Source organism: Cupriavidus sp. 30B13 (assembly GCF_049059565.2).
Classification (GTDB): Bacteria; Pseudomonadota; Gammaproteobacteria; order Burkholderiales; family Burkholderiaceae; genus Cupriavidus.
Map to the genome: position 1 here is coordinate 57,672 of NZ_CP188223.1, position 227,185 is coordinate 284,856.

At 68.1% G+C, this 227,185-nt stretch carries 199 protein-coding genes and 1 pseudogene (2 of these 200 only partly in view); 128 read left to right on the top strand and 72 right to left on the bottom strand.

Annotated elements, in window-relative coordinates; translation table 11 throughout:
* The 14 genes from dnaA to tnpC all read left to right on the top strand — a co-directional run.
* Positions 1-1,111: the 3' portion of a chromosomal replication initiator protein DnaA gene (gene dnaA / locus ACKI2N_RS00255; RefSeq protein WP_420995162.1), read on the top strand. It extends 623 nt beyond the left edge of the window; 1,111 of the gene's 1,734 nt are visible here — the last part of the coding sequence; its start codon lies off the left edge, out of view; its stop codon occupies positions 1,109-1,111.
* Positions 1,112-1,709: 598 nt separating this feature from the next.
* Positions 1,710-2,825: a DNA polymerase III subunit beta gene (gene dnaN / locus ACKI2N_RS00260; protein ID WP_020204199.1), complete on the top strand. Its 1,116-nt coding sequence runs from the start codon at positions 1,710-1,712 to the stop codon at positions 2,823-2,825.
* Positions 2,826-3,050: 225 nt separating this feature from the next.
* A complete protein-coding gene (gene gyrB, locus ACKI2N_RS00265) occupies positions 3,051-5,582 on the top strand; it encodes a DNA topoisomerase (ATP-hydrolyzing) subunit B (protein ID WP_420995163.1) in 2,532 nt (843 codons plus the stop codon).
* Positions 5,583-6,451: 869 nt separating this feature from the next.
* Positions 6,452-9,745, top strand: a complete 3,294-nt coding sequence (dpdE, locus tag ACKI2N_RS00270; RefSeq protein WP_420995164.1) for a protein DpdE — start codon at positions 6,452-6,454, stop codon at positions 9,743-9,745.
* Positions 9,742-12,336: a protein DpdF gene (gene dpdF / locus ACKI2N_RS00275; protein ID WP_420995165.1), complete on the top strand. Its 2,595-nt coding sequence runs from the start codon at positions 9,742-9,744 to the stop codon at positions 12,334-12,336. The genes dpdE and dpdF overlap by 4 nt, the downstream gene beginning before the upstream one ends.
* Positions 12,333-13,283, top strand: coding sequence for a protein DpdG (gene dpdG, locus ACKI2N_RS00280; RefSeq protein ID WP_420995166.1), 951 nt, complete (start codon positions 12,333-12,335; stop codon positions 13,281-13,283). Before dpdF ends, dpdG begins: the two co-directional genes overlap by 4 nt.
* A complete protein-coding gene (gene dpdH / locus ACKI2N_RS00285) occupies positions 13,280-16,378 on the top strand; it encodes a protein DpdH (RefSeq protein ID WP_420995167.1) in 3,099 nt (1,032 codons plus the stop codon). Before dpdG ends, dpdH begins: the two co-directional genes overlap by 4 nt.
* Positions 16,369-17,085 carry a protein DpdI gene (gene dpdI, locus ACKI2N_RS00290; RefSeq protein WP_420995168.1) on the top strand — a complete coding sequence of 239 codons (717 nt, stop codon included), beginning with the start codon at positions 16,369-16,371 and terminating at the stop codon, positions 17,083-17,085. The genes dpdH and dpdI overlap by 10 nt, the downstream gene beginning before the upstream one ends.
* 15 nt (positions 17,086-17,100) lie before the next feature.
* A complete protein-coding gene (gene dpdJ / locus ACKI2N_RS00295) occupies positions 17,101-21,669 on the top strand; it encodes a protein DpdJ (protein ID WP_420995169.1) in 4,569 nt (1,522 codons plus the stop codon).
* The gene (gene dpdK, locus ACKI2N_RS00300; RefSeq protein ID WP_420995170.1) at positions 21,666-22,199 is read left to right on the top strand and encodes a phospholipase D-like domain-containing protein DpdK; all 534 of its coding nucleotides are present in this window, start codon (positions 21,666-21,668) and stop codon (positions 22,197-22,199) included. The genes dpdJ and dpdK overlap by 4 nt, the downstream gene beginning before the upstream one ends.
* Positions 22,196-24,463: a protein DpdD gene (dpdD, locus tag ACKI2N_RS00305; RefSeq protein ID WP_420995171.1), complete on the top strand. Its 2,268-nt coding sequence runs from the start codon at positions 22,196-22,198 to the stop codon at positions 24,461-24,463. Before dpdK ends, dpdD begins: the two co-directional genes overlap by 4 nt.
* A 208-nt stretch (positions 24,464-24,671) precedes the next feature.
* The gene (gene tnpA / locus ACKI2N_RS00310) at positions 24,672-25,055 is read left to right on the top strand and encodes an IS66 family insertion sequence element accessory protein TnpA (RefSeq protein ID WP_420995172.1); all 384 of its coding nucleotides are present in this window, start codon (positions 24,672-24,674) and stop codon (positions 25,053-25,055) included.
* A complete protein-coding gene (gene tnpB / locus ACKI2N_RS00315) occupies positions 25,052-25,399 on the top strand; it encodes an IS66 family insertion sequence element accessory protein TnpB (protein WP_420995173.1) in 348 nt (115 codons plus the stop codon). Before tnpA ends, tnpB begins: the two co-directional genes overlap by 4 nt.
* A gap of 30 nt (positions 25,400-25,429) precedes the next feature.
* A complete protein-coding gene (tnpC, locus tag ACKI2N_RS00320) occupies positions 25,430-26,968 on the top strand; it encodes an IS66 family transposase (protein ID WP_420995174.1) in 1,539 nt (512 codons plus the stop codon).
* A gap of 90 nt (positions 26,969-27,058) precedes the next feature.
* Here tnpC and ACKI2N_RS00325 read toward each other — a convergent pair whose 3' ends face one another.
* The 7 genes from ACKI2N_RS00325 to ACKI2N_RS00355 form a co-directional block, all read right to left on the bottom strand.
* On the bottom strand, positions 27,059-27,421 hold the full coding sequence (locus ACKI2N_RS00325) for a 6-pyruvoyl trahydropterin synthase family protein (RefSeq protein ID WP_420995175.1): 363 nt from the start codon (positions 27,419-27,421) through the stop codon (positions 27,059-27,061).
* A 43-nt stretch (positions 27,422-27,464) separates the two neighbouring features.
* Positions 27,465-28,169 carry a 7-cyano-7-deazaguanine synthase QueC gene (gene queC / locus ACKI2N_RS00330; protein WP_420995176.1) on the bottom strand — a complete coding sequence of 235 codons (705 nt, stop codon included), beginning with the start codon at positions 28,167-28,169 and terminating at the stop codon, positions 27,465-27,467.
* A 4-nt stretch (positions 28,170-28,173) separates the two neighbouring features.
* Entirely contained in the window at positions 28,174-29,250 is a 1,077-nt protein-coding gene (gene dbpB, locus ACKI2N_RS00335) for a DGQHR domain-containing protein DpdB (RefSeq protein ID WP_420995177.1), read from the bottom strand.
* Positions 29,247-30,542: a tRNA-guanine transglycosylase DpdA gene (dpdA, locus tag ACKI2N_RS00340; RefSeq protein ID WP_420995178.1), complete on the bottom strand. Its 1,296-nt coding sequence runs from the start codon at positions 30,540-30,542 to the stop codon at positions 29,247-29,249. The genes dbpB (ACKI2N_RS00335) and dpdA overlap by 4 nt, the downstream gene beginning before the upstream one ends.
* Positions 30,539-31,666 carry a DGQHR domain-containing protein DpdB gene (gene dbpB, locus ACKI2N_RS00345; protein ID WP_420995179.1) on the bottom strand — a complete coding sequence of 376 codons (1,128 nt, stop codon included), beginning with the start codon at positions 31,664-31,666 and terminating at the stop codon, positions 30,539-30,541. The genes dpdA and dbpB (ACKI2N_RS00345) overlap by 4 nt, the downstream gene beginning before the upstream one ends.
* Positions 31,650-32,606 (bottom strand): hypothetical protein, encoded by a 957-nt coding sequence (locus ACKI2N_RS00350; protein WP_420995180.1) that lies wholly within the window; start codon positions 32,604-32,606, stop codon positions 31,650-31,652. Before ACKI2N_RS00350 ends, dbpB (ACKI2N_RS00345) begins: the two co-directional genes overlap by 17 nt.
* A 634-nt stretch (positions 32,607-33,240) precedes the next feature.
* Positions 33,241-33,552 (bottom strand): hypothetical protein, encoded by a 312-nt coding sequence (locus ACKI2N_RS00355; protein WP_420995181.1) that lies wholly within the window; start codon positions 33,550-33,552, stop codon positions 33,241-33,243.
* 440 nt (positions 33,553-33,992) lie between these two features.
* Between ACKI2N_RS00355 and ACKI2N_RS00360 the strand changes: the two genes are divergently transcribed.
* From ACKI2N_RS00360 to ACKI2N_RS00375, 4 genes are all read left to right on the top strand, one after another.
* Positions 33,993-34,298: a DUF1484 family protein gene (locus tag ACKI2N_RS00360; protein WP_420995182.1), complete on the top strand. Its 306-nt coding sequence runs from the start codon at positions 33,993-33,995 to the stop codon at positions 34,296-34,298.
* A 237-nt stretch (positions 34,299-34,535) separates the two neighbouring features.
* Positions 34,536-35,486 carry a M35 family metallo-endopeptidase gene (locus ACKI2N_RS00365; protein WP_420995183.1) on the top strand — a complete coding sequence of 317 codons (951 nt, stop codon included), beginning with the start codon at positions 34,536-34,538 and terminating at the stop codon, positions 35,484-35,486.
* Positions 35,473-35,913 (top strand): hypothetical protein, encoded by a 441-nt coding sequence (locus ACKI2N_RS00370; RefSeq protein WP_420995184.1) that lies wholly within the window; start codon positions 35,473-35,475, stop codon positions 35,911-35,913. Before ACKI2N_RS00365 ends, ACKI2N_RS00370 begins: the two co-directional genes overlap by 14 nt.
* Before the next feature lie 2 nt (positions 35,914-35,915).
* On the top strand, positions 35,916-36,446 hold the full coding sequence (locus tag ACKI2N_RS00375; RefSeq protein WP_420995185.1) for a hypothetical protein: 531 nt from the start codon (positions 35,916-35,918) through the stop codon (positions 36,444-36,446).
* 60 nt (positions 36,447-36,506) lie between these two features.
* Here ACKI2N_RS00375 and ACKI2N_RS00380 read toward each other — a convergent pair whose 3' ends face one another.
* Positions 36,507-37,574, bottom strand: coding sequence for a GntR family transcriptional regulator (locus tag ACKI2N_RS00380; RefSeq protein WP_420995186.1), 1,068 nt, complete (start codon positions 37,572-37,574; stop codon positions 36,507-36,509).
* 265 nt (positions 37,575-37,839) lie between these two features.
* Between ACKI2N_RS00380 and ACKI2N_RS00385 the strand changes: the two genes are divergently transcribed.
* The 5 genes from ACKI2N_RS00385 (at position 37,840) to ACKI2N_RS00405 (ending at position 42,587) form a co-directional block, all read left to right on the top strand.
* Entirely contained in the window at positions 37,840-38,523 is a 684-nt protein-coding gene (locus tag ACKI2N_RS00385) for an amino acid ABC transporter permease (RefSeq protein WP_420995187.1), read from the top strand.
* A 15-nt stretch (positions 38,524-38,538) separates the two neighbouring features.
* Positions 38,539-39,189, top strand: a complete 651-nt coding sequence (locus ACKI2N_RS00390; protein WP_059411002.1) for an amino acid ABC transporter permease — start codon at positions 38,539-38,541, stop codon at positions 39,187-39,189.
* Positions 39,190-39,286: 97 nt separating this feature from the next.
* Positions 39,287-40,015 carry an amino acid ABC transporter ATP-binding protein gene (locus tag ACKI2N_RS00395; RefSeq protein WP_420995258.1) on the top strand — a complete coding sequence of 243 codons (729 nt, stop codon included), beginning with the start codon at positions 39,287-39,289 and terminating at the stop codon, positions 40,013-40,015.
* Between the two features lie 123 nt (positions 40,016-40,138).
* On the top strand, positions 40,139-40,948 hold the full coding sequence (locus ACKI2N_RS00400) for a transporter substrate-binding domain-containing protein (protein WP_420995188.1): 810 nt from the start codon (positions 40,139-40,141) through the stop codon (positions 40,946-40,948).
* Between the two features lie 61 nt (positions 40,949-41,009).
* Positions 41,010-42,587 (top strand): UxaA family hydrolase, encoded by a 1,578-nt coding sequence (locus tag ACKI2N_RS00405; protein ID WP_420995189.1) that lies wholly within the window; start codon positions 41,010-41,012, stop codon positions 42,585-42,587.
* Positions 42,588-42,644: 57 nt separating this feature from the next.
* Here the strand turns inward: ACKI2N_RS00405 and ACKI2N_RS00410 are convergent, their stop codons facing one another.
* From ACKI2N_RS00410 to ACKI2N_RS00430, 5 genes are all read right to left on the bottom strand, one after another.
* A complete protein-coding gene (locus ACKI2N_RS00410) occupies positions 42,645-43,196 on the bottom strand; it encodes a copper resistance protein CopQ (protein WP_420995190.1) in 552 nt (183 codons plus the stop codon).
* Between the two features lie 420 nt (positions 43,197-43,616).
* The gene (gene cynS / locus ACKI2N_RS00415) at positions 43,617-44,087 is read right to left on the bottom strand and encodes a cyanase (protein WP_420995191.1); all 471 of its coding nucleotides are present in this window, start codon (positions 44,085-44,087) and stop codon (positions 43,617-43,619) included.
* A 67-nt stretch (positions 44,088-44,154) separates the two neighbouring features.
* The gene (locus ACKI2N_RS00420; protein ID WP_420995192.1) at positions 44,155-44,820 is read right to left on the bottom strand and encodes a carbonic anhydrase; all 666 of its coding nucleotides are present in this window, start codon (positions 44,818-44,820) and stop codon (positions 44,155-44,157) included.
* Between the two features lie 219 nt (positions 44,821-45,039).
* Positions 45,040-46,014, bottom strand: coding sequence for a Bug family tripartite tricarboxylate transporter substrate binding protein (locus ACKI2N_RS00425; RefSeq protein ID WP_420995193.1), 975 nt, complete (start codon positions 46,012-46,014; stop codon positions 45,040-45,042).
* A 70-nt stretch (positions 46,015-46,084) separates the two neighbouring features.
* Positions 46,085-47,170, bottom strand: coding sequence for a hypothetical protein (locus ACKI2N_RS00430; protein WP_420995194.1), 1,086 nt, complete (start codon positions 47,168-47,170; stop codon positions 46,085-46,087).
* Positions 47,171-47,799: 629 nt separating this feature from the next.
* On the opposite strand from ACKI2N_RS00430, the gene ACKI2N_RS00435 reads away from it, so the two are divergent.
* The 7 genes from ACKI2N_RS00435 (at position 47,800) to ACKI2N_RS00465 (ending at position 54,129) form a co-directional block, all read left to right on the top strand.
* Positions 47,800-49,995, top strand: coding sequence for a gamma-glutamyltransferase family protein (locus tag ACKI2N_RS00435; RefSeq protein WP_420995195.1), 2,196 nt, complete (start codon positions 47,800-47,802; stop codon positions 49,993-49,995).
* Positions 49,996-50,191: 196 nt separating this feature from the next.
* On the top strand, positions 50,192-50,371 hold the full coding sequence (locus ACKI2N_RS00440) for a hypothetical protein (protein WP_420995196.1): 180 nt from the start codon (positions 50,192-50,194) through the stop codon (positions 50,369-50,371).
* 237 nt (positions 50,372-50,608) lie between these two features.
* Positions 50,609-51,655, top strand: coding sequence for a hypothetical protein (locus ACKI2N_RS00445; RefSeq protein WP_420995197.1), 1,047 nt, complete (start codon positions 50,609-50,611; stop codon positions 51,653-51,655).
* A gap of 52 nt (positions 51,656-51,707) precedes the next feature.
* Positions 51,708-52,340 carry a hypothetical protein gene (locus ACKI2N_RS00450; RefSeq protein WP_420995198.1) on the top strand — a complete coding sequence of 211 codons (633 nt, stop codon included), beginning with the start codon at positions 51,708-51,710 and terminating at the stop codon, positions 52,338-52,340.
* Between the two features lie 196 nt (positions 52,341-52,536).
* Positions 52,537-53,319, top strand: coding sequence for a trypsin-like peptidase domain-containing protein (locus ACKI2N_RS00455; protein ID WP_420995199.1), 783 nt, complete (start codon positions 52,537-52,539; stop codon positions 53,317-53,319).
* A 146-nt stretch (positions 53,320-53,465) separates the two neighbouring features.
* On the top strand, positions 53,466-53,789 hold the full coding sequence (locus ACKI2N_RS00460) for a hypothetical protein (protein WP_420995200.1): 324 nt from the start codon (positions 53,466-53,468) through the stop codon (positions 53,787-53,789).
* 55 nt (positions 53,790-53,844) lie between these two features.
* Complete coding sequence (locus ACKI2N_RS00465; protein ID WP_420995201.1) at positions 53,845-54,129, top strand: hypothetical protein; 285 nt, start codon at positions 53,845-53,847, stop codon at positions 54,127-54,129.
* A 130-nt stretch (positions 54,130-54,259) separates the two neighbouring features.
* Here the strand turns inward: ACKI2N_RS00465 and ACKI2N_RS00470 are convergent, their stop codons facing one another.
* The 5 genes from ACKI2N_RS00470 to ACKI2N_RS00490 form a co-directional block, all read right to left on the bottom strand.
* Entirely contained in the window at positions 54,260-54,514 is a 255-nt protein-coding gene (locus ACKI2N_RS00470) for a translation initiation factor 1 (protein WP_420995202.1), read from the bottom strand.
* A gap of 103 nt (positions 54,515-54,617) precedes the next feature.
* A complete protein-coding gene (gene infA / locus ACKI2N_RS00475) occupies positions 54,618-54,839 on the bottom strand; it encodes a translation initiation factor IF-1 (RefSeq protein WP_420995203.1) in 222 nt (73 codons plus the stop codon).
* Positions 54,840-54,909: 70 nt separating this feature from the next.
* Positions 54,910-55,131: an isochorismatase gene (locus tag ACKI2N_RS00480; protein ID WP_420995204.1), complete on the bottom strand. Its 222-nt coding sequence runs from the start codon at positions 55,129-55,131 to the stop codon at positions 54,910-54,912.
* A 498-nt stretch (positions 55,132-55,629) separates the two neighbouring features.
* The gene (locus ACKI2N_RS00485; RefSeq protein ID WP_420995205.1) at positions 55,630-55,899 is read right to left on the bottom strand and encodes a GTP cyclohydrolase; all 270 of its coding nucleotides are present in this window, start codon (positions 55,897-55,899) and stop codon (positions 55,630-55,632) included.
* A gap of 89 nt (positions 55,900-55,988) precedes the next feature.
* Positions 55,989-57,788, bottom strand: a complete 1,800-nt coding sequence (locus ACKI2N_RS00490; protein ID WP_420995206.1) for a methyl-accepting chemotaxis protein — start codon at positions 57,786-57,788, stop codon at positions 55,989-55,991.
* Between the two features lie 335 nt (positions 57,789-58,123).
* Here ACKI2N_RS00490 and ACKI2N_RS00495 point away from each other — a divergent pair, with 335 nt between their 5' ends.
* Positions 58,124-58,555, top strand: a complete 432-nt coding sequence (locus ACKI2N_RS00495) for a DUF3293 domain-containing protein (protein WP_420995207.1) — start codon at positions 58,124-58,126, stop codon at positions 58,553-58,555.
* Between the two features lie 44 nt (positions 58,556-58,599).
* On the top strand, positions 58,600-59,871 hold the full coding sequence (locus tag ACKI2N_RS00500; protein WP_420995208.1) for a DUF445 domain-containing protein: 1,272 nt from the start codon (positions 58,600-58,602) through the stop codon (positions 59,869-59,871).
* Positions 59,872-59,974: 103 nt separating this feature from the next.
* Here the strand turns inward: ACKI2N_RS00500 and ACKI2N_RS00505 are convergent, their stop codons facing one another.
* From ACKI2N_RS00505 to ACKI2N_RS00535, 7 genes are all read right to left on the bottom strand, one after another.
* Positions 59,975-61,267: a hypothetical protein gene (locus ACKI2N_RS00505; RefSeq protein ID WP_420995209.1), complete on the bottom strand. Its 1,293-nt coding sequence runs from the start codon at positions 61,265-61,267 to the stop codon at positions 59,975-59,977.
* Positions 61,268-61,436: 169 nt separating this feature from the next.
* Positions 61,437-61,595 (bottom strand): hypothetical protein, encoded by a 159-nt coding sequence (locus tag ACKI2N_RS00510; RefSeq protein WP_420995210.1) that lies wholly within the window; start codon positions 61,593-61,595, stop codon positions 61,437-61,439.
* Between the two features lie 33 nt (positions 61,596-61,628).
* Positions 61,629-65,018, bottom strand: a complete 3,390-nt coding sequence (locus ACKI2N_RS00515) for a UvrD-helicase domain-containing protein (protein WP_420995211.1) — start codon at positions 65,016-65,018, stop codon at positions 61,629-61,631.
* 14 nt (positions 65,019-65,032) lie between these two features.
* Positions 65,033-67,702 (bottom strand): PD-(D/E)XK nuclease family protein, encoded by a 2,670-nt coding sequence (locus ACKI2N_RS00520; RefSeq protein ID WP_420995212.1) that lies wholly within the window; start codon positions 67,700-67,702, stop codon positions 65,033-65,035.
* A 96-nt stretch (positions 67,703-67,798) separates the two neighbouring features.
* A complete protein-coding gene (locus tag ACKI2N_RS00525) occupies positions 67,799-68,626 on the bottom strand; it encodes an SIR2 family NAD-dependent protein deacylase (protein WP_420995213.1) in 828 nt (275 codons plus the stop codon).
* A 19-nt stretch (positions 68,627-68,645) separates the two neighbouring features.
* Positions 68,646-69,620: a helix-turn-helix transcriptional regulator gene (locus ACKI2N_RS00530; RefSeq protein WP_420995214.1), complete on the bottom strand. Its 975-nt coding sequence runs from the start codon at positions 69,618-69,620 to the stop codon at positions 68,646-68,648.
* 146 nt (positions 69,621-69,766) lie between these two features.
* On the bottom strand, positions 69,767-71,860 hold the full coding sequence (locus ACKI2N_RS00535) for an AAA family ATPase (protein ID WP_420995215.1): 2,094 nt from the start codon (positions 71,858-71,860) through the stop codon (positions 69,767-69,769).
* 153 nt (positions 71,861-72,013) lie between these two features.
* Here ACKI2N_RS00535 and ACKI2N_RS00540 point away from each other — a divergent pair, with 153 nt between their 5' ends.
* The gene (locus ACKI2N_RS00540; protein ID WP_420995216.1) at positions 72,014-73,642 is read left to right on the top strand and encodes an ATP-binding domain-containing protein; all 1,629 of its coding nucleotides are present in this window, start codon (positions 72,014-72,016) and stop codon (positions 73,640-73,642) included.
* A gap of 131 nt (positions 73,643-73,773) precedes the next feature.
* Positions 73,774-74,538, top strand: coding sequence for a hypothetical protein (locus ACKI2N_RS00545; RefSeq protein WP_420995217.1), 765 nt, complete (start codon positions 73,774-73,776; stop codon positions 74,536-74,538).
* Positions 74,539-74,548: 10 nt separating this feature from the next.
* Here ACKI2N_RS00545 and ACKI2N_RS00550 read toward each other — a convergent pair whose 3' ends face one another.
* The gene (locus ACKI2N_RS00550) at positions 74,549-75,631 is read right to left on the bottom strand and encodes a helix-turn-helix transcriptional regulator (protein WP_420995218.1); all 1,083 of its coding nucleotides are present in this window, start codon (positions 75,629-75,631) and stop codon (positions 74,549-74,551) included.
* Positions 75,632-75,790: 159 nt separating this feature from the next.
* Here ACKI2N_RS00550 and ACKI2N_RS00555 point away from each other — a divergent pair, with 159 nt between their 5' ends.
* Positions 75,791-76,123: a nucleotide pyrophosphohydrolase gene (locus tag ACKI2N_RS00555; protein ID WP_420995219.1), complete on the top strand. Its 333-nt coding sequence runs from the start codon at positions 75,791-75,793 to the stop codon at positions 76,121-76,123.
* A gap of 37 nt (positions 76,124-76,160) precedes the next feature.
* Here the strand turns inward: ACKI2N_RS00555 and ACKI2N_RS00560 are convergent, their stop codons facing one another.
* Positions 76,161-76,502 carry a hypothetical protein gene (locus ACKI2N_RS00560; RefSeq protein WP_420995220.1) on the bottom strand — a complete coding sequence of 114 codons (342 nt, stop codon included), beginning with the start codon at positions 76,500-76,502 and terminating at the stop codon, positions 76,161-76,163.
* A 772-nt stretch (positions 76,503-77,274) separates the two neighbouring features.
* Here ACKI2N_RS00560 and ACKI2N_RS00565 point away from each other — a divergent pair.
* From ACKI2N_RS00565 to ACKI2N_RS00610, 10 genes are all read left to right on the top strand, one after another.
* Positions 77,275-77,436, top strand: coding sequence for a hypothetical protein (locus tag ACKI2N_RS00565; RefSeq protein ID WP_420995221.1), 162 nt, complete (start codon positions 77,275-77,277; stop codon positions 77,434-77,436).
* 24 nt (positions 77,437-77,460) lie between these two features.
* Complete coding sequence (locus ACKI2N_RS00570) at positions 77,461-79,755, top strand: phosphocholine-specific phospholipase C (protein ID WP_420995222.1); 2,295 nt, start codon at positions 77,461-77,463, stop codon at positions 79,753-79,755.
* A 23-nt stretch (positions 79,756-79,778) separates the two neighbouring features.
* Positions 79,779-81,773, top strand: a complete 1,995-nt coding sequence (locus tag ACKI2N_RS00575; RefSeq protein ID WP_420995223.1) for a hypothetical protein — start codon at positions 79,779-79,781, stop codon at positions 81,771-81,773.
* Between the two features lie 259 nt (positions 81,774-82,032).
* On the top strand, positions 82,033-83,103 hold the full coding sequence (locus ACKI2N_RS00580; RefSeq protein ID WP_420995224.1) for an exo-alpha-sialidase: 1,071 nt from the start codon (positions 82,033-82,035) through the stop codon (positions 83,101-83,103).
* 100 nt (positions 83,104-83,203) lie between these two features.
* Positions 83,204-84,145: a DUF72 domain-containing protein gene (locus ACKI2N_RS00585; RefSeq protein WP_420995225.1), complete on the top strand. Its 942-nt coding sequence runs from the start codon at positions 83,204-83,206 to the stop codon at positions 84,143-84,145.
* A 29-nt stretch (positions 84,146-84,174) separates the two neighbouring features.
* Complete coding sequence (dbpA, locus tag ACKI2N_RS00590; protein WP_420995226.1) at positions 84,175-85,593, top strand: ATP-dependent RNA helicase DbpA; 1,419 nt, start codon at positions 84,175-84,177, stop codon at positions 85,591-85,593.
* Positions 85,594-85,633: 40 nt separating this feature from the next.
* Positions 85,634-86,482, top strand: coding sequence for a PA4780 family RIO1-like protein kinase (locus ACKI2N_RS00595; protein ID WP_420995227.1), 849 nt, complete (start codon positions 85,634-85,636; stop codon positions 86,480-86,482).
* Positions 86,483-86,683: 201 nt separating this feature from the next.
* The gene (locus ACKI2N_RS00600; protein WP_420995228.1) at positions 86,684-87,127 is read left to right on the top strand and encodes a CBS domain-containing protein; all 444 of its coding nucleotides are present in this window, start codon (positions 86,684-86,686) and stop codon (positions 87,125-87,127) included.
* Positions 87,128-87,636: 509 nt separating this feature from the next.
* Positions 87,637-89,127 (top strand): MDR family MFS transporter, encoded by a 1,491-nt coding sequence (locus ACKI2N_RS00605; RefSeq protein WP_420995259.1) that lies wholly within the window; start codon positions 87,637-87,639, stop codon positions 89,125-89,127.
* Positions 89,128-89,197: 70 nt separating this feature from the next.
* Positions 89,198-89,854, top strand: coding sequence for a glutathione peroxidase (locus ACKI2N_RS00610; protein WP_420995229.1), 657 nt, complete (start codon positions 89,198-89,200; stop codon positions 89,852-89,854).
* Here the strand turns inward: ACKI2N_RS00610 and ACKI2N_RS00615 are convergent.
* Positions 89,851-91,110: an MFS transporter gene (locus ACKI2N_RS00615; protein ID WP_420995230.1), complete on the bottom strand. Its 1,260-nt coding sequence runs from the start codon at positions 91,108-91,110 to the stop codon at positions 89,851-89,853. The genes ACKI2N_RS00610 and ACKI2N_RS00615 overlap by 4 nt on opposite strands.
* Before the next feature lie 234 nt (positions 91,111-91,344).
* Between ACKI2N_RS00615 and ACKI2N_RS00620 the strand changes: the two genes are divergently transcribed.
* Together ACKI2N_RS00620 and ACKI2N_RS00625 are read left to right on the top strand one after the other, a co-directional pair.
* Entirely contained in the window at positions 91,345-92,322 is a 978-nt protein-coding gene (locus ACKI2N_RS00620; RefSeq protein ID WP_420995231.1) for a LysR family transcriptional regulator, read from the top strand.
* A gap of 64 nt (positions 92,323-92,386) precedes the next feature.
* Positions 92,387-93,163 carry an MBL fold metallo-hydrolase gene (locus tag ACKI2N_RS00625; RefSeq protein WP_420995232.1) on the top strand — a complete coding sequence of 259 codons (777 nt, stop codon included), beginning with the start codon at positions 92,387-92,389 and terminating at the stop codon, positions 93,161-93,163.
* Positions 93,164-93,250: 87 nt separating this feature from the next.
* Here the strand turns inward: ACKI2N_RS00625 and gstA are convergent, their stop codons facing one another.
* On the bottom strand, positions 93,251-93,877 hold the full coding sequence (gene gstA / locus ACKI2N_RS00630; protein WP_420995233.1) for a glutathione transferase GstA: 627 nt from the start codon (positions 93,875-93,877) through the stop codon (positions 93,251-93,253).
* A 126-nt stretch (positions 93,878-94,003) separates the two neighbouring features.
* Between gstA and ACKI2N_RS00635 the strand changes: the two genes are divergently transcribed.
* The 3 genes from ACKI2N_RS00635 (at position 94,004) to ACKI2N_RS00645 (ending at position 97,430) form a co-directional block, all read left to right on the top strand.
* The gene (locus ACKI2N_RS00635) at positions 94,004-94,906 is read left to right on the top strand and encodes a LysR family transcriptional regulator (protein ID WP_420995234.1); all 903 of its coding nucleotides are present in this window, start codon (positions 94,004-94,006) and stop codon (positions 94,904-94,906) included.
* Between the two features lie 102 nt (positions 94,907-95,008).
* Positions 95,009-95,857 (top strand): fumarylacetoacetate hydrolase family protein, encoded by an 849-nt coding sequence (locus ACKI2N_RS00640; protein WP_420995235.1) that lies wholly within the window; start codon positions 95,009-95,011, stop codon positions 95,855-95,857.
* A 286-nt stretch (positions 95,858-96,143) separates the two neighbouring features.
* Complete coding sequence (locus ACKI2N_RS00645; protein WP_420995236.1) at positions 96,144-97,430, top strand: M20 aminoacylase family protein; 1,287 nt, start codon at positions 96,144-96,146, stop codon at positions 97,428-97,430.
* A 207-nt stretch (positions 97,431-97,637) separates the two neighbouring features.
* Here the strand turns inward: ACKI2N_RS00645 and ACKI2N_RS00650 are convergent, their stop codons facing one another.
* The gene (locus ACKI2N_RS00650; RefSeq protein ID WP_420995237.1) at positions 97,638-98,606 is read right to left on the bottom strand and encodes an AraC family transcriptional regulator; all 969 of its coding nucleotides are present in this window, start codon (positions 98,604-98,606) and stop codon (positions 97,638-97,640) included.
* 112 nt (positions 98,607-98,718) lie between these two features.
* Here ACKI2N_RS00650 and ACKI2N_RS00655 point away from each other — a divergent pair, with 112 nt between their 5' ends.
* The 3 genes from ACKI2N_RS00655 to ACKI2N_RS00665 all read left to right on the top strand — a co-directional run bounded on the left by ACKI2N_RS00655 (position 98,719) and on the right by ACKI2N_RS00665 (position 101,982).
* Positions 98,719-99,975, top strand: a complete 1,257-nt coding sequence (locus ACKI2N_RS00655; protein WP_420995238.1) for an MFS transporter — start codon at positions 98,719-98,721, stop codon at positions 99,973-99,975.
* A 118-nt stretch (positions 99,976-100,093) separates the two neighbouring features.
* Positions 100,094-100,615: a pyridoxamine 5'-phosphate oxidase family protein gene (locus ACKI2N_RS00660; protein WP_420995239.1), complete on the top strand. Its 522-nt coding sequence runs from the start codon at positions 100,094-100,096 to the stop codon at positions 100,613-100,615.
* Positions 100,612-101,982, top strand: coding sequence for a GAF domain-containing protein (locus tag ACKI2N_RS00665; protein WP_426990225.1), 1,371 nt, complete (start codon positions 100,612-100,614; stop codon positions 101,980-101,982). Before ACKI2N_RS00660 ends, ACKI2N_RS00665 begins: the two co-directional genes overlap by 4 nt.
* Positions 101,983-102,003: 21 nt before the next feature.
* Here the strand turns inward: ACKI2N_RS00665 and ACKI2N_RS00670 are convergent, their stop codons facing one another.
* Positions 102,004-102,732 carry a hemerythrin domain-containing protein gene (locus ACKI2N_RS00670; RefSeq protein ID WP_420995241.1) on the bottom strand — a complete coding sequence of 243 codons (729 nt, stop codon included), beginning with the start codon at positions 102,730-102,732 and terminating at the stop codon, positions 102,004-102,006.
* A gap of 237 nt (positions 102,733-102,969) precedes the next feature.
* Positions 102,970-104,217, bottom strand: a complete 1,248-nt coding sequence (locus ACKI2N_RS00675) for a M20/M25/M40 family metallo-hydrolase (protein WP_420995260.1) — start codon at positions 104,215-104,217, stop codon at positions 102,970-102,972.
* Between the two features lie 346 nt (positions 104,218-104,563).
* On the opposite strand from ACKI2N_RS00675, the gene ACKI2N_RS00680 reads away from it, so the two are divergent.
* The gene (locus ACKI2N_RS00680) at positions 104,564-104,878 is read left to right on the top strand and encodes a hypothetical protein (RefSeq protein WP_420995261.1); all 315 of its coding nucleotides are present in this window, start codon (positions 104,564-104,566) and stop codon (positions 104,876-104,878) included.
* A 49-nt stretch (positions 104,879-104,927) separates the two neighbouring features.
* Positions 104,928-105,914: a Bug family tripartite tricarboxylate transporter substrate binding protein gene (locus tag ACKI2N_RS00685; RefSeq protein ID WP_420995242.1), complete on the top strand. Its 987-nt coding sequence runs from the start codon at positions 104,928-104,930 to the stop codon at positions 105,912-105,914.
* Here ACKI2N_RS00685 and ACKI2N_RS00690 read toward each other — a convergent pair.
* Positions 105,901-106,650 (bottom strand): response regulator transcription factor, encoded by a 750-nt coding sequence (locus ACKI2N_RS00690; RefSeq protein WP_420995243.1) that lies wholly within the window; start codon positions 106,648-106,650, stop codon positions 105,901-105,903. The genes ACKI2N_RS00685 and ACKI2N_RS00690 overlap by 14 nt on opposite strands.
* A 189-nt stretch (positions 106,651-106,839) precedes the next feature.
* Here ACKI2N_RS00690 and ACKI2N_RS00695 point away from each other — a divergent pair, with 189 nt between their 5' ends.
* Positions 106,840-107,559, top strand: coding sequence for a response regulator transcription factor (locus ACKI2N_RS00695; RefSeq protein WP_420995244.1), 720 nt, complete (start codon positions 106,840-106,842; stop codon positions 107,557-107,559).
* A 120-nt stretch (positions 107,560-107,679) separates the two neighbouring features.
* On the opposite strand, the gene ACKI2N_RS00700 is transcribed toward ACKI2N_RS00695, so the two are convergent.
* From ACKI2N_RS00700 to minC, 4 genes are all read right to left on the bottom strand, one after another.
* Positions 107,680-108,762 carry a porin gene (locus ACKI2N_RS00700; protein WP_420995245.1) on the bottom strand — a complete coding sequence of 361 codons (1,083 nt, stop codon included), beginning with the start codon at positions 108,760-108,762 and terminating at the stop codon, positions 107,680-107,682.
* A 449-nt stretch (positions 108,763-109,211) separates the two neighbouring features.
* Complete coding sequence (minE, locus tag ACKI2N_RS00705) at positions 109,212-109,466, bottom strand: cell division topological specificity factor MinE (RefSeq protein ID WP_006164360.1); 255 nt, start codon at positions 109,464-109,466, stop codon at positions 109,212-109,214.
* Positions 109,467-109,484: 18 nt separating this feature from the next.
* The gene (gene minD, locus ACKI2N_RS00710; protein WP_420995246.1) at positions 109,485-110,300 is read right to left on the bottom strand and encodes a septum site-determining protein MinD; all 816 of its coding nucleotides are present in this window, start codon (positions 110,298-110,300) and stop codon (positions 109,485-109,487) included.
* A 65-nt stretch (positions 110,301-110,365) separates the two neighbouring features.
* Positions 110,366-111,148, bottom strand: a complete 783-nt coding sequence (minC, locus tag ACKI2N_RS00715) for a septum site-determining protein MinC (RefSeq protein ID WP_420995247.1) — start codon at positions 111,146-111,148, stop codon at positions 110,366-110,368.
* Between the two features lie 232 nt (positions 111,149-111,380).
* Here minC and ACKI2N_RS00720 point away from each other — a divergent pair, with 232 nt between their 5' ends.
* The 8 genes from ACKI2N_RS00720 to kdpE all read left to right on the top strand — a co-directional run bounded on the left by ACKI2N_RS00720 (position 111,381) and on the right by kdpE (position 121,397).
* On the top strand, positions 111,381-112,352 hold the full coding sequence (locus tag ACKI2N_RS00720) for a magnesium and cobalt transport protein CorA (protein WP_420995248.1): 972 nt from the start codon (positions 111,381-111,383) through the stop codon (positions 112,350-112,352).
* A gap of 131 nt (positions 112,353-112,483) precedes the next feature.
* A complete protein-coding gene (locus tag ACKI2N_RS00725) occupies positions 112,484-112,651 on the top strand; it encodes a hypothetical protein (protein WP_420995249.1) in 168 nt (55 codons plus the stop codon).
* Positions 112,651-112,740: a K(+)-transporting ATPase subunit F gene (gene kdpF, locus ACKI2N_RS00730; protein ID WP_420995250.1), complete on the top strand. Its 90-nt coding sequence runs from the start codon at positions 112,651-112,653 to the stop codon at positions 112,738-112,740. The genes ACKI2N_RS00725 and kdpF overlap by 1 nt, the downstream gene beginning before the upstream one ends.
* Positions 112,740-114,560, top strand: coding sequence for a potassium-transporting ATPase subunit KdpA (gene kdpA, locus ACKI2N_RS00735; protein WP_420995251.1), 1,821 nt, complete (start codon positions 112,740-112,742; stop codon positions 114,558-114,560). Before kdpF ends, kdpA begins: the two co-directional genes overlap by 1 nt.
* Before the next feature lie 76 nt (positions 114,561-114,636).
* Positions 114,637-116,874: a potassium-transporting ATPase subunit KdpB gene (gene kdpB, locus ACKI2N_RS00740; protein ID WP_420995252.1), complete on the top strand. Its 2,238-nt coding sequence runs from the start codon at positions 114,637-114,639 to the stop codon at positions 116,872-116,874.
* An 82-nt stretch (positions 116,875-116,956) separates the two neighbouring features.
* Positions 116,957-117,589, top strand: coding sequence for a potassium-transporting ATPase subunit KdpC (gene kdpC / locus ACKI2N_RS00745; protein WP_420995253.1), 633 nt, complete (start codon positions 116,957-116,959; stop codon positions 117,587-117,589).
* A 168-nt stretch (positions 117,590-117,757) separates the two neighbouring features.
* Positions 117,758-120,700, top strand: a complete 2,943-nt coding sequence (locus ACKI2N_RS00750) for a DUF4118 domain-containing protein (protein WP_420995254.1) — start codon at positions 117,758-117,760, stop codon at positions 120,698-120,700.
* Position 120,701: 1 nt separating this feature from the next.
* Positions 120,702-121,397 carry a two-component system response regulator KdpE gene (kdpE, locus tag ACKI2N_RS00755; RefSeq protein ID WP_420995255.1) on the top strand — a complete coding sequence of 232 codons (696 nt, stop codon included), beginning with the start codon at positions 120,702-120,704 and terminating at the stop codon, positions 121,395-121,397.
* Positions 121,398-122,128: 731 nt separating this feature from the next.
* On the opposite strand, the gene ACKI2N_RS00760 is transcribed toward kdpE, so the two are convergent.
* From ACKI2N_RS00760 to ACKI2N_RS00790, 7 genes are all read right to left on the bottom strand, one after another.
* A complete protein-coding gene (locus ACKI2N_RS00760) occupies positions 122,129-123,307 on the bottom strand; it encodes a fumarylacetoacetate hydrolase family protein (RefSeq protein ID WP_426990232.1) in 1,179 nt (392 codons plus the stop codon).
* A complete protein-coding gene (locus ACKI2N_RS00765; RefSeq protein ID WP_420994692.1) occupies positions 123,304-124,245 on the bottom strand; it encodes a hydroxymethylglutaryl-CoA lyase in 942 nt (313 codons plus the stop codon). Before ACKI2N_RS00765 ends, ACKI2N_RS00760 begins: the two co-directional genes overlap by 4 nt.
* 41 nt (positions 124,246-124,286) lie before the next feature.
* Positions 124,287-125,669, bottom strand: coding sequence for an MFS transporter (locus ACKI2N_RS00770; protein WP_420994691.1), 1,383 nt, complete (start codon positions 125,667-125,669; stop codon positions 124,287-124,289).
* Between the two features lie 112 nt (positions 125,670-125,781).
* Complete coding sequence (locus ACKI2N_RS00775; RefSeq protein ID WP_420994689.1) at positions 125,782-126,597, bottom strand: enoyl-CoA hydratase-related protein; 816 nt, start codon at positions 126,595-126,597, stop codon at positions 125,782-125,784.
* Complete coding sequence (locus ACKI2N_RS00780; protein ID WP_420994688.1) at positions 126,594-127,787, bottom strand: CaiB/BaiF CoA transferase family protein; 1,194 nt, start codon at positions 127,785-127,787, stop codon at positions 126,594-126,596. Before ACKI2N_RS00780 ends, ACKI2N_RS00775 begins: the two co-directional genes overlap by 4 nt.
* Complete coding sequence (locus ACKI2N_RS00785) at positions 127,784-129,547, bottom strand: hydantoinase B/oxoprolinase family protein (RefSeq protein ID WP_420994687.1); 1,764 nt, start codon at positions 129,545-129,547, stop codon at positions 127,784-127,786. Before ACKI2N_RS00785 ends, ACKI2N_RS00780 begins: the two co-directional genes overlap by 4 nt.
* 3 nt (positions 129,548-129,550) lie before the next feature.
* Positions 129,551-131,596: a hydantoinase/oxoprolinase family protein gene (locus tag ACKI2N_RS00790; RefSeq protein WP_420994685.1), complete on the bottom strand. Its 2,046-nt coding sequence runs from the start codon at positions 131,594-131,596 to the stop codon at positions 129,551-129,553.
* 277 nt (positions 131,597-131,873) lie between these two features.
* Here ACKI2N_RS00790 and ACKI2N_RS00795 point away from each other — a divergent pair, with 277 nt between their 5' ends.
* Positions 131,874-132,809: a LysR family transcriptional regulator gene (locus ACKI2N_RS00795; protein WP_420994684.1), complete on the top strand. Its 936-nt coding sequence runs from the start codon at positions 131,874-131,876 to the stop codon at positions 132,807-132,809.
* Between the two features lie 82 nt (positions 132,810-132,891).
* Here the strand turns inward: ACKI2N_RS00795 and ACKI2N_RS00800 are convergent, their stop codons facing one another.
* Together ACKI2N_RS00800 and ACKI2N_RS00805 are read right to left on the bottom strand one after the other, a co-directional pair.
* Positions 132,892-134,460, bottom strand: a complete 1,569-nt coding sequence (locus ACKI2N_RS00800; RefSeq protein WP_420994683.1) for a sulfatase-like hydrolase/transferase — start codon at positions 134,458-134,460, stop codon at positions 132,892-132,894.
* Between the two features lie 77 nt (positions 134,461-134,537).
* Positions 134,538-135,539 (bottom strand): Bug family tripartite tricarboxylate transporter substrate binding protein, encoded by a 1,002-nt coding sequence (locus ACKI2N_RS00805; RefSeq protein WP_420994682.1) that lies wholly within the window; start codon positions 135,537-135,539, stop codon positions 134,538-134,540.
* A gap of 205 nt (positions 135,540-135,744) precedes the next feature.
* Here ACKI2N_RS00805 and ACKI2N_RS00810 point away from each other — a divergent pair, with 205 nt between their 5' ends.
* A complete protein-coding gene (locus ACKI2N_RS00810) occupies positions 135,745-136,329 on the top strand; it encodes a MarR family winged helix-turn-helix transcriptional regulator (protein WP_420994680.1) in 585 nt (194 codons plus the stop codon).
* 24 nt (positions 136,330-136,353) lie between these two features.
* Here the strand turns inward: ACKI2N_RS00810 and ACKI2N_RS00815 are convergent, their stop codons facing one another.
* Genes ACKI2N_RS00815 through ACKI2N_RS00830 form a run of 4 tightly spaced genes read right to left on the bottom strand, consistent with a single transcriptional unit; the run spans position 136,354 to position 139,873 of the window.
* Complete coding sequence (locus ACKI2N_RS00815; protein WP_420994679.1) at positions 136,354-137,667, bottom strand: NAD(P)/FAD-dependent oxidoreductase; 1,314 nt, start codon at positions 137,665-137,667, stop codon at positions 136,354-136,356.
* Positions 137,664-138,422, bottom strand: coding sequence for an amino acid ABC transporter ATP-binding protein (locus tag ACKI2N_RS00820; RefSeq protein WP_420994677.1), 759 nt, complete (start codon positions 138,420-138,422; stop codon positions 137,664-137,666). The genes ACKI2N_RS00815 and ACKI2N_RS00820 overlap by 4 nt, the downstream gene beginning before the upstream one ends.
* Positions 138,419-139,090 carry an ectoine/hydroxyectoine ABC transporter permease subunit EhuD gene (ehuD, locus tag ACKI2N_RS00825; RefSeq protein WP_420994676.1) on the bottom strand — a complete coding sequence of 224 codons (672 nt, stop codon included), beginning with the start codon at positions 139,088-139,090 and terminating at the stop codon, positions 138,419-138,421. The genes ACKI2N_RS00820 and ehuD overlap by 4 nt, the downstream gene beginning before the upstream one ends.
* Before the next feature lie 6 nt (positions 139,091-139,096).
* Positions 139,097-139,873, bottom strand: coding sequence for an ABC transporter substrate-binding protein (locus ACKI2N_RS00830; protein ID WP_420994675.1), 777 nt, complete (start codon positions 139,871-139,873; stop codon positions 139,097-139,099).
* 238 nt (positions 139,874-140,111) lie between these two features.
* Here ACKI2N_RS00830 and ACKI2N_RS00835 point away from each other — a divergent pair, with 238 nt between their 5' ends.
* The 6 genes from ACKI2N_RS00835 to ACKI2N_RS00860 all read left to right on the top strand — a co-directional run bounded on the left by ACKI2N_RS00835 (position 140,112) and on the right by ACKI2N_RS00860 (position 150,213).
* Entirely contained in the window at positions 140,112-140,921 is an 810-nt protein-coding gene (locus tag ACKI2N_RS00835) for an IclR family transcriptional regulator (protein WP_420994674.1), read from the top strand.
* A 167-nt stretch (positions 140,922-141,088) separates the two neighbouring features.
* Positions 141,089-141,820, top strand: a complete 732-nt coding sequence (locus tag ACKI2N_RS00840; RefSeq protein ID WP_420994673.1) for a tetratricopeptide repeat protein — start codon at positions 141,089-141,091, stop codon at positions 141,818-141,820.
* 176 nt (positions 141,821-141,996) lie between these two features.
* Positions 141,997-145,572: a DUF2126 domain-containing protein gene (locus tag ACKI2N_RS00845; protein ID WP_420994672.1), complete on the top strand. Its 3,576-nt coding sequence runs from the start codon at positions 141,997-141,999 to the stop codon at positions 145,570-145,572.
* Between the two features lie 26 nt (positions 145,573-145,598).
* A complete protein-coding gene (locus ACKI2N_RS00850) occupies positions 145,599-148,229 on the top strand; it encodes a circularly permuted type 2 ATP-grasp protein (protein WP_420994671.1) in 2,631 nt (876 codons plus the stop codon).
* Positions 148,226-149,182, top strand: coding sequence for a transglutaminase family protein (locus ACKI2N_RS00855; RefSeq protein WP_420994670.1), 957 nt, complete (start codon positions 148,226-148,228; stop codon positions 149,180-149,182). The genes ACKI2N_RS00850 and ACKI2N_RS00855 overlap by 4 nt, the downstream gene beginning before the upstream one ends.
* Positions 149,183-149,283: 101 nt before the next feature.
* Complete coding sequence (locus ACKI2N_RS00860; protein ID WP_420994669.1) at positions 149,284-150,213, top strand: alpha-E domain-containing protein; 930 nt, start codon at positions 149,284-149,286, stop codon at positions 150,211-150,213.
* Positions 150,214-151,123: 910 nt separating this feature from the next.
* Here ACKI2N_RS00860 and gatB read toward each other — a convergent pair.
* From gatB to gatC, 4 genes are all read right to left on the bottom strand, one after another.
* Positions 151,124-152,581 (bottom strand): Asp-tRNA(Asn)/Glu-tRNA(Gln) amidotransferase subunit GatB, encoded by a 1,458-nt coding sequence (gene gatB, locus ACKI2N_RS00865; RefSeq protein WP_420994668.1) that lies wholly within the window; start codon positions 152,579-152,581, stop codon positions 151,124-151,126.
* A gap of 81 nt (positions 152,582-152,662) precedes the next feature.
* Positions 152,663-153,130 carry a hypothetical protein gene (locus tag ACKI2N_RS00870; protein WP_420994667.1) on the bottom strand — a complete coding sequence of 156 codons (468 nt, stop codon included), beginning with the start codon at positions 153,128-153,130 and terminating at the stop codon, positions 152,663-152,665.
* Positions 153,127-154,632, bottom strand: a complete 1,506-nt coding sequence (gene gatA, locus ACKI2N_RS00875) for an Asp-tRNA(Asn)/Glu-tRNA(Gln) amidotransferase subunit GatA (protein ID WP_420994666.1) — start codon at positions 154,630-154,632, stop codon at positions 153,127-153,129. The genes ACKI2N_RS00870 and gatA overlap by 4 nt, the downstream gene beginning before the upstream one ends.
* A gap of 101 nt (positions 154,633-154,733) precedes the next feature.
* A complete protein-coding gene (gatC, locus tag ACKI2N_RS00880; RefSeq protein WP_420994665.1) occupies positions 154,734-155,033 on the bottom strand; it encodes an Asp-tRNA(Asn)/Glu-tRNA(Gln) amidotransferase subunit GatC in 300 nt (99 codons plus the stop codon).
* Positions 155,034-155,780: 747 nt separating this feature from the next.
* On the opposite strand from gatC, the gene ACKI2N_RS00885 reads away from it, so the two are divergent.
* The 8 genes from ACKI2N_RS00885 (at position 155,781) to ACKI2N_RS00920 (ending at position 164,782) form a co-directional block, all read left to right on the top strand.
* On the top strand, positions 155,781-156,824 hold the full coding sequence (locus ACKI2N_RS00885) for a rod shape-determining protein (protein ID WP_011296266.1): 1,044 nt from the start codon (positions 155,781-155,783) through the stop codon (positions 156,822-156,824).
* A gap of 267 nt (positions 156,825-157,091) precedes the next feature.
* Positions 157,092-158,138 carry a rod shape-determining protein MreC gene (gene mreC, locus ACKI2N_RS00890; RefSeq protein WP_420994664.1) on the top strand — a complete coding sequence of 349 codons (1,047 nt, stop codon included), beginning with the start codon at positions 157,092-157,094 and terminating at the stop codon, positions 158,136-158,138.
* Entirely contained in the window at positions 158,135-158,647 is a 513-nt protein-coding gene (mreD, locus tag ACKI2N_RS00895; protein ID WP_420994663.1) for a rod shape-determining protein MreD, read from the top strand. Before mreC ends, mreD begins: the two co-directional genes overlap by 4 nt.
* A gap of 90 nt (positions 158,648-158,737) precedes the next feature.
* On the top strand, positions 158,738-161,056 hold the full coding sequence (gene mrdA, locus ACKI2N_RS00900; RefSeq protein ID WP_420994662.1) for a penicillin-binding protein 2: 2,319 nt from the start codon (positions 158,738-158,740) through the stop codon (positions 161,054-161,056).
* A 12-nt stretch (positions 161,057-161,068) separates the two neighbouring features.
* Positions 161,069-162,211, top strand: a complete 1,143-nt coding sequence (gene rodA, locus ACKI2N_RS00905) for a rod shape-determining protein RodA (protein ID WP_420994661.1) — start codon at positions 161,069-161,071, stop codon at positions 162,209-162,211.
* A 130-nt stretch (positions 162,212-162,341) separates the two neighbouring features.
* Positions 162,342-162,920, top strand: coding sequence for a cytochrome b (locus ACKI2N_RS00910; RefSeq protein ID WP_420994660.1), 579 nt, complete (start codon positions 162,342-162,344; stop codon positions 162,918-162,920).
* 74 nt (positions 162,921-162,994) lie between these two features.
* On the top strand, positions 162,995-163,663 hold the full coding sequence (locus ACKI2N_RS00915) for a DUF484 family protein (RefSeq protein ID WP_420994658.1): 669 nt from the start codon (positions 162,995-162,997) through the stop codon (positions 163,661-163,663).
* 39 nt (positions 163,664-163,702) lie between these two features.
* Positions 163,703-164,782, top strand: coding sequence for a tyrosine recombinase XerC (locus tag ACKI2N_RS00920; protein WP_420994657.1), 1,080 nt, complete (start codon positions 163,703-163,705; stop codon positions 164,780-164,782).
* A 6-nt stretch (positions 164,783-164,788) separates the two neighbouring features.
* Here ACKI2N_RS00920 and ACKI2N_RS00925 read toward each other — a convergent pair whose 3' ends face one another.
* Positions 164,789-165,826, bottom strand: coding sequence for a transcriptional regulator GcvA (locus tag ACKI2N_RS00925; protein WP_420994656.1), 1,038 nt, complete (start codon positions 165,824-165,826; stop codon positions 164,789-164,791).
* Between the two features lie 218 nt (positions 165,827-166,044).
* Between ACKI2N_RS00925 and ACKI2N_RS00930 the strand changes: the two genes are divergently transcribed.
* From ACKI2N_RS00930 to lipA, 3 genes are all read left to right on the top strand, one after another.
* Positions 166,045-166,404, top strand: coding sequence for a DUF2917 domain-containing protein (locus ACKI2N_RS00930; protein WP_420994655.1), 360 nt, complete (start codon positions 166,045-166,047; stop codon positions 166,402-166,404).
* A gap of 188 nt (positions 166,405-166,592) precedes the next feature.
* Positions 166,593-167,318: a lipoyl(octanoyl) transferase LipB gene (gene lipB, locus ACKI2N_RS00935; RefSeq protein WP_420994654.1), complete on the top strand. Its 726-nt coding sequence runs from the start codon at positions 166,593-166,595 to the stop codon at positions 167,316-167,318.
* Between the two features lie 43 nt (positions 167,319-167,361).
* Positions 167,362-168,357: a lipoyl synthase gene (gene lipA / locus ACKI2N_RS00940; RefSeq protein ID WP_420994653.1), complete on the top strand. Its 996-nt coding sequence runs from the start codon at positions 167,362-167,364 to the stop codon at positions 168,355-168,357.
* Here the strand turns inward: lipA and ACKI2N_RS00945 are convergent.
* A complete protein-coding gene (locus ACKI2N_RS00945; RefSeq protein ID WP_420994652.1) occupies positions 168,339-168,530 on the bottom strand; it encodes a hypothetical protein in 192 nt (63 codons plus the stop codon). The two genes, lipA and ACKI2N_RS00945, sit on opposite strands and share 19 nt — an antisense overlap.
* A gap of 301 nt (positions 168,531-168,831) precedes the next feature.
* Between ACKI2N_RS00945 and pxpB the strand changes: the two genes are divergently transcribed.
* The 5 genes from pxpB (at position 168,832) to ACKI2N_RS00970 (ending at position 173,143) form a co-directional block, all read left to right on the top strand.
* Complete coding sequence (pxpB, locus tag ACKI2N_RS00950; RefSeq protein WP_420994651.1) at positions 168,832-169,482, top strand: 5-oxoprolinase subunit PxpB; 651 nt, start codon at positions 168,832-168,834, stop codon at positions 169,480-169,482.
* Complete coding sequence (locus tag ACKI2N_RS00955; RefSeq protein ID WP_420994650.1) at positions 169,479-170,504, top strand: biotin-dependent carboxyltransferase family protein; 1,026 nt, start codon at positions 169,479-169,481, stop codon at positions 170,502-170,504. Before pxpB ends, ACKI2N_RS00955 begins: the two co-directional genes overlap by 4 nt.
* An 83-nt stretch (positions 170,505-170,587) precedes the next feature.
* Positions 170,588-171,328: a 5-oxoprolinase subunit PxpA gene (pxpA, locus tag ACKI2N_RS00960; RefSeq protein ID WP_420994649.1), complete on the top strand. Its 741-nt coding sequence runs from the start codon at positions 170,588-170,590 to the stop codon at positions 171,326-171,328.
* Positions 171,329-171,439: 111 nt separating this feature from the next.
* A complete protein-coding gene (locus tag ACKI2N_RS00965; protein ID WP_420994648.1) occupies positions 171,440-172,189 on the top strand; it encodes a DUF969 domain-containing protein in 750 nt (249 codons plus the stop codon).
* Positions 172,190-172,192: 3 nt separating this feature from the next.
* Positions 172,193-173,143, top strand: coding sequence for a DUF979 domain-containing protein (locus tag ACKI2N_RS00970; RefSeq protein WP_420994647.1), 951 nt, complete (start codon positions 172,193-172,195; stop codon positions 173,141-173,143).
* Positions 173,144-173,980: 837 nt separating this feature from the next.
* Here ACKI2N_RS00970 and ACKI2N_RS00975 read toward each other — a convergent pair.
* The 5 genes from ACKI2N_RS00975 to ACKI2N_RS00995 all read right to left on the bottom strand — a co-directional run bounded on the left by ACKI2N_RS00975 (position 173,981) and on the right by ACKI2N_RS00995 (position 178,883).
* Entirely contained in the window at positions 173,981-175,231 is a 1,251-nt protein-coding gene (locus tag ACKI2N_RS00975; RefSeq protein ID WP_420993927.1) for a VanZ family protein, read from the bottom strand.
* Positions 175,232-175,240: 9 nt separating this feature from the next.
* Positions 175,241-175,897: an ABC-type transport auxiliary lipoprotein family protein gene (locus tag ACKI2N_RS00980; protein WP_420993928.1), complete on the bottom strand. Its 657-nt coding sequence runs from the start codon at positions 175,895-175,897 to the stop codon at positions 175,241-175,243.
* Between the two features lie 63 nt (positions 175,898-175,960).
* Positions 175,961-176,902: an MlaD family protein gene (locus tag ACKI2N_RS00985; RefSeq protein WP_420993929.1), complete on the bottom strand. Its 942-nt coding sequence runs from the start codon at positions 176,900-176,902 to the stop codon at positions 175,961-175,963.
* Positions 176,899-177,765 carry an ABC transporter ATP-binding protein gene (locus ACKI2N_RS00990; protein WP_420993930.1) on the bottom strand — a complete coding sequence of 289 codons (867 nt, stop codon included), beginning with the start codon at positions 177,763-177,765 and terminating at the stop codon, positions 176,899-176,901. The genes ACKI2N_RS00985 and ACKI2N_RS00990 overlap by 4 nt, the downstream gene beginning before the upstream one ends.
* Complete coding sequence (locus ACKI2N_RS00995) at positions 177,762-178,883, bottom strand: MlaE family ABC transporter permease (protein WP_420993931.1); 1,122 nt, start codon at positions 178,881-178,883, stop codon at positions 177,762-177,764. The genes ACKI2N_RS00990 and ACKI2N_RS00995 overlap by 4 nt, the downstream gene beginning before the upstream one ends.
* A 265-nt stretch (positions 178,884-179,148) precedes the next feature.
* Between ACKI2N_RS00995 and ACKI2N_RS01000 the strand changes: the two genes are divergently transcribed.
* From ACKI2N_RS01000 to ACKI2N_RS01010, 3 genes are all read left to right on the top strand, one after another.
* Positions 179,149-180,045 carry a biotin--[acetyl-CoA-carboxylase] ligase gene (locus tag ACKI2N_RS01000; RefSeq protein WP_420993932.1) on the top strand — a complete coding sequence of 299 codons (897 nt, stop codon included), beginning with the start codon at positions 179,149-179,151 and terminating at the stop codon, positions 180,043-180,045.
* An 11-nt stretch (positions 180,046-180,056) separates the two neighbouring features.
* Positions 180,057-180,890: a type III pantothenate kinase gene (locus tag ACKI2N_RS01005; protein ID WP_420994132.1), complete on the top strand. Its 834-nt coding sequence runs from the start codon at positions 180,057-180,059 to the stop codon at positions 180,888-180,890.
* A 98-nt stretch (positions 180,891-180,988) separates the two neighbouring features.
* Positions 180,989-181,735: an SPOR domain-containing protein gene (locus ACKI2N_RS01010; RefSeq protein WP_420993933.1), complete on the top strand. Its 747-nt coding sequence runs from the start codon at positions 180,989-180,991 to the stop codon at positions 181,733-181,735.
* Between the two features lie 163 nt (positions 181,736-181,898).
* Here ACKI2N_RS01010 and rfaE2 read toward each other — a convergent pair whose 3' ends face one another.
* The 7 genes from rfaE2 to ACKI2N_RS01045 all read right to left on the bottom strand — a co-directional run bounded on the left by rfaE2 (position 181,899) and on the right by ACKI2N_RS01045 (position 189,095).
* Positions 181,899-182,393: a D-glycero-beta-D-manno-heptose 1-phosphate adenylyltransferase gene (gene rfaE2, locus ACKI2N_RS01015; protein ID WP_420993934.1), complete on the bottom strand. Its 495-nt coding sequence runs from the start codon at positions 182,391-182,393 to the stop codon at positions 181,899-181,901.
* A gap of 115 nt (positions 182,394-182,508) precedes the next feature.
* Positions 182,509-183,372: a ferritin gene (locus tag ACKI2N_RS01020; RefSeq protein ID WP_020206569.1), complete on the bottom strand. Its 864-nt coding sequence runs from the start codon at positions 183,370-183,372 to the stop codon at positions 182,509-182,511.
* Between the two features lie 222 nt (positions 183,373-183,594).
* Positions 183,595-184,842 (bottom strand): patatin-like phospholipase family protein, encoded by a 1,248-nt coding sequence (locus tag ACKI2N_RS01025; protein ID WP_420993935.1) that lies wholly within the window; start codon positions 184,840-184,842, stop codon positions 183,595-183,597.
* Positions 184,843-184,881: 39 nt separating this feature from the next.
* On the bottom strand, positions 184,882-185,793 hold the full coding sequence (locus ACKI2N_RS01030; protein ID WP_420993936.1) for a PhaM family polyhydroxyalkanoate granule multifunctional regulatory protein: 912 nt from the start codon (positions 185,791-185,793) through the stop codon (positions 184,882-184,884).
* Positions 185,794-185,906: 113 nt separating this feature from the next.
* Positions 185,907-186,800 carry an enoyl-CoA hydratase/isomerase family protein gene (locus tag ACKI2N_RS01035; RefSeq protein WP_420993937.1) on the bottom strand — a complete coding sequence of 298 codons (894 nt, stop codon included), beginning with the start codon at positions 186,798-186,800 and terminating at the stop codon, positions 185,907-185,909.
* 184 nt (positions 186,801-186,984) lie between these two features.
* A complete protein-coding gene (locus ACKI2N_RS01040; RefSeq protein WP_420993938.1) occupies positions 186,985-187,968 on the bottom strand; it encodes a fumarylacetoacetate hydrolase family protein in 984 nt (327 codons plus the stop codon).
* A 71-nt stretch (positions 187,969-188,039) separates the two neighbouring features.
* Complete coding sequence (locus tag ACKI2N_RS01045) at positions 188,040-189,095, bottom strand: Bug family tripartite tricarboxylate transporter substrate binding protein (protein WP_420994133.1); 1,056 nt, start codon at positions 189,093-189,095, stop codon at positions 188,040-188,042.
* A gap of 274 nt (positions 189,096-189,369) precedes the next feature.
* Between ACKI2N_RS01045 and ACKI2N_RS01050 the strand changes: the two genes are divergently transcribed.
* The 4 genes from ACKI2N_RS01050 (at position 189,370) to ACKI2N_RS01065 (ending at position 192,630) form a co-directional block, all read left to right on the top strand.
* A complete protein-coding gene (locus ACKI2N_RS01050; RefSeq protein ID WP_420993939.1) occupies positions 189,370-190,224 on the top strand; it encodes an IclR family transcriptional regulator in 855 nt (284 codons plus the stop codon).
* Positions 190,166-191,257, top strand: a complete 1,092-nt coding sequence (locus ACKI2N_RS01055; RefSeq protein ID WP_420993940.1) for a DUF3108 domain-containing protein — start codon at positions 190,166-190,168, stop codon at positions 191,255-191,257. The genes ACKI2N_RS01050 and ACKI2N_RS01055 overlap by 59 nt, the downstream gene beginning before the upstream one ends.
* A 34-nt stretch (positions 191,258-191,291) precedes the next feature.
* The gene (gene pcaD / locus ACKI2N_RS01060; RefSeq protein WP_420993941.1) at positions 191,292-192,137 is read left to right on the top strand and encodes a 3-oxoadipate enol-lactonase; all 846 of its coding nucleotides are present in this window, start codon (positions 191,292-191,294) and stop codon (positions 192,135-192,137) included.
* A gap of 235 nt (positions 192,138-192,372) precedes the next feature.
* Positions 192,373-192,630, top strand: coding sequence for a BTH_I0359 family protein (locus ACKI2N_RS01065; protein WP_017227282.1), 258 nt, complete (start codon positions 192,373-192,375; stop codon positions 192,628-192,630).
* A 176-nt stretch (positions 192,631-192,806) separates the two neighbouring features.
* Here the strand turns inward: ACKI2N_RS01065 and ACKI2N_RS01070 are convergent, their stop codons facing one another.
* Positions 192,807-193,199, bottom strand: coding sequence for a rhodanese-like domain-containing protein (locus ACKI2N_RS01070; protein WP_420993942.1), 393 nt, complete (start codon positions 193,197-193,199; stop codon positions 192,807-192,809).
* Positions 193,200-193,375: 176 nt separating this feature from the next.
* On the opposite strand from ACKI2N_RS01070, the gene ACKI2N_RS01075 reads away from it, so the two are divergent.
* The 6 genes from ACKI2N_RS01075 to ACKI2N_RS01100 all read left to right on the top strand — a co-directional run bounded on the left by ACKI2N_RS01075 (position 193,376) and on the right by ACKI2N_RS01100 (position 199,418).
* Positions 193,376-194,467, top strand: coding sequence for a homocysteine S-methyltransferase family protein (locus tag ACKI2N_RS01075; RefSeq protein WP_420993943.1), 1,092 nt, complete (start codon positions 193,376-193,378; stop codon positions 194,465-194,467).
* 41 nt (positions 194,468-194,508) lie between these two features.
* Complete coding sequence (gene metH, locus ACKI2N_RS01080; RefSeq protein WP_420993944.1) at positions 194,509-197,256, top strand: methionine synthase; 2,748 nt, start codon at positions 194,509-194,511, stop codon at positions 197,254-197,256.
* Positions 197,257-197,495: 239 nt separating this feature from the next.
* Positions 197,496-197,813, top strand: coding sequence for a hypothetical protein (locus tag ACKI2N_RS01085; RefSeq protein WP_420993945.1), 318 nt, complete (start codon positions 197,496-197,498; stop codon positions 197,811-197,813).
* 231 nt (positions 197,814-198,044) lie between these two features.
* On the top strand, positions 198,045-198,677 hold the full coding sequence (locus ACKI2N_RS01090) for a response regulator (RefSeq protein ID WP_420993946.1): 633 nt from the start codon (positions 198,045-198,047) through the stop codon (positions 198,675-198,677).
* A 100-nt stretch (positions 198,678-198,777) separates the two neighbouring features.
* On the top strand, positions 198,778-199,185 hold the full coding sequence (locus ACKI2N_RS01095; RefSeq protein ID WP_420993947.1) for a response regulator: 408 nt from the start codon (positions 198,778-198,780) through the stop codon (positions 199,183-199,185).
* Positions 199,186-199,274: 89 nt separating this feature from the next.
* Positions 199,275-199,418: an entericidin A/B family lipoprotein gene (locus ACKI2N_RS01100; protein WP_420993948.1), complete on the top strand. Its 144-nt coding sequence runs from the start codon at positions 199,275-199,277 to the stop codon at positions 199,416-199,418.
* A 76-nt stretch (positions 199,419-199,494) separates the two neighbouring features.
* Here the strand turns inward: ACKI2N_RS01100 and ACKI2N_RS01105 are convergent, their stop codons facing one another.
* Positions 199,495-201,015 carry a CHASE3 domain-containing protein gene (locus tag ACKI2N_RS01105; RefSeq protein WP_420993949.1) on the bottom strand — a complete coding sequence of 507 codons (1,521 nt, stop codon included), beginning with the start codon at positions 201,013-201,015 and terminating at the stop codon, positions 199,495-199,497.
* 296 nt (positions 201,016-201,311) lie between these two features.
* Here ACKI2N_RS01105 and ACKI2N_RS01110 point away from each other — a divergent pair, with 296 nt between their 5' ends.
* The 4 genes from ACKI2N_RS01110 to ACKI2N_RS01125 all read left to right on the top strand — a co-directional run bounded on the left by ACKI2N_RS01110 (position 201,312) and on the right by ACKI2N_RS01125 (position 202,981).
* Positions 201,312-201,485 carry a DUF1328 family protein gene (locus tag ACKI2N_RS01110; RefSeq protein WP_420993950.1) on the top strand — a complete coding sequence of 58 codons (174 nt, stop codon included), beginning with the start codon at positions 201,312-201,314 and terminating at the stop codon, positions 201,483-201,485.
* A gap of 82 nt (positions 201,486-201,567) precedes the next feature.
* A complete protein-coding gene (locus ACKI2N_RS01115) occupies positions 201,568-201,729 on the top strand; it encodes a DUF1328 domain-containing protein (RefSeq protein WP_020206329.1) in 162 nt (53 codons plus the stop codon).
* 84 nt (positions 201,730-201,813) lie between these two features.
* The gene (locus ACKI2N_RS01120) at positions 201,814-202,260 is read left to right on the top strand and encodes a glycine zipper domain-containing protein (RefSeq protein ID WP_420993951.1); all 447 of its coding nucleotides are present in this window, start codon (positions 201,814-201,816) and stop codon (positions 202,258-202,260) included.
* A 118-nt stretch (positions 202,261-202,378) separates the two neighbouring features.
* Positions 202,379-202,981, top strand: a complete 603-nt coding sequence (locus ACKI2N_RS01125; RefSeq protein ID WP_420993952.1) for a ferritin-like domain-containing protein — start codon at positions 202,379-202,381, stop codon at positions 202,979-202,981.
* 390 nt (positions 202,982-203,371) lie between these two features.
* Here ACKI2N_RS01125 and ACKI2N_RS01130 read toward each other — a convergent pair whose 3' ends face one another.
* A complete protein-coding gene (locus tag ACKI2N_RS01130; protein ID WP_420993953.1) occupies positions 203,372-203,695 on the bottom strand; it encodes a DUF1840 domain-containing protein in 324 nt (107 codons plus the stop codon).
* Between the two features lie 272 nt (positions 203,696-203,967).
* On the opposite strand from ACKI2N_RS01130, the gene argS reads away from it, so the two are divergent.
* The 5 genes from argS to ACKI2N_RS01155 all read left to right on the top strand — a co-directional run bounded on the left by argS (position 203,968) and on the right by ACKI2N_RS01155 (position 209,120).
* Entirely contained in the window at positions 203,968-205,761 is a 1,794-nt protein-coding gene (gene argS / locus ACKI2N_RS01135) for an arginine--tRNA ligase (RefSeq protein WP_420993954.1), read from the top strand.
* Positions 205,762-205,858: 97 nt separating this feature from the next.
* Positions 205,859-206,614, top strand: a complete 756-nt coding sequence (locus ACKI2N_RS01140) for an SPOR domain-containing protein (RefSeq protein ID WP_420993955.1) — start codon at positions 205,859-205,861, stop codon at positions 206,612-206,614.
* Positions 206,615-206,705: 91 nt separating this feature from the next.
* Positions 206,706-207,344, top strand: a complete 639-nt coding sequence (locus ACKI2N_RS01145) for a thiol:disulfide interchange protein DsbA/DsbL (RefSeq protein ID WP_420993956.1) — start codon at positions 206,706-206,708, stop codon at positions 207,342-207,344.
* A 142-nt stretch (positions 207,345-207,486) separates the two neighbouring features.
* Positions 207,487-208,287, top strand: a complete 801-nt coding sequence (locus ACKI2N_RS01150; protein ID WP_420993957.1) for an SDR family oxidoreductase — start codon at positions 207,487-207,489, stop codon at positions 208,285-208,287.
* Complete coding sequence (locus ACKI2N_RS01155; RefSeq protein WP_420993958.1) at positions 208,284-209,120, top strand: helical backbone metal receptor; 837 nt, start codon at positions 208,284-208,286, stop codon at positions 209,118-209,120. Before ACKI2N_RS01150 ends, ACKI2N_RS01155 begins: the two co-directional genes overlap by 4 nt.
* Before the next feature lie 37 nt (positions 209,121-209,157).
* Here the strand turns inward: ACKI2N_RS01155 and ACKI2N_RS01160 are convergent, their stop codons facing one another.
* Positions 209,158-210,231 carry an MBL fold metallo-hydrolase gene (locus ACKI2N_RS01160; protein ID WP_420993959.1) on the bottom strand — a complete coding sequence of 358 codons (1,074 nt, stop codon included), beginning with the start codon at positions 210,229-210,231 and terminating at the stop codon, positions 209,158-209,160.
* Positions 210,232-210,441: 210 nt separating this feature from the next.
* Between ACKI2N_RS01160 and ACKI2N_RS01165 the strand changes: the two genes are divergently transcribed.
* The 18 genes and pseudogenes from ACKI2N_RS01165 to ACKI2N_RS01250 all read left to right on the top strand — a co-directional run.
* The gene (locus ACKI2N_RS01165) at positions 210,442-210,897 is read left to right on the top strand and encodes a MerR family transcriptional regulator (RefSeq protein ID WP_420993960.1); all 456 of its coding nucleotides are present in this window, start codon (positions 210,442-210,444) and stop codon (positions 210,895-210,897) included.
* Between the two features lie 126 nt (positions 210,898-211,023).
* Positions 211,024-211,491: a PaaI family thioesterase gene (locus ACKI2N_RS01170; RefSeq protein WP_420993961.1), complete on the top strand. Its 468-nt coding sequence runs from the start codon at positions 211,024-211,026 to the stop codon at positions 211,489-211,491.
* A gap of 140 nt (positions 211,492-211,631) precedes the next feature.
* Positions 211,632-213,455, top strand: a complete 1,824-nt coding sequence (gene aceK / locus ACKI2N_RS01175) for a bifunctional isocitrate dehydrogenase kinase/phosphatase (protein ID WP_420993962.1) — start codon at positions 211,632-211,634, stop codon at positions 213,453-213,455.
* Positions 213,452-214,123 (top strand): carbonate dehydratase, encoded by a 672-nt coding sequence (gene can / locus ACKI2N_RS01180; RefSeq protein ID WP_420993963.1) that lies wholly within the window; start codon positions 213,452-213,454, stop codon positions 214,121-214,123. Before aceK ends, can begins: the two co-directional genes overlap by 4 nt.
* 79 nt (positions 214,124-214,202) lie before the next feature.
* Entirely contained in the window at positions 214,203-215,399 is a 1,197-nt protein-coding gene (locus ACKI2N_RS01185; protein WP_420993964.1) for an acetyl-CoA C-acetyltransferase, read from the top strand.
* A gap of 67 nt (positions 215,400-215,466) precedes the next feature.
* The gene (locus ACKI2N_RS01190) at positions 215,467-216,147 is read left to right on the top strand and encodes an SDR family oxidoreductase (RefSeq protein WP_420993965.1); all 681 of its coding nucleotides are present in this window, start codon (positions 215,467-215,469) and stop codon (positions 216,145-216,147) included.
* 55 nt (positions 216,148-216,202) lie between these two features.
* The gene (locus ACKI2N_RS01195; protein WP_420993966.1) at positions 216,203-217,333 is read left to right on the top strand and encodes an acyl-CoA dehydrogenase family protein; all 1,131 of its coding nucleotides are present in this window, start codon (positions 216,203-216,205) and stop codon (positions 217,331-217,333) included.
* Positions 217,334-217,420: 87 nt separating this feature from the next.
* The gene (locus tag ACKI2N_RS01200) at positions 217,421-218,113 is read left to right on the top strand and encodes a 2-hydroxychromene-2-carboxylate isomerase (protein ID WP_420993967.1); all 693 of its coding nucleotides are present in this window, start codon (positions 217,421-217,423) and stop codon (positions 218,111-218,113) included.
* Positions 218,110-218,799 carry an HAD family hydrolase gene (locus tag ACKI2N_RS01205; RefSeq protein ID WP_420993968.1) on the top strand — a complete coding sequence of 230 codons (690 nt, stop codon included), beginning with the start codon at positions 218,110-218,112 and terminating at the stop codon, positions 218,797-218,799. Before ACKI2N_RS01200 ends, ACKI2N_RS01205 begins: the two co-directional genes overlap by 4 nt.
* Positions 218,796-219,221, top strand: coding sequence for a YchJ family metal-binding protein (locus ACKI2N_RS01210; protein WP_420993969.1), 426 nt, complete (start codon positions 218,796-218,798; stop codon positions 219,219-219,221). The genes ACKI2N_RS01205 and ACKI2N_RS01210 overlap by 4 nt, the downstream gene beginning before the upstream one ends.
* A 68-nt stretch (positions 219,222-219,289) precedes the next feature.
* Positions 219,290-220,164: pseudogene (locus ACKI2N_RS01215) on the top strand (dienelactone hydrolase family protein); the annotation flags it as partial.
* A gap of 262 nt (positions 220,165-220,426) precedes the next feature.
* Positions 220,427-221,899 carry an adenosylmethionine--8-amino-7-oxononanoate transaminase gene (gene bioA / locus ACKI2N_RS01220; protein ID WP_420993970.1) on the top strand — a complete coding sequence of 491 codons (1,473 nt, stop codon included), beginning with the start codon at positions 220,427-220,429 and terminating at the stop codon, positions 221,897-221,899.
* Entirely contained in the window at positions 221,889-223,103 is a 1,215-nt protein-coding gene (bioF, locus tag ACKI2N_RS01225) for an 8-amino-7-oxononanoate synthase (RefSeq protein WP_420993971.1), read from the top strand. The genes bioA and bioF overlap by 11 nt, the downstream gene beginning before the upstream one ends.
* The gene (bioD, locus tag ACKI2N_RS01230) at positions 223,100-223,798 is read left to right on the top strand and encodes a dethiobiotin synthase (protein ID WP_420993972.1); all 699 of its coding nucleotides are present in this window, start codon (positions 223,100-223,102) and stop codon (positions 223,796-223,798) included. The genes bioF and bioD overlap by 4 nt, the downstream gene beginning before the upstream one ends.
* Before the next feature lie 64 nt (positions 223,799-223,862).
* Positions 223,863-224,906: a biotin synthase BioB gene (gene bioB, locus ACKI2N_RS01235; RefSeq protein ID WP_420993973.1), complete on the top strand. Its 1,044-nt coding sequence runs from the start codon at positions 223,863-223,865 to the stop codon at positions 224,904-224,906.
* A gap of 105 nt (positions 224,907-225,011) precedes the next feature.
* Positions 225,012-225,953, top strand: coding sequence for a 2-hydroxyacid dehydrogenase (locus ACKI2N_RS01240; RefSeq protein ID WP_420993974.1), 942 nt, complete (start codon positions 225,012-225,014; stop codon positions 225,951-225,953).
* 71 nt (positions 225,954-226,024) lie between these two features.
* Positions 226,025-226,960: a hydroxymethylglutaryl-CoA lyase gene (locus ACKI2N_RS01245; RefSeq protein ID WP_420993975.1), complete on the top strand. Its 936-nt coding sequence runs from the start codon at positions 226,025-226,027 to the stop codon at positions 226,958-226,960.
* A gap of 20 nt (positions 226,961-226,980) precedes the next feature.
* Positions 226,981-227,185 carry the 5' end (the start) of a YbaK/EbsC family protein gene (locus tag ACKI2N_RS01250; protein WP_420993976.1) on the top strand. The gene runs 317 nt beyond the window's last position, so the window shows 205 of its 522 coding nt (coding positions 1-205); it begins with the start codon at positions 226,981-226,983; its stop codon lies off the right edge, out of view.

The following is a 227,185-nucleotide window of genomic DNA, read 5'->3' on the forward strand; positions in this document are numbered from 1 at the left end:
GGGCGGCCAGGGCGGCCACCCCGGCAATCACCCGGGCGGCCATCCCGGCAACGCGCAGGGCGGCCAGCAGCAGAACGACACGGTGCACGAGCGCTCGCGCCTGAACCCGATCCTGACGTTCGACAACTTCGTCACCGGCAAGGCCAACCAGCTCGCGCGCGCCGCCGCCATCCAGGTGGCCAACAACCCGGGCAAGTCGTACAACCCGCTGTATCTCTACGGCGGCGTGGGCCTGGGCAAGACCCACCTGATCCACGCCATCGGCAACTTCATGCTGCTGGAGAACCCGCGCGCGCGCATCCGCTACATCCACGCCGAGCAGTACGTCTCCGACGTGGTCAAGGCGTACCAGCGCAAGGCCTTCGACGAGTTCAAGCGCTACTACCACTCGCTGGACCTGCTGCTGATCGACGATATTCAATTCTTCTCGGGCAAGAACCGCACGCAGGAAGAGTTCTTTTACGCGTTCGAGGCGCTGATCGCCAACCGGGCCCAGGTCATCATCACCAGCGATACCTACCCCAAGGAAATCAGCGGCATCGACGATCGCCTGATCTCGCGCTTCGACTCCGGCCTGACCGTGGCCATCGAGCCGCCCGAGCTGGAAATGCGCGTGGCCATCCTGATGAAGAAGGCCGCCGCCGAGAACGTGAGCGTGCCCGAGGAAGTCGCCTTCTTCGTCGCCAAGCACCTGCGCTCCAACGTGCGCGAGCTCGAAGGCGCGCTGCGCAAGATCCTGGCCTTCTCCAACTTCCACGGCAAGGACATCACCATCGATGTCACGCGTGAAGCGCTGAAGGACCTGCTGACCGTGCAGAACCGCCAGATCTCCGTGGAAAACATCCAGAAGACCTGCGCCGATTTCTACAACATCAAGGTTGCGGACATGTACAGCAAGAAGCGGCCCGCCAACATCGCGCGGCCGCGCCAGATCGCCATGTACCTGGCCAAGGAGCTCACGCAGAAGAGCCTGCCGGAAATCGGCGAGCTGTTCGGCGGGCGCGACCACACCACCGTGCTGCACGCGGTGCGCAAGATCGCCGACGAACGCAGCAAGGACGCGCAGCTCAACCACGAACTGCACGTGCTGGAGCAGACGCTCAAGGGTTGAGTTGAGGCGAGGTGCTGGTACGCCGGCGCAGGTGTTCTCCCCTCTCCCGCACGCGGCAGAGGGGCCGGGGGAGAGGGCTGGCGTCAGCAGGGACGAATACGCTCACTTCGCGCAGGCGCTTGCCCTCTCCCCCAACTCCTCTCCCACAAGTGGGAGAGGGGAGCAAACCGATCGCTCTTTGGTGCGCAGTCTTCAACGCGGCAGGCACTTTGTGCCGCAAGGACGGATTTACCAGAACCGCCACGCGGGGCTGGCATACTGTAGGGTACGCGCCGGGCACAATCCGGCGCATGAATCAATCGGCAAGCATCGCCGGGGCGTTGCCGGTCATTGGCGCGAAAGCGGCCTGGGCTAAGGCTTTGCGGTGAGTCGGGACGAGCGGGCGGAGGGCGCGGCCGGAACAAGGCCGGGCAAGCCCCAGAATTGTGCGCGATGTCGCACAATTTTTACCTCCGAACGCGCTTCTCCCGCTTCACCGCAGCGGCTTATCCTTGGTACAATGGCAAATTAACTCCTTGATTCCAAAGTAAATTTGGAGTCGCCGGGAGGGTATGCGCAACCCGCGGTCGCTTACTACAAACGACGAAGGATAAATTCAATGCAATTGGTCAAAACCTCGCGAGACAATCTGCTGCGTCCGCTGCAAATCGTGAGCGGCATCGTGGAGCGCCGCCACACCCTCCCGATCCTGGCCAACCTGCTGATTCGCAAGTCCGGGGCGGGCGTTTCCTTCCTCTCGACCGACATCGAGATCCAGATCACCACGCACGCCGAATGCGGCGTGGGCAGCGACAGCGTGGCCACCACCGTGGCCGCCCGCAAGCTGCTCGACATCCTGCGCGCCATGCCCGACGGCGAAGTCGCCCTGTCGCTCAACGACAAGCGCATGACCGTGCAGTCCGGCAAGAGCCGCTTCGCGCTGCAGACCCTGGCCGCCGAGGAATTCCCCACCGTGGCCGAAGCCAGCGAGTTCGGCGCCTCGGTCAGCCTGCCGCAGAAGACCTTCAAGCACCTGCTCGCCATGGTCCACTTCGCCATGGCCCAGCAGGACATCCGCTACTACCTCAACGGCATGCTGCTGGTGGTGGACGGCAAGAAGGTCATGGCGGTCGCCACCGACGGCCACCGCCTGGCCTACTGCGGCGTGGAGCTGGACACCGCCGCCACCGGCGAAGGCGCGCGCCAGGAAGTCATCATCCCGCGCAAGACCATCCTCGAGCTGCAACGCCTGCTCGAAGACAACGACGATCCCGTGCAGGTGCAGCTCGCCGCCAACCAGGTCAAGTTCACCTTCGCCAACATCGAACTGATTTCCAAGCTGGTGGAAGGCAAGTTCCCCGACTTCCAGCGCGTGATCCCGAAGGGCTACAAGAACGCCTTCGCCATCGACCGCGTGCAACTGCAACAGGCGCTGCAGCGCACCGCCATCCTCACCACCGACAAGTTCAAGGGCGTGCGCTGCATTCTCGATACGCACGTGCTCAAGATCAGCTCCACCAACGCCGACCAGGAGGAGGCGCAGGAAGAGCTGGAGCTCGACTATTCGGGCGACGCCCTCGACATCGGCTTTAACGTGACCTACCTGCTCGACGTCCTTGCCAACCTCAAGAGCGAGCAAGTGCAGGTCAGCCTCGGCGACTCCAATTCGAGCGCGCTGATCACCGTGCCGGAAGACGACAACTTCAAGTACGTCGTCATGCCGATGCGTATCTGATGATCCGGTAGAAGGTAAAAGGAAAACAACATACGCAACACCGGAACATCGAACGGCAGGCTACGGCTCTCGCCCGGCAGGCGAAAGACGCACCGCAGCACGCAGGGGCCGGATTCTCTCGATCCGCCCCTTTTGCCGTTTTTATGTAACCCGCCATGCGGCCCATCCGCAGCGCGCCCGACCGGGCGCCGCGCGAAACGCCGCATTCGCCGTGAGTAAGAGAACATGACCGAACAGCAACAACCGCAACCGCAACAGGAAAACAGCTACGGCGCAGGATCGATCCAGATCCTGGAAGGCCTGGAGGCGGTGCGCAAGCGGCCGGGCATGTACATCGGCGACACGTCCGACGGCACCGGCCTGCACCACCTCGTGTTCGAAGTGCTGGACAACTCCATCGACGAAGCGCTGGCCGGCTGGTGCACCGAGATACAGGTCACCATCCACAGCGACAACTCGATCTCGATCACCGACAACGGCCGCGGCATCCCGCCCCTGGTCAAGTTCGACGACAAGCACGAACCCAAGCGCAGCGCGGCCGAAATCGCCATGACCGAGCTGCACGCCGGCGGCAAGTTCAACCAGAACAGCTACAAGGTCTCCGGCGGCCTGCACGGCGTGGGCGTGTCCTGCGTCAACGCCCTGTCCAAGTGGCTGCGCCTCACCGTGCGCCGCGACGGCCAGGCCCACCTGCTCGAATTCGCGCAAGGCGCGGTGCAGAACCGCCTGGTGGAAACCGTCAACGGCCCCGACGGCCAGCCCGTGGAAGTCTCGCCGATGAAGATCATCGGCCCCACCGACAAGCGCGGCACCGAAGTCCACTTCCTCGCCGACGAAGAAATCTTCACCCACGTCGAGTTCCACTACGAGATCCTCTCCAAGCGCATCCGCGAGCTCTCGTTCCTGAACAACGGCGTGCACATCCGCCTGACCGACCAGCGCACCGGCAAGGAAGAAGACTTCGCCTTCTCCGGCGGCGTCAAAGGCTTCGTCGAGTACATCAACCGCGGCAAGAGCGTCCTGCACCCCAACATCTTCTACGCCAACACCGAGAAAGACGGGATCGCCGTGGAAGTCTCCATGCAGTGGAACGACGGCTACAACGAACAGGTGCTCTGCTTCACCAACAACATCCCGCAGCGCGACGGCGGCACCCACCTCACCGGCCTGCGCGCCGCGATGACCCGCGTCATCAACAAGTACATCGAAGAAAACGAGATCGCCAAGAAGGCCAAGGTCGAGACCACCGGCGACGACATGCGCGAAGGCCTGGCCTGCGTGCTCTCCGTCAAGGTGCCCGAGCCCAAGTTCAGCTCCCAGACCAAGGACAAGCTCGTCTCCTCCGAAGTGCGCCTGCCCGTGGAAGAACTCGTCGCCAAGGCACTGTCCGACTTCCTGCTCGAGACCCCCGGCGACGCCAAGATCATCTGCGGCAAGATCGTCGACGCCGCGCGCGCGCGCGAAGCCGCCCGCAAGGCCCGCGAAATGACCCGCCGCAAAGGCGTGCTCGACGGCATGGGCCTGCCCGGCAAGCTCGCCGACTGCCAGGAAAAAGACCCCGCCCAGTCCGAACTCTTCCTGGTGGAGGGCGACTCCGCAGGCGGCTCCGCCAAGCAAGGCCGCGACCGCAAGTTCCAGGCAATCCTGCCGCTCAAGGGCAAGATCCTCAACGTGGAACGCGCCCGCTTCGACAAGATGCTCTCCAGCCAGGAAGTGCTCACGCTCATCACGGCGCTGGGCACCGGCATCGGCAAGGAAGACTACAACCTCGAAAAGCTGCGCTACCACCGCATCATCATCATGACCGACGCGGACGTGGACGGCTCCCACATCCGCACCCTGCTGCTCACGTTCTTCTACCGCCAGATGCCCGACATCATCGAGCGCGGCTACGTGTACATCGCCCAGCCGCCGCTCTACAAGATCAAGCACGGCAAGGAAGAGCGCTACATCAAGGACGACAACGAGCTCAACGCCTACCTGCTGCGCCTGGCCATGGAAAAAGCCGCGCTGATCAACCCGGACGGCAGCGAAGTCTCCGGTGACGCCCTCACCGAACTCGCCCGCCAGTACCAGCTCGCCGAAGGCGTGATCGGCCGCCTCTCCCGCATCGTCGACACCGACGCCCTGCGCGCCATCGCCGACGGCGTGGAACTCGACCTCGACAGCGCCGCCGCCGCCGAAGCCTCGGCCACCGCGCTCAAGGCCAAGCTCAGCGAAATGCACGCCAAGACCCTGCTCGGCGCCGCCGTCAACGACGACGGCACCGCGGACGTCTACGCCCAGTTCGACGAGAAGACCGACAAGCACCGCCTGATGATCGCCCGCCGCCACCACGGCAACGTGCGCCTGTCCCACCTGGACGCGGACTTCGTCCACGGCGCGGACTACGCCGCGCTGTCGCTGGCCGCCAAGACCTTCCAGGGGCTGATTCCCGAAGGCACCAAGGTGCGCCGTGGTGAGGGTGAGAAGATGCGTGACCAGACCGTGAATGACTTCCACGGGGCCATGCAGTGGCTGCTTTCGGAGGCCGAGCGTGGGGTTTCGCGTCAGCGGTACAAGGGGCTGGGGGAGATGAATCCTGAGCAGCTTTTTGAGACCACGCTGGATGTGACTCAGCGCCGGTTGCTTAAGGTGCAGATTGAGGATGCTATTGCTGCCGATCAGATTTTTACTACGCTGATGGGGGATGAGGTGGAGCCGCGTAGGAATTTTATTGAGAGTAATGCGTTGGTGGCGCGGAATATTGATGTCTAGGGCTCACTTAATCCCCGGGGTAAGAATCAGCTCAATTATAGCGACCTAATCATGGGCAAGAGGCCGGCTTCGATAGCCGGCTTTTTTTCTTGAATTTGAAGATCGCAGGCTACGCGTAAGCCCTCTTCACAATCTGAATACAGGCCACGCATTTATGCAAGAATCGAGCCTCTTTACGGAGGCTGTTCCGAGGTACACCGCCCCCCACTTAAGTTGGGTCAGCAACTCCGAATTCCACGCCGATAAGGATAAAACGTACACTGTGGAATGACGGGTGTGAAACCGGCCTGATCGGTCGAATTTTGGCGTAAACCCCGGTCGAAATACCTCGTAACTACCTTGAGTTGCTATTAAAGCACACCGTCGAATGGTTGCTCCGGGAACTGGCCATCTTTGTTTTCTACGCCGAGCCTTTGTGCCACCAGAAGCTTGGTGGAACAACCGTTTGCCGAGACAGTGATGAGGTTTCTAGCGAGAAATGATGGCCCTACAAAAAAAAGCGCATCAGACGGTCGCATGCTCACTAGTCGGCCTCGGCGAAATACCAGATTCGATCCGAAAATCACGCGTGCGTCTGCTAGCGGGATGCGAGTCGCTTGGCGGCAAAAACGTTGCTGCGTATTGGGCGCGAATGGATATTGGCAGTTATTTACCACTTCAGTATTCTATGCGTTGCAGTTATTGGTCTCAATTCAGCGATTTGATGATTGAGCCCGCAGGTTGGCAAGCCAAATTCAACTCCCGACAGCAAGGTGGGTTCGAGAGCATGTGGAAACCGAGAAGGAAAAGAAGATCCTTAGGCGGTCCAGCGAGGTTGCTCGGCCCCGCCGGTGGACCACACGGACGTCAAATTCATACATGCAAGGCGGATGATGTTCTGTTTGGTTAAAAATGCTGAAAAAGACGGTCTGGGCAAGGTTGTCCACCAGAATGGTTCGCAGGCTGTAGTCGAGTATTTCGACTCACCAGTTAGCGGAGGGTGGTACCGGGTGGAAGTGCCGTCATCGTTCATTAAGCTGAAGCGGTTAGGGCGCAATACCCGCGTTTACACCTACAATGAGCTCGCAAATCAGTGGCGCATCGGACGAGTACGCGAGGACGACGGTGAAGGTGTCGAAGTCCGCCTGGCTGACAAACTCGACGTCTATCTGGACTACAACCAGGTCTTCGTTCGATGGAAGCGCCCGATCCAAGACCCGGTCGTCTTCCTCGGTAGTTTCGTGACCGAAACGCCACGCTATGCTGAGGCACGTTCCGGCTTCCTACAGAATTACCTCTATCAGAGGGGTAGTGCATTTGGCATCTCCGCCTTGCTTTCCTCATCTATCGAGTTGGAGGCGCACCAGCTCGACGTCGTCCGGCGCGTCTTGACCGATCAATCCCAGCGTTATCTGCTTGCCGACGAAGTCGGCCTCGGCAAGACGATTGAGGCGGGAATCGTCATCCGCCAAGCAGTGCTCGACGACTTACGTGAGCATAGAATCCTTGTCCTGGTCCCGCATGCCTTGGTAAATCAGTGGCGAGAGGAATTGATAGTTCGCTTTGGCCTGAAGGACTTCGTCGACGATTCGGTATTCGTGCTGCCCCAGGAAGATAGCAAGGACTTGCGTGAGGTTCTGCGCAACTTGTCCTTGGTGGTCATCGACGAAGCGCATCACTTGGCCGACCCCCATGCAGGCGAGACGATGCAAGAGATGTATCGCCTTATTAGCGACGTGGCGCAGAACACTGACCGCTTGCTGCTGTTGTCGGCAACGCCCATTCTGCGAAACGAGGCGGGGTTTCTCCGCATGCTGCATCTATTGGACCCAGTAGTTTACCCGCTCGATGACCTGGAGAGCTTTCATGCCAAGATCGTCAACCGGCAGGCATTGGCCGAAACTGTTGCTGCCCTCGATCCCAGCAATTCCTTTTTCATGGATGCCGCGCTCGATGACCTGATCGACCGTGTTCCGAACGACCCACGGCTGGTACAGTTGACGCAGGCACTGAAAGAGAAGCTACTCGAGTTGCCAGACGAGAATGACTCGCAATTTTGTGCGGCGGTACGGCAATTGCGAGCTCATATCTCGGAGACCTACCGTCTCAATCGCCGGATCTTGCGCAATCGCCGTAGACATGTCGAAGGGTTAACGCCGGACCGCAACGGGGCGCAAGTCTGGACGGTCAAGGGTTCGCCTATTACGCATCTCGAATCAGCGCTGGAGGACTGGCGCGTCAGCGCCTCGATGTCGATAGGTTCGATGGATGCCACTGTCGCGCAGGCGCTAGAAGCGTTCTATTGGAGCGCGGTTTGCGCCCTGTCAGAGGATCTAGGTGCCTTTCACCAACTTTGCTTAGTGCGTCGACGCGGTATCGAGAGCGATGCCTATGCGTCTTTCAAGGGAGAGGATGCACTTCTTGACACCGCCATCTGCATCGCTGAGGGCGAAGAGTGGATGGAGACTCGCCTTCACCGGTTGTGTGAGGGCTTACGCTCGCTGCGGGAATTGACCAAAGCGGTGGTTTTTTGCGCCAGCGAGAATGCCGCAGACGAAGTCTTTGCTTATCTAAAGAATCACCATATCGCCGCGGTACGGCATGATATCGGAGAGATCGGTACTGATATTGATGGGCACGCTTGGCGCGGGTTCCTGACCAATCCGGCGATCCGGGTCATCGTCTGCGACAACAATGCAGAAGAGGGCATCAACCTACAGGGCGGGGACAAGGTACTGGTGCATTTCGACCTCCCGGTACAGCCGAATCGCATCGAGCAACGCATTGGGCGCGTCGACCGTTATGGCGCCGGCAGGGCGGTACAGTCTTACGTGCTAATTGATGAAGACGCACCACTGCAAGCAGCATGGTTCAATGTTATCGACCAGGGGTGGGGTGTTTTCCGTCAGTCCATCTCCAGCCTGCAGTACCTAGTTGAGGCCGAGTTGGGTACCTTAGCGGGGACCCTGATCCATGACGGCGTCGAAGCACTTGATGCGCTGCGTGAAAGGTTGGCTGGTCCCTCGGGGTTGGTGGCGCGCGAACTTAAACTGATCGACCAGCAAGATGCACTGGACCAACTGTCGCCAGTGCCCGAGGCGGACTTGGACGACCTGTTCGAAGCCGATGCGGACTGGAGGACTATCCGCGACGCGATGATGTACTGGATCGAGGACACCCTTCTCTTCAGTAAGGTATACGAACCGCGTCGGCCCGGTACCCAGTCTATCGACGAACCCTTTCGCTTACATTACTGCTCACCCGATGGCGAGACTAAAGCTCCGCCGACACTCATTCCTTCGTCCGGGTTCGTAGACGATTTTTTGGGCGCCATCGACTTTGAAGCGCCTGGCAGTCGTTCGATTCGGCCGCAGTCCTATCCGTACGTCGTGCACCGTCCGACCGCCGTCAGCCGAAGGGTTCGCCCACTGCGTTACGGTACAGAGTTCATCGAGGCTATTAAGTCGTTTTCTGACTTGGACGACCGCGGTCGCAGTTATGCAATGTGGCGGCAAGTCTTCGACCGATTTTCGTCGTCCGAAATCCGACTCTGCTTTCGCTTCGATTTTGTGATCGAAACACGCTTGGATGAAGGCCTCGCCGTTATCAGTTCCGACAGTGGGCAATCGAGCGAGGCGGCGCAGGCTGTTCTGGCGCGGCGCGGTGACACCTTGTTTCGCCCAGTGGTGATGCAAGTCTGGGTAGATGAGGAGGGGGATGAACTGCCGCAAGATTTTATTGAGTGTTATTTGACGCCTGAATACGCAAAACATGGTGGGAACGGATACATCGACAAGAATCTCGAGATGCCATATTTACGTGCTTTTCGGGGGATGGCACCGGATACTTTCGCCAACTGGGAGAAGCGCTGCGAGCGGATGCGCGACTGTGCGCTGGCTATTATGATGGCGAGGCCGGAATTGAAGGGGCGGCAGAATCGCGCGCTGGAGCAGGCGCTGGCCGAAGACGAGATCCGCTACGCCCAGTTGCAGACCCGTGTTCAGTCCTTGCATGGCAGGGAGGCAGAGGTTGAGGCGCGGCAACTCGCTCTCGAGCAGGCGCTTAACGAGGCTCTCCATCGCGGCATATCATCCCCTTCGGTGAAAGTCGACGTCGCCGGCGTGGTCTTTCTCACTAGCGAACCTGTATCGCTCATCGAACGCTTCATCCGGGAGGAAGCATGAGCTTCGGCTTCGATGAATTGCAGGCTGTGCTTGCGGATTGGCCAGTGGCCAGTGGTTGGCCGGAAAAGGTGGGCGACAGCGTGCTGGACCGGATTTGCCAAGTGTTGAGTGCAGCGCAAGCCCACCCCCGCAATACAGCATGGCATGCCGACCTGCAACCCTTGTTGCGGCACGTCTTGCTCCGCACCAGCGACGGCGCCGGCAAGAGCATGCGGTTGCGTGTGCCTGCCGGTCAGGGGTGGCCCGATCGAGTGAGTTGGGCTACCCATGGGGTGGAAGCGATCGAGGCGGGGCCCGCTGCCTATCTGTTGACAGCTTCGGAGTGGCATCCCGAGTGGCTTGGCAGCGGGGAACATGGCGTGTTCGCCGATGTCTTTTCCGACAAGAAGGTGCGTCGGATGATGCAATGCGAGGTGGACCCCTTCGTTCGTGATGCCACCGGCTTTACCAATTATTCGTCCCCTGGTCAGCGCGAGGCGGTGCGTGCCGCTTTCCTGATCCCAGAAGGCGATACTCTATTGATCAATTTGCCCACGGGCTCCGGCAAGAGCCTGGTCGGGCAGGCCCCCGCCTTAGTAAATAAAGAGGATGGCCATTTGACCATCTTCGTCGTGCCGACGGTCGCGCTTGCCCTTGACCAGGCACGTGCTATGCGGCACCTGTTTCGGAGTAACGGTCCCTCCCGTCCTGACTGGCCACTGGCCTGGTACGGCGGCCTATCTAAAGAACAGCGTGTCGAGATACGGCAGCGCTTGCGCAATGGCACCCAGCGCATCCTGTTCACGTCACCGGAAGCGCTCACCACTTCGTTGCTACGTGCCGTGTCGGATGCCGCTGCGGCTGGCATGCTGCGTTACTTCGTGATCGATGAAGCCCACCTGGTCGCCCAGTGGGGGGTCGAATTCCGCCCTTCCTTTCAGGCCCTGGCAGGGCTGCGTCACAGTCTGCTGCGATTGGCGCCGCGTGGTTTCCGTACCTTGCTGTTGAGTGCCACTTTCACGGAAGAGGCGGTGGAGACATTGGCGAGCCTATTCGGACCACCAGAGAGGGTCCAAATGGTGTCGGCGGTGCATCTTCGCCCCGAACCGCAATATTGGTTCTATAAGGCTGCATCGCCGCAGGAAAAACAAGAACGGGTACTAGAGGCGCTGCGCCATGCGCCTCGGCCATTCATTCTTTACGTCACCAAACGCGATGAAATTGTGCGCTGGAAGAAAGTGTTGCATAGCCGCGGCGGCCTATGTCGCATCGCCACGTTCGACGGAGGGACGCCCGACAGCGAACGGCTGCGAATTCTCGGGGATTGGGCGGCCAATCGCCTCGACGGCATCGTCGCCACGTCCGCCTTCGGCGTCGGCCTCGATAAAAGCGATGTGCGCACGGTGGTCCACGCAACAATTCCGGAGACCCTGGACCGCTACTATCAAGAGGTGGGCCGCGGCGGCCGTGATGGCAAGTCGTCGGTCAGCCTATTGGTATTCGACGATAGCGACTGGAGTTTGCCGGAGAGACTCGCAAAACCCAAAATTATCTCCGACGAACTCGGCTTCAGTCGCTGGAAGGCCATGTACCAGTCACGCCACCAGAGCGAGGAGGAGGGCTCGTGGAAGATCAATATCGATGCCGTACCCGAACACTTGCCAGGAGGGAGTGACCTCAACGTTAACTGGAACATGCGTACTCTTAGCCTGATGACGCGGGCCGGTCTCATTACCCTTGACATTGAGGTCAATCGCGACGAGCAGGATACCGAGCCAGGCGAGGATGCTTCGTCGATGCTAGCGGCAATGGCGAACGTGCGCGTACGAATCCGCAACGACGGCCATCTTATTCCGGAAGTTTGGGAGGACGCCATCAGTGCCTCGAGAAACAAGACGCTGGAGGCGGCCGAGCGGAACTGGCAAATGATGTCTCAACTATTGCCGCAGTCCAGCGGACTGGACCAGCAGATCGGCCAGGAAGTTGGTGCCACGCTTGCACAGTTGTATCGCATTCGGTCGACGCGCTGGCCGGTTCAGGTTACGGAGGTTTGCGGCGGCTGTCCGAAGGACCGTTTCGATACCGGGAATCGCAGGTACTATGCCGAACCGGTGGTGGTGCCGGTGAGTCGCGTTTTGCCATCGTCGGCCTACCCCTGGCGGGAAAAATTTCCTTGGGTGGATCCTGCCTTCGCCTATGTTTTTTACGACGAGAGTCGACCTTGGGCCGACATCCGACAGTCAATTCTGCAATTCGCTGGATGGCTGGTACAGTCGTGCGGCATACGTGAATTGGCGGCCCATCCCGCATCGCCCTTAGTGCGCTATCCCGAGTGGATTCGGTTATATCAGCAGGTGCGCGACCGGGTACTGTTGCACCGGTCCGTTCTGGACTCCGATCTGGAGCCCTATTCCCCGCTGGCCCGTTTGACAGTGCTGGAACCGGACTCGTCCCCTGAACTCATCTTGGACATCCAGATGCTGCAACGGCCCTTCCACCTCGTGCTGCTGCCGCTTGGCTTGCCGGATCCCGGCAATTGCTTGCGCCGTCTTGCCGACGTAAGCCCGAATGCCCTGCATCTGGAAAACCTTACTCAAGCGATAATCCAATGAGCATTCTTAACCGTGAAAACGATGGCCTCCATCCGATACTCCTGACCCTGGCCAGGATCGTGGCGCGAGACAAAGCGATTTCGCGCGATGATCTGATCAATGTCTGCGTCCCGCAGTCCAGCCTTGACAAGGACAGTGGCAAAGAAGCTGATAACGACAAGCGTAAGGATTTGGCATCCCGGGCGCGCGCGACGCTGGCCCGCTGGACTGCTCTCGAGCTGTTCACGGAGGACAGCGACCAAACTCGTCTGGCCGTTGAATTGGCACGAGGGGAGTCCGTTGACGCGGTTATGGAGCGCTTGCCCGCCATTTGCCGCAACCTCGCCTTGCGCTTGGAGCATGGGATGCCATTGTGGCCCGCCAATGGCAACATTTCGGAAGAGGAGGTTGGGCGCACTGCCGACTTGTGCCGCGGCTTGGCCTGGTGCCTGACCCAGGATATCTACACGCTACCCACCACGCATGTCGAAATCGAAAGTTTGATCAAAACCCAGGTGCAAGCGGGACGATTCATCTTTCTAAACGACACACGCTGGGCCGGGTTCCGGTCTTGGGCGAGATTCCTTGGCTTTGCCTCGGGCGACGAATCCAGTTTCTTCTGCGACCCGACAGTAGCAGTCCGCTCGGAATTAAAAGAGGTGATTGAAAAGGGCGATACAGTGCCGGCGGCCGAGTTCGTGTCGCGCTTGGCTGCACGTTTGCCGGTGTTGGATTCGGGCGCCTATCGTCTCGAAGTGGAACAGGTACTAAGGCCCGAGCGGTGGACAGCGCCTGCTGCCGGTCACCTATCGACTGCGCTGTCGTTCGCTTTGCGGCGTTTGCAGAAGCAGGGAATGATCGGCTTGGTGACGCTGGCCGATGCCGGTTCGCGACTTACGCTCGTCGGGCAGGGGGGACGGACGTGGGAAAGTTTTACCCATGTCAGCTTGTTGAAGGACGCATCATGAGATTGCTCAATTATTGGCCTACTGCCGCCGAAATTAATGACTGCATCAAACACGAAGCTGAGGGCGTGCACGATGCCGTCTTGCTAGCCGTCCACAAACCCTCGCCACTGAGTTACAAGCAAATTTCTTCGGGCGAGAAGTTTGAAGCTAGCGAAGACGAACTGTTCAAGTACCTGATCACGAAGGATGTGCCATCCGGCGTCCACGTTGTGCCTATCACCGGTGCATCCGGTGTCGGTAAGTCACACATGGTGCGCATATTGACAGCTCGTCTGCAAAGCATGAATGAGGATGGACGGTATGTGATTATCCGTATCCCAAAGAGCGCAAGTCTGCGGAGAGTTGTGGAATTGATCCTGGAAAGACTACCAGGAGCGGAATATGCGACAGTCAAGGCGGAGTTTGCTAAGGCAATCACTGAAGAACTCAATATCGAAACTGCAGTTATCAGGTTCCAAAGAGAACTGGATATTGCTTTGGGTGAATTGGCGAAAGAATTAGAAGCTCGGGTTAGGATTAACCCACGCGATTCATCCTTGAAGGAACGATGGGGACATGCTGCCAATTTGTCTAAATTCATGGGCGATCCGGTCCTCGTGGACTATTTTCGAGAGAAGGTATTTCCAAGGTTCGTGCAGCGAGCCATCGCTGGAAAAAATCAGGCTGAACCAGAGGTATACGTCAAGGACTTCGATGCGGGCGATTTCCAACTGCCAGATACCATAGACATCACCAAGGCCGCCTCACCAACGCAAGCCTATTACACCCGGACACTAATAGTGCGGGAGGGCGAAGGCATGCGTACTGCAACACGCTTGCTCAACGATAGCAAGGTTGTCGACCAAGCGATTCGCCAGTTATTCAATCTGCACCAATCATTAGGTGGGATGACTTTGCAGGAAGTCATTCTAGAGATTCGCCGCCTGTTGCTTCAGCAACGGCGCGAGCTGGTGATCTTCGTGGAAGACTTCAAGGCACTCACTGGCATCCAGGACATATTGCTTAAGGTGTTGATCCAGGAGGGCGTACGCGACGGTGTCATGGAGTTGGCGACGATGCGTTCTGTCATCGCAGTGACAGACGGCTATCTAGATTCCGAGGACACGATTGCTACCCGTGCGAAGCGCGAGTGGAAGGTGGAAAGCGAATTATCCACTGAGGAGGAAGTCTTGCGCCGCACGAAGGCGCTGGTCGCTTCTTACTTGAATGGTGCGCGTTGGGGTTACCGCGAATTGGTGCGTCACTTTGAGATGAATGGTGGAGCGCGCTCCAGCCAAGGCGCATGGATTGGACCTTATGTCGATGACGATGCCAGTGATGCTCCCATGTTGGGCGCTTTTGGCAAGGATGGCGACATTCCGCTATTTCCATACACCGAACAAGCCATCGAGCGGCTGGCGCGTGCAGCGCTCACCAGGAACAACGCCCTGGTCTTCACGCCGCGCTTCATCATTGACAATATTCTTCGCGGAGTGCTCTTGCCAGGCCGATCTGCGTTCGAACGTGGGCAGTTCCCGCCGCCGGACATCAATGCGCCGGGGACGAATGCGGAGGTTACACAGTGGCTAGCTTCGCTTCCTGTGTCGGAAGAAGTGCGGGAGCGCTATCGGCGTGTCGTGGCGATCTGGGGCAATGCACCGCGTACACCGGTGGAGATTGGCTACATTCCGAGAGAGGTATTCGCTGCCTTTAACTTGGATCAACCGAACATCGAATTCCGCATTGATCCCCCTCCAGTCGTCACGCCGGGTGGTTCTAAGCGGTTACCTCCGGATCCACCACCAAAGGCAGACGACGCCCAGTTGAAGGAGGCACTCGAGAGGTGGGTGCAGAAGGGGGAGCGCGTTAACCAGGCTGTGGCCAATCAGATTCGACAATCGATCGCGTCGGCTCTTACCGACCGCGTCGATTGGTCTGCCGAGCGCTGCATAAAATCGCCGATTGCGGCAAAACAGATTTCAATTCCGAATGCCGGCGGGGAGGGCAACATTGTCTCTAATCCCATTAAGGTTGCGGACGATCATACTGATCCTACTGGACAGTTGCGCGCGGAACTGGCAGCTGTGGCACGCTTCTATCACCTGAATGGTGGCAAGATGCATTACGCCGGTGTCGACGATGACCTGGTCTGGATAGGCAACCTTTCGGACCGATTGATGCCGCAGGCATTGGCGCTCGTACGTGCCGGCGTGAAACAGAAACTCGGCATGGCAGTACGCTTGCTGTCCATCAACAGTCGGATTCTCGGGCTCAGTGAGCGCTACCGTAGCCCCGCCAGTCTCACCGCTTTCTTGTTCGGAGCACCAAATATCCCCCAGCGTTCGCCTGAAGGGACACCTGTGGAGTTCGGTGAGTGGCGCGCTTTACAGGAGCAGGCGTTGCGGATACGCCCAGAACTGACGCAACTCGTCGCCTCCTACTGCGGCAGCTTCCAAGGCGGCACTGGTAGGACGCCCTATGCCATGGACATGGTGAGGGTGGCCGACTGCTTGCTGCCGGAGAGCGAAGCGACCAACGTAAACGTGCTCGACTTGATGCCTACCGAATTGAAGCAAGCGCTGGCGATGATGAGCGAAGCGCGCGTAAAGCTCTTGGTGCGCAAAGTGTTGCAAGGAGCAAGCAACATTCGCACCAGGTTGACGGCAGAGCTCGGCGACAACTTTGATAAGCAGGAGATTGCAGAAGAACTCAGGGCGCTAGCAGATCAGTTGAAGGAATCCGGCGTCTGGAACGTGGCCGAAATCGGCTTGGGCCACATGGCTTTCAAGAATCTGTGCGAAGAGTTTCGCAGCGGCGCACTGCGCGAGGCACTGTCGGTGCTTGCGAATACCGGAGAAGGGGAAGAGGGGCAGAGCGATGGCCAGTTGGTCAGCCGCGTGGGGCGCTTTGACGTCCATCCGCTCATCGTAGCGTCGCGGTTCGTCGAGGTGGCACGCAAGGTGGTGCGCGCCTCGGAGAAACGCGCCAAGGGATTGGAGGACCAGTTCCAGGGCGTGGACCCACAGGCGCAGGCCAGCGAGATCCAAACCTTGTTCGAAAACCTCCTGAATGAAATGGGCGCCCTGGGAATTGAAGGAGAAACGGCATGCTCCTAAACGATGCTCGTAATGTCCGCGCACGCTTGATGCGCGCGGAAGCCGCTAGTAGTGGCATCGAGGAAGCCGATGCGCTAGCCACAAAGCGAAATGAACTGGCGGCGCTGGCCGCTCGAGTCGAGATGCTGGCACGCCGCAATGCCCTGCTACGGGAAGAGGGGGTGCCGTTATCACCAATACCAGATATCGACAAGCCCAAGCAACTGATCAGCCAGATCAGCGCCCGCTTCGCCGAGTTACCCAAGGCCACCACACTAGTAGATAGGCAGCGTTGGAGCAAGCTGATATCCACGCTCACCGAGTTCAACGCCTCGGCAGAGACGCTCCAAAGACAGGACTGGAAAACCTACTTCAGCAGCAAGTTGTTTGGCGGAGTCCCTCCCGAGCAACGCAAGCAGACCATCCTGCAGACGCTGCCAGAGAACCGAAAAGCGTTGGAGCGTTATACGCACCTGTACCAGCGTTTCAATCAATACCGCAATACCGTTCCTGATACTGTCGAGACAGTGCGCGAGGTGCACGCGTGTTCGAAGGATTTGGCGGATACTCGGTTTGTCGAGAATGACGACGTGCCAGTTCCGGTGAGGGCATTCTTCAACGCTACCTCCGCGGGGAGCGGAGCTAGCCTCGACTTCCTGACCCAAGCGGTCGTTGAATGGCTTCGCACGAATAACATGCTTGCTAACTATGTAGTGCGGGCACGCTAATCGAACGGAGTCATTTTGGAAGCACGCGAACGTTTTCTTGCCTCGGTGCTGGATCGCATCGAAGAGCGTGAAGCAAGGTTGCTGGTCTGGGGCATCGTCGATGGCGCCTTCGGACTTGACGAGATAAGCGACTTGCTCAATCCGCTGATCGACGAAGCCATCAACGATGGTCTCGAGGATTTTTTCTCCGCCGAGGATGTTCTGGCGGAACTACGGCAGCGCAAATGGATTGCTGAAGTGCCTAGGAGCGGTGGCGCCACCGGTTACCGCTCACGAATGGCGGAAACCGTGCGCTTACTGCAGCGCTTGCGGCAACTGTTCCCGAAACACGCAGGACCCACCGGCTGGCAGCAGGCCCCTAGCTTAGTCGCCGACTTTCGTTTTCTGCGTCGCCGCCGCCGCTATCCGGCGCGTGACATCTCCGTCGAGCTGGCGCTGACCATGATCGGTGAGGCGGCCCCGAGTCCGGCGCTGCTGACGGCTGTGCAAGCGCTGTTGACGTCGCGCGACCGCACTGTCCGTCTATCCGGCTTCCAAGTCCGCGCGGCCCAGCGCATTTTGCGCGCCATCGAAACCGGGGAGGAGTTGGCGACCATAGTTTGTGCTGGTACTGGCAGCGGTAAGACTCTTGCCTTTTACCTACCGGCGCTAGCGTCGATTTACCGCCACGTGCTGGTGGAAGACAAGTCCGAGCGCTGGGTCAAGGCGATCGCCCTATATCCCCGCACCGAACTGCTCAAGGATCAGCTGCGCGAGGTCTTGCAGCGCATCCGTAGCCTGCGAGCCGGTTTGCCGCAAAAGGACCAAGTGTCGATTCGCGTCGGTGCCCTCTACGGCGATACCCCGCACTCCGCGCAGTACTGTGAATGGCCCAAGGTAGGTAATGATCGAGTCTGTCCGACTCTTGCCTGCCTCGACTGTGGCGGCGAGTTGCGCTGGTTGCACAAGGATCGTAGTGAGGGCCGCGAGCGCTTGGTGTGCGCCTGTTGCGGATCGGTGTTGGACGGCGCCGCGTTCCCGCTCACCAGGGAATCGCTCAAGAACTCCATACCAGACATCCTGTTCACTACCACCGAAATGCTGAACCAGCGCCTCTCGGATAATTCGATGATGCATCTGTTCGGTGTTGGACCCAAGGCACTGCATGCGCCGGAACTGGTGTTGATGGATGAAGTGCACACATACGAAGGCAAGCACGGCGCTCAAGTGGCGTACCTCATGCGGCGCTGGCAACGCTTGCTTGAGCAACCGCTGCGTTTCGTTGGTCTGTCGGCGACCTTGCGCGAAGCATCGCAGTTCTTCGCTGCGCTGACGGGGTGTCGCACTAACCTTGTAGATGAAGTGTCGCCGCGTGCTGGCGAGATCGAATCCGAGGGTGCCGAGTACATGATTGCTCTGCGCGGCGATCCGGTCTCGCGCACGGCACTTCTGTCCACCACCATCCAAACTGCCATGGTATTGCAGCGCTGCCTAGATCCCAAAGCCGCGTGGCAGGAACAGTCGGTCAGTCGCGGCGTCTTCGGCCAGCGTACCTTTGTCTTCACCGACAATCTGGACGTGATTAATCGTCTGTACTTCGACCTGCTCAGTGCTGAGGGGCGCAATAGCTATGGCGACCCCGACATGCGCCATGCGCCTGACGGCGGCCTGGCGGTGCTGCGCGAGGCCGGAACTTCGCTATTTCGCTATGCCAACGGACAAGACTGGCGCTTCTGCCAAGACTTGCATCAGGGCCTTAGACACCGCCTGGTGGTCAAGCGGGTTAGTTCCCAGGATCGCGGTGTCGACGCCGGCGCGGACGTCATTGTCGCCACTGCCGTACTGGAAGTTGGTTTCGACGATCCGCTCGTCGGCGCGGTGATCCAGCATAAGGCGCCGCGCGGTATGGCGGGATTCCTGCAGCGCAAGGGGCGCGGCGGCCGCACCCGAGGCATGCGTCCGTGGACGGCGGTCGTGCTGTCTGATTATGGCCGCGATCGTGCGGCTTACCAGAGTTACGATTTGCTGTTCGATCCGGAATTGCCGGTCCGTACGCTGCCGTTGGAGAACCGATACATCACCCGGATGCAAGCGGTGTATGCCACCATCGACTACCTGGCATTGCGATTGCAGGACGGTCCTGCAGGCAGTGTTTGGAGCGACCTGAGCGGTGGCGACAAAATCAATGCGCAGCGCCGCCAACGCCTGCTACGTGAACTGCGTAATACTCTTGAGACCGAAGCGGGTACCCGGCGCCTCTCCGACTATCTGCGCCGGGCGCTCCGTCTGTCTGACGACGAACTGTTGGCAATATTGTGGGAGTACCCACGACCGCTGCTGACAACTGTGCTGCCGACCGCGCTCCGGCGCCTAGCGAGTCACTGGAGTGCAGACGGGAAGCCACAACAGGACTACCAATCCTTCAACACCCCATTACCGGACTTCATTCCGGGTTCTCTCTTCGCTGACCTTAACTTAGCCGAGGTCGCTATTGATCTGCCAGAGTCGCACTCGGCAAGTCCTTTTAACGCCGAAGTGATGTCGGTGTTCGCTGCACTGCGCGAGTTCGCCCCCGGTCGTGTCAGCCGGCGCTATGGCGTGCGCTATCGTACCGAGCGCCACTGGATCGCACCGTTGCCGGATTTCCAGAGTGGATCGGGCATCTGCAGCGGGGTTTTCGGCCTCGATGTCGATGTCATCGGCAGCCACGTGCTGCTAGGGGAGTATCTGGTATGCCGGAGTGGTAAAACGGTGGCGCTGCCAGTTTACCGCCCGGTGCGCCTGGCACCGCAATCGCCGCCGACGGCAGTAAAAGACTCGTCGAATGCCTCCCTGGAGTGGCATAGCCAAATCGTCGCGACCATCGAACCGGGTTGGCTGACGCCGCCTGCCGGCAGTTTGTGGGCAGAGATTGTCACCCGTATCGGCTTTTTTACGCACTCACGCCATGCCCCAGTCGAGATTCGGCGCTTTGCCATTGGCGCATCGGCGGAGATTGGCGTCGGTGCTGAGAAGGTGCGGGCTGACACGGTGTTCCAACGCGAGAATCAAGCGGTCGGGCTGGGAGCACAATTTGCCGCCGACGGTATGGTGTTCCAGATCCATATCCCCGCCGACTTGCACCTGCGCCAGTATCCCGGCGACGAAGCGAAGTGGAGCGCCGTACGCAGTGCCCGCTTCGTCGACCTTGCTTGGCGCGGTGAGCGCTTGGCCATGATTGGTAGCCCCTTCATTCGCGAGTGGTTAGCACAAATTTACCTGTCTGCCCTGACCTTTGAAGCGATACACCGACAGATCGGCTTGGCCGAGGCCGACGCATCCATTCGACTGGGCCAGGCGTCGATCTCGCTTCCGGATGTTCTGAGCCTGCTATTCCAGTCGCAAGTGGTCGAGGTACAGGGCGACGACCAGGCGGCGGGCAGTTCGGACAAGCTGCGCCAGGAACTGGACGCCTGTCTGCGCGATCCCATTGTGACTGCGGAATTGCACCAGTTTGGCGCCATGCTCTGGGAGTCGATCGATGCCGGCTGGGAGTCGTGGCTACGCGGGGTCTACCATTCGACCCTTGCTGCAGCACTTCTACGCTCCATCACCGACCTATGCCCGAGCATCGATCCGGAAGACCTGACGGTGGACTTAGACCGGGGCCCGGCACTCACCGGCCAAGCCGCCGGCCTCGACTCAGATGCAGTGGAGGCTTGGTTTACCGAGCGCAGTCCGGGGGGCAACGGGCTTATCGAGGAATTTATGCGGCGCTACGCGGAAGACCCGCGCCGTTTCTTCGCTACCGTGCGCGCCAATCTGGGCATGGGCGAGTTTGAGTTGATCGACCATCAACTCAGGCAAATGGTCACCGTGCTGGCTGAGGACGAAGGGCGCGGCGATTCGGAAAGCGCCGTACTGGTGCGCCAATTCCGTGCCGCCGACCGCCAGGAGGAAATGGCACAGTCCTTCCGACGCTTACGCCGAACACTGATGCAGGAAGGTTTCTCGTCCTTCCACGGCTTTTTGGTGGCGCTCGGTAACCGTGTTCTACGACCGGGATCGGGCTCGGCGACCGATCTCTACCTTTCCCGAGTCCTTAATCAGTGGCAGGTTGAGGAGGCGCGTATCGGCATCGAGGTCGATCTGCGCGTTATGAGCTATTACCTAAGCCAATCGGACGAAATCGACCGTATTGTTTCCGACATCGGCTCCCCTCCAGGCGGCGATCGCGCGGCCTGGCGCCTCGGCGCTATCTACGGCCTCTTATGGCCCCGCGGTAGGGCAATTCGACAGTCCGCACTGCAAATGAGGAATCCCTTCACTGAATTGCCTTTGATCGAGCGCTTGTTAGTGGTAGAGACCATCGGCGACGATCGCGTTTGCATTTCGCTGCTGGACGATGACTGGTTGCCGCAGACTGCCGAACAACTCACCGCCGGCCGCCAAGTGACGCTGACCTGCCCGGAAGCCGAACGTGCTCGCCTGGCTGCCGCGCTCAATGCACTAGTAACCAATCCGGTCGAATCCGGCTACCTGCGCGCCTATGTCCGCCTACAGGGTATCCGCCAAACCCAATCCATGATCGAGGCCGATATGGAACTCGTCGAGGCAGTGCAATGAATATTCTCTATCGGCGCATTTTCAAGACGCAAACTACCGGCGTCACCACTATCCAAGAATTGCTACAGACCATGTTCGTAGCCGAGGTGTTGCAACCCGGCGACGAGATTTGGATCGTTTCTCCTTGGATCAGCAATGTTGTCTTGATCGACAATCGGTCCGGTAGCTTCGATGCCCTCAATCCCGAATGGGGGCGGCGCGAGATCCGCCTCGCCGACGTGCTGGTTACGCTGATGAATCACGGCTCAAAGGTGCACATCGTCACCCGCAGCGAAGCCAGCAACGATGCCTTCCGTACCCGGATCGCCGATTTGGCTCGCGAGCACAGTCTGGAAGATCAACTCGCGGTGCACATCCACGCCCTATTGCATACCAAGGGTATCCTGCTCACGCGTTGCCTGTTGATGGGTTCAATGAACTTGACCTACAACGGAATGGTGATCAACGACGAATGGGTCGAGTTCTCGCTCGATCAGCACGATCTTGGTCGCACCCGCCTTGAGTTCGCCCGCTACAGGGAGGCTGCATGATTGACGTCTTGCCACCTCAGGAACAGTCCTGGCTAGGGCGTTTCTTCTCCGGGCGCAATGCGCTGCACTGGGAAGCCATTGTCGGCGGGCGGGCACCGGCGGCATGGCTGGAGCAGGTAAGCCCGTGGATTGCCACATTTGCCACCCTAGGTACCGAATCGCCAATCGTGCTGCCGGTGTTCGATGCCGATGGGCCGTCTCAGTGGTATGCAATGGCTAGCAATGAGGCTTCGGCAGCTGAATTGGCTGAGGGATTGGCAGCTGTCGCCGGCCCAAGTTACAGCGATTTCCGTGGCCAACCGCTGCCGGCCGATTGCGGCGACGAGATCGAGGGTGTCTTGCAGAGACGCTTTGGTCGTTTCGTCTTCCGCTTGCGGCCAGTGAATGCGGCAGCACGCGGCGATGTTACACAAGCCTTGCAGTTGTATCTCGGTTTGCTGCGCCGCCGCCCAGACATTCCTGACCGCACGCAACGTCCGTTCGGCAAGATTCGCGCTGAGTTTGATCGGGCCCTCTTGGCCGGCAACGAGGCAGATGCGCAGCGCTTGCGCGACGAATTGATCGCCAGCGGCCGTATTGACGCTGAGCAACACAAGTATCTGGAAATCCGCATGCTGGCCGGTCTCGGCCGCCAGCATCAACTGGCGCACGATTACTCACTGATCAAATCCGTTCTGGGCCTGTCGTTACCGGCTCAGACCATCGTCGACCTGGTTGAAGCCCTTTATTCAACTTATATCGTCGCCATCGAGGATGCGCCGAATGTCGACAATATTCTGACCGTTTTTCGGAACGACATTGCGCGTCACTTCGGCTCGCTGTTTCGGGAGCGGAAAGGCATTCGCCAACCCAATGTGCTGAAGGCCTTCCTGCTCTATGAATTGGTGCAGGACGAACCGAATGTAGCGCGCTGTGAGGCCATTGCTGCCGCTTATCCGACCCAAGCAGGGCGTGAACTGCACGAGCGTTGGTTCAGCCGTTTGGTGTCCGCCCCGCCTTCGCGTACCGATGTCTTTGAATTGGCACGTCAGGCCTTGGGTGATGACGATTATGAGTTGGCGCTGAAGTTGTCGTTTGAAGCCATTCCCGACACATGGACGTACAGTGCCATGCTGCGTTGCGCAGTGGAGTTAGCGGATCCTCAAATCACCCGCAGAGTGCTCATAGCGGTGAGTGCTGCACCTGAGACCGCACGAGTAACCTGGACAAAACGCGACCTGACTCGACTGCAGCAATTACAATCGGAGTCATCAGAAGCACCCGAGGCCCCCAGGGCGCCCCAAGCTGGGCCCGATTCCGATTGGCTGTCCTGGGCTCGCTATGTCGAATGCGGCCGCTACGAGCGACATCCATTGCAGATCTTGGAGGAGGCGCTCACACGCTGGAGCACCGAGACCTATCTCTCAGATCCACAGGCCTGCCGCCAGTTAGCCGAAAAGATCGGCAACGCCAGTGGTGAGGCGGAACATGTATTTCGCGATGCCTTTGCGGCCTTGGTGGAATTCTTCGTGGATCGCCCCGCATACCCGATGCGTGGCTTCATACCGCTTTACACGATGCTGATCCGCATCGTGGCATGGAATGGCATGGTGTCGGCCAATGAACTCGAGTTGGCGTCTGTCCTGATGCAGGCGCTGGTTAGCCTTGGTCCGTCGAAGGATGATTACGTCGAAGCGCTTGACGCGTACGCAGAGATAGTTACCGCTAACGATGCCCCCGGCAATGTCGACTGGGCCCTCAATGCGGCTGAAATCCTAGCGCTGCATGCTTCCCCAGACAACGAGTCGCGACTGCGTTTTTTCATGGCCGTCGTCGGGGTGGCGCGCACCCACGCCCATCGCCTTAGCCCAGCACAGCATGCAATCCTGTCCCTGCTGGCGAAGGATTACGGCTGCGCTGACTTGCTTGAGACTTTCCCATTCCAGGAAGAGGGAAATTCCGAAACAGTTGCGCGTGCTGACTTCGACGGCTTGATCGGTATCTATACCCTAACTGAGCCCGCCGGGCAGCGCGCGAGGCAATTCTTGCGAAATCTCTTGCCTCTGGCACGAGTGGAGGTGAATGCCGACGTGGCGGCAACAGACAAACTCAAGCATCTCGCGGCGAACGCCGATATCTTTGTCTTTGCCTGGAAGAGCAGCAAGCACCAAGCTTATTACGCGGCGAAGGAGGCGCGCCGCAACCGGCAAACTCTCCTCCCCTTGGGGAAGGGGAGTGCTAGCATTTTGGACTGCGTCTTCAGGGAACTCGAGCGGCTCGGGTAACTTATGACCTATTTAAGAATGCTGGCGCCGCCATTGCGGCCTTGCGCGAATATCTCAGCCCGAGAACCATGCTTTTCTTGAGATCTGACTCCATGCGGCGTTCAAATGGTGGGCGCATATCCCTAACGTAAGCGCCCGGTCAGCACCGTCTAGACGCTGAAGCATCGATAAGCACAATAGGTCCCCACCTATCGATAAGTGGGGACCTATGTCGCAGTCAGCTAAGGATCAGGAAGATCGTTATCGTCGGGAGCCAAGGCGCCGCTTCTCGGCAGAGTACAAATGCCAGATGGTGCAGACGCTACTGTCATCGACGATGTCGTTGGCGCGCTTTGCGCGCGAGCACGATCTGAACCACAACCAACTGGCCAGATGGCGTCGCGAGTACGAGCAAGGCACGTATGGACCGATGGCGCAGGCGGGCGTGGAGTTCGTTCCGGTATGCGTCGGTCCGATAGTCAGTTCGTCCTCGCAAGCGGCCTCGTGCACCGGAGCGATAGCGACTGTTGAGCTTCATCTGGCCAAGGGCAGGATCGTGATGCACGATGTCGGCGTGGACTGTCTGCGCACGTTCGTCGAGGCGCTACGATGATCGGCTTGCCTGCGGGAACACGTGTGTGGATCGCCGCGGGCATCACCGACATGCGCTGCGGCTTCAATGGTCTGGCCGCCAAGGCACACACCACCCTGTCCGAAGATCCATACAGCGGTCACGTCTTTGTCTTCCGTGGCCGGCGCGGAGACCTCATCAAGGTGCTCTGGTGGAGCGGTGACGGTCTCTGCCTGCTGGCCAAGCGCCTGGAGCGAGGCCGCTTCGTCTGGCCCCAGGCTGACAGCGGCAAGGTCCACCTGACGCCCGCGCAGCTTTCGATGCTGCTCGAAGGAATTGACTGGCGCAAGCCAGAACGCACCTGGCGCCCGACACTCGCCTTGTAAACGGCTGCGCCGCTTCCTACACTGCGGGGCATGCAAACCGATCCGGCCACGCTTCCCGACGACATCGCCACCCTGAAGGAGATGATCATCGCGCGCGACAGCGCGCTGCGAGATCACGCGATTGAGATCGAACACCTCAAGCTGCTGATTGCCAAGCTCAAGCGCCAGCAGTACGGCCACCGGTCCGAGAAGTTGGACCGGCAGATCGAGCAGCTCGAACTCAAGCTCGAAGAACTGCAGACCGATGAAGGCGTCGCTGCGGCAAGTGCACCTGGCGCGCGCACTGTCCATGGCAACGGTGGACGCAACCCGCTACCCGCACATCTGGAACGCGAGGATTTGATTCACACGCCGGCGGAGACCACGTGCTGCGCATGTGGTGGCGCATTCGAAGTACTTGGCGAAGACGTCTCCGAGCAACTGGAACTGGTCCCGGCACGGTTACGTGTTATCCGGCATCGGCGCGTGAAGCTCGCCTGCACTGGCTGCGATCGCATCGTGCAGGCTCCCGCACCCAGCCGGCCAATCGACCGCGGCATCCCCGGCCCGGGCTTGCTTGCCAATGTGCTGGTCTCAAAGTTCTGCGACCACCAGCCGCTGTATCGGCAGCGCGTTCGCTGGGAACGTGAAGGGGTCGACTTGCCCGAATCGACGCTGGGTGACTGGGTCGGAGGCTGCTCGGCATTGCTCAGCCCGCTGGTGGCCGCCGTCCAACGCCATGTGATGGGTGGCAACAAGGTGCACGGCGACGATACGCCGATCCCGGTACTCGCGCCGGGCAATGGCAAGACGAAGACTGCGCGGCTATGGACCTATGTGCGTGACGACCGGCCATCGGCAGACGCCACGCCACCTGCAGTGTGGTTCGCCTACTCGCCTGATCGCAAGAGCGAACACCCGCAACACCATCTGCGATCCTTCGCCGGGACGCTGCAAGCGGACGCATACGCCGGCTTCAATGCAGTCTATGAAACAGGCAGAGTGCAGGAAGTTGCTTGCTGGGCTCACGCCAGACGCAAGTTCCACGAGTTGCATGCAGTGCGGCCCAATGCCGTCACCGAACAGGCGTTGGCACGCATCGGCGAACTCTATGACATCGAGCGCGAGATCCGAGGGCAGCCACCGGACCTGAGGCGCAAGATCCGGCAACGCGAGGCCGTACCTCGGCTCGCGACGCTCAAGGCCTGGCTAGAAGGGACCGCGCCCAAGCTCTCACGCAAGTCGGACACCACGGCGGCGATCCTCTACACGCTCAAGCGTTGGGACGCGTTCACGTGCTATGCGGACGATGGGCGCCTGGAGATCGACAACAACAGCGCCGAGCGCGCGTTGCGCGCCGTCGCCCTTGGCCGAAAGAATTTTTTATTCGCGGGAGCTGACAGCGGCGGGGAGCGAGCCGCCGCAATGTACACCCTCATCGGCACCGCCAAGCTCAACCACCTCAATCCCGAGGCGTACCTGCGCCATGTGCTGAGCCGCATCGCCGATCATCCGATCAACCGGATCGATGAACTGCTGCCCTGGGCCGTCGCTGCCGAGTTGGCGACCCTCGACGCGCCAACGCCATAACGCCATCAAGCATCACGACCTGGCTTCGCCGACCGTCGTCAAGGACGGTGATGGCCGGATGCTTACATTCGTTCTACGTCATCGGATAAATCAGGCAACTAGAGTACATGAATCGCCACTTGCCGGCCGTTCGATTCGAACGCGGACAATATTGGAAAGCGAGTCGCGCAGACTCTTGCATATAAAAGTACACAGATTCTCAAGCGTGGCGGGCCCAAGATCAGCAATGTCATCTAGGAAGCGGTGATCAAGAGTCTTGCGAATCCGCTCAATTTCATGTCTGAATAGTCCAATGTCAATTATCATCCCCGTTATAGGATCGGGTGAACCGCTCACAGTAACCTCTGCGTGATATGTATGCCCGTGAATTTGCCTACTTCCTTCGCTATCTATTTCACGATTTAGGGTGTGAGCAGCCTCGAAGTAGAATTTCTGACTTAATTCGTATTTCATAATGTGTCGAGAAATTTGTTATTTCTCTTTAACGCCCGGTACGTTAGCCGTTCACCCTGGACAGATAGCGCTCGAAACCCTTGCCGCGAAGATCGCACGCAGGGCATTCGCCACATCCATATCCCCAGGAATGAGCCGTAACATGATCTCCCATATAGCAAGTATGGGCGTCATACCTAATGAGATCTACAAACTGAGGCCCTCCCAGTTTTGCAGCTAACACCCAAGTTTCCGCCTTGTCCAGCCACATTAAGGGTGTTTCAATGACAAGAGGCTGATCCATCCCCAGGCTTAACGTCACTTGGAGCGACTTGAGCGTGTTGTCTCTGCAATCGGGATAGCCGGAGTAATCGGTCTCACACATGCCCCCGACCAACACCGTGAGATCTCGGCGATAAGCCACTGCGGCAGCAAAATTGAAGAACATCAGATTGCGGCCGGGCACAAATGTGTTTGGAAGTCCGCTTGAGGTGAGTTCGATAGCCTTTGAACTCGTCAAGGCGGTATCGCTCAGTTGCCCTAGCACGCTCAGATCGAGAACGTGATCCTCGCCGATGCGCTCTGACCAGTTTGGGAAGGCCGCGCGTATTTTCTTCAGTATGACTTTGCGACACTCCATTTCCACGCTATGGCGTTGACCGTAGTCGAACCCAATCGTCTCCACATGGGAGTAGCGTTGAAGGGCCCAGGCCAGGCATGTGGTGGAATCCTGTCCACCGGAGAACAAAACTAGTGCGCGCTTATGCATGTCATCATCCATTCACGATACGACGGGGTTTGCGAAGTACACGCTTCAGTGTGCGAGTCAGGCAATTCGCGAGGAGATCGATATCTGTTGGCGTGTTTTGAATTCCGTTCCAGAGGCGGGTGTCATTTGCCGACAGTTCCCAAGTACCACTAGTCCAAGCTGTGTAAGGCTTCAAAAGTTGCAGGCCAGGAACGAACTCGTCCTTGGTTCTAGCGCCTTCGGTTGCGTACAGAATTTCCATCACAAAGCCCATCGCAACAATCCCAGCGCCGTGACGCAATCGTGATGTTCTGGGGTTCATGGCAACCCATTCCGGTCGAAATACCTCGACAACAGCTTTGAAGAACTCGTCGATCAGGGATATTGACAGTTCTTCGAAATCGTCTTCCTTGATGTAGTCGCGAATGGCTCCATCAGATGCCGAGTTCATGACTAGGCGGCGCATTGCTGCGTCGCTAATCACTCCCGTCGGATTGGTGTGCTGACGAATTTCCCCGTATAAGGAGGATCCTTGCTGGAAGTTGAGTCGATCAATAACGCGAGCCGCGAACTTCCGAGAGGTAAATCTCTCAGGCAAGCCCTCAACGTTGGGCAGTAGTTCGTAGATCAGCGTCTTCGGTAGGGGGCGCGTGTTGTTGATCAGGACAAACTGCTGCCGCAGTTCGTTGTAATCCTTACATACTAGTGCGGACACAAAAACCTGAAATCCAGGTTTTGTAATGCCAGATAGAGCAGTGAGTCGTTGCTGACCATCTACTACGAAGCCCGGCTTCCCTTTTTTGGTATTTATCTCAACACTGGCGATTCCATCACCAAGGTCCTTGATTTTTACGCCATCAATGAACGCGACAATAACAGCATTCGGAAGCAGGGCATCCTCCCTTTTGAGGTAGTCCCGTATCTCTTTAATGTGTGACGCAACCTGATGCCGCTGAAATCCCTTTAGTTGTCCGCTCTCGGTGCGACCGATTCTTTCGATCTCAGCGAAGGACAGAACCTCCTCAGGTGTAGCCGCAAAGGAGAAGACATCGTGATCTGTTGCTTGCTGGGCTCGGACGGCCTTAAATCGAAAGACGCTCACGGACGCTCCTCGAGAATGTTCTGTACATGTTTGTGATACACACCGAGATTGTGAAAGCCACGGCGCTTGTTGCGATTACTCGCTCGGAAAATGATGACTTCCACCCCCACGTCGCGGCAGATGGGGCAGTTACATTGTTTCCAAGGCTTGACTTCCAATGTGCGGGCAATCATGTCCCGTTGCTTCTTGAGTTCCCGCTCCCTTTGCTCTTCTGACGCCGCTTCTCCCTGAGTTAGAAAGCGCTGATAGTCGATGAGGGCCTCCAGTGCGGACGCGAGTGGCATCTTCCGCTTGTCGAAGGCTCGGATCGCTTCCAGGGCACGCTGCTCACGACGCAGCAGATCCTCTGCACTGAAGATGCCGCGTTTGATTCCTTGCATCAAGCGAGGATTCTCGATGGCCTGGGGAATACGAATGGCGGCAAAGTAATCTAACGTACCATCGCCGTTGCTATGGTAATAGTTTGCTTTGGCGTCCTTAAAGGCGCGAATCAAAGGAGATGTCGAGTCGAAACTCGTCACTCCGTAGCCGGTAAAGTCTTGAATCTTGTCGGCTTTCGCGAAGCCAAGGAGATGAATGTCCGTTTCCGGTTTGATCGCTTTCCTAATGGCTTGCAGGACCTTGTGAATAACGTCGACCTTGAGGGGTACCAGGCCTCCGACCGCTAGATAGCGGTAGCCCATCTTCTCGAGTCGTACCGCAGCGTCCGCCATACTCTGTGGCGACCATCCTTGTATTGGTCCCATGGGCTCGAAAGGCCAGTCTTCTTTCTCCGTTAGCCGGATGAATTCTTCGGCGTTTGAAAGGGTAATCTCGAAGCGCTCGATGACGTCTTTGGATTGATCCTCTTTTGGAGGGTTGCTGGTGTCGCAGGCAAAAATAATGTGGTCTGGCGAACACCCGTGCGTGAATGCGGCGTCGGAGTAGAACTCGACCACTTCTTCAGGGCTATAGGCCGGCCGTGGATGCTCCACATATGCGAATGCACCGCAGTCGCCCATCAACATCCGATCTTTGTGTTTGGGACCGCCAAACCTCAAGAACTTGCGTGCGCCATCTCGCAACATGCGTTGTTCTTCGGCGGTGGAGTAACGCACCTTTGAGGTCGCGACACCGTCGGCCTGGCGGATAGCGCTCATGGAGACCAGCAAGCCGTCATACGGTGCGGGGTCCATCATCTCGTGCGCATAACAGTCGTCCCAGTACCGTTTGCGGCCTGGGGCATTCCGGTCTTGCAGAAAGTCGTAAAGAGGATCTACGTAATCCTGCGTGTCGGAGTACAAAAACTTCATCTTTTTACCTGGGTCGCATAGGTACGCACCAGGGCGTCCTGTAATCTCTTAATGTCTTTTGGCGTATTTTGAATCTCATTCCAAGCAATGCCGAGTAGATCCCACTGGCCTTTCGTCCAGGCGCAGTGAGGTGCAATCGTCTCCAGTTCCTTGCGGATGGTCTTGTAATCTTCCCCGACGCCAGAGAGCTTTGCATAAATTCGATCCATCAAGACTCCCATGGCCACAATGCCCGCAGAATGCATTAGGCGGCTATGTCGTGGATCGCGCCCCCATGCATCTGTAAAAACGTCTCGCACGGCGGACCAGAAGATCAACAACACACGATACATAGACTCCGCATCCGCCGCCTCGTTTGGCCTTGCTTTGTATGCTGCAAGCGCACCAAGCGGGTTGCTGAGGCTGTTGCGTATCATGGCAACCACAGCCGTATCGGTGATGACGGCTGGTGATGCTGATCGGTCCGTCATTCTCTTGATGAGCTTGTGGAATGGCGAGTTTGAGTCGCGATTAAGTAGGTTGCAGAGTTCAGTCGGAACGCGTCGCGCGCTAAGGTCGCGCGGCAAGTGAATGCCCGATGTCTCCGGTAACAACTCATTGATGAGTCGACTGGACAGCGGTTTCGCCTTGTTCACCAAAATAAACTGTTCTCGCTGCACCTCAATGCTGTCTGATACGAAGCCGATTACTGGGACTGGTATAGAGATATTTTTCGCCTGAGCCAGTGCAAGTGAGCGTTGCTGTCCATCTACAATCCACGCGACCCTCTCGCCCGCCTCAAAAATCGGGACGGTGAGGGTACCTGCTTGTGAAATGCCGGCGTCTCCGGTCGGTTTCGATCCTCGCGCTGCCACAAAGCGAACTTCCGGTGACATCGCCAAGATAATTGCGTTCGGAAAAAGAACACTCCCCTGATTGAGGTAGTCAACAATTCCCTTTACGTGACTACGTATCTCAGGTCTTTGAAAACCTTTTAAATCATCCGTCGCGTCGCGTTCAATTCGGCTGATGTCGGCGAGTCGTGTGATGTCTCCGCCGCTGATGAAGAAGGCGTAAACATCGAGTCCGTCTCCTTGCGTTGTGTGCAGTGCGCGGACAACAATTTCCTTAGGTTTTGGAGCCATCTTTCTCTCCACGTAGGAACGCGGCCTCTGCTCGAAGCTGTTGCCAAAGTTGACGGAAGCGGCCCTGCTCGCACGCGACTAAAGCGTCGTCGCGTAGAAAGCGAAGCAGTCGAGTTGACCTGCCGCCGTAGTCGCTCCAGCGCTTGCGAAGTAAAGCCAAAATTTCGCCGTCGGGAAGTTTGGTACGAGGTGGACGTATCGGAATCTCGCGATCGGATAGGGCATCTTCCACTGCGGTTCGGCCCGACGCCAAGGCAAGACGATGGCCCTTAAGCTCCTGAATGAAATGACGGAGCGCGCGCTGAGGGAAGTCTGCGCGAGTACCTGCAAACGGCGTTGCCTCCAAGCGCTCGTCGTAGGGCATGACGCAGCCACGAAGGTGATCCGGCACTGCTTGGCGACCTTTGCCTGACGTGAAGATTCTCAGTTTCTTGGCGAAGACGTCGGCGCATTGTCCCAAGTCCGATGAGACCATCTCGAGGTATCCGCTTGGTAGCGCAAGAAGCATCAGCTTTGTGCTGGGCGCCGAAATCAACCTAGCGATGGATGGTCCTTTGTTGAGTGTCAGCCACCAATCAGCAGGGGTAGCTCTGACTTGAGCGAGTGCGGGTGAAATCGAACTGTTCCCGGCGGCCACAGTGAGGTCGTAGTGTGGAACCATCACATTGGCCTGGAGAAGGCCAAGGCCAGCAGAGACGAACGCAAGCTTCGCACCTGCGAGAGTGGAGGCTTCGCGTGCGTCTGTCGCCGCTCGGCCAGCGTAGAGGTCGACCGCAAACTGACGTGCTTCCGCCTGTTCGATGGTCCGTTCCCAGTGACGAGCGAGGTCCTGCACCGACTCGTATTTTGAGCGATGGCCGGGGGACCAGCGTGCAGCGCCACTTCCAGTCTTTGGACTGCGCTTTCTGCTGGTGCAGTTAGTTAGCACCAGTACATCCATTGATCGCTCGCTTTCGTGCGCCTTCCCTGCGAGGCGGGAGGCAGTTATTTCGCAGTTCCGAATTCTACACCTCGCACTTATTTGCCTCAAACGAGTGGGCTACTTCTCAGTTAAATTTGGTTACGGGCGGACGGTGAGCAAAACTACTGGGACGTAGATGTCGGTGCTGGAGTGGCGAATACGCTGCTTTTTTCCGTCAGATGTAGGTCGTCTGGCGATTGAACTACAGTTCGCGGGGCATTTGATGTTCGCTATCGCCGATATGGCATACCAAGACTCAGAGCCGAGGGAAGGCATTCGACGAGAAGTTGGGCAAAACGCCTGAACGGAGTGGCAGTGTTCTTCTTGGGAGCTAACTACTTCACCGACGTCCGCATGCGAGCGACGGCATCTGACTGCCAGGCGGATGCTTCTGATGTCGATGGGTGTACAACGCAGAGCAACTTCCATCGCGAGGATTTCGGGATGCGGCTACGACTGCACACAAAAGGGGGGCGAAGGATTTACCAACCGAGCGCGCTCCGAGCATTCCGATCCGAGGACCATCTGATACTGGTGACGCGCTTCTGCTTCTCTACGGTGTGGAATTCTACGACGCGTAGGAGGACATGGCTGCCCTTCCACCTATAAGTCTCTATCCCTCTTGCTGCCGAACCTTCTCCATATCCCGCGCAATCCGATCCCGAATCGGCGAGGTATGTCCATGCTCCTCATCCGTCTTTCCGGTGACGAGCCAGTATGCGTATTGCGGCCAGAGTTCGCCGATGACTTCGACCATCTCCTGGACGACCCGCTGGTTCAGGCGGTACGTGTTCTTCCAGTTGTTGGCCTTGATGCCAGTCATATCCTCCATGTGCTTGAACGGACGATGACTCTCAGTGACGGAATCTATCAGTTCAATGACGCGATGGCGCATATCTATTGGCACAATTTGATCCAATCGCATAAATTTATGCTTATTCCGAGGCCCTTTGGCTGGGTGCAAGTCTGTGAAGGACTGCGGCGGTTTTCGGATATCGACCACTGCGAGCGCTGCTCGCGTAATTCGTAACACGCTGACACTTCTCTTGCCGGCGTGGATGGCCTTTCGCGTTCTCAACAATCTGACCATATGCAAACGCATGACGTCAGAGGCCTGACCCAGCCGCATTATGGCCTATGCGGTGGCCCTGCTGAATGGTGAGGCATTGCCTTGCCACAACTACGGGACGGAGTCGTGGCTGTAGGTGCCATAGTTCGCCTTCGGAACAATCGAACCAATCTTATGTGTCTGCCGGTTGGCCTATGAAGGCCTTTGACATTGGCAGACCTTTGCCTGCGTTCAGTGTTGAAATCCCGTCCAACGCCTTGGACGCTTCACTCAACCTTACCCGACAAGGAGCCGCCATGACCGCACGCCAACGCCACCCACGCACCGCAGTCGAAGCCAGGAATGCCGCCGGTGAGGCCAAGCTAATCGCCGATCCCCTGCCGCTCGACCACGGCAGCGCATTTGAGGGCGAATGGAACCACCAAACCATCCAGCAAAGCTGCGACGACCTTCTGCGCGTCAGCGCCGGCTTGGACTCGTTGCTGACCCTGCTGGAGCTCCAGGCGGGCGAACATGCCACCAACAATGGCCTGCATGCCCTGCTGGCCCCGCTGAAGCAGCAGTTGGATCAGGCAGTCAACCGCGTGCAGGCGCTGTGCTGACCCGGATATGAAGACCATCGGCGCTTGCTTCATCGTGTCTTGACCGTGGCAGGAGGGCGGCAGTTCGGAGAGGCTGCCGCTCTTCTCGACACAATTGAGGCAACTCAATTCCCGTCCTCAATAAGACGTTTCCTCGCATTTTGCAGACCTTTCCCGTTGCCAACTGGCCGATCCACCGGAACACTGCATGGCAGTTCGACCACTTTGGGTGTCATCCACCTGACGACGGAGAAAGGCATGAAGGATATGCGGGAGGCATTGAAGCATGGAGACGAGACAAGCACGGGCGGGAGGCTGACTTCCACTGTGATCGGCTTCACGCATCACGGTGTCAGCGTGGCCGCGGAGGGCGACTATGCTACCTGCCCGGCTTGCAAGGTGGGTGGCCCGGTAATGAACGATGCCCATCCGCACTTCACGGTGATGGATGGGCGCCAGATTCTTGTGCGGGGCGCGCGGGTGATGTGTCAATGCGCGGTCAAGCCAGTTGTTATCCCGTCGCAGTGGGACTTCATCATTGAGGTGAACTGGACAAGTCACCCCCAACCCGTGACCGCACCGAGCACCTACGCGCCGGTCAGTGCGGAGAAATTATCCGATGGGGCAGGCAGTCCCGCAGACGACTCGGAGCGTATCTGCGCCAACATGAGCAATGCGGCGTTTCGCAGCCTCATTCTCAGGCTACGTGATACGGCTATCGCATGCTGCGTCAAAAGGTTGGCGGAGCTTCGGCGATGGAACCAAGCGGATCGGGCGCGTGTGGAGACATGGTTTGGCGTATCGGATGAACGGGTCCGCCAACGTCTGCTTGAGGGAATCCATCGCATCGAGTCGATCCTCAGGAGCCTGACCGCCGACAACTTTGTTCGATACTCCGATGAGAAGATGAAGTACATCGGCTGCACGCCCAAGACTCCCAACAATCCAAGGGTCGCAGCTGCGGTTTGTGCTCCGGATACGGAAACGCACACGATTGCCATTGCATTGAAATTCTGCGAGATGTCACCTTACTCAGATGCGGTGGATTCGCAGTTGTTGACGCTTGTGCACGAGGTTGCCCATTTCAAGGACGCAATGGCGAGCGAGGATATCTTTTACCAACTGTATGTTGTCAGACAGGAGGCTGCGGCAAAGAACCCGCAGTGTGTTGAAAATGCCGATAGCGTGGCTGCCTATGTCATTGTCTAAGTATTTCCGCGCGGTTGCCGCAGCGGTAGTGATTCTGGCGCAGCCCGCCCTGGCCTGCAGCTTCGACATTTCCTTCAACAGCAATTTCGAACGCAGTGCGGATCGCTTGCCGGCTTCGGAGGTGCGCAGGCTGGCGGAGTGGATGATCGACGAGCCGGCAACCTTTGAGAACAAGCAGCGCTTCTACATTGCCGTGTATGAAGCCCCTACCGTTGGCGTCAGTCATGCGCTCGCGCAAAAGCGCATATCTCATCTGGAACAGTTACTGAGGACATTTGGTGTGCCGGCGAGCATGACCACGGTAGAAATTCTTCGCTACAAGCCCGGCAGGTCGGCGGAGCCACCGGACTTTGCCCACATCAACTTCATGCCCGGGTGTCCGCACCCTTGCTGCCCGGGTCCGCAGCCGATTCAGCCGACGCGCTAGGCATGGGCGCGATGACCTGGTGGCCTGTTGTTGTCCGGCGGCCACCGCAAAGAGCCGACAGCGTATTGAGAATGCCGATAGCGCGGCCGCCTATGTCATTGTCCAAGTCCTTCCGCGCTGTCATAGCCGTGGCGGCGATGCTCGCCCAGCCCGCTCTGGCATGCAGCTTCAGCATCGCATTCAACACAAGCTTCGAGCCGAATGCCGATCGCCTACCCGCTTCGGAAGTGCACAGACTGGCGGAGTGGATGATCGAGGGGCCTGGAAAATATGAGAACAAGGAGAACTTTCATATCGTCCTGTATGCGCACCCTATCGCCGGTATCAGCCATGCGCGTGCGCGCCAACGCGTATCCCACCTGCGGCACTTGCTGACAACGCTTGATGTGCCGACCAGCAAGATTTCCTGGGATGTCGGTCGTTACAGACCAGGCAAAACGATGGAGTCGCCCAATTTCGCGCAGATCGACTTCCTGCCGGGATGTCCACATCCTTGCTGTCCAAGGCCGCAGCCGATCGGACGGATGCAATAGGCGCAAGTGATTAAACTCGCCGAAGCCCTCGGCGTGGGGCTTGTTCTATGGTGGAGCTCCTCACCCAATATAAGAAACCTCCGGCAAAGCAAATCCCCCCCGCACCATCTCCGCCCGCTCCGTCACCTTGACACAAGACACCTCAAGGTGCTCCCTGAGCAAATCCGCCGCCCGCCGCGGCGCGCCACCCGCCACCGCCTCCAGCACGGCCAGATGCTCCGACATGAACGGGTCATCGGCCGGCATGGGCGTGGACACGCCCAGCACGTGCTTGCTCAGCGTGAGGATGCAGCGGGTGCGCTGCAGGCTGCCGAGCAGTTCCTTGTTGGGGCATTGCGAGAGCAGCCGCACGTGCAGGTCGTGTTCCAGCGCGTCCATCGCGGTGCGCGATACCTTGGGGTAGACGCGCTGCGCTTTGTGCAGGGCCTCGATCATGCCGCGCACTTCGGCCGGGTTGGCGTGGCTGGCGGCGGCGCGCAGGGCGGCGGGTTCCACCAGTGAGCGCAGTTCGTACAGGTCGCGGATGCGCTGGGCGTCCAGCGGGGTGATGACCCAGCGCAGGCGTTCGTCTTTTTCGATGATGCCCAGGCTTTCCAGGCGCAGCAGTACTTCGCGCACCACGGTGCGGCCCACGTTGAAGTGGCGGGCGAGCTCGACTTCGTTCACGCGGTAGCGGCCGAACACGGAGAGGTGGACGAGGTCGCGTTCCACTTCGTCGTAGATGACTTCCCAGCCCAGCGTCTTGCGGGCTACGTCGGGCGTGCTGTCCACGCCGAGCATGGCGGCTTCGAGCGGGATGCGGCGCGGCGCGGTGCCGTGCGGGCCGGCCACGTAGCCGCGGCCGTCGAAGCGGCTGACCACGCCTTCGTTTTCCAGCTCGCGCAGGGCCTGGCGCACGGGCGAGCGGGTGGAGCCGAGGATGTCGGCCACGTGGCCTTCGAGCAGCACGGTGCCGGCTTCGAGCGAGCCTTCCTGGATGGCCCGGCGCAGCATCTGGTGGATCTGCGCGTAGATGGGGGCGTGGCGGTGCGCGTCGCCGCTTTCGCCGTCGTCTGCCGGCGTGAAGGGGCGGTCTGCTTTGTCTTGCGCGGCGCGAGGGCGGCCTCGTGTCGTCGTCGGACTGGTCACGGTGTCTCCGGATCGTGGCGTTGGCGTGGATGCGTGGCACGCGGTGTGGATGCGCTGCCTGGCGCGCTGCCGGGTGCGGAACCCGAGCGAACTTTGCGCCGGTTCCGCTTGCGATGATACACGGGTATCTCCGCATATTGACCATTGTCGGCATTAGTCATATATTGCGATCCATCGCGGGACGGCGCTGTGCGTTCCGCGCAAGGACGCATACGAGAGACAGGGCATCCATCCCCACGGGTGCCACGCATAAAGAGCGCATCCGATGGACTATCAGTTCGATTTCAGCTTCCTGTCCGCCAACTGGCGCGACCTGCTTGACGGGGTGTGGCTCACGCTGCGCATGTCGGTGGCGACCATCGTGTTCGGCTTCGTGCTGGGCACGGCGCTGGCGGTGGTGCGCACGCAGGGTCCGGCCTGGGCGCGCCGCTGCGTGACGGTGTACGTGGACCTGATCCGCAATACGCCGCTGGTGATCCAGGCATTCTGGCTGTTCTTCGGGCTGGCGGCCATCCAGGTGCGCGTGCCGGCCATGGCCGCGGCGGTGGTGGCGCTGGTGGTGAACGTGTCGGCCTACACCACGGAGATCGTGCGCGCGGGCATCGAGTCGGTGCCGCGCGGGCAGCTGGAGGCGGCGTCGTGCCTGGGCCTGTCGCGCTGGCAGCTGCTGCGGCTGGTGGTGCTGCCGCAGGCGGTGGAGCGCATGTATCCGGCGCTGGTGAGCCAGTTCGTGCTGATGATGCTGGCCACCTCGATCATGTCGCAGATCTCGGCCGAGGAGCTGACCGCGGTGGGCTACCGCATCCAGTCCGAGACCTTCCGCGGCTTCGAGATCTACCTGGTGATCGCGGTGGTCTACCTGCTGCTGTCGTGGCTGCTGCGCCTGTCGATGGCGGGCATCGGCGCGGTGGCCTTCACGCGCCGCCGGCGCCTGAACACTCCTCTCTGAGCCGGAGCGCGCATCATGAACGGTCTTTCCTTCGATCAAGTGTTGTTCATCCTGCGCGGCGCGGGCTGGACGCTGCTGCTGGCCGGCATGGGCTTCGTCGGCGGCGCGCTGGTGGGCGTGCCGCTGGCGCTGGCGCGCAGCCGCGGCGGCCGGGTGCTGCGCGCGGTGACGGGCGCGTACGTGCAACTGGTGCAGGGCGTGCCGCTGCCGGTGATCATGTTCGTGGTGTATTTCGGCATCAGCGTGGGCGGCTTCGACCTGCCGGCGCTGGTGGCCGCGGGCATCGCCATGACGGCGTATTCCAGCGCCTACCTGGGCGAGATCTGGAAGGGCTGCATCCAGGCGGTGCCGCGCACGCAGTGGGAGGCCGCGGAGTGCCTGGCGCTCACGCCGCTGCAGCGCGCGGTGCACGTGATCCTGCCGCAGGCGGCGCGCATCGCGGTGGCGCCCACGGTGAGCTTCCTGGTGCAGATCGTGAAGAACTCGTCGTACGCGGTGGTGATCGGCTTCTTCGACCTGACCTATTCGGCGCGCGTGGTCAACAACTCCACGTTCAAGCCGTTCGTGGTGTTCAGCATCGCGGCGGCGCTGTACTTCGCCATCTGCTATCCGCTCTCGTCGCTGTCGTACCGGCTGGAGCGCCGCTTCAACAAGGCGCGCGCCTGAACCACCCCGGCGCCACGACGCCGTTGCAACGACGCCGCACCAAAGCCGCATCAAAGCCGCACCAACGCCGGCACAAAGGAACATCATGGAGACAAGCGTGGACGAAGTGGTCCGCTTCAACAAGGTCAGCAAGGCCTTCGGCCAGGTGGAGATCCTCAAGGGGGTCAGCTTCTCGGTGCGGCGCGGCGAGGTGGTGGCGCTGATCGGGCGCAGCGGCTCGGGCAAGAGCACGGCCCTGCGCTGCGTCAACGGCCTGGAGCGCGTGAGCGGCGGCGAGCTGCACACCTGCGGCCACGCCATGCACGCGAGCGCGGTGGACCTGGCCGCGCTGCGCCGCGAGGTGGGCATCGTGTTCCAGAGCTACAACCTGTTCCCGCACCTGACCGTGGCGGAGAACGTCATGCTGGCGCCGCGCAAGGTCAGGGGCATGGCGCGCAAGGCCGCGCACGAGCTGGCCATGCACGTGCTGCGCCAGGTGGGCATGGAAGAGCGCGCCGACTATTACCCCGAGCAGCTCTCCGGCGGGCAGCAGCAGCGCGTGGCCATTGCCCGCTCGCTGGCGATGGAGCCGCGCCTGATGCTGTTCGACGAAGTCACCTCGGCGCTGGACCCGGAGCTCACCGGCGAGGTGCTGCGCGTGATTGAGCGGCTGGCCGCGGACGGCATGACGATGGTGCTGGTCACGCACGAGATGGCGTTCGCGCGCTCGGTGGCGGACCAGATCATGTTCATGCACCAGGGCATCGTGTGGGAGGCCGGCAGCGGCAAGCTGCTGGACGAGCCCACCACGCCCGAGCTCAGGCAGTTCGTCGGCAACGGGCTGTAGGCGCCACCGGTTCCTTTTGATTCCACCCGCCGTGCCCGCTCGCGCGGGCGCGCCGGCCGCGCGCATCCGAGTGCATCCGCGCGCATCGCCACACGCATTCCCTCAGAGAAACGGAGACAGATCATGACCCGCATCCACCGCCGCCTGTTCGCCCCGCTGGCCTCGCTCACCGCCGTGCTGCTGCTGGGCACGGCCCTGACCGCGTCGGCCGACACCCTCGACACCATCAGGCAGCGCAAGAAGATCCTGGTCGCCGTGGACATCGGCGCGCCGCCCTACGGCATGCTCGACGCGCAGGCCCGCCAGAGCGGCTCCGACGTGGAGACCGCGCGCCTGCTCGCCAAGGACTTGGGCGTGGCGCTGGAGATCGTGCCCGTGACCGGCCCCAACCGCGTGCCGTTCCTGCTGACCAAGAAAGCGGACGTGGTGCTGGCCTCGTTCTCCGTGACCGACGAGCGCAGGAAGGTCATCGATTTCTCCGACCCCTACGGCGTGATCCCGGTGGTGGTGGGCGGCCCGGCCAAGGCGCCGCTGAAGGCATTCGCCGACCTGTCCGGCAAGACCATCGCCGTCACGCGCGGCACCACCAGCGATCAGGAGCTGACGCGCGGCGCCAAGGAAGTGTCCGGCATCAACATCGTGCGCTACGAGGACGACGCCACCACCAACACCGCGGTGTCCACCGGCCAGCAGGACTACCTTGCCGCGGCCATCAGCGTGATTCCCGCGGTGAAGAAGGCCAACCCTTCGCGCGACCTGGAACTGAAGTTCGTGATGAAGACCTTCCCGTACGCCATCGGCCTGCGCAAGGGCGACACCGCGCTCAAGAGCTGGCTGGACGGCTGGGTCAAGGCCAACCTGCAGAACGGCAAGATCAACGAGATCTACAAGCAGTACTTCGGCATCTCGCTGCCGGCGGACATGCTCAAGTAAGCGCGAGCCAAGACAGAACGCAACCACAGCAGCAACGACCAGCGGATTTGGAGCCCATCGCATGACTTCCCCAGCCCACGCCCGACCGGGCACCAGCGACGGCGCGGCGGCGGCCGGCGCGCGCGTGATCCGCCTGCATGCGGATGACGACGTGGTGATCGCCCGCGCGCAGCTCGTCGCGGGCACCGTGCTTGCCGAAGAGGGCATCACGGTGTCCGGCCTGGTGCCGCCCGGCCACAAGGTGGCCACGCGCGCGGTGGCCGCCGGCGAGGCGGTGCGCCGCTACGGCCAGATCATCGGCTTCGCCAGCCAGCCGATCCGCGCCGGCCAGCACGTGCACACGCACAACCTCGCCATGGGCGACTTCGCGCGCGACTATGCCTACGGCGCAGAGGCGCGCGCGCCGCGGCCGGTGGCCGAGCCGGCCACGTTCGACGGCATCGTGCGCGCCGACGGCCGCGTGGCCACGCGCAACTACATCGGCATCCTCACCTCGGTGAACTGCTCGGCCACCGTGGCGCGCGCCATCGCCGACCACTTCCGCCGCGACATCCATCCCGAGGCGCTGGCGCCCTACCCCAACGTCGACGGCGTGGTCGCGCTCACGCACGGCGTGGGCTGCGCGGTGGACCCGCAGGGCGAAGGTCTGGCCGTATTGCAGCGCACGCTGGGCGGCTACGCATGCCACCCCAACTTCGCCAGCGTGCTGGTGATCGGCCTGGGCTGCGAGACCAACCAGATTCCCGCGCTGCTGGCCACGCAAGGCCTGGCCGAAGGCGAGCACCTGCAGGCGTTCAGCATCCAGGACACGGGCGGCACCACCAGGACCATTGCCCACGGCATCGCGCTGATCGAGTCCATGCTGCCCGCCGCCAACCGCGTCCGGCGCGAACCCGTGCCCGCGCGCCACCTCGTGGTGGGCCTGCAATGCGGCGGCTCCGATGGCTACTCGGGCATCTCCGCCAACCCGGTGCTGGGCGCCGCGGTGGATTTGCTGGTGCGGCACGGCGGCACCGCCATCCTGTCGGAAACGCCCGAGATCTACGGCGCCGAGCACCTGCTCACGCGCCGCGCCGTCACGCCGGAAATCGGCCGCAAGCTGGTGGATCGCATTCGCTGGTGGGAAGCGTACTGCGCGCGCCACGGCGCCAGCATGGACAACAACCCGTCCGCCGGCAACAAGGCCGGCGGCCTGACCACGGTGCTGGAAAAATCGCTGGGCGGCATCGCCAAGGGCGGCTCGAGCAATTTGTCGGAAGTGTATGAATACGCGCAGCCGGTGCGCACGCCCGGCCTGGTTTTCATGGACACGCCCGGCTACGATCCCATCTCCGCCACCGGCCAGGTCGCGGGCGGCGCCAACCTGATCTGCTTCACCACGGGGCGCGGCTCGGCCTACGGCTGCGCGCCCTCGCCTTCGGTCAAGCTGGCGACGAACACCGCGCTGTGGGAGCGCCAGTCCGACGACATGGACCTGAACTGCGGCGCCGTGCTCGACGGCACCGCCACCATCGCGGAACTGGGCGAGCAGTTGTTCCGGCTGATGCTGGACACCGCCTCCGGCAGGCGCTCGCGCAGCGAGCTGCACGGCTACGGGCAGAACGAGTTCGTGCCCTGGCAACTGAGCGCCATCACCTGAAAACGCCGGCCGTGTCCGGGCGAGGCGATGCGCCTCGCCCGGACAGGCCGCGGCGCATCACGCCAGCGCGCCGTCGGTGAACACGTCGCGGCTGCCGGTGCGCGCGCCTTCGGTGAACGGATCGCGCTTACCGTTGTTGGCGCCATCGACGAACGGGTCGCGCTGGTCGATGCGCGCGCCGTCCGTGAACGGGTCGCGGTTGCCGATGCGCGAAGCGCTGGCGACGACCTGCCGCGCGGCGCCGCTGTAAGCGCCTTCGGTGAACGGATCGCGCCGGCCGTTGTTGGCGCCATCGACGAACGGATCGCGCTGGTCGATGCGCGCGCCATCCGTGAACGGGTCGCGGTTGCCGGTGCGCGAGGCGCTGGCGACGACCTGCCGCGCGGCGCCGCTGTATGCGCCTTCGGTGAACGGATCGCGCCGGCCGTTGTTGGCGCCGTCGGTGTACGGGTCGCGCTGGTCGATGCGCGCGGCGGATGCGCTGGCGCCGAAGCCGTGGTCCGCGGCCACGTTGGCGGCGGAGGCTGCCTGCATGCCGCCGGCTGCGGCGGCGAAGGCGGCGATGGTGACGAGGCGCTTGGCGAAGTTGGCGATGTGGATGGCGTTCATGATGAATCTCCAGGGTTGGGTATCGGGCTGTGGCTGCGCTTTCGGGCGCGGCCGGGCTGCAACGCTGGCAGGTTCATCAGCTCTGTGCTGCCACCGCCGCGCGACAGGGACTATTTAAGGCGGCCGATGTATCTGGCCCGTAATGACTTGGCATGCGGCCGGTGAGCAGGCGTATCGCACGGGGCTGCTGATACAGACGGATACCAAGTCGCTCGTCGCAGGTGCCGCGCGAGCGTGGCTGGTGGGTGCAATGCGGTCCGGGGGCGACATTTGCGGCCGGGCATGGCGCCGCTGCGTGGTGTCTTGCCGGCGGCCACCTTCGGCGCGCGGTGCGCAGAGCGCATGATTGGCCAGGTGCCGTGCAAGGCAGCCCGGGGGCTGCGGAGCCTGGCGTTCGGTTTTCTGCCGGCGCGGGCGCGTTCAGAACGGCTTGGTCGGCAGGTACTTGCCGTCGAGCGTGATGATGGCGCGCTGGCCGCCTTCGGGGTCGTCCACTTTCTTGATGTCGAGCTTGAAGTTGATGGCGCTGATGATGCCGTCGCCAAACTGCTCGTGGACCAGCGCCTTGAGCGTGGAGCCGTAGATCTGCACGATCTCGTAGAAGCGGTAGATGGTCGGGTCGGTCGGCACGCCGCCGGGGATGCTGCCGCGCACGGGGATGGTCTGCAGCTGGCGCACGGCGTCGTCGTCCAGGTCCAGCTTGGCGGCCACCACCTTGGCGGCGTCCGCGGGCAGCGGGTGCTGGCCCAGCAGCGCGGCGGTGACGAAGGCCACGCTCAGGCCAGTGCCTTCGTTGATCTGTGCGAACGTCAGGCCCTTGCGGATCTTGGCGTCGATGATGCGGTCGCTGAGGGCCTGGCGCGGGGCCTGGCTGTATTGGGATTGGGTCATGACTGCTCCTTGGGATGGATGGGGGTGGAAAACGGGATGAGGCATTCGGGCTGCATTCAGGCAGCGTTTACGCCGTGACCGGCGCGTGCCTGACCGGGGGCGTAGCGGCCACGTCGGGATGCGCCGCGAGGGAAACGAAACGGCTGGTGTTGCCGTCCAGCGCGTCGATGGCGCCGGTCTCGATGTCGTAGACCCAGCCGTGCAGCGTCATGCGGCCTTGTTCGAGCGCGAGCGCCACGGTGGGGTGGGTCTTGAGGTTGGCGAGCTGGGCGATGACGTTCTCGCGCACCATCGAATCCACGCGGGCACGCTCGGACGCGTGCTCGCGCGCCTCGTTGACCGCCTTGGCGGCGTCCGCGTGATGCAGCCAGCCCTTCACGGCGGGCATGTGATCCAGGCACTGGCAGGTGGCCACCGCGGTCATGGCGCCGCAGTCCGAATGGCCGCAGACCACGATGTCGGTGACCTTCAGCCCGGCCACCGCGTACTCCACGCTGGCCGACACGCCACCGGGCTGCACGCCGTAGGCGGGCACGATGTTGCCGGCGTTGCGGATGACGAACAGCTCGCCCGGCTCGCGCTGCGTCAGCAGCTCCGGCACCACCCGGCTATCCGAGCAGGCGATGAACAGGGTGCCGGGGTTCTGGCTGGTCGCCAGCCGCTTGAACAGGTCCGAGCGCTGGGGAAACGCGTCGCGCTGGAACTTCAGTACGCCGTCGACGATGTCTTGCATGGTCTTGCTCCATCGGTGTGTGTCGGGATTCGATGGAGGAAGGATGGACGGAATCGGCTATAAGGTCCAAGACCGGTTTGTTATTCAGTCTATAGGCTGGGCCAATAGTTTGTCTTTGTGTGCGGCTACGGCAACCTTGGCAGGGCCCATCGCGCAAGATAGCGAGAGACCCCCCGGATTCATTGGCATGGCATTCGGTCTGCTCTTGCAAACCACGTCTCAATTCGCCTCCACCCCCGCCCGCCGCATCACCTCCAGCCACTTCGCACTCTCCGCCGCCGAAAACCTGGCGAACTCCGCGGCGGTCAGCTTGCTGGCAATCACCCCGTTGGCCGCCAGCCGTTCCCGCACCGCCGGCATCGCGGACGCGTCGCGCATGGCCTGGTTGAGCCGCGCCACCACGGCGGGCGGCGTGCCCTTGGGCGCCCACATCGCATACCAGGAGGTGACGTCGAAATCCGGCAGCCCGGATTCCGCGATGGTGGGCACGCCGGGCAGCGAGTCCACGCGCGTGGCGGAGGTCACGGCGAGCGCGCGCAGCTTGCCGCTCCTGATCAGCGGCACGGCGCTGGCGACGGAGGCGTAGAGGATGTCGACGTGGCCGCCCATGACGTCGGTGACGGCCTGGCCGGTGCCGTTGTAGGCCACGTGGGCGATGCTGGCGTGGCTGCGCAGGTTGACGAGTTCGCCGACCAGGTGCGGCAGCGAGCCGAGGCCGCCGGAGGCGAAGGTGAGCTTGCCGGGGCTGGCGCGCGCGGCGTCGAGCATGGCCTGGAAGCTGGCGAGGCGGGACTGCGCGCCCACCACGACCACCATCGGCGCGAAGCCGAATACGCCGACCGGCGTGAAATCCTTGAGCGGGTCGAACGGCAGGCTCTTGAACATGCCGGGGTACATGACCTGGATGGAGGCGTTGATCAGCACGGTGTAGCCGTCGGGCTTGCTGAGCGCGACGTCGCGCGCGCCGATGGTGCCGGCCGCGCCGGGCCTGGACTCGATGAAGACGGACTGGCCGAGCAGTTCGCTCATCTCGGGCACCAGCATGCGGCCGAACAGCTCGGTGGTGGAGCCGGCCTGGTGCGGGGCGACGATGCGGATCGGCCTGGCGGGGTAGTTGTCCGCGGCTTGCGCGCGCGGGCCCGCGAGCGTGCCGATGGCGATGGCGGCCAGCAGGGCGAGGTGCTTGAGTGTCACGGTGGTCTCCTCCACGCGCAGGGCAGGCTGGTCGGCCGCCCGATCCGTTTTCTGGCCGGCGTGGCCGGCGTCAGAGCTTGCCGGGCTTGCCGCGCGGCACGATCCGCCATTCGAAGGCGTCGTCGCCTTCGTCCAGGCGGCGCGTGACCTTGAGGGCCAGGTGGCGGTTGTGCGCGCCGAGCGCGCCGTCGAGCAGGCGGTTCCAGGCGTCGAACGCGGCGCCGTGCAGGTCGGCGATGCCGGACATCAGCTTCCAGCTCGCCTGCCGCACGCACGGATGCGCGCCGCCCGCGACCAGCTCGGCCTCGTCGCCCTGCGCGCGCGCCAGCGCCACCATGAAGCGCGCGAAGTCCGTCGCGTCGCCGTGGCCGGGCAGGCCGAGCGCGGCGGCAGTCTCGTGGTAGAACTGCATGCCGATCAGCTGGCCGGTGACGCCGCCGAGGTAGGCCGCGTCGAACGGGCCGTGCAGGCCGATCAGCTCGGGCAGCGCGGTGCGCACGTATTCCATCGCGTAGTTGCGGCGCGCTTTCTGCAGGCGCTCTTCTGGCCAGGTGGCGGTGGGCAGCACCGGCGCCTGCGCGGGATCGAAGTCGGGCGCTTCCTCGCCGCGCGCGAAGCGCAGGCGTTCGTCGGGCGCGAGGTCGTGGTCGTACTCGCAGTAGTAGCCTTCGAGGCCCGGCTGGCCGTCCATGGTCTGCTTGGTGCAGACGAAACCCAGCCGCCGCGTGCCGAGCGACACGCCGTTGTGCGCATGCCAGCCGCGCAGCACCGCGCGCGAGACTTCGCCGGGGATCGCGCACACCGCGGTGCCGTGCCAGGCCCAGCGCGGCGGGGCGTAGCGCACCCATGCCTTGCGCGCGGATTCCTCCATGTACTCGACCTTGACGCCGCCGATGGCGTTGGAAAGGTAGTGGTAGCGCGCGGCGGCCACGGCGGGCGGCAGGCCCTGCAGGCCGAGTTTTTCCAGCCCCGGCAGGAAGCGTTCCAGGTGCTGGCGGCGGAAGATGTGGAACACGAGATCGGCCGCCTCGCGCGCGCCGCGGCGCGTGACCATGGTCATGACGAGGCCGGTGAAATACGCGTGGTACCACTCGGCCACGGCGGACCAGCGGGCGGCGTCGGGTGCGGCGGCGTGCGGGGTTTGCCGGGTCTGCATGTGTCTGTCTCCTTTATATTGCTTGTCGCTTGCGGCGCGCTTGTCATCGCGGCTCGCTGTTCGTCGGCTGGCTGATCGAGGCGCCTTCGGTCAAATTTCCTGCCGCTCGGCATGGTCCCGGCGCAAGGGACATTGTTGCAGACAATGTCCGGGCCCGGCACACAAGCCGCCGGCATCGACGCGCCCCGCGCCGGCGCACCGCATCAACGCACCCCGTGACCGCCGTCGGTGCACATGGCACCACGGCGCTTGCCCCTGGCGCCTTCTTGCATTGCGCATCCGTGCCGCGGGCGGTTTCCGGCTGGTACGGATCGTGCAACAGGCGTCCCGGCCAACGGAGCTGCATGCGCCGGCACGCGAGCCCGGCCGGCATGCAATACGTAGTACGCGCGCAACACGCGCGGCCCCGCCTCCCGCGGGCACGCCGCTACAGCGGCTGGCCGACCACGGGATTCGCCGGACCTCACCGTGGTTCCGGTTGCAATGAAACGGAAGGCGCGTCCTTCCGTTTGCGTTTTTCAGCGCCGCGTCGCGGACTGCCGCGGGCATCGGCGTGCCTTCCCTCGCCCGCGCGGACTGACCAGAAAAAGCATTCCCCAATGTTTCAGACAACCCCCGGAGCCCTGATCGTGTCGAAGCTAAGATTCCTGCCCATCCTCCCGGCGCTGTGCCTGCTGGCCGCGTGCGGCGACGACGGGACCACCCCGCCGTCCGCCGCCGCGCCCAATCCCCCGGTCACGCCGGCGCCGCCCGCCGCGCCGGTGCGCACCGTCACCTTCGACCCCGCGCTGTGCCAGCCGCAGGCCGGCGCGCCATACGGGCAGACGGTCGGCATCACCGGCACCAACATGATGGTCACCTCGGCGGACATCAACGCTTCGGCCGCCGGCTGCAAGGTGCTGGCCAAGGGCGGCACCGCCATCGACGCCACCATCGCGGTGCAGGCGGTGCTCGGCGTGGCCGAGCCGTTCGCCTCGGGGCTGGCCGGCGGCAGCGTCATCACCTACTACGACGCGGCCACCAGGAAGGTGCGCACCTTCGACGGCCTGTCCTCCGCGCCGGCCGTCACCGGCGGCGTGCCCGACATCTACAAGGCCACCGCGCAGGATGTCTCGACGGCGGCGCCGTACAACCTGTGCAAGAGCGGGCTGGTGGCGGGCGCCAGCATCTCGTCCCAGCAGGGCAACACCAATATCTCCGCGCGCGCGGTCGGCGTGCCCGGCACGCTCAGCGTGCTGGACATGGTCTACCAGGCCTACGGCAAGACGCCGTGGAACCAGTTGTGGGACGACGGCATCGCGCTGGCCAACAACGGCTTTCCGATGACCAAGTACATGTACTCCACGCTCTATGCCGACCAGGGCGAATACGACGACGACGGCAACCCGGTGAGCGCCGGCACGGGCGTGTCGGCCTGGGTCAATTCGGCGGGCACCGCCAAGGGCGCCCCGCGCTGCAAGTATCCGGACATCAACGCACGCTACTGCGATCCCGCCGATGCGACCCGGCAGAAGCCGCTGCCCGTCGGCACCATCATCAGGAACACGGCGCTGGCCGATACGCTGACCAAGGTACGCGACGGCGGCGCCGCGGCGTTCTACGACCCGGCCGGCCCGATCGCGCAGGCGGTCATTGCCAAGCTGACCACGGGGCAGCTGCCCTGCTATTCGACGCTGCCGGTCGCGGGCACGCCCGGCGCGCCGTCGGTGGCCGGCACCGTCGCCAGGATCCCGAGCCTGATGACCACGGCGGACTTCGCCTCGTACAAGGCGGTGGAGCGCAAGCCGCTGGTCGGCACGCGCTTCGGGCTGACCATCTACACGCAGCCGGCGCCGTCGTTCGGCGGCGTGGTGACTCTGTACACGCTGGGCCTGCTGGAGCGCAAGAACATCCAGGCCAACGCGTTCAACGGCCTCGACTACCTGCACCTGGCGACCGAGGCGAGCCGCCTGGCCAACGCGGACCGCCGCAATATCGTGGGCGATCCGGCGTACTCGAATACCGTGGACCGCATCAACGTGCTGCTGTCGCCGGCCTACCTCGACACGCGCGCCGGCCTGATCGCCGGCACCGCGCTGGGCACCGTGCCGGCCGGCGGCACCGGCGACGGCATTCCCGCCTTCGCCGCGACCGACCCCACCGGCTACGATGCGCTCGCCTCGCGCGCCGCGCCCGCCGCGCCCGCTTCCCGGGCAGGCAAGCGGCAGGGCACGATGCTCGCCAAGGCCAGCGGCGGCGGCCACGAGGAAGACTGGAACACCACCAGCAACGTGGCGGTGATCGACGGCTACGGCAGCGCGCTGTCGATGACCACCACCATCAACACGCACTGGGGCGCGCACATCGAGGCGGCGGGCATGATGATCAACAACGCCCTGTCGAACTTCTCGGCCAGCACGCCGGGCCTGGACGTCAACGGCTACGCCGCGTTCAAGCGTCCGCGCAGCTCGATCTCGCCGGCCATCGCCTTCGATGCCGACGGCAAGCTGCGCCTGGTGTGGGGCTCCGCCGGCGGCGGTCCGATCCCCGACTACATCGTCAAGACCTTCCTGGGCCACGAGGTGTACGGCATGGACCTGCAGGCCGCCATCAACGCCGACAACTTCACCGGGCAGAACGGCATCGCGGAAATCGAAGCCGGCAAGCCGATGGCGGCGCTGGTGCCGGGCCTGATCTCCGGCTACGGCAACACGGCGTCGAACGCGCAGGCCACCGGCCTGACCAGCGGCCTGAGCGGGATCAGCGTGAGCTATGACGCGAACGGCTTCCCGGTCTACAAGGGCGCCGCGGACAACCGGCGCAACGGCGCGGCCAACGGCTATTGAGCGGTACCGCAGGACGCTGCCGGCGACGTCGCCGGCAGCGGTGCATTCTCTTGCCGCCGCGGCATCCTGCCCGGCGGCGCCTCATTTTCGGCTCACTTTGGATTCGTAATCTTCTTTCCAGACGCGTGCTGCAGAACCAACCCGCCGCACGGAGTCTACGTTCGCCAACGCATGTAGATCTGAGAGGTGAAACATCATGTGGAAAGAAGCCCAAGCTGAGCAATCCTTCGCCGCCGCCCATGCGGCCAACCAGTCCGCGCGCGTGGACATGCTGTCCATGGACCAGGCCCTGCGCGACATCCAGGCCTCCGTGAGCGGCGCCGCCGCGGGGGCATACCCCTCGGAGTGGCTGTTCGCCTCCGTCAGCTACAACTGACGCCGCCCCGGGGCTCGCCGGGCTTTCTCGCCATGCCACCGTCCAATCGATCCCAGCGTGTCGTCATGGCGGACAGGAAGTCCGGCGGCCTCGGCCCGAGCCACAGCGAGCCGCCTTCGCGCGCTCCGGAACGCGCTGTCCGCGCGTTCGACGGGCCCGCCTGGCACTGATCTCCCGGGTCATCCGATGCCTGGCATGCAGGCATGTCCGTGGCCCATCCCGGATGGGGAGTTTGTCATGCAACATGATCGTGAACACAGCACACGCGAAGCCGAGGGAATGCGCATGCTTCTCGGCAGCTATCTGAAACTGGGTGCCGGTTCGAGGCTGCTCGTTCGCTGGCACCTGGACGAGGCCGACCGCGCCGGGCGCGCCGCGCTGGCGGATTTCGTCGCCGTCTGCATGGCCGAACGCATCGGCGTGTGCATGGAGGAGATCGACGAGCAATCTCCTTTCTCGCGCGATGCCCTCGACCGGCACGACGTGGTCCTCTACCTCAGCAAGACCAAGAGCATCCACCGCAAGCAACTGATTTCCTGCCTGGCGGAGCCTGGCCGAAAGGCCGCCGTCTATCGCTTGTTCGACTTCGGCTACGAGCTGTTCGAGCTTTGCTTCCGCATGACCCAGGACGAGCTGAAGGCCGTCAACGACCGCATCCTCGGGTACGCGAAAGCCGCGTCGCGCATCGTCATCACGAGCGACTCGGGAACCAGCCTGGTCCTGCGTCCGGACCCGCGGGCCCACTGGGCCAGCAACCACGGGCACTTCCGCCAGCCGTTCCCCGGCGTATTCCCGTGCGGCGAAGTCAGTACGTTCTCGGCGGACGTCAGCGGCATCTTCGTCGCCGACGGCGCGATGAACATGAGCTACCCGTTCGCGTTCGATCCGCGCCTGGGCGACAGGAAGGTCGTGCTCGTCATCTCGGAAGGGCGCGTGGTGGGCCACCGGACCGAGGACAGGGTCATCGATGGCCTGTGCCGGAACCTGTTCTCCGTCGAGAACGCCGACCGCGTCGGCGAGATCGGATTCGGCACGAACGAGGGCATCGAGAGATTCGTCCCGTTTCGCTCGCTGATCAACGAGCGCGTGGCGGGCTTCCACCTGGGCATCGGCGCTCCCGTGAAGAACGGGAATTATCCGGAATGGAACTGCCGCCTGCACACGGATTTCATCCTGGCGAGCCCGAAGGTGTATTTCGACGACGTGCTCGCATTCAGCGGCGGCCACTGGGCATTGCCGGGCGACAAGATCGGCCAGGCCGATCTGTACGCCGACGCGATATGAAGCTGCCAGCGCCCATGCACGCCGCCCATCGAAACCGGCAAGGAAGAAAAAAATGAAGCCCGCCATCCGCACCCATCCGCTCGATTCGTGGCTGCGCGACGAATTCCGCAAGATCGACGGCAACGTCCACGACGCTCGCAGCAAGCCGCCCGTCCACGTGCTCGAGTACATCCTTGCCGGACAGTACCCGGCCATCGAGGCGCGCTCGCCGGCCGAGGTCTACTGGGAACATATCCTGCTGCGCTACATGGGCGAAGTGGCGCTGGATATCGAGCGCAATTATTCTCCCGCCCTGAAGCTCTCGCTGATGGGAACCGGCGCGGACGTGCTCATGGCCGAGGGCCACGGCGGGCCGCTGCTGGGCATCGCGGGCATCGAGACCTCCGCGCGCGTGCTGAACCAGTTGCTGCCGACCACGGGCTACACCATCGTCGACACCATCGTGCGGGGCAACGACCGCAGCGGCTGGGTCACCGAGCAATGGGGCTACTTCGATCCCGCCACGCGCATCCAGGTGCGCGACGGCATCGACACCTTCCAGATCCGGCACGGGCGCATCCAGACCAAGATGATCCACTACACCGTCGAGACGGGCAGCAGCTACGCCGAATTCAGCCGGGACGCGGCCTCCTGCGCGTTTCCCACGGCAGCGCGGCAGGAGCGGGCGGTGTCGTTGCAGATGTGAGGCGGGACAATGGCGGCCCGGTGCGGCCAGGCGGCAAACGGCCGGCGGATACCGCAGTGCCGCCCGCCGCACCCGCCATGCCGCCGCAGACCGGTAGCCGCCACCGGTAAATGCTGTCAGCCTGCCCCGATTCCGAGGACAATAGCCGGCATGCTCCTCGATGAGGCCATGACAACTCCCTACCCTTCAAGAACCCATGGTCGAATCCATCCTGCTGTCCGCGGTCCGCGTTTCATCCTTCGACGGCAAGCTGGGGCTCGCCAACGCCAGCGGCTTTTTCTTCGAGCGTGACAATCACCTGTTCGTGGTGACAAGCCGCCACGTGGTGTTCGACGAACCGTCCGGCCATCATCCGGACCGCATCGAGATCGAGCTGCACCGCGAGGCCGGCAACATGGCCAACTCAATCGGCTTTTCGATTCCGCTGTATCGCGACGGCATGGCGGTCTGGCGCATCGGCGAGGACGGCGGCGGCCCGGTGGACGTGGCGGTGGTCGAGCTGGAGCGCAGCGCGCTGCCGCCGGGCCTGGTGTACCGCGCTTTCACGCCGGACCACCTGGTGCAGACCTCGGATCACGTGGAAGTGGGCGATTCGCTGCTGATCGTCGGCTTTCCGCTGGGATTCCACGATGCCTTGCATCACTTGCCGGTGGCGCGGCAGGCGGTGGTGGCGTCGGCCTTCGGCCTGCGTTTCCAGGGCCAGGGCTTCTTCCTGACCGATGCGCGCACGCATCGCGGCACCAGCGGCGCGCCGGTGGTGATGCGCATGCGTGGCACGCGCGGCAAGCGGCATGACCTGCCGTGGCTGTTGCTGGGCGTGCATTCGGCGCGCTTCGACGTGGGCACGCGCGATCTGGCCGAGGACGAGGCGCTGGGCCTGAATTCGGCGTGGTATGCGGACATGCTGATGACGCTGACGGCCGAGCCGCGCGCCGGCGGCGGAAAAATAAGATCGTCGCTGCCCCGCGCTTCGGAGTAGAGTGGGATACCTTGGCCGGGATGCGGGCAATCCTGGTGCATCGGCGTCGCCTGCCTGCCCGGCACCCATGTCGCGGCCGGGTGCCGCTGCCGCCTTGCGTGCCGCGCAGGCTCCGCCGGCTGGCGGGGCGCCGTGCCGGGGGGCCTATGCTGGATCTGGTGGCTTTCATCAAGCCTGTGCTCGACGAGATCACGGGCCAGGATGTCCGCACCTGGCGGGTACGGCAGCATGTGGTCAACGCCAACTGGCAGATTCCCGGCACCGGCAGCCGGGCCTGGCCGGCCAGGAAGGTGGAGATCGAAATCGCGCACGAGGCCGCGGAGCAATTGCGCCACGCGGACCAGCGTGCCTTATATCAACTGCAGCGCGGCCTGGATGCTTTCCTGCGCGCACGGCTGGGCTCGCATAGCCAGATGAGCGGATCCGGCGGGGTGATCGTGATTGTGGTCGATCGCCTGGTCCCGTTCTAACCCTTGCGCCGGGACGGCGTGGCTGACGGCAACGCTGCCGCATGGAGCAAACTACGTGAACAATACGCCGAGCGCGAGCTACAAGGGCTTCGATCTCTATCCGCTGGTCTACAAGGTCCAGCCCGCGCAGTCGTGGCCACGCGTCAAGCCCGATCGCAGCTTTACCGCGTCCGTGGTGATCTGCCGCGAGGGCTACCGGCCCGGCGGCGAGCGCACCAAGGTGTTCCGCCTGGAAACCGAGGAGTGGGAGAACATCGGCACCGCGCGCCGCGGCGCGGTCAAGTTCGGCGAGGACATCATCAACGGCCTGATCGCCGGAGAGTCGGTGACCGCGCTGTAGCGCGCATCGATCGCGCATCGATCGCATATCGATGCGGCGTCGATGATTCGGCGCCGGGTCCGGGCGGCGCCATGGTGCGCCGCTTTTGCTTCGTGCCGGCGCGCGTGGCGACGCGCGCGGAGGGCGTGGGCTAGACGCTGAAGGCCGGGCTGCCGTAGCGGTCCAGCAATTGCTCCAGCACTTCGAGCCGGTCGGTGCGCGGCGTGCGGTCTTCGACGGCGCGCGAGGGGCCGCCGTAGGTGGCCGTGACGTGGCGGCGTACCGTGAGCACTTCGTTGGCGGGCGCCGCGCGCGTGACCACGGGGCCGGGCACGTGCTGGTAGCTGCCGGCGACCCATCCGTCCGGGGTCAGGTGCATTTCTTCCCATTCTTCGCTGACTGACATTCTTTGCTTCTCCAGTTGATGCGTTGATGATGCCGGGATGCACGCACCGGCCGCGGGCGTCAGCGTCGCGGCTCGCGCATGCGTTGGGTCCTGCGCGCCGGCCTCAGAACTTGTGGCGGTAATTGATGCGGCCCTTGGTGAGGTCGTACGGCGACATCTCCAGCGTGACGCGGTCGCCCGCGAGGATGCGGATGCGGTTCTTCTTGAGCCGCCCCGACGAGTAAGCCCACACCTGGAAGCCGTTCTCCAGGATCACGCGAAAGCGATTGTCCGGCAGGACTTCCGATACCTGACCGCCAAATTCCACCAGTTCTTCTTTTGCCAAGGATGATGCCTCTCTAGGTTGGGTGGCGTGCGGGCGCGGCGCCGTGCGCCGGCCCGGCACGCCGTGGAGTTCACTGCAGGCGCATGCCCGCGGCGGCGCGCTCGGCGGCAAAGCGCGCGGCCTGCTTGGCCTGGGCTTCGGTGCCGTGGGTGGCGTGGCGCATCGTGACGTTGGCGACGATGCGTTCGGCACCGCTGCGGTATTCGCTGATCATGTACGTGGCGAACCACACGCCGGGTTGCTGCTCGATGGGGTACACCGAGACGGTGTAGGGGGATGCTTCGTGTTGCAAGGTAAGTCCTGATCTGGGCAGGCGATCCGAGGCGCGCCGGATGCACACACTGTGCGCGACGTGTTCTCTTCGGTGATCGCTCGCCGTATTGATGATTTGCCCGGCGCTTTCGTGGCCGCGCCAATGCGCGGGAAAGCGGGCTGGCGGAGGTGGACCGTGCCTGCGCTGGCTGCACACGCGGATAGCCCTGCGTGGCGCTGCGGAGCGGCTCGTGCCGCGGGTCGGGTGGGTGAGGGGCGCGTATCGCCCTGGTTTTGCCGGGTGCTTTGCCCGGCTAGGTGGCCACTGCGGCGATAAGTCCGCCTGCTATCGCGGTGAGGTGCACGGCACGCGCTAGGGCTGCCGGCGGGCTTGCATCGATACACGTTCGCACATCGGCAAGCCGGCGGATGATAACACCGATGGCGGTTTCCTGCCGGGCACGGGGTGCCGCGTGGCGGAAACGGCGCGGCCCCGAAGCCTCCCGAAGGAGGCGGGGCGCTGCTGCTGCGTCGCTGCTTACTTGTGCGCGACAGACGTGGACATGCCGTCGATGACGGTGCGCGCGTGCGTCACGGCCAGGGCGATGGCGTCGTGTGGCGTGCGTGCGGCGTGCTGCTCCAGCGGCGGCACCAGGCGCAACGAACCGCTGTCGCGACTGACCTGGGTGATGGTGACGGTGGCCAGGAAGCCCGCGGGAGCGGGCATGGTTTCGGGGCTGCCGTCAGGGGCGCGGCGCACGATGGCGGACACTTTGAACCCCTTATAGATCGCATTGTTCTGAGACATGATGATCTCCTTTCTCCGTCGAGCATACGCTGCTTGCGCGGATAAGTACGATTTACTTTGTACCGCCCGCCGTGCGGCCCGCCGCCGCCTCACTCCAGCCTGAACTGCCCCACCACGCTCGCGAGGCCGCCCGCCTGCGCCTGCAGCGCGGCGGCCGCCGCGGTGGATTGCTCCACCAGCGCCGCGTTCTGCTGCACCATCTGGTCGAGCTGGCTCACGGCGCGGTTGACCTCCTGGATGCCGCGCGTCTGCTCGGCCGCGGCGTTGGTGATGCCGGAGATGATGCCGGTCACCTTCGACACGTTGCCCACGATCTCGCTCATGGTGTCGCCGGCGCGGCGCACCTGCCCGGAGCCGGCGCTCACGCTGCCCACGGTGGACTCGATCAGCGTCTTGATTTCCTTGGCGGCCTGCGCGCTGCGCTGCGCGAGCGCGCGCACCTCGCCGGCCACGACCGCGAAGCCCCGTCCCTGCTCGCCGGCACGGGCCGCTTCCACGGCGGCGTTGAGCGCCAGGATATTGGTCTGGAAGGCGATGCCCTCGATCACGCCGGTGATGTCGGACACCTTGACCGCCGCGTGCTCGATCTCGCCCATGGTGTGGATCGCATCGCGGATCGCGGCGCCGCCGCTGGCGGCCACCTGCGAGGCGGCGATGGCGGAGGCGTCGGCCTGGTGCGCGGAAGCCGAGGACTGGCTGACGGTGGCGGTGATCTCCTCCATCGACGCCGCGGTCTGCTGCAGGCTGGCGGCGGCGGACTCGGTGCGGCGCGACAGGTCGACATTGCCGGCGGCGATCTCGTCGGCCGCGGCGCGCACGGACTGGCTGGCGTCGCGGATCTGGCGCATCACGCCGACCAGCTTGTCGGCGAAGGTGTTGAACGCGCGCGCGATCTGCGCGACCTCGTCGCTGCCGCCGGCCGGCAGGCGCTGCGTGAGGTCGCCATGGCCGGAGCCGATGGCCGCCATCGCGTCGCGGATCTGTGAAAGGCGGCGGAACGACACCGCCGTGACGCCGGCCACGATCGCGGCGGCCACGCACGCGATCACCACCAGCGCCAGCAGCGACGACATCAGCACCGAGCGCATGCCGGCGGTGGCCTCGGCCTTGTCGAGCGCGATCACGTTGATCCAGTCGGTGCCGGGCACCTCGCGCGCGCGCAGCAGCCTGGGCGCGCCGGCCACGTCCACTTCCAGCGGCGCGCTGGCTGCGAGCAGTTGCGCGAGCTTGCCGGCGTCGAGCGCGGGCACGAGGTCGGAGACCGGCTTGAGCGCGAGCTTGTCGTCGAGGTGCGCGACGATCTGCCCGTTCTTCGCCACCAGGATGCCGAAGCTGGCCGGCGTGGGATGGATGGCCTTGACGTTGGCGATCACGCTGTCCATCGCCACGTCGCCGCCCACCACGCCCTTGACGCCGCCGTCGCGCACGATGGGCGCGGCGAACGTCACCACCAGCTTGCCGCTGCTCGCGGCCACGTAGGGCGGCGTGACGATCGGCCCGCCGGCGGCCACGGCCTGCCGGTACCACGGGCGCGCGGTGGGATCGTAGTCCGGCTTGAGCCCGCTGGCGTCCGAGAAGCGGTGGCTCTTGTCGGGAAAGCCGACGTACACCTTGATGAAGCCGCCCGCGTCGGACACCTGCCTGAGCGCGGGGATCGGGTCGGGCTGCAGCGCCGCGTCCTGCAGCGAGGCCACCATCTGCGTATGGCTGGCGACCCAGTCCGCGATGGCGGCGACGTGGCCGGTCTGCACGGCGGCCAGGTTGCTGTCGATGGCCGCGTCGTTGTACGCGCTGGCCACGACATGGTTGAGAGCGGCGTTGACGGCGAGCGCCACCACCACGATGGCCACGGATAGGGCCACGATGCGTGCGCGGAGGGAGGAAAGCATGTGATGGATTCTTCTCTGGTTGGCCCGGGTAGGGCAAGGGAATTGCCGTCGCTATTACGGTCCCGAAACGGCGGACTTGAGCGCGGGCTGCCGTTGCCCCGAGGCGGTGCACAATGGCGTTCGGAAGCCCGGATAAATGGCTGTTTTTTGCGGTCGGATTTCCGGACGGCGCGCCTTGCCGAAGGCATTCCGCCGCGGGCACGGTGGCCCGCGCATGCCCGGCCGCGCCACTCCGGAGCCATGGCGGGCTATGCTGTGGCCTGCCGGGATGCAACGCACCCCGCGCATCCCGGCGCATCCAGACGCACGACGCGGGCAACCGCACGGAGGCTTCCTTGCCGCATGGCTCCACCATCGACCCCGGGCTCATCCAGGCCTACCTGGAAACGCGCTATCACGTCCACGGCGACACGCCGCTCACGCTGGCGGTGGGCGAGGCCAGTCCCGCGCTGGCCGCGCTGCACGCCGCGGCGGGCGTGGACTGCAGCGCGTTCATCACCGCGTGGAATCCGCATAGCCGGCAGGAACAGGACCCGGCCGCCAACGCGGCGCGCCAGCAAGCGCTGGCCGGCGAACTGGCGCAACGGGGCCTGCATGCGATCGAGGGCATCGGCCAGCATCCGTCGGGCGGCTGGCCGGGCGAGGAGAGCTTCCTGGTGTTGGGGCTGGCACTGGACGCGGCCAGGGCGCTTGGTGCGCGCTACGGGCAGAACGCCATCGTCTGGAGCGGCGCGGAGGCGGTGCCGCGGTTGATCCTCTTGCGCTAGTGTTGCCGTATCCTGCCCCCTGATTGCACGATTCCGGGAAACGCATGCAGCAAGAGAAAGAACTCCGCACCGCGAAGCACAAGGCATTGGCGCTGCTGTTGCTGGCCTTCGCCGTCTTCGTCGCCACGGTCCTGCTGCCGCATGGCTTCCTGACGGACTGGGTGCGCGCCGCGGCGGAGGCCGCCATGGTCGGCGGCCTGGCCGACTGGTTCGCGGTGGCGGCGCTGTTCCGCCGCATTCCGCTGCCGGGCCTCGCCGGGCATACCGACATCGTCGCGCGCAAGAAGGACGACATCGCCGACGGCCTGGCCACCTTCGTGCGCGACAAGTTCCTGGACGTGCCGTCGGTCGTCGCGCTGATCGACAGGCACAATCCCGCGCAGGTGGTGGCGCACTGGCTGGCCGCGCCGGACAACACGCGCGAGATCGGCGACGTGGTGGCGAAGGTGGCCGGCACCGCGCTGGACCTGATGGACGAGCGGGACATCCAGGCCGTGATCCGCCACGCGGCCCACACCATGATCGGCAAGGTGGACCTGTCGCGCTCGGCCGCCACCATCCTGGAGAGCCTGACCGAGAACGGCCGCCACCAGGCGCTGCTGGACGCGTCGCTGGCCCAGCTGATCCGGCTGCTCAACGAGCCCGGCACGCGCGCGTTCATCGCCGAGCGCATCGTGGAGTGGCTCAAGAGCGAGCATCCGAAGAAGGAGAGGATCCTGCCCACCGAATGGATCGGCAGCAACGGCGCCGACCTCGTCGCCGCGGCGCTGGGCCGCGTGCTGGGCCAGGTGGAGGCGGACACCACGCACCAGTTGCGCGGCGCGTTCGACGACGCCGTGGCGAAGCTGATCGCGCGCCTCAAGGACGACCCTGCCTTTCATGCCAAGGCCGAGCAGATCCGGCAGCAGCTCCAGGGCGACAGCGCGCTCAACGCCTACATCGGCGGCCTGTGGGCGGACTGGCGCCGCTGGCTCCAGCAGGACCTGGCGCGCGCGGACTCCGTGGTCCACCGCAAGGTCATGGAAGCCGGCCACTGGATCGGCGCCGAGCTGGCGCGCAGCCCGTCGCTGCGCGCCTCGCTCAACGACCACCTGCGCGCCGCCGCGCGCGCCATGGCGCCCGACTTCGCGGAGTTCGTCACGCGCCATATCAGCAGCACCGTGCGCGGCTGGGACGCGCGCGAGATGTCGCGGCAGATCGAGCTCAGCGTCGGCCGCGACCTGCAGTACATCCGCATGAACGGCACGCTGGTGGGCGGGCTGATCGGCGCGGTGCTGTATTTGCTGGCACAGCTGCCTGGGTGGGTGAGCCGATGATGTGATGATGCTTCTATCTGGCCCGGCACAGCGGCGCGGCGATTTCGCATTGTGCTGGACCGCCCGTACCGCGCCTGGCCGGCCGGCCCGCCATGCCGGCTCGTTATGCCGGCAGGTGGTGCGCCTCCACGATCCGGCCTGCATCCAGCTTCAATGCAAGCACCGTGGGCTTCTGCTGTTCGAGCAGCATCGCTTCGCCGGCCGCCAGCCCCCGACCTTGCTCGCGCATGGCGGCGCCGGCGGCAACAAGTTCGTTCTGGATCCAGCGGCGCAAACCGGCACGCTTTTCATTGAGCGCAGACTCGAACTCGAGCTTGGACTTCACGGTCTCGATCTTTGCTTCCATGAGTTGCTTGGCATCGTCGAGGAGGCCGCCGGAGCACGTCAGCGACTCGACCGATGCCTGCAGGCTGCTCAGGCGGGCTTGCTTGATGTGCTGCTCGCCGGGGAATGCCGATAGCAACTGCCATCCCGCGACGCGAGCGCGAACGCACAGCAGCCATTGGTCATACAGGTTGTCCAGCAGGGCTTGTTGTTCTCGGATCTTCCCGACGAGGCCGTTGGTGCGGAAGGTGTTGGGGTCCTTGATGCCCTCGATGCCCTGCGTCTCGCGCGTCAATTCGGCCCTGAGGTGGCGCTCGGTGGCCAACAGCTGTCCCTCATAATCTTCGAGCCGCTGGCGCACCACTGGCGATAGCTCCCCCTTGAAAAGGGCATGCGCAACCTGTCGGAGGTAGTCGAGTGCACCGAGGATGCTAGCCTTGCGCTCGTCGCGCAGGAAGGCATCGATGCGCTCCACGCCCCGCTTGATGTCATCGAGCTTCTTGTCGATGTCAGCCAGATGCTTCTGTGCGACGACCACCGAGGCAATGTTCAGGATTGCCGTCATATTCACCAGCTTCGACAGGCGGGAGGGGTCCAACAGCCGTGCTTGCTCCTTGATGCCCCTGGGGCCCAGCGAGAACCCGCGGAAGCCATTGCCGTCCGCTGCCTTGGCGAGCGGGCCGTCGATGATGACCTTCATATAGCCGCCGCGTGCCACTTCGCGCGAGGTCAGCAGGCTGGGCACGGTCTGGAGGAAGGGCGCGAGCTGGCTGATCGTCGTGCTCTCGGCTTCCACCGCACGTGCGCCCTTGGGCAGCCGGCCCTCCAGCGCGGTGATGCTGAGCACGGGCTCCTGGGCGGACGGGCCGATGAGCACGGCGACGGTTTCTTCTTCCTCCAACGCCGGCTGGGTCAAGGGCTGTGACGGTGTGCCCGCGGCAACGACAGCCGGCGCACTGGCGCTGGCCGCCGGGGCCTGTGCCGCGGAGCCTGGCGAGCGACGGCGAAGAATGACGACAGCGGCGATGACAAGGAGGGCAATGGCCAGGCCGGCCCAGATGAATGCGTTCAAGATGACTCCCGGAGTTACAGGCGAGCGGCAGGAGGGCCCCGTCGCTGGGTATCGGCAGCCGTGCCGGGGCAGAGCCAGGGCACGGCGCACTGTTACGGGACGGATATCGGCCGGAGCACTGTTTGTTTCACCCCTCTCAAGAGGGGCGCGCCGAGGTCCGGAGGTTGATTCAGTCGCGGCGGATCTGGCCGGATCCGTCGGCCAGCTTTATTTCCCGCTTCAGCTTTCCGATGTACATGCCCAGCCCGATGGTGGACACCACGCCGGCGGCGAAGGCGATGGCGAAGGCTGCGAGGCTCTCAAGCGGTGTGTTGTGGTTGGATGTCATGTCGTTATCGTCAGCGGGCTTTTGCGTTCTTGTTCACGCCGTGGCCGTCGCGGCCGCCGTCACCGGGATCACGGTGCCTGACGTCACGAGCACGATCAGGCCTTGGCCTGCGCCGGTCATGTCGAGATAGCTGCGCACCTGCGCGCGGTAGTGGTCGAGCGTGGCAGGATCGGGGCGCACGTCGCTCTTCCAGTCGATGATGACTTGCGGCGTGCCGTCGTCGGCGAATGCCGCGGCGTCGGCGATGCCGACGGTGGCGCGTTCCTGGTTGGCCACGACGGTCGATGCATAGACCGGAAACTCGGCGACAAGGCGGGGCCGCAATGCAGCGATCTCGGGCAGGGCCAGCGTGCGCCGCACGCTGGCCGCCATCTCGGCCGGTGAAAAGCCGGTGGCGGCATCGTCGCCGGGTTCGCGGCCGAGCATGCGCAGGAGCTCGGCGGCGCGAGCCTCGAGGGCCGCGCCGGCCTCCGCGGTCTCGCCGTTGAGGATCTCCTCGAGCAGCTTGTGAATGACGAGTCCGCGTTCGCGTCCGCCCTGGACCAGGGAAAGCGCGGGCACAGAAGGAACTGTGTCGTCGGTGCCGGAAAGCAGGATGGCCGGCCCGTCCTCCTGCAGGAGCGGGCCCGTGGCACCCTCGTCCCGGCTCGGCGCCAGCCAGTCCAGGCGCTGCTTGCGCAGGACGATGGCAAGCGCTTCGTCGGCAAAGTGTTCGCGGGTCTGGCCGTTGGCCCCGGCGCTGTCCGTGCCGGGCGCCGGCGCGGACAGTGCTTCGAGGTCGAGGGCATCGAGTTGCTGCAGCGACAGATCGAGCAGGTTGATCCACGCGCTGTCGGCGGCGCAGGCATCGAGCCGGGGCAGGACGAGCAGTTCGCGCGCGCGGGTGGCTGCGACGTACCACAGGCGGATCCGTTCACGCTCGAGCTCGGCCTTCTCGTTGTCACGCACGGCATCGTATCCGGCCGGCGCGAGTCCGTACACGGGGCAGTAGAGGTGGCCGCTGGCGCGGTCGGTGACGGTGCTGTCGGCGGCTACCACCTGGGTCATCGTATTGACCGGCACCACGATGGGCCACTCGAGGCCCTTGGCAGCGTGCATGGTGTAGAGCGCCACGGCGTCTTCCTGCGCATCGGGGCGTCCTTCGCTGGCGCGCGAGCCGTCGGTCCACGCGGCAGTCATGGCTTCGGCAAACGCGCGCAGGCCGCGCACGCCATAGGCGCGCGCCAGGTTGAGATAGCGGTCCACATTGGCCAGCGCGCGCTCGGCCAGGCCGTGATGGCGTTCGAGCAGGATCGGGCGCACATGCAACACGTCCACCGCCTGCGCAAGCAGGTCGTAGGGGGTGGTGGAGTTGGCCTTGCGCCGCAGCGCCTGCAGCTTGCCGGTGATGTCGCGCGCCAGCGCATGGTTGATGTGTTCCGTCTGCGCATGCAGGTCGAAGCGGGGCAACTGATCGGGGGCGTCCTCTGCACGCGGCAGTTGCCAGATGATGTCGAGCAGCGCTTCCTCGGTCAGGCCGACCAGCGGTCCGCGCATGAGCGCGCCGAACGCCAGCGTGTCGCGCGTGTCGGCCAGCACGCGCGTCAGCGCGATCAGATCCTGGATTTCCTGGCGCTGGTAGAAGCCCTTGCCGGCCTGCGTGGCGACCGGCACGCCTCGCAGTTCGAGTGCGGCTTCGTAGCGCCAGAGGTCGCTGCCCGACGGCGCCAGCAGTGCGATGTCGCCGGGGCGGCACCGGCGACGCTCGCCGGTTCTTCGGTCCACGATCTCCTGGCTGCCGATCATGCGCGCGCACATGTCGGCCACGGCGGCGGCTTCGGCCTCGCGCAGGTGCTCGGCGGCGATCTTGCCGTTCTCGCCGGTCACGGCCACGTCGAGTGCGAGCACGCAGCCGGCGTCGCCGGTGGCAGCGTGGAATGGCACGAGCGCGGTGAAGCCGGGCTGTTCCGGCGCGGACAGGATGTCCTCGAAGCGCGCGTTGACGAAGTCGAGGATCGGCGCGCGCGAGCGGAAGTTGGTGGAGATCGCCAGTACGCTGTCGGCGTCCTGCGCGGCGAACGCGTCGCGCGCTTCCACGTACGCGCGCACGTCGGCGCCGCGGAAGCGGTAGATCGCCTGCTTGGGATCTCCCACCAGGAACAGTGCGCCCGGCCGGATCGCGAAGCGGGTCCAGTCGGCGTCGCCGCCCTTGCCGGTCGGCTCGCCGCAGAGGCGCCAGAAAATTTCCGATTGCAGCGGGTCGGTGTCCTGGAATTCGTCGACCAGTACATGCCGGTAGCGCGCGGCCAGCGCACGCCGCACCGCTTCGTGGTCGCGCAGCAGGTCACGCGCGGCAAAGATCAGGTCGTCGAAGTCGAGCAGCGCGGCGGCGCGCTTGTGCTCGCGCAGGCGGGCGAGCACCGGCTGCACGGCATTCACCAGCGCGGCCAGCAGGCGGCCGGCGAGTGTCTGCTCGAGCGCCTCCCAGGTTTCGCGGCATCGTGCATGCAGCGGCTGTGCCAGCGCGAACAGTTCATCGCCGTGAGCGATCGGCATGCCTGCTGCCCTGGCCGCGGTGCGCCATGCCGTGGCGCGGCGGTAGGCCCGAAAGCCGCCATCCTTCGTGCACAGTGCGGTGTTGGGCTCGGGCCGCGCGGCCAGCACTTTCGCCAGGTCGGCGGGCCGCAGATCGTCATACGGAAATTCCAGGGCCTGTGCCATGCCGGACAGCAGGCGGGCCATGCTTTCGCTGTCCGCTTCCTTGGCTTCGTTGCCGGCGAGGAACGCGCCGAATGCCGAGGCGGCATCGCGGAACGCGGCGATCCGGGGCGCCAGCGGGGCGCCAGCGGGTACCGTCGCGTTGCGCCGTGCGCGCAGCGCATTGGCAAGGCTGCGCATGACGGCTACCGTGGCTGCGGGATCGTGGAGCACCAGGCCGGCAAGCAGGCTGTCGCCGGTGCTGTCGAGTTCTGCGCGCAGCCAGTTGTCGAGGATGTCGTCGAACGCTAGGTCGCCCTGCTCGCGGTCCATGACGCTGGCGCCGGGGTCGATGCCGGCTTCGACCGGATAAGGCTTGATCAGGCGCTGGCAGAAGCCGTGGATGGTCGAGCAGGTGAGCTCGTCGATGGCGGCGCTGGCGGCCCGCAGGTTGGCATGATGACGCTCGGCCAGTCCGTCGGGCAACGCGGCGCGCAGCTCATCGGGGATGATGCCGGCGCCGAGCGCCGCGATGAATTCGCGCACGCGGATCACCAGTTCGCTGGCGGCCAGTTCGGTGAAGGTCACCGCGGCGATATGGCGTGGCGGGATGCCCTCGGCCAGCATCATGGCAATGCGGCCGGCCATCACGGCCGTCTTGCCGGACCCGGCGCCCGCTTCCACCAGCAGTGAGCGGTGGTGGTCGGCGATGGCGGTGCGGCGGGCGAGGTTGTCGTTCAGAGGCATGGCGCTCGTGTTCATTATTTGGCATCCCAGACGTCGGCGGCGGAGCCGAGTTGCGCGAGCGCGGCCGCGTACTTGCGCTTGCAGTATGTGGCGGCGGCGTTGGCGGGCAAGGCGAAGGCAAGATCGTCATAGGTGCCGGCGGTGTCCTTGCCGATCACCGCGGAGCCGGCCAGCAGGCTGGCGCGCGCGGCGGCGAGGTAGCCGGCGACTTCAACGAGGGCCTCATCGGCATCCACGAGCACGCGTTCGGCCAACTCGCGCGGATACAGCAGCGATGCCGTGACCTGCACATGGTCCCCGAGCAGGGCCTTGACCGCGAATGCGTACAGGCTGCGCTGGAGCTCGCGGCCGCCATCGAAGCGCACGTCATCCTTGATCGCACGGCCCGTCTTGTAGTCGCGCACCACCGCGCGGCCGCCGCCTGCTGCAAGGTCAAGACGGTCGATATAACCATGGATATGAAAGCCGGTGCCGGGTATGGCCACGCGTGCGCCGGCGTCCCACGGCAATGCGGCGCCGGCGCCTTCGCGCCGGGCGATGCCGCCGAACGGGACTTCGCCGAATGCGCGCGTGCCCGGCATCGGCGCGTCCCCCCAGGCCAGCGCGCGCTCGGCGAGCAAGCGCGCTTCGTCGAGCGCACGCTCCCAGATTGCGCGCGGCGGCACGGCCTGGGTGGCTTCCCACGATAAGGCCGCGGCCTGCACGCCGCTGCGTGCCGCCGCGGCAACCCGCGCCGGGCTGGCGGCCGCCAGCCCGCCGTCTGCCTCGAGCGTCTGCAGTGCATGGTCGAGCGCCAGGTGGACCAGATTGCCGAATGCCATGGCATCGAGCACGATCGGCTCGGCGCCGTTTTCCAGCGCGCGCCAGCGCATGCCGTATTGCCAGAGGAAGCCGAGCGGATTGCGCAGCAGCCGCTGCAGCGAACTGGCCGATTGCGTGCGGCCGAGCACCGCCTGCAACATGGGGTGGTCCGCGCTCACCACGCCGTCGTGCGCGGTGAGCGCGGCGCTGTGCCAGTCGCGCCAGCAGCCGATGGCCGATCTGGCCTGCTCGGCGTCGTGGTATTCCTGGGGCCGCGCAAGCAGGCGGTCGGTCTCGCTGAACGCATGCGCGGGCGCGGCATTGCGGCGCAGGTAGGTCTCGCCAGGCATGCCGTGCAGCAGCGCGCTGCGGCCCATCACGCGGCCCTCGCCGTCCCGGCGTGCGCGCGACAGCACGACTTCGTCGGCCGTCGTGGCGAGGATGGCATGGAAGCTGTGCCGGTCCGCCGCGATGACCGGCAGCGGATCCAGTTCGTCCGACGGGACGATGTGGTCGGACAGCAGCCGGTCCTCGGCAAGCCCGCGTGGCCAGCGCGAAGAGTTCAGTCCCAGCAGGCGCACGAAGCGGCGCGGCGCGGCGGCAAGTTCGCTGGCCGGCATCCACGCGACGGACACGCAGGCTTCCAGTCCGTCGTCCTGCTTCAGGCGTCCGAGCGTGGCATCGAGCGATGCCGCCGGCCCCGCGAGCAGCGCCTTGCGCCAGATGGCGAGTGCGCGCCCGTCGAGCACTGCCTCGCCGATCTCGGCGGCGGCGGCCGTACCCCGGCCGAGCAGCGCGGCGATCCCCCGCAGCGCGGCACTGCCGTCCTGGCTTTCGGGCCAGTCCTCGGCGCGCAGGCTGCCGAGCAGCCGCTCCCACGCTGGCACCGAGGTCAGCGGTGCGTCCGCGGGCAGGATGCGCGTCCAGCCCGGCGGCAGCGACGCGAACACACCCTTGCCGCCTGCGCACAAGGTGGCGAGCCGGCGCATGCGTGCCTGCGACAGGCCCCGCAGCAGGATGTCGGCCAGCGCGGCGGCGGCCTGGCCGTCCCGGCTGGCCGTCGCGGCGGTGCCGTGCACGAAGTGCAGATCGAGGCAGGCGTCCGCGCGCAGCGCGAGGAAGTGATCGTCATACTCGGCCGGAGACACCGCTGCGATGGCGATCTCGTGTGCCTGCGCGCGGCCAGACGCCAGCAGGGCGCGCGCCCAGCGCATGGCTTCGATTGCCTCGTGGTAGGCAGTGGACGCGCTGACGGCCTGTACCGCAGGGCGTGCCGGCTCGCTCCGCTCGACCAGGACGCCGCAGCCCGCGAGCCACGCCGGCGCCGAAAGCGGGCCGGCCAGCCAGCGCGTGGGCGTCTGCGCGGCGACGGCCGTCACCAGCGCGCGCCAGCACGGCGGCAGGTCGGCGAGGCCATGGAATTCGACCTGGCCGAGCAGTGCCGCCGCGTGGGCCACGCGCTGCAACGCCGCCTGTGCGAGATCGGGCGGGCGCATCATGCCAGCCGGCAGGCGCGCCAGCACCGCGGCCTCGAGCCGCGCCATGGAGTCCAGGCGCGGATGGCGGCCGGCGCGCGCCGGCAGGTCGATGCCGGCGCGCCATGCGCGGCGCAGCGTGTCGGCGGCGGCATCGGCCATGCCGGGCAAATCCTTGATGCCGTCGAGTTCGCCCAGCGGCGTGACCGGCAGCGCGTCCTGGATGGCCGTGCGCAGCGCATCGTCGTCGACCGGCGCGAGAAAACCTCCTGCCAGGCGCGCGGCCATCTGCTCGATACTGATTACCTGCACACCGTGCAGGCGTCCGCGCGCCGCCTTCAGGCGCCATTCGCGCGCCGCCAGCCGGCCTTGCACGATCACTGTCCGGCGGTTGCCTTGCTTGAACATCGTTCCTCCTGCATTGCCCCTGTCGCGCATCCGCGCGAGCCAGCGATGATTCATGAAGTTCCACCCGCCGGATACCCCCTGTGCGGGTGGGACGTCTCAGCGGCCGATGGCCTGGTCCAGCGACGTGAGCACGGCCAGTGCGGAGCCCGGCAGCCCGATGCTCGATCGCGTCGTGCGCACGCCGGCCTCGCGCGGATTGATCCGAATGAAACGAGCGGCATGGCGCTCGCCGAAGCGGCGCGCCGTGGGGATGCCGGTGCCGGCGCCGAGCTCGATGACAACGATGTCGCCACGTCCCTTCGTCCACGCATCCAGGCGCGCACGGGAGAGGGCGGTGGGCTCCTCCACCCAGGAATAGTCGTCGAACATCAGGATGTTGGGCCGTGCCATGCTGCCGCAGCGCGGGCACCGCGGCGGCGCGTTGCTCAGCTCGCAGCGGGCCTCGTCCACCTCTGGCACGAAGCCGTCGGCGCTCCATGTGTGCTCGTCGCACGGCGTCGTGCATTGCAGGACATGGATCGAGCCGTGACACTCGTGCACCGTCGCCGCGTCGAAGCCGGCGCGCTGGAAATGCCCATCCACGTTCGAGGTAAAGACGCGGCAGCCGTCAGGCATGGCATCGGCCCAGCGGCGCAGGATGCCGAAGCCGGCATGCGGCACCGTGCGGCGGTAGAGCGCCAGGCGGTGGCCGTAGAAGCCCCATGCCAGCTTCGGGTTCTCGTCGAACGCATGCGGCGCGGCAATGTCCTCGAAGCGCAGCCCGGCCGCGCCGATCGCCGGATAGGCGCGCCAGAAGCCCTCGCGGCCGCGGAAGTCCGGCAGGCCGGAGTCCACGCCCATGCCGGCGCCGGCGGTGATGAGCAGCGCCCGCGCGTCGCGGATCCATCCGGCGGCCAGTTCGATGTTCTTGTCTTCAGTCGTCATGTCGATTGTCGTCGTGTTTTCAGTGCCGTGTCGGCAGGGCATCCCGGCGGATAGCGCGGATCTGTTCGCCGAAGCCGCGCAACCACCACTCGAGCTGGGCCGTCTGCACGACGGTGGCGCTGATTTCGAACTCGGTCTCCAGCGCGGTGACCTGCTGGTCCGCCGACAACTGCGATTCGAGCAGGTGCAGACCGGCGTCCTTGTCGATGCGGAAGGTCAGGCGGATGCGCGTGCCATCGCCGAAGCCGAAGCGGCCGTCCGCGTCGTATTTGCCGAGATCGAACTCGCGCGGCCTGTCGAACGTGTGCGGCGATGCCTGGGCTGCGGCGATGCGGTGCAGCGCCAGCGTGCGCTCGTTGTCATAGCCCTCGTAGCGGCACACAAGATAGAGGCGTGCGCCCTGCTGCGCCAGGCCGAGCGGCATCACGCGCGCGTGCTTGCGCTTTCCGGCTGCGTTGTTGTAGTCCACGTCGAGCCAGAAATTACCGTACAGCGCGTTGCTGACGGCCTCGAACACGCCCGGCCTGATCCTCGGTGGCAGCAGCGGCTGCGTGGTGCTGACCACCCTCACCTTCGACAGCCACTCGCGCCCGCGCCGGCCGCCGGCGCCTGCATCCGCGCCCAGGTTGGTGCGCGCCTGCTGGAAAAAGCCGTCCATGGACTTCATCAGGCTTGCGGGCAGCAGGTGCCGCAGGTGCTGTTCGGCCAGCGCCAGCATCAGCGACTCCTGCTCGCTGAGCACGGGCAGCGCCAGGCCGCTGGCGCGTTCTTTCCAGCGGTAGCCATAGGGCTTGCTGCGTTCGTCGCGTTCGATCTCGAAGTGCTCGCTGAGCATCTCGAGCTGGCGCTGGATGGTGCGCAGGTCCCGCTCGATCCCCGCGCTGCTGAGCTGCGCGTGCAGTTCGGGGGCGGATACCATGCGCCCGCGCGGAATGCGGCGCAGCAACTCCAGCGCCAGCAGGACGGTTTCGATCGTATCGGAGCGTTTTGGCATGACTATCGGTGAGTAGGTCGGTGGCGGCCGGTTTCATGCCGGCGGTTGCGCTCCCGGCGCCCGTTGGCCGCCGGTGCGGGTTTCGATAAAACGTGTGCTCTTGCCATGGTCGGATGCCACCCAAGGCAGGCTGCTCGCCGCCCGCCTCACAGGAATCCGAGCACGTGCTTCGCGCCCGCTTTCATTGCGCATTCTGCCGCGAGCGCGTCGACGAGCGCGGCGGCTCCGGCCAGCGGGCGGAAGCGATGTTGCCGTGCGACCGCGGCGAAATCTCCCGGCGTCAGCGTGGCAAGGCCGTACAGCCGCGGCCGCAGGCTCTCGTCGGGCGCCGGCAATGCGAGCACACTGCATTGTCGGCACAACAGCGCCCAGGCTTGAGCCGGTTTGAGGAAATCGAACTTCACCTTCAGGTCGAAGCGCCGCAGCGCCGCCTGGTCGAGCCCGTCGGCCAGGTTGGTGGAGGCGACGAACACGCCCGGGAACGATTCCATCTGCGTCAGCATCTCGTTGACCAGCGTCACTTCCCAGCTGCTTCGGGCGCCACGCCTGTCTTGCAGGAAACTGTCTACTTCGTCGATCAGCAGCACGGCACCATCCTGTGCTGCATGGCGGAACGCATTGGCGATGTTCTGCTCGTTTTCGCCCACCCACTTGGACATCAGGTCGGAGGCCCGCCTGACATGCAGCGGTACGTTCATCTCCGCGGCCAGCCAGCGGCCATAGGCGGTCTTGCCGGTGCCGGGCGGCCCGTACAGGCACAGCCGTCCGGTGCCGGCGCGCGCCAGCCCGGCGCGGAGCTCGCCCAGGTCGGCGTCGGCGCTGACGAATGCCGGGTCGTAGATGGGCGGCAAGCGATCGGCGGCAGCGCGGGTGAGCGGCGCATGGCCCTGCGCTTCCAGCGTGTTGCCGATCAGCAGCGTCATGGCCCTGGTCGCGCCCTGTTCGCCCAGATCCGCATGGATGGCGCGCACCACCGAGGCCGCGCGGGTCACGACGGCGGGCGCCAGGGTCTGCGCTTCTGCCAGGTCTGCCACCGCGCGCGCATCCAGCAGGCCGGCGCACGCTTGCCCGATGATGCGTGCGCGGTGCGAGCGGGGCGGCACCGGCAGCTCGAAGACCATGTCGAAGCGGCGGATGAAGGCCGCGTCGAGGCCACCGGAGTTGGACAGCCATACCGTGGGCACCGGGTTCGCCTCCAGCATCCGGTTGACCCAGGCCTTGCGCGACTGCGCGGTACTCTTGCGCCCGAACGGCATTTCGCCGTCGTCGAAGATATCTTCCACCTCGTCGAACAGGATCAGCGTGCGGCGTTGCGCGAAGAAGCTCTGCGCCGCGCGGAATGCACGCAGCCGGTGCTCGCCGTCGATGGGGTCACCGTCCTCGTCCTCGCTCGCCACCTCGAACAGCTCGCTGCCGAGATCCGCGGCCAGCGTGCGGGCGAGCTGGCTCTTGCCGGTGCCGGGCGCGCCATGCACGAAGATGTTCACGCCCTTGCGGCCGCTGGCCAGCGCATGGCGCAGGTAGGACCGCAGGACCGCGAGCGTCTCGCCCAGATGCGTGTAGTCGCCGAGCCCCAGCTCCGCGGGGGCCGCCGGCACGACGGTGTCGCGCAGCAGGGCGATCGGGTCTGCATCGCCGGACACGATATGGTCTGCGAATCTGTCGGAAAGCAGCTCCAGCTTGCTGCCGAGCGTGGAGCTGTGGCCTCGTTCCACCAGGAGCAGACCGGACTGCGCCAGCACGCCCTGCGTGCCCAGCGCCGCGCGGACTTCCGCGTCGGGCAGGTCGAGCAAGGTCGCGAGCACGCGCGGGATCTTGGCTGAGGAGAGTTGCCCGAGCAGGTCCGCGGCATCGTCGAGCAGGCGCTCGTTCTTGAGCATGGCGGCAAAGGCCAGGATCTGGCAGTCGGTGCCGGACAGGCCGACCAGCTCGGCCAGCCGCGCGATGTTGCCATCCAGGCAGGCGGGCAGCCCCGTGTCCCGGCACTGCGCCTCGGCCTCGGTGAATTGCCGGCGCAGCGCGGCGCGCACGGCCCTGGGATCGAAGTCGTCCTGTTGGGGGTCGAGCCACATGTCCAGCCCAAGCAGCTCGGCCAGCGTGTCGTTGCTGAAGCCGCCGCGCCGGATGAACTCCTGGTGACCGCCTAGCGGCACCAGCAGGCGCAGCAGCCAGAGCCGCACCACCGGTGCAAGGTCGGTCGGCATGCGGGAGTAGCGGGAGGGGCGGCGGCGCAGCATCATCGGATCTCCTGTCGAATGTCGCCATTCTCGGCATAGGGTGCGTCAGAATGTGTCGCATGCGGAAAAGCGGGCCGTCGTCTGGCCGGTCGCATTCGCCGTGGCCACCGCCCCTCGGTTATCCTCGTGCTCTTTCAAGATACGACGGAGAACCCCGTGGCACGCATCATCCCCGACGGCTGGGAAACCATGGAAGCCAGCGGCCCGGCCCGGCGCGAGCTAGAGACGCTTGCCGTGCTGGCGGCGGGCCTGCCGGACGGCTATACGGTCTACCACTCGGTGCACTGGACCAACGTGGCGCACGTGCACGCCATCTACGGCGAGATCGATTTCGTGGTGGTGAACCGCGCGGGGCAGTTGCTGATCATCGAGCAGAAGAGCGGCTTCCTCGAGGAGACGGCCGAGGGGCTGGTGAAGAACTACGGGGCCCGCGCGCGGCTGGTCTCGGTGCAGATGGGCCGCACCGCGGACGGCCTGCGCGGCAAGCTGATGCGCAGCCTGGGCGGCCAGCCGGTGTTCATCGAGCACCTGCTGTACTGCCCCGACTATACGGTGCGCGACCCGGTCACGGCGGGGCTGTCGCCGCAGCGCATCGTGGATGCGGGGCGGCGCGCGCAGCTGTGCGCCATCATCCGCTCGATCCTGCCGCCCGGGGAGGACGCGCCGGTGGCGGAGCGGGTCCATCGTTTCCTGTGCGACACGATCCAGCTCGAGACCGACGTCAGTGCGCTGATCGGCCAGGCGCGCACGCTGGTGACGCGCGTGTCCGGCGGCCTGTCGCACTGGGCGCGGCAGCTCGACATCGAGCCGTTCCGTCTGCGCGTGACCGGCACCGCGGGCTCGGGCAAGACGCAGCTGGCGCTGGCCGAGTACCGCGACGCGATCGCGCGCGGGCGGCGGCCGCTCTACGTCTGCTTCAACCGCCCGCTGGCCGATCACTTCGCGCGCATCGCGCCGCCGGGCGGGCTGGCCTGCACGTTCCACATGCTGTGCGAGCTGCTGCTGCGGCATCACGGCGGGGTGCCGGATTTCACGCAGCCGGAAGCCTTCGCCCGGCTGGTGGAGGACGTGGCGCGGCTCGCGGTGCCGGGCGAATTCGTCTTCGACACGGTGATCGTGGACGAGGGCCAGGACTTCGCGCCGCACTGGCGCGACCTGGTGCTGCGGCATGCGGGCCCGGCGGCGCGCGCGCTGTGGCTGGAAGACCCGATGCAGAACCTGTACGGCCACCCGCCGGCAGAACTGCCGGGCTGGGTGCGCCTGCGCGCGCGCAGCAACTTCCGCAGCCCGCGCCCGGTGGTGAAGCTGCTGCAGCCGCTGCTGCCGCCCGACGTGGAGATCGAGGCCACCGCGCCCATCGCCACGGCGGAGGTCGAGTTCCTGGTGTACCAGGGCGATGCATTGCTCGACCGCGTGAAGGACGGCCTGCGCCTGTGCTATTCCGACGGCTTCCGCCAGGAGGACGTGGTGCTGCTGAGCTACCGCGGGCGCGACAATTCCCGGCTGCTCGGCTACGACCAGCTCGGCCCGAACAGGCTGCGCTCGTTTACCGGCGGCTACGACGCGCACGGCCAGCCGGTCTACTCGCAGGGCGACGTGCTGGCGGAGTCCGTGTTCCGCTTCAAGGGACAGTCGGCCCCGGCCATCGTGTTCGCCGAGATCGATTTCGAGACGCTGGGCGAGAAGGAGATCCGCCGGCTGTTCGTCGGCGCGACGCGGGCGACCATGAAGCTCGTGCTGGTGCTGTCCGAGCGCGCGGCGGGTTTGCTGCTGGAGCGGATCTAGGGGTTCGCGGCGCATCCCGTCCTGCGCGCGGTGGCCAAGCCGGAACGGGATGCATCCCGATTGCGCATCTGCGCACCGGATGCGCAGATGCACGGCCAAACTGCACTCCTCGCAGAACAAGAGGGCAAGCCATGCAATTCATCACCATCGCCGGGTCCGTGTCCGGCACCGCCATCGCCAACCCGCAAGCCAGGCCGCAGCGCGTGCTGCTGCGCCGCTGGGGCTTCTCCGAGCAGGAGGCCGCGGGCCTGCTGCCGGACCTGCCTTCGCTGGACGGCCGGCTGGCGTGGACGCTGGACGAGCAGGCCAGGCCGCGGCCCGACCTGGTCATCCACCTGGTGGATGCCACGCGCCTGAGCGGCGTGTTCGGCGGGGCGCGCTGGAACGCGATGGGCCCGGTGGACGCCATGCGCCGCGCGCGCCGGCGCGGCACCAGCGAGATCGCCGTGGTGCTGGGCTCGACCCAGCACCTGCCGCCGGAGCGCGTCGGCTGCTGGGTGCTGGCCGGCGAGCGCAGCCTGGCGGCCGCGCTGGCCATCCTCGCGCGGACCGCCATCGAGCCGCTGCTCGCGCCGGACGCGGGCCGGCGCTCGGGGTTCCACGAACTGGCGTCGATGAACACGCTCTGCATCCTGGCCCGCGAGCAGGAGCAGAACCGCGAGGCGCTGTCCCGGCGCATCGTCTCGGTGCTGTGGGCGGCGGTCAACCGCTCGTATTCGGCGCCCGCGCGGCTGCTGGTCGCGGCGCAGACGCACGTGATGGACCACGTCGACTCGTTCAACCCGCACCTGCTGCAGCGCATCCGCGCGCACCGGCGCAACACCGGCTCGCTCGACCTGGCGGCCGACATCACCATCGCCTATCCCTGGCCGGCGCAGTGCCTGCCGGCGCTCTGAGCGAGGCGCGCTACTGCGCGTCGAGCGCGTCGAGCGTGCCGAGCGCGTCGGCGTAGGCCAGGCAGGCCTGGCGCAGGTTCCCGGCGATCTCCCGGCGCAGGTGCGCCGGCGACAGGATCTCGACCCGCGCCGCGCGCTCCATCAGCAGGTTGCGGAATTCGATGGAGGGAATGACGGTGGCGGTGAGGCGGAAGCCGCCTTCCTCCTCGACGATCTCCTGGTCGTCGGCCAGCTTCTGTTCGCGGAACAGGTTCTTGATCTCGCTGTCTTCCCTGACGCGCAGCTCCACGCGGACCGGCGCCTCGGGGAAGAACGAGAAGAACTGGTTGTGGCGGACATAGGCATCCAGGTCGAAGTCCGGGTCCGCCCTGCCGGCCACGTCCGTGCAGGTGGCGGAGACGAAGCGGTCCAGCCGCAACTGGTAGCGCCGGAAGCCGCCGTCGCTGCGCTCGCGGCTCGCCACCAGGTACAGCACCGGCCCGCGCTCCACCAGCGCGAGCGGCACCACCTTGAATTCCGCGGGCTGCTCGCTGTCGAGCCGGGAATTGCGGTAGCACACGGACAGCACCTGGGTAGCGTAGAGCGCGCGGCGGATGGCATTGAGGATGTCCTCCCGGATCGGCGGCGACCGCAGCGGATAACCGGCGTCGATGCGCACCGTCTTGGCCGCCCACGCGCGCGCGGTGGCCAGCGCCGGGTCCACCGGGCTTTCCTGCAGCACCCGCGCCGCCCCGGCAAAGTAGTCCTCGAGCTGGCTGATGACATGGCTGGGCAGATGGTTGGGCGCATGCCGCTGCAGCGTGAGCAGCGCGATGGCCAGCTCCAGCGGCGGGCGGCGCGCCATGCCCGAGACCGCCTTCTTGGCGGTGCGCCACCATTTCTTGTCGCGCGAGCGCCCTTCCTTGCCGACCAGCCCTTCGTCGCACATGCGGTCCAGCGCCCGGATGACGGTGTCCCGCCCCGGCGCCTGATCGGGGTAGAGCGCCTGCACCCTGGCCAGCAGCTCCCCGGAAAAGATCCGTTCCTCCACCTTGGGTGGCATGCAGGACAGGATATCGCTTTCGAGCCGTGGCCAGTTTGCCGAGGTCGCCATTCTGAACTTTTGCCTGTTTCAATTTTCCGGGAGGCGCTATCGTAGCGGATCTGCGCATGTCTTGCGCAGAAGCCGTGCTATGCCGGGCCGCTCCGCGGCCGTGGTTCAATGGCGTTCATTCCATTGCGATCGATTTCGTTGCCTGCGCACCAGACCATCATGACCCTGATCGACACCAAGAACCTCCAGCGAGCCGCGCGCGAATTCGGCGAGGCACGCGGATGGGGGAAGTACCACAGTCCCAAGAACCTCGCCATGGCGCTGAGCGTGGAAGCCGCCGAGCTGGTGGAGATTTTCCAGTGGAAGACCGAGGAAGAATCGCGCGGGATCATGGCTACCGATGAGCGGGAGCATGTTGAGCAGGAGCTGGCGGATATTGCTATTTATCTGGCGCAGTTGCTGAATGCGTTGGGGGTGGATTTGGATTCTGCTGTCAGGGGTAAGATGGAGATGAATGCGGTTAAATATCCTGTTTCCGGGGTGGGGGGGTAGATCATGCTCTGGATTGGTTTTTTTGTGGATTGAGTTTTTATTTTTTATTGAGTTTTTTGTTGGGTGGTTTTTGATTTGACTTTAAAGTCAAAGTATTAAAATCAAAGTCAAAATCTTTCGCTCCCCCGGAGCGACCTACTTTCTTTTTTCCGAAAAGAAAGTAGGCAAAGAAAGCGGACTGCCTGGCCGGCAGGGGCAGAAACGTTGGGGTTTCTGGTTGTTGGTGGTTTCGTGGTGGGGACTGCGGTTCTGCTGGCATCCTGCCGATACCGGTGCGAGCGGCCACGATCTTGCTGGCGGTATTGGTTTCGGGGTTGGACCTATGATGGCGGGCGCACTGCTTGTTCTGCCATCTGCCGTTACCGGCTTGGGCGGCCACGACATAGCACCCTCTTGGTTTCGTGGTGGGCGTGGTGGACCGGGGTGCGGGTGTAAGGGGCTACGTTTAAACTACCGTGCCCGCCACGAAGCCAATCGAGCACTGAGTTCAAACTGGGGCCACCGCGCCCACCACGAAACCAGTGCCGTGCCTATGACGTGGCATCCGCTCCGGTCGCGGCAGCAGCTTGAACCACCTGGGCTGCCGCCATCATGCAGCTTCACCGCGAATCGAACACCACCCGCGACGCCGCAGGCGAGCAAACCGGTAGCGTCAGCAGTCTCATCGAAGCCAACGCGCCCACCACGAAACCACAATCAAATTTAAAGTCTGAGCGCCCAGCCTTCTGCAAGAATCGCTTTCTTTTGGTTACTTTTCTTTTCGAGAAAAGAAAAGTGACACTTACATGTGTGCGAATGGGCTACCAAGCCCAAGCCGCTAGGCCCACAGCCGCAAGCACACTCTCACACACGCCTGAATAAGCCAATCAAATCAAAGCCACCAGGCCCACAAAGGCAAGCAGCCCCTCAAGCAGGCCGCCAAGGCCACCCACACGCGCAGGCGCCTGAACTTGCCACAGACCCAGATCCAGATCCAAGCCCAACCCCCTCCCATAGCCCCAAATCCCAAATTGTATTGATACCTTGATTCACGTCCCCGTCACACATCCCCCCCACAATCCGCTCCCGTTCCGTCCCTAGCGCTTTCCTCTTGCTGCCGGCGTTGTCCGCTTTGGTTCGCCCGTTCCCGCGCAGGCGGCGCTTCTCCTCTCATGTCCAAGACCCTGCTTGCCTTGCTGTTGTCGCTGTCGTTCTTGTCCGCCTGCGGCGGCGACGATGGCGCGAATACCGGCGTTGCGCCTGCCGTTCCTTCGCCGCAGGTGCCCGCGGGTGACGCTGTGATCCGCTGCGCGCCCGCTCCCGGCCAGAAGTAAGCCCATTCACCAGTTCGCCGCCACATGTCTCTGAAGAGTCGTCGTCAGTTTCTGAAGTTCGGGGCCGCTTCGGCGGGTGCCGCCGCTGCCTCGATGGTCTTGCCGCAAAGCATCCGCGATGCGCTGGCCATTTCCGCCAACCGCCGCACCGGCACCATCCAGGATGTGGAGCACATCGTGGTGCTGATGCAGGAGAACCGGTCGTTCGACCATTACTTCGGCACCATGAACGGCGTGCGCGGCTTCGGCGATCCGAAGCCGGTGCCGCTGCGCAGCGGCAGGCCGGTGTGGTACCAGCCGGCCGGGCGCAATGCGGAGGCGCGCACCGGTTATGCCAACGTGGGTTATGCGAACTGGCCGAAGACGAGCCAGTGGTACGAGAGCGATCCGGTGCTGCAGGCGCAGCAGAGCTATGTGCTGCCGTTCCGCCTGGACACCACTACCACCAACGCGCAGCACCTTGGGGGCACCGACCACAACTGGAAGCTCGAGCAAGGCATCTGGAAGCACTGGGATGCGTGGGTGCCGCTGAAGAGCCGCATGTCGATGGGCTACTACGACGCGCGCAAGGACCTGCCGTTCTACTACCAGCTGGCCAACGCGTTCACCATCTGCGACGCCAACCACTGCTCGATCTTTGCCAACACCGAGCCCAACCGCCAGTACTACACCAGCGGCGCCAGCGTCTACACCATGAGCGGCTACCAGGCCGGCACCAGGAAGCGCCTCAAGGGCCAGGAGCTGGACAACAACTGGACCGCCAACATGGACCTCGACGACGCCTGGGAGGGACTGACCTGGAAGTGCTACGCCGAGCGGCTGCAGGAGAGCAAGGTCGACTGGCGCGTGTACCAGGCGTATTCCAACTACGGCTGCAATTCCGTCGCCTTCCACAAGGCCTTCCGCAAGCTCGACAAGCAGTCCGACGAATACCGCCGCGGGCGGGCCTACGTGGGCAACAAGCTGGCCTCGAACGAGGCGGCCTACGACGAGGAGCTGGCCAACGCCATCGCCCAGGACGTGCAGAACGGCACGCTGCCGCAGGTGTCGTGGATCATCTGCCCGGATGCCTACTGCGAGCACCCGGACGCCTCGCCGGCGGCCGGCCAGGCGCTGGTGGACAAGCTGCTCAAGGCGCTGACCTCGAATCCCGAGGTGTGGGCCAAGACCGTGTTCATCATCAACTACGACGAGAACGACGGCTTCTTCGACCACATGCCGGCCTACGTGCCGCCGGTCAACACCACCATGTACGGCTACCAGGGCCAGAGCACGGTGCCGGTGGACGAGGAGAACTACAACGGCGTGCCGATCGGCCTGGGGCCGCGCGTGCCGATGATGGTGGTGTCGCCGTGGAGCAAGGGCGGCTGGGTGTGCTCGCAGGTGTTCGACCACACCTCGGTGCTGCGCTTCATCGAGGCGCGCTTCGGGGTGCCGTGCGAGTACATCTCGCCGTGGCGCCGCGCGGTCTGCGGCGACCTGACCTCGGCTTTCGATTTCACCAAGCCCAACGGCGACCTGCCCACCGACCTGCCCAACACCACGTACTACAAGGCGGACGCCGACGCGGCCCGCACCCGCCCGAGCCCGGCGGTGCCGTCCGCGCCCACGCGCCCGGTGCAGGAAGTCGGGCAGCGCCGCGCGCGCGCCCTGCCCTACGAGCTGTTCGCGCATGGCCGCGCGGATGCCGACGGCAAGCGCTTCTGGATCGATTTCGCCAACACCGGCGCGGCCGGCGCGGGCTTCATCGTTTATGCCAACGGCGGCACCAGCTATGCCGAGCTGGACAAGCCGCACGACCAGGACGACACCGTCTTCCCGCCCGCCACCTTCGACTCGCTGAACAACCGCGGCGGCGTGTGGCAGTACACGGTGGAGGCGGGCAAGAGCCTGTCCGACAACTGGATGCCGCAGGACGCGGGCGCGCAGGACGGCAGGTACGACCTGTCGGTCTACGGCCCCAACGGCTTCCTCAACCAGTTCCGCGGCAAGCTCGCGAACGCCGGCCCCGAGGTGGCGGCCTGCTACGACATCACCAACGGCAAGCTGCTGCTGACGCTGGTCAACCAGGGCCGGCAGGCGTGCGTGATGTACGCCGCCAACGGCTACGACAGCGCCGACGTGCGCAGCTGGCACCTGGCGCCGGGCGCCTCGGCGCAGGACAGCTGGGACCTGGGCGCCACCAGCCAGTGGTTCGACGTGCGCATCACCACCGATGCCGGCGACGGCTTCCTGCGCCGCTTCTCCGGCCACGTCGAGACCGGCCGCCACAGCCTGACCGATCCGCGCATCGGCGGCGCCGCGGTGGACATGCTTTGATCCGCGCCAGCACAGGAATCGTCATGAGGAAAACTGGAACGCGCGCACGGCGCGCACTCGCGGCCGGCGCGCTGGCGCTGGCGGGACTGCTGGCCAGCTGCGGCGGCGACGGCGGCACGCCGGGCGCCGGCACGCCGCAGCTGCCGCCGGCCGACGCGCAGCCCGGCAGCCGCCGCGTGCTGCTGATCGGCATGGACGGCGTGAACTATCCCGAGCTGAGCGCCGCGGTGGCGCAGAAGCAAGCGCCTGCGCTGGCGCAACTGACGCTGGGGCCGGCCTATACCGGCGGCGTCGGCGGCACGGTCACGCAGCAGGAAGCGCTGGCCGGCCCCGGCTGGGCGACCTTGCTCACCGGCACCTGGGCCAACCGGCACGGCGTCACCACCGACCAGGGCGAGCAACTGCTGCGCGCCGACACGCTGTTCGCCCGCCTCAAGCAGGCGCGCGCGGGCGGCAAGATCGCCGTGGCCGCGGGCTGGAGCCCGCTCGCGCAGCAACTGGCCGCCGACCTCCGCGCCAGCCGCATCGACAGCCTGGTCGACTGCGCCGGCGTGGACGCCTGCGTGACCGACGCCGCGCTGCGCGCCGTGGCCGACCGCGGCTACGGCGTGGTGGTGGCCAACTTCCACGCGCCGGCGCAGGCCGCCGGCGGCCTGGACAGCGACTATCGCCGCGCCCTCGCCACGCTGGACCGGCAGGTGGGTCAGCTGATGGCGGCGCTGCAGGCCAGCAGCAAGGCCAACCCCGGCGAGGACTGGCTGGTGGTCGCCACCACCAGCCGCCCGATGCGCACGAAGGACTATGCGTCGGACGTCGCCGCGCTCGACGACACCAGCTTCATCGGCCTGAACCGCGCGGGCAACGCGGTCTTCGCCGCCTCGGCCAGGGATGCGGTGCCGGTTTCCAGGACCGATCTCTACACGCGCCCGAGCACGGCCGACGTGGCGCCCACGGTACTGGACTTTCTCGGCGTGGCGCCGGCGGCTGCCGCGCAATACGCGCAGTACGCGATGGAAGGCCAGTCGCTGCTCGGCACGCCCGGCGTGCAGCAGTTGCGCGCCAGCGCCGGGCGCGACGCCGGCAGCGTCAGCCTGAGCTGGAAGCTGGCGCCGGACGCGCCGCCGCCGGCGCAGATCGAGATCTACCGCGACGGCGTCAAGGTCGCCACGCTCGCGGGCGACGCCACCGGCTATGTCGATACCGACGTCGGCCTGGCCGGCAAGGCGGAAGGCACCTACCGCTTCGACTACGTGGTGATGGCCGGCGCGGTGCCGCTGGCCTACCGCGCGGCCATCGCCTACGTGCCGCCGATCGTGCTGCCGCCCACGCTGCTCGACCGCCTGATGCACTTCTTCTCGTTCGACACCGGCCTGACCGACACCCGGAGCGCCGACACGCTGCGCGCGCTGAAGACCCCCGCGCCGGCGCCGCTGACCGGCAACGACGGCCTGGGCGGCAAGTCGCTGGCGATCGACCCGACCCGGACCAGCTACGACCTGCCGAGCGACGTGCCGCTGCAGCCGCGCTTCTCGGTCGGCTTCTGGTACAAGTCGGACGCGCAGCAGGCATGGCTGCCGGTGATCACCAACAAGGACTGGAATTCCGGCGCCAACCGCGGCTTCATCATCGGGCAGTCGTCGGCCGGCACCATGACCTTCAACTTCGGCGACGGCGCGCGCCGCGCGGATGCGTTCATGGGCTTCACCGCCAACCAGTGGGTGTATATCGCGCTGACCGTCGACACCGTGGCCAAGACCGCGACCGCCTATATCGCCGACCCGGTGCTGGGCCTGCGCAGCACCGCCATGAACCTCGGCACGCTGACCATGGCCAACCTGCAGGACACGCGCCTGGTGCTCAACGAGGACACGACCGGCAGCGCCTATCCGGACTACACCGCGCCGACGGCGGTCGCGCCGGAGTACAACGACCTCGCTTTCTGGTCGCGCCAGCTCGACGCCGCCGAAGTGAAGGCGCTGTACGCCGCGGGCAAGTCGCTGTCGACGCTGAACCCGTAGCGCCGTTGCCGGCGACGCGCGGCAATGCCGAGGCGTCTGCTCCTCTCCCGTTTCATGGCAGAAGAGCAGACGACCTCGCTTCCTCCTTCCCCTCCTCCGCTTCTTCCCCCCTTCCTCCCCCTCCCTCGCCGCGCATCGGCCACGGCACCCCGCGCGTCGCAAAAGTGCGATCCCGCGCGCATTCCCGGCAGAATTTCCTAGACTGCTAGAGATTGGCCCCGCCGCTGGCCGTGTGCCGGCCCGAACACAGGAGTCCGGCATGAGCGACCAGCTTCTCGTTGGCACCGGCAAGGGCCTGTTCATGTGGCGGCGCGATGGCACCGGCGCCTGGCGGCAGGAGTCCGTGCATTTCCTCGGCGCGCCGGTCAGCGCCACGCTGGCCGATCCGCGCAGCGGCACCCTGTACGCGGCACTCGGGCGCGGGCGCGGCGTGCGGCTGTGGCGGCGCCGGCCGCGCGACCTGGACTGGGGCGGCTGCGGCCTGCCGGCCTATCCGCCGCAGCTGGTGTCGGGCGCCGGCCCGGGCGGCCTTGCGCTGCAGCGCATCTGGGCGCTCGAGGCCGGCGGGCCGGACGATCCCGGCGTGCTGTGGGCGGGCACCATGCCGGGCGGCCTGTTCCGCTCGGTCGACGACGGCGGCAACTGGGCCCTGAACCGGCCGCTGTGGGACCGGCCCGAGCGCCGCGCGTGGGCCGGCCACGGTTGCGAGGTGCCGGGCATCCATTCGATCTGCGTGGACCCGCACGACAGCCGCCATCTCACCATCGCGGCGTCGTGCGGCGGCGTGTGGCAGACGCGGGACAGCGGCATCAGCTGGGCCGTCACCACCGGCGGCATGGCGCCGTCGCAGGACGAGCACGGCGTGCACCAGGACCCGCTGCGGCTGGTGCAGTGCGCGGGACATGCGCACGCGATGTGGGTGCAGCACCGCGGCGGCCTGTTCCGCTCGGGCGACGCCGGCATGACGTGGCAGCGCCTGCTGGCGTGGCCGACCAGCTTCGGGCTGGCGGTGGCGGCGCATCCGCGCCGGCCCAATACGGCCTGGTTCGTGCCGCTGGCCGCGGACAGTTGCCGCGTGCCGGTGGACGGCCGGCTGGTGGTCAACCGCACGCGCGACGGCGGGCGCAGCTTCGAGGCCTGCGACGACGGCCTGCCCGCCGCGCCGGCCTATGACGTGATCGACCGGCACGGGCTGGCGGTGGACAATAGCGGCGAGCGCCTGGCGCTGGGCTCCACCACCGGCAACCTGTGGGTGTCGGAGAATGGCGGCGAGCGCTGGAAGCTGCTGACCACGCATCTGCCGCCGGTGCATTGCCTGCGGTTCTATTGAGATCCTGATATCTCTGATATCCATATCGGGATTTGAGATCGGGCCGGGTTTTTCGTTTTCCTCTTCTGCTTTGCCCTTCTTCTGACAAGGACGCGCGCGCATGGCTGGAACAAGTGCCAGGAAAAAGAACGCAGAGAACGCGGCGGCCGCCGCCCGGGTCGGCATCGGCGGCTGGAACTTCGCGCCGTGGCGAGGCAATTTCTATCCCGCCGGGCTGGTGCAGAGCCGGGAGCTGGCATACGCCAGCCGGCACCTCACCGCCATCGAGATCAACAGCACCTATCACGGCACGCAGAAGCGCGCCTCGTTCGCCAGGTGGCGCGACGAGACGCCCGACGACTTCGTGTTCTCGCTCAAGGCCTCGCGCTTCGCCACCAACCGCCGCGTGTTGGCGGAGGCGGGCGAGTCGGTGGCGCGCTTCCTCGACAGCGGCATCGCCGAGCTCGGCGACAAGCTTGGCCCCGTGGTGTGGCAGTTCGCGCCCACCAAGCAGTTCGAGGCGGAGGATTTCGAAGCCTTCCTCGCGCTGCTGCCCGCTGCCGTGGAGGGCCGCAAGCTGCGCCACGTGCTCGATGTGCGCCACGAGAGCTTCATGACGCCCGACTATCTCCGGCTCGCGCGCAAGTACAAGGCCGCCACGGTGTTTGCCGATTCGCCGAAGTTTCCGTCGTTCGCCGACCTCACCGCCGACTTCGCCTACGCGCGGCTGATGTGCAGCAGCGAGAAGATCGAGACCGGCTATGCGCCGAAGGACCTCGACGCGTGGCGCGCGCGCGTGCAGGCCTGGGCGGCGGGCGGCTCGCCCGGCGACCTGCCGCGCGTGGAGGACAAGGCGCCCGCCGCGCGCAAGCGCGAGGTCTTCGTGTTCTTCATCAACGGCGCGAAGGAACGCGCGCCCGCGGCGGCGGCGGCGCTGCTGTCTCGGCTGGGGTGGGAAGCGCCGCCGTGGGAGGAAGGCGGCAAGGCAGCCGGGGCCGCAACGAAAGCAGCCAAGAAAGCTGCAGCGAAGGCCGGCGGACAGCCCGGCGGCAAGGCCAAATGAGGGCGGGCGCCAGCCCGCTATAATCCGGCATGAACTCAAGCCCCAAATCCGCCGCGGCGCCCGCCGCCGGCGCCTCTTTCTCCCAGCTGCCCCTTTCGCCCGCCACGCTGGCGACGCTGGCGCAGCTCGGCTACCAGACCATGACGCCGATCCAGGCCGCCAGCCTGCCGGTGGCGCTGGCCGGCCAGGACCTGATCGCGCAGGCCAAGACCGGCAGCGGCAAGACCGCCGCGTTCGCGCTGGCGCTGCTCAACCGGCTCGACGCGCGCCGCTTCGACGTGCAGGCGCTGGTGCTGTGCCCCACGCGCGAGCTGGCCGACCAGGTCACGCAGGAAATCCGCCGCCTGGCGCGCGCCGAGGAAAACATCAAGATCCTGACGCTGTGCGGCGGCACGCCGATGCGCCCGCAGGTCGACAGCCTGGCGCATGGCGCACATATCGCCGTGGGCACGCCGGGACGCATCATGGATCACCTGGAGCGCGGCACGCTGGTGCTCGACGCGCTCAACACGCTGGTGCTCGACGAAGCCGACCGCATGCTCGACATGGGCTTCTTCGACGACATCGCGCACGTGGCGCGCCAGTGCCCGAAGGAACGCCAGACGCTGCTGTTCTCGGCCACCTATCCCGAGGGCATCGCCCGGCTCAGCCAGCAATTCCTGCGCAAGCCGCAGGAGATCAAGCTCAAGGAGCAGCACGACGACAGCAAGATCCGCCAGCGCTTCTACGAGGTCGAGGAAGGCCAGCGCCTGAATGCGGTGGCGCTGCTGCTCAATCACTACCGCCCGGTCAGCACGCTGGCGTTCTGCAACACCAAGGCGCGCTGCCGCGACCTGGTGGAGCTGCTGCGCGCGCAGGGCTTCGAGGCGCTGGCGCTGCACGGCGAGCTGGAGCAGCGCGAGCGCGACCAGGTGCTGGTGCAGTTCGCCAACCGCAGCTGCTCCGTGCTGGTGGCCACCGACGTGGCCGCGCGCGGGCTCGACATCGCCCAGCTCGAGGCGGTGATCAACGTCGACGTCACGCCCGACCCCGAGGTCTACGTCCACCGCATCGGCCGCACCGGGCGCGCCGACCAGGACGGCATGGCGCTGAGCCTGGCCAGCATGAACGAGATGGGGCGCGTGGGCAACATCGAGCAGCAGCTCCGCATGGAAATGGAATGGCAGCCGCTGTCGGCGCTCACGCCGGCCAGCAGCGAACGCCTGCTGCCGCCCATGGTCACGCTGCAGATCCTCGGCGGGCGCAAGGAAAAGATGCGTCCCGGCGACGTGCTCGGCGCGCTCACCGGCGAGGCCGGCTACACCAGGGAACAGATCGGCAAGATCAACGTGATGGAGATGTCCACCTACGTGGCCGTGGAGCGCGGCATCGGCCGCGAAGCCATGCGGCGCCTGAACGACGGCACGGTCAAGGGCAAGCGCGTGAAAGTGCGCATGCTGACCGAGTGAGCGCGGCGCTGCTGTCTTCGTCCGCGCAGCGGCCTTCCCGGTGAAGACCCCGAAGCGGCTGCAGCCGCTGGTCGAGGAAGGCCTGGTCGACGAAGTGATGCGCCAGCTCATGAGCGGCAAGGAAGCCACCGTCTACGTGGTGCGTTGCGGCGACGAGATCCGTTGCGCCAAGGTCTACAAGGACGCGGCGCAGCGCAGCTTCCGCCAGGCCGCGACCTACCAGGAAGGGCGCAAGGTCAAGAACAGCCGGCAGGCGCGCGCGATGGAGAAGGGCTCGCGCTACGGCCGCAAGGTAGCCGAGCAGGCATGGCACAACGCCGAGGTGGACGCCTTGTACCGCCTGGCCGCCGCCGGCGTGCGCGTGCCCACGCCGTACCTGTGCTTCGAGGGCGTGCTGCTGATGGAGCTGGTGGTGGACGCCGCCGGCAACGCCGCGCCGCGCCTGAACGACGTGGCGCTGGACGAGGCCACGGCGCTGGCCCTCCACGACGCGCTGCTCGGGCAGGTGGTGCGCATGCTGTGCGCCGGCGTGGTGCACGGCGACCTGTCCGAATTCAACATCCTGGTCGATGCCGCGGGCCCGGTCATCATCGACCTGCCGCAGGCGGTGGACGCCGCCGGCAACAACGACGCCAGCGCCATGCTGGAGCGCGACGTGGACAACCTTGCCTTCTACTTCGGCCAGTTCGCGCCGCAGCTCAACGGCACGCGCTACGGCAAGGAAATCTGGGCGCTCTACCAGGCCGGCCTGCTGCATCCCGGCATCGCGCTGAGCGGCCAGGTGGCGGTCGACGACACGCCGGTGGACGTGGACGCGGTGCTGCAGGAAGTCGAGGACGTGCGCCTCGAAGAAGAAGCGCGCCAGCGCTATCTGCAAAGCGCCGGGTAAGCCTGGCCTGCATTCTGGTCTGAATAGTTTTTACAAAGATTCGTGGGCGTCACCCTGTAAGCCGCGCGCCGCTGGTGCTAATCTGAAAGCGCGAGGCCGCCCGGCGCAAGCGCGCGGGCCCGGCCGGACACGCCCGCCGGCGCGCGGGCGTGGTTGCAGATCAAGGCTGCAAATCCCTTCGGACGGAACAAGGAGTGGGTGATGAAGACCGCACGGCAGGTTCTGGAATCCAAGCCAACCCAGGCTATCTACAGCATTACGCCCGGCGCCACGGTGTATGCCGCGCTGCAACTGATGGCGGAAAAGGGCATCGGCGCGCTGCTGGTGATAGAACAGGGCGATATCGTCGGCATCCTCAGCGAACGGGACTACGCGCGCAAGGTGATCCTGATGCAGCGCACCTCGCGCGAGACCTTCGTGCGCGACATCATGACCTCGGCGGTCATCTACGTGCGCGCCGACCAGAGCACCGACGAATGCATGGCGCTGATGACGCAGCACCGCCTGCGCCACCTGCCCGTGATGGACGGCGACAAGCTGATCGGCATGCTGTCCATCGGCGACCTGGTGAAGGACATCATCTCCGAGCAGAAATTCATCATCGAGCAGCTCGAGCACTACATCAGCGGCAGCGTGCATCCCTAGCACGGCGCCAGCGCGCGCGGCCGCCGCCCGGCCACCCGGGCGCGGCTGCGGGTTCCGCGCAACACTTTCCCCTCGATTCCCGCTGAATCCGGTACGCCGCCTTCTGCGCGCAATGCCGCGCAACCCCGCCGCGACGTGGCCGCAAAACGCGCCAACCTCGGCCAACCCGCTTCGTCCGGCCGCTTCCCAAGCTCGCAAAGCGAGTTAGCGCCGCACTTGATATTCAGTATCCGCATATAATTATGCGTACGCTGAATTAGGCCGGCCCGGCCTTGCAGGCGTGCCGGCAGTCTTCCGCCGGCACATCGCTTCACAAGCGCAGCACCGGGTACGCGCCATTTCGACGGAACTCCATGTTGCGGCCATGTTCGCTGCTGTACGACGGCAAACGCCACTTGTTGCCGGCCGTTCGGCGCAACCGGCCGTCCGGCTTACGCGTCCCTGCCCCGCCCCCGATGTCTGCCTCCGCTTCCGCCGCCGCCACGCCCGCCCTGAGTCACCAGGACATCATGCGCGTGATCGGCGGCATCATCCTGTGCATCCTGCTTGCCTCGCTCGACCAGACCGTGGTCATCCCCGCGGTGCCGGCCATCGCCAACGACCTGAACGGCTTCGGGCGCCTGTCGTGGATCGTCACGGCCTACCTGATCACCTCCACGGTTTCCACGCCGCTGTACGGCAAGCTGTCCGACAGCTACGGCCGGCGGCGGCTGCTGATGCTGGCCATCGGGCTGTTCATCCTGGCTTCGGTGGCCTGCGCGATGGCGGCGTCGCTGGAGCAGCTGATCCTGTTCCGCGCCTTGCAGGGCATCGGCGGCGGCGGGCTGATGTCGCTCGCGCAGGCGGCCATCGCCGACGTGGTGGCGCCGCGCCAGCGCGGGCGCTACCAGGGCTACCTCGCCACGGTGTGGGCGGTGGCGTCGATCGCCGGCCCGCTGGTGGGCGGCTGGACCTCGGACCACCTGTCGTGGCGCTGGCTGTTCTGGATCAACGTGCCGCTCGGCATGCTGGCCATGTTCATGTGCCACCGCGGCCTGAGCCAGCTGCAGGTGCGCGGCGGCCCGGCGCGCGTGGACTGGGGCGGCGCGCTGCTGCTGACGGTGTCGATCGTGGCCTTCCTGCTCGGGATGAGCTGGGGCGGCGACGTCTATGACTGGCTGTCGCCGCAGATCGCCGGGCTGGCGCTGCTGGCCGCGGCGGCGCTGGCCGGGCTGGTCTGGCAGGAGCGCCGCGCGGCGGATCCGATGCTGGCGCCGCGCCTGTTCGGCAACCGCGCCTATGTGCTGGGCGTGGCGGCTTCCGCCATGGCGGCGCTCAATATCTTCCTGTGCATCTTCGCGCTGCCGCTGCATTTCCAGCTGGTGCGCGGCGCCGGCGCGGCGCAGTCGGGCCTGCTGGTGGTGCCGTTCCTGCTGTCCACGGTGGCCGGCAACTTCGTGGTGGCGGGGCTGGCGCCGCGCCTGGGCCGCATGCGCGGCATCCTGACCGGCGGTTTCATCACCGCGGCGCTGGGCCTGCTGGGGCTGGTGGCGGTGTCGCCCGGCACGCCGGTGGCGCTGGAGCTGCTGGCCATGACGGTGGCCGGCGTGGGCCTGGGCATGACCATGGTCGGCACGCTGGTGAGCGTGCAGAACGTGCTCGAGCGCCGCGATACCGGCGCCGGCACCGGCGCGCTGCTGGTGGTGCGCTCGCTGGGCAGCGCTTTCGGCGGCGCGCTGGCGGGCACCCTGCTGACGCTGGCGTTCCACAATGCGCTGCATGCCTCGGGCCTGACGCAGGCGCTGGACCTGGGCGTGCTGCGGCATGGCAGCGAGGCGCTGGCCCGGCTTTCGCCGGCGGTGCGCGACACGCTGACCGGCGGCGTGGAGACCGGTTTCCGGCTGATCTTCGCGGTGGGCGCGCTGGCCGCCCTGCTGGCGCTGGCGATCGTGCGGCGCATGCCGGACGTGGAGCTGCGCAGCAGCGTGACCGAGCATGGCGCCGCGCTGGCGATGGACTGACGCGGCGCCGGCGCATCCGTTGCCGCGCGGCGGCGTAAACTACGCTCACCCTGACCCCGGAGTGTTTTCCATGCGCCGTCTTGCCGCCCCGCGCCCGCGCGCGCTGCTTTCCGCCGTACCGGCTGCCGTACCGACCGCCGCGCTGGCCGCCGCGCTGGCGCTGGCCGCGGCCGCCGCCGTCGTGGTGCCGCGCCCGGCGCGCGCCGCCGACGCGCCCGCGCCCGCCGCCCAGCCCGCGGGCGCCTGCCCGGCCGCGCTCGACTTCCGCTTCCCGCGCCTGCAGGACGAGGCGCCGCAGAACCTGTGCCAGTACGCCGGCAAGGTGGTGCTGGTGGTCAACACCGCCAGCTACTGCGGTTTTACCCCGCAGTACGAAGGGCTCGAAGCGCTCTACGCCAAGTATCGCGAGCGCGGCCTGGTGGTGCTGGGCTTCCCGTCCAACGACTTCTCGCAGGAGCCGGGCTCGTCCACGGAGATCGCGGACTTCTGCTACAACACCTACGGCGTCAAGTTCCCGATGCTGGGCAAGTCGCACGTGCGCGGCAGCGAGGCCAATCCCATGTACGCGCTGCTGGCCAGGGAGTCCGGCACCGCGCCGAAGTGGAATTTCTACAAGTATCTGATCGACCGCAACGGCCAGGTGGCGGGCAGCTTCAACAGCGCGACCAAGCCGGACGACAAGCAGTTCGTCGGCAAGATCGAGCAGTTGCTGAACGCCACGCGCTAACCGGGCCGGCGGCGCCCCATCGCGGCGTGCGCCAGCAGGTTGAGCACGGCAAAGCCGATGGCGGCCAGGCACACCGCCTGCCAGCCGCCCGCGGCCCACGCGGCGCCGGCGGCCAGCGCCCCGGCCGCGCCGCCGACGAAGAAGATGCCGACGAACAGGCCGTTGAGGCGCCCGCGCGCGGCGGCGTCCAGCAGGTTGATCTCGCGCCGGCCGAAGGTCTGGTCGGCGGTCACGCCCGCGTCCAGCACCATCGCGGCCACCACCAGCAGGCCGATCGCCGCGGCGCGGTGCGCCTGCGCGTCGAAGCCGAACCAGCCGCCGCCGGCCGCGCCCGCCAGCAGCAGCGCGGCCAGCACCGCCAGTTGCGCGGCGCCGGTGCCGGCGTGGCCATGCCCGCGGTCGCCCAGGCGGCCGGCCAGCGGCGCCGCCACCGCGCCCGCCGCGCCGGCCAGCGCGAACAGCGCCAGGCCGTGGCTGCCCAGCGCGAACGGCGGCTGCGCCAGCCGCAGCGCCACCGCCGTCCAGAACGCGCTGAAGGCCCCCATCGACAGCGCCGCCGTGAGCGCGTGCCGGCGCAGCACGGGCTGGCCGCGCAGCAGGTGCCACATCGAGGCGATCAGGCCGGCGTAGCGGTGCCCGCTGGCCGGCGCGCGGCGCGGCAGGCAGCGCAGCAGCACCGCCGCCAGCAGCGCGTCCAGCCCGGCCAGCACGGCATAGCAGGCGCGCCAGCCGCCGGCGCCGGCCAGCAGGCTGGCCAGCGGGCGCGACAGCAGGATGCCCAGCATCAGTCCGCTCATCACATTGCCGACCGCGCGCCCGCGCCGGGACTCGGGCGCCATCAGCGCGGCCAGCGGCACCAGCATCTGGATGGCGCAGGAGGCCGCGCCGGCCGCGGCCACCGCCACGAAGAACACCGCGCCCGACCACGCCGCCGCCGCCAGCGCCAGCATGGCCGCGCACAGCAGCAGCGTGCCGGCCACCAGGCGGCGGTTCTCGAGCAGGTCGGCCAGCGGCACCAGCAGCATCAGGCCGGCGGCGTAGCCGAGCTGCGGCAGCATCGCCACCAGCCCGCGCCAGGCGGGCGGCAGGCCGAGCGAGGCGCTGACCGGCCCGGTCAGCGGCTGGGCGGCGAACAGGTTGAGCACGATCACGCCGACCGCGGCGGCGAGGAACAGCGTGAGGCGCCCGGTCAGCTCGGGCAGGGCCGCCGCGGCCGGCTGGGCAACGGGTGTTTCGGCGAGGGCGGGACAGGACATGGCTTCTCCGGCAAGAGGGCCCGCGCCGGCGCGGCGCGCCAGGTTGGCATGCGCCGGCCGGCAGGCCCGGGCTGGCAATGTTAGGATTCGGCCATCCATGCGGCAATTGAAATATAGGGATAATCTTTATGCGGTTTTGTTTGGATATCCCGGATCGCGTCCCGGATCGTCTCCCCCGTCGCGCCCCATCTTGCCTGCCGCCCTGCCCGCCACGGCGCACCCACGGAACCCGCCATGAACACGCGTGACATCGAAGCCTTCATCGCCGTCGTCGAAGCCGGCTCGATGGTGCGGGCCGCCAGCCGCCTGCACCTGACCCAGCCGGGGCTGACGCGCCGCGTGCAGAGCCTGGAGGCGCTCATCGGCGTGGCCCTGCTGGACCGGCAGGCCAAGCCGCTGCGGCCGACCGCCGCCGGGCACGAGGTCTACGAGCTGGGCAAGCGCGTGCTGCTGGCCACCGACGACCTGATGTCGCGCGCGGCGCGCGGCGCCGAGGTGGTGGGCGAGCTGCGCCTGGGCATGCCGCCGTTCCTGTCCGACATGGCGCTCGACCTGCCCATCGACCGCCTGCGCGAGCAGTTCCCGCGGCTGACGGTGCGGGTCACGGCGGGCTGGTCGCCGGGCCTGCTGGAGCAGGTGGAAAGCGCGCGCCTGGACGCGGTCGCCGCGCTGCTGCCCGATGGCGTGGCGCCGCCCGCGCATCTGACCGCGCGCGAGCTGGGCCGCTACACCACGCAGGTGGTGGCCGCGCGCGGCATGCGCGTGCCGGCGGCGGGCCTGAGCCTGCGCGAGCTGTCCGGGCATGCCTGGGTGCTCAACCAGGACGGCTGCGGCATGCGCTCGGTGCTGCGCCGCGCGCTGGACGCGGCGCACCTGCCGTTCAACGTGGCGGTGGAGGCGTTCGGCGCGGAGCTGCAGTTGTCGCTGGTGGCGCGCGGCATCGGCATCGGCGTGGTGACGCCCGAGGTGCTGGCGCGCAGCGCGCACCGCGATGCCGTGCAGGTGCTCGACGTGCGCGGCTTCCAGGCCGGCCTGACCGCCTGGCTGCTGCACGCGCCGCTGCCGCGCCGGCTGGGCGCGCCGCTGGCGCTGCTGTTCGACGCGCTGCGCGCGGAGATCGCGACGGCGCAGGCGGGCGGGTCCGGTGCCCGGGCGCCGGACGCCATGCGTGCCGCGGCAGCGCAGCCGGCGCCCGATTCCACCGCTCCTTGACCGGCGTCAAGCCGCCGCCGCGCCACCGTCGCTACTTTCGCCGCTTTGGGGAGAGACAAGAGCGATGGCCATCACGCTGTACGACGCCGGCGGGCACACCTGCCTGATGTTTTCCGACCTGGTCGAGGAAGAGCATGGCGAGGTGGTGCAGACCAACCAGTTCCTGGTGGTCGACCATGGCCACGGCGCGCTGATCGACCCCGGCGGCCAGATGACCTACGGCGAGCTGTACCTCGCCATCGGCCGCTACTTCCCGCCCAAGCAGCTCGACTACGTGCTTGCCTCGCACGCCGACCCGGACATCGTCGCCTCGGTCGGGCGCTGGCTTTCCGCCTCGGACAGCCGCATCGCGATCTCGCGCGTGTGGGCGCGCTTCCTGCCGCATTTCTGCCAGGCCGGCAGGACCGAGGGGCGCATCCTCGCCATCCCCGATGCCGGCATGCCGATCGCGCTCGGCCACAGCGCGCTGCTGGCGGTGCCGGCGCACTTCCTGCACTCGGAGGGCAACTTCCAGTTCTACGATCCGGTCAGCAAGATCCTGTTCTCGGGCGACCTCGGCGCGGCCATGACCAGCGCGCGCGAGGCCGGCGAGACGGTGCGCGACTTCGACGCGCACACGCGCGCCATGCTGCCCTTCCACCAGCGCTACATGAGCGGCAACCGCGCGTGCCGGCTATGGGCCAACATGGCGCGCGGGCTCGACATCGAATGGATCGTGCCGCAGCACGGGCCGTCGTTCCGCGGCAAGGCGATGGTGGCGCAGTTCATCGACTGGGTGGCCACGCTGGCCTGCGGGCTGGACCTGCTGAGCCAGGACGACTACCGGCTGCCGCCCTTGTAGCTGCCCTTGTAGCCGTCCTTGTAGCCGCCCTTGCCCGCGGCGCCGGCCCGACGCCGGCGCGGCCACCCCGGCCGCGCCCCGCCGGGCTCAGTCGCGCGCCAGCCCTTCGGCCACCAGCGCCTCGTGCACGCGGGGCCGCGCCGCCACGCGCGACAGGTAGGCCTGCAGCGCGGGGTACGGGTTCAGCGGCATGTGCAGGACGTTGGCCCAGTTGACGATGGCGAAGCAGTACGCGTCGGCCACGCCGAACTGCCCGCCGGCCAGGTACTCGCGCGTGGCGAGGTGGCGGTCGAGCTCGGCGAAGCGCAGCGCCACCTTGGCCTGGCACGCCGCGCGCGTGCTTTCGGCGGTTTCCTTGTGCCACAGCCACGGGCTGAACACCTTGTGCAGCTCGGTGGAGACCAGCGTGAGCCAGCCAACGGCTTCCAGCCGCGCCACCGTGCCGGCCGGCGGCAGCAGCGCGGCGGCGGGCGCGAGGTCCGCCACGTACTGCAGCAGCGAGGCGGCCTCGGTATGGCGCGAGCCGTCGTCGAGCTGCAGCATCGGCACGTAGCCGCGCGGGCTGACCGCGTAGAAATCGGTGCTGCCGTTCTCGGCCTCGGCCAGCGTGTGCGTGGCGAGGTCGACCCTGGCCAGCGTGAACGGCAGGCCCGCTTCGCGCAGCGCGATATGGACGGCGAGAGAGCAGGCACCGGGCGTGTGGTAGAGCTTCATCGGGATGTTTCCTCCGGGAGGGTTCGGGGTTTGCCGCCACCGCTTGTGACGGGCGTGCAGGCAGTCTAGGATTGCGGATATGCAATCGCAATGCGCGCGGCTGCAAGTAATCAATGCGGATTTGCAATGCCCTATCAGCTCACTTCCCCGGATCTCGACATCGTGCTGGCGCTGGTGCGCGGCTCGACCCTGGCCGAGGCCGGGCGGCGGCTCGGGCTCGACGCCTCCACCGTGTTCCGCGCCCTGCAGCGCATCGAGAAAGGCCTGGGCCGGCGCCTGTTCGAGCGCAGCCGCGCCGGCTATCTCGCCACCGAGCTGGCGCAGCAGTTCGCGCAGCACGCCGAGCGCATCGAGGCCGAGCTGGAAGCGGCGCGCGCGCAGGCGTCGGTGAGCGCGGGCACGGTCACGGGGCTGGTGCGCATCACCACCACCGACACCGTGCTGCACGGCATGGTGCTGCCGGCGCTGGCCCCGCTCGGGCGCGCCCATCCCGGCCTGAGCTTCGAGCTGACCGCCACCAACGAGCTGGCCAGCCTGACCCGGCGCGATGCGGACATCGCCGTGCGCGCCACGCGGCAGCCGCCCGACCACCTGATCGGCCGGCGGCTCGGCCCGCTGCGCGTGGCGGTGTTCGCTTCGCGCGAACTGCTCGCCGCGGCCGGCGTGGCCCCGCCGCGCGGCGGCGGCGCGGCGCTGGCGGCATTGGCCGCCCTGCCCTGGAGCGCGCCCGACGACGCCATGCCCGACCACCCCTCGGTGCGCTGGCGCCGCAAGCACCTGCCGCGCGTGTCGCCGCAGTACCGCGTCAACAGCATCGCCGGCGTGGTGGAGGCTATCGAAGGGGGACTCGGCATCGGCATCATCTCGCTGATGATCGGGCGCCGCAGCGGCCGGCTGGTGCAGCTCACCGGCCCGCTCGACGAATGCGACACCGACCTGTGGCTGCTGACCCATCCCGAGTCGCGCCACCTGCGCCGCATCGCCACCGTGGTCGGCCATCTCGCCGAGCACGTGCGGCTCGACGAGTAGGCGGGCCGCGGCCAATGCGGATATGCTGCGCCGGTGGGCCGGGCCGGATAGCCAGGGATCCGCCGGCCGTTCCGCCACTAAAGGCCAAGCAAAGGAGAAACGATGAAACTGGTACGTGTTGGCAAACCGGGCGCCGAGCGCCCGGGACTGATCGATGCCGAGGGGCGCGTGCGCGACCTGTCCGGCGCGGTCGACGGCCTCGGGCCGCAGCAACTGTCGGCCGAGGCGCTGGCGAAGCTGGCCGCGCTGGACCCGGCCACGCTGCCGGTGGTGCAGGGCGAGCGCTTCGGCGTGCCCTGGACCGGCATCGGCAAGATCGTGGCGATCGGCCTGAACTACGCCGACCATGCCGCCGAGGCCGGCATGCCGCTGCCGGCCGAGCCCATCGTCTTCCTCAAGGCGAACAGCTCGCTCAACGGCCCCGACGACGCGGTGATGCTGCCGCGCGGCTCCGTGAAGACCGACTGGGAGGTGGAGCTGGGCGTGGTGATCGGCAAGACCGCGCGCGACGTCTCGCGCGAGGAGGCGCTCTCGCACGTGGCCGGCTACTGCGTGGTCAACGATGTCTCCGAGCGCGAGTTCCAGATCGAGCGCGGCGGCACCTGGGACAAGGGCAAGGGCTGCGACACCTTCTGCCCGGTCGGCCCGTGGCTGGTCACGCGCGACGAAGTGGCCGACCCGCAGGCGCTCGGCCTTTGGCTGGAGGTGAACGGCGAGCGCGTGCAGAAGGGCAGCACCGCCACCATGGTGTTCGACGTGGCCACGCTGGTGAGCTACGTCAGCCGCTTCATGACGCTGCACCCGGGCGACCTGATCTGCACCGGCACGCCGCCGGGCGTGGGCATGGGCTTCAAGCCGCCGCGCTACCTCAAGGCCGGCGACCGCATGCGGCTCGGCATCGACGGGCTGGGCGAGCAGGCGCAGTCGGTGGTGGCGTACGCCAGGGGCTGAGCAGCGGCGCGCAGCACGGAAAAGGGCGGCCGCGATGGCCGCCTTTTTCATGGCGAGGGCGCTTGTACCGCCGGCGGCACCCGCGCTTGCGGGCCCCCGGCGGGGAAAACCGCCGGGCCTGTGATTGCCGCCGCGGGCCGCGAGTTCCCGCTGTGATCCCCGGGCGTGCGAACCGTCCCCCGTTCGCAACACTTGGCGGCCGATTTCGCTACAAAGGGTTAAACCGTTTGCGCTCCGCAGCCAGCGTGAAATACTGTTTTCAATACGTCTCGAAAACGAGCCCGCCATGTCAGAACATGCCCCCGAACTGATGGAGTCACTGCTCGCCGACTCCGATCCCGCTTCCCCCTCCGCGTCTCCCGGTTCTCACGGTTCTCACGGTTCTTCCTCCGACTCCCGCTCCGGCCGTTTCTGCGAACTCGCCGACACCGCCGACAGCCGCGCGGAACTCGAAGCCATCCGCCACAGCATTCACCAGCACCCGGAACTCGCCTTCGACGAAGTGCGCACCGCCGAGCTGGTCGCCAGCCAGCTCGAAGGCTGGGGCTACGAGGTCACGCGCCATGTCGGCGGCACCGGCGTGGTCGGGCGCCTGCGCCAGGGCGACAGCCCGCGCACGATCGGCGTGCGCGCCGACATGGACGCGCTGCCGATCCACGAGCGCACGGGCCTGCCTTACGCCAGCCTCAACGCCGGCAAGATGCACGCGTGCGGGCACGACGGCCACACCACCGTGCTGCTCGGCGCGGCGCGCCAGCTCGCGCGCACGCGCAACTTCAACGGCACCGTGCACCTGATCTTCCAGCCCGCCGAGGAAATCGGCGCGGGCGGCGGCGCCGAGCGCATGCTGGCCGACGGCCTGTTCGAGCGTTTTCCGTGCGATGCGATCTTCGGCCTGCACAACCATCCCGGCGTGGAGTCCGGCACCTTCATGTTCCGCACCGGGCCGTTCATGGCCGCGTGCGATACGGTGTCCATCACCATCCGCGGCAAGGGCGGCCACGCCGCGCGCCCGCACCAGTCGATCGACCCGATCCTGGTGGCCGGCAGCCTGGTGATGGCGCTGCAGAGCATCGTCTCGCGCAACGTCGATCCCAACGAGACCGCGGTGGTCACCATCGGCACGCTGCACGCCGGCCACGCGCCCAACGTGATCCCGGAAAGCGCCAAGCTCGAGCTGAGCGTGCGCTCGTTCAACCCGGACGTGCGCCGCACGCTGGAAGCGCGCATCACGCGGCTGGTGACCTCGCATGTGGAGGGCTACGGCGCCACCGTGGAGATCGACTACATCCGCGGCTACCCGGTGCTGGTCAACAGCGAGCGCGAGACCGAGTTCGCGCGGCAGGTGGCCGAGGAACTGGTCGGCCCGGACAAGGTGGTCGGGCATTTCCCGCTGATCGCCGGCAGCGAGGACTTCGCCTACTTCCTGCAGCGGCGCCCGGGCTGCTTCGTGCGGATGGGCAACGGCACCGGCCAGCCGCTGCTGCACAACGCCGGCTACGACTTCAACGACGAGAACCTGACGATCGGCGCGGCGTACTGGACGCGGCTGGTGGAGCGCTATCTGGCGTGAAGGCTGGCGCCGCCGGCCGCGGCGCGATTCGGCCGGCGCGATTCGGCGGCGCGGTTTTGTGCGAATTTCGCTATTAACGGCCGTACTTACATCAGCACGATCCGGGCCCGGCACCTGCGCCGCCGTGCCGCCGTGCCGCACCGCGCCGCGCCGCGCCGCGCCGCTTTCGCGGCCATGCCGTGCCCGTCGGCCCCGGGTTCCCCGAAGCTATCTGAAGAAGCTGCTCGGCGGCACGCCGAACTGCTTGCGGAACATCGTCGAGAAGGCGCTCGGGCTGTCGTAGCCGAGGTCCAGTGCCACGTCCACCACCTTGGCCCCCGCGGCCAGTCCTTCCAGCGCCGCCAGCAGCCTGGCCTGCTGGCGCCACTGCCCGAACGTCATGCCGGTCTCGCGCGCGAACCTGCGCTGGATGGTCCTGGGGTCCATGCCGAGCCGCGCGCCCCACTGCGCCAGCGTGAGCGCCGTATCGGGCGCGCCGACGATGGCCTCGCAGATCTGGCGCAGGCCGGCGTCGGCCGGGCGCGGCAGGTGCAGGGGCAGGGTGGGCACCAGCATCACTTCGTCCAGCAGCAGCCGCATCAGGCGCCCGTCGCGCGAGTCCGCGGCGTAGGGGATGGGAATGTCGATGGCGGCCAGGATCAGCTCGCGCAGCAGGGGGCTGATGCCCAGCACCGTGCAGCGCGTGGGCAGGTCGGCGGTGGCGTCGGGCCGGATGTAGGCGGTGCGCATGCGCACGTGGCCGACCATGCGGATCCAGTGCACGGTGCCGCCCGGCATCCACATCCCGCGCGTGGGCGGCACGATCCACTGGCCCTCGGCGGTGGCGACCACCATCACGCCGTGCACGGCGTGGACCAGTTGCGCGTGCGGGTGCTGGTGGGGCTTGGTGACGTGGCCGGGCAGGTAGTCGGCCGCCATCGCGGTGACGGGCATGGGGCCGCGGTCGTAGCGCAGGTAGGCCGGCGCGGCGCTGTAGGTGTCGGCGCGGTCCTCGGCATGGGCGGGAAGGTAGGGGGGGAGATGGGACGGATCGAGGGGATCGAGGGGATCGGGGGCAGCGGGCGGCGCCACGGCGGGCGGCGTATCCGGTGCGCCACCCGCGCGCGCGCGGGTGGCGGAAGGGCGGCTGCGCCGGGCGGCGGCGGCAGGGGCGGCAGCATTGGCGGGACGCGGCATGTCCGTTTCTCCAAGGTTCTGGCCCTATTCTCGCAGGACAGACGCAATCGCGCCAATTAGCATGGCCGCTAGATTCCCAATCTGTTTTTTCTCTCCAGCCCCCGACTCCATCATGAGCAGCCGTATCGATACCGCGCCAGGTGGCGCGACCGCCTCGCCGCAGGGCCAGGCGCAGCCTTCCCACAGCACGCAGTCCGCCGAGCGGACCGGTTTCCGCGTGCTGTCGGCGATCAGTTTTTCGCATTTCCTCAACGACATGATCCAGTCGCTGATCCTGGCCATCTACCCGATGCTCAAGGGCGGCTTCAACCTCAGCTTTACGCAGATCGGCCTGCTGACGCTGACGTACCAGATCACGGCGTCATTGCTGCAGCCGCTGGTGGGCCTGTACACCGACAAGCATCCCAAGCCGAAGTCGCTGCCGATCGGCATGGGCTTCACGCTGTGCGGCCTGCTGCTGCTGTCGGTGGCGCCGACCTACGGCGTGCTGCTGGTGGCCGCCGCGCTGGTGGGCACCGGTTCGTCGATCTTCCATCCGGAGTCGTCGCGCGTGGCGCGCATGGCCTCGGGCGGCCAGCATGGCCTGGCGCAGTCGATCTTCCAGGTCGGCGGCAACGCCGGCAGCGCGGCGGGCCCGCTGCTGGCCGCGGCGATCGTGCACCGGCAGGGCAACCTCGCGTGGTTCTCGGTGGCGGCGCTGCTGGCCATCGCCGTGCTGTGGCAGATCGGCGGCTGGTACGGCCGCGAGCTGGCCCACGCCGCGCGCAAGCGCAAGGCGGCCGCCGCGGTCTCGCCGCTGCCGCGCAGCACCGTGGTGCGCGCCATGGTCGTGCTGATGCTGCTGGTGTTCTCCAAGTACTTCTACATGGCGAGCCTGAACACCTACTACACCTTCTACCTGATGGAGCGCTTCGGCCTGGAGCGCCAGAGCTCGCAGATCTACCTGTTCGCCTTCCTGTTCGCGGTGGCGGCCGGCACCATCCTGGGCGGCCCGATCGGCGACCGCATCGGCCGCAAGCGCGTGATCTGGGCGTCGATCCTCGGCGTGGCGCCGTTTACGCTGATGCTGCCGCACGCCAACCTGTTCTGGACCGGCGTGCTGTCGTTCATCATCGGCTTCATCCTGGCCTCGGCGTTCTCGGCCATCCTGGTGTTCGCGCAGGAGCTGATCCCCGGCAAGGTGGGCATGGTGTCCGGCCTGTTCTTCGGCTTCGCCTTCGGCATGGGCGGCATCGGCGCCGCGGTGCTGGGCACGCTGGCCGACGCGCACGGCATCGAGGCGGTCTACCGGCTATGCGCTTTCCTGCCGCTGCTGGGCCTGCTGGCGGTATTCCTGCCTGACCTGGGCGGGCGCAAGAAGGCGGCCTGACGGACCGCTTCCCGGCCCGGCTTCCCGCCGGGGCCGGGCCGCGCTTCGGCGCCGCGCGCCTGCCGCCGCACAAAGCGGGCTTCACTCCGCGCGCGCGCCTTCCTACACTGGCATGACCATGCCAGCGAAGCCATCCCCCGACGCCGTCCCCGTTCCGGCCGTGCTCGACGCCAGCCACGCCGCGCTGTTGCGCCGGCGGGTGTCCGTCAACGCCGCCACGCGCGACGCGGCCGGCGTGCCGCACCTGATGCGCGCGGTGGGTTACCGCGTGGACGCCGATTTCCGCTGCGTGACGCTGTTCCTGAACCGCGCGCAGTCGCGCCAGTTGCTGGCGGACATTGAAGACAATGGCGCCATCGCCGTGGTCTTCAGCGAGCCCACCACCCACCACACGCTGCAGCTCAAGGGTTTCGACGCGCGCGCCGTGCCGCTGCGGCCGGACGATCCCGCGCGCGTGGCGGCCTACCGCGAGACGCTGGCCGACGAAATCGCGGTGCTGGGGTTCGAGCGCGCGCTGGTGTACGCCCTGCTGGCCTGCACCGGGGACAGCCTGGCGGCGGTGGCCTTCACGCCGTCGCTGGCGTTCCGGCAGACCCCCGGCGTGCATGCCGGGCAGGCGCTTGGCGGGGAGGCGCCATGAGCGCGCCGCGCGCCGCGGCCGCGCTCACCGCCGCCGACATCCGCGATTGCCTGGAGGGCGTGATTCCCGGCGTGATGGCGACCTGCGCGCCCGACGGCACGCCCAACGTAGCCTACCTCTCGCAGGTGCAGTTCGTCGATGCCGGCCACGTGGCGCTGTCTTTCCAGTTCTTCAACAAGACGCGCGAGAACGTGCTGGCCAACCCGCAGTGCACGGTGCTGCTGATCCACCCGGAAAGCGGCGCCCTGTACCGGCTCTCGCTGCGCTACCTGCGCACCGAGACCGGCGGGCCGCTGTTCGAGAACATGAAGGCCAAGCTGGCCGGCATCGCCTCGCACTCCGGCATGAGCGACGTGTTCGTGCTGCGCGGCGCCGACATCTATCGGGTGGAGGCCATCGAGGCCGTGTCGGACGGCATCGCGGCGCCGCCGCCGCGCGCCCGGCGCCACCTGCTGCCCGCGCTGCGCGCCAGCGCCGCGCGCCTGGCGGCCTGCACGGAGATGGGGCAGCTGTTCGATGCGGCGATGGACTGCCTGGGCGGCGAGTTCGGCATCGATCACGCCATGCTGCTGATGCGCGACGAATCCGCCGCGCGGCTCTACACCGTGGCCAGCCACGGTTATGCGGCGTCCGGCGTCGGCTCGGAGATCGCCGTGGGGCAGGGCGTGATCGGCGTGGCGGCGCGCGAGCGGACCCCGATCCGCATCGCCCACATGACCTCGGACCGCAGCTATGGCCGCGCCATGCGCGACAGCGTGGCGGCCAGCGGCTGGTCGGACCGGCTCGACACCGAGATCCCGCTGCCGGGCCTGCCCGCGCCGGGCAGCCAGCTCGCGGTGCCGGTGTGCGCCGGCGGCACGCTGCTGGGCGTGCTGTTCGCGGAGAGCGAGCGCGAGCTGCGCTTCTCCTATGACGACGAGGACGCGCTGGCCGCGCTGGCGTCCCAGCTCGGCCAGGCCATGCGCGCGCTGCAGGCCTGCGCCGACGCCGACGTGGCCGAGCCGGCGGCGGCGGCGCCGGCCCCCGGCCCCGCCGCCGGCGCCGTGCCGGTGAGCGTGCGCTACTACGAGGCCGACGGCAGCGTCTTCCTCGACCAGGACTACCTGATCAAGGGCGTGGCCGGCGCCATCTTCTGGAAGCTGGTGGGCGAGCACGCGCAGGACGGGCGCAGCGCCTTCAGCAACCGCGAGCTGCGCCTGGACCCCGCGCTCGGCCTGCCCGACATCAGCGACAACCTGGAGGCGCGGCTGGTGCTGCTGGCGCGGCGGCTGGTGGAGCGCGCCGCCTGCGTGCGCATCGAGAAGACCGGGCGCGGCCGCTTCGCGCTGCGGGTGGCGCGGCCGCTGCGGCTCGAGCGCATCGGCTAGCCCCGCGGCCGCGGCCATGGCTCAGGCCGCCACGCTTGCCAGCCCCGGCCCCGCCGGCAGGCCCAGCGCGCGCGCCAGCTTCATCCATTCCGGCACCGGCAGCACCGCGCGGCACATCTCGAGCATGCCCGCGAAGGCTTCCGGGGCATGGTCGCGCATGCCGGACAGCATCAGCGCGCGCTCGGCGGGCGTGACGTTGGGCAGCATCCAGCGCGCCATCATGCCGATGGTCTCCGGCGGCAGCGACGCCACGATGCGGTTCTCCACCCCGGCCAGCCCGGCGTCGTCGCAGGCGGCCCACAGCACGGCGTTGTGCTCGGTTTCCTCCACGTTCATGTGCACGAAGTTCTCCGCCACGAACAGCGACAGCTTGCGGTACAGGTCGCGCGCATAGGCGGCGCGCGCGGCGTGCGGCAGCGCCTGCAGGATGTCGGCCATGGCGCCCAGCGCGGCGATATGGGTCACGTGTTCCGCGTGCTCGTGCTCCACGCGGCGGGCCGAGCCCGGCATGCCGGCTTCCATCGCCGGGTGCACGAAGCGGTCTTCCGTATGCAGGTGATGCTCGCAGGCCGACAGCAGCTCGCGCAGCTGGTCGAGCGTGGCGCGCAGCTCGGTGTCGTCGTCGGTGTCGGCGCGGCCCACGCGCAGCAGCGTGTCGGCCATGAAGGCGCGCAGCGCCTTGTGGATGCGTGCGTAGATATCGAAGCGCGGCGCCGTCGCGGCGCCGTGGAGGTTGCCCTGGACTTCCATGATGAATCGTTCCCCTGTGTGGTGGCCAAGCGGCCGTCTGTGGCCCGGCGCGGGGCCGCCGGGTGTCGGCGGCGGCGCAGGCATCGCGGGACAGCGAGTGGTCGCCGCGTGAGAGCCAGTCTAGGAAGGGGAGGACAGGGCGGTTCGTAAATCTTGGTTCAGGAAACCTTAACTGTTTCTTAAACGGGAGTGATGCCGGCGGCGCACCGCCCGCCGCCGGCATCTCCGGAGCCGGGCTTACTTGCCGGCCTTGTCCTGCGACACGTCCATGATCATGCGCGTGAGCAGGTACAGGCGCGGCGTGACCGAGTTGAGGTCCACGTACTCGGCGTCGTTCGAGTGCGCGCCGAAGCCGCGCAGGCCGAAGCGCTCGATCACCGGTGCCTTGGTCGCCGCGGCGGCGAAGGCCGCATCGGTGCCGCCGCCTTCGGCGGTGTCATAGACCAGCAGCTTCTCGCCGATCTCGCCGTACACGCCTTGCGCGTGCGCGGCCAGCTTGCGCGCCGCGTCGGTGACTTCGAGCGGCGGGCGGCGGCGCTCGAACTTCACCTCGACGCGGGTATCGGGGATCAGCTGCTTCTTCACGCGTTCCTGCAGCGTGTGTTCCAGGCCGTCGTAGTCGGCGGTGCGCAGCACGCGCACGTCCGCCTGCGCGGTGGCGATGGCGGGGATCACGTTGCGGTTGGTGCCGGCCGACGAGACCGTCCAGTTCACCTTGAGGCCGGTGTCCGGGTTGGACAGGTCGCGCATCTGCAGGATCTGGTGCGAGAGCTCGTACAGCGCGTTGCGGCCCTGCTCGGGCGAGCTGCCGGCGTGCGAGGACTTGCCGTGCACGGTCAGCGAGATCGCGCCGATGCCGCTGGTGGCCAGCGACAGGCGGTCGCCGGTCACGCGCGTGGCCTCGCACGAGAACACCGCGTCCTGCTGGCTGCCCATCCTGGTGAGCATGGCGCGCGCGCCCGGCGAGCTGATTTCCTCGTCGCCGTTGATCAGCACGGTGAGGGTGCCGTAGTCCTTGAAGCCCATCTTCTGCAGGATCGCCACGGTGTGCAGGATCACCGCCACGCCGTTCTTGTCGTCGGCGATGCCCAGGCCATAGGCGCGCTCGCCGTCCACGCGGAACGGCTGCTGCGCCAGCATGCCGCGCAGGTAGACCGTGTCCATGTGGCCGATCAGCATGATGTTGCGCTTGCCGGTGCCCTTGAACTGGGCCATCACCATCTTGCCCACGTCCTTGGGCGTGTCTTCCATGCGGTAGACGTCGGTGGGCGCGATCAGCTGCGCGTCGCCGCCGAACGCGGCCAGGCGGTCGCGGATCAGCGCGGCGATGCGGTCCAGGCCTTCGATGTCCTTGCTGCCGGACTCGATCGAGACCAGGTCCTTGAGGGTGGCGATCAGCGCGGGCTTTTCCTGCTGCGACAACTGGTAGGCCGGCTCGACCGGCGCGGCCTGCGCGGCGCCGGCGCAGAGCAGGGCGGCCAGCATCAGGGACGGACGCAACGACGGACGCAGCGAAAGCCGGGCCGGCGGGCGGCGCGAGGACGCGCCCGGGCGCGGGCGAAGGGACAGGGGCATGCGGATGGTCTCCGGAGTGAGGGGGATGAAAAGCGAAAAGGGTAACAGCGTGGACGCCATCGCGGGCAGCATCGCAGACAAAAGGCAAAGCCGGTTGCAGGCTTCGTGCCAGGTCTGGCCGCGCCGCGGTCCCGTGCCGCGCCGGCGCGCCAAAGCGGCGCGGGAAAGTGGCTCGCGGAGGCGGCTCGCGGCGGCGGCGGAGGGGGGCGAACGAGCGGAAATGAAAGCCGCCCCGTTTTTGCGGCATCATGGCGGCATGACGTCCGTTGCGCCTCCCCCCCGTTCCAAGCCCGCGCCAGCCATCCGCGCTGCCTGCGGGCATTGCCTCGCGCTGGCCGCCGATGCGCGCCGGCGCGAGCCGCACGAGCGCCTGGCGCTCAAGCACACCGCGCCGCTGGTGAGCCAGAGCGCGGCCGGCGTGCCGTTCAGCATGCTGACCTTCACCTGCCGCGAATGCGGCACGGTGTGGCGGCTGTACGACCGCGCCAACGAACTGTTCGTGTCGTGGGTGCCGGAATGCGCGCTGGAACCCGGTCCCGCCGCGCGCGGAGACGCGCCGGCGATCGGCTAGAATCGGTGCTTCGCTTCCCATCTTCCCCGCTGTCCTCCCGCCACCGCCAATGTCCGCTTCCCGCCGAATTTTCCTGCTGGCCGCCGCCGTGTCCGCCGCCGTGGCGAGCCTGTCCGCTCCCGCCAGCGCCGCCGATGCCTATCCCTCGCGCCCGATCCGCCTGATCGTGGCGTATCCCACCGGCGGCATCAGCGATGCCGTGGCGCGCGCGCTCGGCGAGCGCCTGTCGGCGCAGATGGGCGGCTCGGTGGTGGTGGAGAACAAGGCCGGCGCCGGCGGCAGCATCGGCATCGACGCGGTGGCCAAGGCCGCGCCGGACGGCTACACGCTGGGCTTTGCCTCGACCAGCCCGCTGACCCTCAACCCGCACGTGGGCCACGTCAACTACGACCCGCAGCGCGACATCGCGCCGGTGATGAGCGTGATGTATTCGCCGGTGCTGCTGGTCGCCACCCCGAGCTTCGCCGGCAAGTCGTTCCAGGACCTGCTGGCGCAGGCCAAGGCCCGGCCCGGCTCGGTGCGCTGGGCCACCTCGGGCCTCGGCACGGTCGGCCACGTCATGCTGGAACAGGTCAAGTCCAAGGCGCAGGCCGACATGACCCTGATTCCTTACAAGGGCGCCGGCCAGCAGATGAACGACGCGCTCGGCGGCCAGTTCGAGGTGATGAGCACCAACGCCAGCCCCATGCTGACCCAGCACATGCAGGCCGGCCGCCTGCGCGCGCTGGCGGTGGGCGCGCCCCGGCGCATCGCCTCGATGGCTAGCGTGCCGACGCTGGCCGAACTCGGCTACCCCAAGGCCAACCTGACCTCGACCTTCGGCATCTTCGCGCCGGCGCACACGCCGCCGGCCATCATCGCCCGGCTGAACACCGAACTGAACAAGGCCCTGGCCGAGCCCGAGGTGCGCGAGCGCCTGCTCAAGGGCGGCGAGGTGCCCACCGGCGGCACCGCCGCGCAGTTCGCCGCGGCGATCCGCGCCGAGTACGACGACAACGCGCGCATCGTCAAGGAGGCCGGCATCAAGGCCGACTGAGCGCATCCGCCGGCGCCGGCGCGACCAGCTCGAGCCGGCACCCGGTCCCGTACACCGACGCCAGCCGCACGCCGTTGCGCGGCTGCAGCGCCAGCTTGGCGCGCAGGCGCGACAGGTGGCTGTCCAGCGTGCGCGAGCCGCGCGGCATCGCGCGCCGCCACACCGCCTGCTCGATGGCCTGGCGCAGCAACAGTTGCCCGGCGTGGCGGAACAGCAGCACCGCGAGCTCGAACTCCTTGGGCGACAGCCTGACCTGGATGCCGCCGACGAACGCGCGCCGCTCGTCCAGCGCGAAGCGGTAGGGGCCGAGCTCGAGCCGGCCCGGCGCCGCCGCCGGCAGGCGCCGCAGCAGCGCCTGCACGCGCGCCGCCAGCTCCGCGCCGCGCACCGGCGCGGGCACCACGGCATCGGCGCCCAGCGCGATGCATTCGGCGACGAGCCCGTCGCCGCCGCGCCCGCCCAGCACCATCACCGGCAGCGCCGCGCCCAGCGCGCGCCGTATCCACAGCAGCACGTCGCGCGCGGAAATGCCGGGGACCTCCCACGCCATCAGCAGCATTGCCCACGGCTCGCTGCGCAGCGCCTGCATCAGCGCGCCGCCTTCGCGAAAGCGCGCGGTGTCGTGCCCGCCGAGCGCGAGCGCCTGCTCCAGGCGCAGGGCCCGGGCCGGGTCGTCCTCCAGGATGGCGATCCTGGGGACGCTGCTGGCGATCCTGGGGATGCTGGCGACTCGCATGCGGCTTCTCCTGGCGCGGCAGGTGCGCCGCTCCGCCATGGTGGCGCGGCCGCCGCCGCGACGGAATGCGAAAACTCTCACGTGCCGGCCCGCCGCGCGGGCTTCTAATGAAGCCAGCCCCGCACATCGTCGGGCAGTTCCCCGGGGTGCCCGCCGCCCCGATCAACGCGAGACCGGCCAACTATGGGAATGAAGATCGCTTCACTGGAAGACCACCCCGCCGAGGCCGCCCTGATCCGGCGGATCCTGGGCGAGGCAGGGCACGACTGCATGACCTTCGGGCGCAGCCGCGAGATGCTGCTGCGCCTGCGCGAGGAAAACTTCGACCTGCTGCTGCTCGACTGGCACCTGCCCGACCTGTCCGGCAAGGAAGTGCTGACCTGGGTGCGGGCCAACCTCGACCGCCGCGTGCCGGTGATGTTCGTGACCGGCCGCAGCGCCGAGGAAGACATCGTCGACGGCCTCGCCACCGGCGCCGACGACTACATGCTCAAGCCGGTGCGGCGCGGCGAGCTGCTGGCGCGCACCGCATCGCTGCTGCGGCGCGCCTATCCGGAGCCCGGCAGCGGCTGCGCGCGCGTGGCGCTGGCCGGCTACGTGTTCGATTGCGCCGCGCGCACGGTGGTGCGCGGCGCCACGCCGCTCAGGCTCACGCCGAAGGAGTTCGACCTGGCCGTGCTGCTGTTCCGCAACGAGGGCCGCATCGTGTCGCGCGACCATATCGTGGCGGCGGTGTGGGGGCGCGAGATCTCGCCGCTGTCGCGCACCATCGATACGCATATGTCGCGCGTGCGCAGCAAGCTGGGCCTGGCGCCGGAGCACGGGCTGCGGCTGCTGCCGGTCTATACGCACGGCTACCGGCTCGAGCTGGTGCCGGCCACGGCGTGGGGGCGGCGCGAGGCCGGGTGAGGAAAGCAAGAAAGCCCCCGAAGGGGCTTTCTCGCGCGCTGCGACCTGAAGCGTCCCCGCGCCGGGCGGGGACGTGCCCGTGAAGGCAATCAGGCAATCAGCCAATCAAGCCGGGAACGATCAGAAAATGTGGCGGATGCCCACGGCTGCGCCGGTCTGGTTGTTCCTGCCCGGCAGTTCGGTCTTCGTGCCGCCGGTCAGCTTGTTGTAGTCCACGGTGCCGTAGACCTGGGTGCGCTTGGACAGCGAGTACTCGGCCAGCAGGACGCCGGTGTAGCGGTTGCCGGAGTTGTTGGCGACGCCGTTCGCGTCCTTGACGTGATCGCCGTAGAACACGCCGGTCAGCGCCAGCGCCGGGGTCAGCTGATAGGTCAGGCCCAGGTAGCCGATGATGTCCTTGCGCGGGTTGGCCGTGAAGTCGCCTGCCGGCACCGGGTTGGCGGTGCCCGCGGCCAGCGCGTCGCCGTTCAGGCTGGCGTCGACCGAACCGGTACGGTCCTTGCCGCCGACATAACCGACGAACACCTTGGCCGCGCCGATGCTGTACTTACCGGCAGCGCCCCACATTTGCTGCTTGTTGCCGTTGGCGTCACGGGTTTCCTGGAACACGGCGCCGACGCCGAACGGACCGAACGTGTACGCGGCGCGGGTGCCCCAGTATTGCGACGAGGTGAAGCTGCCTGCCTTCTCGCCGAAACCGTAGCTGGCGCCGACGTTCAGGCCGCCGAACTTGCCGTCGTAGCTGACCACGTTGTTGTTGCGGAAGTTGGTCAGGAAGAACGGCCAGGCGTTGCCCGTGTAGTTGCCGATGGTCAGCGGATCGTAGTCGCCGAAGAAGGTGAAGCCTTCGGTGTACTGGCGGCCCAGCTTGATGGTGCCGAAATCACCGGTCAGGCCCACATAGGCTTGACGACCGAACAGGCTGTTGTTCTGGTTGGCGCGGCCGGTATCCGGATCGAAGCCGTTTTCCAGCTGGAAGATCGCCTTCAGGTTGTTGCCCAGGGCTTCTGCGCCCTTGATGCCCCAGCGGCTGTTGGTGATGGCACCGTTGGTCAGCTGGAACTGGTTGTCGTTGGCACCGTTCGAGTTGCTGGTGTAACGGATGCTCTGGTCGACGATACCGTACAGGGTAACGGACGACTGAGCGTAGGCGCTGCCGGCCAGCAGCGTGCCAATTGCGAGGGTCAGGGCTGATTTCTTCATAGTGCTCCTTTTCTGTTCTGTCGTGTCCGCCGCCGGATCGCGGCAGCGGACGAGTCTACGTTTCGTGTAAACGCCGCGAAAATTTAACAAAACAGAAAAGATTAGGACACTAATGCGCGCTGTCGACTGCCTCTAAGCCGGTAAATGGTGCACAAACCGTTGTGACGCCGCGACAAATCGACATAATGGTGCAGCGCGAAATGACACTGGTGCAGCCTGTCTACCCCGCCACGGGAGGGCTTTCCGCGGCTGTCCCGATTCCAGCGTTCACTGAAAAGCCGGGGCCGCCGGAAGGCGCCCGAACAAGGCGCGCGCGCGTGGCGCCCGAAGAAGGCGTGCGCCGCCAGGAACGAAGCGTGGCAAGGCGGCCCGCCTTGCGGCATTCGTCACGGCGCAGCGGGTGGCTTATCGGCGGATCCGGCCGGCTAGCCTGGGATTCCGGGCACCGGCTAACCCTGCGGGATCTCGATCTTGACCTCCAGCACTTCCAGGTTGTCCTGGCGCTCGAGGCTCACGCGCAGGTCCTGGTCGCTGATTTTCACGTATTTGGAAATGACCGCGACCAATTCACGCTGCAGGGCGGGCAGATAATCGGCCGGCGCGGAATGGCCGGTGCGTTCGTGGGCGAGAATGATCTGGAGCCGCTCCTTGGCGACGGAGGCGGATTTCTTTTTCTCGCCGAGCAGGAAGGACAGAATCGACATGATGGCAGACCCTCCTTATTACTTGTTGCCGAAGATGCGAGAGAGCAGCCCCGGCTTCTGGTAATCGGTGAAACGCATCGGCTTGTCCTTGCCCAGAAAGCGGTCGACCACGTCGCCATAGGCGTCGGCCACGTCGCTGCCTTCCAGGTGGATCGCCGGCGTGCCCTGGTTGGACGCATGCAGCACCGCCTCGGACTCCGGCACCACGCCGATGAGCTTGATGCGCAGGATTTCCTGGATGTCGGTCAGCGACAGCATTTCGCCGCCATGCACGCGCTTGGGGTTGTAGCGCGTGATCAGCAGGTGTTCCTTGATCGGCTCGCCGCCTTCGCTGGCGCGCTTGGTCTTGGACGCCAGGATGCCCAGGATGCGGTCGGAGTCGCGCACCGAGGACACTTCCGGGTTGGTCACGACCAGCGCCTCGTCGGCGAAATACATGGCCAGCAGCGCGCCCGACTCGATGCCCGCGGGCGAGTCGCAGACGATGAACTCGAAGCCCATGTCCACCAGGCCATTGATGACCTTCTCCACGCCTTCCTTGGTCAGCGCGTCCTTGTCGCGCGTCTGCGAGGCCGGCAGGATGAACAGGTTCTCGCACTTCTTGTCCTTGATCAGGGCCTGGTTCAGGTTGGCCTCGCCCTGCACCACGTTGACCAGGTCGTACACCACGCGGCGCTCGCAACCCATGATCAGGTCGAGGTTGCGCAGGCCGACGTCGAAGTCGATCACGGCAGTCTTGTGGCCACGCAGGGCCAGGCCGGCGGAGAAGCTGGCGCTGGTGGTGGTCTTGCCTACGCCTCCCTTGCCGGAGGTCACAACGATGATTTTTGCCATGGCTCTTGGATCCAGTAATGGTTGAAGCTTGCGCTGCTGTGGTCTGTGCTCTGCGGCGGTGTCGGTTACTTCATCCGGAGCGGTTCGAGGATCAGTTTTTCCCCGTCCAGTCGTACCTGGGCGGGCTTGCCCAGCACGTCGGCGGGCAGGGACAGTTCGCCGGTGCGGTAGATGCCGGCGATGGAAAGCAGTTCGGGTTCCAGGCAGGTGCAGAAGATGCGCGCCTGGGCGTCGCCCTTGACCCCCGCCAGCGCGCGGCCGCGCAGCGGGGCATAGACATGGATGTTGCCCTCGGCGATGACCTCGGCGCCGTAGCTGACCAGGTCCAGGATCACCACGTCGCCGGCGGCGTAGACCTGCTGGCCGGAGCGCAGCGGCTTGTCGATCAGCATGGTCGGCACGCTGCGCGCGGCGGCGTCCGCCACCGTGGCGGCGACCGCCTCGGCCGTGGCCTGCGCCGGTTCGGGCGGGGTTTGCGCCGGTGCCGCGGCCGCTGCCTCGGCCGGCGCGCCCTCTTCGCGGCCGCCGCGCCGGCTGTGGCTGTCCAGCAGCGGCAGGCCGAAGGACGCCGCCCAGTCGCGCTGGGCCTCGCGCGCCACCACGCCGATGGCGCGGGCCTTGAGCTGGGCCAGGGTCTCGATCACCGTATCCAGGGCGATCCGCCCGTCGCCCTCCAGGCGGCGCAGATCCAGGGCGACGACATCGTTGGAAAAGAAATCGGGAGTCGATTCGAAGCGGGACAGAAGGTCGTCCCGCAGCGCTGCCATGTCGGCGGACTTGAGCGCGAGGAGGAGGGCGTCGACGTTGCCACTGCGCAGCTCGAAGCGTGGCGATTTCTTCTGGGACATAGTCGGTGACCGTGGAAATGGGACATTCTAACGTCAGCTGGAGGCAGAACTGTAACAAATACCCCGGCAAATCTTTCCAGTGCCGGATGGGGCGCGCCCCGCCGCGCCGCCGCCGCCCGCCGCGCACGCGACCGCACTCCGCCCCGGGCGCCGCGGCGGTCTCCCCCCACGGACCGCGCCCGCAACGCCCCCGCTCTTGTTACGATTGCGCCATCCGGACAAGGGAGTGCGCATGGGTGCGATCGTCAATAGCGTGGCTTACCGCGATGGCAAGCGGCTGGGGGATGTGTCGGTGGACGAGATCAGCGATGCCATCGCGGTGCCGGGCACCTTCGTCTGGCTCGGCCTGCACGAGCCGGACCTGCCGCTGCTGCGCAAGGTGCAGCAGGAGTTCGGCCTGCACGACCTCGCGGTGGAAGACGCCCTCGACGCACACCAGCGCCCCAAGCTGGAGACCTACGGCGACTCCATCTTCATCGTGCTCAACACCGCGCAGCTGGTCAACGAGGAAGTGGTGGTGGGCGAGACGCACCTGTTCGTGGGCCCGCACTACGTGGTGTCGGTGCGCCACGGGGCCAGCAGCAGCTACGCGCCGGTGCGCGAGCGCTGCGAGAGCGACCAGCGCGCGCTGGCCAACGGGCCGGGCTACGTGCTGTATGCGCTGATGGATTTCGTGGTGGACCACTACATGCCCATCGTCACCCGGCTCGAGGACGCCTTCGAGCAGCTCGAGCAGGGCATCTTCCGCGACGAGTTCGACCGCGCCGCCATCGAGCACCTCTACCACATCAAGCGCCAGGTCCTGCGCCTGCGCAACGCGGTCTACCCGATCGAGGAGATCTGCGCGCAGCTGATCCGGCTGCACGAGGAACTGGTGCCCAAGGAGCTGCGCGCCTACTTCCGCGACATCGAGGACCATGCCAGCCGCCTGGTGCGCACGCTCGACGTGGTGCGCGAGATGCTGACCACGGCGGTGCAGGTCAACCTCGCGCTGGTTACCGTGGGCCAGAACGAGATCGTCAAGCGCCTGGCCGGCTGGGGCGCCATCCTGGCCATTCCCACCGTGGTGTTCAGCCTGTACGGGATGAACTTCAGCTTCATGCCGGAACTGAAGTTCCACTATGCCTACCCGACCGTGATCGGCGTGACCGCGCTGGCCTGCGCGGGGCTCTGGCGCAAGCTGCACAAGTCGGGCTGGATCTAGCCGCCCGCCGGCCCGCCGCGCGCGCCGGCGGCCGTCTTTATATCTTCTTTACACCCCTCTCTTCCCTCTCTACCCCGTTTTTACCGCGCCATCCCTAACCTGCCATCTGTGAATCACTCACGGTGTTTGCCATGGACGGGATCTATTTCATTGGTTTGTTGCTGTTCGGCGCGCTGACCGGCGCGCTGCTGGCGCTGTGCGCCGCACTGGGCGGCAAGCCGCCGGGCGCGGCCGACGGCCCGCGCCCGGACGGCGCCGACGCGCGCCGCAAGGACAGCGCCGCCGACAGGAGGCTGTGATGGACTGGGCCGACCTGCTGGGCGGCGTGTTCGCCGTCGCTGTCTTCATCTACCTCCTGATCGCCCTGTTCAGGCCGGAGAAATTCTGATGTCAACCGAATTCCTGGGACTGCTCGTCCTCTACCTCGCCATCCTGCTGGCGCTCGCGCCGTTCTGCGGGCGCTATATCCGCCGCGCCATGGAAGACGGCAGCTACCGCGCCACCGCCTGGGGCCGGCCGCTGGAGCGCCTGCTGTACCGCATGGGCGGCGTGCGCGCCGACGCCGGCATGGGCTGGAAGCAGTACACGGTGGCGGTCATCGCCTTCAACCTGCTGGGCGTGGTGGCGGTGTACGCGCTGCAGCGCCTGCAGGCCTGGCTGCCGTTCAACCCGCAGGGCTTCGGCGCGGTCTCGCCGGACTCGGCCTTCAACACCGCCGTGAGCTTCGTCTCCAACACGAACTGGCAAGGCTACGCCGGCGAATCCACCATGAGCTACCTCACGCAGATGCTGGCGCTCACGGTGCAGAACTTCTTCTCGGCGGCCACCGGCATCGCCGTGGTGTTCGCGCTGATCCGCGGCTTCGCGCGCCAGAGCGCGGCCACCATCGGCAACTTCTGGGTGGACGTCACGCGCTGCACGCTCTACGTGCTGCTGCCGCTGTCGGCCGCCTTCGCCATGGCGCTGGTCAGCCAGGGCGTGATCCAGAACTTCGACGCCTACAAGGAGGTCGCGCTGGTGACGCCGGTCGAGTACAGCCAGCCCAAGGTGGACGCCGCCGGCCAGCCGGTGCTCGACGCCGCGGGCGCGCCCGTCATCGAGGCCATGAAGACCGACAGGCAGACGCTCGCCATGGGCCCGGTGGCGTCGCAGGAGGCCATCAAGATGATCGGCACCAACGGCGGCGGCTTCTTCAACGCCAACTCGGCCCATCCGTTCGAGAACCCGACCGAACTGACCGACCTGCTGCAGATGCTGGCCATCCTCCTGATCCCGGCGGCGCTGTGCTTCACCTTCGGCGAGATGGTCAAGGACCGCCGCCAGGGCGTGGCGGTGCTGGCGTCGATGACGGTGATCTTCGTGGCGATGGCGTGCGTGACGGCACTGTCCGAGCAGCAGGCCAACCCGGCGCTGGCGGGCCTGCCGATCGACCACGTGGCCAGCGCGCTGCAGGCCGGCGGCAACATGGAAGGCAAGGAAACCCGCTTCGGCATCGCCGCCAGCGCGCTGTTCGCCACCATCACCACGGCGGCCTCGTGCGGCGCGGTCAATGCCATGCACGACTCCTTCACCGCCATCGGCGGGCTGGTGCCCATGCTGCTGATGCAACTCGGCGAAGTGGTGTTCGGCGGCGTCGGCTCGGGCCTGTACGGCATGCTGGTGTACGCCGTGCTGGCGGTCTTCATCGCCGGCCTGATGATCGGCCGCACGCCGGAATACCTGGGCAAGAAGATCGAGGCCTACGAGATGAAGATGACCGCCGTGGCGATCCTCGTCACGCCGCTGCTGGTGCTGCTCGGCACCGCCGTGGCGGTGATGGCCGAGGCCGGCCGCGCGGGCGTGTTCAACCCCGGCACGCACGGCTTCTCGGAAATCCTCTACGCGCTCTCGTCGGCGGCCAACAACAACGGCAGCGCCTTCGCCGGGCTGTCCGCCAACACGCCGTTCTACAACGTGCTGCTGGCCGCGGCGATGTGGTTCGGCCGCTTCTGGATCATCGTGCCGATCCTTGCCATGGCGGGTTCGCTGGCGGCCAAGCGGCGGCTGCCGGCGACCGGCGGCACCATGCCCACCCACGGCCCGCTGTTCGTGGTGCTGCTGATCGGCTCGGTGCTGATGGTGGGCGCGCTTACCTATATCCCGGCGCTGGCGCTGGGGCCGGTGGCGGAGCAGCTGCAGGGCGCCGTGACCACGGCGGCAGGAAAGTAGCCGAGGGCCGCCCGCCCGCCGTGGACGACCACGCGGGCGGCTGCCCGGAGCAGATCAGCGTATTGCGGAGAAACGCATGCAACAAGAATCCATGGTGACGCGCGGCAAGCAGGCCGGCGCGGTACCGGCAAACACCAGTCCGGCAGCCCCTGCCGGCACCCCGGCGCAGGCCGCCCAGGCCGTCCACAAGGGCGGCGGCCACCAGCGCCCGCCGCGCGGCGGCATGTTCGCGCCCGAGCTGGTCAGGCCGGCCCTGCTCGACGCCGTGAAGAAGCTCGCGCCGCGCGACCAGCTGCGCAACCCGGTGATGTTCGTGGTCTACGTGGGCAGCATCATGACCACCATCCTGTTCCTGCGGGCCTTGTTCTCGCCCGCCAGCGCGGGCGGCGAGAGCGCGGGCTTCATCCTCGCGGTGACGGTGTGGCTGTGGTTCACCGTGCTGTTCGCCAACTTCGCCGAAGCGCTGGCCGAAGGGCGCAGCAAGCAGCAGGCCGAGGCGCTGCGCGGGCTCAAGACCACCGTCACCGCGAAGCTGGTCAAGGAAGGCCGGCGCGACTGGCGCGCCGCCGGCGCCACCGAGCCGCGCGCGGCCACCGCGCTGCGCCGCGGCGACGTGGTGCTGGTCGAGGCCGGCGACATGGTGCCCGGCGACGGCGAAGTGATCGAAGGCGTGGCCTCGGTCGACGAGAGCGCCATCACCGGCGAGTCCGCGCCGGTGATCCGCGAGTCGGGCGGCGACTTTTCCTCGGTGACCGGCGGCACGCGCGTGCTGTCCGACTGGATCGTGGTGCGCATCACCACCAATCCGGGCGAAAGCTTCATCGACCGCATGATCACCATGGTCGAAGGCGCCAGGCGCCAGAAGACCCCGAACGAGCTGGCGCTGACCATCTTGCTGGTGGGCCTGACCATCGTGCTGCTGCTGGCCACCGCCACGCTGCAGCCGTTCTCGGTGTACAGCGTGCTGGTGACCAAGGCCGGCATGCCGGTCACCATCACCGTGCTGATCGCGCTGCTGGTGTGCCTGATCCCGACCACCATCGGCGGACTGCTGTCGGCCATCGGCGTGGCGGGCATGAGCCGCATGATGGAAGCCAACGTGATCGCCACCTCGGGCCGCGCGGTGGAAGCCGCCGGCGACGTGGACGTGCTGCTGCTCGACAAGACCGGCACCATCACCCACGGCAACCGCCAGGCCGCGCGCTTCATCGCCGCGCCCGGCGTCGGCGCGCAGCAGCTGGCCGAGGCCGCCTGGCTGTCGTCGCTGGCCGACGAGACGCCCGAAGGCCGCAGCATCGTCACGCTGGCGCGCCAGCAGTCCGGCGCCGCCGCGCCCGACATCAGCGCGCTGCGCCCGATCTTCGTGCCGTTTACCGCGCAGACCCGCATGAGCGGCGTCGACGCGGGCGGGCGCAGCGTGCGCAAGGGCGCCGCCGACGCCGTGCGCAGGTACGTGACCGAGCGCGCCGGCAAGTTCCCCGACGCGGTGATGCAGGCCGTGGACGATGTGGCCCGCGCCGGCAGCACGCCGCTGGTGGTGGCCGAGTCGTTCGACGACGGCCACGGCGGCAGCGTGCGCGTGCTGGGCGTGGTCGAGCTCAAGGACATCGTCAAGGCCGGCATCCGCGAGCGCTTCGGCGAGCTGCGCAAGATGGGCATCCGCACCGTGATGATCACCGGCGACAACCGCCTCACCGCGGCCTCGATCGCCGCCGAGGCGGGGGTCGACGACTTCCTCGCCGAAGCCACGCCCGAGGCCAAGCTCAAGCTGATCCGCGACTACCAGGCCGAAGGCCGCCTGGTGGCGATGACCGGCGACGGCACCAACGACGCGCCCGCGCTGGCGCAGGCCGACGTGGCGGTGGCCATGAACAGCGGCACGCAGGCCGCCAAGGAGGCCGGCAACATGGTCGACCTCGACAGCAACCCGACCAAGCTGATCGAGATCGTGGAGATCGGCAAGCAGATGCTGATGACGCGCGGCTCGCTGACCACCTTCAGCGTGGCCAACGACGTGGCCAAGTACTTCGCCATCATCCCGGCCGCGTTCGCCACCACCTACCCGCAGCTCAACCTGCTCAACGTGATGGGGCTGGCCACGCCGGCCTCGGCCATCCTGTCGGCGGTGATCTTCAACGCGCTCATCATCGTGGTGCTGATCCCGCTGGCGCTGCGCGGCGTGGTGTACCGCCCGCTCGGCGCGGCCGTGCTGCTGCGGCGCAACCTGCTGGTCTACGGCCTGGGCGGCATCCTGGTGCCGTTCGTGGGCATCAAGATCATCGACATGATCCTGGTGCTGTTCGGCTGGACGTGAGCCATGCCCGCATCCCGGTCCAGGCCCGGGCCCTTGCCCGCGCCTGCGCACCCCACCCGCAAAGACATTGAACGGAGTCATCATGCCTACCCAAGCCACAGCCCCCCGCGGCGCCAATGGCCAGCCCGAAGCGCCCGCGCAGGGCGGCCTGCTGCGCCCGATGCTGACGCTATTCGTCGCGCTGTCGGTCATCACCGGCCTGCTCTACCCGGGCGTCGTCACCGGCCTGGCGCGCGTCGTGTTCCCGCACCAGGCGGCCGGCTCGCTGATCGTCAAGGACGGCAAGGCGGTCGGCTCGGAACTGATCGGCCAGCCCTTCTCGGACCCGAAGTACTTCTGGGGCCGCCTGTCGGCCACCGCGCCGATGCCCTACAACGGTGCCGCCTCGGTCGGCTCCAACTACGGCCCGAGCAATCCCGCGCTGGCCGACGCCGCGCGCGCGCGCATCGACGCGCTGCGCGCGGCCGATCCGGCCAACCAGGCGCCGGTGCCGGTGGATCTCGTCACCGCCTCGGCCAGCGGCCTGGACCCGCACATCAGCCCGGCCGCGGCGCAATACCAGGCCGCGCGCGTGGCGCGCGCGCGTGGCCTGCCGCTCGCGCGCGTGCAGGCGCTGGTGGCGGCCAACACCGACGGGCCGCTGCTGGCGGTGATGGGCGACCCGGTGGTCAATGTGCTCAAGCTGAACCTGGCGCTGGACGCGGAGAAGCCGTGACGGCCCGGGGTTTGCTCCCCTCTCCTGCCTGCGGGAGAGGGGCCGGGAGAGAGGCCGGGGGAGGGGCCGGGGGAGAGGGCCGGCGCGTCAATGGCCGCCGCGCCCGGCCGCGCGCCGCCGTGGCACAATCATCCGCATCCTCCCGCCTTGCGCGCACCTCACTTTCCCATGCCTGACACCGCCCCGCGGCCCGACCCCGATGCCCTGCTGCAACGCATGCAGGCGGAGGGCGAGCGCGCCGCGCGCGGCAAGCTGCGCGTGTATTTCGGCGCCTCGGCGGGCGTGGGCAAGACCTTCGCCATGCTGACCGCGGCGCGCGCGCTGCGCGAGCAGGGCAGCGACGTGCTGGTCGGGGTGGTGGAAACGCACGGCCGCGCCGAGACCGAGGCGCTGCTCGACGGCCTCGAGCGGCTGCCGATGAAGGCCATGCCGCACCAGAAGCTGGACGGCCGGGTGCTGTACGAGTTCGACCTCGACGGCGCGCTGGCGCGGCGCCCGGCGCTGGTGCTGGTCGACGAGCTGGCGCACTCCAACGCGCCCGGCAGCCGCCACCCGAAGCGCTGGCAGGACATCGAGGAACTGGTGTCGGCCGGCATCGACGTGTGGACCACCGTCAACGTCCAGCATCTCGACAGCCTCAACGAGGCGGTGGGCGGCATCACCGGCATCCGCGTGTGGGAGACCGTGCCCGACACGGTGTTCGACGACGCCGACGAAGTGATCCTGGTGGACCTGCCGGCCGACGAACTGCTGCGGCGCCTGCGCGACGGCAAGGTCTACATGCCGGAGCAGGCGCGCACCGCGGCCAGCAATTTCTTCCGCAAGGGCAACCTGATCGCGCTGCGCGAGCTGGCGCTGCGGCGCACCGCCGACCGCGTCGACGACGACGTGCGCGCGTATCGCCACGCCGAGTCGATCCGCCCGGTGTGGCGCACGCGCGAAGCGGTGCTGGCCTGCATCGGCACCGGCGGAGACGCCGCGCAGGTGGTCAAGAGCGCGCGGCGGCTGGCCGGCCAGCTCGATTGCGACTGGCACGTGGTGACGGTGGCCACGCCGCGCCTGGCGCCGCTGGCCGCGCAGACGCGCGCCGATCTCGAGCAGGCCATGCGGCTGGCCGAGGAACTCGGCGCGCGCACCGAGACCCTGGCCGGCAGCGATATCGTGCAGGCGGTGGCCGGCTACGTGCGCCGCCACAACCTGACCAAGGTGGTGGTGGGGCGCGCGCCCGGCGCGTGGCACCGCGCCGGCGGCGGCGTGCTGGCGCGCGGCCGCGCGCTGCTGGCGCTCGCGCTGTCGCCGTTCCTGGGCTCGCGCGCATGGCTGTTCGGGCGCCACAGCTTCGCCGATTCGCTGGCGCTCGGCTGCCCCGAGATCGACGTGATCCGCGTCGCCGCCGACGCGATGGCGGCCGACGCGCGCGGGCGCGCGCCGCCGGCGGACCGCTCCGGGCCGCGCGCCGGCACGAGCGACGGCATGCGCGACGGCATGCGCGAGGACCGCGCGGAGCTGGACGGCGGCGGGCACCCCGGCGAGGAGCGCGGCGTGGCCGCGCGCCGCCTCGACTACCTGTGGGCGGTGGCGTGGTGCGCCGGCGCCAGCCTGCTGTCGGCGCTGGCGCGCCCGTGGTTCGAGCTGGTCAACATCGCCATGCTGTTCCTGGCCGCGGTGGTGGCGGTGGCGCTGCGCCACGGGCGCGGGCCGGCCGCGCTGGCTTCGGTGGTGTCGGTGGCGGCCTTCGATTTCTTCTTCGTGCCGCCCAAGCTGTCCTTCTCGGTCAGCGACGTGCAGTACCTGGTGACCTTCGTGGTGATGCTCACCGTGGGCCTGGTGATCGGCCAGCTCACCGCCGGGCTGCGCGAGCAGGCCAGGGTGTCGGTGGAGCGCGAGACCGAGACCCGCACGCTCTACGAACTGGCGCGCGAACTCTCCGCCGCGCTGGTGCCGGAGCAGATCGTCGCCATCGGCAGCCGCTTCCTGCAGGCCGCGCTCGGCGCGCGCTCGGCCTTCTTCCTGGTTTCGCCGCAGGGCCGCCTGATGGCGCCCGCGGTGGACCCGCAGCAGCGCGCCAGCGGCGCCATCGACCCGGTGCTGGCGCAATGGGTGTTCGACCACGGCCAGCCCGCCGGCACCGGCACCCACACGCTGCCCGGCAGCACCGTGCTCTACCTGCCCCTCAAGGCGCCGATGCGCACGCGCGGGGTGCTGGCGGTGGAGCCGCAGGCGTGGCGCGCCCTCGCGCAGCCCGAGCAGCGCCGCCAGGCCGACGTGTTCGCCACGCTGATCGCCATCGCCATCGAGCGCCTGCACTACGTGGAGGTGGCGCAGCAGGCGCTGGTGTCGATGGAGTCCGAGCGGCTGCGCAGCTCGCTGCTGGCCGCCGTCTCGCACGACCTGCGCACGCCGCTGACCAGCCTGGTGGGCATGGCCGAGACCATGCAGCGCGCCGAGCCGCCGCTGCCGCCGCCGCTGGCCGAGACCGTGGCGGCGATGCGCGAGCAGGCCCTGCGCATGCGCACCATGGTGATCAACCTGCTCGACATGGCCCGCCTGCAGAGCCGCGACGTGCGCATGCACAAGGAGTGGCAGTCGTGCGAGGAAATGGCGGGCGCGGCGCTGGCCGCCATGCGCGACGCGCTGGCGCGCCACCGCGTGACGGTGTCCGGCCTGGCCGCGCTGCCGCTGGTGGAATGCGACGCCGTGCTGATGGAGCGCGTGCTGTGCAACCTGCTGGAGAACGCCGCCAAGTACACGCCGCCGGGCACCGCCATCCATATCGCGAGCGAGCTGACCGATGCCGAGGTGCGGCTCGTGGTCGCCGACGAAGGCCCGGGCGTGCCGCGCGGGCAGGAACAATCGATCTTCCAGAAATTCACGCGCGGCGCGCGCGAATCGGCCACCGCCGGCGTGGGCCTGGGCCTGGCCGTGTGCGAAGCCATCGTGCAGGCGCACGGCGGCCGCATCTGGGTGGAAAGCGCGGGCTGGGACGACGCGCAGGGCGGCGGCAACGGCGGCGCGCGCTTCGTGGTGGCGCTGCCGCGCGGCACGCCGCCCGCGGTCGAGCCGGAAGCGGGGCTCGCCGCCAGTCCCGCGACAGACAAGGAACCTCACTAACATGGCATTCGACTTTTCGCCCGCGGTACTGCTGGTCGAGGACGAGCCGCATATCCGCCGCTTCGTGCGCGAGGCGCTGCAGGCCGAAGGCTGCGCCGTGCACGAAGCCGAGACGCTCAAGCGCGGCCTGATCGACGCCGGCACGCGCCAGCCCGACATCGTGATCCTCGACCTCGGCCTGCCCGACGGCGACGGCATGACCCTGATCCGCGAGATGCGCACCTGGACCGAAGTGCCGGTGCTGGTGCTGTCCGCGCGCAGCGGCGAGGACGACAAGATCGCCGCGCTCGACGCCGGCGCCGACGACTACCTCACCAAGCCCTTCGGCGTGGGCGAGCTGATCGCCCGCGTGCGCGTGCTGCTGCGCCGGCACGCCCGCCTCAATCCGCAAGGCACGCCGCTGATCACCTTCGGCGACGTGCAGATCGACCTGGCCAACCGCGTGGTCACGCGCGCCGGCGAGGACGTCCACCTGACCCCGATCGAATACCGCCTGCTGGCCGTGCTGATCGCGCACCGCGGCAAGGTCATGACACACCGCGAGTTGCTGCGGGAAGTGTGGGGGCCGGCGCATTCGGAGAGTAGCCACTATTTGCGTGTCTATATGGGGCACCTGCGGCAGAAGCTGGAGAGGGATTCGGCGCAGCCGGTGCATTTGATGACGGAGTTGGGGGTGGGGTATCGGTTTGTGGGATAGAGGTTTGTTTGTGTTTTGGCTTTAAAGTCAAAGTCAAATTCTTAACGTCAACTGCTGAACGTCAAAGTCAAAGTCAAAGTGCTGGGGTTCTGCCGGTACCGGTTTTGGTGGCCACGTTCTGTCGGGTGGTGTTCGATTCGTGGTGGCGCTGCATGATGGCGGAGGTCCAGGCCCATCAAGCTGCTGCCGCGACCGGGGCGGATGGGTGCGTCATAGGGGCGGTGCTGGTTTCGTGGTGGGCGCGGTGGCCCCTGTTTGAGCGCAGTGCCGGACGACTGAAAAGTCATCCCGGTTCCAGCAACCCAGCCCACTCGCGGGGGGGCCACCACGCCCACCACGAAACCAGTGCCGGTGCTACGCCGTGACCGCCCAAACCGGTAACGGCAGATGCCCGAACCAGCAGTGCGCCCGCCATCATAGGTCTGACCCCGCAACCCATACCGCCAGCCAGATCGTGGCGATCCGAACCGGTAACGGCAGGATGCCAGCAGAACCACCGCCCCCACGACGAAACCAGAAACACTAAAAACCCCAACGTTTCTGCCCCTGCCGGCCAGGCAGCCCGCTTTCTTTGCCTACTTTCTTTTCGGGGAAAAGAAAGTAGGTCGCTCCGGGGGGGCGAAAGCCTTTGACTTTGATTTTAAGAAGTTGACGTTCAGCCGTTGACGTTAAGCCGTTGACTTTGAAGTTAAGCCTTTGAAAAAAAAGACCATTAACTTTAAAAGAAAAAATCAAAAAATCCCCCTCTCCGCCAGATTGCGGTATAGCGCGCGCACGCCGAAGGTCCACGGCGCGATCTCGGTGCTCAGCCCCACCGTATTGACCAACGCGCCAAGCGCGGGCGCCGAGATCGTCACCACATCACCGAGATGATGCGTGAAGCCGGCGCCGGGCGCATCGCGGTCCTTGATCGGCGAGAACATGGTGCCGAGGAACAGCATGAAACCGTCCGGATACTGGTGGTGGCGGCCGCAGGTCTGGGCGACGAGGTCGGCCGGGTCGCGGCTGATCTCGCTCATGTGGCTGATGCCGTCGAGCACGAAGCCGTCGCCGGCGCCCTCGACGCGCAGCGACACGCTTTCGCGGCGCACCGAGTCCAGCGTAAAGTGCTCGTCGAACAGCCGCACGAACGGGCCGATCGCGCACGAGCCGTTGTTGTCCTTGCACTTGCCCAGCAGCAGCGCGGAGCGGCCTTCGATGTCGCGCAGGTTGACGTCGTTGCCCAGCGTGGCGCCCACCGCCGTGCCGGCGCTGTTGACCGCCAGCACGATCTCCGGCTCGGGGTTGTTCCACACCGAGGCCGGATGCAGGCCGATGTCGGCGCCGAAGCCGACCGCCGACATCGGCTGCGATTTCGAGAACACCTCGGCATCGGGCCCGATGCCGACCTCCATGTACTGCGACCACGCGCCGCGCCGCTCGAGTTCGGCCTTGAGCCGCCGGGCGGCCTCGGAGCCGGGCTCGATCTGCGACAGGTCGGTGCCGATCAGCGCGGTGATGGTCTCGCGCACGTCGCGCGCGCGGGCCGGGTCGCCGCCGGCCTGCTCCTCGATCACGCGCTCGATCAGGCTGACGGCGAAGGTGACGCCGCAGGCCTTGATGGCCTGCACGTCGCACGGCGCGAGCAGGCGCACGGGCGCGCCGGCGTCGCCCGCGAGCGCCGCCGCCAGCAGCGCCTGGGCGCTGCCGAGCGCTTCGCCGGGGGCATGGCGGACGATGTCGGCGGCGTCGGCGCGCTCGAACAGGTCGGCGGTGGTGGGCACGGTGGCGGTGATGTCGAAGACCTGGCCGCCGCGCACGGCGACCACGCAGGGGCCTTCGTGGCCGCCGGCGCGGCGCCAGACGCGGCCGGCCAGCAGCGCCTGGCCGACATCGGCGGGCAGGCAGTGCGATGCGTCGGACGGGCTCATGACAGGGCGGCGCGCATGCGCGGCGCGAAGGTCTTTGGCAGGCCGGCGCGCGCGATGGCGCCGGTGAACGGCTCGCCGGGCAGCCACGCGGCCAGCGTCTCGCGCATCTCGCGCAGCGCGTCGAGGTCGATGCCGGTGCGCAGGCCTTCCGACTCCAGCAGGAACACGGTGTCCTCGGTATTGATGTTGCCGGTCGCGTTGGGCGCGAACGGACAGCCGCCGAGGCCGCCGAGCGAGGCGTCGAAGCAGCGCACGCCGGCATCGAGCGCGGCGATCACGTTGGCCAGCCCGAGCCCGCGCGTATCGTGGAAGTGGCAGGCCAGCGGCACGTCGCCGGCCAGCGCGCGCACCTTGCGCATCAGCGCGCGCACCTGGCCCGGGTGCGCATACCCCACCGTGTCGGCGATGGTGATCTCGTCGGCGCCGGCTTCCAGCAGCGTCTCCACCAGCGCCAGCACCGTGCCTTCGTCCACTTCGCCGGCGATGGTGCAGCCGAACGCGGTGGCCACGCCGGCGCCCAGCACCGCGTGCCGGCCGCTTTCGTCGCGCGCCGCCACGATGCGGGCAAAGTCGTCGGCGGACTCGGCCGTGGTGCGTCTGACGTTCTTCAGGTTGTGCGCGTTGCTGGCCGACAGCACGTAGTGGACCTTGGGCAGGCCCGCCTCGAAGGCGCGCTGCGCGCCCTTCAGGTTCGGCACCAGCGCGGCGGCGCGCAGGCCCGGGATCTCCAGCGCGCCGCGTGCCACCTCGGCGGCATCGGCGAACTGCGGCACCACCTGCGGCGGCACGAACGAGGTCACCTCGATCTCGGCGCAGCCCGCGGCCACCATGCGCGCGCACCATTCGAGCTTCTGCGCGGGAGCGAGGATCGTGCGCACCATCTGCAACCCGTCGCGCAGGCCAACTTCGCGGACCTGCGCCGTGTCGTTTGTCGTCATCTGTCTTCTCTGTCTTCCGTTACCGTGGTTCGATTTGCCTGCTATACCGTCGCGCTGGCCGGCGCCGCGTCGTCAGTGCCGCCCGCGGTCCGCGCGCCGCCGCCGGCCGCCGCGGCTACCGGAGCGGAGGACGTGCGCGGCGCGAATACGATCGCGGCGATGGCGCCCAGCACCATCAGCAGCGAGATCGCGCCGAGGCCGCCGGCCATGCTGTTGGTCAGGGTCTTGATCGAGCCGATGATCATCGGGCTGACGAAGCCGCCCAGCAGCCCCACGCAGTTGATGACGGCGATGCCGCCGGCCGCGCCGCTGCCGCGGATGTAGTCGGTGGAAATGGCCCAGATCAGCGGGTTCGGCGCCAGGATGCCCGCCGTGGCCACCGACAGCGCGACCAGCGACAGCGCCAGGTTGCCGTTGATGAAGCCCGCCGCGAACAGTCCCGCCGCGCCGCACAGCATGGCGATGGCGCAGTGCCAGCGCCGCTCCATGGTACGGTCGGAATGGCGGTTCAGCGCGATCAGCGCCACCCAGCTGACGAAGTACGGGATCGCCGAGTAGCAGCCGATCGCCAGCGGGCTGGTGACGCCCGAGCCCTTGATCAGCGTGGGCAGCCAGAAGCCGATGGCGAACACGCCGGCGATCTGTGTGAACCAGACGAAGCCCATCACGTACACGCGGAAGTCGGCGAGCGCGCGCCCGAAGGTGTGCTCGGTGTGGGTCTCGCTCACGGCGGAGCTGCGGCGCAGGTCGCGGGACACCAGGGCCTTCTCGCCGTCGCTGAGCCAGCGGGCTTCCTGCGGGCCGTTGTCGAGGTAGAAGAGCGCAAGCACGCCCAGCACCGTGGCCGGCAGCCCCTCGACGATGAACATCCATTGCCAGCCCTGCATGCCGTGCGCGCCGTCGAACTGCGTCATCAGCCAGCCCGACAGCGGGCCGCCGAGCAGCCCGGCGATGCCGGTCGCGCAGGTGAAGATGGCGATCACCTTGGCGCGCCGTTCCACCGGGTACCAGCGCGTGAGGTAGAAGATCACGCCCGGATAGAGGCCCGCCTCGGCCAGGCCGAGCAGGAAGCGGATGGTGTAGAGATGCGCGGGCAGCGTGACGAAGGCCGTGGCGGCGGCGATCAGGCCCCACAGGATCATGATGCGCGAGAAGGTGCGCTTGACGCCGATGCGGGCCAGCAGCAGGTTGCTGGGCACTTCCATCAGCACGTAGCCGACAAAGAAGATGCCGGCGCCGATGCTGTAGGTCAGGTCGCTGAAGCCCACGTCCTGCTTCATGTCGAGCTGCGCGATGCCGATGTTGATGCGGTCGAGAAAGGCGAACACGTAGCACAGGAACAGGAACGGGATCAGCCTGAGCGTGATCTTCCTGTAGGTGCTTTCCGCCTGCGGGTCGCCGAGGCTGGCGCTGTTGTGGTTCATCGTTGTCTCCTCCGGTCGGTGCCGGCTGTTGCTTGAAGCGGCTTGGTGGCGCTCGCTGGTGCCAGCCGCGGGCCGGCCGGTCATGGCCGGCCGGTGTTTTTTGCCGTCCGGGTCAGCGTCCCCTGAACACAGGCTGGCGCTTCTCGTTGTAGGCGCTGATGCCCTCCAGGCGGTCCTCGGTCGGGATCAGGCGGTTGTACGCCTCGATCTCGACGAACAGCCCGGTATGCAGGTCGCTCTGCATGCCGAGATCGATCGCTTTCTTGGCCTGCGCCACCGACAGCGGCGCGCTGGCGCAGATGTCGCGCGCGGCTTCGATGGCGTCGGCCAGCACGCGGCCCGGGTCGCTGAGGTGGTTGACCACGCCCCACGCCAGCGCTTGCTCCGCGCTGAAGCGCGCGCCGCGGAAGATCAGTTCCTTCGCGCGCCGCGTGCCGATGGTACGCGGTAACTGCTGGGTGCCGCCGCCGCCCGGCATGATGCCGCGCTTGACCTCGGTGAAGCCGAACACGGCCGTCTTCGATGCGTAGGCGAAGTCGCAGGCGAGCAGCAGTTCCAGCCCGCCCGCCACCGCCGAGCCGTTGGCCGCGCAGATCAGCGGCAGCGGGCAGCCGGTGATGGCGCGGTTCATCCGCTCGAACAGGTAGTGCTGGGTGCCGAACTGCGCGTCGGTCATGCCTTCGCGCTGCTTGAGGTCGGCGCCGCCGCAGAACGCGCGCTCGCCCGCGCCGGTCAGGATGGCGCAGCGGTATAGCGAGGGATCGGCCTCGAGCGCGCCGAACACGCGCAGCAGCTCGTGCCCCATCGGCGTGCTGATGGCGTTGGAAACCTGGGGCCGGTTGAGCTGGATCACCAGGATCTGTCCGTCGATCTCTTCGAGCTGCAGGGTGTCCAGCGGCGCGGGGCCCAGGTGCGGTGCGATTTTCATGGTGTCTCCTGTTGCAGGTGCGCGGGCCTGTGCGTGTGCGTGCCCGCCAGCAGATGATTGTGTTCGCCGAGCCTGGGCGTGCGCCCGGTGGCGGCTGGCCGCTGGCCGCCGAACGAGACTGGCAGGCCGACCACGGTGGCGGCGCCGTCGTCGGTGGTGCGCAGGATGTCCAGCGCCTCGGTCTGCGCGTGCGTGACCACCTCGTCGAGGGTCTGGATCGGCCCGCACGGGATGCCGGCGGCGTCGAGCGCGGCCAGCCAGTGCGCGGTGCCGGCGCGCGCGAAGGCCTCGTGCAGCAGCGCGATCAGTTCGTCGCGGTGGCTCACGCGCGCGCCGTTGGTGGCGAAGCGCGGGTCGTCGGCCAGCGCGGCGGCGCCGAGCACCTCGCACAGCCGGCGGAACAGGCGGTCGTTGCCGGCCGCCACCATGATGGTGCCGTCGGCGCAGGCGAAGGCCTGGTGCGGCACGATGGCCGCGGTGCCCGAGCCCCAGCGCCCGGGCAGCACGCCCGAGGCGAGGTAGTCGGCGATCTGGATGCCGCCCCAGGCGATCGCGGTCTCGTACAGCGACACCGAGACGATCTCGCCCGCGCCGCCGGCCTGGCGCCGGAACAGCGCCGCGAGCACGCCGATGGCGGCCCACAGCCCGGTGCCCATGTCGTTGACCGATACCGGGATGCGGCTCAGCGGCTCGCCGGGGCCGCCCATGAAGCTCATCAGCCCGGCCACGGCCTGGACCAGCGGGTCGTAGCCGGGCTTGTCGCGCCACGGCCCGCTGTTGCCGAACGCGCCCAGGTTGCAGTAGACCAGCGAGGGCTTGGCGCGCAGCATGGCCTCGGCGCCCAACCCGTATTTCTCGGTGCCGCCGGCCTTGAGGTTCTGCAGCACGACGTCGGCGCGGCGCTGGATCAGCTCGCGCAGCAGCGCGGCCTGCTCCGGGTCCGACAGCGACATCGCGATGCTGGCCTTGCCGTGGTTGACGGCGTGGAACAGCGCCGCCGCGCCGTCCACGAACGGCGGGCCCCAGTCGCGCGCGTAGTCCCCGCCTTGCGCGCTCTCGATCTTGATGACCTCGGCGCCGAGCGCGCCGAGGATCATGCCGGCATAGGGCGCGGCCAGGCTGTGGCCGATCTCGACCACGCACACGCCCGCCAGCGGCAGCGGCCGGGTCATGTCCGCCGCGGCGCTCATGGCTCGGCCACCGCCAGCGCGACGTCCGCGGCGGTGTCTGCGGCGCCCGCACCGTCGCCGGCGCCTGCCTTTACGCGATACAGCTCGCGCGCCGCCTCCGCGCTGACGTAGCCGTCGGCCACATCGGCCAGCACGCGCTCGCGTTCGCGCTCGAGCGGGTCGCCATAGCCGCCGCTGCCGGCCGGCTGCACCACCACGCGGTCGCCGCGGTAGACCACGGTCTGGCCGCCCTTGGCCGGCACCTTGTGTTCGCTGCCGTCGGCGCGGCGCACCGTGCACTGGAAGCGCGTGCCGGGCAGGCCGCCGAAATGGCCTTCGGGCGCCGAGCGGCCGCGCTCGCCGGACACCGTGAAGGTGGCTTCGTCGTAGGCCACGCGGTACACGCGCCGCGAAGTCAGGCCGCCGCGCCGGCGCCCCGCGCCGCCGCTGTCGGTCACCAGCGACCACTCCTCCACCGTCAGCGGCGAGGTGCGTTCGATCATCTCGACCGACTGGCTGCCCGCGTTGCCCACGTAGACGCGGATGCCGCTCACGCCGTCCTTGCCGGCGCGCGCGCCCATGCCGCCGGCGTGCACGTCATGCATGGTGACGAAGGGCTGGCCGGTCTGCCGCACGCGCTGCGCATCGGTGTCGCGCCCGCTGAAGATGCCGGCGCAGGACGCGCAGTTGCTCTGCCCGACGATGCGCTCGGGCACCGCCGGCGCCAGCGCCTTGAGCAGCAGGTCGATCACGCGCGGCGAGGTCTCGGTATTGCCCGACACCACCGAGGCCGGATACTCGCAGTTCAGCACGCTGCCCGGCGGCGCGATGATGGTCACGGGCCGGTAGCAGCCCTGGTTGATGGGGATGCTGAGGTCGGTCAGCGCCTTGACCGTGAACCACGTGCTGTTGCAGGTGACCGACAGCGGGCAGTTGATGCCGCCGCGCACCTGCGCGCCGGTGCCGGTGTAGTCGAAGGTGATGTGGTCGTCCTCGACCGTGATCCTGACCTTGAGCAGCGGCCGCTCCTGCTTCCAGCCGGGCGCCTCGATGGGGTCGAGGTATTCCTCGGCCTCGTACACGCCGTTGGGGATGCGGGCGATTTCCGCGCGGATCAGCTTCTCCGAGTGGTCCAGGCTCTGGCGCATCACGTCGCGCAGCGCCTCGGCGCCATACTTGCCGACCAGGTCGGCGATGCGGCGGTCGCCGACGAAGGTGCCCGCGTACTGGGCCTGGATGTCGAGTACCAGCTCGTGCGCGTTGCGGCTGTTGCGCGTGAGGATTTCCAGCATGTCGCGCACCGGCTCGTCGTTGCGGTACAGCAGCACCGGCGGGATGCGGATGCCCTCGGCGAACACGTCCCAGGTGGTGACCGTATAGCTGCCCGGGGTCTGGCCGCCGATGTCGGTCCAGTGGCCGCGCGTCATCACGAAGGCGACGATCTGGCCGTCGACGAACACCGGGCGCGTGAACTGCACGTCGGGCTGGTGGTTGCCCCCGCCGACGTAGGCGTCGTTGCTGACGATCACGTCGCCGGGGCGCAGGTTGTCGCGGCCGATGGTCTCGACCGACACGCGCGTGGAGATGACCGCCGAGCCCAGCATGGTGGGAATGTCGTTGCCCTGGGCGACGAGCTGCATGTCGGCGTCGAAGATGGCCGCGGAGGAATCGCCGCTGGCGTGCATCAGCGGACTGCCCGCGGTGCGCATCATGGCGATCTTCATCTCCCGCGCGATGGCGAAGAGACTGCTGCGGATGATTTCGTAGGTAACAATATCCATGGGTCAGGCTGCCAGTTCGATCACAAGGTTGAGGTCCGAATCCACGCGCGCCGTGTGCGATGCCTTGAGCACCGCGCAGCTGCTGTGCTCCTCGATCACGGCCGGCCCCTCGATGCATGCGCCGACCGGGATCTCGTCGCGCGCGAACACCGGCAGCGCGCGCACGCCGCCGTCGAAATACACGTCGCGCGTGCGCAGCGCGCGCGCCTGGCCCAGGCCGTCCGGCTGGGTCACGCCGCCGCGCCAGCCGGTGGCGGTGATCAGTTGCAGGCGCAGGTTGGCGACCACGATGGGCTTGTCCTTGCTGACGAAGTTCCACTGCCGCTGGTGCGCCGCCTCGAACTCGCGCGCCAGGCTCTCGCACAGGCCCGCTTCGCCGTCCTGCACCGCCACCGTGATGACGTCGGGCTGGCCGGCGTAGCGGCAGTCGGCCAGGCGCACCGCGCGCACGCCGCGCGGGTCGACGCCGTGGCGGCGCAGCTCGTCGGTGCCCACCGCGAGCAGGTCGTCGAGCTCGCCGGACAGGCGCGCGTCGTCGCACTGCGCGAGGTCGCACTCGACCGGGCTCTGATAGTCGTACTGCTGGTCGGCCACGGTCATGCCGAAGGCGCTGAACAGGCCGGGCAGCGGCGGGATCACCACGCGGCGGATGCCCATCTCCTGGGCAAGGTCGACGGCGTGCACGGGACCCGCGCCGCCGTAGCAGATGTAGGAGAACTCGCGCGGATCGTAGCCGCGCTCCACCGTCATGATGCGGATCGCCTGCGCCATCAGCGCGTTGGCCACCGAGCGCACCGCCTGCGCCGCCTCGGGCACGCTCATGCCCAGCGGGCGGGCGATCACGTCCTCGACCACGCGCCAGGCCGCCTTGGCGTCGAGCTTGAATTCGCCGCCGAGGAAGTTGTCGGGATCGATGTAGCCGAGCACCAGGTTGCAGTCGGTCACGGTGGCATGCTTGCCGCCGCGGCCGTAGCAGGCGGGGCCGGGATCGGCGCCGGCGCTGGCCGGCCCGATGCGCACGCCGCCGCCGGCATCGATCCACACGATCGAGCCGCCGCCCGCGCCGACCGAGTCGATGTCGATGCTGGGCGAGCGCACGGTATAGGTGTGCAGCAGGCTCTTGTTGCGGATCTCGGGGCGGAATTCGCGGATCAGCGACACGTCGAAGGTGGTGCCGCCCATGTCGCCGAGGATGGCGTTGCGCAGCTCGCTCTTCTCGCAGTTGCGGATCGCCGCGCTGACGCCGCCGGCCGGGCCGGACTCGAGCAGCACGATGGGCCGGTCGGCCACCATCGCCGGGCTGGCCAGGCCGCCGTTGGACTGCATGAAGAGGAACTTGCCGGCGAAGCCGAGGCCGGCCAGGGCGTCGCCCAGGCGGCCGATGTAGCGCCCGCACACCGGGCCCAGCATGGCGTTGATCACGGTCGAGCTGGCGCGCTCGTATTCCATCGCCTCGGGATTGACCTCGTGCGAGGCGCAGATGAAGCGGTCCGGCAACAGCCGGCGCAGCGTGTCGAGCACGGCGCGCTCGTGGTGCGGGTTGACGTGCGCGTGCAGCAGGCATATCGCCACCGCCTCGACGTCCGAGGCGCGGATGCGGTCGGCGATCCGCACCAGTTCGTCGTGGTCCAGCGGCGTCTCGACCTGGCCGTCGTAGCGCACGCGCTCCGTGACCTCGAGGCGCCAGCGGCGCTCGACCAGCGCGCGCGGATTGTCGAACAGCAGGTCGTAGAGATCGGCGCGGTCGTGGCGCGACACGCGCCGCAGCTCCAGGATGTCGCGGAAGCCGCGCGTGGTGACCAGCGCCGTCTTCGCGCCGGTGCCCTCGACCACCATGTTGGTCGCCATGGTGGTGCCGTGGCCGAGGAAGGACACGTCGGCGCTGGCGGTCCCCGATATCTCCAGGATCTTGCGAAACCCCTCCACGGTGCCGACCACGCGGTCCCTGGGCGTGGTCGGCACCTTGGTCGACCAGATGCGGCCGGTGTCGTCGTCCACCATCACCACGTCGGTAAAGGTGCCGCCGACGTCGATTCCAATTCTTCTCACTTTGCCTGTCTCCATTTGCTGGCATCCCGGTGCGGACATCGCGGTCCGGGCGCGGCCCCTTTTGCGACCGTGCCGCGGGGCCCTGGGCGCTGCGGTGCAGCATCGCCGCACCTCGCCGCACCGTCCGGCCAGCGGCCGCGCGTTGGGCTATGATCGGCCGCTGGATCGTCGCCGCACCCGCGTTTCGCGGGCGGCTGCCGATGCTGCAATGTAGGAGGCGCGGCCCTCGTGCAGATAATGAAAACTTCCGATCACGTGAGACAGTGGAGTTATATCGGTGATAACCAGTATCGATGCCATCCTGCGCCGGCTGCGCGGCAATCACATCGCCCTGCTGATCGCGCTCGACGACCACGGCTCGCTGCGCAAGGCGGCGCACCAGGTATCGCTGTCGCAGCCGGCCACCACCAAGTCGCTGCGCGAGATCGAGGCGATGTTCGGCGCCGACCTGTTCGCGCGCTCGCCGCGCGGCATCGTCGCCAATGAGATGGGCCGCTGCGTGATCCGCCACGCGCGCGTGATGCGCGCCGAGGTCGGCGCGCTGCGCGACGAGCTGGCGGCGATCATGCGCGGCGGCGGCGGCACGCTGGCCATCGGCGCGGTGATGGGGTCGGTGCCGGTGTGGCTCACGCCGATCCTCAAGGCCCTGCGCGAGGTGCAGCCCGATATCTCGGTGGAAGTGTGGGAAGACAACAGCGCCCGGCTGCTGTCGATGCTCGACCAGCGCCTGCTCGACCTGGTGATCGGCCGCCCCAGCGTCAGCGTGCATCCCGACGCCTACGACTTCGTGCCGCTCGATACCGAGGAAGTGTGCTTCGTGGTGGACGGCGCCGACCCGCTCGCGCGCGACCCGTCCATCACGCTGGCCGGCATCGCCGCCAATCCGTGGATCGTGCCGCAGGCCACGCTGCCGATGCGCTCGCTGCTGGAGCAGTTGTTCGAGGACGGCGGCCTGCCGTTCCCGCGCTACGCGATCGAGACCTCGTCGACCTTCGCCACGCTCTCACTGCTGCGCTCGGGCGCGGGCACGGTCGGCCTGATGCCGCTCAAGGTGGCGGAGTATTTCGCCGAATACGGACTGATCGCCATCCTGGCGATCCCGGTCGAGCGGCGGGGGCCGCCCTACGGCATCGCCACCCGGCGCGGCTCCGCGCTGATGCAGCCGGTGCAGAAGTTCATCGATTTGTGCCTGGAGCGTAGCGCGGTGCAGTGAAGGCCGGCAGCCGGCGCCGGTCCCGGGCCTCGAATGCCGGTGTCCGCACGGCCGAGTCGTGGCACCCGGATGCCGGCCTTGTTCACCACACCCCAAAAAACACCCCCGCCTGCTTATACACATTGGTCTTCGCCGCGACCTCCTCGTTGGTGACCGTGGTGCGTGGCTTGAGCGAGCAGAACCACTCCAGCAGATGCGTGCGCATGACGGAGCGCACGGACTCGAAACCGGTGTCCGCGCCGAGGTCGAAGAATTCGTCGGGGTCATTCTCGAGGTCGAACAGCTGCGGCCGGAAGCCTTGCCAGTGCACGTACTTCCAGCGCGCATTGCGTACCATCCAGGCCCGGCATTCGCCGGGTTGCCGGCCCAGCGCCACGCGCGCGCCGCGATAGGCGTAGTCGAGTTCGGAGACGACGAAGTCGCGCCACGGGCCGCGGCCTGCGCCTGCGCGCGCCTGCGTGAGGTCGAGCAGCGAGCGGCCTTCGACGCGGTGGTCGGCGGGCGGCAGGCCGAGCGCGTCGAGCACGGTGGGCACCACGTCGACGGCGCTGACCATGCGCGCGTCGGCGCTGCCGCGCGTGGCGTCGGCGGCGAGCGTGGGGTCGTAGACGATCAGCGGGATCTTCTGCACGGTGTCGTAGAACTGTTCTTTCTCGCCGAGCCAGTGGTCGCCGAGGAAGTCGCCGTGGTCGGCGGTGAAGACGATCAGCGTGTCCTGCCAGCGGCCCAGGCGCTCGAGCTGGTCCCACAGTTCGCCGAGGCGGTCGTCGATCTGCTGCACCAGGCCCTGGTAGGTCGGGCGCACGGTGTCGGAGACTTCGCGGCGCATGAAGTTGGCGCATTCTTCCTGCGTGCGGTAGGCGTCCAGCACGGGGTGCGGGTCCCGCAGCTCGGCGTCGTGGCGCTTGAGCGGCAGGCAGTCGTCGAGCGTGTAGGCGGCATGGTAGGGCGCGGGCGCCATGTAGGGCCAGTGGGGCTTGACCAGCGACAGGTGCAGCACCCATGGGTCGTCGCCGCGCGCGGCGATGTATCGCATGGCCTGGCCGACCGTGTACGCGGTTTCCGAATGCGGCTCGGCCACGCGCGCGGGCAGCCCGGCGTTGCGCATGTGCCAGCCGGAGACGATCTCGCCCTGCGCGTTCTCGGCGCTGATGACGTAGTCGGTCCATGGGTCGGCGCTGTCGTAGCCTTGCCGGCGCAGCCAGCCGGCATAGGCGCTGTGCGGCTCGGCGTGGTGGCCGTCGTGGCGGTCCACCTCGACGAAGTGGCCGCTGCGCAGCAGCGTCTCCAGTTCGCTGCCGCCGTCGAGGTGCAGCCGCCCGAGGTTGGCGTTGTCCGGCATGACGTGGGTCTTGCCGGCCAGCGCGAGCGCGCGCCGGCTGTCCTTGAGGTATTCGCCGAGCGTGACTTCGCCCACCGACAGCGGCACGCGGTTCCAGGTGGCGCCGTGGCTGCTGGGGTAGCGCCCGGTGTAGAAGCTCATGCGGCTCGGCCCGCAGACGCCGGAGGTGACGAAGGCGCTGGTGAAGCGCACGCCGCGCGCGGCGAGGGCGTCGATGTTGCGGGTGCGCAGCGTGGGATGGCCGTAGCAGCCCAGGTGGTCCTGGCGCAGCTGGTCGCACATGATGAAGAGCGTGTTGCGGGTGGGCATGGCGTCTCGGATCTGTTGGGTGCCGACACGAATATCGACGCGATGAATAGCAGGGGGTTAAATCAGCATGAAGTTTTTCAGTCCCCCGTATAGCCGGAGCTTTTCACCACCGGCCCCCAGCGGCTGGCATCCGCCGCCAGCACCTTGCCGAACTGCTCGGCGCCGCCGGTCTGCGGCTCCAGCCCCAGCTTGAGGAAGCGCTCGCGCAGCCCGGGCGACTGCAAGGCGCGGACGATGGCCGCGTTGAGCCGGTCGAGCGTGGCCCTGGGCGTGCCGGCCGGCGCGAGGAAGCCATAGCGGCCCACGCCCTCGATGTCCTTGTAGCCGAGTTCGGTAAACGTCGGCACGTCGGGCAGGGCGGCAGAGCGCTGCGTGCCGGAGCTGGCCAGCACGCGGATCTTGCCGGCGCGGTGCATTTCGGCCAGGTCGGCCAGCGTGTCGACCGAGGCCGGCACCTGGCCGCCGACCAGCGCGTTCATCAGCGGCGCGGAGCCGTTGAACGGCACGTGCAGCATCTCCACGCCGACCTGCTTGCCGAACAGCAGCCCGAAGAAGTGCGGGATGCTGCCGAGCGCCGGCGAGGCGTAGGAGTTGTTCTTCGCCGGGCTGGCCTTGAGCCATTCGACGTATTCCTTGAGCGATTTCGCCGGCGTGCCGGGTCCGGCCGCCAGCGCGAGCTGGAAGTTGGCGATCTGCGCCACCGGCGCGAAGTCGCGCTGGATGTCGTAGTTGAGCTTGCGGTAGACCTGCGGGGCGATGGTCATCACCGCCGAGTTGGCCACCACCAGGGTGTTGCCGTCGGCGGGCAGGCCGCGGGCGTAGTCCATCACCAGGCGGCCGCCGGCGCCGGGCTTGTTCTCGACCACCACGGTCTGCCCAAGCGCCTCGCGCAGCTTGTCGCCGACCAGCCGGGCGGCGAGGTCGGCGGTGCCGCCGGCGGGATAGCCCACCAGGATGCGCAGCGGACGGTCGCTCTGGGCGAGGGCCGGGGCCGCGGTCACGGCCAGCAGGGCGGCCGCGGCGGCAAGGGCGGGGGCACGGGAGCCGGCAAGGGCGCGCAGCAGTCTGGCGAGGTTCATGGATTCTCCTGTGGGGTTGGCGGGGATGGTTGCGAGGGCATTCCGGCGCCGGCCAATTTATCGGTGCGGCCGCGGCGCGCCAAGGCAGGATTTCGCGCATCGATCTGCGCCGGATAGGCCCTTGCGGCGCGCCGGTCCATATGAGCCATGGACGCTAACACCGGTCCATATAATTGACGAAATCAACTAAATTTGCGGATGCGGCATGAACCACGCCACGGACGGCGGCGCAACGGCGCAAGAGGGCGGGCATCCGGACGACCCGGGCCGCATCCTGCAACATCCGGCCCGGCTGGCCGATTTCCTCAACTACCGCCTCTACCATCTGACCCGCGTCGCGCTCGATGCCAGCGGCCGGCACCTGCGCGCGGCAGCCGGCGTCAGCCGGCGCGAATGGCGCATGCTGGCGTTCCTGGGCGAGCAGCCCGGCACCCGCCTGGCCGAGCTGGCGCACAGCGCCGGGCTCGACAAGGTGCTGGCCAGCCGCGCCGTGCATGCCTTGATGGCGCGCGGCCTGGTGCGGCGCGACACGCGCGCGCAGGACCGGCGCGCGGCGGCCTTCGCGCTGACGGAGGAGGGCGAGGCGGTCTACCGGCAGGCCTTCGCCCAGGCGCAGGCCTTCAATGCCCGCCTGGCCGGTTGCCTGTCGCCGGACGAGGCGCGCGTGCTGGCGGACTGCCTGGCGCGCCTGCATGCCGAGGCGGAAGCCCTGCTGGCGCAGGCCGGGACGCTGCCGAGCACCGTACCCGCGCCTGCGCACGCGCCGCCGGACTGGTGGCGCCGGGCGTGAGGCGCGGCGCTGCGCCGCCGCCGCTCAGCCCAGCTTGTCCAGCAGGCTGTACCACGCCACCCCCGCGGCGATATAGAAGCGCTGCAGGCCATGCAGCGGAATCGGCGTCACCGGCGTGACCGGATAGGGGAAGGGGTCCGGCTTGCCGGCGATGCGCGCCGCCATGTGCTTGCCCAGGCTGGTGCACAGCGCCACGCCGCGCCCGTTGCAGCCCAGGGCCATGGTCACCCCGGGCGCGGGCTCGTGCACGTGCGGCATGAAGTCGCGCGTGATGGCGATGCGCCCGCCCCAGCGGTACGCATATTCGAGCGGGCCGAGCTGCGGGAACAGCAGCGCGAGCGAGCGCTCCAGGTGGGCGAAGTCCTGCGGGCCGCGCGGGTCGGCGAAGAAGCCGCGCCCGCCCATCAGCAGGCGGCCCTGCTGGTCCCGGCGGAAGTACAGCAGCAGCCGTTGCGAGGTCGAGGCGGTTTCGCCGCGCGCCAGGATGCCCTGCGCTTCGGCCCCGCGCAGCGGGCGCGTGGCGACGATGAAGCTGTTGGCCGACAGCACGGTCTGCGCCAGGCCGGGCCACAGGGCGCCGGTGTAGCCATTGGTGGCGATCACTACCTGCGCGGCGCTCACCGTCGCGCCGGTGGAGGTGGTCGCCACCCATTGCGTGCCTTGCCGCTCCAGCGCGGTGACCTGGGTGCCGCCGTGCACCGCGGCACCGGCATCCTGGGCGGCCCTGACCAGTCCGCGCGTGTACGCCAGCGGCTGCACCGCGCCCGCCCGTCCGTCCAGCCAGCCGCCGGCGAAGGCCTGCGTGCCCACGCGCCGGGCGACCTCGGCGCGCTCCAGCATCTCCACCGGCACGCCGCGGCGCGCCCACTGCGCGGCCCGCGCATGCATGGCCGGCAGCGCCGCCGACGAGTAGGACAACTGCAGCCAGCCGCTGCGCACCGGCTGGCAGTCGATGCGGTGGCGCGCGATCAGGTCGAATACCAGGTCGGCCGAGTGCGAGACCGCGTCGATGAGCGGCTCGGCGCGTTCGGCGCCGAGCATGCGCACCAGTTCGTCGGGATCGTACTTGAGGGTGGGATTGACCTGGCCGCCGTTGCGCCCGGACGCGCCCCAGCCCGGCTCGCTGGCTTCGAGCACGCAGACGCGCGCGCCGTGCCCGGCCAGGTGCAGCGCGGTGGACAGGCCGGTAAAGCCGGCCCCGACCACGAGCACGTCGGTGGCGAGCGATTCGCGCAGCGGCGGCGTGGCGGGCGCGGGCGGCGCGGTCGCGGCCCACAGCGAAGGCGGCAAGGGCGCGCAAACCCCGGCGCTGCCGCCGGTCAGCGTGGCCGCGCTCATGTTGCCGCTCCCGTGGCCGCCGCGGCGGGCTTGTGCAGCACGCGGCGCAGGAAGTCCTGCGTGCGCGGCTGGCGCGGCGCGCCCAGCACCTGCTCGGCGGTGCCTTCTTCGACGATGGTGCCGCTGTGCAGGAAGCACACGCGGTCGGCCACCTCGCGCGCGAAGCCCATTTCATGCGTGACCACGATCATGGTCATGCCTTCGCGCGCAAGATCGCGCATCACTTCGAGCACGTCGCCGACCAGTTCCGGGTCGAGCGCAGAGGTGGGTTCGTCGAACAGCATGGCTTCGGGTTTCATGGCCAGCGCGCGGGCGATCGCCACGCGCTGCTGCTGCCCGCCCGAGAGCTGGGCCGGCCAGGCGTTCGCCTTGGCGGCCAGCCCGACCTTCTCCAGCAGCGCCAGCGCTTCGCCGCGCGCCTTGCCGGGGGGCTCGCCCTGCACGTGCACCGGTCCTTCCATCACGTTCTCCAGCACGCTGCGGTGGGGAAACAGGTTGAAGCGCTGGAACACCATGCCCATGCGGCTGCGCAGCTGGTGGATGCCCTTGCCGGCGCGCTCGACGCGTTCGCCGAAGGCGAGGATCTCGCCGCCGTCATAGGACTCCAGGCCGTTGATGCAGCGCAGGACGGTCGACTTGCCCGAGCCCGACGGCCCGATCAGGCAGACCACCTGGCCGCGGTCGACGTGCAGGTCGACGCCGCGCAGCACGTGGTGGTCGCCGTAGTGCTTGTGCAGATCATGGATGTGGATCATGTTTTCTTCCTCCCCGCGCCGAGGCGCCGCTCCAGCCGGCGCAGGCAGAACACCAGGGGCAGGCTCATCAGCAGGTACAACAGGGCGACCAGCGTGTACACGGTCATGTTCTGGAACGTCGACGAGGCGATCAGCTGCCCCGCGCGCGTCATTTCCGCCACCGTGATGGTGGAGACCAGCGACGAATCCTTGAGCATCATCACCAGCGTGTTGCCATAGGGCGGCAGCGCGATGCGGAAGGCCTGGGGCAGGATCACGCGGCGCATGACCAGCGCGGGGCGCATGCCCATGGCCTGGGCGGCTTCGCGCTGGCCAGGGTCGACCGCTTCGATGCCGGCGCGGAAGTTCTCCGCCTGGTAGGCCGAGTAGGCGATGCCGAGCCCGATCACGCCGGCCTGGAACGCGCTCAGGTGGATGCCGATGTCGGGCAGCACGAAGTAGATGTAGAACAGCTGCACGATGATCGGCAGGCCGCGGATCACGTTGATCACCGTCGCCGCGCCCCACGACAGCGCGCGCACCGGCGACAGCTTGAGCAGCGCCAGGGCCAGCCCGATGGCGCTGCTGAGCAGGAAGGCCAGCACCGTCACCTGCACGGTCACCACGGCGCCCTGCAGCAGGATCGGCAGGAAATCGCGCGCCTGCTGGAAGAAGTTGGCGGCTTCCATCGCGGCTCACATGCCCCATTTCTGCACGATGCCGGCCAGCGTGCCGTCGGCCTTGATCCTGGCGATCGCCTTGTTGATGCGGGCCAGCATCTCCGCGTCGCCCTTGCGCACCACCAGGCACACATCGCCCACGTTGACCGGCTTGTAGCCGGCGGCCAGCTTCACGCCCTGGAAGGCGTTCTGGCGCAACTGGTACGCGATGATGGGCTGGTCGCCCAGGCCGGCCCTGATGCGGCCCAGCGCGAGGTCGCGCGTCATGTCGGCGACCGAGTCGTAGCTGCGCACCTCCTTGAAGATGCCCTTCTTGTTGAGCATGTCCAGGAACACCGTGCCCACCTGGGCGCCCACCACTTCGCCCTTGAGTTCGTCGAGCGAGGCGTAGGCCTTGTTGTCGTCGCTCTTGACGATCAGCCCTTCGCCGTAGGAGTAGACCGGGTCGCTGAAGTCCACCACCTGCTGGCGCGCCGGCGTCTTGAGCATGGCGGCCGAGATGATGTCGATCTTGCCCGTGGTCAGCGACGGCACCAGCGCGGCGAAGCCGGTCTGCTGCACGTTGACGCCGAAGCCCGCCGCCTTGCCGACCGCGGTGACCGTGTCGACCATCATGCCCTGGATGGTGTTGGTCTTGACGTCGAGGAAGGTGAACGGCACCCCGGTGGCGGTCGCGCCCACGTTGTAGGCCGGCGCGGTGCCCTGGGCCCGGGCGGCCGGGAGGATGGAGGAAATGGTGCTGGCGGCGCACAGGATCAGTGCAGTGCGGCGCGAGAACGAAAAGCGGGACATACGGACACTCCTGGCAGATGGGACAAAAAGGTGCCCAGGCGGGGGCAGCTCACCGGTTGATGCAACGACCATGCCAATTTTCAATTTTCAGGGATCAGAAATTAATTGGTGTTAACAAGTAATTGCTCTTTAAGAATCGATATGCGATTCTTCGGTTTGATCCGTCTCCGTCTCCGTCTCCGTCTCCGTCTCCGTCTCCGTCTCCGTCTCCGTCTCCGTCTCCGTCTCCGCCGCCGCCATGCCAGCCTCCCCTCTGTCGTCCCCCGAAGCCGACGCAACGCCCAGCCTCCTGTTCAACCAGTCGCTGGAAAAAGGGCTGGCCGTGCTGCGCGCGTTCAGCGCCCAGCGCCGCACCATGACCATCGCCGACGTGGCCGAGGCCGCCGGCATCAACAAGAGTTCGGCCCAGCGCATGGTCTTCACGCTCGAGCAGCTGGGCTACCTGCGCAAGCATCCGCAGACGCGTCGCTACCAGCTGGCGCCGCGCGTGATGGAGATCGGCTTCAACTACCTGGCGGCCAATCCGCTCATCGAGGTGGCCAACCCCTTCCTGTCGGAGCTGACCAAGGTCACCACCGAGACCTCGTGCCTGACCGAGCCCGACCTGCTCGACATGGTCTACATCGCGCGCTTCGTCAGCGCGCATTTCGTGCCGGTGCACATGCCGATCGGCAGCCGCATCCCCATGTATTGCACGGCCTCGGGCCGCGCCTACCTGGGCGCGCTGCCGGAAGACGAGGCGCTCGCCGTGATCGGGCGCGCGCAGCGGATCGCGCATACCGTCCACACCCGCACGGAGGTGGACGACATCCTGGCCGTGCTGCGCGAGGCGCGCCAGCGCGGCTACGCGGTCAACTGCGAGGAGCTGTTCCTGGGCGACATGACCCTTGCCGCGCCGGTGATGGGCGGCAACGGGCGCCCGCTGGGCGCGGTGCACGTGGTCGCGCCCACCAGCCGCTGGACGCGCGAGGAAGCCGAGCGCAAGCTCGCGCCGCCGCTGCTGCAATGCGCGCGCGCGGTGAGCAGTTCGGTGCGCGCGCTGGGCTAGGACGCCGGATCGCGGGCCCGGCCGCGGGCGCGCGTACCCATGCCTGCGCCCGCCGCCGGTCTGGCGGCGGCGCAATGTTTCCTGGCGGGATTGCGACTGCTCCCGTTCGCCGCACAAGGCTTACACTCGTGGCTTGCAGTCAGCGTGTGCCTTGCCGGGAGCCTGCCATGCCGCTTTTTCGCCGCTTTCCACCCTCGCTGGCACCCGCCGCGGCGGCCGCCGTCCTCGCTTTCTCGCTCGGCGTCTGCGCCGCCCCCGCGACCCGGGCCGCGCCCCAGCCGCCGGCTCCGGCGCAGGCGCTCACGCAGCAGGCGGTGGCCGCCTACGACGCCGGCGCCTTCGACACCGCGCTGCGCGACTTCGCCAAGGCGGCCCAGCAGGGCAACCGGCTGGCGCAGTTCAACTACGCCATGATGCTGCTGCGCGGCGAGGGCACGCCGGTGCGCCCGCAGGAGGCGCTGGTCTGGCTGCGCCGGGCGGCCGACAACGACATGACCCACGCCCAGTTCACCTTCGGCGAGCTGTACGAGCACGGCGACCTCGTGCCGCGCTCGCTCGAATCGGCCAACGCGTGGTACCGCCGCGCGGCCGAGGGCGGCCACGTGCAGGCCCAGGTCGAGCTGGCCACCAATTACTTCACCGGGCGCGGCCTCCCGCGCGACTACGGCAAGGCCTTCGAGTGGTACAGCCGCGCGGCGGCCGCCGGCGACGGCGGCGCCCAGTACATCGTCGCCAGCTATTACGAGCGCGGCGAGCCCGGGGTGGTGGAAAAGGACATCGAGCAGGCCAAGATCTGGTACGCGCGCTCGGCCTCGCACGGCGATCCCGGCGCGCTGGCCAAGCTGCGCTCCCTGCTGGAGGAGGGGCTCAGGGCCAAGCAGCAGGCCGGCGCCATGTAATGACGGCGTAGCCTGGGTATGCTGGTATGGCGATGCGCCCTGCCGGCGCTGGCGGGCAACGCTGCGCGGCGCCCGCGCCCCGGGGAACCGGGGCGGTACGGCGCAGGCGCACAGCAGGGCGGTACAACTCTTGCTTACGACAAACGGCATAAATACTGCGCCAATGGGAGGCCTTTGTGGCAACGCACGTCGCACTGAATCACGTCACCCACTACCGGTATGACCGGCCGGTGAAACTCTCGCCGCAGGTCGTCAGGCTGCGGCCCGCGCCGCACTGCCGCACACCGGTCCTGTCGTACTCGCTGCGCATCGAGCCCGAGCAGCATTTCATCAACTGGCAGCAAGACCCGTTCTCCAACTACCTGGCCCGGCTGGTCATCCCCGAGCCGACGCGCGAGTTCAAGATCACCGTCGACCTGGTGGTCGAGATGGCGGTCTACAACCCGTTCGACTTCTTCCTCGAGCCCTACGCCGAGGCGTTCCCGTTCAGCTACGACGCCGGCCTGGCGCACGAGCTGGCGCCCTACCTGGTCAAGGGCGAGCCGACGCCGCGCTTCGCCGCCTTCGTGGAAAGCATCCCGCGCACGCCGCAGCGGACCATCGATTTCCTGGTGGCGCTGAACCGCCGCGTGCAGGAGGACATCCGCTACCTGATCCGCATGGAGCCCGGCGTGCAGACGCCGGAGCAGACGCTGGAATCGGGCGCGGGCTCCTGCCGCGACTCGGGCTGGCTGCTGGTGCAGACGCTGCGCCACCTCGGGCTGGCCGCGCGTTTCGTGTCCGGCTACCTGCTGCAGCTCACCCCCGATGTGAAGGCGCTCGACGGCCCCAGCGGCGCCGAGGCCGATTTCACCGACCTGCACGCCTGGTGCGAGGTCTACCTGCCCGGCGCGGGCTGGATCGGGCTGGACCCCACCTCCGGCCTGCTCGCCGGCGAGGGCCATATCCCGGTGGCGTGCACGCCGGAGCCCGGCAGCGCGGCACCGGTCAGCGGCGCCGTGGACAAGAGCGAGGTGGAGTTCCACCACGAGATGTCCATCACGCGCGTCTACGAGTCGCCGCGCGTGACCAAGCCCTATACCGAAGCCCAGTGGCAGGCGGTGGCCGCGGTGGGCGTCGAGGTCGACCGCCGGCTCGAGGCGCAGGACGTGCGCCTGACCATGGGCGGCGAGCCCACCTTCGTGGCGGTCAAGGACCGCGACGGCGCCGAATGGAATACCGACGCGCTCGGGCCGACCAAGCGCGGCTACGCCACCGAACTGGTGCACAAGCTGCGTGACCGCTACGGCAAGGGCGGCTTCCTGCACTTCGGCCAGGGCAAGTGGTACCCGGGCGAGCAACTGCCGCGCTGGGCCCTGTCGATCTGCTGGCGCGCCGACGGCGAGCCGTGCTGGCAGGATCCCTCGCTGTTCGCCGACGAGCGCGAGCCGGGCGACTACACCGACGCCGACGCGCGCCGCTTCCTCGACCGCCTGGCCGGCACGCTCGGCCTGGACCCGGCCTTCGTGCAGCCGGGCTATGAAGACGCCTGGTATTACCTGTGGCGCGAACGGCGCCTGCCGGTCAACGTCGATCCGCTCGAGTCGCGCCTGGACGACGAGATGGAACGCATGCGCCTGCGCCGCGTGTTCGGCGCGGGGCTGGCCCAGGTGACCGGCTACGTGCTGCCGCTGCGCCGCGCCGGCGCCGACGAAGCGCCGGCCCTGCACGGCCAGCGCTGGATCAGCGGACCGTGGTTCTTCCGCGACGACCGCATGTACCTGCTGCCCGGCGACTCGCCGATGGGCTACCGCCTGCCGCTCGACGCGCTGCCCTGGGTCAGCGAAGCCGACTACCCGTGGCAGTTCGACCAGGACCCGTTCGCGCAGCGCGCGCCGCTGCCCACCGGGGCGCAACTGCGCGCCCAGTGGCCGGGACCGGGGCAGGCGGGCATCGGGGCGGGCACGGAGGCGGGCGCCGACGGCGGCGCCGGCATGGCCGGCACGCCGGGCCGGCATGCCGCCGCGATCCGCGCCGGCACCGCAGCCTTCAGCTCGCGCGGCGGCAGCGCCGCGCCGGCCGGCGCGGGCGCCTTCGCCAACGGCGCGGCCGACCTGGCGCGCGTGCCCGCGCGCGGCGAGTCCGCGGGCTGGATCACGCGCACCGCGCTGTGCGTGGAAGTGCGCCATCCCAGCCGCGCGGCCGGCCCCAAGGCCGAGCAGGCGGCCGCCGGCGACAAGCGCGGCATGCTCTACGTCTTCATGCCGCCGCTGACGGTGCTGGAGGACTACCTGGAACTGCTGGCGGCGGTCGAATCCACCGCCGCCGCGCTGGGCGTGAAGATCGTGCTGGAAGGCTATCCGCCGCCGCGCGACGCGCGCCTGAAGCTGCTGCAGGTCACGCCCGACCCCGGCGTGATCGAGGTCAACATCCATCCCGCCGCCAACTGGGACGAACTGGTCGACCATACCGAATACCTCTACCAGGCCGCCCACGAGACCTATCTGAGCAGCGAGAAGTTCATGGTCGACGGCCGCCACACCGGCACCGGCGGTGGCAACCACTTCGTGCTGGGCGGCGCCACCCCCGCCGACAGCCCGTTCCTGCGCCGCCCGGACGTGCTGGCCAGCCTGATCGCGTACTGGCACAACCATCCCTCGCTGTCCTACCTGTTCTCGGGCATGTTCATCGGCCCGACCAGCCAGGCGCCGCGCGTGGACGAGGCGCGCAACGACCAGCTCTACGAGCTGGAGATCGCCTTCGCCGAGCTGCAGCACCAGCTCGACCGGCTCGGCAGCGCGCACGGCGGCGTGACGGGCGGCACAACCGGCGGCGCGGCAGGCGCCTACATGCCGCCGTGGCTGGTGGACCGCACGCTGCGCAACATCCTGATCGACGTCACCGGCAACACGCACCGCAGCGAGTTCTGCATCGACAAGCTCTACTCGCCCGACGGCCCCACCGGGCGCCTGGGCCTGCTGGAGCTGCGCGCCTTCGAGATGCCGCCGCACGCGCGCATGAGCCTGGTGCAGCAACTGCTGCTGCGCGCGCTGGTGGCGCGCTTCTGGCGCCAGCCGTACCGCACGCGCCTGACGCGCTGGGGCACCGAGCTGCACGACCGCTTCCTGCTCGGCACCTTCGTGCAGATGGATTTCGACGACGTGCTCAGCGAGATGCGCGAGGCCGGCTTCGCCTTCGACAACGCCTGGTTCGCCCCGCATTTCGAATTCCGCTTCCCGCGCGTGGGCGAGCTGGCCGCCGGCGGGCTGCACCTGACGCTGCGCAGCGCGCTCGAGCCCTGGCACGTGATGGGCGAGGAAGGCAGCGCCGGCGGCACGGTGCGCTACGTGGACTCGTCGCTCGAGCGCATCGAGGTGCGCGTGCTGGGCATGAACGAGAACCGCCACGTGGTCACCGTCAACGGCTGCGCGGTGCCGCTGCAGCCCACCGGGCGGGCCGGCGAGTACGTGGCGGGGGTGCGCTACCGCGCCTGGGCGCCGCCGTCTGCGCTCCACCCCACCATCGGCGTGCACGCACCGTTGACATTCGACGTTGTGGACAGCTGGATGGGGCGCAGCATCGGCGGATGCCGGTATCATGTCTCGCATCCGGGCGGGCGCAACTACGAAACCTTCCCGGTCAATGCCTACGAGGCCGAAAGCCGGCGCCTGGCGCGCTTCTTCACGCTCGGCCACACGCCGGGCGTGATGCTTGTCCAGACGCCGGCGCGCAGCCTCGAGTTTCCGTTCACGCTGGACCTGCGGCAACGCTGATCCGCTTCGCCGCCGAGTTTCGCCCCGTGCCTTTGCAGCCCTCACTGCCCTTCGACGAATCCGCGCCCGCCGCCGAGGCGGCCATGCGCCGCGCCCGCGCGGTGCCGCCGGGGCACCTGGACGAGCTCGGGGCGGGCGCGGGCGGGCTGCGCGAGCCGTGGGCGGGCTTCTTCCAGGTGCTGGGCGAGGACGGCATCGGCGCGCTCGGCCAGCAGGCCGCCGCCATGGCGCGCCAGATCCGCGACAACGGCGTGACCTACAACGTCTACGCCGACAACGGCGCGGCGCGCGCCTGGGCGCTGGACCTGCTGCCGTTCATGGTGGCCGAGGACGACTGGCGCCAGATCGAGCGCGGCGTGATCCAGCGCGCCACCCTGGCCAACGCCGTGGTGGCCGACATCTACGGGCCGCAGACGCTGCTGGCCAAGGGTTTGCTGCCGGCCGGGCTGGTCTTCGGCCACCCCGGCTACCTGCGCCCGCTCAAGGGCTACCAGCCGCCGGACGGCAATTTCCTGCATATCGTCGCGGTGGACCTGGCGCACACCGCCGAGGGCGGCTGGACGGTGATGGCGCACCGCACCGAGACCCCGTCCGGCATGGGCTACGCGCTGGAGAACCGGCTCATCATTTCCAGCCTGTTCGCCGATGCCTTCCGCGAGCTGCGCGTGCGGCGCCTGCCCGCGGCGTTCGCGCAACTGATCGCCACGCTGGCGCAGCAGCCCGCGCTGCGCGCCGCCGCTCCGCCCGGCGCGGGCGGGGCGGCCGGCGGCAAGCACATCGTGCTGCTGACCCCGGGCCCCTACAACGAGACCTATTTCGAGCACACCTTCCTGGCGCGCTACCTCGGCATCACGCTGGTCGAGGGCAAGGACCTGACGGTGCGCAACGACGTGGTCTACCTCAAGACGCTGGCCGGGCTGGAGCGCGTGGACGTGATCCTGCGCCGGCTCGACGACGCCTATTGCGACCCGGTCGAGCTGCGCCAGGATTCCACGCTGGGCGTGCCCGGGCTGCTGCAGGCCATGCGCGCGGGCAACGTGCTGGTCTCCAACGCGCCCGGCTCCGGCTTCCTGGAGACGCCCGCCATCCACGGCTTCCTGCCGGCCATCGCGCGCGAGCTGCTGGGCGAGCCGCTGCTGCTGCCCGGCGTGCCGAGCTGGTGGTGCGGCGAGGCCTCGGCGCGCGCGCAGGCGCTCGACCAGCTCAGCGAAGCGTTCCTGATGCCGACCTACCCGCGCGGCATGGCGCAGCCGTGGGAAGGGCCGCGCCTGGGCATGGAGCGCGGCCTGCAGCAACTGGCCGACTGGCGCGAGCGCATCGAGCAGGTGCCCGACCTGTTCACCATCCAGGCCGACCTGCCGCTGTCGCACGCGCCGCGCTGGGAAGGGCCGCAGATCGGCTCGCGCGCGGCCATGCTGCGCGTCTACGCGATCGCCGACGGGCGCGGCGGCTGGCAGGTCATGCCGGGCGGCTTCACCCGGCTGGCGGGCGAGGGCCAGCCGGCGGTGTCGATGCAGCTCGGCGGCTCCAGCGTGGATACCTGGGTGCTGTCGAGCCAGCCGCCGCAGGGGGCGACGCTGGCCGCCTCGCCCACGCTGGGCGGGACGGCGCCGGGACCGGTGGCCAAGCCGCTGGCGGTGTCGAGCCGCGCCGCCGAGAACCTGTTCTGGGCCGGCCGCTACGCCGAGCGCGCCGAGAACAACGTACGCCTGTGCCGGCTGGTGCTGGGCTCGATCGAAAGCAGCGACGAGCGCGACGACAGCGTGCTCGACGTGATCGGCGAGCTGGCCGTGGCCTGCGGCCTGCTGCCGACCGGCGCGCCGCAGCCGCGCGCCTCGCTGCGCGTGTTCGAGCGCAGCCTGGTGGCGGCGCTGGCCGAGGGCGCCGGCTGGACCAGCGTGGGCCAGAACCTGGCCAGCCACGTGCATGCCGCCACCGAGATCCGCAACCGGCTGTCCAACGACCACTGGCGCACCATCCTGGCCGCGCGCAACGATTTCGGCGACGCCATGGCGGCCGCCTGCACCGATGCTTCCGGCAGCGGCGACTGCGGCTACTACGACCGCCCGCGCGTGCTGGCCGCGCTCGACCACCTCGGCATGCAGCTTGCCGCCATCAGCGGCGCCCAGGGCGACCGCATGATGCGCGACGAAGCCTGGCGCCTGCTGTTCATCGGCCGCCATATCGAGCGCGTGGGCACGCTGGCGACCTTCCTCGAAGTCTTCACCCGGCATGGCGCGCTGATGCACCGCAGCGGCTTCGACCTGCTGCTGCACCTGTTCGACAGCACGCTCACCTTCCGCGCGCTCTACCCGGGGCGCACCGACATGCCGGCACTCATCGAGCAGATCGTGATCGAACCCACCAACCCGCGCGGCCTCTACGGCCTGCTGGCGCGGCTGCGCGTCAAGCTCGGCCAGATCACGCCGCCGGCCAGCCCGGCCGGCACCGGGCGCGTGCCGCTGCCGCAATGGCTGCCCGCGGTGGAGACGCTGCCCGGCTGGGACGCACTATGCGAGCGCGACGAGCATGGCCGATACGCCAATCTGGTGCAGCTGTGCGACCGGCTGGGCGGCCTGATGGCGCAGCTCTCGGACGAGATCAGCGCGCGCTACTTCAGCCACGCCGGCATGGCCGGCGTGCGGGTGCGGCCATGAGCGCGCCCGCGACCGGCCTGGCGAGCGCGCCCGCGGCCGATGCCGGCGACGATGCCGTGGGCGGCCCCGCCGCCGCCGTGCTCACGGTCCACCACAAGACCACCTACGTGTATTCCGCGCCGGTGGAAAACGCCCAGCAGCGCGCCGTGGTGTGGCCGGTGGCCTGCCCGTGGCAGACCGTGCTGTCGCACAGCACGCAGATCGATCCCGAGCCGTCGCACCAGCATGCCGGCACGGACGCCTTCGGCAACCACGTGCTGTACTTCACCATCGACGTTCCGCACGACTTCATGCAGGTCTGCTGCGAGAGCACGGTGCGCGTGATGCCGCGCTGGGACGCGCTCGACGCGGCCGCCAGCATGCCGTGGGAAGACGCCGTGGCCGCGCTGCGTTTTCGCGCCGGCCAGCCGTTCCGGCCGCAGAGCGAGTTCTGCTTCGCCTCGCCCAACGTGGCGCTGCATCCGGACCTCAAGGCCTACGCGCTGGCCAGCTTCGGGCCCGGCGTGCCGGTGGTGGCGGGCGCCATCGACCTGATGCACCGCATCCACGCCGACTTCGAATACGAGACCGACGCCACCGAGGTGGACACCCCCGCGCTGCAGGCGTTCGCGCTGCGCAGCGGCGTGTGCCAGGACTTCGCCCAGGTCATGATCGGCTGCCTGCGCTCGCTCGGCCTGGCCGCGCGCTACGTCAGCGGCTACCTGCGCACCGAGCCGCCGCCGGGCCAGCCGCGGCTGATCGGCGCCGACGCCTCGCACGCGTGGCTGTCGGTGTACTGCCCGCTGGCCGGCTGGGTCGACCTCGACCCGACCAACGACGTGCTGGCCGACACCGGCCACGTGACGCTGGCGTTCGGGCGCGACTACAGCGACGTCTCGCTGCTGCGCGGGGTCATCGTGGGCGGCGGCGCGCACACCGTGGAGGTGGAGGTGAGTGTGCTGCCGATGGCCTAGCCGACGGATCTCCGCCGCCGGCCGCGGTGCGCCGGCAAAGCGGCTGGCAAGCCAATTGCTTGCGCATTGCAGTGGTTGCCGAAAAAGAAGGGGGAATCAATATGCTGAGCCGCACCGCCGACCACCTGTTCTGGATGGCCCGCTACACCGAGCGCGCGGAAAACACCGCGCGCATGCTCGACGTCAACCACCAGGCCGCGCTGCTGCCGCAGTCGCGCGACGAAGCGCAGCAGGGCTGGCTGGCCATGCTGGACGTGACCGAGCTCACCCCGGTCTTCGCCGAACACCACGGCGCCGTGGTGCACGAGGAAGTGCTCGATTTCATGGTGCGCGACCTGAGCCACCCGGCCTCGATCATGTCCTGCCTGCGCGCCGCCCGCGAAAACGCCCGCGCCGTGCGCGGCGCGCTGACCACGCCGCTGTGGGAAACCATCAACACCACCTGGCTCGACGTGCAGCAGATGGTCGCCGACGGCATCCTGCGGCACGATCCCGCGCAGTTCTTCGAATGGGTCAAGTTCCGCTCCCACCTCACGCGTGGCGTGGAAGCCGGCACCATGCTCAAGGACGAGGCCTACTGCTTCATGCGCCTGGGCACCTTCCTCGAGCGCGCCGACAACACCGCGCGGCTGCTCGACGTCAAGTTCCAGGCCACCGACCTGGGCCGCCAGCAGGACGACTTCTACCAGTGGGCCGCGGTCCTGCGCTCGGTCTCGGGGTTCGAGATGTACCGCAAGGTCTATCGCGCGGCGGTCACGCCCGAGCGTGTGGCCGAACTGCTGATCGTGCATCCCGACATGCCGCGGTCGCTCGCGGCCAGCCTGCGGGAGGTGGTGGCGCTGCTCGCGCAGGTGCGCAACGGCGCTTCAGCGGAGACAGAGCGGCGTGCGGGCAAGCTCCATGCGGAGCTCAAGTTTGCTCGGATCGAGGATATTTTTTCTGTTGGGATTCATGGGTGGTTGGGGGATTTTTTGCGGAGGGTGCATGAGGTGGGGAGTGGGGTTAGTCATAGTTTTTTGATGCGGGGGTAGTAGGGTTTTGTGCTTCGGCTTCAAAGGCCGCTTCGACTTCAAAGTCAACGGCTGAACGTCAAAGTCAAAGTCAAAGGCTTTCGCTCCCCCGGAGCGACCTACTTTCTTTTCCCCGAAAAGAAAGTAGGCAAAGAAAGCGGGCTGCCTGGCCGGCAGGGGCAGAGCCGAACAGTGTTGCTGGTTGTTGGTGGTTTCGTGGTGGGGGTGGTGGTCCTGCTGGGATTCTGCCGGTACCGGTTTTTGTGGCCACGTTCTCTCGGGTGGTGTTCGGTTCGTGGTGGCGCTGCATGATGGCGGAGGTCCAGGCTCTTCGGGCTGCTGCCGCGACCGGGGCAGATGGGCTCGTCATAGAGACGGTGCTGGTTTCGTGGTGGGCGTGGTGGCCACCATTCGATCTCAGTGCCAAACGGTTTTGACTTGAGAGGTAATCCGGTTCAAAGCAACCCAACACACTCGCGTGGGGTCCACCACGCCCACCACGAAACCAGTGCCGGTGCTATGCCGTGACTGCCAAAACCGGTAACGGCAGATACCCGAACCAGCAGTGCGTCCGCCATCATAGGTCTGACCCCGCGACCAATACCGCTAGCCAGATCGTGGCCGCTCGCACCGGTAACGGCAGCAGGCCCGCAGAACCACAGACCCCACGACGAAACCAGCAACTCAAGAAACCCTGTTCGGCTCTGCCCCTGCCGGCCAGGCAGCCCGCTTTCTTTGCCTACTTTCTTTTCGGGGAAAAGAAAGTAGGTCGCTCCGGGGGAGCGAAAGCCTTTGACTTTGACTTTGACGTTCAGCCGTTGACGTTCAGCCGTTGACTTTGAAGTTAAGGCCTTTAAAGCCGTTGACCTTGAAGTCAAGCAGTGATGGCCTTTGAAGCCAAGCCGTAGTTTTCGACTTAGAACCCCAACCCTCACCCCAACTTCTTCCTCAACAACTCGTTCACCTGCGCCGGGTTCCCCTTCCCCTTGGTCGCCTTCATGGCCTGCCCGACCAGGGCATTGAACGCTTTTTCCTTGCCGGCGCGGAATTCCTCCACCGACTTGGCGTTGGCGGCCAGCACGTCGTCGATGATCTTTTCCAGTTCTCCCGAGTCGGACATCTGCTTGAGGCCCTTGGCGGCGATGATGGCGTCGGCGTCGCCGCCTTCTTCGCCGGCCCACATGGCGGGGAAGACGTCTTTCTTGGCGGTGTTGTTGGAGACCGTGCCATCGGCGATGCGCACCAGCAGCTTTGCCAGTTGGGCTGGCTTGACCGGCGCGGCGTCGAGCGCGATGCCTTCGCGGTTGAGCAGCGAGGACACGTCGCCCATCAGCCAGTTGGCGGCGGGCTTGGCGTTGGCGGCGCCGGCTTCGGCGACCACGGCTTCGAAGTAGCTGGCGAGCGGCTTGGAGGCGGTCAGCACGCTGGCGTCATAGGCGGACAGGCCGTATTGCGACACCAGGCGCGCCTGCATGGCGGCGGGCAGTTCGGGCAGTTCGGCCTTCACGCGCTCGATCCAGGCGGCGTCGATTTCCAGCGGCAGCAGGTCGGGGTCGGGGAAGTAGCGGTAGTCGTGCGCGTCTTCCTTGGTGCGCATGGCGCGCGTCTCGCCGGTGTCCGGGTCGAACAGCACGGTGGCCTGCTGGATCTCGCGGCCGTCTTCGATCTCGGCGATCTGCCACTGGACTTCGTATTCGATGGCCTGCTGCAGGAAGCGGAACGAGTTGAGGTTCTTGATCTCGCGGCGCGTGCCGAGTTTGGGGCTGCCGTACGGACGCACCGACACGTTGGCGTCGCAGCGGAAGCTGCCTTCCTGCATGTTGCCGTCGCAGATGCCCAGCCACGTCACCAGCGCGTGCAGCGTGCGGGCGTAGGCCACGGCCTCGGCGGCGCTGCGCATGTCGGGCTCGGTGACGATTTCCAGCAGCGGGGTGCCGGCGCGGTTCAGGTCGATGCCGGTCATGCCGGCGAAGTCTTCGTGCAGCGACTTGCCGGCGTCTTCCTCGAGGTGGGCGCGCGTGAGCTGCACGGTCTTCTCGTAGGTCTCGCCCTTCTTGCCTTCGACCTGGATGCTGATGCTGCCGCCCTGCACCACCGGGATCTCGTACTGGCTGATCTGGTAGCCCTTGGGCAGGTCGGGGTAGAAGTAGTTCTTGCGCGCGAAGATGCTGCGCGGCGCGATGGTGGCGCCGATCGACAGGCCGAACTGGATGGCGCGCTCGACCGCGCCGCGGTTGAGCACCGGCAGCACGCCGGGCAGCGCCAGGTCGACCGGCGAGGCCTGCGTGTTCGGCGCCGCGCCGAAGGCGGTGGAGCTGCCGGAGAAAATCTTGGAGGCCGTCGACAGCTGCGTGTGCGTCTCGAGGCCGATCACCACTTCCCATTGCATGGCGGTATTCCTGTTCGTGTACGTCGTGTACGTCGTATTCGGTTGTGTTGCTGCGTATTGCGTTGCGCTGGCCGCGCGCCTCTATCGTGTCTGCGCGCAGCCGCCGGTGCCGGGCTCGAACATCACGGGCCAGGCTTCCTCGTAGATGCCCGGACTGCAGCGCTGCTGGCAGTTGGCGTGCGCCAGCGTGACGCGGCGCGGGTCCTGCCAGACCATCAGCTTGCACGCGCTGCCGTCGTTGGCGCGCAGCTCGATGTGCGGCTTCTTCTGCGTCTGGCGGAACTCGGCCAGGTTGAAGCTGCACGAGCCGCGCTTGCCCACCCACAGCTTCCACGACAACTGCTGCACGGTGTTGTCCGCCACGCGCAGCTGCGCGTCCTCGCGGAAGCCGTCTTCCTCGGTGCGTCGGCAGTCGCCGGCCAGGTCGATGTCGCGGCTGGCGATCGGCGTGGGCCGGCCGCCGAAGCGCGGCAGCGGGATGCACGCCGCCAGCGCGGCGCCCAGCGCCACGCCGGCGGCGATGCGGGCCAGCCAGCGCCGCGCGCTCATGCCTGCGGGGGCCGGCGCAGGTGCCAGTCCGTGGCCTGCTGGAACGCGTGGGCGGTCTGCAGCAGCTCGGCTTCGCCGAAGTAGTTGCCGATCAGCTGCAGGCCGACCGGCATGCCGCCTGCGCCGAGCCCGCACGGCACGCTCATGCCGGGCAGGCCGGCCAGGCTGGTCGACAGCGTGAAGATGTCGGCCAGGTACATCTGCACCGGGTCGGCGCTCTTCTCGCCGAGCTTCCACGCCACCGTGGGCGCCACCGGGCCCATGATCACGTCGCACTGGGCGAAGGCGCGCTGGAAGTCCTCGGCGATGATGCGGCGGATCTTCTGCGCCTGCAGGTAGTAGGCGTCGTAGTAGCCGTGCGACAGCACGTAGGCGCCCACCAGGATGCGGCGCTTGACCTCGGGGCCGAAGCCTTCGGCGCGGCTCTTCTTGTACATGTCCATCAGGTCGCGGTACTCGGCCGCGCGGTGGCCGTAGCGCACGCCGTCGAAGCGCGACAGGTTGGACGACGCCTCGGCCGGCGCGATGATGTAGTACACCGGGATCGACAGCTCGGTCTTGGGCAGCGACACATCGACCAGCGTGGCGCCGAGCTTCTCGTATTCGGCCAGCGCGGCGCGCACGGCCTGTTCCACGTCGGCCGACAGGCCCGCGCCGAAGTATTCCCTGGGCAGGCCGATGCGCAGGCCCGACAGCGGCCGCGCGGCGCCGGCGCCGGCGCGCGGCTGGCCCAGCAGGCGGGTGAAGTCCTCGTCCACGCCGCCCTGGGCCGGCGCCAGGCTGGTCGAGTCGCGCTCGTCGAAGCCGGCCATGGCGCCCAGCAGCAGCGCGCAGTCCTCGGCGGTGTGGGCCATCGGGCCGCCCTGGTCCAGCGACGAGGCGAACGCGATCATGCCGTAGCGCGACACGCGGCCGTAGGTGGGCTTGATGCCGGTGATGCCGGAGAACGAGGCCGGCTGGCGGATCGAGCCGCCGGTGTCGGTGCCGGTGGCGGCCGGCGCCAGGCCGGCGGCCACGGCGGCGGCCGAGCCGCCCGAGGAGCCGCCCGGCACGCGGGCGGGGTCCCAGGGGTTCTTCACCGGGCCGAAGTGCGAGTTCTCGTTGGACGAGCCCATCGCGAACTCGTCCATGTTGGTCTTGCCCAGCGTGACCATGCCGGCGGCGGCCAGGCGCTCGACCACGGTGGCGTCGAACGGGCTTTCGTAGTTGGCCAGCATGCGCGAGCCGGCGGTGGCGCGCCAGCCGCGCGTGACGAACACGTCCTTGTGGGCGACCGGCACGCCGGTCAGCAGGCCGGCTTCGCCGCGCGCGCGGCGCGCGTCGGCCTCGCGCGCCTGCGCCAGCGTGAGTTCGGGGTTGACGTCGACGAAGGCGTTGAGCGCGTCGGCCTGCTCGATGCGGCCCAGGTAGTCGCGCGCCAGTTCCTCGGCGGAGACGGTGCGTGCCGCCAGCGCGTCGGCGAGCTGGCGCAGGGAGGTCACTGAAGTTGCGGAAAAGGACATGTCGGTCGGTATGGCTTGGCAGGGTGGCTGCCGGCGCGCGGCGCAGGGGCGGCGCGACGCAGCGGCTGGTTCGGTGGCCGGGGCGGCGGGCGCTCGTTTGCTTATTCGATGACCTTGGGCACCAGGTACAGGCCGCCTTCGGTGGCCGGGGCCGGGCGCTGGTAGTCCGCGCGGCGGTCGGTCTCGGTCACGATGTCGTCGCGCAGGCGCTGCGACATCTCGCGCACCGTGGACAGCGGGTGGGCCAGCGGCTCCACGCCGGCGGTGTCGACCGCCTGCATCTGTTCGACCAGCGAGAAGAATTGATTGAGCTGCACCAGCGTGTGCCCCGCCTCGTCATCGTTGATCTCGATGCGGGCAAGGTGGGCGATGCGCTTGACGTCGGATAGGTCGAGAGCCATGGCTAGGGTTCGGTGTCGATGCGAAAAACGGACGAAATCGGCTGCGAAATCGGGGAAGCGGGTCCAGGAGCGGAGGCGGCAGCGGGAGGCAAGGCAGGCGCCGCCTGGGCGGGCGGGGCGAGTGCTGCCGGGAGCGCCCCGGAATCGTCAAAGTTACACGTTTTTTCGAGGCAGAAGCCCCCGAAACAGGGGGAATTATAAGGTATCATTGCGCGTTGCCATTCCCTGGCAGCGCCTTCGTCACATTGGTGCACATTGGGGCGAAACCGCGTCCGCCGGTGCTTTTCCAGGCAGGCGCGTGGCAGAACCCGCGGCGCGCCCGCCGTACACCCGCCGTGCGCCATCGCTCCCGTACCGCCCTCCTGGCCGCTTCGCCGCGCCACGTCGGCGGCGGAGGGCAGCGGATGGCGGGCAGCGCGCAGCCAGGGAGGCAGGCAAGGGCCCTCTGATTAGGCCGCCCCGGCCGGCAATTTTTTGTAATTGCGGCGCGGTTCCACCGAACTTTCGAGCGTGGTCTAATCAAAGGTTCCCGTAGAGGCTGTTTCCGCCCCCGGCGGGCCGGCCGCGGCTGACGGCCCCGCCCCGGCCGCCGCGCATCCGCAGGATGGCGCGGCGCTGGCGTGGCGCCTGGCTCACCGCACGGTGGGGAGCCTTGAATACTACCCGTCGCAATGAATTTCGTGGCTGGCCCGATTGCGGTGCCGGCCGCTTCGCATACCTCGCGAACCACCAGAAACAGGATTCCTGATGTTCGGATTTCTCCGCAGCTATTTCTCCAACGATCTCGCGATCGACCTCGGCACCGCCAACACCCTGATCTATATGCGCGACAAGGGCATCGTCCTGGACGAGCCCTCGGTGGTGGCGATCCGCCAGGAAGGCGGCCCCAACGCCAAGAAGACGATCCAGGCGGTGGGCAAGGAAGCCAAGCAGATGCTGGGCAAGGTGCCGGGCAACATCGAAGCGATCCGCCCGATGAAGGACGGCGTGATCGCCGACTTCACCGTGACCGAGCAGATGCTCAAGCAGTTCATCAAGATGGTGCACGACTCGAAGCTGCTGCGCCCGAGCCCGCGCATCATCATCTGCGTGCCGTGCGGCTCGACCCAGGTCGAGCGCCGCGCCATCCGCGAGTCGGCGCTGGGCGCCGGCGCCAGCCAGGTATACCTGATCGAGGAGCCGATGTCGGCCGCGATCGGCGCCGGCCTGCCGGTGTCGGAGCCGTCGGGCTCGATGGTGGTGGACATCGGCGGCGGCACCACCGAGGTGGGCATCATCTCGCTGGGCGGCATGGTCTACAAGGGCTCGGTGCGCGTGGGCGGCGACAAGTTCGACGAGGCCATCGTCAACTACATCCGCCGCAACTACGGCATGCTGATCGGCGAGCAGACCGCCGAGGCCATCAAGAAGGAAATCGGTTCGGCCTTCCCGGGCTCCGAAGTGCGCGAGATGGAAGTCAAGGGCCGCAACCTGTCCGAAGGCATCCCGCGCGCGTTCACGGTGTCGTCGAACGAAATCCTCGAAGCGCTGACCGATCCGCTCAACCAGATTGTCTCGGCGGTCAAGATCGCGCTGGAACAGACGCCGCCGGAACTGGGCGCGGACATCGCCGAGCGCGGCATGATGCTGACCGGCGGCGGCGCGCTGCTGCGCGACCTGGACCGCCTGCTGGCCGAGGAAACCGGCCTGCCGGTGCTGGTGGCCGAGGATCCGCTGACCTGCGTGGTGCGCGGCTCGGGCATGGCGCTCGAGCGCATGGACAAGCTCGGCAGCATCTTCTCCTACGAATAACGAGTCAGCGAGAGGATATCGCTCGTGGCGCGACGCGGCCTGCCGGATTGCCTGGTCGGGGCCTCGCCGCGCCGCGCCGCCGTCCCGGCCGCTTCCCTGGCCGCATCCTCCAACGCTGTCTCGACCGTCTCCCCGACCCGGCCCGGCCCGGGGCACCGCGCGCCAGCGCGCCTTTCCCGCCCGCCCGGCCACGCCGGTGAGTCCGGCAGGCAGGCGCCGCCGCCGCGTGCCCGGGGCCGGCAGACCTCTACGCCAGCGCACGGGTAAATGGATTACACTCCGCCGCCGCTCTTCAAGCAGGGCACTTCCGCCGTCGCGCGCCTCGTCTTCTATGTGACGATCGCGCTGGTGCTGCTCATCGTCGACGCGCGCTTCGACGCGCTGCGCGTGGTGCGCCAGGTCGCCGCCACCGTGCTGATGCCGGTCGAGCGGACCGTGCTGGTGCCGCGCGACGCGCTGCGCACCGCGTTCGACTATGCGCAGTCGTCGGCCTCGCTCGCCAGCGAGAACCGCGAACTGCGCCGCCGCGCGGTGACCGAGGCCGAGGGCTCGGTGCGCCAGTCGCAGCTCGAGGCCGAGAACAACCAGCTGCGCAAGCTGCTCGGCCTGCAGGAGCAGTCGGCCACGCCGGTGACGGCGGCCGAGATCCTCTACGACGCGCGCGACCCCTACAGCCAGCGCATCGTGATCGACCGCGGCAGCCAGCACGGCCTGCGCGCCGGCTATCCGGTGATCGACGAGCGCGGCGTGATCGGCCAGGTCACGCGCGTCTCGCCGTTCCAGTCCGAAGTCACGCTGCTGACCGACAAGGAGCAGGCCATTCCCGTGCAGGTGGTGCGCAACGGGCTGCGCAGCGTGGCCTTCGGCGGCGCCCGCGCCGGCCTGCTCGACCTGCGCTTCATGGCGGCCTCGGCCGACCTGCAGCAGGGCGACCTGCTGGTGACCTCCGGCCTGGACGGCACTTATCCGCCGGGCCTGCCGGTGGCGAAGATCGTGCAGATCGAGCGCAAGGCCGACACCGCCTTCTCGCGCGTGTACTGCGAGCCGGTGGCCGGGGTGCGCTCGCACCGCCAGCTGCTGGTGATCCGCTACGAGGCGCAGCTGCCGCCGCGCGACACCATCGACGGCCCGCGCGATGCCAAGGAAGGCAAGGGCGGCCGGCCCGACCGCGCCGACCGGCCCGGCGTGCGCGACGCCCAGCGCGGCGGCGGCGACAAGCCGGCGGCCGAGAAACCCGCGGAGAAGCCCGCCGAGAAGCCGGCCGACAAGCCCGCGGCCAGGCCCGCGCCCGCAGCCAAGGAGGCCCAGCGGTGACCAATCCCCAATACCTGCTGCGTCCGGTCAATCCGGCGTTCATCGCGCTGAGCTTCGTGCTGGCGTTCCTGTTCAACCTGATGCCGTGGGGCTCCGTGTTGTGGATTCCCGACATGGTGGCGCTGGTGCTGGTGTTCTGGAACATCCACCAGCCGCGCAAGGTGGGCATGGGCGTGGCGTTCGCGCTGGGCCTGCTGATGGACGTGCACGACGCGCGCCTGCTGGGCGAGCACGCCATCGCGTACACCCTGCTGGCCTATTTCGCCATCACCATCCACCGCCGCGTGCTGTGGTTCACGGTCTACACCCAGGCGCTGCACGTGGTGCCGCTGCTGTTCATGGCGCACGCGGTGCCGGTGGTGATCCGCCTGGCCATGGGCGCGCCGCTGCCGGGCTGGCAGCTGCTGCTGGCGCCCGGCATCGAGGCGCTGTTGTGGCCGCTGGCCACCAGCATGCTGCTGGCGCCGCAGCGGCGCAGCGCCGACGTGGACGAGACGCGGCCCATCTAGCGCCGCGCGCCGCCCGATGGCTTGACCCTCAACGAGTTCCGCCGCGCCCCCCCGCGGGTGCGCGGCACACCGCAAGGCTGACGCAGTACCATGACCGAAATCCGCAATGTCGAACAGGAGCTCGGCCGCTTCCGCATCCGCGTGGCGGCCGCGGCGCTGTTCGCCGTGATCTGCTTCGGCCTGCTGTTCACGCGCTTTCTCTGGCTGCAGTGGTACAAGCACGACCAGTACTCGGCCAAGGCCGAGGACAACCGCATCTCGGTGGCGCCGATCGAGCCCAACCGCGGCATCATCATGGACCGCAACGGCGTGGTGCTGGCGCGCAACTATTCGGCCTACACGCTGGAAATCACGCCGTCCAAGCTGCCCGACACGCTCGACAACACCATCGAGGCGCTCAGCCAGGTGGTCGACATCCAGCCGCGCGACCGGCGCCGCTTCAAGCGGCTGATGGAAGAGTCGCGCAGCTTCGAGAGCCTGCCGATCCGCAGCCAGCTCACCGACGAGGAAGTGGCGCGCTTTTCCGCGCAGCGCTTCCGCTTTCCCGGCGTGGACGTGCGCGCGCGGCTGTTCCGCCAGTATCCGATGGGCGAGTCCGCCTCGCACGTGATCGGCTACCTGGGCCGCATCTCGCAGCGCGACCAGGAGCGCATCGAGGCCATGGACGAGGCCAACGACGCCGAGGGCGCCAAGTACGACCCGCGCAAGGACGCCGACAACTACAAGGGCTCCAACTACATCGGCAAGATCGGCATCGAGCAGAGCTACGAGACCGAGCTGCATGGCCTGACCGGCTTCGAGGAAGTGGAGGTGAGCGCGGGCGGGCGCCCGATCCGCACGCTCTCCACCTCGCCGGCCACGCCCGGCAACAACCTGATCCTGTCGCTCGACATCCGCCTGCAGCAGCTCGCCGAGGCGCTGTTCGGCGACCGGCGCGGCGCGCTGGTGGCGATCGAGCCGGCCACCGGCGACATCCTGGCCTTCGTCTCCAAGCCGACCTTCGACCCGAACCTGTTCGTCGAGGGCATCGACAGCAACACCTGGAACGAGCTCAACGGCTCGCCCGACAAGCCGCTGCTGAACCGGCCGCTGCGCGGCACCTACCCGCCGGGCTCGACCTACAAGCCGTTCATGGCGCTGGCCGCGCTCACCACCGGCAAGCGCACCGCGGCCTGGGGCTTCCACGATCCGGGCTCCTTCACGCTGGGCAACCATACCTTCCGCGACGACAAGCCCGGCGGCCATGGCTGGGTGGACATGCAGGCTTCCATCGTGCAGTCCTGCGACACCTACTACTACATGCTGGCGCGCGACATGGGCGTCAACGCGATCCACGATTTCATGAAGCCGCTGGGCTTCGGCCAGATCACCGGCATCGACATCGAGGGCGAGAGCCGCGGCATCCTGCCGTCCACCGACTGGAAGCGCCGCGCCTACCGCAAGCCCGAGCAGCAGAAATGGTATGACGGCGAGACCATCTCGCTGGGCATCGGCCAGGGCTACAACAGCTTCACCATCCTGCAGCTGGCCAACGCGGTGTCCATCCTGGTCAACAACGGCACCGCGATGAAGCCCCACTTGGTCAAGGCGGTGGAGGACTCGGTGACGCGCGACCGCGAGCTCACCGTGCCCAAGGAAAGCTACCGGCTGTCGCTCAAGCAGGCCGACATCGACGTCATCAAGCGCGCCATGGTCGGCGTGACGCACTCCGGCACGGCCGCGCGCGCCTTTGCCGGCGCCGCCTACGAGTCCGCCGGCAAGACCGGCACCGCCCAGACCTTCACGGTGGGCAAGAACGAGAAGTACAACCACCACGCGCTCGACGAGCGCAAGCGCGACCACGCGCTCTACACCGCCTTCGCCCCGGCCGACAACCCGAAGATCGCGCTGGCGATGATCGTGGAGAACGCCGGCTTCGGCGGCGCGGTGGCCGCGCCGATCGCGCGCAAGGTGATGGACTACTACCTGCTGGGCAAGTGGCCCGAGGAGCTGGCCAGCATCGCCCCGCCGGCCTCCGAGCGCGCCGGGGGCAAGCCGCCCGTGGACACGCCCAGCGTGTTCACCACGGGGCACACCGCCAGCATCGCCAGCGCCACCGTGATGGGCGCGAGCGAGGCGGCCGCCACCAGCGTCGCCGGCGCCGCCGTCGGCGCCAGCGTGCCGGTGGCGCGCCCGGCCGGCGCGTCCGCGGCGGCGGTGGCGCCGGTGATCGACCCGGCCGCCATTCCGCCCGCCTCGGCGGTGCAGACGCTGGACCAGCGCATGGCCCAGGCGCTCGGCCACAGCCATCCGGCGCCGGCTCCGGCGCCCGCCCAGGCCGCCCCGGCGCCGGCGGCCGCCGCCGCTCCGAAACCCCGCGCCAAGCCCGTCGCCGCTCCCGGCGCGGGCGGCGCCAACGCGACACGCTGAAGGAGACGCGCCATGGACAAACGCCGCGTCCTGTCATTCATCAAGACCGCGCTCACCGGCTTCGACAAGCCGCTCGCGCTGATCGTCTTCCTGCTGTTCGCCACCGGCATCGTGGCGCTCTACTCGGCCGCCATCGACATGCCCGGCCGGGTCGAGGACCAGCTGCGCAACATCCTGCTCTCCTACGCGGTGATGTGGGTGATCGCCTACCTGCCCACGCAGACGCTGATGCGGGTGGCGGTGCCGCTCTATACCGTGGGCGTGGCCCTGCTGATCGGGGTGGCGATGTTCGGCCTGATCCGCAAGGGCGCGCGGCGCTGGCTCAACGTGGGCATGGTGATCCAGCCCTCCGAGATCATGAAGATCGCCATGCCGCTGATGCTGGCGTGGTACTTCCAGAAGCGGGAGGGCTCGGTCAGGTGGTATGACTTCCTGGTGGCGCTGCTGCTGCTGGGCGTGCCGGTCGGCCTGATCGCCAAGCAGCCCGACCTGGGCACCGGCCTGCTGGTGCTGGCCGCCGGCCTCTACGTGATCTACTTCGCCGGCCTGTCGTGGAAGATCATCCTGCCGCTGCTGGTGGCGCTGGTGGTGGCCGTCACCGCGCTGGTCACCTTCGAGAACGACATGTGCGCGCCCGGCGTGAACTGGCCGATCCTGCACGACTACCAGCAGCACCGCATCTGCACGCTGCTGGACCCCACCACCGACCCGCTCGGCAAGGGCTTCCACACCATCCAGTCGATCATCGCCATCGGCTCGGGCGGCGTGTTCGGCAAGGGCTGGCTCAAGGGCACGCAGACCCATCTGGAATTCATCCCGGAAAAGCACACCGACTTCATCTTCGCGGTCTTCTCCGAGGAGTTCGGCCTGGTCGGCAATGCCGTGCTGCTGGTGCTCTACCTGCTGCTGATCTTCCGCGGGCTGTACATCGCGGCCAATGCGCCGACGCTGTTCTCGCGGCTGCTGGCGGGGTCCATCACGCTGATCTTCTTCACCTACGCCTTCGTCAACATGGGCATGGTCAGCGGCATCCTGCCCGTGGTGGGCGTGCCGCTGCCGCTGATGAGTTACGGCGGGACCGCGCTGGTCACGCTGGGCATGGGCATCGGCCTGCTGATGAGCATTTCGCGGCAGAAGCGGCTGATCCAGACCTAGCGGCCGGCGCCCGCGGTTGACGTAAGTTAAGAACCGACTCGCGCCGCGGCCGGAATGTGAATTTTCCGAGCCCTGCGGCCGCGCCTCCCCGGTACGCTCCAGCCCACATGGACCGAACCGAGGAAGGAAGATGAACAGCATGAAACGGGTGCCGCCGCCCGCCGCGACCGACAAGTACACCAGGACCGCGCAGGCCCTCCACTGGCTGATGGCGCTGATCTGGCTGGCGAGCTGGGGCGCCGGCATGGTAGCCGCCCATGTGCCGGCGCTCAATCCGCACCACGGCCTGACCGCCGTGCACAAGGCCGTCGCCAGCACGCTGCTGGCCCTGGTCGTGATCCGCGTGGCGTGGCGGCTCGCGCATCCGGCTCCCGCGCTGCCGCCCAGCATGAGCGTCTTCATGCAGCGCGCCGCCCACCTGGGGCATCTCGTCCTGTACGCGCTCGCGCTGATCGCCCTGCCGCTGTCGGGCTGGTACTGGAGCTCGGTGGCCGGCCGGGCCGTCCAGCTCGCCGGCCTGTTCACGCTGCCGCCGCTGGCGGCGCCCGACGAGGCGATGCGGGACCTTGCCGCCAACGTCCACGTGCTGACCGCGTGGTTCTGCGGCGCGCTCGTCGGCGGCCACATCGTGGTGGCGCTCAAGCACCGCTTCATCGACCGGGACTCGGTCATGGCGAGCATGCTGCCGGGGCCGCGCGGCCTGCGGTGAGCGCCGCCCGGCGGACTTGCGCTTCGACGCGGGCTCTTTGCTACACTGCCTGCCAAACATCCCGGTTGAAGCCAATGAACGCCCAAGACGTCGTCACTTTCCTGCAGACCAATCCCCAGTTCTTCGAAGACCACGCCGAGCTGCTCGCCTCCGTGCAACTGACCAGCCCGCACAGCCACCGCGCGGTGTCGCTGCAGGAGCGCCAGATGGAGATCCTGCGCGAGAAGAACAAGGGCCTGGAACTGAAGCTGGCGGACCTAGTGCGCCACGGCCACGACAACGACCGCACGCAGCAGCGCATGCATGCGTGGCAGCTGCGCCTGCTGGCGGAGGTGGATTCGCACGCGCTGCCCTACGCGGTGCAGGACGGCCTGCAACAGGTGTTCGAGGTGCCGGCGGTGACGCTCAAGCTGTGGCAGGTGGCGCAGGCTTATGCGCACATGGAGGTCACGCAGGGCGTGAGCGAGGACGTGCGGCTGTTCGCCGAAGGCCTGCGCGCGCCGTACTGCGGGCCCAACAGCGGATTCGAGGCGGCCGCCTGGCTGGAGCGCGACGATATCGCCTCGCTGGCGATGGTGACGCTGCGCGTGCCGTCGCGCGAGCCGGGCACGCTGGGCGCGGCGTTCGGCCTGCTGGTGCTGGGCTCGCCGGAAGCGCGGCGCTTCCACGAAGGCATGGGCACCGCCTACCTGGCGCAGATCGGCGAAGTGGCCGGCGCCGCGCTGAACCGCCTGCGCGACTGACGCCGCCATGTCCCGCGGCAAGCTGACCGTGGCCACGCCATGACGCGCAAGGCGGCCGCCGCGCCGTCCGCCGACAAGCCCGCACCGGACCCGCTGGTGCTGCGCTATCTCGAATGGCTGGCCAGCGGGCGCAAGCTGGCGGCCCACACGCTCAGCGGCTACGGCCGCGACCTCGCCGTGCTGCAGGAGTACGCGCAGCGCTTCGCGCCGGGCTGCGCGCTGCTGTCCTTGCAGACCCACCATATCCGCGGCTTTGCCGCGCGCCTGCACGGCGGCGGCCTGGCCGGCACCAGCATTGCCCGCACGCTGTCGGCGTGGCGCGGCTTCTATCTGTGGGCGGCGCGCCACGGCCTCGGGGTCGACGCCAATCCGGTCGACGGCGTGCGCGCGCCGAGGTCGGGCCACCGGCTGCCCAAGGCCTTGTCGGTGGAGCACGCGGTGGCGCTGGTGTCGTACCACGGCGGCGAGGGCGCGGAGGACGTGCGCGACCGCGCCGTCTACGAGCTGTTCTATTCCAGCGGCCTGCGCCTGTCGGAACTGGTGCAGCTGGACCAGCGCTACGCCGAGGACGGCGACTACCGCTCGGAGGGCTGGATCGACATGGACGGCGCCGAGGTCACGGTGATCGGCAAGGGCTCGCGCCGGCGCACGGTGCCGGTCGGCAGCAAGGCGATGGAGGCACTGCGCGCCTGGCTGGCGGTGCGCGCGCAGATGCTGCGCCCGGGCGCGGCGCCGCAGGACGCGCATGCCCTGTTCCTGAACGCGCGCGGGCGGCGCCTGCCGGCGCGCACGGTGCAGCTGCGCATCAAGCAGCAGGCGATCCGCGCCGGCGTGCCGGCCGACGTGCATCCGCACATGCTGCGGCATTCCTTCGCCACCCACGTGCTGCAGTCCTCGGGCGACCTGCGCGCGGTGCAGGAGATGCTGGGACACGCCAGCGTGGCCACCACGCAGATCTATACCGCGCTCGATTTCCAGCACCTGGCCAAGGTCTACGACAAGGCGCATCCGCGCGCGGGCAGGGCGCGCGCGGCGCCGCCGGGACCCGCCGCGGAATCCACGCCGCCGGCGGGCGGTCCTGCCGGGCCCGCCGATCCCGCCGCGGAACCGCGGGACTGAGCGCGGCTAGGGCGTGCCGGCCTTGCCCGCGTCGTCTTCCATATCCCCCTGCGCCCCCTGCGCCGCCTTGCCGCTCCTGCCGGCCTTGTCGCCCCACTGCGCCAGGATGGCGCGGAACGCTTCCATCTCCGGCAGCAGCCAGGCGCGGAAGGCCTTCACCTTGGGCGCTTCGAGCATGCCCGCCGAGCAGACGAAATAGAGCAGCCAGGGGCAGGGAATGCTGACGTCGAACAGCCGCACCACGCGCCCCGACAGCAGGTCGTTGTAGGCCAGCGAGGAGCGGATCAGCGCAATGCCCTGGCCGGCGGCGGCGGCCTGCAGCAGCAGCGAGGAATCCTCCAGCAGCAGGCCCTTGCGCGGCTCGGGCCAGTCCAGCCCGGCCGCTTCGAACCACGGCTTCCACGGGTCGCCTTCGCCGCGCAGCAGCGGCATGCCGGCCATGTCGCGCGGCTGCGCCGGCAGCTTGCCGGCGTTGAAGGCCGGGCTGCAGACCGGGAAGAACACGTCGTCGAGCAGCTTTTCCACGTACAGGCCGGGATAGTCGCCGCTGCCCATGCGCAGCGCGATGTCCACTTCCTCGCGCGTGAAATCCACCAGGCTGTTGGACGACAGCAGCTCCACGTCCAGCTCGGGGTGCCGCTCGATGAAGCTGCCGATGCGCGGCGTGAGCCAGCGCGCGGCGAACGAAGGCATGGTGCTGATGGTGAGGCGCTTGTCGCGGTTGCCGGCCTGCAGCGCGCGCGTCGCGTCGGCGATCTCCAGCAGGGCCTCGCGCACGCGCGTGGCGTAGGCGCGCCCGCCCGGCGTGAGGCTGACGCGCTTGCCGTTGCGCTCGAACAGCGGCTGCCCGAGCTCTTCCTCCAGCGCGCGGATCTGGTGGCTGACCGCGCCGTGGGTGACGAACAGTTCGGTGGCCGCGCGCGAAAAGCTCTCGTGGCGGGCCGCGGCCTCGAACGCGCGCAGCGCGGTCAGTGCCGGCAGGCGCGGCAGTTCGCGGTGCCAGCCACGCGGCAGATCATTCTCCCAAGCTCGCTTCAATGCCATGGCCGGCCTCGCCTTATGTGAGTTTCCCTAACAAGAACCCGGAAAATATATCGTTTTGGAAGGGCTTCGGCAATCACTAGAATGCAATGCATCGGTACTCCACCCCGCACCAGCTCCGCTGAAGCAGACGCCGCCCCGACGGGCAGGCGCATGACGCGGCAGCCCATTCCGGGCCGGCGGGGCAGCAGAGGCGCCGATGTCAGTGAAGGATGCCCAACATGAAAACATTGCTCACAACGACCCTGTTCACCCTGAGCCCGGGCGAAGTCACCTCGCTTTCCATCCACGCCGCCCAGCGCCTGCGCGTGGAAGAGGCCAGCGGCACCGACCTGTGGGTTACCCGCGAAGGCGACTCCGTGGACCACTGGCTGCGTTGCGGCGCCAGCATGCTGCTCGAGCGCGGCGACGAGATCGTGCTCAGCGTCGATCCGCGCGCCGCCGGGCCGGTGCGCCTGGCCCTGATCGCCGAGACGCGCCGGCCGGCCGCCAACGTGGCGCACCTGGTGGCGCGCATGGCGCGGCGCCTGGTTCGAGGGGCCGAATGGACGCCTAACCAGGACCAGATCACGGCGTCCTGAGCCGCCGGACGGGGCCGGGGCCGGCGGCGCCCCCGACCGCCGTGCGCGCGGCCACCTGCGGCTGGTGCATGCGCGCGGCTCCCGGGACGGCGGCACGGGCTGAGGCGGCCTGCGGCAAGACCCGGTGCAGACAAGGGGCGGCGCCAGCGGCGACCGCCCCTTTTTCGTATTTTCGTTAAACTGCCGGCATGCAAGCGATACAAGTCATCGAGCAGGGCCGCCAGGACTACCAGCCCTGTTTCGACGCGATGCGTGCCTATACCGCCGCCCGCACCGCCGAAACCCCCGACCAGATCTGGCTGGTGGAGCATCCCCCGGTCTACACGCTCGGCCAGGCCGGCGACCCCGCGCACCTGCTGGCGCCCGACGGGGCGATTCCCATGGTGCGCATCGACCGTGGCGGACAGATCACTTACCACGGGCCGGGCCAGGTCGTGGCCTACCTGCTGCTGGACCTGCGCCGGCGCCACCTGATGGTGCGCGAGCTGGTCCATGCGATCGAGCAGGCCGTGCTGGACACGCTCGCGGCGTATAATCTCGCAGCCGAACGCAAGGCGGGCGCGCCCGGGATCTACCTTTCCGCAGGTCCGCACCGGGGCGCCAAGATCGCCGCGCTCGGGCTCAAGATCCGCAACGGCTGCAGCTATCACGGCGTCAGCCTGAACGTGCAGATGGACCTTGCGCCCTTCCTGCGCATCAACCCCTGCGGCTATGCCGGGCTGGAAACGGTCGACATGGCCACCGCGGGCGCCACCTGTGCGGTGGCCGATGGGGCCTCCCGCCTGCCGGTGGGCGCGGCACAGCAAACCGATATCGCGCGGCGCCTTGCGGCGGCACTGTGCGACGTACTGGCAGCGGCGCACGAGCGCGCCGTGGCTGCCGGCCCGAATCCCGCCGCGGCCCTGGCCAACTAGTCATCCAGCCGAATATGCACGCACCGCGCGTGCGGAGAACACTATGAGCGACGCCCTGATCGCCACTTCCAGCGAAGCCCCGCAGCCCCAGGCGGAGCAGTACGACCCGACCCGCAAGCAGAAGTCCGCCGACAAGACCGCGCGCATCCCGATCAAGATCGTGCCGGCCGAGAAGCTCAAGAAGCCCGAGTGGATCCGCGTCAAGGCGGCCACCGGCAATTCGCGCTTCTACGAGATCAAGGACGTGCTGCGCGCCAACAACCTGGTCACGGTATGCGAAGAGGCGAGCTGCCCGAATATCGGCGAATGCTTCGGCAAGGGCACGGCCACCTTCATGATCATGGGCGACAAGTGCACGCGCCGCTGCCCGTTCTGCGATGTGGGCCACGGCCGCCCCGACCCGCTCGACGCCAATGAGCCGGGCAACCTGGCCCGCACCATCGCCCAGTTGCGCCTGAACTACGTGGTCATCACCAGCGTCGACCGCGACGACCTGCGCGACGGCGGTGCCCAGCATTTCGTGGACTGCATCACGCAGACCCGCGCGCTGTCGCCCTCCACCCGCATCGAAGTGCTGGTGCCGGACTTCCGCGGCCGCCTGGACAAGGCGCTGGACATCCTGCAGTCGGGCCCGCCCGACGTGATGAACCACAACATGGAAACCGTGCCGCGCCTGTACAAGCAGGCGCGCCCGGGCGCCGACTACGCGCACTCGCTCAAGCTGCTGCAGGAATTCAAGCGCCGCAATCCCACCGTGGCCACCAAGAGCGGCCTGATGGTGGGCCTGGGCGAGACCGACGAGGAAATCCTCGAAGTCATGCGCGACATGCGCGCCCACGACATCGACATGCTGACCATCGGCCAGTACCTGGCGCCGTCGGGCCACCACCTGCCGGTGATGCGCTACGTGCATCCGGACGTCTTCAAGATGTACGAGGAAGAGGCCTACAAGATGGGCTTCACCCATGCCGCCGTGGGCGCGATGGTGCGCAGCTCGTACCACGCCGACCAGCAGGCGCATCAGGCCGGCTTCGCCTGAGCCTGCGCGTCTTCCTGCTGGACAGGCCGGCCGGTGGTTTTCCACCGGCCGGTTTTTTTGCCCGCGCATCCCGCCGCCGGGCGGCGGCGTTGCGGGCGCGCCACGATCGCGCCGCGCAGCGCAAAAAAATCCGTTTTTCCGGCCGGCCGGGCCGGCGCGCCGGGAACGCTCATCCTGCACCGTCATCGCCCGTAGCGGACCCCGCCAGCTCTCCGTGGACATCCGCCAGGCGCCCCCTCGGTGCGGCTTGCACCAAGGCGGGGCGCGGCATGGGCGGCGCTACCGGTAGCCTTTCCGCGCGCCTAGGGTCTACCCCTAGCCCCATCATCTTCTCGTTTGGTTATCATGAATTTATCGACAAATTGTCGATGAAAAAAGATTGATGCAACGGACCGCCTGGTGGCCGGCGCCGCGCCTGACGAGTCCGGTGCGCCCGCCTACACTGCAAGGTCAGGTCCCTTCCCGGTGCCGCCCATGTCCCGATGTTCCGTTCACCGCCTGGCCGAACGCGCGCTGCTGTGCAGCGTGCCGCCGCCGGCCTCGCTCGACGTTCAACGCCGCATCTGGGCCATGGCGCAGCGCGCCGCCGAATGGCGCGGCGTGGTGGACGCGGTGCCGGGCATGAACAACCTGACCGTGGTGTTCGACCAGGATGCCGACCCGCAGGCGCTCGAGCGCAACCTCAAGCTCGCCTGGGCTTCCGGCGAAGCGCGCGAGGCCACCGGCCGGCTGGTCGAGATCCCGGTGCGCTACGGCGGCGAACACGGCCCCGACCTGGCCGAGGTGGCGGCCCACACCGGGCTGAGCGCGCAGGAAGTGGTGCGCCGCCACAGCGCGGGCGAATACGTGGTGTACTTCCTCGGCTTCCAGCCCGGCTTTGCCTACATGGGCGGGCTCGATCCCGCGCTGGCCACGCCGCGCCGGCGCGAGCCGCGGCTGTCGGTGCCGGCCGGCTCGGTCGGCATCGGCGGCGAGCAGACCGGCATCTACCCGGCCGCCGCGCCCGGCGGCTGGCAACTGATCGGGCACACGGACAGCGAGCTGTTCGTGGCGGACCGCGATCCGCCTTCCCTGTTCGCGCCCGGCGATACGGTGCGCTTCGTGGCCGAGGAGGTGCGGGCGTGATCGAAATCCTCCGCTCCGGCGCACTGGCCTCGGTCCAGGATCTCGGCCGCCCCGGTTTCCGCCGCTTCGGCGTGGGCACCGCGGGCGCGCTCGACACCGTCGCGCTCACCATCGGCAACCGCCTGCTCGGCAACGACGCCGGCGACGCCGCCATCGAATTCACGCTGGGCCGCGCCGCGGTGCGCTTCCATGCCGACATGCGCGTGGCGCTCAGCGGCGCCGAATGCAAGGCCAACCTGGACGGCGTGCCGGTGTGGTCGTGGCACGCCTTCGACGTGCGCCGCGGCGAGACGCTGACCCTGTCGGCCGCGCAGGGCGGCACGCGCAGCTATCTGTGCGTGGCCGGCGGCATCGGCGTGGCGCCGGTGATGGGCTCGCGCAGCACCGACCTCAAGGCCGGCTTCGGCGGTTTTGCCGGGCGCGCGCTGCGCGAAGGCGACCGGCTCGCGGCCGGGCGGCCCGGCGTGGCCGACGACAGCGACTGGCTCGGCGTGCAGGCGCCGGCCTGGGCGCTGCCGGTGGGCAAGCTCGGCGACGCGGTGCCGATCCGCATGCTGCCCGGCGTGGAATACGACGACTTCGAGGCCGCCGCGCGCGATGCGCTGTGGCAGTCCGAGTGGGTCGTCACCCCCAACAGCAACCGCATGGGCCTGCGCCTGCAAGGCCCCGCGCTGACGCGCGAGCCCGCGCGCGCGGCGGACCTGCTCTCGCACGGCGTGCTGCCGGGCGTGGTGCAGGTACCGCCGGCCGGCCAGCCCATCGTGCTGATGGCCGACGCGCAGACCACCGGCGGCTATCCCAAGATCGGCGTGGTGATCGGCGCGGACCTGTGGCGGCTGGCGCAGGTGCCGCTCGGTGCGCCGGTGCGCTTCGTGCGTGTGACGCTGGAGCAGGCCGCCGCCGCGCAGGCCGAGCTGGACCGTTACTTGCAGCAGGTCGACCAGGCCCTGCAGTGGCAGGGCGACGGCAGCATGGTGATCGCGGCAAGGCGCCGCACGCGCACGCGGCTCGCGGTGGCCTGACATGGCTCCCGCCCGCCGCCCCGGAACGACCCGCACATGGACATGGCCGCATCGCCGGCAAGGACAGAACCAGGAGTAATGCAATGCACATCGATCTGAATGCCGACCTCGGCGAAGGCTGCGGCACCGACCGCGAGCTGCTCGCGCTGATCAGCTCGGCCAACGTGGCGTGCGGCTGGCATGCCGGCGACGCCGCCACCATGCTGCAGACCGTGCGCTGGGCGCTGGAGTCCGGCGTGGCGATCGGCGCGCACCCGAGCTACCCCGACCGCGAGAACTTCGGCCGCACCGAGATGCAGCTCGCGCCCGACGCGGTGTACGCCGACGTGCTCTACCAGATCGGCGCGCTGGCGGCGCTGGTGCGCGCGCAGGGCGGGCAGCTCGCCCACGTCAAGCCGCACGGCGCGCTCTACAACCAGGCCGCCAAGGACCCCGTGCTGGCCGGCGCCATCGTGCGCGCGGTGCGCGATTTCGATTCCGACCTGGTCTTCTTCGGCCTGGCCGGCAGCGCCATGGTCAAGGTGGCGCGCGAGGCCGGCCTCAAGGTGAAGGAAGAGGTCTTCGCCGACCGCGGCTACAACCCCGACGGCTCGCTGGTCAGGCGCGGCACGCCGGGCGCGCTGCACGAGGACGAAGACGTGGCCCTGGGCCAGACGCTCGACATGGTGCGCGGGCAGCGCGTGCGCGCCATCGACGGCACTTGGGTACCGATCCGCGCCGAAACCGTGTGTCTGCACGGCGACGGCGCACACGCGCTTGCCTTTGCGCGCCGCATCCGCGAGCGGCTCGGCGCCGAAGGCATCGCAATCCGCGCCGGAGCCTGAGCGACGCGCGGCGCGCGTCCCCAGGATCCGGCATTACCGTGCCCCACGGGCGCCGAGCAGCATGGCGCGGCGCGGGGCATTCGCCTCCATCACACGCTACTGGTGTCTCTCATGGAACAGGCAGTCAATCTCTGGCCCCTAGTCGGGGTCGGTATCATCATTCTCGGCTTCGTGCTGCGCTTCAATCCCATGATGGTGGTGGCGCTTGCCGCCATCGCCACGGGCCTTGCCGCAAGCATGCCGGTCATGCAGATCTTCACTGCGATCGGCACCGCCTTCGTCAAGACGCGCAACCTGCCTCTCATCATCCTGCTGCCGCTGGCAGTGATCGGCCTGCTCGAGCGGCACGGGCTGCGCGAGCACGCGCAGGCGTGGATCTCGCGCATCGCCTCGGCCACCGTCGGGCGCCTGCTGATCGTCTACCTCGGCGTGCGCGAGCTGACCGCCGCGGTGGGCCTGACCAGCCTCGGCGGCCACCCGCAGATGGTGCGTCCGCTGCTCGCGCCGATGGCCGAAGGCGCGGCCGAGAGCCGCTTCGGCAAGCTGCCCGAGCCGGTGCGCCAGCGCGTGCTGGCCTTCTGCGCGGCCACCGACAACGTCGGCCTGTTCTTCGGCGAGGACATCTTCGTGGCCTTCGGCGCGATCGCGCTGATGCACACCTTCCTGCTGTCCTCCAACATCGACGTGGAACCGCTGCACATCGCCGTGTGGGGCATTCCCACCGCGATCTGCGCCTTCCTGATCCACGCCGTGCGCCTCAAGCGCCTGGACGGCTGGCTGGCCCGCGAGATGGGCAGCCGCGCCGCCGCCCCCGGCGCCGCCGGCGCGGGTGCCGCCGCCAACGTCAAGAGCGGGGAGTAAGCCATGATCGTATCCATCGACTATCTCTACTGGCTGGCCGGCCTGGTGCTGGCCATCACCGCGCTGATGACCTTCGCCGACCGCGAGCATCCGCGCCGCCTTTCCACCGGCCTGTTCTGGGCGCTCTACGCGCTGGTCTTCCTGATTGGCGACAAGCTGCCGCCGGCCATCGTCGGCATCGGCGCGGTGGTGATGGCGCTGATCGCCGGCTTCGGCGGCGTCGGCCACGGCAAGCACGGCACGCTGCCCGAGGGCGAGCGCCGCGCCTCGGCCAAGCGCCTGGGCAACAAGCTGTTCATCCCGGCGCTGCTGATTCCGCTGGTGACCGTGATCGGCACCGTGCTGTTCAAGGACGTGAAGATCGGCGGCCTGGCGCTGCTCGATCCCAAGAACGTGACCTTCGTCTCGCTCGGCATCGGCTGCCTGATCGCGCTCGGCACCGCGTGCTGGCTCACCCGCGACACGGTGATGCAGGGCATGCGCGAATCGCGCCGCCTGACCGAGTCGCTCGGCTGGGCGCTGGTGCTGCCGCAGATGCTGGCCATGCTCGGCCTGGTGTTCGCGGACGCCGGCGTGGGCAAGGCCGTGGCGCACCTGACCACCGCCTACATCAACATGGACTACAAGCTGGTGGCCGTGGTGGTGTACTGCGTGGGCATGGCGCTGTTCACGGTGATCATGGGCAACGGCTTCGCGGCCTTCCCGGTGATGACCGGCGGCGTGGGCGTGCCCATCCTGGTCAACATGTTCCATGGCAACCCGGCGGTGATGGCGGCCATCGGGATGTTCTCGGGATATTGCGGGACGCTGCTTACGCCGATGGCGGCCAATTTCAATATCGTGCCGGCGGCGTTGCTGGAGCTCAGCGACAAGAATGCTGTGATTCGGGCGCAGGTGCCTACGGCGTTGTTGATTTTGGTGGCTAATATTGGGTTGTTGTATTTCTTGATGTAGGCGGGGATTGGCTGTTTTGATTCTGAAGTTTTGGCTTCAGAGTCAAAATCGGTTTCAAATTCTTTAAAAGACTGAAATCAACACCAAAGTCAAAGGCTTTCGCTCCCCCGGAGCGACCTACTTTCTTTTTTCCGAAAAGAAAGTAGGCAAAGAAAGCGGACTGCCTGGCCGGCAGGGGCAGAAACGTTGGGGTTTCTGGTTGTTGGTGGTTTCGTGGTGGGGACGGTGGTTCTGCTGGCATCCTGCCGTTACCGGTGCGAGCGGCCACGATCTTGCTGACGGCGGTGGTCTCGGGGTCAGACCTATGATGGCGGGCACACTGCTTGTCCGGCCATCTGCCGTTACCGGTTTGGGCGGCCACGACGTAGCACCATCGTGGTTTCGTGGTGGGCGTGGTGGACCGGGGCGCGGGTGTGCCGGGCTCGTCTCAAGCCGGGGCCACCGCGCCCACCACGAAACCAGTGCCAGTCCTATGACGTGGCATCCGCTCCGGTCGCGGCAGCAGCTTGAACCACCTGGGCTGCTGCCATCATGCAGCGCCACCACGAATCGAACACCACCCGCGACGCCGCAGGCGAGCAAACCGGTAGCGTCAGCAGTCTTATCGAAGCCGTCGCGCCCACCACGAAACCCAAATCAGATTTAAAGTCTGAGCGCCCAGCCTTCTGCAAGAATCGCTTTCTTTTGGTTACTTTTCTTTTCGAGAAAAGAAAAGTGACACTTACATGTGTGCGAATGGGCTACCAAGCCCAAGCCGCCAGGCCCGCAGACGCAAGCACACTCTCTCACACACACGCCCGAATAAGCCAATCAAATCAAAGCCGCCAGGCCCACAGACTATCCCCCCATCCCCCTCTCCTCCCCCTGCCTCCGCAACTTGCGCCGCGCCCTCCGCAGGCTGCGCCGGTCGATCTGGAACTGCTCAAACCGCCAGATCAGATAAAACACCGCCAGGAACGGCCACATCCACCCCAGCCATTGCGACAGGCTGTTGAAGTGGATGAAGCGGCCGAGCCGCCAGCCTTGTTCCGAGATCCAGGAGTACGGGTTGGCCGGCAGCAGGTTGCACAGCACCAGCAGCACCATCAGCGCGGCCAGCGCCAGCGCGCCGCGCAGCCAGCGCGGCAGGTACAGCAGCAGCACCAGCACCAGCGAGCCCGTGAGCAGCGCGAAGCGGCCGGCTTCGGATAGCCAGTTGAAGGCGTTGTCGTCGGGGAACTGCACTTCCGCGACCACCGCCTTGAGCAGCAGCGTGGCGGCCAGCAGGCCGGCCAGGATGCGCAGCATCGGTGCCTGGCGGCGCATGGCGGCCGAGGCGAACAGGCCCGTGCCGACCCAGCCGCAGGCCGTCACCAGCGACTCCACCAGTTGCTGGCCCTGCGCGTCGTCGGGGCGCAGCAGGCCGATGCTTTCGATCATGCCGGGCAGCGCCGGGAACACGCCTTGCAGCCACTGCACCGGCCACGAGTCCGGGTCGGTCAGCCATTCGCGCACGATGCCGCCCATGCCGAACAGGTAGTCCTGCGGGAAGATCTGCGCGAGCGGCCACAGCAGGATCAGGATGATGGCGAAGCTGGCGTGCGGCTCGAACCACGCCATGCGCAGCTGGCGCAGCGAGCCGCGGTCGATCAGCGCGGCCGAGAACGGCGCCACCACCGCGCCGCCCAGCAGCGCGCCCAGCGCGTTGGTGATGAGGTCGATATTGGACGAGATGCGGTTGGGCAGCCAGGTCTGCAGCGCTTCCATGGTGCCCGACAGCACCGCGCCCGCGGCCAGCGCCAGCAGCGTGGCGCGCGCGCCGGACACGCGCGGGTGCAGGGCCAGCACCACCAGCGCGCCGAACGGGCAATAGCCCAGCACGTTGGTGATGATGTCGAACTCGGTCAGGTAGCGCGGCTTGGGCGCGGTGAGGAAGGCCAGCGGCGAGATGCCGTTGTTGGTCCAGCCGCTGAACGGGTAGAGGCTGCCGTAGACCACCAGCAAGGTGAAGCACAGCAGGCCCACCCGCGCCAGCGGGGAGTGGCGCGGCAGCGGCGGCGGTACCGGCGGCGGCGTGGACGGAAGGGGCGGCGGGGAGGCCGATGCCATGCGGTGCGTTTATTGCTGCAGCGGCAGCGTGGCCGCCCAGTCGAGGATGGCCGCGATGATGGCGTCGCTGGCCGCGGCCAGCGCCTTCACGCCGCCGGCGCCGTCGGCCGTGGGCGCGGGCTGCTCCGCGACGAAGGTTTTCTGCCCGATCAGGCCGCTGCGGAACACCGTGGCGCGCACGCGGATGACGGCGCGGCTGGCGCTGGCGCTGTCGAAGACCTGTTCGAACTCCAGCATGTCGACCTTGAGCGCCGGCGCGGCGGTGTCGCCGTACCAGGTCAGCGCGCCGCGCGAGGCCACGGCTTCGCGCAGGCGCTCGTCGAACAGGCGTACCGGCGACATCACCCAGCGCTGGGTGGCATAGGGCTGCAGGCGTTCGGCCTGGGCGTAGTGCAGGCGGTAGTAGAGCCCGTTGCCGTCGAGCCAGCTGGGGCCGTCGGTCTGCGCCACGCGCAGCCTGGGCAGGGGCGTGGAGCCCGGCGCGGCGCCGGCCGACGGGCCGAGGTCGTAGGTGATGGTGGGCGCGGAGGGCGAGAACGCGCAGCCGCCCAGCACGAGGCTGGCCAGCGCGAGGGCGGCCAGCGTGCCGGCGCCGGCGCGCATCGTGGCGTGCCGCGGCTGGCCCGCAGGCGGTTGGCTCGGAGGTGTGGCGCGGGTACGCGGCATGGCGGCTTCCTGGTCGCTGCGGTGGCTTCGGTGGCTTCGGTGGCTCGGATTGCGCGGTTGGCTTCAGGGCGGGCTGAAGCCCGGTTCTCCGGGCCCCGGCGTGGCCGCCGGGCCGCCGAACAGCACGCTGCGCGGGCTGTCGTTGAACTGGTTGGCGGCGCGGTCGATGCTGCGCACGGTCTGGCGCGCATCGCGGGCCAGGCCGTTGACCTGCGGCAGCGTGTCCTGCGAGATGCCGGCGGCGGCCGACTGCACGGAGTCGGCGGCGCCCTGGAGGTTGCGCCCGACGCTGTCCACGGTGCGCAGCACGGTGCCGTCTGGGCTGGCCAGTTCCTGCGTCAGGCGCCGCGTGGAGGCCAGCGTGGCGTTGAGGTTCTCGGTGACCTGCGGCAACTGCCGCACCGCCGGTTCGATCGCATGGGCCAGGCGCGAGTAGTCGTTGGCGGTGGTGTGCACCGAGCGGATCGCCTCCATCAGGTCGCGCCGGTTGTCGGCCTGGAACATGTTGCCGAGCGAGTCCATGATGGTCTCGAGCTGCGTCAGCAGGGAGTCGCCGCGCTTTTCCAGCTCCTCGAAGAAGCCCGCGCGCATGGCGATGCGCGCCACCGCCTTGGCCGAGGTGGGCAGGTGCGGCGAGGGCTGGCCGCCGTTCTGCGCGGTGGTGTCGTCGAGCTGCACGTAGCCGATGCCGGTCACGCCCTGGAAGCTCAGCGTGGCGTAGGTGGTGGTGGTGATGGGGGCGTTCTGGTCGACGCTTACGCGCACGATGATCTGGCCCGGCACGGCCGGGTCGAAGCGGATCGAGTCCACCTTGCCCACGTCCAGCCCGCGGTACTTGACGTCGGCCTGCGGGCCGAGTCCGTTGACGGTGGAGCGGGTGATGAGATCGTACGGCACCAGCACGGCGTGGTCGCTGCTGAACCAGAAGATCGAGAACAGCACCAGGATCGCCAGGCCGATCGTGAACACGCCGGCCAGGAAGGCGTGCGACTTGTTTTCCATCATGCTTCTCCAGGTTGCGGGCTTGCCGGGCCGGGGCCCGCCGCCGGCAGCGGCGGCAGGCCCTGCATGGCGCGTCGCCCGCGTTCGCCGAGGAAGTACTCGCGGATGAACGGATGGTCGATATGCACCAGCTCGCGGATCGGCAGCGCCGCCAGCACCTTGTGGTCCGCCAGCACCGCCACGCGGTCCGACAGCGCCACCAGCGTATCGAGGTCGTGCGTCACCATCACCACGGTCAGGCCCAGCTCGCGGCGCAGTTCGCGGATCAGCGCCACGTAGTCGTCCGAGGCCATCGGGTCCAGCCCGGCCGTGGGTTCGTCCAGGAACACCAGCTCGGGCTCCAGCGCCAGCGCCCGCGCCAGCGCCACGCGCTTGATCATGCCGCCGGACAGGTCGGACGGCATCTTGTCCGCGTCGCGCGCGCTCAGGCCCACCAGTTGCAGCTTGAGCAGCGAAGCCTGGCAGATCAGATCGTCGGGCAGGGTGCGAAGTTCACGCAGCGGCAGCGCGATGTTGTCGATCACCGAGAGCGCGGAGAACAGCGCGCCGCGCTGGAACTGCAGCCCCCAGCGGTTGCGCAGCGCCTGCAGGCGGGCCGTGCCGAGCGTCTTGAGGTCTTCGCCGAACACGCGGATGGTGCCCGAGGTGGGGCGCTCCAGCCCCACGATCTGGCGCAGCAGCACGGTCTTGCCGCTGCCCGAGCCGCCCACCACCGAGAGCACCTCGCCGCGGTAGACGTCGAGGTTGAGGTGGTCGTGCACGAGCGCGTCGCCGAAGCGCTTGACCAGGTCGCGCACCTCGATCACCGTGGTGCGCTTGTCGTGCTGCACGCCGGCCGGCACGGCGGGAACGATGGCTGCGGTCATATGCCGATGTCCTTGAAGAGGATGGCGAAGATCGCGTCGGCCACGATCACCACGGTGATCGAGGTCACCACCGAGGCGGTGGTGCCTTCGCCCAGGCTGCGCGTATTGGGCTGCACGCGCAGGCCGAAGTGGCAGGCCGTGAGCGCGATCAGCATGCCGAACACCACGCCCTTGCCGAGTCCGAGCCACAGGTTGGACACCGGCACGGCGTCCGGCAGCGCGCGCAGGAAGAAGGCCGCGCTGATGTTGAGCTGGAAGTGCGCGGCCAACATGCCGCCGCCGAGCGTCATCACGTCGGTCCAGGCGATCAGCAGCGGCATGGCCACGGCCAGCGCGATCACGCGCGGCATGATCAGCCGGAAGCCGTACGAGATGCCCATCACGCGCATGGCGTCGAGCTCCTCGGTGACGCGCATCACGCCGATCTGCGCGGTGATGGCGGAGCCCGAGCGCCCGGCGATCAGGATGGCGGCCAGCACCGGCCCCAGCTCGCGGATCACCGCGATGCCGAGGATATTGACGATGAAGATGCTGGCGCCGAAGATGCGCAGCTGATTGGCCGACAGATAGGACAGCACGATGCCGATCAGGAATCCCACCAGCGCGGTGATGCCCAGCGCCTTGTAGCCGATGTTGTAGATATTGGCCGAGATCTCGCGCCACGGCCCGCGCTGCGGCGCGCGCGCGAAGCGCAGCAGGTCGAAGGCGAGCTGGCCCAGCATGGTCACGCCGTTGGCGAGCTGCGCGAGCAGCGACAGGATGGAGGCGCCGAGCAGCGTGATCGGGTTGAAGCGGTCCACCATGTGCTTCTTCCAGTTTTCGCGGCGCAGCGCGGCCACGCGGCTGAACACGCGGCGCTGGGCTTCATTGGCCTCCAGCCGTTCGGGCAGCTTGCTGCCCCAGGCTTGCCACATCAGCTGCGCGCCGACGTGGTCGAGGCGGCCCAGGCCCGCCAGCGACCAGTGCGCTTCGGCGCCGACCATGTGCAGCTCGTGGCGCAGCGCGCGGGCGCGGTGGCAGTCCGACAGCGCGAGCGCGGTCCAGTCGCCGCGCAGGTGCGCCGTTGCCGCGCCGTCCGCGCGCGTCACTTCGAGGGCTGGCGTGCTGAGGCTTTCCAATGGAGGGGGGAAGTGATGGGCAAGTCTCGATTCTAAGCCACGCGCAGGCATAGCGGGCGCCTTAAGGGCGGGGCCGCGCGCCGGCCTCGGGCGCGTCGCTTTTCCTGTGCCCCGGCTTTGCCTTGACTTCGCCTCTCCTTTGCCTTTCCCGCGCCAACGGCGCGGCTACAATGCGGAGCTGGCCTTGCCGCGCGGTTCCGCCGCGCGCGCGTGGGGCCGCTCCGTATGTTCGTGCTTCCCGTGTTTTCCGTGCCCATCGCCCCGCATGTCCGCTGACCATCCGCCGCCCTCGCCGATCTTGCCGTCACAGCCCTCGCCGCCTCCCTCGCCGCTTCCGGCCTGGCGCATCGACCTGGACCGCCTGCGCGCCGCGCTGGACGGCGCGGCGCGCGGCTGGATCCTCGACGCGGTCGAGGAAACCGGCTCCACCAACGCCGATCTCACGCTGGCCAGCCGCGCCGCGCCGTGGGGCGACGCCGGCACCCTGCGCCTGGCCTACCGCCAGACCGCCGGGCGCGGGCGCCAGGGCCGGCCCTGGCAAGGGCAGGCCGGGCTGACCTTTTCGGTGGCGCTGCCGTTGCCGCTGGCGCCGTCGCAGCTCAGCGGGCTAAGTCTGGCGGTGGGCCTGGCATTGGCCGAGGCGCTGGCGGACTGCGACGCGCGCCTGGGCGCCGCGGTCGGCCTGAAATGGCCCAACGACCTGCAGATCGACGGCCGCAAGCTGGCCGGCATCCTGATCGAGTCGGTGCCGGCGGGGCCGCAGCGGGTCTGGGCGGTGATCGGCATCGGCCTGAACCTGGTGCGCGACGCGCAGATGGAAGCCGCGCTCGGGCGCGAACTGGCGGGCGTGGCCGAATACCTGCCGGCGCTCGATCCCACCACGCTGCTGGCCGCCGTGCTGAACCGGCTGGCGGCGATGCGCGCGGCGTTCATTGCCGGCGGCTTCGCGCCGATGGCGCCGCGCTGGTCGGCGCGCGACGCCTTCCGCGACCAGCCGGTGCGCCTGCTGCACGATGGCCAGGTGCAGGCCGAGGGCCTGGCGCGCGGCGTGGACGGCGACGGCCACCTGCTGCTGGAAACCGCCGCCGGGCTGGAGCGGATTTCCAGCGGCGAGGTGTCGCTGCGGGCCGTGCCGGCCGGCGCGGGCGGGGCGCCGGCATGAGCGCCGCCGCCATGCCGGCGCCGCGCTTGCTGGTCGACATCGGCAACACCCGCCTGAAATGGGCGTGGTGCGCGCAGGCCCTGCCCGCCGCCGGCGCCGCCGCGGCCGAGGGCCCGCTGCCCACGCCGTGGCAGCACGCGGGCGCGGCGGCCCACGGCGAGCCTGCCGTGCTATTGGCGCAATGGGGCGCGCTGCGCGACGCCGCCGCCGGCGCGCGGCCGCAGGTGTGGGTCAGCAACGTGGCCGGCGCCGAGGTGGCGGCCAGCCTGCAGGCCGCGCTGGATACCGTGTTCGGCGCCGGCACCGGCGTCACCTGGGTGCGCTCGGCGCCCCGCTTCGGCGGCCTCGTCAACGGCTACCGCGATCCCGGCCAGCTTGGCGTGGACCGCTGGACCGGCAGCATCGGCGCGCGCCGCTACCGCCCGCAGGGCGCGCTGCTGATCGTCACGGCCGGCACCGCCACCACGCTCGACGTGGTGAGCGCGCAGGACCGCTTCGAAGGCGGCCTGATCCTGCCCGGGATGGACCTGATGCTGGGCGCGCTGGCGCGCAACACGGCGCAGCTGCCCGCGCTGGCCGCCGGCGACGCCGGCCTGTCCGCGCCGTGGGCCGACAACACGCGCGACGCCATCGCCGCCGGCTGCCTGGCCGCGCAGGCCGGTGCGGTGGAGCGCACCTGGCGCGCGCTGGCCGCGCGCGGGCCGGCGCGCTGCCTGCTCTCGGGCGGCGCGCGCCACATACTCGCCAACGCGCTCTCCATGCCGTTCGAGCAGCACGACAATCTCGTGCTGTTGGGCCTGCATGTCATGGCCGCGCAAGGCGGGGCCGGCATCATGCCGGAGTGACCGCGCACATGGCCACCTACACACGATCCTTCGCGATTTCTTTCGCACCTTTCCGGCGCTTCACGCGCGTTACCTGACGTTCCGCCCGCATCGCCCCCATGCTCCTGCGCAACCTGTTCATCCTGCTGGTCTTGCTCAACGCCCTGCTGCTGGCCGCCGTGCTCGGCGCCTTCGGCCCGCGCCCCTTGTCGGGCTGGCTGGAAAGCCCGCGCGAGCCCGAGCGGGCCGCCCTGCAGACGCGCGCCGAGCGCTTCCGCCCGATGGCGCGGCAAGAGGGCGCGCGCGCGGCCTCCGCGCCCGCGGTGCCGGCCACGGAATCCGGCCAGGCGGCGCCGGCCGCGCAGGGCGCCAGCGCCGCGCAGGCGGCCGCGGTCACGCCGGTGGCCTCGGCCTGCGTGGAGATCGGCGGTTTCAACGGGGACCTGGTGCGGCGCGTGGCCGACGAGCTGGCCGGCGCGCCGCCGGGCGCGTGGCGGGTGGAGCAGTTCGAGCGGCAGGAACAGGCACGCTGGTGGGTCCACCTGCCGCCGCAGCCGTCGCGCGAAAACCTGGACCGCAAGCTGGGCGAACTGCGCCGGCGCAATATCACCGACGTGGCGGTGGTCAGCGGCGGCTCGCCGGAAACCTATACGGTATCGCTCGGGCTGTTCCAGGAGCGCGAGCACGCCGAGCATTTCCTGGACAACCTGCGCGAGCACGGCGTGCGTACCGCGCTGCTGAGCGACGCGCCGCACCCGCTCACGCGCCAGTGGCTGCGCGTGCGCAACGCCGACGCCGCGCTGCGCACGCGGCTCGACGAGGTGCGCCGGCGCTATGGCATGCCCGACCTGCTGACCTGCACCTGAGGCTGCCGCAAAAAGATCCTGGCGTCGTTGCGCGGCCTTGCCGTACCACTTGTACTGTCCGCGGCCGCGCGCCTGGCCAGGACCGCTTCGCTTCTTTTCGCGGCAGCCTCGGGGCTGTGGAAGATCCTGGCGTCGTTGCGCGGCGCGGGACCGGGCCTGGCGCTCAGCCGCCCTGGCGCACCTTGGTCAGCAGCTTGGTGGTGGAGCGGTCGTGCAGGAAGGCGATGGCATGGGCCTGGCCGCCCCAGCTGCGCACCAGCCGCGTTTCTTCCAGCGTGTCGATGTCGTAGTCGCCGCCCTTGACGTAGATGTCCGGGCGCACCAGCCGGATCAGCTCGACCGGCGTTTTCTCGCGGAACATCACCACCAGGTCCACCGACGCGAGCGCGGCGATCAGCGCCATGCGGTCGGCCTCGTGGTTGAGCGGACGGTCGTCGCCCTTGCCCAGCATGCGCACCGAGGCATCGCTGTTGACGCCCACCACCAGGCTGGCGCCCATCGCCCTGGCCTGCGCGAGGTAGGTGGCGTGGCCGCGGTGGAGGATGTCGAACACGCCGTTGGTGAAGACCATCGGGCGCGGCAGCGCGGCCAGCTGCCGGGCCAGCGCGGCGGCGTCGTCGGGCGGGACCAGTTTGGATTCGAAGGAGGCGGGGAGCATGGCGATGGCTGGGTCTGTGTCTTGAAAAAACAAAGCCCCATCATACGATGGGGCTTGTCGCTGCTAAGGCATCGAAGGTGCCGCGCTCGTCCGGCACCTTGCGGGCCAAGGGCGCTCAGGCCTGCGCCGGCTGGGCGCCGCCCGCGGCCTGCAGGCGCGCGTTCAGTTCCTTGCGGTAGCGGTTCAGGTCCTGCACGGTCTCGAAGGTGCGTTCGAACAGCAGCGACATATTGTGCAGGATGCGCTCGATCACCTTCTTTTCCCAGCCTTCGTCGAAGCGGATCTGCTCGTCGAGCCAGTGCTCGAGCCAGTCCGGGTCGGGCAGGCGCGACTGGATGGTGTCGTTCGGGAACAGCGTCTTGTTGACGTGCAGGTTGGTCGGGTGCAGCGGCTTGTCGGTGCGGCGCGCCGAGGCCATCAGCACGCCGATCTTGGCGAAGGCCGAGCGCGCGCTGTCGCCGAACTGGACGAGGTACTTCTTCATGTAGCGCAGGTAGGCGCCGCCGTGGCGGGCTTCGTCCTGCGACAGGGTGCGGTAGATCTGCTTGATCACCGGCTCGGTGTGCCATTCGGCGGCGCGGCGGTACCAGTGGTTGAGGCGGATCTCGCCGCAGAAATGCAGCATCAGCGTTTCCAGCGGCGGGGCCGGGTCGAACTCGAAGCGCACCGCGTGCAGTTCTTCCTCGGTCGGCACCAGGTCCGGGCGGAAGCGGCGCAGGTATTCCATCAGCACCAGCGAATGCTTCTGCTCTTCGAAGAACCAGATGCTCATGAAGGCCGAAAAGTCGGAATCGTGGCGGTTGTCGCGCAGGAACATCTCGGTGGCGGGCAGGGCCGACCACTCGGTGATGGCATTCATGCGAATCGTCTTGGCCTGGTCGTCGGTGAGCAGGCTCGCGTCGAAGGAATCCCAGGGGATGTCCTTGTCCATGTGCCAACGGACCGCTTCCAGCGATTTGAACAGTTCGGGGTAGAGCATGGTAAGCCTTTGAAATTACGGGCAGATTCTACCAGATGCGAATTATTCCCAACGCCCTTTTTGCGTCGAATGCAAGCGGCTGGAGGCGGCCGCGCCGCGAAAATGCGAAGTTGTGGGCGAATATCGCGCGCGTCTGGCCGCTTGCCGGCCGCCCCCGTGCCGCGGAAATGCTCGAAAAAGCGCGCCGCGCGCCGCTCGCGCCGCCGCCGCTGCCGCTCACGCTCAGGCGGTCACCCCGGCAGGCGGCACGGCCTCGGCCGCCGGGGCGGGGACCGTGCCCTCGTGCGCATCGCCGCCGTCCGGCGGGATGATGCCGTACAGGAAGGCGGCGAGTTCGTGCTGCTGCGCCATCGCGTCGCGCTCGCCGAGGTCGATCAGCGTCTGGGTGAATTCCGGCTCGAACAGCAGGTAGCTGGCGAAGGCGGCGCCGCGCGCCTCGGTGCCGCCGAGCGGGGTCAGCAGGGCGCGCACCGTGCGCGGCAGCCGCGCCACGTGTGCCACGGCGATGGCTTCGATGGGCTCGCTGGGCGAGATCGTCATCACCTGCACCGGGCGCCAGCCCTCGCTGTCGTTGGCGATGTCCGGCATGCGCGACAGCAGGCTGTTGATGTGCTGCAGGCGCTCCAGGTCCGCCGACAGGCCGTCGAGGAAGATGCTCGCCAGCGCTTGCCCGCCCACCTGCGCCAGCGACGGGTAGCCGCCCGCCGGCACGGTGTCGAACCAGCCCGCGCGCTGGCGCGAGGCGGCGCCGATGGCCAGGATGCGCGACGCGCCGAGGTGGATGGCCGGCGATAGCGGCGACATTTGCCGCATGGTGCCGTCGCCGAACCACTCGTGGTGGCCTTCGAGCTCGAGCGGCAGGGCCGGGAACAGGAACGGGATCGAGGACGAGGCCAGCAGGTGGTCCACGCCGATCCTGGCCTCCACCGCCAGCCGCTGGCTGCGCTTCCACGGGTGGATGCGGCGGTGCGACTGGTAGAAGGTGACGTGGCGGCCGGTGCTGTAGGACAGCGCGGTCACCGCGAAGGCCTGCAGGTCGCCGGCGTCCAGGCTGGCCTGCACGCGCTCGGGGTCGAACAGCTCGGCCAGCATGCCGCCCAGCGGCGCGTTGTCGAACAGCGCGCGCGGCGCGCGGCGGGTGACCCAGCCGAAGGCCAGCGCGGAGAGCCAGCGCGCGCCCGAGGCGCCCACGCCCACCAGCCCGGTGCGGTACACGTCCTCGGCATGGATGCCGCCCCACAGCGCGGCCAGGCTGTCGGCGGCGGCGCGGAAGTTGGCGGCGTTGATGGCCATGCCGGCGCCGTTGATGGCGCCCGCCGAGGTGCCGCAGATGATGTCGAACGGGATGCGGCCGCGGTCCAGCCCGTGGCGCGCGGCGATGCGCGCGATGCCGCGCAGCACGCCGGCCTGGTAGGCGGCGCGCGCGCCGCCGCCCATCATGATCAGTGCGGTGGATTTCGGTGCGGGCATGCGTTCTGGCGGGGGCTCAGGGGGCGGCCAGGCGAGCCATCAGCGGTCGCCGCCGGGCTCGGTGTCCGGCTTGCCGCCGGCCTCGGGCACGGCGTCGGGGGGCGCGGCGGCCGGCTTCGTCGCCGCCGGGCGCCTGGCTGCCGCCTTGCGCGCGGGTTTGGCGGCGGTTTTTGTGCCCGCCTTGGGGACGGACTTGGCCGCGGACTTGGCTGCGGATTTGGCTGTGGCGCCGGTCTTGCGCGCCGCGGCCTTCCTGGCCGGCCGTGCCGTGCCGGCGGCCTTCTTGCCGCGCGCCGGCGCCGCGGGCGCGGCGGCGGGCGTGGCGGCCCCCGCCATGCCGAAGCCGCCGAGGCTGCCGAACGGGTTCAGGCTGGCGGTGGCGGCGCTGGCGGCGATCTGGTTGAACTGCTGCTGCAGCATGTCCCACCAGATGCCGGCGTTGGGCGCCGCGGCGCTCTCCTGGCCCTTGGCTTGCGCGCTGTCCTGGGATGCCGGCGCGGCTTCGGGCGGCGCTGGCGCGGAGTCGTCGTCCTCGTCGTCCTCGTTTTCTTCCACCGTGGGTTCGGCGCGCGCGCCGAACGCCGGGGCGTGATCCTCCCGGCGCTGGTGCGGCGGCACCGCGCTGGGCGCGTTGGCGGCGCGCGCCACGTTTTCCATGGCGCTCTGCATGGCCTCCGGCGAGAGCGCGCTGCCGAAAGTCTGCAAGGCCACCAGGGTGGCGCGCTGGACTTCCAGGCCCTGGATGGTGGTGCGCAGCAGGTTGACGTTGAGCTGCAGCCAGCCTTCCACGGCCTTGAGGTCGTGGATGCGCTTCTCCAGTTCTTCCAGGTCCATCGGTGGGGTCATGGCCTGCAGGCCGGGCATCAGGCCGCCGGGCATGCCGGCGGCGCTGCCCCACATCTTGCGCAGGAACTCGAAGCCGTTGGTGAAATCTGGAATCTGGCCGAACATGGTCACTCGCCTCCGAGGGTCGGCAGCCGGCGGCGCCGGCTGCGGGGGTCGAACTGCATCAATCGTGCTGCATCAATCGGGCCGCCTCAATCGGCCACCTCAGTCGGGCCGCCTCAGTCGAATTGCGGCGGCCGCTTCTCCCGCAGGCTGGCCACGCCTTCGCGCACGTCGGGGCCGGCAAAGCCCATGAATTCCAGCGCCAGCGAGCTGTCGAACGACGGCCCCGCCATGCGCAGCCAGTTGTTGAGCGCGTACTTGGTCCAGCGGATCGCGGTCTGCGAGCCGGCGGCCAGCCTGCGCGCCACCTCGAAGGCGCGCCCGACCAGTTCCGTCTCGTCCACCGCCAGCGACACCAGCCCGATGCGCTCGGCCTCTTCGCCGCTCACCGACTCGCACAGCATCAGATAGTACTTGGCCTTGGCCATCCCGCACAGCAGCGGCCACACGATGGCGGCGTGGTCGCCGGCCGCCACGCCCAGCCGGGTGTGGCCGTCGACGATGCGCGCGGTGCGCGCCGCGATCGAGATATCGGCCAGCAGCCCGGCCACCAGGCCCGCGCCCACGGCCGGGCCGTGCATGGCGGACACGATCGGCTTGTCGCAGTTGATCACGTTGTAGACCAGGTCGCGCGCCTCGTGCCACACGCGCGTGCGCGTGGCGAAGTCGTTGGCCATGTCTTCCACCAGCGAGAGGTCGCCGCCGGCCGAAAAGCCCTTGCCCTCGCCGCGGATCAGCGCCACGCGGATGTCGGGGTCGGCCGACACGTCGCGCCAGATCTCGGCCAGCTCGCGGTGCATGTTGGCGTCGGCGGTGGCCAGCTTGCCGTTGGCCGACTGGCCGGCGCCCATCACGATCTCGAGGATGGGGCCGTGCTGGCGCAGCGTCAGCGCGCTGTAGCGGGCATAGCGCGGGGAGAGCGGGGCGGTGCCTTGCGGGGCGGGCGGCGAAGAGGGTGACGAGGGCGAAGACGGCGAAGACTGCGAAGACTGCGGAGGGAGTGCGTTCATGGGGCAGCGATGGCCTCGGCCATTCCGTAGTGGAGCATGGGCCGGGCCGCGCCAGGCGGCCCGGGGCACCGCCGGCGGCCGCCGACCGCCGGGGTCGCGCGGCCGGTGGCAATTAGCCAACCGGGCGGTCGGAAAATTATAAGCGTGCCGGCCGCGCCGCCGCCAGCGGGCCCGCCGCGCGGGCTCAGCCGCGCGCCGACACCAGCTGGTCGATGGCGCCGAACACCGAGTGTCCCTGCGCGTCGAACATCTCGATCTTGACCGCGTCGCCGAACTTCATGAAGCCGGTGACCGGCTGGCCGCCGTCGATGATCTCCAGCATGCGCTTCTCGGCGATGCAGCAGTAGCCCTTGCTGCGGTCCACGTTGGAGATGGTGCCCGAGCCGACGATGCTGCCGGCGCGCACGTTGCGCGTCTTGCAGATGTGGGCGATCAGCTGGCCGAAATCGAACACCATGTCGGTGCCGCAGTCGGGCCAGCCCACCTTCTTGCTGTTCCAGTGCACGGTCATCGGCAGGTGCACGCGGCGCTCGCGCCAGGCTTCGCCCAGCTCGTCCGGCGTCACCGCCACCGGCGAGAATGCCGTGGCCGGCTTGCTCTGGAAGAAGCCGAAGCCCTTGCCCAGCTCGGCCGGGATCAGGTTGCGCAGCGACACGTCGTTGGCCAGCATCAGCAGGCGGATGCCTTCGGCGGCCTGCTCGGGCGTGGCGCCGGCCTTCACGTCGCCGGTGATGACGGCCACCTCGGCCTCGAAATCGATGCCGTGGGCCTCGCTGGCGCACACGATGTCGTCGTGCGGGCCGATCAGGTCGTCGGAGCCGCCCTGGTACATCAGCGGGTCGGTCCAGAACTCGGGCGGCATCTCGGCGCCGCGGGCCTTGCGCACCAGCTCGACGTGGTTGACGTAGGCCGAGCCGTCGGCCCACTGGTAGGCGCGCGGCAGCGGCGCCATGCAGGCGCGCGCATCGAACGCGAACGGGTGGCGCGCGCGGCCGGCGTTGAGCGCGTCGTAGACGTCCTGCAGCTGCGGCGCGTAGAACTGCCAGTCGTCCAGCACGGTCTGCAGCTTGCCGGCGATATCGTTGACGTAGTGCGCGGTCTTGAGGTCGCGCGAGACGACCACGAGCTGGCCGTCGCGGGAGCCGTCCTTGAGGGTGGCGAGTTTCATGTATTCAGGTGCATTGGGACAAAGCGGAAGGCCGCGCCCCGCATCCTCGCGGTGCCGGCGCGGCGCGACCGCTAGTCTACCGTGATGCCCTTGGCCTTGATCAGTTTGCCCCAGCGCTCGGATTCCGCGCGCGCGTACTGCGCGAATTCCTCGGGCGTGCCGGACACCGGCTCCACGCCGATGCCCTCGAAGCGCTTCTGCACGTCCGGGCTCCCGAGCGCCTTGACCAGTTCGGCGTTCAGGCGCGCCACCACCGGCCGCGGCGTGCCCGCCGGCGCCACCACGCCTTGCCAGGCATAGGCCTCGAAGCCGGGCACGCCGGCCTCGGCCACGGTCGGCACCGCCGGCAGCGCGGCCAGGCGCCGCGGCGTGGCCGCGCCGAGCGCGCGCACCTTGCCCGCCACGATGTTCTGCTGGCCCGCGGCGAGGTCCAGGAACATCAGGTCGACCTGGCCGGCCAGCAGGTCCTGCACCGCGGGCGCCGCGCCCTTGTAGGGCACATGGGTCATCTTCGTGCGGGTCTGGTCCATGAACAGCTCCATGGCCAGGTGGTGCGGGCTGCCGGCGCCGGGCGAGGCGAAATTGACCTTGCCGGGGTTCTTCTGCGCGTACTCCACCGCTTCCTTGAGCGTGCGCGCCGGGAAGTTCGGCGTGGCCACCAGGATCAGCGGGAAGCGCGCCACCATGCCGACATGCACGAAGTCCTTGTCAGCGTTGTAAGGCAGCTTCTTGTAGAGCGCGGGGTTGGCCGCCAGCGTGGCCGTGTCGGCGGTCAGCAGCGTGTAGCCGTCGGGCCTGGCGTGCGCCACCGCGTCGGCGCCGACGATGGTGGCGGCGCCGGGACGGTTGTCGATCACCACCTGCTGGCCCAGCGCCGGCGTGATGGCCTGGCCCAGCGTGCGCGCCACCACGTCGGTGCCGCCGCCGGCCGGGTAGGGCACCACCCAGCGCAGCGGCTGGCTGGGCCAGTTGTCCGCGGCGCGCGCGGGCTGGCCGGCGGCCAGGACCAGCGCCAGCAGCGCGAGCAGGGGCAGGGCGCGGCCGAGGAGGAACCGGGGGGCGGGGAAGGCGGGGAAGGCGGGGAAGGCGGAAACGGCGGCGTCGCCGCGGGGCGCGAGGCGGGTCATCATGGTTGTCTCCTGATGGAAGGCGGCCGCGCCGCGCCATGTGCCTTGCATGGCGTCGTGCCGGCGGCTCGTCATGCGCCCAAAGTCTACCGGCGGTTTAAAAATTGGTAAATCGATTTCGCTATAGTAAATTCACGGCTGAACGGGCGCCGCGTTTCTGGTCGTTTCTGGTGTATATGTGGCGCACGCCGTGCTTCCGCGCCGTTCCGCGCGGCGGTTTTTCCCCGGGTTTTCCGCTCCCGCTCCTTTTTCTGCTTTGCCATCCCGTTGCCGCATGACCGAACCCGAAGAAGACGATTCCAAGCTGCGCTCCGGCATCCAGTCGATCGAGGTCGGCTTCAAACTGCTGCAGGCGCTGGCCGCCTCGCCGCGCGCGATGATGCTGCGCGACCTCGCCGCCGCCGCCGACATGAATCCGGCCAAGGCGCACCGCTACCTGGTCAGCTTCCAGCGCCTGGGCATGGTGGCGCAGGATCCGGTGGGCGGCCGCTACGACCTCGGGCCGTTCGCGCTGCAGCTTGGCCTGGCAGGCCTGAACCGGCTCGATCCGGTCAAGAAGGCGCGCCCGATCCTGTCGCAGCTGCGCGACGAGATCGACCAGACCGCCGGCATCGCCGTGTGGGGCAACCACGGCCCGACCATCGTGCACTGGGAGGAATCCAGCCATCCGGTGACGGTGAGCCTGCGCCTGGGCGACGTGATGCCCATGCTCAACTCCGCCACCGGCCGGCTGTTCGGCGCCTACCTGCCGAAACAACAGACGCGCCCGCTGGTCGAACGGGAACTGGCCGAGCGCGGCCACGACGACCTGCCCGGCCTGCCGCGCTCGCTGGCCGAATACGACGCGGTCTGCGCCGAGGTGCGCGCGCACGGCGCGGCGCGCATCCGGGGCGGCGTGCTGCCGGGCATCAACGCGTTCTCGATGCCGGTATTCGACGCCAACGGGCATGTCGCGATGGCGCTCATCGTGCTCGGCGCGCAAAGCGTATTCGATGCAGAATGGGGCGCAGCGGTGGATCGCCGCGTGCGCGACATCGCCCGGCAGATTTCTTCGGAGCTTGGTTATCTTGATGGCAGCCCGACGGACGGGGCGGACGGTTCCGGCGACCCCGCCGAGCCCTCCCGATAGAACTGCCCCGCGCCGCCTGCGCTGGGCGCTGGCGCTCGCGCTGGTGCTGGCCGTGCACCTGGGCGTGGTGCTGGGCCTGATGCACTTGCCGGGGCCGCATGCGGACCCCGCCGACATGCCGGCGCTCGAGGCGGTTCTCCTGCCGCCGCCCGCGCCACCCGTGGAAAAGGCGCCGCCGCCCGTGGCGCATAAGCATCGCCCGGCGCCGGCGGTGGCTCCCGCCCCCGCCGCGCCACCCGAAATCCCGCCCGCCGAGCCGGCGCCGGAGGCGCCGCCGCTGTCCGGCGGCCCGCCCGGGCCGGCCGCCGCAAGCGGTGGCGGCGCCGGCAACGCCATTGCGGCACCGGCCGCCGCGCCGGCTTCGGCGCCGGCCGCGCCGGCCGACGATACGCGCTATGCGGCGCCGCCGTCGACGCTGCTGCACTACGCCAGCTTCGTCAACGGCATCCAGAATCCGGACGGCCTGATCCGCTGGCGCAACGACGGCAGCCGCTACCGGCTGGACGTCGAAACGCGCGTGCTGTGGTTCCGCTTCGCCTTCTTCAGCAGCGGCGCGCTGGGCGAGCGCGGCCTGGCGCCGGAGCGCTACGAGGAAAGCCGCCGCAACCGCGTGGAGGCGGCCCGCTTCGACCGGTCGGCCGGCCTGCTGGTGTTCGAAGGCCGCGACAAGCAGGTGCCGCTGCCGCCCGCCGTGCAGGACCGCTTCAGCGTGTTCCTCCAACTGGTGGGCATGGTGCGCGGCAATCCGCAGCGCTACGCCGCGCCGGGGGTGACCGAGACCTTCGACGTGAGCGATACGCGTGACCTGGAGCCGATGCAGGTGCAGTATGTGGGGGAAGAGGACGTCGATACCGGCCAGGGTTTCGTGCGGGCCAAGCATTTCGTGCGCCTGCCGCGGCACCCGGGTGACCGGCGCCGCGTGGAAGTGTGGCTGGCGCCCGCGCTGCAATGGCTGCCGGTCAAGCTGCAGCAGACCGAACCCGACGGCACGCAGATCGAACTCGTCTACCGCGACAGCGAAGCGCTGCGCTGATCCATGGTGCCGTAACCGTTTCCGGAGGCCCGTCATGCACGCCGTCCAGCCACCACCTGCCGAAAGCCGCCGCGTGCGCGTCGGCGACATCACCCTGCATGTGCGCATCGACGGCGGGGACGGCCCCTGGGTGGTCCTGGCGCACGCCCTCGGCGCCGACCATACCTTGTGGGACGCCACCGCGCGGCACCTGGCGCCGCGCTACCGCGTGCTGCGCTACGACCTGCGCGGCCACGGCCAGAGCGACGCGCCGATCGGCGCCTACTCGATGATCCGGCTGGCCGACGACGTGGCCGCCCTGATGGACGCGCTGGAGGTGCCGGAGGCGCACTTCGCCGGCATTTCGGTGGGCGGCATGATCGGCCAGACGCTGGCCCTGCGCTATCCGGAGCGCATGCTGTCGCTGACGCTGGTCGACACCATCAACCGCACGCCGCTCGAAGCGCACCCGATGTGGCACGAGCGCATCGGCCAGGTGGAGGCGCACGGCATGGCCGGCGTGGCCGACAGCACGCTGCAGCGCTGGCTGACCGCGCCGTTCCGCGCCGCGCATCCCGACGAGGCCGGGCGCATACGGCAGATGCTGCTGGCCACGCCGGTGCACGGCTACGTCGGCACGGGGCTGGCGATCATGGCGTTCGACCTGGCCGGCGCCATCGCGCGCATCCATTGCCCCACGCTGGTGGTGACGGGCGAGGAGGACCAGAGCGCGCCGCCGGCGATGGCGCGCGAGATCGCCGGTGCGATTCCGGCCGCGCGGCTAGAGATCCTGCCGCAGGCGGCGCACTTGTCCCATATCGAGCAGGCCGCCCGTTTCCACGCCGTGCTCGACGCATTCCTCGGCAATGCCGCCTGCGGTGCGCAATGCGCCGCACCGTGAAAGAATCTTTTACGCCCGGCTCAAGAACTTGCCGGGGGCGCCGTTGCCCAACGTAGTGAGGGTCGCTTTGTCGGGAGACAGGGCGGTCGCTCAGGCGGTTCGCCGAAGCAGAATCTTGAAATCCAGGCGAACACCCTCAGCTTGGAGGTGAAATCGCGGTGGGAGTCGGGCACCATTCCGGCAAACGTAACAATGATTGGCCCGCCGCTTACCCATGACAGCCCGGAGGTGTGCCATGCAAATGATCTACAACAGCGACAATTATTGCATCGTCGAGTTTGGTGCGGATGTCGAGCATGCGCCTCTTGCCTCGGGCGGCTATGAAATCGTCGACAAGAACCTGAAACGCGAGATCTTTCTCGGCGGCCAGATGGCCGAGAGCTTTCGCGCGGACGTGAAGCGTCTGATCGAAAGCGAGCCGTCGGTGGAAGAGGTGGATGATTTCCTCGGGAAGTTCGATACCGTGATGACCCATCCGCTCGTGATGCACTGATGATGGACTGAACGATGGACTGAACGCATCGAACGTGCGGCAGGACCGCCGTCCTTCCCCGCGCGGAAGGCCGGCCCCCGGCGCCGATCCGAGCGAAGCAGGAAAGCCCGTGCCTTCGACCGCACGGGCTTTTTGTTTTTGCTTTGCGGCGCCGCGTCAGCACGCGGCCAGCCGGTTCAGTATTGTTCCCAGGGCAGGCCGGCGTGGCGCCAGCCGTTGAGCGTATTGCGATGGCGCTCGGCGTCGAGGTCGCCCTCGAAGCCATGCAGCACGCTGTACACCGTGCTGAAGCCGGCGCCTTCGAGCGCGCGCGCGGCGGCCGCCGAGCGGTTGCCGCTGCGGCAGATCAGCAGCACCGGCCGCGCCGACGCCTGGCCGGCCAGCTTTTTCACCGCCTGCACGAAATGCGGGTTCACTTCCCAGTCGGGCCCGTCGTTCCAGGGCACGTTGTGCGCGCCCTTGGGGTGGCCGACGAACAGGTATTCCATCTCGCTGCGGCAATCGATGAAAAGCGCGTCGGGCGATTCGCCGAGCAGCGCTTGCGCATCGCCGGGACTGAGGTGTTGCATGGGCTGGGTTTGCCTTGGTGGGGGATGGGTGGGCGATTTCCGCAGTGTAGGGCCGGCGCGGGCCGGGCCGCAACCGCCGGGTGGCCCGCAAGGCATCCGGCAGCGGCGGCGCATAATCCGCAAACCATTGATGTAACTGATAAAATCGTCCTCTTTTCCTGCCGCAGAAGCCCCTCATGAGCGCCGCCCCAAGTTCCGCCCCGCTGTCCGCCGCGCGTCCGCCGGCGCGCCCCTATACCCGCGCGGCCAGCCTGCCCGCGCTGCTGCGCGAGCGCATCCTGATCCTGGACGGCGCCATGGGCACCATGATCCAGCGCTACAAGCTGTCCGAGGCCGACTACCGCGGCGAGCGCTTCGCCGGCCACCATGTGGACGTCAAGGGCAACAACGAACTGCTGCTGCTCACCCGTCCGCAGGTCATCAGCGAGATCCACGAGCAGTACCTGGCCGCCGGCGCCGACCTGATCGAGACCAACACCTTCGGCGCCACGCGCGTGGCGCAGGAGGACTACAAGATGGCCGAGCTGGCGTACGAGATGAACGTCGAGGCGGCGAAACTCGCGCGCGCGGCCTGCGACAAGTACAGCACGCCGGACAAGCCGCGCTTCGTGGCCGGCGCGTTCGGCCCCACGCCCAAGACCGCCAGCATCTCGCCGGACGTGAACGATCCGGGCGCGCGCAACGTGAGCTTCGAGGAACTGCGCCAGTCCTACTACGAGCAGGGCAAGGGGCTGCTGGAGGGCGGCGCCGACGTGTTCCTGGTCGAGACCATCTTCGACACGCTCAACGCCAAGGCCGCGCTGTTCGCCATCGACCAGCTGTTCGAGGACACCGGCGAGCGCCTGCCCGTGATGATCTCCGGCACCGTGACCGACGCCTCCGGCCGCATCCTGTCCGGCCAGACCGTGGAAGCGTTCTGGAACAGCCTGCGCCACGCGCGCCCGATCACGTTCGGCCTGAACTGCGCGCTCGGCGCCACGCTGATGCGCCCGTATATCGCCGAGCTGGCCAAGATCTGCGACGCGGCGGTGTCGTGCTACCCGAACGCCGGCCTGCCCAACCCGATGAGCGACACCGGCTTCGACGAAACCCCGGAGGTCACGTCGTCGCTGGTGGACGAGTTCGCCGCGTCCGGACTGGTCAACCTGGTGGGCGGCTGCTGCGGCACCACGCCCGAGCATATCGCCGCCATCGCGCAGCGCGTGGCCAGCCGCAAGCCGCGCGCCTGGCCCGGCCAGTACCGCGACGACGCCGCGGCAGCGGCGTGAACCCGCAGCGCGCCCACGAGCCCACAGAACAAGATCAAGCCATGACCCAAGATACCCTGCCGCCGCGCCCGATGCGCCTGTCCGGCCTCGAGCCTTTCACCATCGACGAGGACACCCTCTTCGTCAACGTCGGCGAGCGCACCAACGTCACCGGCTCCAAGGCCTTCGCGCGCATGATCCTCAACGGCCAGTTCGACGAGGCGCTGGCGGTGGCGCGCCAGCAGGTCGAGAACGGCGCGCAGATCATCGACATCAACATGGACGAGGCCATGCTGGACTCCAAGGCCGCCATGGTGAGGTTCCTCAACCTGATCGCCTCCGAGCCCGACATCGCGCGCGTGCCGATCATGCTGGACTCGTCCAAGTGGGAAGTGATCGAGGCCGGCCTGCAGTGCGTGCAGGGCAAGCCCGTGGTCAATTCGATCTCGCTCAAGGAAGGCGAAGCGCAGTTCCGCCACCACGCCGAGCTGATCCGCCGCTACGGCGCCGCTTCCGTGGTGATGGCCTTCGACGAGAAAGGCCAGGCCGACACCTTCGCGCGCAAGACCGAGATCTGCAAGCGCAGCTACGACATCCTGGTGGGCGAAGTCGGCTTCCCGCCCGAGGACATCATCTTCGACCCGAACATCTTCGCGGTGGCGACCGGCATCGAGGAGCACAACAACTACGCGGTGGACTTCATCGAGGCCACCGCCTGGATCAAGCGCAACCTGCCCTACGCCAAGGTCAGCGGCGGCGTGTCCAACGTGTCGTTCTCGTTCCGCGGCAACGACGCCGTGCGCGAGGCCATCCATACCGTGTTCCTGTACCACGCCATCAAGGCGGGCATGGACATGGGCATCGTCAACGCCGGCCAGCTCGGCGTGTACGACCAGCTCGACCCCGAGCTGCGCGAGCGCGTGGAAGACGTGGTGCTCAACCGCCGCGAGGACGCCACCGACCGCCTGCTCGAGATCGCCGACCGCTTCAAGGGCGGCGGCGCCAGGAAGGAAGAGAACCTGCTGTGGCGCGGCACGCCGGAGAACCCGGTGCCGGTCGGGGACCGCCTGTCCCACGCGCTGGTGCACGGCATCACCACCTTCATCGTGGAAGACACCGAGGAAGTGCGCCAGCAGGTCGCCGCGCGCGGCGGCCGCCCGATCGAGGTGATCGAAGGCCCGCTGATGGACGGCATGAACATCGTGGGCGACCTGTTCGGCGCCGGCAAGATGTTCCTGCCGCAGGTGGTCAAGAGCGCGCGCGTGATGAAGCAGGCGGTGGCCCACCTGCTGCCTTACATCGAGGAAGAGAAGCGCCTGCTGGCCGAGGCCGGCGGCGACGTCAAGGCGCGCGGCAAGATCATCATCGCCACCGTCAAGGGCGACGTGCACGACATCGGCAAGAACATCGTGTCGGTGGTGCTCCAGTGCAACAACTTCGAAGTGGTCAACATGGGCGTGATGGTCCCGTGCAACGAGATCCTGGCGCGCGCCAAGGTCGAGGGCGCGGACATCGTCGGCCTGTCCGGGCTGATCACGCCGTCGCTCGAGGAAATGGCCTACGTCGCCGCGGAGATGCAGCGCGACGACTACTTCCGCATCAAGAAGATCCCGCTGCTGATCGGCGGCGCCACCACCTCGCGCGTGCACACGGCGGTCAAGATCGCGCCGAACTACGAAGGCCCGGTGGTCTACGTGCCGGACGCCTCGCGCTCGGTCAGCGTGGCCTCGAGCCTCCTGTCCGACGAAGGCGCGGCCCGCTACCTGGACGAGCTGAAGACGGACTACGAGCGCATCCGCCACCAGCACGCCAACCGCAAGGCCACGCCGATGGTGACGCTGGCGCAGGCGCGCGCCAACAAGACCCGGATCGACTGGAGCGCCTACGTGCCGCCCCGGCCGAAGTTCATCGGGCGGCGCGTGTTCCGCAACTACGACCTGGCCGAGCTGGCCAACTACATCGACTGGGCGCCGTTCTTCCAGACCTGGGACCTGGCCGGCAAATTCCCCGACATCCTCAACGACGAGATCGTCGGCGAATCCGCGCGCCGCGTGTTCTCGGACGGCAAGGCCATGCTGGCGCGCCTGATCCAGGGCCGCTGGCTGACCGCCAACGGCGTGCTGGCGCTGCTGCCGGCCAACACCGTCAACGACGACGACATCGAGATCTACACCGACGAGACCCGCAGCCAGGTCGCGCTGACCTGGCACAACCTGCGCCAGCAGAGCGAGCGCCCGGTGATCGACGGCGTGATGCGGCCCAACCGCTGCCTGGCCGATTTCGTCGCGCCGAAGGACAGCGGCATCGCCGACTACATCGGCGTGTTCGCGGTCACCACCGGCATCGGCGTGGACAAGAAGGAAGCGCAGTTCGAGGCCGACCACGACGACTACAGCGCGATCATGCTCAAGTCGCTGGCCGACCGCCTGGCCGAAGCGTTCGCCGAATGCCTGCACGAGCGCGTGCGCCGCGACCTGTGGGGCTACGACGCCGGCGAGGTGCTGACCAACGACCAGCTGATCGAAGAGCGCTACCGCGGCATCCGTCCCGCGCCGGGCTACCCGGCCTGCCCGGAGCACACCGTCAAGGCGCCGATGTTCGACTACCTCAACGCCGCCGAGATCGGCATGGGCATCACCGATTCGCTGGCCATGACGCCGGCCGCGTCGGTGAGCGGCTTCTATCTCGCGCATCCCGAGTCGACGTATTTCTCGGTGGGCAAGATCGGCCAGGACCAGCTCGACGACATGGCCGCGCGCCGCGGCGAGGAGCGCAGCGTGCTCGAGCGCGCGCTCGCGCCCAACCTGTAACCGCGTCCGCGGCGGCGGCGCGGCGGATTGCCTTGCCGCGCCGCCGCAAGCCGTTGGGCACGCAGGGAAAAGCGCCCGCGCCGCCGCGCGGCGGCCTCGCGCGGGCGCTTCACCACTCCTTACAAGGCATTACATCTCCTAACAGACCGCGCGGCGCGGCGTCCCTAGACTGAGGGCTCACATCAAGTGAATGCCGCGGCGAATGTTTCGCCGCGGAGCAACTGCAAGGAGCTTCTCACATGAACAAACTGCTGATCTCCCTTTCCGCTCTCTCGATCGCCGCCGCTTCCTCGCTGGCCCTGGCGCAAGGTACCGGCGCCGATGCGAAGGCAGGCGCCACCGGCGCCGTGGCGGCGCCCGCGATCGGCGCGCCCGCGGACAAGGGGGTGGCGGCCGGCGTGGATGTGAACGCTGGCGTGGACAAGGGCGCCGACGCGCACGCCAGGGGCGCGGCCAAGGCCGGCAAGCACGCCAGCCATGCCAAGGCCAAAAAGGGCGCGGCGGCCACCGACACCAGCGCCGCGGCCGACACGGGCGCCGCGGCCAAGGTCCAGTAAGAAGCGAAGGCTTGTCCCGCTTCCCGCTTCCCGGCAACGGGAGCGGGACCGCAAACCACAAGGGACGGGCCTGGCTCCGTCCCTTTTTCGTTTGCGGGGCCGGCGCGGCATGTCAGTCTTACACCGACATTCGCGCCGCTTTGTAACCACTACAATGTCCTTAGTCCACTGCTCTAGTGGCACAGCCCGCCGTTTCGCCGGAGCGGCGCATCTACTCCCAGGGAGACACCCATGATCCGCGTCCTGATCGCCGACGATCACCAGATCGTGCGCGCCGGTCTGCGCCAGTTCATTTCCGACGAACCCGATATCCGGGTGGAAGGGGAAGCTGCCAGCGGCGACGAAGTCATGACCCGGCTGCGCGAGCGCGAATTCGACGTGGTCGTGCTCGACATCTCGATGCCCGACCGCAACGGCATCGACGTGCTCAAGATGCTGCGCCAGCGCCATCCCGACCTGCCGGTGCTGATCCTGTCCACCTACCCCGAAGACCAGTACGCCATCAACCTGATCCGCGCTGGGGCCTCCGGCTACCTGACCAAGGAAAGCGCGCCCGACGATCTCGTCAAGGCGATCCGCACCGTGGCGCAGGGCCGCCGCTATGTCAGCGCGACGGTCGCGGACCTGCTGATCGGCGGGCTCGAGAAGCCCACCAACCAGCCGCTGCACCAGACCCTCTCCAAGCGGGAGTTCCAGATCTTCTGCAAGCTGTCGCGCGGACAGTCGGTGTCCGTGATCGCCGACGAACTGTTTCTCAGCGTCAAGACCGTCAGCACGTACCGCTCGCGCATCCTCGAAAAGATGGGCATGAAGACCAACGCGGACCTGACCTACTATGCGATCAAGAACGGGCTGGTGGAGTAGGCGCCGCACCGGCCGCGGCGGCGGAACCGCCGATTGCCCGACACCCCTGTAGGACGGACGCCGATAGTCCTTTTCTATACTCAGTTGCTACCATTGAATCATGTCGGATCAAGCTGCGGCCTCTTCGTATCGCGCGCTGCGGGTCCTGCTCATTGAGGACTCGGCGGTCCTGCGGGGTATGTTGCTCGAGTACCTGAACGCGTTTCCGTTCGTCGAGGCCGTGGATTGGGCGGATACCGAAAGCTCGGCGCTGCGCCTCTATGGGGCGGGCAAGTACGAGGTCGTCATCGTCGACCTGCAACTGCGGCAGGGCAATGGCATCAATGTCCTGCGCGCGCTGCAGAAGACCGAGCCATCGGGCATCCGCATCGTGTACACCAACCATGCCCAGGTGCCGACCTACCGGCGCCAGTGCGCCGAGGCGGGAGCGGACTATTTCTTCGACAAGTCGCTCGAGCTCGAGCAGGTGTTCCGCGTCATCGAGGAATACGCGCAGGCGCGCGCCTGAGCGGATGGCGGGTTGACGGTATTCCGGTATTCCGCTTCGATGCAGTTCCCAGCGCGGCAACGCCGCGTCAACCAAGGAAGGAGAAAATCATGAGAAAGCTGATGGCGTTGTTCGCCCTCGCGGGCGTCGTCCTGGTGACCGGCTGCAATACCGTGGCCGGCGCAGGCAAGGATATCGAGCGCGGCGGCGAGAAGATGCAGGGCGCCGCCGACGATACCAAGCAGAAGATGTAAGGCTGGCGGCAAACGAAAACGGCGGACGCCAAGGCGCCCGCCGTTTTCGTTTGCGCTACTGTTCCGCAGCGCCGCGTCAGTCCTGGGCGCGCGGCGTCCCGGCGGCCGGCGCCGCGGACTCGCTTGCGGGCGCCGGGGTTTGCGGAGCCGCGGGTGCTTCCAGCGTTTCCGGCGCAGCCCGCGCCTGCTGTGCTTCCGGCGCGTCGCCGAATGCCTCGTCGTCGTGGCGCACCGGCGCCACGATGGCGTCGGTCAGCGGCACCTCCACGTGAATGGTCACGCCGGCCCCCGGCTTCGAGCGGATGTCGATGGTGCCGCCGAGCGCGATCACGCGCTGCTCCATGCCCAGCAGGCCGTGGTGCCCCGCCGTGCGGCGCGTCTCGAAATCCTCCGGCAGGCCGCGGCCGTTGTCGCCCACCTCCAGCGTGAGCACGCCGTCGGCGTTGTCCAGCGTGATGAGCACGCGTTGCGCCTCGGCGTACTTGCTGGCATTGGTCAGCGACTCCTGCACGATGCGGTAGAGCGCGATGGCGGCATCGTCGCGCAGCGGCGGCACGTTTTCGCTGAGCAGCACGTCGGCTTCCCACTGGTTGCGCGCGGCCACTTCCTCGACCAGCTGGCCGATGGCCTCCTTCAGGCCCAGGTTGAGCAGCACCGTGGGGCGCAGGTCTTCGATCAGGCGCCGCTTGATCTGGATGCCCTGGTCGACGTGCAGCATCACGCGGGTGAGCTTCTCCTTCACGTCGGGATGGGTGTCTTCCACGCGCCGGCGCACCCAGTGCATGTCGAGCTTGGCGGCGGTCAGGATGGCGCCGAGCTCGTCGTGCAGCTCGCGCGCCAGGCGCGTCTTCTCGTCCTCGGTGACGCGCTGCAGGTGGGAGGCCAGCGCCGAGAGCTGGCGCGTGCGCGCGCGCACCATGCGCTCCAGCCGCGCGCTTTCCTCTTCCAGCTCGCTGCGCGCGGCTTCCGACACCGCCATGCGGCGCGAGTGCTGCAGCCCCACCACGATCAGCAGCACGATATTGATGGCCGTGAGCAGGCCGATGCCGTAGCGCGACAGCGCCAGGTCGCGGTCGGCGTACTCCAGGCTGCGCGATACCGAGGCGGACTCGCGCGCGAGCAGGGTCTCGAGCCCGCGCCGCGCATTGTCCATGGTCTGCTTGCCGAAGTCCGTGCGCACCAGGTCGAGCGCCACCTCCACGTCGCGCTTGCCGTAGATCAGCGTCAGGTCCATCTCGGTGAGCTTGCGGTTGACGGCGGTGGAGGCCGCGGTGAACAGCTTGAGCGACTCGGGGTCGTCGGCATAGCGGTTGCGCAGCGCGCTCATCAGCGCGTTGATGCGCGGCAGGGCCTGGTAGTAGGGCTGCAGGTAGGTTTCCTTGCCGGTCAGCAGGAAGCCGCGCTGGCCGGCTTCGGCATTGACCAGCTCGCCGATCAGCGAGGTGATCTGGCTTTGCACCTGCTGTGACTGGATCACCTGGGTATAGCCCTCGCGCAGGCGGATGTTGCCGGCCTCGGAAGCCATCAACACCACCACGGTGAGCAAGATGCCGCCAGCCAGCAGCAGCGTGGAGCGCAGCATGGACTGCTTGAACATTGTCGTTTCCCGATGTCGGGGCGGGCCGGTGCCGCCCGCCGGCGCGCGCCGGCGCCGGCTGGAGGGGCGTGGCGGCCGCGCACCCTGTCGGCGACGATGGAAGCACATCGGCGCCGCCCGGTCAACCGGCCGTGCGCCGCCGCCGCCCGCGAACCCGCGCCGGCGCTGGCACTGTAGGAATCCACTGACACGTGAATCGGTGGGGCAGGGGTGCCTGCGCCGGGGCGCGGTTTCTACCATGGTTCCATGAGCTTGCGCCTTCCGCGCAAGCCGGACAGCGCACAAGGAGAACGTCGATGCTCAAGTGGGCACTGATCTTTGCAGTGGTTTCCGTGATCGCCGGCCTGCTCGGCTTCACCGGCATTGCCGCCGGCGCCGCCGGCATCGCCAAGGTGCTGTTCTTTATCTTCGTGGTGCTGTTCGTGCTGTTCCTGGTGCTGGGCGTGACCGTGTTCAAGGCGGTGAAGTAGCCGGCGCGGAACAGACACCGGACAGGCGGCAAGCCGCCGCAAGGCCCGCACGGCGGGCCAATCAATCCAGGGAGCCGTCATCATGTTGCACTACGCACTCGTATTTTTCGTCATCGCCCTGATCGCCGCGCTGTTCGGCTTCGGCGGCATCGCCGCGGGGGCTGTCGAGATCGCCAAGATCCTGTTCTTCATCTTCCTGGTGGTCGCGCTGGTGACCTTCGTCATCAGCCTGGTCAGGCGATAGGCGGGGCGGCGCGGTCAGGCGCGCCGCACTCCGCGCCACTGCCTGCCGCAAGCGGCAGCCAAGACAGTCAATGGAGATAGACCGATGCTGACCCACAACCCGAAGGTCCGAAAAGAATTCACGCACCTGGCCGACAGCGCCGGCAACACGGTGCGCCAGATGCGGCATGCCGCGCGCGACACCCGCGGCGCTGCGCGCGAGGCCGCCGGCCCGGTGGCCGAGGAAGTGCGCTCGCTGATCGCGCAGCTCGAACACACCGTGGAAGTGCTGGGGCGTGAAGGGTCGTCCGAAGCCGTGCAGGCCGGGCGGCGCCTGCAGGACCGCGCCCGCGCGCTCGGCGACCACCTGCGCCAGGCCACGCTCGAGGGTGCCAGCCGCGCCCGCGAGCAGGTCGACCATGCCGTGGAAGGCGTGCAGCAGCGCGTGGTGGAGTCGCCGCTCAAGGCGATCGGCATCGCCGCCGCGGTCGGCGCCTTCATCGGCCTGCTGCTGGCGGTCAACGGCCGCTCCGGCAGCGGCAACGGCAACTGAAGCACCGCGCGGCGGGCGCCCGGCCACCAGGGCGCGCCCGCCGCTATCCAGGCCCGCGGCCGCGCCTCCAGGCCGGCAAGTAGAGGCCTTTCCCGCATCCCCCAGGAGCATCACCGCCATGGACACCCCTGTCACCGAAAAACCCGCAGACAAAGGCGCGGCACCCCCCAGTGCCAGTAACGGAAAGGGCGCCGCCGGCGGCTTCCTGAGCGACGTGAAGACGCTGCGCGAGCGCGCGCGCCAGCACATCGACGACGGCGCCGTGACGCAGAACTACGACGCCGACCGCGCCACGGTGCTCAAGCTGCTCAACGAGGCGCTGGCCACCGAACTGGTCTGCGTGCTGCGCTACCGCCGCCACTACTTCATGGCCAAGGGCATCCATGCCGAGCCCATCGCCGCCGAATTCAAGGTGCATTCGGACGAGGAGCAGGCCCACGCCGACCGCATCGCCGCGCGCATCGTGCAGCTGGGCGGCGAGCCCGATTTCGCCCCCGACACGCTGTCGGTGCGCAGCCACTCCGAATATGTCGAAGGCAAGTCGCTCACGGACATGATCAAGGAGAACCTGGTCGCCGAGCGCATCGCCATCGAGAGCTACCTCGAGATGGTGCAGTACATCGGCGAGCGCGACCCGACCACGCGCCGCATGCTCGAGGAAATCCTCGCCGTGGAAGAAGAGCACGCCGACGAACTGGCCGACATGCTGGACAAGGGCTGACCGCGGGGGCTGACCGCAGTGGCTGACCCCAAAGGCTGACCCCAAAGGCTGACCCCAGGGGGCTGACCCCAGGGGGCTGACCCCAGGGGGCTGACCCCAGGGGGCTGACCCCAGGGGGCTGACCGGCCGGCGGCGGCGAGCGCATGGCGGCGCATCATAAGTGCCTAAAGCGCCACCAAAAGAACGGCGCCCGGCCTCGCTCACCTTTCATCCTCACCCCCTTCCGGATCTGCTCCCTGATCCGGCAAGCCTGGCCGGCCCCGGCCGGGCTTCTTTTTTTCGCCGCCGGCCGGCGTTGCGAACGCCGTCGCGAGGGCAAGATGCGACAAAGCCCGCGTCAGCGGGCTTCGGCAGGCCGGGCGGGCAGGAAGGCGGGAGCGGCGGGGCGGCCTAGACTCCCCACATCACTTCGGTGTTCTCGCGCTGCGAGGCGCGCAACATGTCCAGGAAAGGAAAGGCGCGCTGGCCCAGGTGCAGCGGTTCCTCCTCGTCCTCGTCGTGGCGGTGGTCCGGCGATACCGACGACTCCGCCGGGTGCGCCCGCTTGGCGTCGGTCACCGCGGCTTCGAGCTTGTGGATGGCGCGCGGCAACTCTTCGGCGGTGATCACCCCGCGTTCTCCCAGGTGCTTGCCGATAATCCCGAGGAGCGTCACGGCAAGATCCTTCATCATGATGAGGTCCTGCGCCGCATGGGATTTGAAGGTGATCAGCATGATGTTTCCTTTCCTTGGCGACAGCGAAATGACAAGACCGCGCGGCGTGGCCCGGAACCCGGGCGGGGGCGCGTAGCGGCCGGTTTCGGGCACGCTGCATGATGTCAGCATAGCACCTGATAAAATCCCGCGTTCTGCAATTCATTGCCTGCCACGCGGCGCGGCGTCCACATGCCGCGGCGTGACGGTGCCGCCACGGCGGACTGCCGCGCCGGTATCACGCGCCGGTACCGTGCCGGTGCCCGTATAACCGCCCCAGGGCCACGACATCCATGCTGCCTGTTCAGACCACCAACCTTGCCGCCGCGTTCAACGACGCCGTGCGCGCCCTCGCCCCGGCCGACGCCGCGCTGCCCGCGGCCACCTTCGAGCGCCCCAAGGCCGCCGCCCACGGCGACCTCGCCTGCAACCTGGCCATGCAGGTTGCCCGCGCGCTCAAGCGCAACCCGCGCGAGCTGGCCCAGCAGATCGTCGACGCCGTGCAGGCCGATGCGCGCACCGCCGGGCTGGTGGCCGGCATGGAGATCGCCGGGCCGGGCTTCATCAACCTGCGCCTGACGCCGGCCGCCAAGGCCGAGGTGCTGCGCGCGGTGCTGCAGCAGGGCGACCGCTACGGCGCCCAGGAGCAGGGCGTGCGCGGCCAGGTGCTGGTGGAGTTCGTCTCGGCCAACCCGACCGGGCCGCTGCACGTCGGCCACGGCCGCCAGGCGGCGCTGGGCGACGCGCTGGCCAACCTGCTGGACTGGCAGGGCTTCGCCGTGCACCGCGAGTTCTACTACAACGACGCCGGCGTGCAGATCCAGACCCTGGCGGTTTCGGTGCAGGCGCGCGCGCGCGGCCTCAAGCCCGGCGACGCGGGCTGGCCCGAGTCGGCCTACAACGGCGACTACATCGCTGACATCGCCGCCGACTTCCTGGCCGGCAAGCGCGTGCGCGCGTCCGACGGCGACGAGGTGACGGCCTCGGGCAACGTCGAGGACCTCGACTCGATCCGCAAGTTCGCCGTGGCCTACCTGCGCAACGAGCAGGACATCGACCTGCGCGCCTTCGGCGTCAAGTTCGACCGCTACTACCTGGAGTCCTCGCTGTACACCGACGGCAAGGTGGAAGCCGCCGTGCAGTCGCTGATCGCCAAGGGCAAGACCTACGAAAGCGAAGGCGCGCTGTGGCTGCGCACCACCGACGACGGCGACGACAAGGACCGCGTCATGCGCAAGGGCGACGGCACCTATACCTACTTCGTGCCGGACGTGGCCTACCACACCACCAAGTGGGAGCGCGGCTTCGCCAAGGTCATCAACGTGCAGGGCAGCGACCACCACGGCACCATCGCGCGCGTGCGCGCCGGCCTGCAGGGCCTGGAGATCGGCATCCCGGTCGGCTATCCCGACTACGTGCTGCACAAGATGGTCACCGTCATGCGCAACGGCGAGGAGGTCAAGATCTCCAAGCGCGCCGGCTCCTACGTGACCGTGCGCGACCTGATCGAGTGGAGCAACGGCGCCGAGGGCGGCGAGACCATCCGCGGCTGCCTGGAGGCGGGCGTGGCCGACTGGCCGTCGCACTTCACGCGCGGGCGCGACGCGGTGCGCTTCTTCCTGCTGTCGCGCAAGGCGGATACGGAATTCGTGTTCGACGTCGACCTCGCGCTCAAGCAGAACGACGAGAACCCGGTGTACTACGTGCAGTACGCCCATGCCCGCATCTGCTCGATCTTCGAGTCGTGGGGCGGCGCCGGCTGGGAAGCGAAGCTCGCCGCGCTGGCCGGCACCGACCTGGCGCCGGTGACCGGCGCCGAGGCCAGCCCGCAGGCGCTCGCGCTGGGCCAGCGCCTGGCCGAGTTCCCGGACATGCTGGCCGCCGCCGCGGCCGAGCTGGCGCCGCATGCGGTTGCCTTCTACCTGCGCGACCTGGCCGGCGATTTCCACGCCTTCTACAACGCCGACCGCGTGCTGGTGGACGACGAGCCGGTCAAGCTGGCGCGCCTGGCGCTGCTGGCCGCCACGCGCCAAGTGCTGCGCAACGGCCTGGCGGTGATCGGCGTGTCCGCGCCGCAGCGGATGTAAGCCCGCGCTTACCGCGGCCGCGTGTCGTCCTGACCACAGACACTGATGCGTGACACGGCGCAGGCTCTATAATCGCGCCATCACGCAAGAGGAATTCATGCAACAGCAACGCAAGCGCGCCCCGCGCCATGCCAGCCGCGCTCCGCAGCGCGGCGGTACGTTCCTGGGACTGGTGCTGGGCCTGATCGTCGGCCTGGCGATCGCGGTGGTGGTCGCCTTGTACATCACCCGCTCCCCCGCGCCATTCCAGCAGAAGGGCGGGCAGAAGCAGGCCGAGCCCGGCAACGTCGTCAGCAACCTGCCCGCTCCGGCGCAGGAAGCCCCGAGCGACCCCAACAAGCCGCTGTGGAGCAAGACCCCGGCCAAGCCGGTCGGCCCCGCCGCGGAGCCCGACCAGCCCGCCGGCCCGGCGCCCACGGTCCGCCCGGCCGAGCGCCCGGAGCCACCGGTGGTCGCCACCCGCCCGGCGGACAAGCCGGTCGAGCGGCCGGCCGAGAAGCCGGCGGACAAGCCCGCCGCGGTCGCGCAGAAACCCGCCGAGAAACCGGCCGAAAAGCCCGCCGAGAAACCGGTCGCCGATCCCATCGCCGAGATCGCCCAGGCCGACGCCAACAAGGTGGGCTATCTGCTGCAGGTGGGCGCCTTCCGCTCGCAGGACGACGCCGACCGCCAGAAGGCCAACCTGGCCATGCAGGGCTTCGAGGCCAAGGTGACCGAGCGCGACGTCAACGGCGTCAAGCTCTACCGCGTGCGCCTGGGGCCGTACAACAAGATCGAAGACATGAACCGCTCGCGCGACCGCCTGCAGTCGTCGGGTTTCGAGGCCTCGGTCATCCGCTTCACCAAGCAGTAAGCAACCGTAACCAACCCCGCGGCGCCGCCGCTGAACCGGCGCGCCCGGCCGCTGTCATACGCACATCGCCCATTCTCGAAAGCCGCGTCTTATGAAGAAACTCGCCACCTTGTTCGCCACGCTGGTCGCCGTGACCGGTTTCCTGATGAACGCGCCCGCCCAGGCGGCCACGCCCGCCGCCGGCAAGGAATACCAGGTCCTGAAGGCACCGCAGCCCGTCACCCAGGGCAAGATCGAAGTCACCGAGTTCTTCTGGTACGGCTGCCCGCACTGCTTCGACTTCGAGCCCGAGCTCGAGGCGTGGGTGGGCAAGCAGGGCAAGGACGTGGTGTTCAAGCGCGTGCCGGTGGCCTTCCGCGACGACCTGCTGCCGCACACCAAGATCTTCTACGCGCTGGAAGCGCTGGGCAAGCTCGACGCCATGCACGGCAAGGTCTTCAACGCCATCCACGTCGAGCGCAAGCGCATGCTCGACCCGAACGAGATCGCCGACTTCATGGCCAAGAACGGCATCGACCGCAAGGCTTTCCTCGACGCCTACAACTCGTTCTCGGTGACGACCAACTCGCAGCGCGCCAACAAGATCGCCGACGCCTACAAGATCGACGGCGTGCCGACCATCGTGGTGCAGGGCAAGTACGTGACCTCGCCGTCCATCGCCGGCACCAAGGCCGCGGCCATCCAGACCATGGACTACCTGGTCGGCCAGGTGCGCGACAAGAAGCTGTAATCCCCCTGGCGGCGGCAGCCGGCCACCTGGCCGCGCCGCCGCCGGCCTGACCGGCAGCGCTGGCCCCCAGCCTCCGGACTGCATCGGGCGGGTCCGCCGGCATGGCCATGTTGCGGTTTTCCCCTGGACCCTTCCCATCCCGATGCGAGCTCAGAAAGTCTTCCTCACCGGCGCGTCGAGCGGACTCGGCCAGGCCCTGGCGCGCGAGTACGCCGCGCAGGGCGCCATCCTCGGGCTGGTCGGCCGGCGCGATGCCGCGCTGCGCGAGCTCGCCGCCAGCCTGCCCAATCCCAACGCGGTGCGCGTCTATGCCGCCGACGTGCGCGATGCCGCCGCCATGCAGGCCGCCGCGCAGGACTTCCTCGATCATTTCGGCTGCCCCGACGTGGTGATCGCCAACGCCGGCGTGTCGGTGGGCACGGTCGCCAGCGAGCGCGAGGACCTCGAGGCGTTCCGCATGGTGATGGACACCAACTGGTTCGGCGTGCTCACCACCTTCCAGCCGTTCCTGCAGCCGATGCGCGCGCGCGAGCCCGGCACCGGCGGCTGGCGCGGCACGCTGGTAGGCATCGCCAGCGTGGCCGGCGTGCGCGGCCTGCCCGGCGGCGGCGCCTACAGCGCGTCCAAGTCCGCCGTCATCAAGCTGCTGGAAAGCCTGCGCCTGGAGCAGCGCCGCGAGCGCATCCGCGTGGTCACCATCGCGCCCGGCTACATCCGCACGCCGATGACCGAGCACAACCCCTACCGCATGCCCTTCCTGATGGACGCCGACGTGTTCGCGCGCAAGGCCGCGCGCGCGATCGCCGCGGGACGGCGCTTCGCCGTGGTGCCGTGGCAGATGGGCGTGGTCGCCTCCATCCTGCACCTGATGCCGCGCTGGCTCTACGACGCGCTGTTCGCCCGCGCGCCGCGCAAGCCGCGCGGCCCGGGCCGCCAGCCATGAGCTGGCAGGACGCCGCCGGCGCATGGCACGGCGCGGCCGGCGCCGAGGCGCGCATCGCCTCGCTGGTGCCCTCGGTGACCGAGCTGCTGTTCGCGCTCGGGCTGGGGCCGCGGGTGGTGGCGCGCACCGGCTTCTGCATCCATCCCGGGCCGGCCGTGCGCGCCGTCGCCAAGGTGGGCGGCACCAAGGACGTCCGGCTGGAGCGCCTGCGCGCGCTGGCGCCCACCCACGTCATCGTCAACGTCGACGAGAACCGCCGCGAGACCGTCGACGAGATCCGCGCCTTCGTGCCGCACGTGATCGTCACCCACCCGTGCGCGCCCGAGGACAACCTCGCGCTGTACCGGCTGCTGGGCGGCATCTTCGGCCGCGAAGCCGAGGCCGGCGCGCTGTGCGGCGCGCTGGAAACGGTGCTGGCGCAGGCGCGGGCCAGGCCATGGCCGGCGCGCCGCGTGCTGTACGCGATCTGGCAGGACCCGTGGATGACGGTGTCGCGCGACACCTATATCAGCCGGATGCTGGCGCTGGTCAACTGGCAGACCTGGCCGGCGGCGCAGGCAACGCCGCAGGCATGCGTGGACGGCGACTGCAGCCGGCCCAACGCGCCGGACACGCGCTATCCCAGCTTCCGCTGGAGCGACGCGCTGGTGCGCGAGCTCGACCTCGTGCTGCTGTCCACCGAGCCCTACCGCTTCACCGAGGCGCACGCCGACGCGCTGGAGCGGCAGCTCGGCAAGGAAGTCCTGCTGGTGGATGGCGAGATGGTGTCGTGGTACGGCAGCCGCGCCGTGGACGGCGTGCGCTACCTGGCGGATCTCGCCGCGCAGGTCTAGCGCCGCGGCGGACCGCCGGCGCCGCGGCCAGGCGCGGCTAGGCGCGGAACCGCACCACGCCGTCGTCGCCCACCTCGCGGCGCAGTTCGCCCGCGTGCCACAGCAGGTGCAGGTGCGCCAGCGCCTCGCCCATGGCGAAGGTCATCTGGTGGATGTCGAACTGCCGGTTGAAGATCACGCCGACGATGTCGTGCGCATGGCAGGCTTTTTCCGCGCACGCCGCGCGCGTCTCGGCCAGGCGGTCCACATGGTGCTCGCGCAGCTGGCGGATGCGCGTGTGCAGGTTGCGGAACGGCTTGCCGTGCGAGGGCAGGATCAGCACGTCTTCCGGCAGCGGCTCGTACTTGCCGAGCGAATCGAGGTACAGCTTGAGCGGGTTTGCCTCCGGCTCCATGTCGAACACGCTGACGTTGGTGGAGATGCGCGGCAGCACCATGTCGCCCGAGATCAGCACGTTGGTGGCGGCGTTGTACAGCGCCACGTGCTCGGGCGCGTGCCCGAAGCCGGTGATCACGCGCCAGCCGGAGGTGGCCGGTTCGGTGCCGACATGGACCGTGTCGCCGTCCATCAGGCGGCGGTACTGGCCCGGCAGGTCAGGCACCAGCGACGGGTAGTAGCTCTTGCGCGCGCGCAGCTTCTCCAGGCTGTCGGGATCGGTCAGGCCGTGGCGGGCGAAGTGGCTGGCGGCGAAGTCGCCGCCGGCGTTGGAGCCGGCGCCGGTGCCGCTGCCCATCACGCGGGCGTTCATGTAGTCGCCCAGGCTCATCCACAGCCGCACGTCCCAGCGCTTGCACAGCCAGTGCGCCAGCCCGATGTGGTCGGGGTGGCAGTGCGTGGCCAGCACGCGCAGCACCGGCAGGCCTTCGAGTTCGTTGGCGAAGATGGTTTCCCAGTGCGCCTTGATGGTGTCGTTGGTGATGCCGCAGTCGATCACGGTCCAGCCGTCGCGCCCGTCGAGCCGGTCGCGCAGCAGCCACAGGTTGATGTGGTCCAGGGCGAAGGGCAGCGGCATGCGCAGCCAGTACACGCCGGGCGCGACTTCCAGGCGGGAGCCGGCGAGGGGCAGGGTGTCGCCGAACGGATATTGGAGCTGGTGTTCGAGTGCGTTCATGGGAGTCTCTCTGTTCCGAAGCCCTGGGCGCGCGGCGCGCCGGCGGGCTTTCTTGTCATTGTGCCGCGCGGCTGCGCGGGCCGGCGGCACGGCGTGGTTGCCACGGGTTTTGATTGACGCTAACGTTAACGTCAATCGGAACGGGCTTCTGCCATATTAAGCGAAAACTTCATTCCGCAACGAACGACCGTTCACTTTTCACGGGCCACCATGCCAGCTCCGCAAGCCTTGCCAGCCGCGCCGACCTACACCATCACCGATCTCGCGCGCGAGTTCGACGTGACGCCGCGCGCCATCCGCTTCTACGAGGACCAGGGCCTGCTGTCGCCCGAGCGCGAAGGGCCGGGCGGGCGCAAGCGCGTCTACAACGGGCGCGAGCGCACCCGCCTCAAGCTCACGCTGCGCGGCAAGCGCCTCGGCCTCACGCTCAACGAGATACGCGAGATCCTCGATCTCTACGAATCGCCGCGCGACACCGCGCCCCAGCTCGAGCGCTTCCTGCATTCGCTGGCCCAGCACCGCGGCGCGCTGGAGCGCCAGCTCGAGGACCTGCAGGCCCAGCTGGCCGAGATCGACGAGCACGAGCAGCACTGCCGTGCCTTGCTTGCCGCCCAGGCCGATGAGACCGGTGGGGCCGAGCCCGGGATCGCAGTGAAAAGGGCCTGATGGCCGTCTTTTTTGCGCTCGCCGCCGGATTTGATTGACGTTTACGTAAACGTAAATAAAATAGCTCCGCAGTCCGTCCTCCGTACCGCGGCGCCGCGCCAGGCGCCCGCCAACACAGGAAATGCCATGTCCGCTGCCCCCGGTTCCGTCCCCAGCCATACGCTGCCCGCCGCGCGCGCGGACAGCATCGCCACCAGCTTTTCCCGCCAGGGCCTGATGACCACCTTCGGCGCCGCGCTGGTCCGGGTCGAGCACGGCGAGGTGGAAATCGCCATGCCGTGGTCCGAGGGCGTCACCCAGCAGCATGGCTTTTTCCACGGCGGGGCGGTGGGGGCGCTGGCAGACAGCGCCTGCGGCTACGCGGCGCTGTCGATGGTGGCCGAGGGCGAGGCCGGGCTGACTGCCGAATACAAGATCAACCTGCTGTCGCCGGCGCAGGGCGAGCGCCTGGTCGCCGTGGGCCGCGTGCTCAAGCCCGGCCGCACGCTGATCGTGGCGCAGGGCGACGTGTTCTGCGAGAAGGACGGCGTGCGCAAGCAGGTGGCCACCATGCTGATGACGCTGTGCGTGGTCCGCACGCTCGGCCATGTATGAGCCCGGCGCGCTGACAAGTGGAGCCGGCGCGACTCCGCGAGATCGTCTGCGGGCGCGCCAAACGGCAGCGCCGCCGCGCTGAACCAATTTACAATCTCTTCCGGAACCTCCGATCCGTATCCCCGCCACCGGCCCGCGTCATGTCTCACTTTCCCAAGCTGCTCTCATCGCAGATTGCCTACGACGTGGCCCGTACCATGCTGGACGGCTTCGACAAGCACTACCGCCTGTTCCGCGAGGTCAGCCACCAGGCCAAGCTGCGCTTCGAGGCGGCGGACTGGCACGGCCTGCAGCAGCTCCAGCGCGACCGCATCGACTTCTACAACGAGCGCGTGCGCGAGACCAGCGTGATCCTGGAGGACGAATACGACGCCGAGCGCATCGAGGACGAGATCTGGCAGCAGATCAAGCTGCACTACATCGGCCTGCTGACCAACCATCACCAGCCTGAGCTGGCCGAGACCTTCTTCAACTCGGTGTGCACGCGCATCCTGCACCGCTCGTACTTCAACAACGACTTCATCTTCGTGCGCCCGGCCATCTCGACCGAGTACATCGAGAACGAGGAGTCGCCCACGCGGCCGACCTTCCGCGCCTACTACCCGGGCAGCCGCACCGGCATGGCGGCCTGCTTCGAGCGCATCGTCCACAACTTCCAGCTCGAGCTGCCGTTCGAGGACCTGCGGCGCGACATCGACTACGTGGTGCGCGCGGTCACCGAGTATTTCGGCGACTTCCGCATCGCGCCGAATTTCCAGATCCACGTGCTGTCGTCGCTGTTCTTCCGCAACAAGTCGGCCTTCATCATCGGCCGCGTGCTCAACGCCGACCGCACCTACCCGCTGGCCATCCCCATCGTGCACACGCCCGGCGGCCGGCTCGCGCTCGACACGGTGCTGCTGAAGAAGGAACAGCTGCTGATCCTGTTCTCGTTCACGCACTCGTACTTCATGGTCGACATGGAGATCCCCTCGGCCTACGTCACCTTCCTGCGCGACATCATGCCGCGCAAGCCGCGCGCGGAGATCTACACCTCGCTGGGTTTGCAGAAGCAGGGCAAGAACCTGTTCTACCGGGACTTCCTGCACCACCTGCAGCATTCGTCGGACAAGTTCATCAGCGCGCCCGGCATCAAGGGCCTGGTGATGCTGGTCTTCACGCTGCCGTCGTATCCCTACGTGTTCAAGGTCATCAAGGACTTCTACCCGGCGCCCAAGGAGACCACGCGCGAGCTGATCAAGTCCAAGTACCAGCTGGTCAAGCAGCACGACCGCGTCGGCCGCATGGCCGACACGCTCGAGTACTCCGACGTGGCCTTCCCGCTGTCGCGCTTCGACGACGCGCTGGTGCGCGAGCTGGAGCAGCACGCGCCGTCGATGATCGAATACCAGCGCGGCAAGGACGGCGGCGAGGAGATCGTGGTGCGCCACGTCTATATCGAGCGCCGCATGACGCCGCTCAACATCTGGCTGCAGGAAGGCACCGACGCGCAGGTCGAGCACGGCATCGTCGAGTACGGCAACGCCATCAAGGAACTGATCGCCGCCAACATCTTCCCCGGCGACATGCTCTACAAGAACTTCGGCGTGACGCGCCACGGCCGCGTGGTGTTCTACGACTACGACGAGATCGAATACCTGACCCACACCAATATCCGCCGCGTGCCGCAGCCGCGCAACGAGGAAGAGGAAATGTCCGGCGAGCCGTGGTACAGCGTGGGCCGCCACGACATCTTCCCGGAGACCTACCGCACCTTCCTGCTCGGAGACCCGCGCGTGCGCGCGGCCTTCCTGCGCCACCACGAAGATTTCTTCGACCCTGCCATGTGGCAGGGCCACAAGGACCGGCTGCTGGCCGGCCAAATCCATGATTTTTATGCCTATGACGTCAAAGAACGCTTTGTCAACCGCTACGGCATGCTCGCTGCCCCCGGCGAGCCTGCGCCTGCAAGGAGAGTCGCATGAGTGATGCCATCGCCCAGCTGTTCCGCAACAACCGCGAGTGGGTCGACAGCGTCAACGCCGAGGACCCTGGCTTCTTCATGCGGCTGGCCAACCAGCAGGCGCCCGAGTACCTGTGGATCGGCTGCTCCGATTCGCGCGTGCCGGCCAACCAGATCCTGGGCCTGGCGCCCGGCGAGGTGTTTGTCCACCGCAACGTCGCCAACGTGATCGTGCACAGCGATCTCAACGCGCTGTCGGTGATCCAGTTCGCGGTGGACGTGCTCAAGGTGCGCCACATCACCGTGGTGGGCCACTACGGCTGCAGCGGCGTGAAGGTCGCGCTCAAGCGCGAGCGCGTCGGCCTGGCCGACAACTGGCTGCGCCACGTGCGCGACGTGGCCGACAAGCACGGCGCCTACCTCGGCACCGTCACGCGCGAGGAAGACGCCCATACGCGCCTGTGCGAGCTCAACGTGATCGAGCAGGTCAACAACGTGTGCCAGACCACCATCGTGCAGGATGCCTGGAGCCGCGGGCAGGAATTGACCGTGCACGGCTGGGTCTACGGCGTGTCCGACGGCCTGCTGCGCGACCTCGGCATGGCCGCCAGCAACAACGACGAACTGCACCGGCAGCTCGACGCGGCGTACCGCCAGTTCGGCGATCCGCCGCAGGCATCGATCCGCTGACGCGCGCGGCGCGGCAGCGGCGAACTACAGGCAGGGCGGCTCCCGCCGCCCGCCATCACTACATCAACGGAGACATTCCATGCAAGATCCCGTCGTCATCGTATCCGTGGCCCGCACGCCCATGGCCGCCTTCCAGGGCGAGTTCGCCGCGCTGACCGCGCCGCAGCTCGGCGCGGTCGCCATCCGCGCCGCGGTGGAGCGCGCCGGCCTCAAGCCGGAGCAGGTCGAGGAAGTGGTGTTCGGCTGCGTGCTGCCGGCCGGCCAGGGCCAGGCGCCCGCGCGCCAGGCCGCGCTCGGCGCCGGCCTGCCGATGGGCACGGGCTGCACCACCGTCAACAAGATGTGCGGCTCCGGCATGCGCGCGGCCATGACCGTGCATGACGCGCTGCTGGCGGGCTCGTTCGAGATCGCGGTGGCGGGCGGCATGGAAAGCATGACCAACGCGCCCTATCTGGTGCCGAAGGGCCGTGGCGGCTACCGCATCGGCCATGGCATGATCTTCGACCACATGATGCTGGACGGCCTGGAAGACGCCTATATCCGCGACGAAAAAGGCGGCGGCCGCTCGATGGGCACCTTCGGCGAAGACTGCGCCGCCAAGTATGGCTTCACGCGCGCCGCGCAGGACGAGTTCGCCATGGAAAGCGTGCGGCGCGCGCAGCAGGCCACCGAGCGCGGCGACTTCCGCTGGGAGATCGCCGCGGTGACGGTGCCGGGGCGCGGCGGCGACACCGTCGTCGACACCGACGAAGGCCCGCGCCGCATCAAGCTCGACAAGATCCCCTCGCTCAAGCCGGCCTTCGCCAGGGACGGCACCATCACCGCCGCCTCGTCCTCGTCGATCAACGACGGCGCCGCCGCGCTGGTGATGATGCGCGAGTCCACCGCGAAGCGCCTCGGCCTGCAGCCGCTGGCCCGCCTGCTCGGCCACACCACGCACGCGCAGGAGCCGGGCTGGTTCACCACCGCGCCGGTGGAGGCCATCGGCAAGCTTTACCGCAAGCTCGGCTGGACCACCGACAGCGTCGACCTGTTCGAGATCAACGAAGCGTTCGCCGTGGTGCCGCTGGCCGCCATGCACGACCTGAAGATCCCGCACGGCAAGGTCAACATCCACGGCGGCGCCTGCGCGCTGGGCCACCCGATCGGCGCCTCGGGCGCGCGCATCATGGCCACGCTGATCGGCGCGCTGCGCAAGACCGGCGGCAAGCGCGGCGTGGCCAGCCTGTGCATCGGCGGCGGCGAGGCCACCGCCGTGGGGCTGGAAATCGTCTGACGCCGCCCCCGCTGCGCCAAGCGACCCACCCACCCACCCACAACCGACCAGAAAGAAGGAGTCCGTCTTGCCTACCGCTCTCATCCTTGGTGCCTCGCGTGGCATCGGCCTTGAATTCGTGCGCCAGTACCGCGCCGACGGCTGGCGCGTGCTGGCCGTGGCGCGCAGTGACGAAGGCATCGCGGCCATCGAGGCGCTCGGCGCCGAGGCGCTGCGCGCCGACCTGACCGATGCCGGCCAGGTGGCGGGACTGGGCTGGAAGCTCGACGGCGAGTCCTTCGACGTGGCGGTCTACAACGCCGGCGTGATCGGCCCGCGCACCGAAGGCGCGCAGCCGGTCTCGCGCCAGGACTTCGACGCGGTGATGCACGTCAATGTGCTCGGCCCGATGATGGCGCTGCCCCTGCTGCTGCCGATGGTCGAGACCGGCCGCTCGGGGCAGGGCGGCGTGCTCGCGGTGCTGGCCTCGCGCATGGGCAGCATCGGCACGATGGACAGCAACCGCAGCTGGCTCTACCGCGTCAGCAAGGCCGCCGCCAACGCCGCGCTCAAGGCGGCCTCGCTCGACGCGCGCCACGCCACCTGCCTGGCCTTCCACCCGGGCTGGGTGCAGACCGACATGGGCGGCAAGGAAGCCGACATCACGCCGCAGCAGAGCGTGGCCGGCATGCGCCGCGTGATGGCCGGCGCCACGCGGCACGACAACGGCGGCTTCCGCAACTACGACGGCGCGGTGATTCCCTGGTGAGCCGGGCCGGCGCCGCGCGGCGCCGGCCGGACAGAAGAACAGAGACAGAAACGACATGCTGCTGACACCCGAACAGGAAATGATCCGCGACGCCGTGCGCCAGTTCGCGCAACGGGAGATCGCGCCGCACGCCGCCGCGTGGGACCGCGACAAGGTCTTCCCCAAGGCCGTGCACCGCGAGCTGGCCGCGCTCGGCGCCTACGGCGTGGCCGTGCCGGAGCAGTATGGCGGCGCCGGGCTGGACTATCTCTCGCTGGCACTGATCGTCGAGGAGATCGCCGCCGGCGACGGCGGCACTTCCACCGTCATCAGCGTCAACAACTGCCCCGTGTGCAGCATGCTGATGGCGTTCGCCAGCGAGGCGCAGAAGCAGCAGTGGCTGGTGCCGCTGGCGCGCGGCGAGATGCTCGGCGCGTTCTGCCTGACCGAGCCGCACGTCGGCTCGGACGCCGCCGCGCTGCGCACCGGCGCCGTGCGCGACGGCGACCACTACGTGCTCAACGGCGTCAAGCAGTTCATCACCAGCGGCAAGAACGCCGACGTCGCCATCGTGCTGGCGGTGACCGACAAGGCGGCCGGCAAGCGCGGCATCAGCGCGTTCCTGGTGCCGACCGCCACGCCCGGCTACGTGGTCGCGCGCATCGAGGACAAGCTCGGCCAGCACTCGTCGGACACCGCGCAGATCCTGTTCGAGGACTGCCGCGTGCCGGCCGCCAACCTGCTCGGCGAGGAGGGCGCCGGCTACAAGATGGCGCTGTCGGGGCTGGAGGGCGGGCGCATCGGCATCGCCTCGCAGAGCATCGGCATGGCGCGCGCGGCCTTCGAGGCGGCGCTGGCCTACGCCAGGGAGCGCGAGAGCTTCGGCCAGCCGCTGTTCGCGCACCAGGCGGTGCAGTTCCGCCTGGCCGAGATGGCCACGAAGATCGAGGTGGCGCGCCAGATGGTGTGGCACGCCGCCGCGCTCAAGGACGCCGGGCGCCCGTGCCTGAAGGAAGCCGCCATGGCCAAGCTCTACGCCAGCGAGATGGCCGAGGCGGTCTGCTCGGACGCCATCCAGGTGTTCGGCGGCTACGGTTATGTCAGCGATTTCCCGGTTGAGCGCATCTACCGCGACGTGCGCGTCTGCCAGATCTACGAGGGCACCAGCGATATCCAGAAGATACTGATCGCGCGCGCGTTATCCTGACGGCTGCCGCGCCGGTTTGCCGGCGCGGCGAAGCATCGAATCCACCGCAGCATCGAACCCCGGCCAGACCCCAGGAGCCCCCAAGCCATGACTGCCGCCATCGATTTCTACTTCGATTTCTCCTCGCCATACGGCTACTTCGCCAGCACCCGCATCGACGGGCTGGCGCAGAAATACGGCCGCTTCGTGGCCTGGCACCCGATCCTGCTCGGGGTGGTGTTCAAGACCACGGGCAGCGCGCCGCTGCCGCACGTGCCGATCAAGGGAGAGTACTGCTGGCTCGATTTCGAGCGCACCGCGGCCTTCCACCACATCGAGTACAAGCGCCCGACGCACTTCCCGCTGCCCACCACGCAGGCCGCGCGCGCCATGCTGTGGCTGCAGAACCACCACGGCGCGGACATTGCCGCGGCCTTCGCCAGGTCGGTCTACCACGCGCTGTTCGTGGACGACGTCAACATCGCCGAGCCGGCCGAACTGGTGAAGCTGGCCGAGCCGCTGGGCATCGACGCGCACGCCATGGACGCCGGCGCGAGCAGCTTCCAGATCAAGGACCAGCTCAAGGCGGAGATCGAGGTCGCCATGGCCAAGGGCGTGTTCGGCTCGCCCTTCGTCATCATCGACGGCGAGCCGTTCTGGGGCTTCGACCGTTTCGAGCAGATCGAGGCCCACCTCAAGAGCGGCCGCCCCACCGAGCTGCGCGCGGTGGCCGGCAGCAACCCCAACCCGGTCGGCACAACCAGCAACACCGACAGCAGCAAGGAAAAGAAACCCGCATGAATGCCAGTACCCAGCCGATTCGCCATCCCCGCTTCGATTGCGTGATCTTCGACTGCGACGGCGTGCTCGTGGACAGCGAGCCCATCGTCAACCGAGTGCTCAACGAGATGCTCAACGACCTCGGCATCCGCATCTCGCTGGAGGAATCCACCGAATGGTTCCTCGGCCGCGCGGTCCGCGAGGAACTCGGCAACATCGAGCGCAGGCGCGGCGCGCCGCTGCCGGAGAACTGGCTGTCGCACTGGTTCGCGCGGCGCAATGCCGTGCTGGAAGCCGAGGTGCAGGCCGTGCCGCACGTGCGCGAGGCGGTCGCCGCCATCGCCGCGTCCGGCCTGCCGGTCTGCGTGGCGTCAGGCGCGGACCGCATCAAGGTCAAGCTGCAGCTCACCCGCACCGGGCTGGTGGAACTGTTCCGGCAGGATGAGCGCGAGCACATCTTCTCGGCCACCGAGGTCGAGCGCAGCAAGCCCGCGCCCGACGTGTACCTGCTGGCCGCGCGCACCATGGGCGTGGCGCCGGCGCGCTGCGCGGTGGTCGAGGACAGTCCGGCCGGCATCACCGCCGGCGTGGCGGCCGGCATGACGGTGTTCGGCTATGCCGCGCGCAACGACGCCGCCACGCTGCTGGCGGCCGGCGCGGGCAGCACCTTCGCCGACATGCGCGCGCTGCCGGGGCTGATCGGATGAAGGCGCGCGCTCCCGGCGCGGGCGCCGGCGCCTGCCCGTGCGGCGGCGGCGACTACGCCGCCTGCTGCGGGCGCTTCCACCGCGGCGAGGCGCTGCCGGCCAACGCCGAGCAACTGATGCGCTCGCGCTATTGCGCCTACGTGATGGGCGACGTGGAGTGGCTGCGCCAGACCTGGCATCCGTCCACTTGCCCGGCGGACCTGGCGCCCGATACCGCCACGCGCTGGCTCGGCCTGGCGGTCAAGGCGCACGCGCAGCAGGACGACACGCACGCGCAGGTGGAATTCGTGGCGCGCTACAAGGTGGGCGGGCGCGCCTGGCGGCTGCACGAGCGCAGCCGCTTCGTGCGTGAGCCGCGCGCCGCCGGCGAGGCGCCGCGCTGGCTCTACGTGGACGGCGACATGCTGGGAGAGGCATCATGACACCGAAGTCCGCGGCGGGCGGAGCGCTCCGATGAAACCGGCAAGCGGGACGGGACGGCGGCACGGCCGGCTGGGCGCGGCGCTGGCAGCGCTGGCGCTGTGCGCACCGGCGCTGGCGCTGGCCCGGGGCGAAGCATCGGCGCCGGCCGGCGACCGCGCGGGCGCCAGGCTGGCGGAGCAGATCGTGATGATCCCCAAGCCGGGCGGGTTGTTCACGGTCGAGCTGGAGACCACGATCTTCAAGCCGCCCGGCGACGGCCCCTTTCCGCTGGTGATCATCAATCACGGCAAGGCGCCCGGCAGGCCCGCCTTCCAGGCGCGCGCCCGCTATACCGTGCAGAGCGCCGAATTCGTCAGGCGCGGCTACGTGGTGGCGGTGCCGATGCGCCAGGGCTTTTCCAGATCCGGCGGCGCTTATGTCGGCGGCGGCTGCAACGTGGAGAGCAACGGCATGCGGCAGGCCGAGGACGTGGTCGCCACGCTCGACTACATGGCCCGGCAGCCCTACGTCGACAAGTCGCGCATCGTCGTGATCGGCCAGTCGCACGGCGGGCTGACCACCATGGCGTTCGGCACCATCGACTATCCGGGCGTGCTGGGCGTGGTCAATTTCGCCGGCGGCCTGCGCGAGGAAACCTGCAGCCGCTGGACGTTCAACCTGGTGGACGCCTTCGGCGACTACGGCCGCCTGGCGCGTTATCCCTCGCTGTGGCTGTATGGCGATAACGACAGTTACTGGCCGCAGCCGCTGCCGGCGCAATTCTTCGCCGCCTATACCGCGCAGGCGCATGGCGCGGCGGCCAATGCCCGCATGGTGGACTACGGCACGTTCGCCGGCGACTCGCACACGCTGTTCGGCAGCCGCGCCGGCGTGCCGGTCTGGCTGCCGGAGGTGGCGCGCTTCTTCAGGGAGCTCGGGCTGCCCTTCGACGCGCCCTCCTGAGGGCTGCCGGCGTGCATTTCGGGCAGGCGGCGCCGCGCGCGGTGTGCGGATAAGCGCATGCTGGCGGCACGATGACGGGTGCTTGCCGGCTTCTTCGCGGTTTGTCGCCCAACATGCCGCTAACGTGTAAAACACGGCCTGTTTGCCAAGGGGCAGGAGAGCTCCCTACCATGACTCTCCCCAACGCGCACGCGAGTGCCGCCACGCCAGCCAGCGCGCCGGCCCGGCCGGCATCCTGCGCGGTCAACAAAGGAGGGTTTCCTTGGAAAACCAGTCCCATTCCCCGCAGCCGGCACCGGCCGCGCCGTCGCTCGGCGAGCGCAGCCAGCGCGCGGTGTGGCATCCCTGCACGCCGCTGCGGCCCGAGGCCGGCGAGCTGCCGCTGGCCATTGCGCGCGGCGAGGGGCCGTGGCTCCACGGCGAGGACGGCCAGCGCTATTTCGACGCCACCAGCTCGTGGTGGGTCAACCTGTTCGGCCACGCCAATCCCGACATCAACGCCGCGCTGCGCGCGCAGCTCGACACGCTCGAGCATGTCATGCTGGCCGGCTGCACGCACGCGCCGGCGGTGGAACTGGCCGAGCGCCTGTCGGCGCTGACCGGCGGCGCGCTGGGCCACGTGTTCTATGCCAGCGACGGCGCCTCGGCGGTCGAGATCGCGCTGAAGATGAGCTTCCACTACTGGCGCAATACCGGGCTGCCGGGCAAGCGCGAGTTCGTCTGCCTGCGCCACGGCTACCACGGCGAGACCGTGGGCGCGCTGGCGGTGACCGACGTGGCGATCTTCCGCGACGCCTACGACCCGATGCTGATGCAGTCGCACGTGGTGATGTCGCCGGACGCGCGCCAGGCCGCGCCCGGCGAGGGCGCGGCACAGGTGGCGCAGCGCGCGCTCGACGAGCTCGACGCGCTGCTGCAGGCGCGCGGCGGCCAGATCGCGGCGCTGATCGTGGAGCCGCTGGTGCAGTGCGCGGCCGGCATGGCGATGCACGATCCCGCCTACCTGGCCGGCGTGCGCGCGCTGTGCGACCGCTACCGCGTGCACCTGATCGCCGACGAGATCGCGGTGGGCTGCGGGCGCACCGGCACCTTCTTCGCATGGGAGCAGTCGCGCGGCGGGCAAGCCGCGCACGGCGCCGATGCCGGCCCGCTGCCGGCGCACCTGTGGCCCGATTTCCTGTGCCTGTCCAAGGGCATCAGCGGCGGTTACCTGCCGCTCTCGCTGGTGATGTCGCGCAGCGCGCTCCAGCACGCCTTCGTCACCGCGGCGCACGATCCCGACCGCGCCCGCAGCTTCCTGCATTCGCATTCCTACACCGGCAATCCGCTGGCCTGCCGCGCCGCGCTCGCCACGCTCGACCTGTTCGCGCGGCACGGCGTGGTGGCCCGCAACCGCGAGCGCGCGCAGTGGCTGGCCCAGGCCATGTCCGGGCTGGCCGCGGACGCGCGGCTGGAGCACGTGCGCCAGCGCGGCCTGATCTGGGCCGCCGACGTGCGCGAGGCCTGCGTGCCGGGCGGCGCCGGGGACTTCGCCGCGCGCTTCCACCATGCCGCGCGCGCGCACGGCGTGCTGATCCGCCCGATCGGCCGCACGCTCTACGTCATGCCGCCCTATGTGTTCGACGCGGACATGGCGCAATGGCTGGCGGACCGGCTGCACGCCACGCTCGACACGGTACTGCCCCGACCGGCCACAGAGCCGGCGCAACCCACGGAGACGCACGATGTTGCTTGAACACCTGAAGCTGGCTGCCGCCGAGCGCGACGAGCAGGCCCTCACGCGCCGCCGCCGCACCGCGCACACCGCCTGCGCGCCGCACCAGGAAGTCAGCGACGCCGGCGGCGAGCGCCATGCGCTGCTGACCTTCTGCAGCAACGACTACCTCGGGCTGGCCAGCCACCCGGCGCTGGTCGAGGCGATGGCCGAAGGCGCGCGCCGCTACGGCGCGGGCAGCGGCGCGTCCCACCTGGTGAGCGGCCACTCGCAGGCGCACCACCTGCTCGAAAACGAGCTGGGCGAATGGTTCGCGCCCAACATCCCGCATGCGCGCGCGCTGTATTTCTGCACCGGCTACATGGCCAACATGGGCGTGCTGACCGCGCTCGGCAGCGCCGACGCCACGCTGTTCTGCGAAGAGCTGAACCACGCTTCGCTGATCGACGGCGCCCGCCTGGCCCGGGCCCGGGTGACCCGCTACCCCCACCGCGACGTGGCCGCGCTGGAGCCACTGCTGGCCGGCGCCGCCACCCCGCTCAAGCTGATCGTCACCGACAGCATCTTCAGCATGGACGGCGACCAGGCGCCGCTGGCCGAGCTGCTGGCGCTGGCCGAGCGCCACGACGCCTGGATCATCGTCGACGACGCGCACGGCTTCGGCGTGCTGGGCGCGTCCGGCCGCGGCGTGCTGGAGCACCTGGCGCTGACCTCGCCGCGCTTCATCTACGTCGGCACGCTGGGCAAGGCCGCCGGCGTGGCGGGCGCCTTCGTGGCCGCGCACGAAACCGTCATCGAGCACCTGGTCAACACCGCGCGCCAGTACATCTACACCACCGCGGCGCCGCCCGCGGTGGCGCACACGGTATCCGCCAGCCTGGCGCTGATCGCCGGCGAGGAAGGGCGGCAGCGCCGCGCCCACCTGGGCGAGCTGATCCGCGCGCTGCGCGGTGGCCTGGCCGGCCTGACGCGCGCCGCCGGCTGGCGCCTGGGCGAGAGCGCCAGCGCCATCCAGCCGGTGATCGTGGGCGACAACGTGGCCGCGCTGGCCCTGTCCGCGGCGCTCGAGGCGGACGGCATCCGCGTCGGCGCGATCCGCCCGCCCACCGTGCCGGCCGGCACCGCGCGCCTGCGCATCACGCTGTCGGCGGCGCATGCGCAGGCCGACGTGGAACGCCTGCTGGCGAGCCTGGGCAGCGTGGTGCCGCGCAAGGAGTCCGCATGAGCACGCCTTTCGCCTGCTTCGTCACCGGCACCGACACCGGCGTGGGCAAGACCCACGCCAGCGCCACCCTGCTGCACGCGCTGCGCGCCGCCGGCCGGCGGGCCGTGGGCATGAAGCCCGTGGCCAGCGGCAGCGAATGGCGCGGCGACCACTGGCACAACGACGACGTCGCGCAACTGCGCGCGGCCAGCGCCGTGGAAGTGCCGCAGGCGCTGACCTGCCCGTTCCTGCTGCGCACGCCGGCCTCGCCGCACCTGGCCGCCGCCGCCGAAGGCGCGCGCATCACGCGCGAGCCGATCCGCGCCGCCTTCGCCGCCTTGCAGGCACGCGCGGACGCGGTGGTGGTGGAGGGCGTGGGCGGCTTCCGCGTGCCGCTCGACGGCGCGCTGGCCGCGGACGGCGGCTGGGACACGGCCGACCTCGCCGTGATGCTCGGCCTGCCGGTCGTGCTGGTGGCGGGCATCCGCCTGGGCTGCCTCAACCACGCGCTGCTGACCGCCGAGGCCGTGCGCGCGCGCGGGCTGCGCCTGGCCGGCTGGATCGCCAACCGCATCGATCCCGCCATGGACCTCGCCGACGAAAACATCGACACGCTGCGCCAGGCGCTGGACGCGCCCCTGCTCGGCACGCTGCCGTGGCAGGTGCCGCCGGCCGAAGCCGCCGGCCGGCTCGCGCTCGCGCCGCTGCTCGGCTGACCGCGGCGCGCCGGACCATCTTCCCCCGACACAACAGAAAACAGAACAGCACACGGAAACGATCATGACCAACACCACCCTTGCCGGCGACACCGTCGCCACCATCTCCGCCGACAGCCTGCGCCAGACCGCCCGCCGCTTCGCCGAGCCCGCGCCCGCCAGGCCCGGCGACTGGTCCGTGGCCGGCGTCGCCGCGCTCTACGCGCTGCCGTTCAACGACCTGCTGTTCCGCGCCCAGCAAGTGCACCGCGAGCACTTCGACCCCAACGCCGTGCAGCTCTCCACGCTGCTGTCGATCAAGACCGGCGGCTGCGAAGAAGATTGCGGCTACTGCCCGCAGAGCGCGCACCACGACGCCGGCGTCAAGGCCGAGAAGCTGATGGCGCTGGACGAGGTGCTCGAAGCCGCGCGCGCCGCCAAGGCCAGCGGCGCCGGGCGCTTCTGCATGGGCGCGGCCTGGCGCAGCCCCAAGGAACGCCACCTGGAGCCGGTCATCGAGATGGTCAAGGAAGTCAAGGCGATGGGCCTGGAGACCTGCGTCACGCTGGGCATGCTGGAAGCCGAGCAGGCGCGCCGCCTGAAGGAAGCCGGCCTGGACTACTACAACCACAACCTCGACACCTCGCCGGAGTTCTACGGCGAGATCATCACCACCCGCACCTACCAGGACCGCCTGGACACCATCGGCCACGTGCGCGACGCCGGCATCCATGTCTGCTGCGGCGGCATCGTCGGCATGGGCGAATCGCGCGACGCGCGCGCCGGGCTGATCGCCCAGCTCGCCAACATGGACCCGTATCCCGAGTCGGTGCCCATCAACAACCTGGTGGCCGTGGAAGGCACGCCGCTGGCCCACGCCGAGCCGATCGACCCGTTCGAATTCGTGCGCACCATCGCGGTGGCGCGCATCACCATGCCGCGCGCCATGGTGCGGCTGTCCGCCGGGCGCGAAGCCATGGACGACGCGCTGCAGGCGCTGTGTTTCATGGCCGGCGCCAATTCCATTTTCTATGGGGATCGGCTGCTGACCACGGCCAATCCGCAGGCGGACCGGGATCGGGCCTTGCTGGCGCGGCTCGACATCCGGACCGAGGGCTACGCCGGGTAATGCGTTCGGGGCCGCCCCCCGGTCCCCCGGACGCCACGCACCCGCTCCCGCCTCATCTCTGCGAAAATAGGGCGAATCACGATAAGAACCCCCAGTGGAGATGAGATGAAGTTGCAGTTGTATGTGCCGGACGGCCGCTACCAGCCCTGGATCGACGGCTTCGCCGAAGCCCTTCCCGAGGCGCAATGCCTGACCTGGGAAGACAGCCAGGCCGAGCGCGCCGACTACGCCGTGGTGTGGCGCCCGCCGCTGGAGATGCTGCGCGGGCGCACCGACCTCAAGGCGGTGTTCAACCTCGGCGCCGGCGTGGACGGCATCCTGCGCCTGCGCGACGACGACCCGCGCGCGCTGCCCGACGGCGTGCCCATCGTGCGCCTGGACGACGCCGGCATGGCCGCGCAGATGATCGAATACGTGACGCACGCGGTACTGCGCTATTTCCGCCGCCTCGACGAATACGCGCTGGCCCAGCAGGCCGGCACCTGGCGCTTTCTCAAGCCGCATCGCCGCGCCGGTTTCAGCGTGGGCGTGATGGGCGTGGGCACGCTCGGCGCGCAGATCGCGCGGGCGCTGGCCGGCTTCGGCTTTCCGGTGCGCGGCTGGAGCCGCACCGCGCGCGCGATCGAGGGCGTGCAGGGCTTTTCGGGCGAGGCCGGCCAGGCCGCGTTTCTCGACGGGCTGCAGGTGCTGGTCAACGTGCTGCCGCTGACGCCCGAGACCGAGAACATCCTGGACGCGCGGCTGCTCGGCAAGCTGGCCAAGGGCGCCTACCTCGTCAATGTGGCGCGCGGCCAGCACCTGGTCGAGGAAGACCTGCTGGCGGCGGTGCAGTCGGGCCAGGTCGCCGGCGCCACGCTGGACGTGTTCCGCACCGAGCCGCTGCCGGACGGGCATCCGTTCTGGCGCGAGCCGCGCATCACCGTCACGCCGCATGTCGCCGCGCTGACGCTGCGCGAAGACAGCATCGCCCAGATCGCCGGCAAGATCCGCGCGCTCGGCGCGGGCCGGCCGATCGCCGGCGTGGTCGACCTGCAGCGCGGTTATTGAAAGCAGGCATAGCAAGCAGACACAGGACCCGCGGCGCACGCGCCGCGGCGACAGTACACGGAGGAGACGCCATGACATTGCCCAACTATGTGAAGATCGTCGAGGTCGGCCCGCGCGACGGGCTGCAGAACGAGAAGGCGCTGGTGCCGACCGAGGTCAAGGTCGAGCTGGTCAACCGCCTGAGCGACGCCGGCTTCGTCAATATCGAGTCGGCCTCGTTCGTGTCGCCCAAGTGGGTGCCGCAGATGGCCGACGGCGCCGAGGTGATGGCGCGCATCCTGCGCCGCCCGGGCACGCTGTATTCGGTGCTCACGCCCAACATGAAGGGCTTCGAGGGCGCGGTCGCCGCCGGCGCCGACGAGGTGGTGATCTTCGGCGCGGCCAGCGAGGCCTTCTCGCAGAAGAACATCAACTGCTCGATCGCCGAGTCGATCGCGCGCTTCGAGCCGGTGGCCGCGGCGGCCAAGGAAAAAGGCCTGCGCCTGCGCGCCAGCATCTCGTGCGCGCTGGGCTGCCCCTACCAGGGCGAGGTGCCGGTGCACGCGGTGGTGGACGTGGTGCGCCGCATGCGCGACCTGGGCTGCGACGAGATCGACATCGCCGACACCATCGGCGTGGGCACGCCCGGGCGCGTGCAGGAAGTGATGCGCGCGGCGGCGGCGGAATTTCCGCTCGACCGCCTCTCCGGCCATTTCCACGATACCTACGGCCAGGCGCTGTCCAACATCCTGGCCAGCCTGGAGGTGGGCATCTCGATCTTCCACGCCTCCGTCGCCGGCCTGGGCGGCTGCCCGTACGCCAAGGGCGCGACCGGCAACGTCGCCACCGAGGACGTGCTCTACATGCTGCACGGCATGGGCCTGCACACCGGCGTCGACCTGGACCAGGTCGTGCGCGCCGGCGACTTCATCTCGCAGGCCATCGGCCGCGCCAACAGCTCGCGCGTGGGCCGCGCATTGCTGTCCAAGTGGGCCGCCGCCGCCGAAGCGGCGCCGGCTTGCGTGTGAACCCGGCCAGGCAGGACGACATGAACGACCGCTCCATGAACGATGCCGGCGCATCGGCGCCCCTGCCCGAGGCCGCCCAGCGCGTGGCCGGGCTGCTCGCCGGCCTCGGCCACGCCAAGCCGGTGGTGATGCTGCCGGCCACCGGCAAGACCTCGGCCGAGGCCGCCGCGGGCCTGGGCTGCTCGGTGGCCGAGATCGCCAAGTCCATCATCTTCCGCCGCGTGG

Excerpts from the sequence above, each read along its gene's own strand:
- dnaN (WP_020204199.1), top strand. The coding sequence starts at position 1,710 with ATGCAATTGGTCAAAACCTCGCGAGACAATCTGCTGCGTCCGCTGCAA.
- gyrB (WP_420995163.1), top strand. The coding sequence starts at position 3,051 with ATGACCGAACAGCAACAACCGCAACCGCAACAGGAAAACAGCTACGGC.
- dpdE (WP_420995164.1), top strand. The coding sequence starts at position 6,452 with ATGATGTTCTGTTTGGTTAAAAATGCTGAAAAAGACGGTCTGGGCAAG.
- dpdF (WP_420995165.1), top strand. The coding sequence starts at position 9,742 with ATGAGCTTCGGCTTCGATGAATTGCAGGCTGTGCTTGCGGATTGGCCA.
- dpdG (WP_420995166.1), top strand. The coding sequence starts at position 12,333 with ATGAGCATTCTTAACCGTGAAAACGATGGCCTCCATCCGATACTCCTG.
- dpdH (WP_420995167.1), top strand. The coding sequence starts at position 13,280 with ATGAGATTGCTCAATTATTGGCCTACTGCCGCCGAAATTAATGACTGC.
- dpdI (WP_420995168.1), top strand. The coding sequence starts at position 16,369 with ATGCTCCTAAACGATGCTCGTAATGTCCGCGCACGCTTGATGCGCGCG.
- dpdK (WP_420995170.1), top strand. The coding sequence starts at position 21,666 with ATGAATATTCTCTATCGGCGCATTTTCAAGACGCAAACTACCGGCGTC.
- dpdD (WP_420995171.1), top strand. The coding sequence starts at position 22,196 with ATGATTGACGTCTTGCCACCTCAGGAACAGTCCTGGCTAGGGCGTTTC.
- tnpA (WP_420995172.1), top strand. The coding sequence starts at position 24,672 with ATGTCGCAGTCAGCTAAGGATCAGGAAGATCGTTATCGTCGGGAGCCA.
- tnpB (WP_420995173.1), top strand. The coding sequence starts at position 25,052 with ATGATCGGCTTGCCTGCGGGAACACGTGTGTGGATCGCCGCGGGCATC.
- tnpC (WP_420995174.1), top strand. The coding sequence starts at position 25,430 with ATGCAAACCGATCCGGCCACGCTTCCCGACGACATCGCCACCCTGAAG.
- ACKI2N_RS00325 (WP_420995175.1), bottom strand. The coding sequence starts at position 27,421 with ATGAAATACGAATTAAGTCAGAAATTCTACTTCGAGGCTGCTCACACC.
- queC (WP_420995176.1), bottom strand. The coding sequence starts at position 28,169 with ATGCATAAGCGCGCACTAGTTTTGTTCTCCGGTGGACAGGATTCCACC.
- dpdA (WP_420995178.1), bottom strand. The coding sequence starts at position 30,542 with ATGAAGTTTTTGTACTCCGACACGCAGGATTACGTAGATCCTCTTTAC.
- dbpB (WP_420995179.1), bottom strand. The coding sequence starts at position 31,666 with ATGGCTCCAAAACCTAAGGAAATTGTTGTCCGCGCACTGCACACAACG.
- ACKI2N_RS00350 (WP_420995180.1), bottom strand. The coding sequence starts at position 32,606 with ATGGATGTACTGGTGCTAACTAACTGCACCAGCAGAAAGCGCAGTCCA.
- ACKI2N_RS00355 (WP_420995181.1), bottom strand. The coding sequence starts at position 33,552 with ATGCGATTGGATCAAATTGTGCCAATAGATATGCGCCATCGCGTCATT.
- ACKI2N_RS00360 (WP_420995182.1), top strand. The coding sequence starts at position 33,993 with ATGACCGCACGCCAACGCCACCCACGCACCGCAGTCGAAGCCAGGAAT.
- ACKI2N_RS00365 (WP_420995183.1), top strand. The coding sequence starts at position 34,536 with ATGAAGGATATGCGGGAGGCATTGAAGCATGGAGACGAGACAAGCACG.
- ACKI2N_RS00370 (WP_420995184.1), top strand. The coding sequence starts at position 35,473 with ATGTCATTGTCTAAGTATTTCCGCGCGGTTGCCGCAGCGGTAGTGATT.
- ACKI2N_RS00375 (WP_420995185.1), top strand. The coding sequence starts at position 35,916 with ATGGGCGCGATGACCTGGTGGCCTGTTGTTGTCCGGCGGCCACCGCAA.
- ACKI2N_RS00385 (WP_420995187.1), top strand. The coding sequence starts at position 37,840 with ATGGACTATCAGTTCGATTTCAGCTTCCTGTCCGCCAACTGGCGCGAC.
- ACKI2N_RS00390 (WP_059411002.1), top strand. The coding sequence starts at position 38,539 with ATGAACGGTCTTTCCTTCGATCAAGTGTTGTTCATCCTGCGCGGCGCG.
- ACKI2N_RS00400 (WP_420995188.1), top strand. The coding sequence starts at position 40,139 with ATGACCCGCATCCACCGCCGCCTGTTCGCCCCGCTGGCCTCGCTCACC.
- ACKI2N_RS00405 (WP_420995189.1), top strand. The coding sequence starts at position 41,010 with ATGACTTCCCCAGCCCACGCCCGACCGGGCACCAGCGACGGCGCGGCG.
- ACKI2N_RS00410 (WP_420995190.1), bottom strand. The coding sequence starts at position 43,196 with ATGAACGCCATCCACATCGCCAACTTCGCCAAGCGCCTCGTCACCATC.
- cynS (WP_420995191.1), bottom strand. The coding sequence starts at position 44,087 with ATGACCCAATCCCAATACAGCCAGGCCCCGCGCCAGGCCCTCAGCGAC.
- ACKI2N_RS00420 (WP_420995192.1), bottom strand. The coding sequence starts at position 44,820 with ATGCAAGACATCGTCGACGGCGTACTGAAGTTCCAGCGCGACGCGTTT.
- ACKI2N_RS00430 (WP_420995194.1), bottom strand. The coding sequence starts at position 47,170 with ATGCAGACCCGGCAAACCCCGCACGCCGCCGCACCCGACGCCGCCCGC.
- ACKI2N_RS00440 (WP_420995196.1), top strand. The coding sequence starts at position 50,192 with ATGTGGAAAGAAGCCCAAGCTGAGCAATCCTTCGCCGCCGCCCATGCG.
- ACKI2N_RS00445 (WP_420995197.1), top strand. The coding sequence starts at position 50,609 with ATGCAACATGATCGTGAACACAGCACACGCGAAGCCGAGGGAATGCGC.
- ACKI2N_RS00450 (WP_420995198.1), top strand. The coding sequence starts at position 51,708 with ATGAAGCCCGCCATCCGCACCCATCCGCTCGATTCGTGGCTGCGCGAC.
- ACKI2N_RS00455 (WP_420995199.1), top strand. The coding sequence starts at position 52,537 with ATGGTCGAATCCATCCTGCTGTCCGCGGTCCGCGTTTCATCCTTCGAC.
- ACKI2N_RS00460 (WP_420995200.1), top strand. The coding sequence starts at position 53,466 with ATGCTGGATCTGGTGGCTTTCATCAAGCCTGTGCTCGACGAGATCACG.
- ACKI2N_RS00470 (WP_420995202.1), bottom strand. The coding sequence starts at position 54,514 with ATGTCAGTCAGCGAAGAATGGGAAGAAATGCACCTGACCCCGGACGGA.
- ACKI2N_RS00485 (WP_420995205.1), bottom strand. The coding sequence starts at position 55,899 with ATGTCTCAGAACAATGCGATCTATAAGGGGTTCAAAGTGTCCGCCATC.
- ACKI2N_RS00490 (WP_420995206.1), bottom strand. The coding sequence starts at position 57,788 with ATGCTTTCCTCCCTCCGCGCACGCATCGTGGCCCTATCCGTGGCCATC.
- ACKI2N_RS00500 (WP_420995208.1), top strand. The coding sequence starts at position 58,600 with ATGCAGCAAGAGAAAGAACTCCGCACCGCGAAGCACAAGGCATTGGCG.
- ACKI2N_RS00510 (WP_420995210.1), bottom strand. The coding sequence starts at position 61,595 with ATGACATCCAACCACAACACACCGCTTGAGAGCCTCGCAGCCTTCGCC.
- ACKI2N_RS00515 (WP_420995211.1), bottom strand. The coding sequence starts at position 65,018 with ATGCCTCTGAACGACAACCTCGCCCGCCGCACCGCCATCGCCGACCAC.
- ACKI2N_RS00520 (WP_420995212.1), bottom strand. The coding sequence starts at position 67,702 with ATGTTCAAGCAAGGCAACCGCCGGACAGTGATCGTGCAAGGCCGGCTG.
- ACKI2N_RS00525 (WP_420995213.1), bottom strand. The coding sequence starts at position 68,626 with ATGACGACTGAAGACAAGAACATCGAACTGGCCGCCGGATGGATCCGC.
- ACKI2N_RS00530 (WP_420995214.1), bottom strand. The coding sequence starts at position 69,620 with ATGCCAAAACGCTCCGATACGATCGAAACCGTCCTGCTGGCGCTGGAG.
- ACKI2N_RS00535 (WP_420995215.1), bottom strand. The coding sequence starts at position 71,860 with ATGATGCTGCGCCGCCGCCCCTCCCGCTACTCCCGCATGCCGACCGAC.
- ACKI2N_RS00545 (WP_420995217.1), top strand. The coding sequence starts at position 73,774 with ATGCAATTCATCACCATCGCCGGGTCCGTGTCCGGCACCGCCATCGCC.
- ACKI2N_RS00550 (WP_420995218.1), bottom strand. The coding sequence starts at position 75,631 with ATGGCGACCTCGGCAAACTGGCCACGGCTCGAAAGCGATATCCTGTCC.
- ACKI2N_RS00555 (WP_420995219.1), top strand. The coding sequence starts at position 75,791 with ATGACCCTGATCGACACCAAGAACCTCCAGCGAGCCGCGCGCGAATTC.
- ACKI2N_RS00565 (WP_420995221.1), top strand. The coding sequence starts at position 77,275 with ATGTCCAAGACCCTGCTTGCCTTGCTGTTGTCGCTGTCGTTCTTGTCC.
- ACKI2N_RS00570 (WP_420995222.1), top strand. The coding sequence starts at position 77,461 with ATGTCTCTGAAGAGTCGTCGTCAGTTTCTGAAGTTCGGGGCCGCTTCG.
- ACKI2N_RS00575 (WP_420995223.1), top strand. The coding sequence starts at position 79,779 with ATGAGGAAAACTGGAACGCGCGCACGGCGCGCACTCGCGGCCGGCGCG.
- ACKI2N_RS00580 (WP_420995224.1), top strand. The coding sequence starts at position 82,033 with ATGAGCGACCAGCTTCTCGTTGGCACCGGCAAGGGCCTGTTCATGTGG.
- ACKI2N_RS00585 (WP_420995225.1), top strand. The coding sequence starts at position 83,204 with ATGGCTGGAACAAGTGCCAGGAAAAAGAACGCAGAGAACGCGGCGGCC.
- dbpA (WP_420995226.1), top strand. The coding sequence starts at position 84,175 with ATGAACTCAAGCCCCAAATCCGCCGCGGCGCCCGCCGCCGGCGCCTCT.
- ACKI2N_RS00600 (WP_420995228.1), top strand. The coding sequence starts at position 86,684 with ATGAAGACCGCACGGCAGGTTCTGGAATCCAAGCCAACCCAGGCTATC.
- ACKI2N_RS00605 (WP_420995259.1), top strand. The coding sequence starts at position 87,637 with ATGCGCGTGATCGGCGGCATCATCCTGTGCATCCTGCTTGCCTCGCTC.
- ACKI2N_RS00610 (WP_420995229.1), top strand. The coding sequence starts at position 89,198 with ATGCGCCGTCTTGCCGCCCCGCGCCCGCGCGCGCTGCTTTCCGCCGTA.
- ACKI2N_RS00615 (WP_420995230.1), bottom strand. The coding sequence starts at position 91,110 with ATGTCCTGTCCCGCCCTCGCCGAAACACCCGTTGCCCAGCCGGCCGCG.
- ACKI2N_RS00620 (WP_420995231.1), top strand. The coding sequence starts at position 91,345 with ATGAACACGCGTGACATCGAAGCCTTCATCGCCGTCGTCGAAGCCGGC.
- ACKI2N_RS00625 (WP_420995232.1), top strand. The coding sequence starts at position 92,387 with ATGGCCATCACGCTGTACGACGCCGGCGGGCACACCTGCCTGATGTTT.
- gstA (WP_420995233.1), bottom strand. The coding sequence starts at position 93,877 with ATGAAGCTCTACCACACGCCCGGTGCCTGCTCTCTCGCCGTCCATATC.
- ACKI2N_RS00635 (WP_420995234.1), top strand. The coding sequence starts at position 94,004 with ATGCCCTATCAGCTCACTTCCCCGGATCTCGACATCGTGCTGGCGCTG.
- ACKI2N_RS00640 (WP_420995235.1), top strand. The coding sequence starts at position 95,009 with ATGAAACTGGTACGTGTTGGCAAACCGGGCGCCGAGCGCCCGGGACTG.
- ACKI2N_RS00645 (WP_420995236.1), top strand. The coding sequence starts at position 96,144 with ATGTCAGAACATGCCCCCGAACTGATGGAGTCACTGCTCGCCGACTCC.
- ACKI2N_RS00650 (WP_420995237.1), bottom strand. The coding sequence starts at position 98,606 with ATGCCGCGTCCCGCCAATGCTGCCGCCCCTGCCGCCGCCGCCCGGCGC.
- ACKI2N_RS00655 (WP_420995238.1), top strand. The coding sequence starts at position 98,719 with ATGAGCAGCCGTATCGATACCGCGCCAGGTGGCGCGACCGCCTCGCCG.
- ACKI2N_RS00660 (WP_420995239.1), top strand. The coding sequence starts at position 100,094 with ATGCCAGCGAAGCCATCCCCCGACGCCGTCCCCGTTCCGGCCGTGCTC.
- ACKI2N_RS00665 (WP_426990225.1), top strand. The coding sequence starts at position 100,612 with ATGAGCGCGCCGCGCGCCGCGGCCGCGCTCACCGCCGCCGACATCCGC.
- ACKI2N_RS00670 (WP_420995241.1), bottom strand. The coding sequence starts at position 102,732 with ATGGAAGTCCAGGGCAACCTCCACGGCGCCGCGACGGCGCCGCGCTTC.
- ACKI2N_RS00675 (WP_420995260.1), bottom strand. The coding sequence starts at position 104,217 with ATGCTGGCCGCCCTGCTCTGCGCCGGCGCCGCGCAGGCCGCGCCGGTC.
- ACKI2N_RS00680 (WP_420995261.1), top strand. The coding sequence starts at position 104,564 with ATGACGTCCGTTGCGCCTCCCCCCCGTTCCAAGCCCGCGCCAGCCATC.
- ACKI2N_RS00685 (WP_420995242.1), top strand. The coding sequence starts at position 104,928 with ATGTCCGCTTCCCGCCGAATTTTCCTGCTGGCCGCCGCCGTGTCCGCC.
- ACKI2N_RS00690 (WP_420995243.1), bottom strand. The coding sequence starts at position 106,650 with ATGCGAGTCGCCAGCATCCCCAGGATCGCCAGCAGCGTCCCCAGGATC.
- ACKI2N_RS00695 (WP_420995244.1), top strand. The coding sequence starts at position 106,840 with ATGAAGATCGCTTCACTGGAAGACCACCCCGCCGAGGCCGCCCTGATC.
- ACKI2N_RS00700 (WP_420995245.1), bottom strand. The coding sequence starts at position 108,762 with ATGAAGAAATCAGCCCTGACCCTCGCAATTGGCACGCTGCTGGCCGGC.
- minE (WP_006164360.1), bottom strand. The coding sequence starts at position 109,466 with ATGTCGATTCTGTCCTTCCTGCTCGGCGAGAAAAAGAAATCCGCCTCC.
- minD (WP_420995246.1), bottom strand. The coding sequence starts at position 110,300 with ATGGCAAAAATCATCGTTGTGACCTCCGGCAAGGGAGGCGTAGGCAAG.
- minC (WP_420995247.1), bottom strand. The coding sequence starts at position 111,148 with ATGTCCCAGAAGAAATCGCCACGCTTCGAGCTGCGCAGTGGCAACGTC.
- ACKI2N_RS00720 (WP_420995248.1), top strand. The coding sequence starts at position 111,381 with ATGGGTGCGATCGTCAATAGCGTGGCTTACCGCGATGGCAAGCGGCTG.
- ACKI2N_RS00725 (WP_420995249.1), top strand. The coding sequence starts at position 112,484 with ATGGACGGGATCTATTTCATTGGTTTGTTGCTGTTCGGCGCGCTGACC.
- kdpF (WP_420995250.1), top strand. The coding sequence starts at position 112,651 with ATGGACTGGGCCGACCTGCTGGGCGGCGTGTTCGCCGTCGCTGTCTTC.
- kdpA (WP_420995251.1), top strand. The coding sequence starts at position 112,740 with ATGTCAACCGAATTCCTGGGACTGCTCGTCCTCTACCTCGCCATCCTG.
- kdpB (WP_420995252.1), top strand. The coding sequence starts at position 114,637 with ATGCAACAAGAATCCATGGTGACGCGCGGCAAGCAGGCCGGCGCGGTA.
- kdpC (WP_420995253.1), top strand. The coding sequence starts at position 116,957 with ATGCCTACCCAAGCCACAGCCCCCCGCGGCGCCAATGGCCAGCCCGAA.
- ACKI2N_RS00750 (WP_420995254.1), top strand. The coding sequence starts at position 117,758 with ATGCCTGACACCGCCCCGCGGCCCGACCCCGATGCCCTGCTGCAACGC.
- kdpE (WP_420995255.1), top strand. The coding sequence starts at position 120,702 with ATGGCATTCGACTTTTCGCCCGCGGTACTGCTGGTCGAGGACGAGCCG.
- ACKI2N_RS00760 (WP_426990232.1), bottom strand. The coding sequence starts at position 123,307 with ATGAGCCCGTCCGACGCATCGCACTGCCTGCCCGCCGATGTCGGCCAG.
- ACKI2N_RS00765 (WP_420994692.1), bottom strand. The coding sequence starts at position 124,245 with ATGACGACAAACGACACGGCGCAGGTCCGCGAAGTTGGCCTGCGCGAC.
- ACKI2N_RS00770 (WP_420994691.1), bottom strand. The coding sequence starts at position 125,669 with ATGAACCACAACAGCGCCAGCCTCGGCGACCCGCAGGCGGAAAGCACC.
- ACKI2N_RS00775 (WP_420994689.1), bottom strand. The coding sequence starts at position 126,597 with ATGAAAATCGCACCGCACCTGGGCCCCGCGCCGCTGGACACCCTGCAG.
- ACKI2N_RS00780 (WP_420994688.1), bottom strand. The coding sequence starts at position 127,787 with ATGAGCGCCGCGGCGGACATGACCCGGCCGCTGCCGCTGGCGGGCGTG.
- ACKI2N_RS00785 (WP_420994687.1), bottom strand. The coding sequence starts at position 129,547 with ATGGATATTGTTACCTACGAAATCATCCGCAGCAGTCTCTTCGCCATC.
- ACKI2N_RS00800 (WP_420994683.1), bottom strand. The coding sequence starts at position 134,460 with ATGCCCACCCGCAACACGCTCTTCATCATGTGCGACCAGCTGCGCCAG.
- ACKI2N_RS00805 (WP_420994682.1), bottom strand. The coding sequence starts at position 135,539 with ATGAACCTCGCCAGACTGCTGCGCGCCCTTGCCGGCTCCCGTGCCCCC.
- ACKI2N_RS00810 (WP_420994680.1), top strand. The coding sequence starts at position 135,745 with ATGAACCACGCCACGGACGGCGGCGCAACGGCGCAAGAGGGCGGGCAT.
- ACKI2N_RS00815 (WP_420994679.1), bottom strand. The coding sequence starts at position 137,667 with ATGAGCGCGGCCACGCTGACCGGCGGCAGCGCCGGGGTTTGCGCGCCC.
- ACKI2N_RS00820 (WP_420994677.1), bottom strand. The coding sequence starts at position 138,422 with ATGATCCACATCCATGATCTGCACAAGCACTACGGCGACCACCACGTG.
- ehuD (WP_420994676.1), bottom strand. The coding sequence starts at position 139,090 with ATGGAAGCCGCCAACTTCTTCCAGCAGGCGCGCGATTTCCTGCCGATC.
- ACKI2N_RS00830 (WP_420994675.1), bottom strand. The coding sequence starts at position 139,873 with ATGTCCCGCTTTTCGTTCTCGCGCCGCACTGCACTGATCCTGTGCGCC.
- ACKI2N_RS00835 (WP_420994674.1), top strand. The coding sequence starts at position 140,112 with ATGCCAGCCTCCCCTCTGTCGTCCCCCGAAGCCGACGCAACGCCCAGC.
- ACKI2N_RS00840 (WP_420994673.1), top strand. The coding sequence starts at position 141,089 with ATGCCGCTTTTTCGCCGCTTTCCACCCTCGCTGGCACCCGCCGCGGCG.
- ACKI2N_RS00855 (WP_420994670.1), top strand. The coding sequence starts at position 148,226 with ATGAGCGCGCCCGCGACCGGCCTGGCGAGCGCGCCCGCGGCCGATGCC.
- ACKI2N_RS00860 (WP_420994669.1), top strand. The coding sequence starts at position 149,284 with ATGCTGAGCCGCACCGCCGACCACCTGTTCTGGATGGCCCGCTACACC.
- gatB (WP_420994668.1), bottom strand. The coding sequence starts at position 152,581 with ATGCAATGGGAAGTGGTGATCGGCCTCGAGACGCACACGCAGCTGTCG.
- ACKI2N_RS00870 (WP_420994667.1), bottom strand. The coding sequence starts at position 153,130 with ATGAGCGCGCGGCGCTGGCTGGCCCGCATCGCCGCCGGCGTGGCGCTG.
- gatA (WP_420994666.1), bottom strand. The coding sequence starts at position 154,632 with ATGTCCTTTTCCGCAACTTCAGTGACCTCCCTGCGCCAGCTCGCCGAC.
- gatC (WP_420994665.1), bottom strand. The coding sequence starts at position 155,033 with ATGGCTCTCGACCTATCCGACGTCAAGCGCATCGCCCACCTTGCCCGC.
- ACKI2N_RS00885 (WP_011296266.1), top strand. The coding sequence starts at position 155,781 with ATGTTCGGATTTCTCCGCAGCTATTTCTCCAACGATCTCGCGATCGAC.
- mreC (WP_420994664.1), top strand. The coding sequence starts at position 157,092 with ATGGATTACACTCCGCCGCCGCTCTTCAAGCAGGGCACTTCCGCCGTC.
- mrdA (WP_420994662.1), top strand. The coding sequence starts at position 158,738 with ATGACCGAAATCCGCAATGTCGAACAGGAGCTCGGCCGCTTCCGCATC.
- rodA (WP_420994661.1), top strand. The coding sequence starts at position 161,069 with ATGGACAAACGCCGCGTCCTGTCATTCATCAAGACCGCGCTCACCGGC.
- ACKI2N_RS00910 (WP_420994660.1), top strand. The coding sequence starts at position 162,342 with ATGAACAGCATGAAACGGGTGCCGCCGCCCGCCGCGACCGACAAGTAC.
- ACKI2N_RS00915 (WP_420994658.1), top strand. The coding sequence starts at position 162,995 with ATGAACGCCCAAGACGTCGTCACTTTCCTGCAGACCAATCCCCAGTTC.
- ACKI2N_RS00920 (WP_420994657.1), top strand. The coding sequence starts at position 163,703 with ATGACGCGCAAGGCGGCCGCCGCGCCGTCCGCCGACAAGCCCGCACCG.
- ACKI2N_RS00925 (WP_420994656.1), bottom strand. The coding sequence starts at position 165,826 with ATGGCATTGAAGCGAGCTTGGGAGAATGATCTGCCGCGTGGCTGGCAC.
- ACKI2N_RS00930 (WP_420994655.1), top strand. The coding sequence starts at position 166,045 with ATGAAAACATTGCTCACAACGACCCTGTTCACCCTGAGCCCGGGCGAA.
- lipB (WP_420994654.1), top strand. The coding sequence starts at position 166,593 with ATGCAAGCGATACAAGTCATCGAGCAGGGCCGCCAGGACTACCAGCCC.
- lipA (WP_420994653.1), top strand. The coding sequence starts at position 167,362 with ATGAGCGACGCCCTGATCGCCACTTCCAGCGAAGCCCCGCAGCCCCAG.
- ACKI2N_RS00945 (WP_420994652.1), bottom strand. The coding sequence starts at position 168,530 with ATGAGCGTTCCCGGCGCGCCGGCCCGGCCGGCCGGAAAAACGGATTTT.
- pxpB (WP_420994651.1), top strand. The coding sequence starts at position 168,832 with ATGTCCCGATGTTCCGTTCACCGCCTGGCCGAACGCGCGCTGCTGTGC.
- pxpA (WP_420994649.1), top strand. The coding sequence starts at position 170,588 with ATGCACATCGATCTGAATGCCGACCTCGGCGAAGGCTGCGGCACCGAC.
- ACKI2N_RS00965 (WP_420994648.1), top strand. The coding sequence starts at position 171,440 with ATGGAACAGGCAGTCAATCTCTGGCCCCTAGTCGGGGTCGGTATCATC.
- ACKI2N_RS00970 (WP_420994647.1), top strand. The coding sequence starts at position 172,193 with ATGATCGTATCCATCGACTATCTCTACTGGCTGGCCGGCCTGGTGCTG.
- ACKI2N_RS00975 (WP_420993927.1), bottom strand. The coding sequence starts at position 175,231 with ATGGCATCGGCCTCCCCGCCGCCCCTTCCGTCCACGCCGCCGCCGGTA.
- ACKI2N_RS00980 (WP_420993928.1), bottom strand. The coding sequence starts at position 175,897 with ATGCCGCGTACCCGCGCCACACCTCCGAGCCAACCGCCTGCGGGCCAG.
- ACKI2N_RS00985 (WP_420993929.1), bottom strand. The coding sequence starts at position 176,902 with ATGATGGAAAACAAGTCGCACGCCTTCCTGGCCGGCGTGTTCACGATC.
- ACKI2N_RS00990 (WP_420993930.1), bottom strand. The coding sequence starts at position 177,765 with ATGACCGCAGCCATCGTTCCCGCCGTGCCGGCCGGCGTGCAGCACGAC.
- ACKI2N_RS01000 (WP_420993932.1), top strand. The coding sequence starts at position 179,149 with ATGTCCGCTGACCATCCGCCGCCCTCGCCGATCTTGCCGTCACAGCCC.
- ACKI2N_RS01005 (WP_420994132.1), top strand. The coding sequence starts at position 180,057 with ATGCCGGCGCCGCGCTTGCTGGTCGACATCGGCAACACCCGCCTGAAA.
- ACKI2N_RS01010 (WP_420993933.1), top strand. The coding sequence starts at position 180,989 with ATGCTCCTGCGCAACCTGTTCATCCTGCTGGTCTTGCTCAACGCCCTG.
- rfaE2 (WP_420993934.1), bottom strand. The coding sequence starts at position 182,393 with ATGCTCCCCGCCTCCTTCGAATCCAAACTGGTCCCGCCCGACGACGCC.
- ACKI2N_RS01020 (WP_020206569.1), bottom strand. The coding sequence starts at position 183,372 with ATGCTCTACCCCGAACTGTTCAAATCGCTGGAAGCGGTCCGTTGGCAC.
- ACKI2N_RS01025 (WP_420993935.1), bottom strand. The coding sequence starts at position 184,842 with ATGCCCGCACCGAAATCCACCGCACTGATCATGATGGGCGGCGGCGCG.
- ACKI2N_RS01030 (WP_420993936.1), bottom strand. The coding sequence starts at position 185,793 with ATGTTCGGCCAGATTCCAGATTTCACCAACGGCTTCGAGTTCCTGCGC.
- ACKI2N_RS01035 (WP_420993937.1), bottom strand. The coding sequence starts at position 186,800 with ATGAACGCACTCCCTCCGCAGTCTTCGCAGTCTTCGCCGTCTTCGCCC.
- ACKI2N_RS01040 (WP_420993938.1), bottom strand. The coding sequence starts at position 187,968 with ATGAAACTCGCCACCCTCAAGGACGGCTCCCGCGACGGCCAGCTCGTG.
- ACKI2N_RS01045 (WP_420994133.1), bottom strand. The coding sequence starts at position 189,095 with ATGACCCGCCTCGCGCCCCGCGGCGACGCCGCCGTTTCCGCCTTCCCC.
- ACKI2N_RS01050 (WP_420993939.1), top strand. The coding sequence starts at position 189,370 with ATGACCGAACCCGAAGAAGACGATTCCAAGCTGCGCTCCGGCATCCAG.
- ACKI2N_RS01055 (WP_420993940.1), top strand. The coding sequence starts at position 190,166 with ATGGCAGCCCGACGGACGGGGCGGACGGTTCCGGCGACCCCGCCGAGC.
- pcaD (WP_420993941.1), top strand. The coding sequence starts at position 191,292 with ATGCACGCCGTCCAGCCACCACCTGCCGAAAGCCGCCGCGTGCGCGTC.
- ACKI2N_RS01065 (WP_017227282.1), top strand. The coding sequence starts at position 192,373 with ATGCAAATGATCTACAACAGCGACAATTATTGCATCGTCGAGTTTGGT.
- ACKI2N_RS01070 (WP_420993942.1), bottom strand. The coding sequence starts at position 193,199 with ATGCAACACCTCAGTCCCGGCGATGCGCAAGCGCTGCTCGGCGAATCG.
- ACKI2N_RS01075 (WP_420993943.1), top strand. The coding sequence starts at position 193,376 with ATGAGCGCCGCCCCAAGTTCCGCCCCGCTGTCCGCCGCGCGTCCGCCG.
- metH (WP_420993944.1), top strand. The coding sequence starts at position 194,509 with ATGACCCAAGATACCCTGCCGCCGCGCCCGATGCGCCTGTCCGGCCTC.
- ACKI2N_RS01085 (WP_420993945.1), top strand. The coding sequence starts at position 197,496 with ATGAACAAACTGCTGATCTCCCTTTCCGCTCTCTCGATCGCCGCCGCT.
- ACKI2N_RS01090 (WP_420993946.1), top strand. The coding sequence starts at position 198,045 with ATGATCCGCGTCCTGATCGCCGACGATCACCAGATCGTGCGCGCCGGT.
- ACKI2N_RS01095 (WP_420993947.1), top strand. The coding sequence starts at position 198,778 with ATGTCGGATCAAGCTGCGGCCTCTTCGTATCGCGCGCTGCGGGTCCTG.
- ACKI2N_RS01100 (WP_420993948.1), top strand. The coding sequence starts at position 199,275 with ATGAGAAAGCTGATGGCGTTGTTCGCCCTCGCGGGCGTCGTCCTGGTG.
- ACKI2N_RS01105 (WP_420993949.1), bottom strand. The coding sequence starts at position 201,015 with ATGTTCAAGCAGTCCATGCTGCGCTCCACGCTGCTGCTGGCTGGCGGC.
- ACKI2N_RS01110 (WP_420993950.1), top strand. The coding sequence starts at position 201,312 with ATGCTCAAGTGGGCACTGATCTTTGCAGTGGTTTCCGTGATCGCCGGC.
- ACKI2N_RS01115 (WP_020206329.1), top strand. The coding sequence starts at position 201,568 with ATGTTGCACTACGCACTCGTATTTTTCGTCATCGCCCTGATCGCCGCG.
- ACKI2N_RS01120 (WP_420993951.1), top strand. The coding sequence starts at position 201,814 with ATGCTGACCCACAACCCGAAGGTCCGAAAAGAATTCACGCACCTGGCC.
- ACKI2N_RS01125 (WP_420993952.1), top strand. The coding sequence starts at position 202,379 with ATGGACACCCCTGTCACCGAAAAACCCGCAGACAAAGGCGCGGCACCC.
- ACKI2N_RS01130 (WP_420993953.1), bottom strand. The coding sequence starts at position 203,695 with ATGCTGATCACCTTCAAATCCCATGCGGCGCAGGACCTCATCATGATG.
- argS (WP_420993954.1), top strand. The coding sequence starts at position 203,968 with ATGCTGCCTGTTCAGACCACCAACCTTGCCGCCGCGTTCAACGACGCC.
- ACKI2N_RS01140 (WP_420993955.1), top strand. The coding sequence starts at position 205,859 with ATGCAACAGCAACGCAAGCGCGCCCCGCGCCATGCCAGCCGCGCTCCG.
- ACKI2N_RS01145 (WP_420993956.1), top strand. The coding sequence starts at position 206,706 with ATGAAGAAACTCGCCACCTTGTTCGCCACGCTGGTCGCCGTGACCGGT.
- ACKI2N_RS01150 (WP_420993957.1), top strand. The coding sequence starts at position 207,487 with ATGCGAGCTCAGAAAGTCTTCCTCACCGGCGCGTCGAGCGGACTCGGC.
- ACKI2N_RS01155 (WP_420993958.1), top strand. The coding sequence starts at position 208,284 with ATGAGCTGGCAGGACGCCGCCGGCGCATGGCACGGCGCGGCCGGCGCC.
- ACKI2N_RS01160 (WP_420993959.1), bottom strand. The coding sequence starts at position 210,231 with ATGAACGCACTCGAACACCAGCTCCAATATCCGTTCGGCGACACCCTG.
- ACKI2N_RS01165 (WP_420993960.1), top strand. The coding sequence starts at position 210,442 with ATGCCAGCTCCGCAAGCCTTGCCAGCCGCGCCGACCTACACCATCACC.
- ACKI2N_RS01170 (WP_420993961.1), top strand. The coding sequence starts at position 211,024 with ATGTCCGCTGCCCCCGGTTCCGTCCCCAGCCATACGCTGCCCGCCGCG.
- aceK (WP_420993962.1), top strand. The coding sequence starts at position 211,632 with ATGTCTCACTTTCCCAAGCTGCTCTCATCGCAGATTGCCTACGACGTG.
- can (WP_420993963.1), top strand. The coding sequence starts at position 213,452 with ATGAGTGATGCCATCGCCCAGCTGTTCCGCAACAACCGCGAGTGGGTC.
- ACKI2N_RS01185 (WP_420993964.1), top strand. The coding sequence starts at position 214,203 with ATGCAAGATCCCGTCGTCATCGTATCCGTGGCCCGCACGCCCATGGCC.
- ACKI2N_RS01195 (WP_420993966.1), top strand. The coding sequence starts at position 216,203 with ATGCTGCTGACACCCGAACAGGAAATGATCCGCGACGCCGTGCGCCAG.
- ACKI2N_RS01200 (WP_420993967.1), top strand. The coding sequence starts at position 217,421 with ATGACTGCCGCCATCGATTTCTACTTCGATTTCTCCTCGCCATACGGC.
- ACKI2N_RS01205 (WP_420993968.1), top strand. The coding sequence starts at position 218,110 with ATGAATGCCAGTACCCAGCCGATTCGCCATCCCCGCTTCGATTGCGTG.
- ACKI2N_RS01210 (WP_420993969.1), top strand. The coding sequence starts at position 218,796 with ATGAAGGCGCGCGCTCCCGGCGCGGGCGCCGGCGCCTGCCCGTGCGGC.
- bioF (WP_420993971.1), top strand. The coding sequence starts at position 221,889 with ATGTTGCTTGAACACCTGAAGCTGGCTGCCGCCGAGCGCGACGAGCAG.
- bioD (WP_420993972.1), top strand. The coding sequence starts at position 223,100 with ATGAGCACGCCTTTCGCCTGCTTCGTCACCGGCACCGACACCGGCGTG.
- bioB (WP_420993973.1), top strand. The coding sequence starts at position 223,863 with ATGACCAACACCACCCTTGCCGGCGACACCGTCGCCACCATCTCCGCC.
- ACKI2N_RS01240 (WP_420993974.1), top strand. The coding sequence starts at position 225,012 with ATGAAGTTGCAGTTGTATGTGCCGGACGGCCGCTACCAGCCCTGGATC.
- ACKI2N_RS01245 (WP_420993975.1), top strand. The coding sequence starts at position 226,025 with ATGACATTGCCCAACTATGTGAAGATCGTCGAGGTCGGCCCGCGCGAC.